This window comes from Micromonospora sp. NPDC005254 (assembly GCF_042872525.1).
Lineage (GTDB): Bacteria > Actinomycetota > Actinomycetes > Mycobacteriales > Micromonosporaceae > Micromonospora.
The window spans coordinates 576,318-807,003 of sequence record NZ_JBIAKM010000002.1; the positions used below are offsets into that span (position 1 = coordinate 576,318).

A 230,686-nucleotide genomic window follows, 5' to 3' on the forward strand; every position below is an offset into this window, starting at 1 on the left:
CGGACCTCCTTGCCGGCCCCGAGCTGGTTCAGGTCGCAGGTCAGCGGATCCCGGGTCTTCTCCGGGTCGTTGCGGCAGGCCGCCTCGCGAGAGGCGGCCCGACGGCTTCTTCCGCTTATCCCCGACCACCCGTGGAGGGTTGATGTTCTCCCGACACCTGGGCGCCTCCGGCGTGCTGCAACGCCGGATCAAGCGACCCGTGTCCTGGGCGATGGCCGGCATGTTGGGCCTGACCTTCGTCCAGGCCGTCGAGATGCCTACCGCTGCCGCTCAGGGCAGCAACCGCCCCAAGACCGCCGACTCCGGCAAGGTCCTGCCCGAGCGGGACCCGCTGCCCGCCAAGCCCCGGAAGTCGAACGCCGCCGAGGCCGCGGCGACCACCAAGCCGGCGTCGGTCACCTGGCCGGCCGCCGGCGCCACCGAGATCGCCCTGCCGGTGCCCGCCTCGGCCGGCGCCCGGACCGTCGCGCCCGGCGCGGCACGCACCGCCAAGGCGGGCGGTCTCACCGTCTCCGTCGCCGCGGTGTCCGCGCCCGCGAGCGGCGCCGCCGGCACCGCGAGCAGGGTCGCCCCGGCCACGCCCCCCGGCAAGGTCCGGGTCGAGGTGCTCGACCACGGGACGGCTGAGCGCGCCAAGGTCGACGGTCCGGTCGTGCGGGTCGCCCGCACCGACGGCCAGCAGGCCGCCGGCGACGTGCGGCTCTCCGTCGGGTACGACGGGCTGGCCGGCGCCTTCGGCGGCGACTTCGGCAGCCGGCTGCGGCTGTCCCGGCTGCCCGAGTGCGCGCTGCGCACCCCCGAGCGCAAGGACTGCGCGGCCCAGCCGCTGCCGACCGTCAACGACGGCGAGAAGCACACCGTCTCGGCCGAGGTGACGGCGACGGACAGCGCCGGCAGCCTCTACGCGCTGACCGCCGGTGACTCGTCCTCCCAGGGCAGCTACGCGGCGTCGAAGCTCGCCCCGTCCTCGCAGTGGTCGGTGGCCCCCTCCACCGGTGGTTTCTCCTGGTCGTACCCGCTGCAGACGCCCCCGGTGCCCGGTGGCGGAGGGCCGGGCATCACGCTGGCGTATTCCTCGCAGTCGGTCGACGGGCGCACCTCGACCACCAACAACCAGGGCTCCTGGATCGGTGAGGGGTTCAACTACGAGCCGGGCCACATCGAGCGTCGCTACAAGGCGTGCGCCGACGACGGCCACAGCGAGGTCGCCGACCAGTGCTGGGCGTACGACAACGCCACCATCCTGCTCAACGGCAAGTCGACCGAGCTGGTCAAGACCGCCACCGGCTGGAAGTTCGCCTCCGACGACGGCTCCAAGGTGGAGAAGCTCACCGGGGCCGCCAACGGCGATCAGGGGACGACCGGCGTCGACGTCGGCGAGTACTGGCGGGTAACCACGACCGGCGGCACCGAGTACTACTTCGGGCTCAACCGCCTGCCGGGCTGGGTCTCGGGCAAGGAGGAGACGTCGTCGACCTGGACCGTCCCGGTCTTCGGCGACGACGCCAACGAGCCGTGCAACAAGCCGGCCTTCGCCGACTCGTACTGCAACCAGGCGTGGCGCTGGAGCCTCGACTACGTCAAGGACCGGCACGGCAACGTCACGTCCTACTTCTACGGGCGGGAGAGCAACTGGTACGCCCGGGGCAACCGCACCGACCTGAACGGGGTCGAGTACCACCGGGCCGGCTGGCTGAAGCGGATCGACTACGGGCAGAAGGACGGGCAGGTCTACACCACCAACGCCCCGGCCCGGGTGGTCTTCAGCACACTGGAGCGCTGCCTGCCCGGCGGCACGATCGACTGCGACGAGCAGGACCTGAACACCACCACCGCCCCGTACTGGCCGGACGTCCCGTGGGACCGCAACTGCGCCCAGGGCACCAAGTGCAAGGGCGACCAGATCACCCCCACTTTCTGGACCCGGAAGCGGCTGGTCGGCATCACCACCCAGATTCGGGGCGCGACCGCCTGGACCGACGTCGACAAGTGGGCGCTCGATCACCTGCTCATGGACAACAGTGACGGCAGCCGTACCCTCTGGCTCAACAAGATCACCCACACCGGTCTGGTCGGCGGCAGCGCCGCCATGCCGAGCGTGGAGTTCGGCGCCATCCAGTTGCCCAACCGGATCGACAGGACCGGCGACTTCATCGCTCCGCTGATCCGCTTCCGCCTGGCCACGGTCTACACCGACAGCGGCGGGCAGATCGACGTCAACTACGAGAAGCCGGACTGCACGGAGACCACCCTCCCGACCGAGGGCAAGAGCACCCGCCGCTGCTTCCCGGTGAAGTGGAACCCGCTGGGCAGCGGTAGCCAGGTCACCGACTGGTTCCACAAGTACGTGGTCAGCGCCGTGGTGGAGACCGACCGCACCGCACGCTCGCCCGACATGGTCACGAAGTACAGCTACCTCGACGGCGCCGCCTGGCGGAAGGCCAAGCCGGACGGGCTGAGCGACGGCAAGGAACTCACCTGGAGCGACTGGCGCGGCTACGGCCGGGTCCAGGTCACCAAGGGCGACGGTCAGACGCAGACCGCCAAGACCGAGTACCGCTACCTGCGCGGCATGCACGGGGACGACGACCCTGACAGCACCAACCCGCTCTCGGTGACTGTGACCGACTCCACCGGCGGCACCTACACCGACTACGACGAGCTCTCCGGTTATGAGTACGAGAGCAAGACGTTCGACGGCGCGACCGAGATCAGCAAGATGATCAAGACGCCGTGGCGGTACAAGACCGGCAGCGAGTCGCACGCCTGGGGGGCCAGCGAGTCGTACTTCGTCAACACCGCCAGCACCCGCGGCTACACCGCGCTCGCGGCCGGCGGCTGGCGGCAGACGAAGACCAGCACGACCTTCGACACCACCTACGGTCAGGCGTACCGGACCGAGAACGAGGGCGACGTCGACGTCACCGGCGACGAGGCGTGCACCCGCACCACCTACGTCACCGACGTGACCACCTACGGCGACAACAAGCCGGTCTACGTCAAGGACCTGGTCTCCCAGGTCGAGTCGGTGTCGGTCAAGTGCTCCGCCACCCCGAACCGGGCGACTCAGGTCATCTCGGACGACCGCACCTACTACGACGCGCAGGTGCTGGGCAAGGCGAAGGTCACCGGCAACGCCACCCGGACGGAGCGGCTGGCCATGCACGACGGCACGACGGCGACCTACACCCGGGTGGCGGAGGGCACCTTCGACGGCTTCGGGCGGCCGTTGACCGCGAAGGACGCGCTCGGCGCGGTCACCACCACCAGCTACGTCGAGACCAACGGCCTGACCACGCAGGTCACCGAGAAGAGCCCGCTCGGCTACGACACGGTCACCACGTACGCGCCGGCCTGGGGCAGCCCGACGCAGCAGGTCGACCCCAACGGGATGAAGAGCGTCCTGGAGTACGACCCGCTGGGCCGGCTGTCCAAGGTCTGGATGCCGGACCGCACGGGGGTCAGCGGGCTGACCCCGAACACCAAGTACACCTACCTGATCCGCACCGACAAGCCGGCGGCGGTGAAGACCGAGCAGCGGCGCAACGACGGCACCTACACCGTCGAGTACCAGCTGTACGACAGCCTGCTCCGACCCCGGCAGCTGCAGACCGAGGGTCCGGACGGCACCCGGCTGATCGCGGACACCTTCTACACCCCGACGGGCCAGGTCGAGCGGACGTACGACACCTATCAGGTGGCGGGTGCGCCCACGGACGTGATCTACCCGGCCGTGCCGGCGGACATGACCGCTCAGACGGCGTTCGTGTACGACGGCGCCGACCGGGTGAAGGCCACCATCTTCCTGGACGGCATCAGCGAGAAGTGGCGGACCACCACCACGTACGGCGGTGACCGGGTCTCGGTCGACCCGCCGGACGGCGAGACGCCGCGCACCACCATCTCCAACGCGCTCGGGCAGACCACCCAGCTGCTCCAGTACAAGGGCAACAGCCCGACCGGCGCGTACGACAAGACCGAGTACACCTACACCCAGTCCGGCCAGCTCGCGACGGTGAAGGACCCGCTCGGCAACCAGTGGGAGAACCGGTACGACCAGCGGGGCCGCAAGACCGAGTCGATCGACCCGGACGCGGGGCACTCGTACTTCTCCTACGACGACCAGGACCGGCTGACGGTCAGCACCAACGGCGTCGGCGCGTCGCTGAGCTACCGCTACGACGCGATCGGCCGCAAGACCGCCACGTACAAGGGCAAGGACCCGGACACGGGCCAGCTGCTCAGCGAGTGGCAGTACGACCTGGAGAAGCTCGGCCAGCTCTCCTCCACCACCCGGTACGCCCCGGACGGTGGCGCGTACGTCACCTACTACAGCGCCTACGACGAGCTGTACCGGCCGCACGAGACGTACTACCAGGTGCCGGAGCAGGCGGGCGCCGAGCTCGCCGGCCTGTACACCTTCGGCACGGAGTTCAACTTCGACGGCACGGTGCAGTCGGTCGGGATGTCGGAGGGCGGCGGCCTGCCGTTCGAGTCGATCGCCTACACCTACGATTCGCTGGAGCGGCTGAAGAGCACCAAGAGCGACGTCCCGTACGTCACCGACGTCGCCTACCAGGCGACCGGTGAGGTGCTCCAGTCCGAGGTGCAGCTCAACACGCAGCAGGTCTGGTCGACGTACGCGTACGAGCGGGCGTCGAAGCGGCTAAGCCGGTTCCAGCTTGGACGGTCCGGCGCGCCGGTCATCGACATCGACGCCAAGTACAGCTACGACGATTCCGGCAACATCACCCGGATCGAGGACACCCCGACCGGCGCCCGGGACGTGCAGTGCTTCACCTACGACTACCTGCGCCGGATGGACCGGGCCTGGACGTCGGGGAGCACGGCGACCGACCCCTGCGCCGGCGGCCCCAGCGTCACCGGGATCGGCGGGGTGGCCCCGTATCACCACGCCTACACCTTCGACGCGACGGGCAACCGCAAGACCGAGACCCAGTTCGCCGCGAACGGCACCTCGTTGCTCGCCCGCAGCTACGAGACCCCGCTGGCCGGCCAGGCCCGGCCGCACACGGTCGACAAGATGACCGAGACGACCCCGTCCGGGGACCGGCTCTACACCTACGCATACGACACCGCCGGTAACACCACCAAGCGCACGAAGGTCGGCGAGGACCAGACCCTGGTCTGGGACGCCGAGGGCAACCTCGAGTCGGCCACCGCCAACAGCAAGACGACGTCCTTCGTGTACGACGTCGACGGGTCGCGGATCCTTCGCAAGGAGCCCGGCACGACGACGCTCTACCTGCCGGGCATGGAGATCCGGCTCAACACCACCACCCACTCCACGGACGGCACCCGCTACTACCCGGTCCCGGGTGGCGGCAGCATCGTCCGCAAGCTCGACGGCGTCCGCTACGTCGCGCCGGACCACCACGGCACCGGCCAGGCGGTCGTCGACGAGGCAGGGGCGATCGTCAACCGGCGGACCACGCCGTACGGCGAGTCGCGCGGGACGCCGCCCGGCCCGGGGCAGTGGCCCACCGAGAAGGGCTTCGTCAACGGCAACCAGGACAGCAGCACCGGCCTGGTGAACATCGGCGCCCGCGAGTACGACCCGATGCTCGGCCGGTTCATCTCGATCGACCCGATCATCGACGTCAACGACCCGCAGCAGATGCACGGGTACGCGTACGCGAACAACAACCCGATCTCGTTCTCCGACCCGGACGGCCTGCGGGCCTGCTCCGACGACGCCTGCGGTCCGGGCGCCGACTACGAGGACATGTACGGCAACTACCACGACGTGCCCGGGCACAACGACGGTTGCCACGGCTGCTCGGGTGCGTACGACCCGCACGCGCCGGCCGAGAACCACCCGCGGACGAAGGACAACGGTGGCGGCGGCGGTGGCGGTGGCGGAGACGCGGCGGCGGCCGCGGAGAAGGCCCGGCAGGAGCGCATCGCCAAGGCGAAGGCCGTCCTCCTCGAGGCGGGCAAGGCGCTCGCCAAGATCGCGATGGACGAGCTGGGCATCACCGACGCACTCAACTGCATCACCAAGGGCGACGTCGGCGGCTGTGTCAGCACGGCGATCACGATCGCGAGCTCCTTCGTGGGCGGCATGCTGGGCAAACTCGCCAGCAAGTACGGCGCGCCGTGGAAGTGGAAGAAGGGCTACGAGCTCGGCATTCGCGTCAAGGACCTGCTCGGCAAACTGATCACCGGGGTCAAGGACTTCATCAAGGCAGGCAAGAAGGCCTGCGACAGCTTCGCCGCCGGAACTTTGGTGCTTCTCGCCGATGGCAGCACCAAGCCGATTGAGAAGCTGAAGCCCGGTGATCGTGTCGTGGCCACAGATCCGCTGACCGGGAAGACGGTAGCCAAGACGGTCGTAGCGACACACATCAACCTTGACCTTCACCTGACGGATTTGACTCTCGAGGTCGCCGGCGGGCAGTTCCTGGTGCAGGGCACGCAAACCCACCCGATCTGGAGCACAGATCGCAACGAGTGGGTCGACGCAGGGGAGTTGAAGGTCGGTGAGCAGCTGCTGTCGGCCGTCGGCAAACCGGTCTCGGTGAGCGCCGTCCGTTCCTACGAGGGCACGGAGGTGAGGTACAACCTCACCGTCGATGACATTCACACGTACTATGTGCTCGCTGGCAACACGCCGGTCCTCGTACACAACGCGAATGGAGATTGGTTCCCGGATCGGTCATTGCCCCGTGACCAGCACGGAAATCCCATCCCAGATAGCGAATATCCGCACACTCAGCTTGGTCGAAAGGAAGGGCGGAAGGGTAGTTACCCGCAGGCGCGCGAATTCGACGAGAACGGGCGCCCCGTGCGGGACATCGACTTCACGGATCATGGACGTCCCAATGTTCCCGGTCACACGAATCCACACGAGCATATTTGGCTCGAGAACGAGACTGGCGGCACGCTGAAGCGAGGTCCTGCGCAATCGTTCATGGAAGCGTGTTAAGTGATGAAATCGGTTCAATGTCCAATGCATCTTCCTGGTGGATCCCTGCTGTCGATCTCTGACGTGCTGGCTGCGTTCCCAGAAAATCGGTACGTTTGGGTCATCTTCGAGTTCTTCGGCGTTGGGCGTGCTCCTATGGGGATGGGCATGCCGGAGTTCGAAGATCGGGTTCGATCCGCCCCGAAGGGGCTGCAGATGACCTGGGCCGATCTTGAGGCTTTTGGGGTGGGCGTAACACAGGCCTTTGAATGCGAAATTGTTGCATTTCGGGCCGCTGATTATTATGGAGTGCAGTGCAATGTCGACCTAGCTGTTGCGAAAATATGCGCTCTTGACAGTACTGAGTGGTGTGTCTCTGTCGACGAAACCGCGGAGGAGTTCCGGTCGGTTTTGAATGCTGTCCGGCGCATTGCGGCGGAAACGAAATGACAGAAAATTTGATCGAACAGCATTTCAGTGGATGCTGTGGCCTGATTGGGTTGCCGTGAAGGTTGCCGCAACCGGGCCAGCCTTGTGTGGGTTCGGCGGGCACTAGCGGTCCGTGAGTGTGCTTCAGCCTGGGCCCGCCATGACAATCGACATGGCGGGCCCAGGCTGAGGCATCTACGGAGAGTAGGGCCAGAATTCTGGATCGTTCGGTGAGTTTCGACTCCATGATCGAGCCGGCCCGTCGCGAACCGACGCCGCGGCGGCGTACCCCGTTGATGGCATCGCACGACTCCAGAGCGAGGGCTGGGGCGGCCATGATGTCCTGCGCAAGTTCACCCGCCGGCGCCAGACTCGCCGGAGTTCGGGGACCTCGTCCTGCGCGATCCGGACGAGTGGATATTTGGCGAGGCCAATAGCGTCACACCGGCTGTGACCGGGTTGCGGATATCGGGTAGCGAGGGCCGTGACGCCATCTGCTGTGCGATCCAGACCTGGTGCACCCGGGTGCAGCTGACGGAGGTCGTATTCATCATGGTCCGACTCCCCGAAGGATCGGACGGAATGATGAGGGGGTGCGGTCCGCACGGACCGCGCCCCCTCCTCATACGCCTGGGATCAGGACTTCGTGCAGGCGGCCCCGTTGAGGGCGAAGCTGCTCGGCGCGCTGAACGAGCCGCTCATCGACGTCTAGTAGCCGAAGTTGGCGGTGTCACCCGGCGCGATGGAGCCGTTGTAGCTGACGTTCTTCGCGGTGACCGCTGCCGCTCTGGCTCACCGTGGCGTTCCACGAATTGGTGATCTGCTGCCCGGTCGGCAGGTTGTAGGCCAGCGTCCAGCCGTTGACGGTGCTGGAACCGGCGTTGGTGATCAGCAGCTCGGCGGTGAAGCCGTTGTTCCACACCGAGGTCGGCGGACTTCACGGTGCAGATGCCGCCCGCACGCGGCGGAGGCGTGGTGCTGGTCGGCGTCGGCGTCGCGGTGGGCGGCGGGGTGGTGCCACCGCCGGTGCTGACGTTATGCGAGAAGCCGCTGACCGCGAGCCCGACACCGCCCTGCCACGGCTCGAAGTCGGCCTGGATGCTGGTCAGGTAACAGTCCGCGGAGATCGCGCCCCAGTCCTTGGTGTCGTTGATAAACGTCATCGCGTCGAAGCTCAGGCTGGCGATCGGCTGGATCGGGCCCTGCCGGTTGAACCAGATCATGATCTCCATCTGGTTGACCCCGTCCTTGGCGCAGGTGGTGCTGCGCTGGCACATCGACCACGAGATCGTGGTGATCCCGAAGTCGGTGACCCCGGAGCGGATCAGCGCCAACTTCGACGTCTTCCACTTCTCGTTGACGGCGGAGGAAATGCGCGACATCGACGCGCTCGGCGACGCCTGAATCGGCGGATTCCTTCAAGGCCTGGCCCGGCCGTGAAGGGTATCGACATCGACGCTCATGACGGTATAGCGTGCCGTCATCACGCTCGTCGATGCGTGTGAACCCGTCGCCGCTGGAGGACCGCCATGGCCCGATCCCCGTCCGTCCGTCTGCGCCGTCGTGGGGTGCTCGGCATCCCCGCCCTGGTGGCCGCCGCGCTGACCACCCTCGCCGTCCGACCCGCACCGGCGAGCGCCGCGCCGAAGGCCGAGTGCCTGGCCGACCTGCTGCGGGACTCCTGATGGCGACCATTCCGTGGCTCGTGGACGTGCTGCGCGGCGCCGGAGTCCAGGTCGTCGTCGAGGGGGACTGGCTCAACCGGATGCGACCCGGCTCCTTCGACCCGATCGGGGTGCTCTGGCACCACACCGCCTCGACCTCCAGCGCCAGCAACCCACACCCCGCGCTCGGCATCTGCATCAACGGCCGCTCCGACCTGGCCGGCCCGCTCTGTCAGGCGCTCGTCGACTACAACGGCGTCTTCCACGTCATCTCCGCCGGCCGCTGCAACCACGCCGGGGTCAGCGGTGGCAGCGGACCCATCCCCGCCGGGGACGGCAACACCCTGATGATCGGGTGGGAGATCGACTACAACGGCGTCGACCAGGAGATGACCGCCGCGCAGTACAGCGCGTCGATCGCCGCGACAGCCGCCGTGCTCACCCGCCTCGGCCGGGACAGCAGCTACGCCCGCGGCCACCGGGAGACCAGCACCACCGGCAAGATCGATCCGTCCTTCATCGACCTGAACGTGATGCGCGCCGACGTCGCCGCGAAGATGGCCGGGGGTGGAACGGCGTGGTCCTCCACCGTGGATAACACGACCTCCGGCCGGTTCACCGCCAGCGCCAACTGGGGCGTGTCGACGTTCTCCAGCCAGCGGTACGGCGCCGACTACCGCTACGCCGACCCGGTCGCGGCGAGCGATCCGGCCTGGTACCGGTTCAACGTGCCGGCGACCGGCACCTACCGGGTCGAGGCGTGGTGGCCGACCAACAGCGGCTACAACAGCGCCACCCCGTACATCGTCGCCACCACCACCGGCAACCAGACGGTGTACGTGGACCAGCGCGCGACCGGCGGGCAGTGGCGCGTCCTCGGCACGTTCACCCTGCCGGCGGGCGACGCCAACCGGGTGGCGGTGAGCCGCTGGAGCAACGCGGCGGGCCTGGTCATCGCCGACGCCGTACGCCTCACCCGGGTCTGACCCTCGACGGCGCTGCCCCGGCTTGACGCGCCCGTCCCGGCTTGATCGACTCGACCTCCCGGAAGTCGGGGTGTCCCACGTGCGAGGATGCCCCGACTTCAAGGAACCCGAGTGGATCTACTGCGTGGTGGGGGCGCGACCGCATGGTCGCGCCCCCACGACAGTTCAGGCGCGGGAGCAGCTGGTGCCGTTGAGCGAGAAGCTGGTCGGGGACGAATACGACCCGCTCAGCGTGCCCTGGTAGCCGAAGCTGGCCGTGCCGCCGGGCGCGATCGACCCGTTGTGGCTCACGTTCCGGGCGGTCACCGCGGATCCGCTCTGGCTCACCGTGGCGTTCCAGGCGTTGGTGACCGTCTGCCCGCCGGGCAGGTTGTAGGTAAGCGTCCAGCCGTTGATCGCGCTGGACCCGGTGTTGGTGATCTGCACGTCGGCGGTGAAGCCGTTGTTCCACGAGTTCGCCGTGTACTTCACCGCGCAGCCCGAGCTGCCGCCCGGCGGGGGCGTGGTCGGTGGCCGGGTGGTCGGCGGCGGGTTGGTGGGCGGGGTGCCGCCGCCGTTGACGTTGGCCGAGAACGAGGTCACCGCGAGACCGACGCCCCCCTGCCACGGCTCGAAGCCGGCCTGGATGCTGGTCAGGTACCAGGAGTTGGTGATCGCGCCCCGGTTGCGGGTGTCGTTGATGAAGTCCAGCACGCTGAAGTTCAGGCTGGAGACCGCCGACGACGCGACGTAGGAGATGACGTTGTTGGAGCCGTTGCTGCCGCGCCACACCTCCCAGGTCCGGCCGGCCAGGTTGGTCGTGCCGACCACCGAGCCGATGGGCTGGATCGGGCCCTGACGGTTGAGCCAGATCATGATCTCCATCTGGTTCACCCCGTCCCGCTTGGGCGACGGGTCCAGCCAGATGTCGTACGCCGCGTCGTAGGTGGCGCCGCTGACGTACCGGTAGGAGATGCTGCTGGTGGCGCTGCTGATCTGGCTCACCTGGATCGGCAGGTTCGTGCCGGGGGAGCAGTTGGTGTAGTGACAACCCAAGAAGATCGACGGGTACGCCGTGGGCGCCCCGTTGGTGGGGCTGCTGCCGTTCTGCGTGGTGATCTCGAAGCCGTTGCTGGTGACGTTGATGCACTGCTGGGCGGAGGTGCCCCAGCGGTTGTTCTGCACGACGTAGCGACCCTGGATCACGGTCGAGCCGTACTGTTCGCAGATCTGCGTGTCGGCGGAGGCGCTGCCGCTGAGGGCCACGGCGACGAGCGAGCTGGCGACCAGCAGCCCGGCGGCGGCCAGGACCCGAAGTTGACGTTTCATGACGCTCCTTGACTCGGCGCGTGCCGGGCGCCGGCTGTGGTGGGGTGGTGCGGGAGCGCTCCCACGCTCAACGACACATTTACATGCTTGAAACCGAGGCGCAACCGCCCGCGTCAAACTGGTGAATTGTGAGGATCGCCATCCTGCCGCCGAACGGGCGTCCAAGGGCGGCCAGCTAAGCGGCGCGGACGGCCGAGGAGCCGCTCGGGCGGGCCGATCGGGCTCTGGTGTGCGCCGATCGCTCCGAGTAGCGTGTTGCCTCCGACGCGTGCCGTTCCCCCTCCGGAGGCGTACACCACCATGCGTAGCTCCCCCCTGCGCATTCTCATCGTCGGCGCGGGCATCGCCGGCCTGGCCGTGGCTCGGGCTCTGCGCCTGGCGGGCTTCCGACCGGACGTCACCGACAAACTGCCGCCGGGGGAGTCGACCGAGACCGGCCTGTACCTGCCCGGCAACGCCGCCCGCGCGCTGCACCGGCTGGACCTGCACGACCCGGTCCGACCGCTCGGGCAGGTGATCCACCGGCAGCGCTTCTTCGACGCCGCTGGGCTGCCCCTCTGCGAGGTGGACCTCGACGCCCTCTGGGGCGGCGTCGGCGAGTGCCGGGCGCTGCCCCGGGCGGACCTGCACCGGGTGCTGCTCAGCGGCGCCGGCGGCGCCGTCCGACACGGCGCCGAGGTCCGCACCCTCGATCTGCTCCCGCGCGCGGTCGGGGTCACCTTCACCGACGGCACCAGCACCGAGTACGACCTGGTCATCGGCGCCGACGGGCCGCGTTCCTCGGTCCGTGCCCTGGCCGCGCTCGGCGGGCCACCCCGCCCGGCCGGGCATGTGGTCTACCGGGCCGTCCTGCGTGACGGCCCGCCCGTCACCGACTGGACCGCCCTGCTCGGGCAGCGCTCTGGTCTGCTGCTGGTGCCGATCGGGGAGGGGCGGCTGCACTGCTACGCCGACGAGGCGGGCACCGAGCCGCCCGCCGACCCGCTGGCCCGGCTGCGCGAACTCTTCGCCGACTACCGGGGCCCCGTGCCCGAGGTGCTGGCGATGCTCGACCGGGTGCACGCCGGGATCACCGACGAGGTCGAGCTGGGCCGCTGGTACCGGGGGCGGGTGCTGCTGGTCGGCGACGCCGCGCACGCCACCGCGCCGACCCTGTCCCAGGGTGCCGCGATGGCCCTGGAGGACGCCGTGGTGCTGGCCGAGTCGCTGCGCGCCGCCGGCAGCGTGGAGGCGGCGCTGGTGGCGTACGAGAGTCGTCGTCGCCCGCGTACCCGCTGGGTGGCCGACCGGACCCGGGACCGCAACCGGACCAGGGACGTGCCGCCGGCGCTGCGCGACCCGCTGCTGCGCGGACGCGGCGGACGGATCTTCGGGGAGCATTACCGGTTGCTGGTCGGCCCGCTGTAGGCCCGTAGTAGATCGTGTCACGCCACCCCACGCGGCGCTGCGACCTGCCGGGGACTATCCTCCTTGCGGATGACGGCCCGCCGATAAACAGCGTGTGCCGAGCGGGACAACCGAGAACCGGAGGCCACTCGTGACCACCGTCGCACCCAAGCCGGTCGTGACCCGGCCCTGGCCGGTCCGGGAGCCGGTCAAGGGGTCGGCCATCGCGCGGCTGCTGCGTACCACGGACGCGAAGCAGATCGGGATCATGTACATGGTCACCGCGTTCGTGTTCTTCATGGTCGGCGGCCTGATGGCCCTGATCATGCGGGCTGAGCTGGCCCGACCCGGGCTGCAGTTCCTGTCGCCCGAGCAGTACAACCAGCTCTTCACGATGCACGGCACGATCATGCTGCTGTTCTTCGCGACGCCGATCGTGTTCGCCTTCGCGAACTACATCGTGCCGATCCAGATCGGCGCGCCCGACGTTTCCTTCCCCCGCCTGAACAGCTTCGCCTACTGGCTGTACCTGTTCGGCGGCACGATGGCGACCGCCGGTTTCATCACCCCGGGCGGCGCCGCCGACTTCGGCTGGTTCGCGTACGCGCCGCTGAGCAGCGTCGAGCACTCGCCCGGCGTCGGCGCCAACATGTGGATCATGGGTCTGGCCATCTCCGGCCTGGGCACCATCCTCGGCGCGGTGAACATGATCACCACGGTGCTCACCCTGCGTGCGCCCGGCATGACCATGTTCCGGATGCCGATCTTCACCTGGAACATCCTGGTCACCAGCCTCCTGGTGATCCTGGTCTTCCCGCTGCTGGCCGCCGCGCTGTTCGCGCTCGCCGCGGACCGCATCCTCGGCGCCCACGTGTACGACCCGGCGACCGGCGGGCCGATGCTCTGGCAGCACCTGTTCTGGTTCTTCGGGCACCCCGAGGTCTACATCGTGGCGCTGCCGTTCTTCGGCATCATCAGCGAGATCATCCCGGTCTTCTCCCGTAAGCCGATCTTCGGCTACAAGGGCCTGGTCGCCGCGACCGTCGCGATCGCGGCGCTCTCGATGAGCGTCTGGGCGCACCACATGTTCGCCACCGGCCAGGTGCTGCTGCCGTTCTTCAGCTTCCTGAGCTACCTGATCGCGGTGCCGACCGGCATGAAGTTCTTCAACTGGATCGGCACCATGTGGCGGGGCCAGATCAGCTTCGAGACGCCGATGCTGTGGGCGGTCGGCTTCCTGGTCACCTTCCTTTTCGGCGGTCTCACCGGTGTGCTGCTGGCCAGCCCGCCGCTCGACTTCCACGTGTCGGACTCGTACTTCGTGGTGGCGCACTTCCACTACGTGCTCTTCGGCACCATCGTGTTCGCCGTCTTCGCCGGCATCTACTTCTGGTTCCCGAAGATGTTCGGCCGGATGCTCGACGAGCGCCTGGGCAAGGTGCACTTCTGGCTCACCATGATCGGCTTCCACACCACCTTCCTGGTGCAGCACTGGCTCGGCGCCGAGGGCATGCCCCGCCGGTACGCCGACTACCTGCCCGGCGACGGTTTCACCACGCTGAACACGATCTCCACGGTCGGCGCGTTCATCACCGGTATCTCCACGCTGCCGTTCATCTACAACTGCTGGAAGTCGTACAAGACCGGTCCAGTGGTCGAGGTGAACGACCCCTGGGGTCACGGCAACTCGCTGGAGTGGGCGACCAGCAGCCCGCCGCCGCTGCGCAACTTCGACCGGATGCCCCGGATCCGCTCCGAGCGGCCGGCGTTCGACGCGAAGTTCCCGGAGCTGGCCGCCGGTCAGAGCCTGGCCGGCCCGCCGGAGGGTGGCTCCAAGCCGCTCACCAGCGAGTCGGACGGCGGTGCTCGCTACAGCGAGGACATCGCCAGCGACATCGACCGGCACTGACGCTCAACCCGCTCGACCGTACGAAGGGCGCCGCCCCCGGGACCACCGGGAGCGGCGCCCTTCGCCATGTCCCGCCCTGGCTGGCCCAGCCCCGGTCCGACCCGGCTCTGACGGTCCGCCCTACCGTGCTGCGCGCTCGGCGCTGATGGCCCCGCTCGGCGATGGCCTGCTCTGGCCGGGCTCAACCCCCGCCGTTCTACTCCCCGCCCTCCTTTGCGCGGCCGGCGTCGCACCGCTCGGCCGGCTTCCGGAGGTGACCGTACTGACGAGCGATATACCTGTGAGACATCTTTATGCCTCACAGGTATATCCGTGTGTGTATGCATGCCGTCAACCGACGTCCGAGGGGTCCTGCCACCGGCACCATCGCCCGCCGCGACTGGCCGTCGCCCGAGGTAGCCAGCGGCAGTCAGCGGGCGGCGGGGGCGAGATCGGCCTCGACCGGCGGCGGGGTGGCCGCGTCGGCGTGGCGACGGCGGCGCAGCTCGCCGGGGAGCACGATCAGGGTGACCAGCGCGCCGAGCGCTCCGGTCACCACGAAGCCCCAGAGCGGCGCGCTGCCGTCGATCACCGCGCCGGCGAGCGGTGCGCCGACCGCGATGCCGACGGTGACCGCCGAACCGTGCAGGCCCATCGCCTCGCCGCGTACCTCGGCCGGGGCCAGACGGCTGACGGCGTCGGAGGAGGCCGCGATGGTCGGCGCGCACAGCGCGCCGGCCGGGATCAGCGCCAGGCAGAGCAGCCACCAGTGCGCGCCGCCCAACCCGACCGGGATGGTGCAGAGCGCGAGTGCGGCGGTGAGGGCCAGCGGGGAGAGCGAGCGGTGCACCGCCCCGTAGGCGAAGCCGCCGGCCAGGGAGGCGATCGCCCAGCCAGCCAGCACGACGCCGGTCCAGCCGACCTCGCCGCTGGCCCGCAGGACGGCGACCACCGCGACGTCGGTGCCGCCGAGCACCAGGGTGGCGGCGGCGCTGAGCGCCAGCACGGCGAGCAGTCGGGGCGTCAGCCACTCCCGCCGAGGCACCTGGCGCCGTGGGCCGGCGGGTTCGGCGGCGCCGCGGATCGGCGGGTTCACCAGCCACAGGGCGATCCCGGCGGCGACGATGCCGCCGCCGACGAGGTACATGGTGGTCTGCGCCGAGATCGCGGTGACCAGGGCCACCGCCAGCGCCGGGCCGATCATGAAGGACAGCTCGACGGACATGGAGTCCAACGCGTACGCCGGCCGTCGTTGATCTTCCGGGACCAGCGCGGCGATCGACTGGCGGACCACCGAGAAGATGGGCAGGGCCAAGGAGCCGGCCACGAAGGCGGCCGGCAGCAGCACGGGGTACGGCAGCGTGGGCGCGGTGGACCAGAAGATCGCCTCGGCGATGGCGGTGAGCACCAGAACCGGACGCAGACCACGCCGGTCGACCAGTCGGCCGAGCAGCGGCCCACCGATCGCCGCGCCCACGGTGATGGCGGCGCCCACCAGGCCGGCCGCGCCGTAGCCCCGGTCGAGGTCGAGCACGACGTGGAAGGTCAGCGTGACCCCGGTCGCGGTGAGCGGGATGCGGGCGAGGACGGCGACCAGCAGCAGCGACCGCAGGCCGGGCAGGGCGAGAGCTGCGCGGTAAGGCTTCATGTTCACGTTGGTCCGTACCTCCGGCGACATCCTCGACGGAAGGTGGACCATTGGCCAATAAATTACCGCCTCATGCGGCCCTGATCACAGGCTCGCCCTGCAGGATCACGCCGGCGCCGTCCATCGCCCGCAGCGCCACGTCGGTGGTCTCCGGAGCGACCGCGGCGGTCAGCTCCAGCAGGACGGTGGTGGCGAAGCCCTCCCGGGCGGCGTCGAGCGCGGTGGCGCGAACGCAGTGGTCGGTGGCGATGCCGACCACGTCGACCCGGTCCACGTCGTGCCGACGCAGCCAGTCGGCCAGGCACTCGCCGTCGTCGGCGTGCCCCTCGAATCCGGAGTACGCCGCCGCGTGCTCGCCCTTGTGAAAGATCGCCTCGACCCGACCGGTCTCCAGCTCGGGGTGGAACTCGGAGCCGCTGGTGCCGACCACGCAGTGCCGGGGCCACGACTCGACGAAGTCCGGCGGATCGCCGAAGTGCGCGCCCGGGTCGATGTGATAGTCCTTCGTCGCGACCACGTGCCGCCACCGGTCCGGCTCGGCGGCGAGCAGCCGGGAGATCCCGGCGGCCACCTCGGCGCCACCCGGGACGGCCAGCGAGCCGCCCTCACAGAAGTCGTTCTGCACGTCCACGATGATCAGCGCGTCGGCCATCGGGGTCCCTTCGAGGTCGGATCGGCGGGCTCAGGCGGCGGGTACGACAGTGACCGGCACGGCCGGGTCGCCGGCCGAGAGCTTCAGCCCTTCCCACGGGATGGAGATGAGGCACTCGCGCAGGTGCTCCCGGGACTCGTCGAGGGTGGGCAGACCCACGGGTTCGCCGTCGATCACGTACGAGCGCTGGAGCATCCGGTCGTTGGCCTGCCGGTCGGGCACACCCTGGGGGACGATGATCTCCTCCGTGGCGGTGCCGGTCGGCTTGTGCCGGCGGACCGCGACCTTGCGCCCACCGATGGTCGCCTTGTGCTCGGAGCGCTTCACCACCGGGCGGCCCTCGACCTCGACGAGCTTGTAGACCAGCCCCGCCGTGGGCGCCCCGGAGCCGGTGACCACTGCCGTCCCCGCGCCGTACATGTCGACCGGCTCGGCGGCCAGCGCCGCGATCGAGTACTCGTCCAGGTCGCCCGAGACAATGATCTTCGTCTCGGTGGCGCCCAGTGAGTCCAGCAGTTCCCGGGACTGCTGCGCGATCACCGCGAGGTCACCCGAGTCGATCCGGATCGCCCGCAGCTCCGGCCCGGCCACCGCGATCGCGTTGCGGATGCCCTGGCTGATGTCGTACGTGTCGACCAGCAGCGTGGTGTCCTTGCCCAGCGTGGCCACCTGCGAGGCGAACGCGGCCCGCTCGTCGTCGTGCAGCAGGGTGAACGCGTGTGCCGCCGTGCCCGCCGTCGGGATGCCGTAGCGCTCGCCGGCAGCGAGGTTGGAGGTGAACCGGAAACCGGCCAGGTACGCGGCCCGCGCCGCCGCCACCGCCGCCTCCTCGTGTGCCCGGCGCGATCCCATCTCGATCAGCGCCCGGCCCCGGGCGGCGGTGACCATCCGCGCCGCGGCGGCGGCCACCGCGCAGTCGTGGTTGAGCACGGAGAGCGCCAGCGTCTCCAGCACCACGCACTCGGCGAAGCCGCCGGAGACGGTCAGGATCGGCGAACCGGGGAAGAACAGCTCACCCTCGGCGTACCCGTCGATGTCGCCGGTGAAGCGGTAGTCGGTGAGCCAGGCCGCCGCCGCCTCGTCGACCACTCCGGTGCGGCGCAGGAAGTCGACCTCCGCCGGGTCGAACCGGAAGTCGCGGATCAGCTCGATCAGCCGCGCGGTGCCGGCGACGACGCCGTAGCGCCGGCCGCTGGGCAGCCGACGGCTGAACACCTCGAAGACACAGCGGCGGTCGGCGGTGCCGTCCTTGAGTGCCGCACTGACCATGGTCAGCTCGTAGTGGTCGGTCAGCAGCGCGGGGCGGAGGGTGCTCACCGCCCCAGCCTAAGGTTCAGCCCGCGCCGCCGCCCTCGTGGCCCGGGATCGACCGCAGCGCGGCCCACAGCTCGGACCGGCCGGTCACGCCGAGCTTGGTGTAGATCCGCTGCAGGTGGTTCTCCACGGTGCGGGCGGAGAGGTAGAGCCGCTCGGCGATGGCCTTGCTGGTCGCACCGTGCGCGGCGAGGCGGGCCACCTGCCACTCGCGTTCGGTAAGCACCGGCGCCCCGGCCCGCAGCGCCGGCGTGCGGATCAGGTCGCAGCGGCTGAGCAGCCCCGCCAGACGCTCGCGGGCCTCGCCGGCCGCCACCGAGTGCTGCTGGCGCAGCCGGTGCAGAGCCTGTGCGGTGGCCTCGGCGGCGTACACCGTCAGCTCCAGCGCGGCGTAGTCGTCGGCGACCGCGAGCAGATCCGCGGCGGAGTCGGTCACCGCGGCCCGGGCGTGCCGGGCCAGCAGCGGTGGGAGCACCCCGTCCACCTGCTCGGACAGCTCGGCGAGGCGCTGCGCCACGGTGCGCCGCCCACCATCGGAGCAGGTGGGCCCGACGGGCGCCCCGGCCTGCTCCAACCGGACCAGGTCGTGCAGAACGTGCACCTCGTGCCCGGCGAAACCGTCCGCGCGCAGCCGGTCGGCCAGGTCGTTGAGCTGCTTCACGGCGCCCGGCAGGTCACCCGACGCGGCGAGCACCGCACCCCGGGCCTGCTCCAGCCACGGGTAGAGCACCGCCATGCCCGGCGCGTGGGTGCGGTCGGCCTCGGCCATCGCCTCGGCGGCCTGCGCCGCGTCGCCGCGCAGCGCCGCCGCCTGGGCCCGCTCGGCCTGGGCCAGACCGGCGTAGACCCGGCTGGTCGCCAGCACCGCGCAGGCGCCCAACGACGTCCGCATCGCCGAGTCGCTCTGCCCGCGCAGCCGCGCGGCGTACGCCTGAAGGATGGCCAGGTATCCGGTGCCGAGCCGGAAGTCACCGGCACCGGCCAGGTCGGCGAACTCGTCGGCCACGATCGCGTCGATCCCGACGAGGTCGCCAGTGAGCATGAGCCGGGTGCCGCGGGCCAGCTCCAGGGCCAGTTGCAGGTACGGCATGTCGGTGCGCCAACTGGCCGCGGCGGAGTGCACCTGCGCGATGGCCGCGCCGCTGCGCGACAGCTGACCCTGGGCGGCCTGGACGTACGCGATGGTGCTGCGGGCCAGTTCACGGGCGGCGATGCCGGCGGCGGGCCGATCGAGCACGGTCTGGCTGAGCCGTACGGCGGTGACCGTGTCGAGCCGGTGCAGCCGCATGATCGCCTCGAAGGCGTGCACCCGGGCGCGGTCGGCCGAGTCGCCGAGCTCCTCGACCCGGCTCGCGATCTCCTCCACCGTGGACTCTTGACTGAGCCCCCAGTAGCTGACCATGCCGCGGACGGTCAGCCACCGGCAGAGCCGCCGCTCGTCCCCGGCCTCCGGGGTCACCGCGTCGAGAACGGTGATCGCCTCGTCCGGTCGGTCGGCGAACATCAGAATCGTGGCCAGCAGCTCCGCCGCGTCCGAGCCGCCGTCGGCGTTCAGCGCGGCCCGGGCCAGCCGGGTCGCCAGCGGTACGTCGTAGCGGGTGAACGCCTGCATCGCGGCGTCCACGAGCAGGGCGGCGTCCTGTGCGGTGCCCGAGTCGAGCCGCCAGACCGCCACCCGCAGCAGGTCGTCGCGGCGGCGCTTGCCGACCTGTTCCAGCAGCTCGGCGAGGTGCGCCTGGAGGCGTCGGGTGCGGCTGACCGGGCACCGGCGACGCATCACCTCGCCGTAGAGCGGGTGGGCCAGGCGTACGTTGGTCCGCCGGTCGTGCTGGACGACGGTGATCAGGCCGCGTTCCTCGGCGTACTCCACATCGGACTGCTCGGCGGCCTGGTTGAGCAGGTGAAGGCCGAGTGGCTCGCCGAAGGCGACCAGCTCGACGACCGTGCGAACGCCGTCGGTGAGCTGCCCGACGCGGGTGTCGATCAGCTCGGTGAGGCTGGGTGCCAGCTCCAGCCGCCCGGTCCACTTCCAGATCCCGTAGGTGCGCTTCAACTCCTCGCTGCCGCTGGCGGCGTGCACCAGCTCGCGCAGCAGCAGCGGGTTGCCGGCCGACAGCCGGCCGAGCCGGTCGGCGGAGCCGGCGTCGACCGGGCCGCCCAGGATCGCCGCCAGCAGGCCGGCGGTCTCCGACGGTGGCATGGGGGTCAGCTCGACGTGCTCGACCAGGTCGTCGGTCCAGAGTGCGCGGATCGGCAGCGGGATCTGTTCGCCGTCGCGCAGGGTGCCCACGACTGTGGCGTTGTCGGCGCGGGCGACCAGATGCACCAGCGCCGCGGAGGGCGGGTCGAGCAGGTGCGCGTCGTCGATGGCGAGCACGATCCGGCGGCCGGCGGCCTGCTGTTGCAGAACGCCCAGCGCCCAGCGGAGTATGCCGGCGGGGGAGAGGCCCTGGGGCTGCTCCGCCGGGAGGACCTGCACCAGCCCGCCGAAGGGCAGCGCCGCCGTGGTGGCGCTGGCCGCGATGGACCAGATCGCGTACCGGTCGGTGGGCAGGGTGTTGACGCCCTCGCGTAGCAGCCGGCTCTTGCCGATGCCCGCGCTGCCGCTGAAGAAGAGCCCTCGGCCGGCCTCGCCGGTCACCGCCGCCAGCAGGCGGTTGAGCTCATCGGTTCGGCCGACGAACTTCCATCGACTCATCCGCGCAGCATATCCATCGAATTCCGTCCGCGCCCGCACCGTCACGCACCGAAGTTGAGTAGTCGCACAATTACCGGTGAGTATCCGAACTGTTCCGCCTGGTCGGCCGGCCGAACGTACTCTTCCGGCATCCGGGTAGTGTCACCGGAATTCCACGCGACCGGCGCGCCGGTCGCCTGCCCCGGGAGGCCACCCGATGCAGCAGGGCCCTCTCCCTTCGCTCGACTCGCCCGGTGACATGGCCAGCTCAGCCGACCTGCCGAGCTGCAGCCCGCTGCCCACCGACCTCGGCGTGCCCCGTCCCCGGGCGGACGAGCCGCTCGGCGTGGTCGCCGTCGGCCCGGCCGGCGCCGACCGGCGTGCGGTCCTCGCCAGCCTCGTCGGGCTCGACCCGGTGATGCTCACCGTGCCGGCGGGCAGTTGGCTGCTGGTCCGGCACGCCCAGGTGCCCACGCGGGCGGCCTTCGTCCCCGGCTACCGCCAGCCGCACTCGTACGGCGCGGACCGGGACGCCGCCGGCCCGGCGTTGGCCCGCCCACCCCGGCGGGTCGAGCTGAGCGTGCCCGAGCCCCTGCTGCGCCACTTCACCCTGGTCGACACACCGGACACGGGCGCGCTCGGCGTGGCCGGCGTCCGGGTGCTGCGCGAGGCCGTCGGCCGGGCCGGCGCGCTGCTCTTCGTGATCGCGGCCGACCAGGCGTTCACGGCCCAGGAGCTGAATCTGCTCGCCGACGTGGCCGCTGCCCCGGTGGAGGTCGTCTTCGCGGTCACCCCGGGTGCGGCCGGTTGGGCGCCGCCGGCCGACGGCGGGGTGCTGACGGAGGACGCGGGGGCGTCCGTCTCGCCGCCCGACGGCCGGCCGGATGAGGTGGACCCGGTGGCGGTGATCGTCGAGGCGCACCGGGCGGCGCTGCTGGCCGCGGTCCCCTCCCTGGCCGGCGCGCGGTGGTTCCCGGTCGACGGCGCCGATTCCGCCGCCGACCTGCGCCGGGCGCTGGTGGGCTGGTCGGCGAACGAGGGGTTGCAGCGGGCCAGCGCCGATCCGCCCGTGCTGCCGGGGCAGCACGACCGGGTGGCGGTGTCCGCCGACCCGGGGGACTGGTCCGAGCGGCTCGACCGACAGGTCCGGTCCTGCTCCCAGCGGATCCGCCAGCACCTGGCACTGGAGTTGGCGAACGTCCATCTCCGGGCCGTCCAGGAGATCGTCTTCGGGGTCGGCTGCGCCGGCCTGCCGGACCTGCTCGACCGGGAGATGGCGGCGTTGTCGCTGCTGGCCACCGCGCAGTGCGACCACGCGGTGCGGGGCATCGTGGCCGACACCGCCGCCCAGGTGCTCGGCGCGACACCGACCGAGGGCGTCCGCCGCCGGATCGCCACCGCCGTCCAGTACGGCCTGGCCGACCACCGCTCCGGGCGCGACCTGGACCGGGTCCTGCTGATCACGAGTACGGCGGGTGTGGCCGGGCTGACCGGCGCGGAGGCGATCGACGCGCTCGCCGGCTATCCGACGGCGACCCGTGACGAGGTGCTTCCGCCGGTCGCGGTGGCGCTCTCCGGCGGGTGCTGGCAGCAGTGGCGTACCCCGGGCAACGATGACCACAGCGCCGCGCGCGCCTGGTCCCAGCGGGCGTTGCGGGAGGTCGAGTTGGAGCTTTCCCGGGAGATCTCCCGACGGTTCGAGGTGATCCGCCTCTCGCTGGGCGTGGTGCTCTCCGATGCAGTCGACCACGGCATCCTGCTCGCCTGACGGCGTGGCCATCTCCCGGCTCGGGCCCGCCCCGCGCCTCGCGTCCGACGGGGTGCGGGCCGGCTCCGGGGTGGCCACGGCGGGTGATCCTGGTTCGCCCGGCGTTCCGGTTCCTCGGTTCCGGGAAACCGGTGGCACGATGGGGGGCATGGCGGCTCCACAGGTTGCACCGGTCGAGACGCCGGCCACTGACGAGGTGCCGGCGCCCGACCGGCAATGGGTGACGATCGTGTGGGACGACCCGGTCAACCTGATGACGTACGTGACCTGGGTCTTCCAGAAGCTGTTCGGCTACAGCCGGGAGAGGGCGGAGCAGCTCATGCTGGACGTGCACCACAAGGGCCGCGCCGTGGTCTCCACGGGCGCCCGGGAGCGGATGGAGCACGACGCGTCGCAGTTGCACGCGTACGGGCTGTGGGCGACGGTGGACCGCTCGTGAGCATGTTCCGGCGGCAGGCCGGCCGCTATGTCGCCACCTTCGCCGTGGACGAAGTGCGGGTGCTGCGAAAGGTCGCCTCCGAGGTGGTCGGTCTGCTCACCGACGGTTTCGACCACACGGACCCGGTCGTGGGCCGGCTGTTCCCGGCGGTCTACCCGAAGGATGCGAGCGGCACCGCCGAGTTCCGCCGCTACACCGAGGGTGATCTGAAGACTGCCAAGATCGACCAGGCCGGGGCCATTCTGGCCGCGCTGCCCGACGAGGCCGGCGGCGAGGTGCGGTTGGACGCCGAGGCGGCGGAGGCGTGGCTGCGGGCGCTCAACGACGCGCGGCTGGCGATGGGCGTCCGGCTGGAGATCAAGGACGGCACTGACCTGGGTGAGGAGTTGGACGACGCGGTGACCGAGGATCCCGGCTCCAGCCGGGTGTTCCAACTGTCGGTCTACGCGTACCTCGGGTATCTACAGGAGTCGCTGCTCAACGCCTTGATCGACGAGGCGTGACCGGCACCACTTCAGGGCCTGCCCGGTAGGCGTTAGGCTGGTGCACGTGCTGAGCATCGACCGGTCGATCATCGACGCGATCGTCGCCCACGCGCGCCGGGACCACCCCGACGAGGCGTGCGGCGTCGTCGCCGGTGCCGTCGGCAGCGACACCCCGACCCGGCACATCCCGATGGACAATGCCGCCCGGTCGATGACCTTCTACGAGTTCGACTCGATGGAGCATCTGCGGGTGTGGCGGGAGATGGACGACCGGGACGAGGAGCCCGTGGTCATCTACCACTCGCACACCGCCACCGAGGCGTACCCGTCCCGCACCGATGTCTCCTTCGCCGGCGAGCCGGGCGCGCACTACCTGCTCGTCTCGACGCGTGAGCCCGACTCGGAGGAGATCCGGTCGTTCCGGATCGTCGACGGCGTGGTGACCGAGGAGCCGGTCCAGATCGTCGAGGCCGGGGTCGACCCGCACGCCGTGCAGTCCTACATGTTCGGGCAGAGCCCGGCGACGGTCGACTACGAGTGTTCCGGCCGCTGACCCGTCAGCGTTCGCACCCGTTCCGTCCCGTCACCGTTGGCACACCCGTTTGAGGAGCACGACATCATGGCCATCGAGGTTCGCATCCCCACCATCCTGCGCAGTTACACCGGCGGCGCCAAGGTCGTCGAGGGCGCCGGCGACACCCTGGGCGACCTGCTCACCGACCTGGACTCCCGGCACGCCGGGCTGCGTGGCCGCCTGATCACCGAGGCCGGCGCGCTGCACCGTTTCGTGAACGTCTACGTCAACGACGAGGACGTCCGCTTCCTCGGTGCGCTCGACGCGAAGCTCTCCGACGGCGACAGCGTCACCATCCTGCCGGCCGTGGCCGGCGGCGCGTTCGGCTTCGCCGCGGCAGCGGCGATCAGCTCGCACAGCGCCGCAGCCGCGGCGATCAGCTCGCACCGCGCGGCGACCGCCGTCGCCGCGCGCTGAGGGCGGCCGCCATGGCGCGGTACGACAGCCTGCTCGACGCCTGTGGGGGCACGCCGCTCGTTGGTCTGCCCCGGCTCTCGCCGACGGTGCCCGACGGCGCGCCGCCGGTGCGGCTCTGGGCGAAGCTGGAGGACCGGAACCCGACGGGCAGCATCAAGGACCGCGCGGCGCTGTTCATGGTCCGCGCGGCGGAGGAGGCCGGCCGACTCCGGGCGGGTGACACCATCCTGGAGCCGACCAGCGGCAACACCGGCATCTCGCTGGCGATGGTGGCCAAGCTGCGCGGGTACCGGCTGGTCTGCGTGATGCCCGAGAACGTCTCCACCGAGCGGGTCCAGCTGCTCCGCATGTACGGGGCGGAGATCATCTTCTCGGAGGCGGCGGGCGGGTCCAACCAGGCCGTCGCGACGGCCAAGCAGATCGCCGCCGAGCACCCGGACTGGGTGATGCTCTACCAGTACGGCAACGAGGCCAACGCGCGGGCGCACTACGAGACGACCGGTCCGGAGCTGCTGCACGACCTGCCCACCATCACGCACTTCGTGGCCGGGTTGGGCACCACCGGCACCCTGATGGGCACCGGGCGCTACCTGCGCGAGAAGGTCGCGGGCATCCAGGTCGTGGCGGCCGAGCCGCGCTACGGCGAGCTGGTCTACGGCCTGCGCAACATCGACGAGGGGTACGTGCCGGAGCTGTACGACGCCTCGGTGCTGTCCCGGCGCTTCTCGGTCGGCACCCGGGACGCGGTGCTGCGGACCCGTCAGCTCGTCGAGGTGGAGGGCATCTTCGCCGGGTTCTCCACCGGCGCGATCCTGCACGCCGCGCTGGCGGTGGCGCACGAGGCGGTCCGCGACGGCCGACGGGCCGATGTGGCGTTCGTCGTCTGCGACGGCGGCTGGAAGTATCTGTCCACCGGCGCGTACGGCGGCACCCTCGCGGATGCCGAGGACGCGCTGGAGGGCCAGCTCTGGGCCTGACCGCAGGGGTCTTGCGCGAACGGGCCATCGGCGTACGCGTCGGTGGCCCGTTCGTCGCCCGCGCCGCTGTGAGCGGGTGTCACGTTCGTGACAACTTCCAACGGATGATTCTTGTCCTCGGGCACCCCAGCGTAGGCTGCGCAGCGTGGCGTACGCGTCGGTAGAGATCATGGCCGGGACGACCGCCGGCATAGATACTACTGACAGTGACAGTGAGACGACCCGATGCGACTGACTGTCCTGGGGTGTGCCGGTAGCTTTCCCGGCCCCGAGTCGCCGTGCTCCGCCTATCTCGTCGAGGCGGACGGCTTCCGCCTCCTGGTCGACTTCGGCTCGGGGTCGCTGTCCAGCCTCCAGCGCTACGTAGGGCTGCACGCCCCCGACGCGATCCTGCTGACCCACCTGCACTGTGACCACATCCTCGACGCCGTGTCGTACGTGGTGGTCCGCCGGTACGCCCCGGACGGCCCCTACCCGCCGTTGCCGGTGTACGCGCCCTCGGGCGCACCGGACCGGCTCAGCGCCGCGTACGGCGACGACGGCACGGTGGAGGACGTCTACCAGTTCTACGCGTTGCAGCCGGGCACCTTCCCGATCGGGCCGTTCACCGTCACCGTCGACCGGGTCAACCATCCCGTCGAGACGTACGGCGTGCGGTTGGAGCACGGCGGTCGGTCGCTGTGCTACTCGTCGGACACCGCGCCCTGCGACGCGTTGCTGCGCCTGGCGCAGAATGCCGACGTGTTCCTGTGCGAGGCCAGTTACCTCGACGGCGTGGACAATCCTCCGGACCTGCACCTGACCGGCCGGGAGGCGGGCGAGACGGCGACCAAGGCGGTGGTGGGCCGGCTGCTGCTCACCCACCTGGTCGCGGCGTGGGGCAGCGAGGCGCACACGTTGGAGTCGGCTGCCGCCGCGTACACCGGGCCGCTCGAGGTGGTCCGGGCCGGCGCCAGCTACGACATCTGACCGCCGCGCGGCGGTGTTGTGCCGAACTGTTCGCCGGCCGGTCAGCGGCCGGTCGCCTGGGGCACCCGTGGCACCAGCACGGTGTGGGCATGCGGATCGCCATCGTGACCGAGTCGTTCCCGCCGGACGTGAACGGCGTCGCGCACTCCGTGGTGCGCACGGCGGAGCACCTGCTGGCCCGGGGCCACGAACCGGTCGTCATCGCGCCCGCACCACCCGGCGCGGCGCGGCGGGACATCGAGGGGCTGCCCTACCCGGTGGTGCGTATCCCGAGCGTGCCGTTGCCCCGTTACCAGGGCTTCCGGCTGGGCGTGCCGACCACCAACCGGCTGGCGGGGGCGTTGCTGTCGGCCGCGCCCGACGTGGTGCACCTGGCCAGCCCGTTCATCCTCGGCGCCCGGGCGGCCACCCTCGCCAGCCGGTACGGGCTGCCCATGGTGGCGGTCTACCAGACCGACGTGGCGGCCTACGCCAGGGCGTACCGGGTGAGTTGGGGTGAGGCCGCCGCGTGGCGGCGGCTTCGGGAGATCCACAATCTGGCGCAGCGGACCCTCGCGCCGTCGACCCGGGCGGCGGCCGACCTGATCGCCAACGGGGTGCAGCGGATCTGGTTGTGGGGCCGGGGCGTGGACGCCGTCCGGTTCGACCCGGCCAAGCGGTGCGCGGACCTGCGGCACCGGCTGGCCCCCGGCGGGGAGCTGCTGGTCGGCTACGTCGGCCGGCTGGCCCCGGAGAAGCGGGTGGAGCTGCTGGCGGCGACGTCCCGGCTGCCGGGCGTGCGGGTCGTGGTGGCCGGCGACGGCCCCGCCCGCCGCCAGCTGGCCCGGGCGCTGCCGGGGGTGAACTTCCTCGGGGTGCAGCACGGCGAGGACCTGGCCCGGCTCTACGCCAGCCTGGACGTGTTCGTGCACACCGGGCCGCACGAGACGTTCGGCCAGACCCTCCAGGAGGCGCTGGCCTCCGGGGTGCCGGTGGTCGCGCCGGCCAGTGGCGGGCCTGTCGATCTGGTCGACTCGGGAACGACCGGGCTGCTGGTCCCGCCGGACGACGGGGACGCCCTCGCCGCCGCGGTGGCCGAGCTGGCCGGGGACGCCGACCGGCGGCGGGCGTACGGGGTGGCCGCCCGGGCCGCGGTCCGCCGGCGCAGTTGGGCGGCCGTCGGCGACGAGCTGGTCGGGCGCTACCGCGCGGTACGCGCCCAGGCCGCCACCGTGGGCCTGCCGGCCGCGTCGTGACGGGGACGGCCGGCGGGCTGCGGATCGTCCGGCTCGCGAACTTCGTGACCGCGCGCTCCGGTGGCCTGCGCACCGCGCTGCGACACCTCGGCGAGGGCTACCGCGCGGCGGGGCACGATCCGGTGCTTGTGGTGCCCGGTCGACGCGACGCCCACGAGTGGCACCCGTGGGGTCGGGTGGTGACCCTGCCCGGCGTGGAGCTGCCCGGCACCGGCGGCTACCGGCTGCTGGCCGGCCGGCAGCGGCTGGCCCGGGTGCTCGCCGAGCTGGCGCCGGACCGGCTGGAGGTGTCCGACCGGTCGTCGCTGCGTTGGACGGGCGGCTGGGCGAAGGCGCACGGGGTGCCGTCGGTGATGGTCTCGCACGAGTCGCTGACCGGGCTGCTCGGCCAGTGGGGTGTGCCGGACGTGCTGCGGCGGCCGATCGCCGACCGGCTCAATCGAGCCACCAGCCGGGCGTACGACCGGATCGTGTGCACGACCCGGTGGGCGGCCGAGGAGTTCGACCGCATCGGCGCCGACAACGTGGATCTCGTGCCGCTCGGGGTGGACCTGGACACCTTCGGACCGGACCGGGCCGACCCGGGGATGCGTGAGCGCTACGCCGATTCGACCGAACTGCTGCTCGTACACTGCGCCCGGTTGTCTCCGGAGAAGCGGCCGGAGCTGGCGGTCGAAACCCTCGTCGAGCTGCGCCGCTCGGGCGTGCCGGCGGTGCTGGTGCTGGCCGGGGACGGGCCGTTGCGCGCGTCGCTGGCCCGCCGGGCCGCCGGCCTGCCGGTCACGTTCACCGGTCACCTGCCCGACCGCGCGACGGTGGCCGCGCTGCTCGCCAGCGCGGACGTGGTGCTGGCGCCCGGCCCGGTGGAGACCTTCGGCCTCGCCGGGTTGGAGGCGCTGGCCTGCGGCACCCCGGTGGTGGTGAACGCCGCGAGCGCGTTGCCCGAGGTGGTCGGCTCGGCCGGGCTGGCCGCGTACGGCTCCGGGGCGTCGATGGCCGAGGCCGTGACCCGGCTCGTGGCCCGGCCGGAGGCGGCGCGGCGGCGGGCCGCCCGCGCTCGGGCCCAGGAGTTCGGCTGGCCGGCGGCGGTCGCCGGATTCCTGCGGGTGCACGACGCGCACGCTGCTCGGGACACCCCGGGGGAGGCGGATCGCCGCACCGCATAGGGTGCAGGGCATGGCGCGACCTGACGGGCGAGGGCCCTCTCAACTCCGACCGGTGACCCTGACCCGGGGCTGGAGCACCCATCCGGAGGGCTCGGTGCTCGTCGAGTTCGGCGGCACCCGGGTGCTCTGCACGGCGAGCGTCACCGAGGGCGTGCCCCGCTGGCGCAAGGGCTCCGGGCTCGGCTGGGTGACCGCCGAGTACGCGATGCTGCCCCGGGCCACCAACACCCGCTCGGACCGGGAGAGCGTCAAGGGCCGCGTCGGTGGCCGTACCCACGAGATCTCCCGCCTGATCGGGCGCAGCCTGCGCGCGAGCATCGACCTCAAGGCGCTCGGCGAGAACTCGATCGTGCTCGACTGCGACGTGCTCCAGGCCGACGGCGGCACGCGCACGGCCGCGATCACCGGCGCGTACGTGGCGCTGCACGACGCGGTGGGCTGGCTGGCCGCCCGCAAGGCGTTGGCCGGCAAGCCGGAGAAGGTGATGCACCGGTCGGTGGCGGCGGTCAGCGTCGGGATCGTCGCCGGCGAGGCGCGACTGGACCTCTGCTACGAGGAGGACGTGGCCGCCGAGGTGGACATGAACGTGGTGTGCACCGGCGCGGGCGACTTCGTCGAGGTGCAGGGCACCGGCGAGGCGGGCGTGTTCGCCCGCGACCAGCTCGACAGCCTGCTCGACCTGGCCGTGGCCGGGTGCGCGGATCTGGCCGAAGCCCAGCGGAAGGCACTCTCGTGAGCGCGAGGAGTGAGCTTGCGAGCCCCGCAGTCGCGAACGAAGGTGGTTCCGCATGAACAAGGTCCTGCTGGCCACCCGTAACCGTAAGAAGCTGGTGGAGCTTCAGCGGATCCTGGACGGCGCGCTCGGCGCGCACCGGATCGCCCTGCTCGGCCTCGACGACGTCGACGAGTACCCGGAGCTGCCGGAGACCGGCCTCACCTTCGGCGAGAACGCGCTGATCAAGGCGCGGGAGGGCTGCCGGCGTACGGGGCTGCCGACGATCGCCGACGACTCCGGGCTCGCCGTGGACGCGCTGAACGGGATGCCGGGCGTGTTCAGCGCCCGCTGGTCCGGTCGGCACGGCGACGACGGGGCCAACCTCCGCCTGGTGCTCGACCAGATCGCCGACGTGCCGGACGAGCACCGGGCCGGGTCCTTCGTCTGCACGGTGGCGCTGGTGCTGCCCGGCGGCAAGGAGCACCTGGTCGACGGCCGGCAGTCCGGTCGGGTGCTGCGCGCGCCGCGCGGCGACGGCGGGTTCGGCTACGACCCGATCTTCCTTGGCGACGGGCAGGACCGGACCAACGCCGAGCTGACCCCGCAGGAGAAGGACGCGGTCAGCCACCGGGGCAAGGCGCTGCGGGAGCTGGCCAAGCTCGTCGCGAAGGTGCTGCCGCCCGCCGCCTGACGGTCGCGGAGGTGCTGCCGCCCGCCGCCTGACCCGCGGCGGACGACAGCGACCCGCGAAGGTCAGCCCAGTGGGCCGACCTCCCGTTCGATGGCGGCGCGCAGCTCCGGCCCGGCCAGCACCGCGCGGGCGGCCTCCAGCACCGGGGCGAGGAACACGTCCGGGCCGGGTTCGCCAGCCGCCGTGCCCAGGGCGACCACGGCGGCCCGGCCGGCCGGCGACGGCACCAGCGGCGCGCGCAGTTGCAACCCGCGTACGCCGGCCAGCAACTCCACCGCGAGCAGACTGGTCAGGTTGTCCAACACGGTCCGCAGCTTCTTGGCCGCCGCCCAGCCCATCGAGACGTGATCCTCCTGCATGCCGCTGGTGGGCAGCGAGTCCACCGAGGCGGGCGCGGCGAGCCGACGGTTCTCCGCGACGATCCCGGCCGCCGTGTACTGGGCGATCATCAGGCCGGAGTTGACCCCGGCGTCGGGAGAGAGGAACGCCGGCAGCTCCCGGGAGCGGGTGACGTCCAGCAGCCGGTCCACCCGCCGCTCGGCGATCGCGCCCACCTCGGCAGCGGCGATGGCGAGGAAGTCGGCGGCGAAGCCCAGCGGCGCGCCATGGAAGTTTCCGGTGGACTCGACCCGGCCGTCGGGCAGCACCACCGGGTTGTCCACGACCGACACCAGTTCCCGGGCCGCGACCGTGCGGACGAAGTCCAGGGTGTCCCGGGCCGCGCCGGCCACCTGCGGCGCGCAGCGCATCGAGTACGCGTCCTGCACGGCGTGCGCCAGGTCGTCGCGGTGCGAGTCCATGACGCGGGAGTCCTGCAACAGCCGGTGGATGTTCGCCGCCGACGCCGCCTGGCCGGGATGCGGACGGATGGCGTGCAGCTCGGGCAGGAACGGCCGCTCCGAGCCGAGCATCGCCTCGATGGCCAGCGCGGCGGTCACGTCCGCCATGGCGAACAGGTGCGCCGCGTCGTGGATGGCCAGCAGCAGCATGCCGAGCATGCCGTCGGTGCCGTTGATCAGCGCCAGCCCCTCCTTGGCGGCCAGTTCGATCGGCTTGAGCCCGGCGGCGGTCAACGCGTCGGCGGCGTCCTGCCGCTCGCCGGCCGGGCCGAGCACCCAGCCCTCACCGAGCAGCACGAGCGCACAGTGCGCCAGCGGCGCCAGGTCGCCGGAGGCGCCCAGCGAACCGTGCTCCGGCACCCACGGGGTGATGTCGTGGTTGAGCAGGTCGACGAGCGCCTCGGCGACCAGCGGGCGGACCCCGGAGCGGCCCAGGGCGAGCGAGCGGACCCGCAGCAGCATCATGGCCCGCACCACTTCGCGCGGCATCGGGGCGCCCACCCCGGCGGCGTGCGAGCGAATCAGCGCGTGTTGCAGCTCGGCCCGCCGCTCCGGCGCGACGAACGTGTTGGCGAGCGCGCCGAACCCGGTCGACACGCCGTACACGGGCCGCCCGGCGGCCTCGATGCCGTCCACGATCGCGCGGCTGGTCGCCATCGCGTCGCGGGTGGCCGGGTCGAGGGTCACCGTCGCGGTGCCGCGCGCCACCGCGAGGACGTCGTCAGCGGTGATACCGGTGGGTTGAATGATCACGGTCGTCACTGTGGAACTCCGTTGCGTATTACCTGGTGGATCAGGGGGACACCGGGCCGGTAGGCCAGGTGCAGGTACGACGGCGCGTCCAGGACGACCAGGTCGGCCCGTGCGCCGGGGGTGAGCACGCCGACGTCGTCGCGGCGCAGGGCCCGTGCGCCGCCGGCGGTCGCCGCCCACAGCGCCTCCGCCGGGGTCATCCGCATCTCCCGGACGGCCAGGGCGATGCAGAACGGCATCGACGAGGTGTACGACGAGCCGGGGTTGCAGTCCGTCGCCAGGGCCACGGTGACTCCGGCGTCGAGCAGCCGGCGGGCGTCCGGGTACGGCGAGCGGGTGGAGAATTCGGCGCCGGGCAGCAGGGTGGCGACAGTGCGGGTGCCCGACCCGTCGCTGTGGGCCGTGCCGGCGAGCGCGTCGATGTCGGCGTCGGACAGGTGGGTGCAGTGGTCCACGCTTGCCGCGTCCAGCTCCACGCCGAGCTGCACACCCGGGCCGGGGCCGAGCTGATTGGCGTGCAGCCGTACGCCCAGCCCGGCGGCCTGCCCGCAGGCGAGGATGGCGCGGGCGTGGTCCACGTCGAAGGCGCCCCGCTCGCAGAACACGTCGATCCACTTCGCGTGCGGCGCGGCGGCGGCCAGCATCGGCCCGCAGACCAGTCCGACGTAGTCGTCGGGGCGGTCGGCGTACTCGGCGGGCACCACGTGCGCACCCAGGAAGGTGGTCTCGGTGCTGAACTCGGCAGCGATGCGCAGCGAGCGGGCCTCGTCGGCGACGCTCAGTCCGTACCCACTCTTGATCTCGATGGTCGTGGTGCCCTGGCGCAGCGCCTCCCCGCGCAGCCGGCGCACGGTGGCCCGCAGCTCGTCGTCGCTGGCGGCCCGGGTCGCGCCGACAGTGGTCCGGATGCCACCGCCGGTGTAGGGCTCGCCGGCCATCCGGGCGGCGAACTCGGCGGCCCGGTCCCCGGCGAAGACCAGGTGCGCGTGGCTGTCCACGAAGCCGGGCAGCACGGCGGCGCCAGCGGCGTCGATCCGCCGGTCGGCGGCCGGCGCGTACGCGGCCGGCCCGACCCAGGCCACCCGGCCCTCCTCGATCAGCACGGCCGCCTCGCGGCGGATGCCCAGCGGGCCCTCGCCGACGCCGTTGGTGACCAGCTCGCCGATGTTGTCGACCAGCAGAGCGCTCATGAGCGGATCACCGCCTCGATCGACGCCGACAGTTCGGCCGGCACGTCGACGCTCAGGTGCCGGCCCTCGGCCACCACCACGCGGCCGTCCACCACGACCTGGTCGACGTCGGCCGCCCCGGCCGCGAAGAACGTCCCCACCGGCGGCACCCCGGCGGTGCGGGCGCTGTCGAGTCGTACCGTGACCAGGTCGGCGCGGGCGCCCACGGCGATCCGCCCGGCGTCGGCCCAGCCCAGCGCCGCGTGCCCGGCGGCGGTCGCCATGGTCAGCAGGCCCGCCGGCGTGAAGTGGCCGCGGCGGCGGGTGCGCAGCCGCTCGTCCAGCTCCACCGCCCGGGCCTCCTCGAACAGGTCGATCACGGCGTGGCTGTCGCTGCCCAGGCTCAGCCGGATCCCCGCGTCGGCCATCCGCCGGGCCGGGCCGATGCCGTCGGCGAGGTCGCGTTCGGTGGTGGGGCAGAGGCACACCCCGGTCCGGCTGTCGGCGAGCAGCGTCAGGTCGCCGCTGGTCGGGTGGGTGGCGTGCACGGCTGTGGTGTCCGGCCCGAGCACGCCGTGCTCGGCGAGCAGCGCGGTGGGCGTACGCCCGTGCACGGCCCGGCACTCGTCGTTCTCGGCGGGCTGCTCGGAGAGGTGTACGTGCAGCGGTGCGCGCCGCTCCCGGGCCCAGTCGGCGACCGTACGCAACTGCTCGGCCGGGACCGCCCGCACCGAGTGCACGGCCGCGCCCACCCGGGCGTGCGAGTCCGCCGGCTGGAACGCCGACACCCGCTGCGCCCAGCGGGCCGCGTCGCCGTCGCCGAAGCGCCGCTGCGGCCCCGCGAGCGGCCGGCCGTCCACTCCGGCGCTCAGGTAGCAGGCGTCCAGCAGGGTGAGCCGGATGCCGGCGTGCGCGGCGGCCTCGACCAGCGCCGCCCCCATCGCGTTCGGGTCGTCGTACGCGCCGCCGTCGGGTCGGTGGTGCAGGTAGTGGAACTCGCCGACGCAGGTGATCCCCGCGAGGGCCATCTCGGCGTAGACGGCGCGGGCCAGCGCCAGGTAGGTGTCCGGGTCCAGCCGGTCCGCCACCGCGTACATCCGGTCCCGCCAGCTGAAGAAGTCGCCCCGGCCGCCGTGGGTACGCCCGCGCAGAGCCCGGTGGAAGGCGTGCGAGTGCACGTTCGCGAGGCCGGGCAGGGTCAGGCCGGGCAGCGGCACGGCGTCGGCGTACACGTCCACACCGGCGCTCGGCCGGCCGGGCGCGGCCAACGCGGTCACACCGGTGATCACCCCTGCGTCGGTCTCGATGAGCACGTCGGGCGTGGGCTGGGCGAGATCGGGCAGCCAGGCGTACTCGGCGAGCCAGCGGGTCGGGGTCAGCGGCATGTCAGCTCCTCCAGCACGCGGGCCAGCGCGCGTACCCCGGCGGCGCAGTCGTCGTCGGTCGCGGCCTCGGCGGGGGAGTGCGACACCCCGGTCGGGTTGCGCACGAAGAGCATCGCGGTGGGCAGGTGCGCGGCGAGCACCCCGGCGTCGTGCCCCGCACCGGTCGGCAGCACCGGCGCGTCGAGCAGCGCGGCCAGGCGTCTGGCCAGCCCACCGTCGAAGGCGACCAGCGGGGTCACCGACTCCTCGGTGACGGTCACCTCCGTACCGTCACGGCGGGCCCGCCCGGCGAGCTTGCCCCGGACCGCGTCGACCAGCCCGGCCAGGGTCTCCGGGTCGGCGGCGCGGGCGTCCAGCCAGCCGGTCACCCTCGACGGAATGGCGTTGGTGGCGTTGGGCTCGACGGCGACCCGGCCCACGGTGGCGTGCGCGCCGCGCAGCCGGGCCTCCTTGTTGGCCGCCAGCACCGTGAACGCGTAGGTGAGCATCGGGTCGCGGCGGTCGGCCATCCGGGTCGTACCCGCGTGGTTGCCCTCGCCGACCACGTCGAAGCGCCAGCGGCCGTGCGGCCAGATCGCGCTGGCCACACCGACCGGCGCGTCCGTGTCGGTCAGCGCGCGGCCCTGCTCGACGTGCAGTTCCACGAAGGCGCCGAACCGGCCCAGCAGCTCCGGTCGGGCGCCCGCCGGCCGGGCGCCGAGCGCGTCGGCGAAGCTCACCCCGGCCGCGTCGCGCAGGCCGGCCGCGCGGTCGGCCGCCAGCGCGCCGGTGAGCAGCCGCGACCCCAGACAGGGTACGCCGAAACGGGCGCCTTCCTCCTCGACGAACGCGCCCAGCACCAGCGGTCGGACGGGGGTGACGCCGGCGGCGCGTAGCTCGTCCACGGCCAGGAACGCGCTGACGATGCCGAGCGGCCCGTCGTACGCCCCGCCGTGCGGCACCGAGTCGAAGTGGCTGCCGGTCAGCACCGCGTCGGAGCCCTCCGGGTCGCCCCAGTGGGTGAACAGGTTGCCGTTGCCGTCCTCGGTGACCGGCAGGCCCCGCCGCTGCGCCTGCGTACGGAACCAGGCCCGCAGCTCCTGCTCCGGCTCGGTCAACGCGTAGCGCAGGTAGCCGCCGCTGCCGGCGTCCCGTCCGACCGGCGCGATCTCGTCCCACAGCGCCCGGAACCGGCCGGGAAGGTGGTCCGTCACGAGTTGCCACCCTCGGCCATCGGCACCCGTACCCCGGTGCGCTCGGCGACCTCGCGGGCGCTGTCGTAGCCGGCGTCGACGTGCCGGATGACGCCCATCGCCGGGTCGTTGGTGAGCACCCGCTCGATCTTCTGCCCCGCGAGTGCGGTGCCGTCGGCCACGCAGACCTGCCCGGCGTGGATCGACCGCCCGATGCCGACGCCACCGCCGTGGTGGATCGACACCCAGGACGCGCCGCTGGCCGTGTTGACCAGCGCGTTGAGCAGCGGCCAGTCGGCGATGGCGTCGGAGCCGTCGGCCATCTGTTCGGTCTCCCGGTACGGGCTGGCGACGCTGCCGGTGTCCAGGTGGTCGCGGCCGATCACCACCGGGGCGGAGAGTTCACCGGAGGCGACCATGTCGTTGAACCGCACACCCGCCCGGTCCCGTTCGCCCTGACCGAGCCAGCAGATCCGGGCCGGCAGGCCCTGGAGGGCGACCCGCTCGCCGGCCAGCTTGATCCACCGGGCCAGCGACTCGTTCTCCGGGAACAGGTCCAGGATGGCCCGGTCGGTGGCCGCGATGTCGGCCGGGTCGCCGGAGAGCGCCGCCCACCGGAACGGGCCCCTGCCCTCGCAGAACAGCGGCCGGATGTACGCGGGCACGAAACCGGGGAAGTCGAAGGCCCGCTGGTAGCCGCCGAGCTGCGCCTCGCCCCGGATCGAGTTGCCGTAGTCGAACACCTCGGCGCCGGCGTCGAGGAAGCCCACCATCGCCTCGACGTGCTTCGCCATCGACGCTCGGGCCCGGTCGGTGAACTCGGCCGGCTTCGCGGCGGCGTAGTCGCGGGCGTCGGCCAGCTCGACCCCCACCGGGAGGTACGCCAGCGGGTCGTGCGCGCTGGTCTGGTCGGTCACGATGTCGATCTCGACGCCCCGGCTGAGCAGCTCGGGAAAGACCTCGGCGGCATTGCCGACGACGCCGACGCTCAACGCCCGCCGGTCCCGCTTCGCCGCGAGGACCCGCTCGACGGCGTCGTCCAGCGAGTCGGCCACCTCGTCGAGGTAGCGGTCGTGCACGCGACGGTCGAGCCGGGTGCGGTCCACGTCCACGATCAGGCAGACGCCGCCGTTCATGGTGACCGCGAGGGGCTGCGCGCCACCCATTCCGCCGCAGCCGGCGGTCAGCGTCAGCGTGCCGGCGAGACTTCCTCCGAACCTCTTGGCGGCCACCGCCGCGAACGTCTCGTAGGTGCCCTGGAGGATGCCCTGGGTGCCGATGTAGATCCACGATCCGGCGGTCATCTGCCCGTACATGGTCAGGCCGAGCTGTTCGAGGCGGCGGAACTCCGGCCAGGTCGCCCAGTCACCGACCAGGTTCGAGTTGGCCAGCAGCACCCGGGGCGCCCACTCGTGGGTGCGCATGACCCCGACCGGGCGCCCCGACTGCACCAGCATCGTCTCGTCCTCGCGCAGGTCGGTCAGCGTACGGACCAACGCGTGGTACGACGGCCAGTCCCGCGCCGCCTTGCCGGTGCCGCCGTAGACGACCAGGTCGTCGGGGCGTTCGGCCACCTCCGGGTCGAGGTTGTTCATCAGCATCCGCAGAGCGGCCTCCTGCTGCCACCCGCGGGTGGTGAGCTGGCTGCCCCGTGCGGCACGGATGGGCTGGGTCATCTGCGGTCTCCTCCGGTCAACCGAGGAACAACTGTCGGCGGGCCGCGGAGGCTTCGAACGCCTCCAGACGGCGTTGGGTGTCGGCCGGCGCGGCGTCGCAGATCGCCTGCAACAGCACCATGGCCAGGGTCATCGGGGCGGTGTGCAGGTCGAAGACGAGCTGGGCGCCGACGGCGGCCGGCAGCAGCACGTCGGCGTGTTCGGCGGCCGGGCTGACCGGCGAGTCGGTGATCGCCACGACGGTCAGCCCGGCGGCACGCGCGTCGCGCAGCGCGTCCAGGGTCTCCCGGGGATAGCGGGGCAGCACGAAGGCGAGCACGGCGGACGCCCCGGCCTCGGCGGCCTGCTCCAGGCGGTCGGTGAGCAGGCTGCCGCCGTCGTCGAGCACCCGTACGTCGGGGTGCACCTTGGCGGCGAAGTAGGCGAAGTACGCGGCCAGCGGCGCGGCGGCGCGCAGGCCGAGCACCGGCAGCGGGCGGCTGGTCGCGAGCAGCCGGCCGGTCTCGGCGATCCGGTCGGTGTCGGCGAGCTGACCGGCCAGCCGGTCCAGGTTGCCCATCTCGGCGCGTACCGCCTGCTGGAGCTCGTTGCCGGCGTCCGTCGGCCCGCCGGGCGTCGTGCTGGTGAGGTCGCGCAGCCGGCGGCGCAACGCCGGATAGCCGTCGTGGCCGAGCGCGACGGCGAACCGGGTGACCGAGGGCTGGCTGACCCCGGCCAGTTCGGCGACCTCCGCCGCGGAGAGGTACGCCACGGCCGGGGCGTGTTGCACGAGACAGTGCGCGATCCGACGCTGGGTCGGGGTGAGCCGTACGCCGTCGAACAGGTTGAACACCTGTTCGGCCGACGCCTGGACCGCTCCGTCATTCACTCCGCGACTGTATGCATGAAAACTTTCACAAAGCAAGTAGTGGCTCGATCACCGGCGGATGCCGGCCGAGGAGGGTCAGGTGTGCGAATGGCCGGTACTATCCGCACGGCGGTACAACGGAGGAGTGCGCATGCAGCCGGAAGGCCCCTACAGGTTCACCCACGCGCTCGGCGGGTCTCCGGTGGGGAAGGCGTGGGCCGCGATCGACGAGCAGGGCCGGTTCGTCACAGTGGCGGTGCTCGACGCCACTGTGGCCGCAGCGCCAGGCTGGCGCGAGTCCTTTGCCGGAGTCGCCGATTCGCTGGCGCAGGCTCCGGGTGGGCCGGCCTACACGTACGCCGACTTCTCGGCCGACGCCCCCTGGGTGGCGTACCCGGCCGAGGCGGGTGCCGGGGCCGAAAAGCTGTTCCGGGCCCTCGGCGTCGAATACACCCCCGCTCCGACGGCTGCGCCGCCCACGTCCGCCCCGCCGTCGGTGTCCGCCCCGCCCGTGTCGAGCCCGCCGCAGCCGGTCTCCGCTGTGCCGCAGGCCCCGTGGGCAGTGCAGACAGGTCCCGTCCCCGGCAAGTTGGTGTCCGCGATCCCGCACCCGATCTCCGGCGTACCCATTTCGCCGGCCGAGGTGACGTCGGCGCCACCCGCCCCGGTGATGTCGGCACCTCCCGCGCCGGTGAACTCGGCACCACCCGACACCTACAGCCACGGTCCGACGAACGCCGACCTGTTCGCCTCGCCAGTGCGTCGCATCACCCCCTCCGCACCGCCCAAACGGCGGACCGGCCTCTGGGTCGGAGCCGCAGCGCTGGTACTGGTGTTGCTGGCGGGCGGGGGCGGCCTCGTCGCCTGGGCCGGCCGGGCTGACGACGACAACCCGGCCGACCTGAACGCCGCTGCCGCTGCCACCGCCACCGCCGAATCGCCACCAATGCCTACCGCCCCGCCACAGTCGCCGGGAATCGAGCCGCCGCACGGAGGCAAGTGGCCGGCACAGTGGCCGGGGTTCACCGAACGGGACAACGTGCGGACGCTGACCGGCCTCGAAGGGCTCGGGTTCCCGGTGAAGGTTCCGATGGACTGGTCCTGCACACTTGCCGGTCAGGCCGAGGGGTTCGTCAAGTACAACTGCGGCATGACAGCCTCCGGGGGGTCGCCGATCGGTGGTGAGCTGATCGTTCGGAACTGCCCTGAGCCGTGTGACGAGCAACGCCAGACCACGATGCGGATGAGCGAGGAGGCGTGGGGCGCGCGGTGGATCCGCAGCGGGCAGTACGCCACCTACGCCGAGGCGCTCATCAACGCCGACGGCGAGCAGCGGCACGCCCTGGTCGTCGTCGCCTACTTCCGCAGCGGGGACGGTGTCGTCGACCGGCAGCTCGTGCTCCGCATGACCAGCCCGGTGCCGGAGGCCCAGCAACTGCGCCGGGTCGCCACCTACCTGCGGGACGTCGTGGTCTTCTGAACCTGCCGTGGATACGCGTGCCGACCGGCACGCGTATCCACGTAAATCGCACTCAGCGCCGGGCTTCGGCGATCCAGTCCGTCATACGCGCGGCGAACTGCTGCTCGGAGAACGCGGCGGCATGTGCCCGGATGCGCTCCGGCGACAGTTCCGGCAGGCGGTGGACCAGCGGTACGAAGCTGCGTGGGTCGACGGAGTCGACGAGGAAGCCGGTCTCGCCGTTGTTGACGGTCTCCAATAGACCGCCGCGGCGCAGACCCAGCACCGGGGTACCGCAGGCCTGTGCCTCGACCGGGATTATGCCGAAGTCCTCATGGACCGGGAACAGCAGCGCCCGCGCACCCCAGTAGAGCTGGCGCAGCCGCTCCTTCGAGGGGCGTACCTCGAACGTCACCGCCACCCGGGCTCGCTCGGCGGCGTGGCGGAGCGCGGTCTCCTCGGGACCCGAGCCGGCGATGACCACCGGCAGACCGGCCGCCTCGGCGATCTGAATGATCAGGTCGAAGTTCTTGTACGGGATCCACCGCCCGACCCCGAGCAGGTAGTCGCGGGACTGGCTCTGGTCTGCAGCAGGCGCGGCAGCGAAGTAGTCGACGTCCACCGGAGGGTTGATGACGACCGCGTCGCGCCGCCAGTACCGGGCGATCCGGGCACGCACCTCCTCGGAGTTCGCGGCGTACCCGTGCACGTGGCGGCTGAGCCGCACATCGGCGGTCTGCAGCACACGCCGCGGCAGGGTCAGCAGCGGGTTGGAGCCCCGCCCGTCGAAGTTCGGGCTCCAGATGTATCGGGCGGGGGAGTGCACGTAGCTCAGGTACCGGGTGTGTTCCGTCGAGCCGAGCCGTACGGTGTGGGCGAACGCGTGGCTGGACGAGATGACGAGGTCGAACCGCTCCCGGCTGAGGGTCCGCCAGACCAGCGGCATCAACGGCAGCGCGCCTGCCTTCGTACGGCGCAACGGTGTCTGCGCCAACCAAGATTCCCGCAGGTTGGGCTCGACGGCGTCGTGGTCCTTCCACAACACGAAGCGCTCAGCCTCCGGCAGCAGGTTGCTGATCTGCCGGAAGACGTTCTCGGAGCCGCCGGTCGCCCCGAACCACTCGTGCACGAGCGCCACCCGCCTGCTCGTCAGATGGTCGAGCGGGCGCGTCCCGTCGGCCTCAGGATGGGCGGAAAGATCGTCTACCACTGGTTGCTCCTCATGCCGTGGGGACGCCGGCGTCCGGCCGTACCGGCCAGCCGAGATGGTCGCTGCTCGCCTGTTGCGCTCTGATCTGCGCGTAGCCCTACTGCAACCTCCGGCGCAGCACCCGGGCGGCGACGAAGTGCGGCGCGAAGCCCGCCTCCACGAACTGGATGATGGGCCGGACCTGCGAGTACTCCGCGGAAAGAGCAGCGATCATCCACTGTACGTAGATGAGAACGACTCGCTTGTACGTCAACCTGTACCACACGACGACCGCGAAAAGCAGGTAGATCTTCAGTTCGACGGGACAGGGGTCGAGTCGCCGGATTCGTTGGCCGGCTGCGGTGCTTCCCGCTCCGAGGTGTCGTCCATGCCGGTCACCAGGCCGGTGTGCATCGCCATCGGGTCCTCACTTGATCGCCACCAGGCCGTCCTGCTGAGGCTCGTCCGTGCCGTGGCCGAGCTTCTTCAGGACGAACGACAGGAACGTACGCCGAAGCGAGGGCACGGCCGTTACGTAGCCCACCCAGATCAGCAGGATGGCCACGCACGATGCGATGAGGCGTAGCGGCCCGGCGCCGGCCAGCAGATATCCGGCTACTGCGGCGACGGCCGCGCCGGGCAGCGCGAGGGCGAGCAGGCGTGTGCTGTAGCCCAGCACCGACAGCCACCTCGCCGAGATGAGGAACATCAGGACGCCGCCGATCGAGGACGCCGCGCCGATCGTGAAGGCCCCCCACTGCCTGTACAGCAGGAGGTTCACGGCGATCGGAATGCCGAAGGACAGCGCCATCACGATCGCGACCTGGAAGTTGGCCCCTCGGGCGTTCAGCACTTTTACGAAGGTGTAGCCGAGGACGTGTGCCCAGATCCCGAGCGCGAAGCCCATGAGCAGCACCGACGAGACGTCCACGGCCCGCTCGTCGAACTGGCCTCGGGCATAAAGAAGGGTGACGATCCCCCGGCTGTTCAGCGACAGGATCAGGGCGAGGGGCACGGCCACCAGGATCACCGGCGGGATCAGTCGGCCGAGCCCGTCACCCACCTCATCGGCCTTCATGCGGGCGAACGACGCCAGGCCGGCCAGACCCAGCGGGGCGGCGAGCAGGGCCATGCACGAGTCGACCACGAAGCGTGCGTACTCGGTGGCCGCTACCACCTCGACGCCGAGCAGCGAGCCGACGGCCCGCTCGACCGCGATCGAGCCCTGCAGGATCACGGGAATCAGCAGCAGTGGCCGCAGGCGCCGCCAGAACATCCCGAGGGCCACCTTGGCGGCCGCCCGATCCGGGCGGTGCGAACCAGTGTCGTCGCCTCCGTGCAGGTAGCCCTGACGGCGGATCCAGTAGGCGCCCCAACCCCACAGCACGATGTACGGCACCGTGAAGCCCCACGCCAGCACGGAAACGTGCCCGGTCCTCCAGGCGATCACCGTGGCGAGGATCAGCCCGACGCTCTGGCACGAGGGCCGCAGGTTGATCAGGCGGACGTCGTCGTTGGCCAGGCCGACCAGGGTGTTGAGGTTGTACAGGACGTAGAACGGAACCCCTAGCGCGGCGATGCCGAGCATGGTCGCGGCGATGTCCGCCGTGTGCGGATCCAGCCCCGGCCCCAGGAGCCCAACCCACAGGTCCCGCCCGAAGATCAGCGCCACGGCCAGAAGCAGGGAGAAGACGGCCAACAGCAGGTGCACCGCACGGTGCAATGTCCGCGCCATCGCCGGCCGCTCCTGGCGGTACTGCACGTACAGGGGAAGGAATCCCGCAGTCAGCGCGTCGGCGGTGAAGAAGTTGATCGGAACCAACGTCGCAGTCAGCGCGATACGGTTGGCTGCCACCACCCGCCCCGCCCCGAAGAGCGCGGCCAGCAGCACCTCGCGGAGCAGGCCGAGGATCTTGCCGGCGATGCCGCCGAGGACCAGACGGAAGAAGATCTTGCCCATGGTCAGGCTCGGCGCTGTGTGATCAGGTGCGCAAACTCCGCCAGGTAGTCCCGGGCACACTGGTCGAGCAGGAAGGCCGGGGGCAGCAGATTTTCCCGCGGCGCTCGGTCCGCGGTCACCTTCAGCAGCACGTCGGCAAGAGCGTCTGAGTTCGACGTGTCGACCTCGTGCATCACCTGGCTCAGCGCTTCGGATCGGATCGACCCGGCCGTGACGACGCAGGGCAGGCCGCCGGCCAACGCCTCCAGCACCGCCATCGGAAGCCCTTCCAGTCGCGCGGTGGTGAGCAGTGACACGTCCGCGGCCGAGTAGTAGTCGGGCACCGCGTCCGCGTCCACCCGTCCGGTGAAAACGACCATCTTCTCCAACTGGAGCTTGCGGACCAGGCCGCGCAGCCGTCCGTCGTCCGGGCCATCGCCCACCATGAGGAACCGGAACCGGTCGCCGAGGCCACGGTCACGGAGGGCCGCTGCCGCCTGCAGGGCACGGTCGACCCGCTTCTGCACGTGCAGTCGGCCGATATAGCCGACCAGTACCGTCGCCTCGTCGATTCCCAGAGCGCGTCGGATCCGGTCCCGGGCCGCGCGGTCAAAGGCGTGGTCCTCGGCCCGGACGCCGTTCGGAATCAGGCGGATCTTGCCTGGCAGCGTCGACCAGTTCTGTGGCGCCGCGGTCAGCGACTCGACCACGTTTTCGCCGACCGCGATCAGGCGGTCGAAGTCGCGATACCGGGCAAGGTCGCGGACCAGCGAGAGGGCGTTCTTGGGCGTACCGGCCAGGGAACGCGCGGTGGGTGCCCGCAGCTTCGACCCGAGTTCCATGGCGGACGTGCCGTGGGCCTGGAGCACGAACGGCGTGTGCGGGTGCAGGGCCCGCTCCCGGACCACTGAGTAGGAGCCGGCGCTGACCGAGAGAACCACCCCCGGTGGGGTGCCGATCGCCGCCCAGTGGGCCCGGGACTCCTCCCACCAGGCGCGGGAGTAGTGGCCCGGCCGGGTGCCGGCCAGCGGCGTCACCTGGACGCCGTCCTCTGTGAACGCGCCGGTCCGGCCCGGAATCGCCGTGGTGACCATGTGCACCCGCGGTACGTTCCTGGCCCACTCGGCGGCCAGTCGCCAGGCGAGGGTTTCCATCCCGCCGGTGTGATGGTGCGGCGTCGACCGGGAATGGATGAGAATTGACTCGATCACAGCAGATCCCTGTACAACGACTCGAGTTTCTCGGTCTGCCGGCGCAGGTTGAACCGGTCCTCGACGGTCTGCCGCCCGACCTTCCCGAACCGGTCGCAGAGGTGCTTGTCCCGCAGCAGTTCGATCAGCCGGTCCGCGAGCGCGGCGACATCCCGCTCGGGCACCAGGAAGCCGTTCGCCCCGTCGGTCACCGCTTCCGGTATCCCGCCGTGGAGAGTGCCGATCACCGGCTTGCCGGAGGCGGCCGCCTCCAGGAGGACCATGCCCAGCCCCTCCTGGTCACCGTCCTGCGCCGTCACGCTCGGCAGGCAGAGCAACGTCGACTGGCTCAGCCACTGGAGGGTAACGCTGTGCTTCTGGGTGCCCAGGAAGCGCACCGATGCCTCGATGCCGAGTTCCCGGGCGAGCGCGCCGAGCGGGTCGCGGAGCGGACCCTCACCGATGAGCGTCAGCTCCGCACCGGGAATCGCCTTCCGCACGTCAGCGAAGGCCCGCAGCAGGTATTGCGTTCCCTTCTTTTCCACCAGCCGCGCGACGTGCAGGATGCGGGGCACCTCGACAGGACCGGTGGGCTGGATGGCGTCGACGTCCACGCCGATGGGCAGTACGCGGCACCGATCCGCGGGGTATCCCCACTCCACCGCGCGGCGGCGGATGTGCTCGGACACGCAGACGAACACCGCGCCCTCAGTGAAGAGGGAGTTGCGGAAGGTGACGTAGTTCAACCACGACGGCTTTTTCGAGGCGAGCATCTTCGCCCGGGTGACCGTGACGTCGAAGCCATGCAGGGTCGTGACCAGCGGTACTCCCAGCGCCTTCGCGGTGGGGACCGCGTACACCCCCTCGACGCCGAAGTGGGCGTGCAGCAAGGCGGTGCCGCGCTCCGCGAGGGCGCCGGCCAGCGCCTCGGAGCGGCGCGTCAGCGTGTACGACAGGACGGCCGGCTTGCCGAACTCCGCGACGCTAAGCGATTCGGTCCCAGGCCGGTCCGGAACCAGATCCCGGCCCACGAACAGCGGTCGGAAGCTGCGCATCGCCAGCGCCTGGCTCGGGATGAACGTCTCCGAGGGCAGGAACTGTTGATGTCGAAGGATTCCAACGGCGGGTAGTCGCATGATCGTTCGACTCCTCGCGGCCGCCCCCGATGAGGAAGGCGACCAGCAGCGAAAGGATAGGTATGAGGTGGATGTCACCGAAAATCTCGGTGTTGTCACCCAGCCCATGAATGAGCGTCCAGGCGATGGCCGCGGTGGTCCAGAGCGCGAACGGTCGGTGTCGAGGCTCGCCGTTCGTGACGACGCGGACGGCGAGCCGCAACGCGAGCGTGAAGAACGCGGCGGTCAACACCAGGCCGACCAGACCTGTCGCGGCCCACGCCGCGAGGAGGACGTTGTGCGGCGGGAAGCTGCGGTAGATGCCATGCTCTCGCGCGTATGTCCCGAAGCCGGCGTCCCAGCCGCCGTAGCCGAGGCCGAGCAGCGGGTCACGCAGGAACGCCTCCGCGCCGAAGCCCCAAATGGCCGCCCGGTCGCCGAAGGACTTGGCCAGCGCATCGGTGAAGCCGAGGTTGACGGCGAGCAGCACGGCCGCGACCGCGCCGAGCAGACCGGCGCCGCCCAGCCCGAGCAACAGTTGACGGCGCCTGCGGCCGGTCGGCCAGTGGCGGACGCTCTGTCGGGCCGGCCCCGACCCGCGCGTAGGGGCGAGACGTTGGACGGCGAGCACGGTCGCGGGTAGGGCGACCGCGAGGATCGTCGCCGATTTCGAGCCGGTGATCGGCACCGCCGCCAGCGCGACGAAGCCCACCACCCGCGTCCACCGATCCCGGGTGACAGCCGCGACGGCGAACGCGGCAATCGCGTTCACACCGAGGAACAGCCCGGCGACATTCGCGTTCACGAACACCCCGCCGGACTTCGCCTCGTCGAAGACGTTGTTGGGACTGTCCCCAAACAGGGCGGCGACGGTGTTCTGCCCGGCGACGATCCCACCGACGGAACGCAGGAACGCGTCCTCCACGCCAGGTAGGACCCGGAAGGTGAGCACCATCGCCGCCTCCACCATGACCCAGGGCCAGTACCAGCGCGCCAATCGGCGCAGCAGATCGGCGTCCTGACGGACAGCCTGGAGCATCAGCGTCAGCGTGACGATGAACTGGCCGAGCAGCGCGATCAGCGGCAGACCGGCCCGTGGATCCGGCGACCAGACCAGCGCGAGCATCCGTACCACGAGCAGCGCCACCAGGACGCGGAAGAAGCCGAGGCGGAGCAGGTCGACGCCCGAGCCGCGACGGGCCGCAAGGAGGACTCCCGGAGCCAGCAGGATGGTGACCACCGTCGACGCAGCGATGTCGGTGCTGCCCTTGGGTAAGAGGTAGAACTGCGGCAGGGCGAGAAAGAGCACCAGGCAGGCCGCGGCCGCCGGCGTCGATCCGGTCGCGATCGCCCAGGATGCGGCCGAGCGTGCCCTAGCCACGGGTGCCTCCAGTCTCGCCGGCAGGCCGCGCCACGACCTCGGCGGCGCGTCGTGGCATGCGATGTGCGATGTCCCGCAGGAGGCCACCCCGCGAGCGCCAGCCGAAGTCGCCGGCATACCGGACACGGGCCCCGATCACGTCGTCCGTGCTAGGGCGGATCGTCGCCAGCACCTGGCCGACGAAGTCGCCGGTGGAGCTCGCGGCGGTGATGTGCTTGGTGGCCCGCGCCGCCTGTACGACGTCGGGGATGGGGGTGCTGACCACGTTCAAGCCGGATGAGAGGTACTCATAGCACTTGAGCGGGCTGACGCCGACGGTGTAGTCGTTCAGCGCGTACGGGATTAGCCCGACGCTGCAGGTGCCCGCGGCGGCGGCGAGTTCGTCGAGGGTCAGTACTCCCAGGTACCTGGCGCCGAGCCGTTCGAGTTGGGCCAGTTCGCGGTCGAACCCGCCGCCGCCCGCCGCGATCGGGCCGGCGAGAAGAAGCTCGCCGTGCCCCTGAAGTGCGGTGGTCAACGTGCGCAGCAGTTCGAAGTCCAGCTTGTGTGGCGAGAGGTTGCCCGCGAACAGTGCTGCGGGAAGCCGCTGCGCCGCCGGCTGGCTCGCGGCGGAGAAGACATCGATCTCGGCGACGTTCGGCAGCGTGAGGACCTCGGTGAACCCGACGTCGCTCAGGTGGGCGGTGACGGCCCGGCTGGTGCCGATGGTCAGGTCGGCCAGCTCCGCCAGGTGCCGCTCGCCGGCGGACACGGCCGAGGCGTCGATGCCGGGAAAGGCCTGAAGGATGTCGACGCAGTGGTAGAGGGTGAAGTCCGCGTACTGCTCCAGGCCGTACGTGACGGGCGTGAACGTCCAAAGAATCCGAGGGCTCGGGCTTCGTCGCCATTCGGCCACGGCACGTTCCAGGAGGAGTCGGTTCGGCAAGCGGGTTGGCCCCTGATGGATCGGCACGATGAGCGGCGAGATGACCGTGGCCCGCTCGGGGATGGGACGGTAGGCCGCCGTCTTCTGATGGCCGACGACAGAGTGTCGCAGCCGCTTGGCGATGCGGGTGACGTCCTTCGAGTCGAGTCTCACTCGACGTAGACCCAGAGATTCCACGAAGTAGGTGTCCGAGTCACGGGCCAGTTCCCGTACGACGTAGTGCTGGTTCGTGGCGATCTCAGCATTCCACTCGGCGGTGCCCAGGACGAGGATCGTCGGTGCTGCCGACCCGGCTCCGGAGAGGGGGTCCGGCGGCGAAGGTGGTGTCGTCACGTGTCTCTTCCGGATTCGTCCGGCCACATGTTCGCGCTGCGGCCGCAGGTGTGCAGACCGCGCGGCAGCGGTGGTGCGTGCACGACAGGACGCACCCCGCTACAACCCGATCCCCGTTCGGTTGGGTGCGTTTCGCCAGTCGCGACGGTGGCCGGGCGCACCCGCAGACGACGGCAGCGAGGGCCGCCCCGTCAAGCCGGGGTTAATAGACCTCAGTGCCGGCCGTTCTGTCAATGATGGACCGGACTGCCGGACCGTCCGGTGACGATGCCGAGAAGCTACGTCAGAACGCTACTCAATCCTTCTGTAGGCTTTTGGGATCAGATGGGCTACTCGGAGCACGGAGGAAATAGCTCTTTGGTCAGATCCTGTCGGCGTGGGAACGGTCCGGGCCTGTCGCCGGACAACGGTGACACTCCTTACTGTGGACGTATGACCGACGACATCGTCCTTCTGCTTCGGCGGGCCGGTTTCGGCCCCACCGCGGCGGAGGTGGGCGCCGGAAGGCAACTCGGCTACGCGGCGACGCTGACGGGGGTGGTCGCCCCTGCCGGGCCCGATGTCGGCGCGACCAGCGCACCGGTTCCCGACCTGGGCCCCGATCCGTTCACCCGCCTGCCCCGGCCGACGGACGCTCAGCGGGCTGAGGGAGACCGTCGGCGTACGGAGCAGACGGTGTCCCTCGCGCGCTGGTGGCTCGATCGGATGACCGTGGCAGACCACCAGGCGGTCGAGAAGTTGGTGTTCTTCTGGCACGGGCACTGGGCGACCTCGGTGGCGAAGGTCCGCAGCCCGCAGCTCATGCTCGGGCAACTGCACGCGTTCCGGGAGGCACGCGACTTCGCGGAGTTGGCCCACCACATGGTGCTCGACCGGGCGTTGGTCTACTGGCTGGACGGGCAGCACAACAAGAAGACGGCACCGAACGAGAACCTCGCCCGGGAACTGTTCGAGCTGTTCATGCTCGGTGTGGGGCGGTACACCGAGCAGGACGTCAAGGAGGCTGGCCGCGCACTGACCGGCTGGCGGGTCGTCCTTGACCGTGAGTCGTTGGTCTCCGATCCCCAGCACCGCGACACCGGCCGCAAGAAGGTCCTCGGCGTCACCGCGAACTTCGACGCGAACAGTCTCGTCGACCTTCTGCTGGAACAACCGACTTGCCGGCGGTTCATCGCGTCCCGGCTGTGGTTCCGGTACGCCTCGCCAACCCAGCCCATCCCGGAGCGCACCCGTGACGCGATGGCGGAGGCCTTCCCGGCGCCGATGGCGATGCTGCGAGTGCTCTTCGCCGACGAGGCGTTCCAGGCGACTCGCGGGACGATGGTCCTGCAACCCGTCGAGTGGCTGGTCGGCGCGATGCGTCAGCTGGGGGTCCGGCCGGCCGCCATGCCCGCGCAGGTGTTCACGCAGATCTACTGGGCGATGGAAGCGCTGGGTCAGCGTCCGTTCGCGCCGCCGAGCGTCGGCGGGTGGCCGGCAGGTGCTGCCTGGCTGACCTCGGCCGCAGCCCAGGTCCGGTTGAAGATCGCCAGCATGCTTGTCGGCCTGGTGCAGCCCGGCTCCCTGACACCGGAAGCCGTGGCGCAACTGCTCTGCGTCGAACGATGGACCAACCGGACGTACGCCGTGCTGCGCGACGCCCGAGATGACCGAATGAAGCTGACACTCGGGTTGGTCAGTCCCGAGTACCTGGTGACCTGACCAGAGTGGATGTGTGGACATGGATGCGTTGACCCGACGGCGGTTCCTCATCTCGTCCGGGGTTGTCGGCGGTGGCGCGCTGGCGGCCGGCGCGGGAGTGCTGGGCTTTCACGAACTGCTCAAGAGCGGTGAGAAGACCAGGGCCGGTGATGCCCAGGAGGGCCTGCCCACGCTCGTTCTGGTCACCCTTTACGGCGGCAACGACGGTCTCAACACGGTCATCCCGTACGCGGACCCGGCCTACCACAGCGCCCGGCCGGAGTTGGCGTACGCGCCTGGGCAGGTGCTGCACCTCGACGACGCGTTGGGCCTCAACCCGGTGCTGCGCGGAATGAGACGGCTCTGGGACGACCGGAAGATGGCAATCGTGCGTGGCGTCGGCTACCCGAAGCCGGACCGGAGCCACTTCAAGTCGATGGACATCTGGCAGACCGCGTCGCCCGGCACTCCCGCTCCAACCGGCTGGGTGGGGCGCTGGCTCGACGCGACGAACGCCGCCACCGAGACGGCCGTCAGCTTCGAACCGGCCCTACCGCCAATGCTGGTGGGTAAGTCCCGCGTCGGCGCCTGCGTGAGCTACCGAGGGCTCACCCTGCCGCCGGGCGTCCCGCCCGCCGTCGTCTCGGCACTCGGCCGGGCTGAGCCCTGCGAGTCGGAGATGCAGGCGCGGGCAGCGGCCAGCTACGCGGACCTCATCACGATGAACCGTGTGGTGCAGGAAGCCGCGTCCGGAACCGACGAGCATGGCCATACCGGTGGGAGTGCCGTCCAGGCGACCGGCACGGGCGGCGACAACGCACTCGTCGCCCAGTTGGCGCTCGTTGCCCGGTGCGTGGAATTCCAGGTGCCCACCCGGGTCTACTCGGTGAGTCTTGGCGGGTTCGACACGCACGCGGGCGAGCGCGTGTGGCAGGAGACGCTGCTCAAGAACCTCGACGAGGCGTTGAGCGGCTTCGTGGACCGGATGGGCCGCACCGAGGCCGGCCGACGGGTCACCGTCGTGGTCTACAGCGAGTTCGGCCGGCGGGTCCGGGCGAACGCCTCCGACGGAACCGACCACGGCACGGCCGGGCCGATGTTCGTCCTCGGACATGACGTGGCCGGCGGGCTCTATGGTGAGCAACCGAGCCTGACCGACCTGGATGACGGCGATCTTAAGGCGACGACGGACTTCAGGGACGTCTTCGGCACCGTGCTCGCCAGCGTGTTGGCCGGCGACCCGGACCGTTACCTCGGTGGCTACCGGGCCCAGTTGCTGCCGCTGCTCGTGCGCTGATGCCGGCCGTCAGCGGCCACCACCGCGGAACACCTCGGCAACGGTGCGGAGCACGACCTTGAAGTCCAGCCACAGCGACCAATTCTCGATGTAGTAATTGTCGAACCTCGCCCGGTCCGAGATCGGGGTGTCGCCGCGCAGGCCACTGACCTGGGCGAGCCCGGTGAGCCCGACGGGCACCCGGTGGCGCATCGCGTAGGTGGGGTACTCGACCGAGAACTTCTCCACGAAGTGCGGCCGTTCCGGCCGGGGGCCGACCACGCTCATCTCGCCGCGCAGGATGTTCCAGAGCTGGGGCAGCTCGTCGAGCGACGTCCGGCGCATGAACCGGCCGACCAATCCCACCCGCTGGTCGTGCGCGATGGACCAGTTCGTCTGCGACTCGCTCTCGTCGGTGGGCTGCATCGAACGGAACTTGATGACCTTGAATGGCCTGCCGTATCGGCCGATCCGTTCCTGGTAGAAGAAAATGCCCCGCCCACCGTCGAGGAACGTCGCAATCGCGCAGAGCAGCAGCACCGGGCTGAGGACGAGCAACGCCACCGCGGCGAAGACCACATCGGACGCCCGTTTGACAGCCCATCGCGGGCCGGAGAGCTTGGTATCACCGATCTTGACGATCGGTATCGCGCCAATGTGGTCGGGATATCCGCCCAGGGACCGGGATCCCCAGAGACGCGGCACCGCCCAGAGGTCGGAGCGCGAATTGACCGCCCGCAGCAGGATGTCCATCAACGCCGACTCGGAACAATCCGGATCGGCGATGATCAGGACATCGCATTCGAGCATGTCGGTGAGCTTTTCGAGATCGTCCAGGGTGCCGATCAACGGAACCGACCCGACGCCCTCGCCGAGTGCGACGTCGACGCAACCGACGAACCGCAGGCCGTACTGCGGGTAGCGACGCAGCAGCCGGGCGAGCTCCAGACCGACCGGGCCGCTACCGATGATGATGGTGTTGTGCTCCACCCACCGGCGCTTGCGGGCGACGATGGTGAACGCCCTGCTGAAGGCCCGGCCGACGATCACCAGGCTGGCGGAGAGCGCGACGCCGCGCATGAACCCGCCCACGTAGTGCACCGAGTCGTGACGCTCGGCCGCGATGATGGCGACCACGGCGGCGGAGGCCAGCAACCGTCCGCAGATGCTCGGCAGTTCGTCCAGAATGCCGACGTGCCGCCGGGCCCGGTAGAGCCCGCCGGACGCGAAGATGGCCACGGCGAGCGCCGCGTTGGCCAGCGTCCCCCGCCAGTAGTTCTGGCTCAGCAGCAAGGGGACCAGCAGCGCGGCGACGTCGATGGGTGCCGTCAACATCCACGCCCGCAGCCAGCGCGTCCTCTTCGATGCGCGGGATCCCGCGTACGGCAGAACCGCTGTCGTGTCCATACCGGAGCGGACGGACGCTCTCGCCGACACCCTCGGCGGGTCGGCGACAGAGCTGCTGTCCGCATCGTGGTGCGCCTCCGCCTGCGGCGGCGCGTCGCCGAACTCCGTCCGTCTCGCACCCGGATAACTCATGACCGGTTGGCTCGACATGGTGATCCTCCCCCGTGAGCCCTCCGGCGCAAATTCATAGCCAGGGGGCGATCGCAGGTTACGACCGCGTCAGTTGCACCACCAGAGCCGGCACGGCAATCCTGTCTCCTACTTTGCGGCGGACGCGATGTCGGCCACCGAATCGCGGCGAACCGCGTCGAAGACACGTTGCGCCTTGCCCTTGTCGGCGATCACGACGCTTTCACTGCCGATTTGGCCCGTCCCCTTGGTGGGGCAGGTGAAGAACGCGAGGTTGCCGCCCCGGAGATGACGAAGCTCCATCGACAGGTCGACCAGGGACAGGGAACGGTCGACGGCCACCGAGTTGGCCGTGGCCTTCACGAAAGAGTTCAGCTTGGCGGGATTGGCGAGCACACCGCCGGAGGCTGCCTTGTCCAGAATGGCCTTGATGACCTGCTGCTGATGCTTGATCCGGGTGAAGTCGCCGTTGGCGAAGGCGTAACGCTCGCGGGCGTAGTCCAGGGCCGCGGCCCCGTCCATCGTCTGCCGGCCCTTGGTGAACTCGCGCCGACCATCGGGATTGAGCGAGTGGGTCGAGGTGAAGCTCTGCTCCACGTCGATTTCGACGCCGCCCAGCGCGTCGACGATCTCCTTGAAGCCGGAGAAGTCGACCATCGCCACGTGGTCGATGCGGACGTTTGTGAACTCCTCCACCGTCTGGACCATCAGCGGGACACCACCCCACGCGTACGCCGCGTTGATTTTGGCGTCGGTGCCGCCGCGCCCCTCCTTCGACTTGGGCACGTGCACCCAGGTGTCGCGGGGAATGGAGATCAGCTGAGCGCTGGACCGGTCCTTGGGGAGATGAGCCAGGATGATCGTGTCCGATCGGGAGCCCGAGCTGTTCTCCGTGTCGCGGGAGTCGCTGCCGAGAATCATGATGTTCATGGCGCCGGTCGCCACGGGCTGGGGACGTGACTCCTCGGGAACGTCGCCGAATGCGTCCACTCGCTCGATGTCGGAGTTGATGGATCGGAAGTAGAGCCCGCTCGCAACCACGCCACCGCCAGCGAGCAACGCCACGACCACGAGGGTGATCAGGACGATCCGTTTCCACCGCCGCCGGGGCCGCGGCGACGGGGCAACGATCTGCTCGCCACCATCTGGCTGCCCAGGGTCGACCGGCCCCGAGTTCGTCGGGAGGTTGAGTTCTGCGGTCTGGTCTGCACGCGCCATAGGGGCGATGCTACTGATTCACGTTCCGGCCCGCGTACCCTCGTCCGGCCAGGAACGCCCGCCGATGGTGGGAGGACCGTCGACCGGCGATCGGTGACATTCCCAGCCATCGTCCGGTTGGAACTGGTAAGAACCCACCCGTAGACGCGACGAAGCTCCGACGGGCCATCGCCCGCACACATCTCGCGCCGGTCGCCGCCGTTCGCCCGGGTCGCCCGCCACGACGCCAAGGTGCTGCGCATCTCCGCCCGGTGGCTGGCCACCTCCCGTGAGCATCACAACTACACGTACGAGCTGACCATATTCAGCCGCAACCACCTGGTCTGGTTCGTCAGCATGGTCTGTGACCGGCCGGTCAAGGCGGTCCGCGGGTGGCTCGACAAGATCGAGTCCGACCATGAGCTGCGCCAGCAATCGAGCGGGCCGCCGCGGGGGCCACCCGGCGCGAACTGGCCGACAAGCGGGTCCACTATGCCCGCCGCATCGGGATACGCGATCGTCCGCGCCACCCGCCCCTCGCACGTGGTCGAGACGGGTGTCGACAAGGCACTGGGCACCTGCGTCCTGGCCGCCCGCCGGCAGTGCAACGCCAGCCACCGGTGCCCCGGCGACGGCATCGGCATGGCATGGTGGCCGGGTGCGGCTGACCTCGATTCACACGTACCCCGTCAAGGGTTGTCACCGCCTCGACCACGACGGAGCGTTGGTGCAGCCGTGGGGCCTGGCCGGCGACCGACGCTGGATGGTGGTGGACGCCGACGGCGTAGGCGTCACCCAGCGGGAGACCACGCGGCTTGTCAACCTGCGCGCCGTCGTGCGACCGGGCGGCCTGGTGCTGCGCGCGGACGGGCAGCCCGACCTCGACGTGCCGGAGCCGGCCGGCGGCGACCCGGTGGCGGTACGGACCTTCCGCAGCCGGACGATCCGGGTCCGGGCGCTGCCCGCCGGCGCGGCGGCCGACGCCTGGCTCGGCGCGCTGCTCGACCGGCCCGTCCGGCTCGTCTGGCTGGCCAACCCGGCTCGGCACTTGGCTACCGACGCGCGTGAGCACGACACCGGCGACCAGGTGAGTTTCGCCGACACCTACCCGCTGCTGCTGACGAACGCCGCCTCCCTCGACGCCCTCAACGGCTGGCTCGCCGACGCGGGGGAGGAGCCGGTGCCGATGACCCGGTTCCGCCCCAACCTGGTCGTCGACGGTGCGCCGGCCTGGGCCGAGGACGGCTGGGCCGGCCGGTCGCTGCGCGTCGGCGACCTGCGGCTGCGCGCCGCCGGGCCGTGCGATCGCTGCGTGGTCACCACGACCGACCAGGAGACCGGGGTACGCGCGAAGGAACCGCTGCGCACACTCGGCCGCTACCGAAACGTCCGCCAGAAGCTCCTCTTCGGACTGAACCTGGTGCCCGTCGACAGTGGCCCGATGCGGATCGGCGACCCGGTCGTCATCGAACCCTGACCGGCCAGCGTCCCGGCCGTCACCGTCCGTCGATGCTGTCTTAGCTTTGGCTTAGCCGGCTTGTCCGGCCGCACCTGGGTCCGGCAGCATCGCCGACGTGACCGACGGAAGCGCTCCCGGCGGCGTCGACAGCAGGGGCATCGACGGTTCCGCCATCGGCGTCAAGGACGTCGACATCGAACTCGACCTGGACCGTGCTCCGGACGAGCGGCCCGCGTCCCCGTCCGGCCCGGTGCCCTGGCTGGTCGCAGCCGGGGTCACAGTGCTCGCGGCGGTGCTCGGGCTCACCCTGGCCCTGCGATCCGGCTCCGCCCCGGCCTGCGCCGCCGGCCGGACGCTCGCCGCCGCGCCACCCACCGGCACCGCCACCCACAGCGGCAAGGCGACCTTCTACGACTCGAAGGGCGCCGGCGGCAACTGCTCGAACCCGGCGGCCCCAGCCAACCGGCTCTACGTCGCGCTCGGCCCCACCGAGTACGCCGCCGGCGCCGCCTGCGGCGGTTTCCTCGACGTCACCGGCCCGAAGGGCACCGTCCGTGTCCTGATCATGGACCAGTGCCCGGAGTGCGAGCCGGGACACCTCGACCTGTCCCGGGAAGCGTTCGCCCGCATCGCCGACCCGGTGCAGGGCCTCGTCCAGGTCACCTACCGCGCTGTGGTCAACCCGCCCCTGCCCGGCCCGCTGAGCTTCCGGATCAAGGAGGGCGCGTCGCAGTTCTGGTTCGCCGTCCGGATCGGCAACCACGGCAATCCGCTGCGCGCCGTCGAGGTGCGCCAGGGCGACGACGGCCCGTGGCGCGCAACCGCCCGGCAGGACTACAACTACTGGCTGCTGGCCTCCGGCGCGGGCCCCGGCCCGTACAGCGTGCGGGTCAGCGACGTGTACGGACACCGTGTCACCGTGTCAGGCATCCGGATGGCACCCGGTCAGGTGCAGTCCAGTGTGGTGCGGATGTACGAGCGTGGCGTCGTGGCCAGGACGTCGCGCCCGCCCGCGACGGCCCGCCCGCCGGCGGCCCGACCCAGCGGTACGCCGACATCGGCACGCCGGCCGGCCGAGGTGGCGAAGGCGAGCGCCCCGGCCACCCCGGTCGCCGACCGACCCTCCACCCGACCGGCCGGGGCAACCGCCCGCTGGTGCGGCTGACCGGCCTTCTTGTTGCCGGTCTTCTTGTTGCCGGTCTTCTTGTTGCCGGCCTTCTTGGTGCCGGTTGGCGTGGTGCGGCTGGCCGGTGTGGTGCCTTCTTGGTGCGGACTGGCGTGGTGCGGCCGGACGGCTTGGTGTGGCTGTCCGGCCTGGTGCGCTGGCGGCCTGGAGCGGCTGGCCGCTCAGCCGGTTGGTGTCAGGTCGAGCCACATGAGGATCTCGTCGCGGTCGTCGCCCGGCGCCACCCGCAGCGCGCCCGGCAGCCGACCAATCTCCCGATACCCGAGACGACGGTAGAAATTGTCCAGCCCCAACCCGTCGCGCACCGTCACGTGCAGCGCCTCGTGGCCCAACTCCCGACCCAGCCGGGCGGCCTCGCGCATCAGCGCCGACCCGTGGCCCGCACCCTGGGTGTCCGGGTGGATCATCACCCGCTTCAGCACACACCAGTGCGCCTTGAGGCCGAACCGGTTGTCGCTGAAGACCAGTACCGCAACAAGCCGGTCGCCGTCGTAGCCGACCAGCAGCCGGTCCGGCCCTTCCGCGATGCCCGCGAACGTCGGGTCGGCGATCGTACGGACATCGGTGGCGGTGACCGGCGGTACGAAACCCACCGCGCCACCGGCGTTGCTGACGTCCACCCAGAGGGCGACGATGTCGGCGCGCAGCCGTGGGGTCAGTTCGGGATCAAGGACGAAGCGCAGACTCACGGCGCCCATCCTGACCCGGCGGCCAGTCTCCCGGCCCATGATCGTGACGCGTTCGACAGCCAGCCCTGATCGAGCGGCGCTAATTCGTCCACCGACGATGTTGTTTTGTGGGGCCGGCGGGATTCGAACCCGCACTGGTACGGACCTAAACCGCATGCCTCCTGCCGTTGGGCTACGGCCCCTTGAAGCTGTACTCCACCAGCGTCCAGGGCCATTCTGGCCGATGAGGCAGCCGCCTGCCTATCCGGAAGCCCGTGGGAGTAACCGCCTCAGGATCGTAGACCACCTCGTCATCGACGAGGGCAGGCCGTCGCTGTCCGGCATACGTGGAGGTCTGGCTGTGGCAGTTGGGGCACAGCAGCCGGAGATTGCGCGGCCGGTTGTCGAGAAAGTCGCCGTTGATGTGGTCAACGTGCAGTGTCAGCTTGGCGCCTTGCCACGTCGACCCGGTGCCGCACACCTCGCAGCTTTCCGGAAGGCCGATTGTTGCCAGGGCGCGTTTGAGTCGAATGCCTGGGATCCGACGGGAGCCCGCGGGCAGCACCACGAGCAGATCTTCGGGAGACCGCCGGCGCCAACGTACGCCTCGGTTGTGTGCCTGGCCGGTGAAGTGCGAGGTGTCGATGCCGAATCTCTTGAGCTGGCGGCTGATGTGCGCGTGCGAGCCACCGCTGACCCGAACGCCGAGCAGTCGCATCACCTCGGTGATGTTGCGCGCTGCGGCTGCTGCCTGAGCGAGCGCCTCCGGCGTGTACTTGTACCGAACCATTGACGCACGGTAACGGGACCGTACGACAGGTTCAGTCCAGGCCGAGGTCTCGGCGGAGCTTGGCGACGTGCCCGGTGGCCTTGACGTTGTAGAGCGCCCGTTCGATCTTGCCGTCGGCGTCGATGACGAAGGTCGAGCGGATCACGCCGGTGACGGTCTTGCCGTACAGCTGCTTCTCGCCGTACGCGCCGTAGGCGGTGAGCACCGACCTGTCCACGTCCGACACCAGTCCGAAGGTGATGGCGTCGCGGTCGCGGAACTTCGCCAGCTTCTCCGGCTTGTCCGGGGAGATGCCAACCACCTCGTAGCCGGCCGCCTGGAGCGAGGCGAGCGAGTCGCGGAAGTCGCACGCCTGCTTGGTGCAGCCAGGGGTCATCGCCGCCGGGTAGGCGTACAGGACGACCTTGCGGCCTCGCAGGTCGGCCAGGGAGAGCTGGTCGCCGGTATCGGTGGGGAGGGTGAACTCGGGCGCGGGGTCACCGGGGGAGAGGCGGTCGGGCGCGGTCATGACCCGACCCTACCGCCGGGCATGCCGGTGTCGGCGTCGGCGGCGCGCGCCGGCCCGTTGATCGACTCGCCGTCCGGTGAGCCGGCGGTCCCGAGCCGTGGCACGCCACTCGCCGGCACCGGCAGGACGATTTGTCGGATCCGCGCCATCCTGTGGCAGCGGCATGAGCAGATCTTGGACAGTTTCCGTCAGCCGCTGACGGAAACTGTCCAAGATCTCGGAGCGGACGGCCGGTTGGGCGTGCAGCGCCGATGCGGTCACGTGGACCCCCGACATCAAGCACGGCGAGTCGATCAACGGGTCGGCCCGCGACGTCGGGCCTGCCAAAGGTGATCAAGACCATGCGTTGTTGCCAGAGTCTGGCAACAACAACTCCTAGGAAATAGGCTGACCCCGCCGGTCCCGAACGGGTCCGCTGACGCGTGGGAGGTCGCGTGGAAACACTGGCGATGCACATCTCGAACGGGATCATCGACGGTCCCGTCGCGGCGGTGTTCGCGGCCCTGGCGCTCGCCGCGCTCACCGGTTGCGTCCTACGCGGCCGGCGGGACCTGGACGATCGGCTCGCCCCGATGGCCGGCCTGGTCGCGGCGTTCATCTTCGCCGTCCAGATGCTCAACTTTCCGATCTTCACGGCCGGGGTGAGCGGTCACCTGCTCGGTGGCGCGCTCGCCGCGATGCTGGTCGGGCCGTGGGTCGGCGCGCTCTGCGTGGCCGTGGTGCTCGTCGTGCAGGCGCTGATCTTCGGCGACGGCGGTGTGGCGATGCTCGGCCTGAACATCACCAACATGGCGCTGCTCGGCACCGCCGCGGCGTACCTGCTGATCGCGGTGCTGTTGCGGGTGCTGCCCCGCACGCGGGCCGGCCTGGCCGTCACCGCGTTCGTCGCGGCGCTTCTCAGCGTGGTGGTCGCGTCCCAGGGCTTCGTCGTCGAGTACTGGCTGGGCGGCACCACCGACCTGGGCGGCAACCTCGCCGGCCTGGCCGGCACGATGGCCGGCGTGCACCTGCTGATCGGCATCGGCGAGGGCCTGATCACCGCGACCACCGTGCTCACCGTCGCGAAGGTGCGCCCCGACCTGGTGTACGCGCTGCGCGCGCTGCCCACTCCCGCCACCCCCGCCGTCCCGGTCTCCGGAGGTGTCCGATGAAGAACCGTTCCTGGGCGTTCCTGGCCGGCGGTCTGCTGGTCGCCCTGCTGCTCGCCGGTGTCGTGAGCAACTACGCCTCGTCGCACCCGGACGGCCTGGACTCCTCCCTGCTCAAGGGCTGCACCGTCGACGCCGACGACAACATCGTCGGTGGCAGTTGCCCGGCGCAACAGGCCCGTGAGCACGAGCTGGGAGACAGTCCGCTCGCCGACTACGGCGTGCGGGGCATCCGGAACAGCTTCGTCTCGACCGGCCTCTCCGGGGTGCTCGGGGTGCTGGTGACCTTCGCGATCGGCGGCGGTGGCTTCTGGCTGCTGCGCCGCCGGGGCGGCGTGTCGACCAGGGGCGACGACACGTCCACCGCGTCGACCGCCGGCGACGACACGTCCACCGCGTCGACCGCCGGCGACGACGACGCGACGGGGGACGCGGTCACCGCCGCGCGCCGCGCCGGCGCGGCCGGCTGAGCAGGAGGTACGCGGATGGGTGCCGGTCACGGGCACGTGCTGTACCGCGAGTCGACCTCGCCGGTGCACCGGCTCCCGCCCGAGGTCAAGATCGTCGCGATGGTGGTCTTCACGATCGCCGTGGTGGCCACCCCGCGCGAGGCGTTCTGGGCTTTCGGCGCGTACGCCCTGCTGGTGGCCGCGGTGGCGGCGCTGGCCCGGGTGGGGCCGCGCTGGCTGCTCAGTCGCGCGCTGATCGAGCTGCCGTTCGTGCTGTTCGCGGTGGCGCTGCCGTTTCTGGGCACCGGCGAGCGGGTCGAGGTGCTGGGGCTGCGGCTGTCCGAGGACGGCCTGCACGGGGCGTGGAACATCCTGGCCAAGGGGACCCTCGGTGTCCTCGCCTCGCTGCTGCTCGCGGCGACCACCACCACCCGGGACCTGATCGTCGGGTTGGACCGGCTGCGCTGCCCGCAGGTGCTCACCCAGATCGCCACGTTCATGCTGCGCTACCTCGACGTGCTGGTCGGGGAGGCGCGACGGATGCGGGTGGCGCGGATCTCGCGGGGTGACGACCCGCGCTTCCTGTGGCAGCTGCGCGGCTTCGCCGCCGGCATCGGAGCGCTGTTCCTGCGTGCCTTCGAGCGCGGTGAGCGGGTCTACCTGGCGATGCTGTCGCGGGGCTACACGGGGCGGATGCCCGCGGTGTGGCAGGGCGACGGCGCGGCGACCGCCGGGCAGTGGCTGGTCGCGGCGACCGTGCCGGTGGTGGCGGCCTCCATCGCCGCGACCGCCGTCGTGCTGACATGATCGGTGTCGTGCAGACCGCCCTCTCGCTGGACGTTCGTGGCGTCCGGTACGCGTACCCGGACGGGCACGTGGCCCTGCACGGGGTGGACCTGACGGTGCCGCGCGGCGACCGGGTGGCGCTGCTCGGGCCCAACGGCGCCGGTAAGACGACGCTGGTGCTGCACCTCAACGGCATCCTCACCCCGACCGAGGGCAGCGTGAGTGTCGGCGGGCTGACGGTCACGCCGGATCGGGCGACCCTGGCCGAGGTGCGACGCCGGGTGGGCATCGTCTTCCAGGACCCGGACGACCAGCTCTTCCTGCCCACGGTGGCGGAGGACGTGGCGTTCGGGCCGGCCAACCTGGGCCTGCGCGGCGCGGAGCTGGCCGCCCGGGTGGACGAGGCGCTGGCCGCCGTCGGGATGAGCGAGCATCGGGCCCGGGCGCCGCAGCACCTCTCGTTCGGGCAGCGCCGACGGGTGGCGGTGGCGACCGTGCTGGCCATGCACCCGGAGATCCTGGTGCTGGATGAGCCTTCGTCGAACCTGGACCCGGCGGCCCGGCGCGAGCTGGCCGAGATCCTGCGCGGCCTGCCGGTGACCCTGCTGATGGTCACGCACGACCTGCCGTACGCGGCGGAGCTGTGTGAACGCTCGGTGATCCTGGACGGCGGCCGGATCGTCGCGGACGCCCCCACCGTCGACCTGCTGAGCAACGAGCCCCTGCTGGCCCGCCACCGCCTGGAACTCCCCTACGGCTTCACCCCGCGGGCGTAGCCCCGCGCTGGGCGTCCGCCGCCTCGGCTGATCGTGTCGCGGCGCGGGAGGCGGCGTGCAGGCGGAGGACTCCGGCTGCTGTCGCGCCGACGCCGGTGATCAGGACTGCGGCCACCATGACGCGGGCGACCTCGGGTGACCACGGCACCGGGGCGACCGACCGGCTGAACACCGCGGCGTTCGCCACGCCCGCGAAGAGGGCCAGGCAGGCGCCGGCCAGCGCCACCGCGAAGTCGGCCGCCGGGCGGCGGGCCAGCGCGTAACCACCGGCGGCGAGCGCGCCCAGGCCGGTGAGCAGTGCCCAGACCTGACCGCCCAGGAGCCCGGCGAGCACCCCGCCGACGCCCTGGGCGCCAGCGTCCAGCTCTCGCCCCACCGGGTAGAGCACGGCGACCGCGCCGCCGACGACCAGCAGCACGCCCACCGCGGACAGCGCCCGGGCGCCGGCCGTGTAGGCGGCGGCGAGCAGGCCGAGCGCGCCCACCGCGAGCAGGCCGACGATGGTCACCGCCCACCAGGTGTACGCGTCCGGCGGTGGCACCCAGTCCAGCGTGCCGGCTATCTGTGCGGGGTCGGCGCCGTCGCGCAGCGGGATCGTCCAGTCCCGGACCCGGTGCTCACGCTCCGGCGCGACGCGTGCCGCGTCGGGTGGTGCCGACTCCTGCCACAGGGCCCGCTGGTCGTGCCAGCGCACGGTGGCCCCGTCGTCGACGCGCCGCCAGGACGGCGGGGCGGCCGGGTCCGCGTCGGCCGGCAGCGCGGTGTCCCCGGCGAGGGTGCGGTTGAGGTACGTGGCGGGGGACCTGCTGTTCTCGTACACGCCGTCCGGACCGATCCGCAGGTACGGCTCGCCGGAGTAGCCGATCACCTCGATCGCCCGGCCGGTGCGGTTGGTCAGCTCCAGTCGGGCGCCCGCCTCGATCACCCGTACCGTCAGGCCGGGCCGGGCCGGCGTGACGCCGGTGACGCGGGTGCGGTAGTCGGAGCCGTCCGGTGCGTCCGCGCCGTGCGCGGCGGCGGGCGCCGCGGTGAGCACTGTCGCCGCGCAGGCGGTGGCGGCGATCACTGTGGCGCGCGCCAGCAGGGTACGGATCACCTGCCGGCCGCCGCCACGGCTGCGGTGAGGCCCTGCGGGCTGCGGTCGGCGAGTGGCTGGCCGTTGACCAGGACGGTGGGCGTGCCGGTGACGTCGCTGCGGCTGGCCTCCTCGGTGACGTGCTCGGTCCACGTCTTGTACGTGCCATCGGAGACGCAGCCCCCGAAGGAGCCCCGGTCCAGCCCCACGCCGACACCGGTGTCGATCAGCTCGTCGTCGCTGAGCCCGGCGCTGCCCTCGGGTGGCTGCTTGGCGAAGAGCGCCTTGGCGTACTCGCGGAACCTGCCGCCGGCCGCTGCGCAGCCGGAGGCGGCCGACGAGCGCGTGGAGTACTCGGTCGTGGAGAAGCGGTTGAGGTACGCGACCGGGTGGTAGACCACCTTCGCCTTGTTCTCGGACACCAGCTGCTCCAGCGTCGCGCCGCTGCTCTGTTCGAACTGTTTGCAGACCGGGCAGAGGAAGTCCTCGTAGACGTCGACGGTGACCGGCCCGCCGCCGGTGACGATGCCGGTGCCGGCCTCGTTGGTGCCGGGCGGGGTGGTGAAGGTGTCCGAACGCTGGCTGGACCAGACGCTCCAGCCGATCAGGCCGGCGATGACCAGCACGGCGACGGCGGCGGCGGAGACCCAGAGCGTACGGCGGCGGCGTCGTTCGCGGGCCAGTTGCTCGCGGACCACCCGGGCCGCGTCCCGCTGCCCCTTGCGACTACTCATCCTCGTCCTCCACGGCCGGTTCGGCGGACAGCCACCCGTCCACCGAGAGGGGCGTACGCGGCCAGATCACCAGAAATCCGGCCAGCACCAAGAATCCCAGGTCCCGCAGGATCTCCGGGAGGTAACTCGGGGCCTGTCCCTCGGCGAGCTGCCCGCCGCTGCCGAAGCAGCCGCAGTCGATGGCCAGGCCACGCGCCCAGGCCGAGGAGATCCCCGCGATGAAGACCAGCAGCAGCGCGACGGAGATGGCCGCGCTGAGCCGGGTGGCCAGACCGAGCAGCAGCAGCACGCCCAGGGCCAGCTCGACGAACGGCAGCGCGGCGCCGATCACTGTCGCCACGTCGTACGGCAGCACCTGGTAGGCGTTCACGGCCCGGCCGGAGGCGGCCAGGTCACCGACCTTCGACGCCCCGGCGACCAACCAGACGGCGGCGAGGCCGAGGCGGGCCGCCGTGCTGAGCCAGGGGCGCACGGCCGCCCAACGGCCGGCCCGGATGGGGGGTGCGGTCACGGTCATTTGTCGTCCCGTCTGCTCCGGAAGTTCCGGGCTCAACCGGTGAGGGCGTCGCCGACGGCCTCGACCAGCTCGTCGCGGGCCCGGGCGACGCGGGAGCGGATGGTGCCTACCGGCACCCCCTCGACGTCGGCGGCCTCGGCGTACGACAGGCCGAGCAGTTGGGTGAGCACGAACGCCGCCCGTCGCTCGGGGCTCAGCCGGCGCACGAGGTCGGCGGCGCCGAGCTGCCCGGCCGGGTCGGGATGCGGACGGTCGGTGTACGCGTTCGCGGCCAGCCGCTCGTCGAGACGGCGACGCCGGATCACCGTCCGCAGGTGGTCGGCGCAGGCCCGCCGGGCGATGCCGAGCAACCAGGTGCGGACACTGGACCGGCCCTCGAACGCCGGCAGGGCCCGAAACGCCCGCAGGTACGTCTCCTGGGTGAGGTCGTCGGCGCTGTCCGGGCCCACCAGGGCGGCCGCGAAGCGCCACACCTCGGCCTGGGTCAGCCGGACGAACACGGCCTGGGCTGCGGCGTCACCGGCGCGCGCGCTCAGGGCCGACTCGGTCGCCGGGTCCCGGGCGACGTCACCTGTCGCACCGGCGGCACCGGAGTCACGCGGGACGGGGATCACGACACACCAGGCTACGCGCCGCCGGGTGTGACGTCAGGGTCCTTCGGCCCTTGGATGGTCTGCGCCACGTCGGGAACTTTTCCCCGCCGCCGGCCGACTACCTGCTCATGACACGCGACCTCTCCTGCGCGGCGCTGGCGGCTGGCCGCAGGTGAGCCGATCCTCCGCCTCGGGTCGCCGACATCCAGGTCCGTCGGCGACCATGGCCGGCATGACTGTCGCACCCCGCCGCTGGATCGCCCGGCTGGCCGCCGCCGCCGGCCTCCTGGTCACCGTCGTCGCCCTGTTGATCGCGCCAGCCACCCCGGCCAGCGCCCACGCGGTGCTGTCGAGCAGCAGCCCGGCCGCCTCGTCGGTGGTGCCGAGCGGGCCGGCCGAGGTGGTGCTCACCTTCAGCGAGTCGGTCCGCAAGGTCCCCGACAAGATCCGGGTCATCGCGCCGGACGGCGCCCGGGCCGACCGGGGCGAGCCGTCCTTCGAGGGCGCCGTGGTCACCATTCCGGTCGACCCGGCCGGTCAGCGCGGCACCTACCTGGTGACCTTCCGGGTGATCTCCGCCGACAGCCACCCGGTCTCCGGCGCGTTCACCTACTCGGTGGGCGCGCCGTCGGCGCCGCCGGTCGATTCCGGCAACGACAGCCGCGCCGACCCGGTGGTGGAGAACGCCGTGAAGGTGGCCCGTTTCCTCGGCTACGCCGGCCTGGTGCTGCTGGTCGGGCCGGCGCTGGTGCTCGCCGCGCTGTGGCCGCGCCGGCTCTCCCGGCGGGGTCCCACCCGGCTGGCCTGGGTGGGTCTCTCTCTGGTGGCCGTGGCCACCCTCGCCGACCTGTGGTTGCAGGTGCCCTACACCGCCGGTGGTGGCCTCTTCGAGGTGACCGGCGAGGGGTTCGGCAGCGTGTTCGGCAGTGCCTTCGGTGCCGCCCACCTGGTCCGGCTCGGCCTGTTGGCGGCCTCGGCGTTCCTGCTGCGCCCGCTGCTGGCCCGCCCGGCCGGCCGGGCCGACGCGATCATCCTGGCCGTGCTCGGCGGGGCGGCCCTGTTGACCTGGCCGCTGGCCGGGCACCCGGCGGCCTCCCCGGCGCCGGCGGTCTCCGTGGTGGTCGACGCGGTGCACCTGGGCAGCATGGCGGTCTGGCTGGGCGGCCTGCTGATGCTCGCCGTCTTCCTGCTGCGCCAAGCCGACGAGCGGGAGTTGGGCGCGATCCTGCCGATCTGGTCACGCTGGGCGGCGCTCGCCGTGTCGGCCCTGCTGCTGGCCGGCACCGTCCAGGCGCTGATCGAGGTGGCCACCCCGGACGCCCTGTTCAACACCACGTACGGGCGGCTGCTGCTCGCCAAGATCGGGCTGTTCGCGATCGTGATCGCCGTGGCCGCGTACTCCCGGCAGTTGGTCCGTCGACGCACGGCGGCCCAGCGACCGGCGCCGGTGCGCCGGGCGGTCCTGGTCGAGTTGGCCGTCACAGTGGTGGTGCTGGGGCTGTCGGCGACGCTTGTGCAGACCACGCCCGCCCGCACCGCCGTGGCCGGGCCGTCCGGCACCCAGGCCGGGCTCTTCTCCACCACCCTGACCAGCTCGCTGTTCACACTCCAGGTCGAGCTGGACCCGGCCGAGCGGGGCAACAACTCGGTGCACCTGTACGCGTACACCAAGGACAACCAGCCGCAGCCGGTGGCGGAGTGGCGGGCGACCGCCGCGCTGCCCTCAGCCGGGATCGAGCCGATCGAGCTGCCGCTGCTGCCGTTGACCGACAACCACTCCTACGGCGACATCAGCCTGCCGGCCGCCGGCGACTGGCAGTTGAAGATCACCGTTCGCACGTCCGACATCGACCAGGCCACGGTGACCGCCACCGTGCCCATCCGTTAGAGAGGTTCCCCAAGCCCATGACCCGTTTCCGGCGTACCGCAACCGCCGCTGCCGCCCTGGCGTTCACCGCCGTCGCCACCGCCGTGCTCGGCTTCGCCGGGCCGGCGTCCGCCCACGTGACGGTGAACCCGAAGGAGGCGACCCAGGGCGGCTACGCCCGGGTGGCGTTCCGGGTGCCCAACGAGAGCGACACCGCGTCGACCACCAAGCTGGAGGTCGTGCTGCCGGAGAACGCGCCGATCGGCTCGGTGTCGACCATCCCGGTGCCCGGCTGGACGGTGGCGACGGAGAAGCGCAAGGTGGACCCGCCGATCGACGTGCACGGCAGCCAGCTCACCGAGGCGGTCTCCAAGATCACCTGGACGGCGACCGGTGACGCGGCGGTCAAGCCGGGCCAGTTCCAGGAGTTCGGCGTCTCCATGGGCCCGCTGCCGAAGGTCGAGTCCATGGTCTTCAAGACCCTGCAGACGTACTCGGACGGCAACATCGTGCGCTGGATCGACGAGCCGCAGCCGGGCGGCGAGGAGCCGGAGAAGCCCGCTCCGGTGCTCACCCTCACCGCCGCGGGGCCGTCGGCGTCGGCCGCCCCGGCCGCTACGGCCGTCGCCGCGGCAGACGATGACGACGACGAGAGCGAGGGCACCGCGATCGGCCTCGGCATCGCCGGCCTGGTCGCCGGCCTGGCCGGTCTGGTGCTCGGCGGGCTCGCGTTCGCCCGGACCCGCCGGGGCCCGGTCGTCAAGCCCTGACCCCGTCGCTCACCCGCTGGCCCGCCGGACAATCCGGCGGGCCAGCGTGCTTCCCGGGACCGAAGTCGGCCGTGCCGTGGATATCCCCTGATCAGCCGGTGTACGTCGGTAAGGTCGGCCGGGTATCTGGCTACGGAGGGGGACGCTGCGAATGCGGTTCGTGCGGGTGATCACCGGATTGCTGCTGTTGGTCATCGGGATTCCGGCGCTGTTCGCCGGCGGCGGGCTGTGGCTCGTCACCCGGCACGCCGACCCCGGTGGGACCTTCGCCGCCCGGTTCGAGACGGTCCGCACACCCGGCCACGCGGTAGTGGTCACCGATCTCGACCGGCTGCTGCGGCGGGAGGCGCCCTTCGCGCGTGGCGCGCAGACCCGCCTGCGGCTCGACGCCCGTACGCCCGACGGCCCGGCCTTCGTGGGGCTGGCGCCCACCGCCGAGGTGCGCCGGTGGCTGGAGTCCGTGCCGTACGCCTCGGTCCGCCGGGTGGCGTTGGCCCGAGGTCCGCTGCCGGTTCGCACGGACCCGGCGGTCCCGGCGGCGGCCCCGACCGCCGGTGCGGCCCCCACCCCGCTCGGTCGCCCCTTCTGGGTACGCGAGGGTGTCGGCACCCTCGAGTGGAGCGCCGACGAGCTGAGCGGCGAGTCGATGAGCCTGGTGGTGATGCGCCCGGACGGTCGCGCCGACCTGAGCCTGGATCTGCGCGCCGAGTTGCGTGCGGGTTGGGTCGGCCCGGTCACCTGGGGCCTGCTGGCGGCGGGGGTGCTGCTGGTGGCGTGCGCGGTGCTGCTCCTGCTGCGCCCGCCGCGTCCCCGCGAGGTGGTCTTCGTGGTCGAACCGGACCAGGTGCCGGTGCTCGCCGGCCGGCTCGGGGTCACGTCGCTCAGTGGCCTCAGCGCCCGGGATCCCGATGCGGCCCCGCCACTGCCGGCGGTGCGACAGCTCGCCCCGGTCGGCTCCGGCGCGGCCGAGTGGCAGCGGTCGGCGTCCGGCGTCGAACCGATCCGGCCGGTCACCCTCGCCGACCTGGACGCTCCGGCGCGGCTGCCCCGGCCGCCGGAGGTGGCGTTGAGCCTGGCGTGGCCGCCCATCGGCACCGAGCCCACGGCACGGCCGGTGCGGACGGACTGAAGCGGCGAGTGGCCCTCCGCGCTGCCGACGCGGAGGGCCACTCTCACCGGGGGATCGGTGCTACCCGAGCGACGCTTGAGGTAGGTGAGTCCAGATTAGCGCCGATGGTGGCTACTGGGGACTTGTGTCCATTTGGTGCGACTTTTCCTCAGTCCGGATCGGGCGGGCCACCCGGACCGGCAGGACCACCAGCAGCAGCAGGCTGAGCAGCACGTAGCCGTTGCGCAGCACGAAGTCCACCGGGTCGTCGGTGCGGACCGGTGCCACCCCCCAGTCGTGGAACGACACCACGCCGTAGATGATCACTGCGGCGGTGCCCACGGCGAGCCCGGCGAGCCACCGCCGTCGGCGGAACTCCTCCGGCCGGTTCGCGCTCAACGCCGCATCGGCGAGCAGCACCACCGCCGGCACGAACCAGTAGATGTGGTGGGTCCAGGTGATCGGGCTGACCAGAGCGCCGACCAGACCGGTCAGGGTCAGGCCGGTCAGCGCGTCACCGGCACGCGCGGCGCGGACCGCCCGCCACAGGCCGTAACCGGCCACCACCACGACCACCAGGAGCCACAGCAGCCGGTCCGGCTTCTCCGGCGCGGTGAACCGGCTGAGCAGCCCGAAGAGCGACTGGTTGCCGGTGTAGTCGGTGCGACCCACCCGGTCGTTGTCCCACAGCTCCTGCGTCCAGAACCGCCACGAGTCCCCGGGCGCGACCGCCGCCGCGAGCAGGGTCGCCGCCGCCGCCGTCGCGCTCGCCACCGCGGCGGCCCGCCACCGTCGGGTGGCCAGCAGGTACACGATGAAGATGCCCGGGAAGAGTTTGAGCGCCGTCGCCAGCCCCACGCCGACCCCGGCCCAGCGCCGCGCCTGCGGTACGGCGAACAGCAGGTCGGCCAGGATCAGCACGACCAGCAGCATGTTGATCTGCCCGAACGTGATCGTCTCTCGGGTGCTCTCCACCGCCAGCACCAGCAGCACGGCCACGGTCAGGGTGAACGTTCGCGGCAGGTGGTGCCGGGCGATCACCGGCGTCACCAGCCACCGGGTGGTCACCACCACGGCCACCACCGTGAGCACCGTGAAGATCACCACGGTGGCGCCGAGCCGGATCAGCCCGAACGGCCACAGCAGCAGCGCGCTGAAGGGTGGATACGTGAAGTACAGCTCACCCTGCACCCGGTCCGGCTGGACGTAGTCGTAGAGCGGGTGGCCCGCCGTCCACCAGTCCATCGCCGACATGTAGATCTTCAGGTCGAAGAAGTTGTGCACCAGACCGGGCAGGTAGAGCGCCGGCAGCACGGCGATCAGCGCCACGATCGCGACGAGCCGACGGACCGTACGGCCACCGGGATCGTCGTCGGTGACGGCGGGTGGTGCGACGGGTTCGGCTGGCACTTGAGAAACCCTAGCGGTCCGTCCGGTCCAGAGCGCGCAGCCGTGGGGCGTGGGCTGCGCGTAGGCTGTCCCGGTGGCTGATCTCCTCGTCTGGATCGACTGTGAGATGACCGGGTTGGACCTTGGCAGTGACAAGCTGATCGAGGTCGCGGCACTGGTCACCGACCCTGACCTCAACGTGCTGGGTGACGGTGTCGACGTGGTGATCCACGCCGACGAGGCCGCGCTGGAGGCGATGCCGGAGATCGTCCAGACCATGCACGCCAAGTCCGGCCTCACCGAGGAGGTCCGCCGCTCGGCGGTCACCCTGGCCGAGGCCGAGGACCGGGTGCTGGAGTACATCAGCACCTTCGTCAAGGACCCGCGCACCGCGCCACTGTGCGGCAACTCGATCGCCACCGACCGTGGCTTCATCGCCCGGGACATGCCCCGCCTCGACGCGCACCTGCACTACCGCATGATCGACGTCTCGTCGATCAAGGAACTCTGCCGCCGCTGGTACCCCCGGGTGTACTTCGGTCAGCCGCAGAAGGGCCTGGCGCACCGGGCGCTCGCCGACATCCGGGAGAGCATCCGGGAGCTGGAGTACTACCGGCGCACCATCTTCGTCCCGCTGCCCGGCCCGGACGTCGAGACCGCCAAGGCCATCGCCGCCGACCTCTGACGGCGCCTGCCCCCAGCGGGGGCGGCGCTCGCCGGCCCCTGCTGTCGGTGCTCGGCGCGGTCGGCGGGGAACCCGCTGGACGCCGTGAGCGGTGGTGTGGCTATTATTGGTCCGCACCCCGCCCGGGGCGATCGACCGGGCGTCGGAGGCGTGGTGGCTGTAGCTCAGTTGGCAGAGCACCGGGTTGTGGTCCCGGTTGTCGTGGGTTCAATTCCCATCAGTCACCCCAGTTCCAACTCAGGCCCCCTCCACGAGGGGGCCTGAGTTGTTTTTCTGTCACGCGACTGGGTGATCGACTCCAGGTCGCCGATCTGGGGGTGTTCGGCCGTCCTGACACCCCAACCTCGCCGACCTGGAGTGGATCAACCGCTGGGTCGGGGAGTCGCACGCGAAAGCCCCCTCCGTGGAGGGGGCTTTCGTCGTTCTGGCAGCTCAGGCGGTCGGCGTGGCGGACGGGGTGACGGCGCCGTCCGGGGTCGGCGAAGCGTCCGGGTCGGCCGGCGGCTCGTACGGCAGGGCGCTGCCCTTGACGTACTCGTCCCAGCTCATGTTCCAGTCGGTCCAGCCGTTGCCGTTCTGGAGCTTGCGCTCGGTGCCCTTGACCGTGATCGGGTCGCCGATCTGGGTGTTCTTGAACAGCCAGTCGCCGTTGGCCATCGACACGTTCACGCAGCCGTGCGAGACGTTGACGCTGCCCTGCTGCCCTTCGGACCAAGGGGCCGCGTGGATGAACTCGCCACCCCAGGTGAGCCGCTGCGCGAAGTCAATCTTGGTGCGATATCCCTCCTCGGGGCCCAGCTCCTCCATCGTGTCGAACACGGTCTTACGCAGTTTCTCGATCACGACCATCGTCCCGCTGGACGAGGGGGTGCTCTTCTTGCCCAGGCTGACCGGGATGGTCTTGATCACCGAGCCGTCGCGGGTCACCGTCATCCGCTTGGTCTTGTTGTCCACGGTCATGATCAGCGACGAGCCGATCTTGACGTCCACGGAGAGGTCCGAGCGGCCGTAGTAGCCGTCACCCATCGGCAGGCCGCCGGCCTGAACGCGGTAGGAGACCTTGCTGTTCGCCTTCCAGAACTCCTTCGGCCGGTACCGGATCTCAGTGGGGCTGACCCAGTGCCAGATGCCCTCCTGGGCCGGCGTCGAGGTCACCGTCATCCGGCGCTGCACGTCGTCGCGGTAGTCCTCCGGAACGGCACGGCTGAACTTCACGATCAGCGGCATCCCGACGCCGACCACCTGGTTGTCGCCGAGGAAGCTGCTCACCCGTACCTGCTTGTCGGGCTTGGCCATCGTGGTGAAGGTGCTGGTCGCGGTGGCCGGCCGGCCGTCGTCGCCGGTGGCGGTGACCGTGGCGGTGTAGCTGGTGGCGTACTCCAGCGCCCCGTTCGGAAGCCACGTCTTGCCATCCTTGGCGAGGGTGCCCTCGACCGCCTTGCCGGACGCGTCCTTGAGGTCGACGGTGGTCTCCTCGGCGTCCTTCGTGGTGAAGGTGATGCCGGTGGACGCCGGCACGTCCTTGGCGTCCGCCGCCGGCTCGCTGATGGTCGCCGCCGCCTTTGGGGCCGGGCTCTCGTCGCCGCCCTGCCACGAGGACGGCTTGCCGCCGTCGCCGTTGGTGCAGGCGGAGGTGAAGGCCAGCGCCACGGCGAGCAGCCCCGCCGCGAGCACGCGGCGTCGCCCACGGGGCCGGATCAGCTGGTCCTGGCTAGCTCGCATGATGTCCTCACAGTCGTGGTCCCTGACCCATCGTCTCCTAATGACGCGCCAGAACCGGCCTCGGTTGCCGAGGGTGAACCGGAACACGCCGATCAGGATGCCGGAATCTTGGTACCATCCGGCGTTTCGTGATTCGGGCTCGTCTTTGTGCCGGGACTGAGGGTCGCCGCCGCCGTCGTCACGGCGCGGGCAGTGCAAGGGTACGCGCCGGCCCGTGCCATCGGCAGGGCCGGCGCGAAGGAACCGAACCCTCAGAGCGCCGGGCCGGACCCACCCTTGGGCACCGGCAGCGCGCTGCCCTTCACGAACTCCGACCAGCTCAGGCTCCATGCCGTCCAGCCGTTGCCGGCGACGATCTTGCGCTCGGTGCCCTTGATCGTGATCGGATCGCCGATCCGCGTCTTGTCGAACAGCCACTTGGCGTTCGCCGTCGACACGTTCACGCAGCCGTGCGAGACGTTGGACCGCCCCTGCACATGCTCGGACCAGGGCGCGGCGTGGATGTACTCGCCACCCCAGGTGAGCCGCTGAGCGAAGTCGATCTCGGTGACGTAGCGGTTGGCCGGGTCCGGATCGTCGCGGGTGTCGAAGACCGTGGACTCCTTCTTCTCCATCACGACCATCGTCCCGCTCGACGACGGGGTGCTCTTCTTGCCCAGGCTCACCGGGATGGTGCGCGACAGCGCACCGTTCTCGTACACCGACATCTTCTTCGTGGCGTTGTCGACCTTCATCACGAACGACCGGCCGATCTTGGCGGTGGCCTTGCGGTCGACGTCGCCGTACTTGCCGTTGCTCAGCGGCACGCCGGCCAGCGCGATCCGCACGGTGATGGTGGTGCCCGGCTGCCAGTACTCCGGTGCGCGGTAGTAGGCCTGGGTGCCGTTGTCGACCCAGTGCCAGGCGCCCGGCTGCGGCGGGTCGGTCTTGACGAACATCCGCTTCTGGACCGCGGCCCGGTCCTTCTTCGGGATGCCCGGGTGGAACTCGGTGACCACCGGCATGGCGACCCCGTAGCTCTTGTCGTCGAAGAGGTACAGGCCGGACCCGATGGTCGACTTCGGCTTGGCCATCGTGGTGAAGGTGCTGGTGCCCTGGCTGGTCGTGCCGTCGGGCCCGGTAGCGGTCACCGTGGCGGTGTAGTTGGTGCCGTACTTCAGGGGAGCGGACGGCACCCAGGCGGAGCCGTCGGTGCGCAGCTTGCCCTCCACCGCACCCCCGCCGGCCGCGGCCAGGGTGACTGAGGCGACCTTGCCACCGTCCGGGAGCTTGGCGCTGATCTCCGTGCTCACGGGCTTGTTCTTCGTGCCGTTGGCCGGGCTCAGCGTCAGTGCCGGCCCGCTGGGCGCGTTCGACGCACCCGGGGCTGACGGCGCAGCCGATTCGGGTACGGCACTTGCATCTGTCGACGTCCCGCCGACGAATTCCGGCTTCTTCTGCTCGTCGCCGCACCCGGTCAGTGCCAGCGACGCCGCCAGGGTCAGAGCGCCCACCACCGCCCCGGCTCGCGTGAACCGTGCCATCCCCACCTCTGTTCTCGCGTACCTGGCGGACATCGTGCCCCATCAGTGCCCCGACCCATGCCCCTGCCCCGGAGCTGGCGGTCGGTTTATGACTGTATGTCCCTTAAGCTCGACCGAAGGGGGGAGTCGGGTAACCGGATTGGAGCCCGAGTTGGCGGGGTGCTAATGTTCTCTCCGTTGCCGACGAGCGCCGCTAGCTCAACTGGCAGAGCAGCGGACTCTTAATCCGCGGGTTCGGGGTTCGAGTCCCTGGCGGCGCACCAACGAGCAAGGCCCTGATCTGGTGTTCACACCAGGCCGGGGCCTTTTTCGCGTACGTTGCGGTCGGCGCGGGCGACCTGCCGGGCCCGTCGGTGTCGTCCTGCTCGGAGACGCCGGTGCTCACCTCGACCGGAGCTACCCGTTCCTGAGATCATGTCGCGATGCGGGGACCGGCATGAGCATCACGTCCGTCATCAACTACAAGGGCGGGGTCGGTAAGACCACGATCACCATGAACCTCGGCGCCGAGCTCGCCGCCCGTGGCCGCAAGGTGCTGCTGATCGACTTGGACCCGCAGGCCAGCCTCACCTTCTCGTTCTATCCGGCCGCCGAGTGGGAGACCGACCTCGCGTACGAGAGGACCATCCTGCAGTGGTTCGGCTCGGTGCTTGCCGACGAGCCCACCGGCGCGCTGCACCCGTACGTGCTCACCCCGGAGCCGGTCAACGCGCTGCTGCCCGACGGCGGCCGGCTCGACCTGATCGCCTCCCACCTTCAGCTCGTCGACGTAGATCTGGACCTCGCCGCGGCTCTCGGCGGGTCACGCTTTCAGCACGGCAGCCCGCATTTCCTGCCGCTGCACCGGGCGCTCGCCGACGCGCTCGCCACCGACGAGTTCGCCGGGTACGACGACATCCTGATCGACTGCGCGCCCAACTTCACCATGGTCACCCGGACGGCCATCGTGGCCAGTGAACACATCCTGACCCCGGCGAAGCCCGACTACCTGTCCACACTCGGCATCGACTACCTGCGCAGCAAGGTCTCCGAGCTGGTCCGCGATTTCAACCGGGTGGCCGCCCCCGGCCCGACCATCGACCCGCAGTACCTGGGCGTGGTGTTCACTATGATCCAGTACGCCGCGGGTGGTCCGATCACCGCGTCCCGCAACTACATGCGGCTCACCGACAACCTGGAGGTCCCGGTGTTCCGGCAGACCATCCGGGAGAACAAGACCCTGTTCGGCACGGCCGGTGAACGGCACCTGCCCGCCGTGCTGGTGCCGAACGCCAACGACAAGGTGCAGTACGAGCTCCAGCAGCTGGCCAGCGAGTTCCTGGCCCGCACCCGCCCCTAGAAGGAGAGCCACCGGTGTCCGACCCCGCCGACCTCGCCCACGCCGTACTCCTGCGGGTGGCGGAGTTCGTCCGCGCGCTGCCCGCCGACCAGCTCGCCGCCCTGGCCGACGGCGCGGCGAAACTCGCCGTCGTCGACAAGGCCCGGCCCGCCGCCCGGACGACGACGGCGGCTTCGGCCGGCGTGGACACCAACCGGGTCCGCACCGACCTCGCGGCGATCGGCGACCGGGCGGCCGGCGCCCGCTACCTCGCCGACCTGAAGCTCACCGTGGTGAAGCTGCGGGCGCTGGCCAGGGAGCTGGGCATCGCGGTGCCCAGCAAGGCCAAGAAGGCCGACATCGAGCAGGACATCCTGCAGTGGACGGTGGGCCGACGGCTGGATTCGGCCGCCATCAGCCGTCCGTCGGCCGCCCGGAACTGACCGCGTCCTCCGGCAGCAGGCTGGCCCGCAGCTCGGCCAGCACGTCGGCCCAGAACGCCGGCGGCGCCGCGCCGCGGAGCTGACCGGCGAGATGTTCGGCAAGCCGGTGCGCCTCCCGCCGGGTGAACGTCGCGTCCGCCGGGTCGTCCATCGACGGCCGGGGCCGGACTGGCGCGTCCAGCGGCACCGGGTCGCCCGTGCAGACGATGTCCAGGTGCCCGGTCGTGCGAGTCAGCGCCACGTACAGCAGCCGGTGGCCGCGTTCGTCACTGGCCACGATCTCCACCGGTTCGACCACCACCACCGCGTCGAACTCCAGGCCCTTGGCCTCCTGCGGGCTGATCAGGTTGACCGCGCCGCCCAACTCGCCCCGGTCGGCGCTGCTCCAGGTCATCCCGTTCGCGGCCAGCGCCGCCTCGACCGGTCGCCGCTGCCGGGGCGGGCAGACGATGCCGACGAACCGGCCGGCTTCGGCGTGCCCCCGCGCCACCGTGACCGCCCGGCCGGCCAGCTCGGCCAGGCCCACCCGGTGCACGCCGGTGTCCGCCGGCCCGTCCCGGACCACTTCCACCGGTGTCACGCCCGGCGCGGCCACCGGCAGCAGCGGCGCCGCCGTCTCGTACGCCTGGCGGGGTACGCGGTAGCCGTACCGCAGGGGGGTGATCCTCGCCGGGTGCACGGTCGGCAGGTGGGTGAGCACCTCGTCCCACGAGTCGCGCGCCCAGTTGCCGGTGGACTGGGCGAGGTCACCGACGACCGTCAGCGACCCGGTCGCGCTGCGTCGGGCCACCGCGCGCAACTGCATTGGGGACAGGTCCTGTGCCTCGTCGATCACCACGTGCGCGTACCGCCGGCCCGGCCCGTCGATCAGGTGCGCCAGCTCGTCCAACAGCGGCAGGTCCGCTGCCGACCAGGTCTCCCGGGACAACCGGTCCGCGCCACGCCGGTGCAGCGCAGCCACCTCCGCCGGGGTGAACTCGTCCCCGGCGGCCGCCCGCAGCCGCGCGGTGGAGCCCAGCAGGTCACGCAGGAAGCCGGCCGGGGTCTGCGGTGGCCAGAGCCGGTCGGTGAGATTGCCGACCGCCTCCGAACGGGCCGGGTCCAGCCCGGTCCGGGCGGCGACCAGGGCGGTGAGCCGGTCGCGCAGCAGCCCACGGCGGCCCCCGTACGGCAGGGTCGCCGCCCGTGCCGCGGCGAGCGCCTCGGCCACTTCGACACCGGGCAGGGTGACGAAACGGCCGCCGACCAGCAGCCGCTCGGCCGGGTCCGGGGCGCCGATCCGGGCGTCCAGCGCGCGGGCCAGTAGACCCGCCATCCGGGCCTCGCCCTTGATCCGGGCGACCGCGTCGGGCTCGGTGCGGCCCCGCGGCACATCCGGGCCGAGCCGGCCGACGTCGCGCAGTTCCACCCCGTCGTCGCCCAGCGTCGGCAGCACCTGGCCGATGTACCGGACGAAGGTCGGGTGCGGCCCGACCACCAGCACATCCTGCGCCGACATGTCGTCCCTGTGCTGGAACAGCAGCCAGGACACCCGGTGCAGTGCCACGGCGCTCTTGCCGGTGCCGGGACCACCCTCGATCACCAGCACCTGGTCGCGCGGGGCGCGGATCAGGGCGAACTGGGCGGCCTGAATGGTGGCCACGATGTCCCGCATGGTGCCGGTACGCCCCCGGGCCAGATCGGCCAGCAGTTGCGCGTCCACCGCCTCGGCGATCTCGGCGAGGATGGTGTCGGCGACCTCCTCGATCGTGTTCCCGGCGCAGATGAAGGCGCGCTTGCGACGTACCCCCGCTGGGTTTTCCGGGGTGGCCTCGAACCAGCCTGCGGCGGCCGGCGCTTGCCAGTTGACCACCAGCACCTCGCCCTCGGCGTCCCGGATCAGGTGCCGCCCGACGTACCAGGTGTCGCCCGTCTCTGCGTCCACCCGGCCGAACGCCACCGCTTCGTCCGTCGCACCCAACGCCCGCTGCGCCGCGTCGGCGTACCGGCGCAGGTGCGCGGCGGCGCCGGAGTGGGCCGCGGCGGACGGCAGGTGCCGCAGGTCATCGCGACGTCGGTTCCGGTGCGCCGCCGCCGCATCGAAGTACGCCTGCTCGGCGGCGATCTCGGCAGCCCTGGACGTCACGCACCCCTCCCCACACCCGAGCCGGCCCGTGGGACCGACGGGATTCGATCCGGTTACCGTACCGGTCGGGTCCGACTCCGCGTCGGCCGTGGATGGACACCCACCGTCCTTGCCCGAGCCGCGATACTGGGGCCGTGTCGAGTCTTCGTCGAGTGCTCAGTGCGATTCGTGGCGCCCACCGGGCACGCTGGCTGCGCCGCGCCCTGCTGGTGGCGGCGCTCGGGGCGGTGTTGGCCGGCGCGGTCACCGGGGGCAGCGTGGTGTGGGTCCGCTCTGGCGCGGAGGGCCGGACCTTCACCGTCGAGGACGTTCCCGAGGCGCCGGTGGCCCTGGTGCTGGGCGCCCAGGTCGACCCCGGCGGGCAGCCGTCGGCGTTCCTGGCCGCCCGGCTGGAGATCGCGCGGCAACTGCTCACGGCCGGCAAGGTCCATGCCATCCTGGTCTCCGGTGACCACATGAACTGGGGGTACGACGAGCCGGGCGCAATGCGGCAGTGGCTGGTCGACCGGGGGGTGCCCGACCAGAAGGTGGTGCTCGACCACGCCGGCTTCGACACGTACGACTCCTGCGCCCGGGCCAGGCAGATCTTCGGGGTGCGCCAGGCCACCGTAGTCACCCAGTCCTTTCACCTGGACCGGGCTGTCACGCTCTGCCGGGCCCTCGGCGTCGAGGCCAACGGCGTGGGCGACGAGACGGCCAAGCGGTACGCGCCGCTGTGGCGCCGGGGCGTCGCGCGCGAGTACGGCGCCGCCGACAAGGCGGCGTGGGACGTGCTGTCACGGCGTGAACCGGTGTACCTGGGCCGGCACGAGACAGGCGTCGACGACGCCCTGCGAGGCTGAACCGGCGGCGCGCCACCCGGCGCGAGGGGCAGTGACGGGGGGCGCACGGCGCCACGATCGACGTCACGAGCCGCCTCGACCACGGCACGCTGTTCGCCATCACGTTTCCCCTCGTCGTCCCAGCCTCTCGCCGACGCCGCACAGCCAGCGCAGACGACCGACAGACGGCCCCGACCGTCCTGTCCGGACGGCCAGGGCGGGCCCGTCAGGCCGGGTCCGTGGCCCGCAGCCGTGGCCACCGCTGCTCGGTCCAGGCCCACAACAGCCACTCCACCGGTCCGTACCGGAACCGGGCCATCCACGCCGCGCTGGCGGCGAGCTGCACGCCGTAGATCGCGACCGCGATGAGGAGGACGACCGGAGGTGCGACGGCACCGGCGAGACCCAACCCGACGCCGGTGAAGACCAGTACGCAGAGCAGCGACTGGCCCCGGTAGTTCGACAGGGACATCCGTCCGGCCGGCGCGAGGACGGCGACCACCCGCCGTCCCCGGTCGGTCTGAAAGAACTCCAGGAGGGTGGCGGCGTACGCGGCCGCGAGCAGCGGCGCGGTGAGTATGCCCACCGTCAGTCCGGTCAGGTTGGCGGTGCCCCCACCCGAGGCGAAGACCACCGCACCGGCCAGGCCTATCGGATAGCCCAGCTGCCGCACCCGACGCAGGAGCCGCCGGTTCCCGACGACGTCGGTGAGGAGCCGGCGAGCGCGAGGACGAAACCGATTCCGCCGGTCAGCAGGACGGCGGCGCGCAGCGCGGTCCCGACGGCGACTCTTCGCGTGGCGAGCAGGACCAGGCCGAGCAGTGCGTACGTGGTCAGGATGTCGCCCTGGAACAACAGCACCGCGTGCAGGATCCCGAGCACGAAGAGCCCGGCCAGCCGTCGCCGGAACCGGGGAGCGAAGTCGACGCCCCGCCGAGCGGCGGAGTCGAGCTGGAGCGTGAAGCTGTAGCCGAACAGGAAGGAGAAGAGCAGGTACGCCTTCATCGCGAGGAGCGCCTCGACCACTTACCGGGCCGCCTGGTCGCCCCACGAGTCGTGGGCGGGATCGGGGACCAGATGGAAGGGGTAGCCGGAGGCGAAGAAGGCGATGTTGACAACCAGGATGAGGAGCAGCGCCACGGCGCGCAGCGCGTCGACGTCGGCGATCCGGGAGAACGTCCCGGGCGACCCGTCATTCACGACTGGCGGGTCTTCGATGGAGAACTTCGCGCGACCACCCCCGTGGCGAACAGGAAATCGTTTCGATGGCTCCTCTGTGACGCTATGGAACGGCCTGTCCAGGTGACAGCCGGTGAGCGGGAAGGTCGCCGGTGGGGCAGGCCCTACCCCCGGGGTGGAAGGTGGAACGAATGCCGGCGAACCGGCCGGCCGGGATGGCTACTGCCGCTTCGGGAGCAGCAACTCCTCGTGGTCGAGTTCCCGCTCCAGGACCCGCAGTTCCTCGTCCGGCAGCCGACCGGAGTCCCGCCAGCGCACCAACTCCTCGCGCTGCGCGTCGAGGGCCGTGCGGCGGACCCGCAGGGCCGTCTCGTACTGCGGGGAGGTGGGTAGCTCTTCTGACCCGCTCTGCTCAAGCAGGTCGAGTCGCCCGCGGTAACGCGCCAGGCGGGCCAGCAACTGGGTCCGGGTGGTGTTGACGGCCACCGTGCTGTCCGGCTCGGCGGCGGCGACCTCGTCGAGGCGGGCCAGGGCGGCCTCCACCGCCGCCGAACGGGCCTCGTTGCGTACGCGGGCCTGGTCCGTCTCGTTGGCGCGCAGGCCGAGCATCCGCACGAGCGGTGCGAAGGTCAGGCCCTGCCCGACGAGCGTGACGAGCACGACCACGAAGGTGCAGAACAGCAGGAGGTCGCGGTCGGGGAAGGGTGACCCGTCGTCGGTGGTCAGCGGCAGTGTGAAGATCGCAGCCAGGCTGATGACGCCGCGCGTACCGGACCAGCTCAGCGCCACCACCTCCCGGGAGGTGAGGCGGCGGGCGTTGCGGTCGGCCCGGGCGATCTGCCGTGCGGTGCTCGGCTCGTCGGTGTCGTCCTGCTCGGAGATGCCACCCAGGCGGGTGTGCAGGGAGCGGGGGAGCGACTGCGTCATCACCAGCCAGGCGGGGCGCAGGAGCAGCACCACGCCCACGGACACCGCGACGGCGATGACGATGGTCGACGTGTCGTACTGGCGCAGTCCCTTGACGACCTCCGGAAGCTGCTGGCCGATCAGCAGGAAGACGAAGCCTTCGAGGAGGAAGTCGACCAGCCGCCACACCGCGCTGGTCTGCAGCCGGGCGGCCCCGGACCCGACCTGCGGCGTCTGGTGACCGACGATCAGCCCGGCGATCACGACGGCGAGCACGCCGGAGACGTGCAGCGCCTCGCCCAGCAGGTAGGCCACGAACGGTGTCGCCAGCGAGATCGCGTTGGACAGCAACGGGTCCGCGGTGAGAGGTCGGGCCAGCCGTTTCGCCCAGGCGACGGCCGCACCCACAGCGACGCCACCGACTGCCGCCAGCACGAACTGCGCGACGGCGGCGGGGAACGAGAACGTCCCGCCGACGGCGGCGGCCACCGCCACGCTGAGCATCGTCAGCGCCGTCGCGTCGTTCAGCAGCCCCTCGCCCTGGATGATCGTGACCATCTTCGGGGGCAGGTTGACGCGCCGGCCCACCGCCAGGGCGGCCACCGGGTCGGGCGGAGCTATCGCGGCGCCGACCGCGATTCCGGCGGCGAGCGTCGCCCCGGCGACGAACAGGTGGAACCCGATGCCGACGAGTACTCCGGTGAGAAGCACCAGGACGACGGACAGGCTGACCACGATGCGCAGGTTCCGCCGGATGTCCAGCAGCGAGGAGTCCAGTGCGGCGCTGTAGAGCAGCGGCGGCAGCACGACCATGAGCACCAGCTCGGGGTCGAGGCTGACGTTGGGGCCGGGGAGCAGCGCGTACGCGATGCCGATGAGCGGCAGCAGCGCCGCCGCCGGCAGGCCGGTGCGCGACGCCACCCACCGCACGGCGACGATGACCGCGACGGCAGCGAGCACGAACAACACCATCGAATGGGCGCTCACCTGGTGACGTCCCCCTGGATCGGCGCGCGGCGCGGGCCGCACCAGCGGTAACGAGCCTACCCGCTAGATCAACCCAGCCCCGGTCGGCGGTGGGGGTGACCCGGCCGGGTCCGCTGGCCGGTATTGCTCGCCCATAGGTGTACGTCTATAGTCTGGCGATCACCACATTCATGGCCGTGGTCAACGCGGCCGGATCGTCGAAGCGCTTCGACGATTCGTCGTTCAGGCCCGTCAGCCGGGTGTCGAGCCTGGCCACGCCGGTCTCGGCGCCCCCTGGCGCCTGTCGTACGACATGAGGAGAACCGCATGCGGAACAGGCGCCTTCGGCGCGGAATCACCGCGCTCGCGCTCGCACTGCTCGTCCTACCGGCCGTCCCCGGCACGGCACACGCCGATCCCACCTACCCGTTCCGTAACCCTCACCTGCCCGTCCAGGTCCGGGTCGACGACCTGCTCGGCCGGCTCACCCTGGACGAGAAGATCTCCTGGCTGCACCAGTACCAACCGGCCGTCCCCCGGTTGGGCATCGGCCTGTTCAAGACCGGTACCGAGGCGCTGCACGGGGTCGCCTGGTCGACCGACATCGACAACAACGGCGCGGTCGTGAAGGCTCGCGGCACGTCCTTCCCGCAGCCGCTGGGCATGGCGAGCACCTGGGACACCGACCTGATCCAGCGGGTCGGCTCGGCCGTGGGTGACGAGGCGCGCGGCTACCACGCGCAGAACCCCCGGGTCTGGGGTCTCAACCTCTGGGCGCCGGTGGTCAACCTGCTCCGCGATCCTCGGTGGGGCCGCAACGAGGAGGGCTACTCCGAGGATCCGCTGCTCACCGCGAAGATCTCCACCGCGTACGGCTCGGGGATGTCCGGCGGGGACCCGGACCACCTGAAGAGCGCGCCGACCCTCAAGCACTACCTGGCCTACAACAACGAGGTCCGGCGCGATGTCACCTCGTCGAACGTGCCTCCACGGGTGCTCAACGAGTACGACCGGGCCGCCTTCAAACCGGCCATCGCCGCCGACGCGGCGACCGGCGTGATGGCCTCGTACAACCTGGTCAACGGCCGTCCCGCGACCGTGGACCCGGACCTGGCGACGGTGGTACGGAGCTGGACCGACAAGCCCCTGATGAACGTCACGGACGCGTGGGCACCGAACAACCTCGTCGCCTCGCAGGGGTACTACCCCAACCAGGCCGAGGGGAACGCCGCGATCGTCAAGGCCGGCCTCAACAGCTTCATCACCGACGACACCAACGCCCAGCCGACCGTCACCGCCATCAAGCAGGCCCTCGCCAGCGGCCTGCTCACCGAGGCGGACATCGACGCCCGGATCTCCGAGACCCTGAACGTCCGGTTCCGCCTCGGTGAGTTCGACCCGGGAGGCGGTCGCTACGGCGGTATCACCCCGGACGTCATCAACAGCCCCGAGCACCAGCGGCTGGCGCGTCAGGCCGCCGGCGAGGCGATGGTGCTGCTGAAGAACTCCCGACAGGCTCTTCCGCTGGACCCGTCCCGGACCCGCACGGTGGCCGTGCTCGGTCCGCTGGCCGACACCCTCTACTCCGACTGGTACGGCGGCGACCTGCCGTACGAGGTGACCGCGCTCGACGGCATCCGCGAGCGGCTGGGCGGCTCCGCCAGCGTCAGCGGGCTCGACGGCGCGGACCGGATCGCCCTGAAGGACCCGGCGACCGGCCGGTACGTCACGGCCACCGGCACCACCGACGCCGACCCGGTCGCCGCGACCGGTGCCACCGCCTCGCTCGCCGCCCAGTTCGACGCGGTGGACTGGGGCCAGGGTGTGGTGACGCTGCGCAACGCCGCCAACGGCCGCTACCTCGGCTACAACTGGGGGCCCTTCATCACCCGCGACGAGCAGCCAAACGGCTGGTTCGTCCAGCAGCAGTTCACGCTGGAACCGCAGGCCGACGGGACGGTCGCGTTGCGCTACGCCGGCTACGAAACGACGGAGAGCTGGTTCGGCGTCAACACCTACGTCACGGTCGGCGACGACGGCGCGCTCAAGCTCGGCGCGTCCACCGCGGCGGACGCAACCCACTTCCAGCGTGAGGTGATCAGTAGCGGGGTCGACCGTGCCGTCGCGGCGGCCAAGGCGGCCGACACCGCCGTCCTGGTCGTCGGCAGCAACCCGTTCATCAACGGGCGCGAGGCGCACGACCGTACCTCGATGGCGTTGAGCGCCGGTCAGGAAGCGCTGGTCAAGGCCGTGACCAAGGCCAACCCGCACACCGTGCTGGTGCTGCAGACCAGCTACCCGGTCACGATCGGGTGGGAGCAGGAGCACGTGCCGGCGATCGTCTGGACCACCCACGCGGGCGCGGAGACAGGCCATGCCGTCGCCGACGTTTTGTTCGGCGACCGCAATCCGTCCGGAAAGCTCACCCAGACCTGGTACCGCTCGGATCGGCAACTACCGCCGGACCTGCTGGACTACGACATCATCTCGTCCGGGCAGACCTACCTCTACAGCACCGCGAAGCCGCTCTACCCGTTCGGTTACGGGCTGTCGTACACCCGGTTCCGGTACGGCCAGCCCCGCACCGACGCCCGCTCGGTCGCGGCCGACGGCACCATCACTGTCCGCGTCGACGTGACCAACACCGGCAGCCGAGCCGGGTCCGAGGTCGTCCAGCTCTACACCCACCAGCGCACCTCCCGGGTGAAGACCCCGATCCGGGCGCTCAAGGCGTTCCAGCGGGTGCAGCTCGCACCGGGGCAGACCCGGGCCGTGACGCTCCGGCTGCCCGTCGCCGACCTGGCGAACTGGGACGTCACCCGCAGCCGGTGGGCGGTCGAGTCGTCCACGTACGACCTGCTGGTCGGCGCGAACGCGGAGGACATCCGGGCCCGGACGGCGGTCGCGGTGCGCGGCGAGACGATCCCGGCCCGGGACCTCTCCCGGACCACCCGGGCCGAGAACTTCGACCGGTACGCGGGGGTCCGGCTCGTCGACGAGACGAAGGCACAGGGTACGGCCGTCGGCGCCACCGCCGCCGGTCAATGGATCTCCTTCGCCGGTTCCGTGCTGCGCCCCGGCGCCCACACGTTCACGGCGAAGGTCGCCAGGGCGGCGGCGGGCGCCGGCACGATCCAGGTCCGGCTGGGCTCGCCCACCGGCCGGCTGCTCGGTACGGCCACCGTGCCCAGCACCGGCGACGACTACCGGTACGTGAACGTCAGCGCCGAGGTGGCCCGGACCGCCGGCACCCACGACGTCTACCTGGTGTTCGACTCTCCACTGCGGGTGGTGGACTTCTCGCTGCGGTGACGAATGCGCCCGGTGCTTCGTGATCGTTGGCGGCTGGGCGACACGACACGCCGAGCGGCGCGCTGCTGAGCAGCCACCGATCGGCTCGGGCCGGGGTGCTGGTGCACCCCGGCCCGATTCATCGGATGATGCCCGACCGCACCTCGTCTTACCCGCGTCTTTTGCAACTTTCACAGGCATTTAAACATAGATGAGACCCAATCTTGTATTGCATTCGTCACACGTCTGACATACGCTCCGCGAGAGACTTCGTAGCGATTGGCAAAAGAGTGCGGTCGGGCTGCACCACCCGCCCCCCGCCGATCCTTGGTGGCGTCGCTGTTCCCTGCTTGTCGCTCGATGCACGTATCACGCACCACATCGACGACAAGTGAGAAAGGACAGCACGTGAGATCAGCCGTAACCACCACCACCCGCACGGCACTGCTCGCGGCGGCGCTCGTCGCCGCCACGCTGCCGGCCGTGGTGATCAGTCAATCGCCCGCCTCGGCCGCGGTTCAGGAGACCTACTACGTCGCCCCGGACGGTAACGACTCCAACGCCGGCACGCTGGCGTCTCCGTTCAAGACGGTGCAACGCGCACGGGACGCCGTTCGCACTGTGAACGCGAACATGACCGGCGACATCAACGTGTACCTGCGCGGCGGCAGGTATCCGGTCACCAGCACCGTCGAGTTCGGCGCCAGCGACTCCGGCACCAACGGGTACCGGATCAGTTACGCCGCCTATCCCGGCGAGACCCCGGTCCTGGACGGTGGCGTCCAGGTGACCGGCTGGACCCAGCACAGCGGCAACATCTGGAAGGCGCCGCTGGACCGCAGCACCAAGCTGCGGGCGCTCTACGTCAACGACAAGCGGGCGTACATGGCGTCGAAGACGATCAGCTCGGGCGGGTGCTACGGCACCTACACCATCACGGCCGGCCAGGCCGCCTGGGCGTGGGAGTCGGGCTCGCAGTGCGACGGCGCCAAGTACAACCTGAACGACTTCCCGGCCATCGCCCGCAACCAGGACGACCTGGAGATCGAGACGGGAACGACCTGGACCACGGCCATCGTGGGAGTCCGCCAGGTGACCACGAGTTCCGACGGCGCGAGCCGGGTGGCCCTGTTCCAGCAGCCGGGCGCGGCCATCGCGCAGGGCGCGTTCAACGGCAACGCCCAGGTGGGTGGCAGCCACAAGGTCATGAACGCGTACGAGTTCCTGGACACGCCCGGTGAGTTCTACTTCGACAAGGGCGCCAAGACGGTCTACTACTACAAGGCCAGCGCCGAGAACATGTCGACCGCCGCGGTCTACGCGCCGAACAACGTCACCACCCTGCTGCGGGTCGCCGGCACCTCGACGAGCAGCCACGCGCGCAACATCACTTTCTCCGGCCTGACGGTGCAGCACTCCGACTGGAACCTGTTCAACGTCGCCGGATCGTCCTTCAAGCAGGCGCAGCAGGGCAACCTCGGCGCCCAGGTGTACGCCAAGGGCAACTTCCACGTCTACTACTACCGCAACGTCGACGTCACTCCCGGCATCGTCCAGGTGCAGAACGCCGACGGCATCCTCCTGCAACGCAACCGGATCCAACACACCGGCGCCGACGGCATCAGCATGGTCAACGACGTGCAGGGCACGCAGTTGATCGGGAACTACACCAACGACATCGCGGGGTCGGCCGTCAACGTCGGCCATCCCCAGCACGTCTACATCGGAGACGGCACGTCGACCAACCGGGAGAAATACTCCCCGCAAATCGAGGGGCTGCCGAAGAACATCGACATCAAGAACAACTACATCTACGACAGCGCCGTCCTGTTCAACGGGCACAGCCCCATCTCGGCGTACTTCGCCGACACCCTCACCATCTCGCGCAACCGGATCGAGAAGGCCCCCTGGTCGGGCATCACGATGGGCTGGGGCTGGTGGAACTTCGACGGGTCATCGGGCTCGATCGTGCCCAACCGGCCGACCACGACGGCGCGGAACAACACCATCAGCTACAACCACATCATCGACACGGTCCAGCGCCTCAGCGACACGGCGCCGATCTACACGCTGGGCAGCCAGCCCGGGACCACGATCACCAACAACTACCTCCAGGGCGTGCCCTCGGGCCACAAGTACGGACTGCACCCGGACGAGGGGTCGGCGTACATCACCTTCCGGGACAACGTTCTGAGTATCGACAAGAACGTCACCTGGATGATCAACTCGGACGACTTCGGGCGGAAGCACGATCTGTCCATCACGCAGATCTACGGCCCGATCAACAAGGTCTCGAACAAGAACCTGCCGAACAGCACGATCGGCGACATCATCGTGTCCTCCGACTACGTCTGGCCGGCGGCGGCGTACGGCATCGCGGCCAACTCCGGCCTGGAGGACGCCTACCGGGACATCATCCCGGCGAGCAGTTTCTCCGCACCGAACTACGTGCTGCCGGCCAGCACGTTCGTCACCAGTGCCACGGCGTCGATCCCGATCCGCAGCACCGGCGACGCCACCAAGTCGGTCTGGCTGGCTCCGTACGGCACGACCACCTTCACCGCCGGGCCGACGATGACCAGGGCTTCCGGCACCGCCACGTCCATCGCCGTGCCGACGAGTCAGGGCGAGTACCGGCTCTACGTCGTCGACGCACAGGGCAACCGATCGGCCGAATCGACCTCGATCGTTCGGCAGCAGAGCGGCGGCGGCAGCCAGCAGGGCGGGCAGCTCGTGGGCGGCCAGTCCGGTCGCTGCGTCGAGGTCCCCAACTCCTCCACCACCAACGGCACCCAGGTGCAGCTGTGGGACTGCGGCGGGGGCACGAACCAGCGGTGGACCTCCACCGCCAGCAAGCAACTGATGGTGTACGGCAACAAGTGCCTGGACGCCTCCGGGGCCGGTACGGCCAACGGCACCCAGGTCATCATCTGGGACTGCCACGGCGGGCTCAACCAGCAGTGGAACGTCAACGCCAACGGCACCATCACGAACGGCCAGTCCGGGCTCTGCCTGGATGCCAACGGCGCCGCCAGCGCCAACGGCACGAAGATCATCCTCTGGTCGTGCAACGGCGGCCCGAACCAGCAGTGGAGCCTGCGGAGCTGACCGACCGACCACACCGGGGCCGGGCCGATGACGGCCCGGCCCCGGGCCGTCCGCGTCCCCGCCTCCTCGAGGCAGCATGTGCTACCGGACAACAAGTGGGTAATGGTGGGTGATGACGACAACCTGGAAGCCTTACGAGAAGCACGGCGGCCTGTCGGAGAAGGACAAGCGGGAGTTGCCGGAGAGCGTTTTCGCGTTCCCCGACAAGCGCAAGGAGCCGATGACCGACGCGAGCCACGTCCGTAATGCCATCGCTCGCTTCGATCAGGTGCAGGGCGTCACCGACAAGGAGCGCGACCTGGCGTTCCAGAACATCCTCGCCGCTGCGAAGCACTACGGCGTCGACGTCGCGGAGACGGACTGGCGCCAACTCGGCAAACTGCCGCACACGCCGAACCCCGCACATTGAGCGCGCCACGTCCGGCCCCGGGCGGGTCCGAGGGCCGGATTGAAGGCGTGTTAGCGTGCTCGTCGTTGTCAGCGAGCGCCGCTAGCTCAACTGGCAGAGCAGCGGACTCTTAATCCGCGGGTTCGGGGTTCGAGTCCCTGGCGGCGCACCAACAAACACTTCCTCGTACCCGACCGACAGGCTCTGGCGCGCGGAACCGACGCCTGACGGTCGCCCGAGGAACCCGACCATCCCCCGCGTGGCACTGGCCAGCTCATGCCGCTTGTTCACACGCTCAGTTCGAGTACCAGGGGACGGAGGCGCACCTGATGATGGTGTTCGCTGCCTTGACCGTGCTTCGCGGGATCTGGAACATCACTGGCCGAGTCATCGACCGCTTCGGCACCAGCGATTACCGCATTCGGTTGAGCGCTTCGGCCAATGATGCCGCGACGTCAGGCTGAGAGAAGTCCCAGACCGTCAGCAGCCCGTCCGAACTGGTGAGGGTGAGTCGTCCGTACAGCATGATCGGTAGTTGTCTATTGTTCTTGAAGCGGCGATCCGGACCGCCCGACTTGTTGGTGTACTGCCAGGTTGTCCCGACGCATTGAGCATCGGCCGGTGGAGCTTCCGACTCGATGAAGCGCTGTGGCTGCGCATGGGCATTTACTGCGGCATAGGGGAGGTCGGCGTACCGTCTGCCGTGGCGGACGATCAGCCGGTCCGGAAGAAAGTAGATAGAGTGTTCTTTACCGTGCAGGCTCGGGACGGCGATGTTCGTCACGAGCACGGGCGGGCCGGCCAAGTCCAGAGAACCCGTGCTACGGCGTATCAGCGCTCCGGCCCCGGCATTAACTTTCCGCTGGTACGGAGTACTCAGGGCGCCCTCGGCTTCGACATGCCAAACACGCTGGATGCGGCTCACAAAACCGTTGCTCGCGGCGAAGCGTTCGTACTTTACTGCGGGTGCGTCGTCAACCTGGTAGAAGACGACGACTGACCGGCGCGCGATATCTCGTTGCCTAAACCACCACACGGCGGGCAGGCCAGGCACGAGCAGTGCGAGGCCGTACGGCGCGGAGATCAACGCCAACATCGCGACGGCGGCGGCGATCCACGGCCACAGTAATCGCCGTTGGGCAGCAGTCTGGATCTGATTGATCAAATCGGCGGGATGTGCTGCGACTAGATGTTGCACCGGAGTACCAGACAACTCCTGCATAACAATTTCGTCAGTTCGAGCTACGGGTGGCCTCGACGGTTGTGGGCCAGGCGAGGTCGGGATAGGTGCCGGGCTGCCGAAGTAGGTCGTACCGAGACCTGCGACGCGGATGTAGTTGCCGCGAGGTCCGGTGCCGACCCGAAAGCCGGGGACGCCGGCGGAGACACCGACGCCCGATGGTGACAGGTTGAACCGAAACGGACCCGCCTTGAGAGTGGTCCGTAGGTAGAAGCCCATGAGTAACCTCGCGTCGTCACTGGAGTGTGGGCAACGCTAGGTCGCTGCACGTGTCAGAATAATCGGACTATCGGACATTGCAGTGCGCCGAACGAGCGAACCCGTCGCTAGTCTCTCGCCTTCAAATGGCTCTTTGGAGTTTACGGGGGGTGACGTTGCCCATGATCGCGGCTCCTTGCTTGTGGCCGCCCGTGCTTTGACACTCAGGTCCTCATCGGTGGGCTGCGAGCCCTCCACGCGTCGGGCCGTCTCTAGCCACAGGCCCGCCTGAGACGGAAGAGTCGCCGACGCTCGTTCCTGTCGGTAACCGGACTGAAGTCCCCGGTCGGTTAATGGTGGCCGCCTGGATGGCTGGAACTGCCGATCCGAGTTGTCGATTTTGCCTTGAGGACTGCGGCGCTACCTTCGTCGGGCCGTGGTGAAGCCTTGGGGGTAATGATGGGATACCGCTTCAATGCACCACCGAACTGGCCGGCTCCACCTGTTGGATGGATCCCGCCATCGGGCTGGAAGCCGGATCCCGCGTGGGGTCCTCCTCCATCCGGGTGGCAATTATGGATCCCCGACTCGTCAGCTCCGGCTGCGGCAGCGCCTGTTGCGGTCGCTCGGCAGGTTGCTGCGGCCCCTGTCGTCGTCTCCCAGCAGCGCACCGAAACTCCCGAGATTCCCCTGTTCGGTGCCCGTGGCAAGGCACGCGAACTCGCTGCGGAGAATGAGCATCTTCGCCGCGAGTTGGACCAGGTAACGGTGGAGCTGACCGGTCTGCGGGCAGAGATGTCACGGCTTGGCGTGCTGTCTGCGATCGAGCTTGAGCAGCATCGGGCTCGACTTGGCCGCGAGGTCGCCGACCAGGCTGCGAAGGGTGAAGCACAAAAGGCCGAACTCGATCGGCACTTGGGTGGTCTCCGGCAGCAGATCGTGGTCACCGAGGAGACTGCGCTACTCCAGGAGGCAGGTGTATATCAGTACCGGCACCCCCTGTCGGACGCGGTCGCCTACCAGAGCCAGCTAAGCCGCCTTCAGGAGCGGATCAAGGCGATGACCAGGAAGGACGGGGGCGCGGTCAAGGCCGCCACCGGGTGGACGGTCAACGGCTCGGCTGCCGAGGGCCGGGCTATGATTCGGGATTTCTCCAAGCTCATGCTTCGCGCCTACAACGCCGAGGCGGACAACCTGGTACGGGGGTTGAAGCCGTACAAGCTCGCCTCGGCCGTCGAGCGGCTGGGGAAGGTGGCTGCGACCATCGCCAAGCTCGGCAAGACGATGGACATTCGTATCGCCGAGGGGTACCACCGGCTGCGGGTGGAGGAGCTTGAACTCACCGCCGACTATCAGGAAAAACTGGCTGAGGAGAAGGAGAGAGAACGCGAGGAGAAGGCTCGGCTCCGCGAAGAGCGACGTGCTCAGCAGGAGATCGAGCGCGAACGCGCTCGGCTGGACAAGGAACGCCAGCACTACGCCAATGCCATGACGGTCCTTCAGGCCAAGGGTGATATCGATGGGGCAGCCCAGATGCAGGATCGGTTGAGCCAGATTGACACTGCGCTCCAGGATGTCGACCGGCGGGCCGCCAACGTCAGGGCTGGCTACGTGTATGTGATCTCCAACCTCGGTGCGTTCGGCGAGAAGATGGTCAAGGTCGGCATGACCCGTCGCTTGGATCCGCTGGACCGGGTGCGCGAACTCAGTGACGCCTCGGTGCCCTTCAACTTTGACGTCCACGCCCTGTTCTTCTCCGAGGACGCTGTCGGCATCGAGGCGCAGATGCACGCTCGTTTGGCCGACCGACGTGTCAACCTGGTCAACCACCGCCGCGAGTTTTTCTACGCCACTCCGGAAGAGGCCAAGGAGCACCTGCTGAAGTTGGCTGGCAGCCTACTTCAGTACGAGGAGATCCCCGAGGCACTGGAATACCGGCAGAGCCTCACCCATGCGCAGAAGCAACCAGCCGCAGCCACATGACAGGCCAAGTTCTTGGATGGCGGGTGCCGCCAAGCTAGCGGGGGTCCAACGGATCACTGTGCACACGGCGCTGTGCAACTGTTATGAGTATCCGTCGCCGATGGGCCAGCCCGCTCTAGCCATGATCAAGCCGAATTGCCGAGATGAGGTGAACAGGTCGTTGGGTGGATTGTTCGCCTTCCGGTCAGGTGGTCCACGACAAGACCAGAGCGAAACTCGCCGACCACACCGTCACGCAGGTGTACCGCCTCGACAGGGGTTTGGTGGCCGAGATGGGGATCCGGGAGTGACATGACGTGCTCCTCTGCCGCCGCTGGCTACGACCTCACCGTCCGCGGCGATTGAAGCCGAGGAGGCATCGTGGTCGCTGAACCCACCGGCAGCCCGGAGTCCACGATCCTCGTCTGCATCCGGGGCAATTCCGGCTCGGGGAAGAGCAGCATGGCCCGGGAGCTTCGACGCCGGCACGGTCGGGGCTGCGCCCTGGTGGAGCAGGACTACCTGCGCCGTATCGTGCTGCGCGAGCGGGACAAACCCGGCGGTGCGGCACCCGCGCTGATCGGGCAGACCGTTCGGTTCGCACTGGACCACGGCTACCACGTGGTGGTGGAGGGCATCATGCACGCCAGCCGCTATCGGAGCATGCTGACCGCACTGCGGGACGGCCACCGCGGCCGGTCACTGTTCTGCTACCTCGACGTGTCCCTGGCCGAGACGCTGCGCCGACATCTCACCCGTCCGCAGGTCAGTGAGTTCACCGCCGAGCACATGAGCGGCTGGTACGCCGCCCACGACGTCCTGGGCTGGCCCGACGAACTCGTCCTCCCCGAGACCACGGGGCTGGACGAGGCCGTCGAGGTCATCGCGGCTGCTGCCGGACTGCCCCAGACCGGGCGCGACGACGACCTGCTGCCGAACGTCGCGTACCCGTAGAGCACCCGACGGTCGCGGCCACCGGGACGAATGAAACTGCATCTATCGACGTCAATCTATTGACGTAATATGGACGGGCAGTAATATGTCTGCGAGTTCGGTCCGTCCCGGGCTGATCGGCGGCAGGAGTTTCTGATGGGTGTGCAACGACGGCGCAAGCCGCGTCCGGCCACGGTGATCGGTGTGGCCGGATCTCTCGTGGCGGGGCTGCTGACCACCCAGGCCGTCGCCGGTCCGGCGGAGGCCGCCGCAGGGCTCGCCCTGACCGTGGACGTGTCCGCCGCCCGGCACGCGATCAGCCCCGACATCTACGGCATGAACGGCGGCGACCCCGCGCTCGTCGCTGAACTCGGCACCCCGGTGGCGCGCTGGGGCGGTAACGCGAGCAGCCGCTACAACTTCAAGAACCACACCTACAACACCGGCAGCGACTGGTACTTCGAGAACATCGTGGCCGGGCCCGACAACACGGTCGAGGCGTTCGTCCAGCGAAACCGGGACCACGGGACCAGGCAGGTGGTCACCGTGCCGTTGATCGGATGGGTGGCGAAGGACTCGCCCTCGTCACACCCGTTCGCCTGCGGCTTCCCGGCCACGCGCTTCCCCGAGCAGGACTCGTTCGACCAGTGGGACCCCAATTGTGGCAACGGCCGGCACGCCGACGCGAACCTGACCGGGGCGGTCCCCACGGACACCTCGATCCCGGCCGACGCGTCGTTCGCCGGCGAGATGGTGTCCCATCTGGTGACCCAGTTCGGCCCGGCGTCACGTGGCGGCGTACCGATCTACGAACTCGACAACGAGCCGGTGCTGTGGAACTCCACCCACCGCGATGTGCATCCCGACCCGGTGAGCTACGACGAGTTGGGCGGCAAGGGCACGGCGACCGCCGCGGCCATCAAGGCCGCTGACCCGCGCGCGGCGGTGCTCGGCCCGTCCGGCTGGGGCTACTGCGAATGGGTGGCGTCCGGCGTGGACGGATGCGCGCCGGGTGCCGACGCGGCGGCGCACGGCGGGCTCAACCTGTCCCAGTGGTATCTGAAGAACATGAAGGACTTCAGCGACGCCCACGGCGGGAAGCGGTTCCTCGACTACTTCGATCAGCACTACTACCCGCAGATCAGCGGCGGCAAGGACGCGGATGCCAACGCGCTGCGGCTGCGGTCGACCCGGTCGCTGTGGGATCCGACGTACGTCGACGAGTCGTGGATCGGCCCCGGCGGGGTGAACGCTCCGCCGTTGCAGTTCATCCGCCAGATGAAGGCATGGGTCGCGCAGTACTACCCCGGCACCAAGGTCGCCATCACCGAATACAACTGGGGCGCCCTGGACGACATCAACGGCGCGCTCGCGCAGGCCGACGTCCTCGGCATCTTCGGGCGCGAGGGTCTGGACCTGGCCACCATCTGGGGCGAACCGAAGCCGACCGACCCCGGCGCGTACGCGTTCCGGATGTACCGGAACTACGACGGAGCCGGGAGCAGGTTCGGCGACGTGAGCGTGTCGGCGGTCAGCGGCGACCAGGGGCAGCTCTCGGTCTACGCCGCGCAACGCTCGTCCGACAAGGCACTCACCGTCATGGTGGTCAACAAGACGGGCGGCGATCTGACCTCACGGTTGGCGCTCTCCGGATTTCAGGGCGGGGACAGGGCGCAGCGGTTCACCTACGGCCCGGCCGATCTCACCTCGATCGTCCGGGGTGAGGATCTCCGGGTGGCCCGGGGCGGCGTCAGCGCGACGTACCCGGCGAACTCCGTGACGCTGCTCGTCCTGCCGCAGCGCCGACACTGAGCGCTTACTCAGGCTTTGGTGAACCTCGTGGTGAGCCGCTCGGTCGGGTTGACCGTGTACTTCAGGTGGTAGCCGGCGGCGATCACCATCGCCTCGGCGACCTTCGCCGCGTGCTCGTGGCCCTTGACGGCGGCGTTGGCGGCCAGGTCGACCGGTTGCCCGGTGGCGAGGCTGCCGGCAAGGGCGACCAGCCGCTGGTCGTCGTCGGAGAGTTGCTCGACCGCCGGTAGCGCGAGCAGCGCCGGCCAGTCGCGGATGACCGCCACCTGGATGTCGTGACCGTCGTCGTACTCGGGGATCTGTACGACCTCGACCAGTTCGGCGAAGCCTGGTTGCTCCGGCAGCTTGGTGAAGGTCAGCAGGTGTACGGCGGCCTTCTTGGTGTCCGGGCGGTCGATCCAGGCGCCGGCGCGGATCAGCGTACGCAGAGCGTCGGGGCTGAACTCGGAGGTGGACATGCCAGTGGGCCTCCTTCGCCGAGGGGGAATCCTCGCTGTCGAGTACAGCAGACGTCGACAACCGCCTCAGGCCGGCCTGGAAGACGCGAGAATGTCGAGGTAGTGCGGGTTGGTCATGACACCCAGCACGTTGCCGAATGGGTCCACCACCGCCGCGGTGACGAACCCCGCGTCCCCGTGGGGCGTGATCGGCTGGTATTCCGTGGCACCCATCGCGAGGAGCCGTTCCACGGTGGCGTCGAGGTCGTCGACGTGCCAGTGCATCACAGCGCCACCGGGCCCGGCCGTCGCGTCGGGCGGGGCGTACCTGCGGTCGATGATGCCCAGCTCCGCCTGGTAGTCGCCGAGGCGGAACTCGGTGTAGGCCGGACGCCCGTCGGGGCCGGGCCGCGAGAAGTACGCCTCCTGGCCCAGGAATCGGGCGTACAAGTCGGTGGCCGCCGCCACGTCGTCGGCCCAGATGTTCAGGGTGGCGAATCCGCGCAGGCTCACCTGGTGTCCTCTCGTCGATGTCGTCCGGTGGTCACGCTATCGGCGGGCACCGACAGCTTCGTCCCGACACGGAGGCGGCCAGCCGTGTAGCGCGCGGTATCCCGGGTAGTCGCCGCCGTCAGCCCGACGAGCGGCGGGAGCCAACGTGGAGACGACGTACCCGGGGGTGGAGGAGCACGGCCTGATCGGTGACCTGCAGACCGCCGCGCTGATCAGCAAGGACGGCACGATCGACTGGTTCTGCGCGCCGCGCTTCGACTCGCCGAGCGTCTTCGCCGCCCTGCTGGACCGTCGAAAAGGTGGCCACTTCCAGCTCTCACCCGACGGCATCGAGTATTCGAGCAAACAGCTCTACCTACCCGGCACGCCGATCCTGATCACCCGTTTCCACAGCGCCGACGGGGTGGGGGAGCTGTTGGACTTCATGCCCGTCACGGGCGAGCAGGCCACCGACCGGCACCGGTTGATCCGGCTGATCCGGATGGTCCGGGGACACATGCCGTTCCGCTTCGACTGCCGGCCGCGGTTCAACTACGGGCGGGATCCGTACGAACTGGAGGTGTACCCGGAGGGCGACGTCTTCCGCAGCTCGACCCTCAGCCTCACCCTGGCCCCCTTCTCGGACGCGGATCGGCTCGTCGACAAGCGGACGATCCAGCGCGACACCGAGGGCGTCTGCTTTCGCAACGAGCTGCACGTCGGCGACATCGGCGGAGTCGTCCTGGAGACGGCCTGCCCCCACCCACCCCGGGCCCTCAGCACGCAGGAGGCGTGCGAACTGCTGGCCGAGACACGGGACCACTGGCGTCGGTGGGTGGGCCGTTCCTCCTACACCGGCCGCTGGCGGGAGATGGTCGACAGGTCGGCGATGACGCTCAAGCTCATGACGTACGCCCCGACGGGCGCCGTGGTCGCCGCCCCGACGGCGGGGTTGCCGGAGCAGATCGGTGGACCACGGAACTGGGACTACCGCTACACCTGGATCCGTGATGCCTCGTTCTCGGTCCACGCGCTGCTCAGCGTCGGTTTCACCGAGGAGGCCCAGAAGTATCTGACCTGGCTCGAAGCGCGCATCCGGGACGCCCGCGACGGCAACGTGCCTCTGCAGATCATGTACCGCATCGACGGCTCGCCGGACCTCCCCGAGGAGGTGCTGGGCCACCTGGAGGGATACCGCGGCTCGGCGCCGGTGCGGATCGGCAACGGCGCGGCGGGCCAGGTGCAGCTGGACATCTACGGCGAGGCGCTCAACTCGCTGCATCTCGCCGACCAGAGCGGGTTGATGACGTCGTACGACGGGTGGCGCAAGACGGCCGGCCTGATGGACTGGCTCTGCGACCACTGGGACCAGCCCGAGGACGGCATCTGGGAGACCCGCTCCGGGCGGCAGGACTTCACCTACGGGCGGATGATGTGCTGGCTCGCGTTCGACCGCGCGATCCGCATCGCGCACGCACGTGGGCGTCCCGCGAGCATCACCCGCTGGGCGGACGAACGCAACGCCGTCTACGAGCAGGTCATCGCTCGGGGATTCCATCCGGAACGACAGGCCTTCGTGCAGCACTACCGCACCGACATCACCGACGCCTCGCTGCTCGCGATGCCCGGGGTGGGCTTCATCGCGCCGAACGATCCGATGTGGCTGTCGACGTTGCGGGCGATAGACAACGAGCTGGTCTCGGACAGCCTCGTCTACCGCTACGACCCGAACGCCTCGCCCGACGGGCTCGCCGGCTCCGAGGGCACCTTCAGCATGTGCACCTTCTGGTACGTCCAGGCCCTCGCCCAGTCCGGCCGGCTCGACGACGCCCAGCTGACGTTCGAGAAGATGCTGACGTACAGCACGCCGCTGGGGCTCTACTCGGAGGAGATCGCGCCCACCGGTGAGCAGATCGGTAACTTCCCGCAGGCGTTCAGCCACCTCTCGCTGATCAGCACGGCCCACCACCTCAACGCCCTCCTCGACGGAAAGGGGTGACCGCGGGCGTACCCGTCAGAAGAGGGTCAGTGGTTCGACCGGTACCGGTTCGGGCAGTGCGTCGAGGCCGGGCACGCGGGCGCGTACCTCGTCGTGGAAGCGGCGGGCGAGCCGCGGCGCGTCGGCGTTGTCCGGCGTGTGGACGAACACGGTGGGGGAGCGACCCTCGCGCAGCCAGTCGGCGGTGACCTCGACCCAGCGCTGCCACCCCTGGACCGTCCGGGCGTTGTCGTCGCGGCCCAGGTAACGGACGATCGGGCGGTCGGTCAGCGCGACCGCCCGCAGCGGCATCCGTGGCTTCTTGGTCCAGGCGTCGCGTTCCGCGTCGCTGGTCGGCGGACTGGTGAAGAACGCGGTGGTGTCGAAGGGAATCCATTCGGCCGAGGCCGCGGTGAGGGTCTTCTCGAGCAGCCGGATCGCGTGCGGGTCGGTGAAGAACGCGGGATGGCGGACCTCCACGGCGTACCGGTGGGAACGCGGGAGCTGGCCGAGGAACCGATCGAGGGTGGGCACGTCGGCGGGCGAGAACGACCCCGGCAGTTGGATCCAGAGAGCGTGGGCGCGTGGGCCGAGGGGCTCGATCGCGTCCAGGAAGGCGCGCAGCGGGTCGCCGACGTCGGTGAGCCGGCGTTCGTGCGTGACGACCTTGGGAAGTTTGAGGACGAACCGAAAGCTGGGATCGGTCTGCGCCGCCCAGGACGCGACGGTGTCCCGGGCCGGTGTCGCGTAGAACGTCGTGTTGCCCTCGACGGCGTCGCACCAGCTCGCATAGTGCCGCAGGCGCTCCGCTGGCGGCAGCAGGCGACCAGGCCACGACCGGTGGGTCCACATCGCGCATCCCACGTGCAGCCGCATGACCGCCCCTCCTCTGGTGAAACCGCGCCCACCGTATACGCGCCCCGTGGCAGCTCGGGACACCCGTCTGTGCGGCGGCCGACCGCCGCCCCGCAGGGGTCGGCGTCGTTCACATTCGTCGTCAACTCAGGGTTGACGGGGAGAGGGCGTCAACCTATGGTTGACGCATGACCGAGCCTTTCCAGATAAACAACCACGTCAAGCTCGACGACCTGATCCAGGCGATCAAGAAGGCGCACACCGACGCGCTCGACCAGCTCACCGACGCGGTGATCGCCGCCGATCACCTCGGTGAGGTCGCCGACCACCTGATCGGGCACTTCGTCGATCAGGCCCGGCGCTCAGGCGCCTCCTGGACCGACATCGGCCGCAGCATGGGGGTCAGCAAGCAGGCCGCGCAGAAGCGCTTCGTCGCGAAGGGCTCCACCGAGGCGGCGGCGCTCGACCCCAACGCCGGCTTCGCCCGGTTCACCCCCCGGGCCCGCAACGTGGTGGTGGCCTCGCAGGAGGAGGCCCGTGCCAGCGGTAACGCCGAGATCGGCCCCGAGCACCTGGTGCTGGGCCTGCTGGCCGAGCCGGAGGGTCTTGCCGCCAGGGTGATGGCTGGTCGGGGCGCCACCCCCGAGGCGGTGCGGGAGGCGGTCGGTGCCGTCCTCCCATCGCGGGCGGAGCAGGTTCCGGAACTCATCCCGTACGACGCGCGCGGCAAGAAGGCGTTGGAGCTGACCTTCCGGGAGGCGCTGCGCCTCGGGCACAACTACATCGGCACCGAGCACATCCTGCTCGCCCTGCTGGAGCAGGAGGACGGCGCCGGCGTGCTCACCAACCTCGACCTGGACAAGGCGGCGGTCGAGGCCGACCTGTCCGCCGCCCTCGCCGCCGCCGTCGGTAAGAAGTGAGAACCCGGGGTCAGGACGCCTCGGGGAAGCCGTAACGCAGGGCGTGCTCCGGATCGGTCGGGTCGATCTGGCGTACGCCCGCGTCGGCGAGTCGCTTGTTGACCTCGTCGAGCTGCTCGCGGACCAGTCGGGCCTCCTCCTCGGTGACCCGGCCCCGGTGCGGCCTGCCGGCGTGCTCCAGCGTGCCGTAGTCGATCTTCTCGACGCTCTTGCGGGCCTTGGGCGGGCGGACCCGCTCGGCCGTCTTCAGCAACTGCGCCATCGGGACGTCGGTGGCCATCGCGTCGAACTCGCTGGCGGTGAGGACCACCCGTCGAGGCTCGCCGCCGCCGTGCCGGTCGTGGATCTCCACCACCGCCACGTCCAGCGCGGCGTCGTCGATGCTCTCCACCTCGCCCGGGGTGGCGTCGAGCTGCACGGGCCCGGCGACCAGGTCCGGGTGCTCCAGGACGACGACACGAACCACCTCGTCGTCCTGCTGCAGAACGGTGCCGGTGAAGTCGGAGACCTGGATCGTCTTCTTGCCCATGCGCGGAGCTTCTCCTGTCGTAGGCCGGGGTGCCGGACCTGGAAGAAATTACCCGACAGGTGTGCGAATACCGCCGCTGGTCCTCCTGCGGTGTGTCGTCCCCGACCACCGGCAGAGGCCGCCTTCGGCGCTGTCCGGGCCTGGCCGGCGCCTCAGCGGGTGTTGAGGCCGTGCCGGCTGGAGCTGCCGGCCGGCAGCTTGTTCAGTTTCGCCCAGGACAGGGCGCCCGTCGTGCGGGTCACCCGGTAGCGCGGTTGGGCCGGAAGGGCTCCGGCGGCCTCCGCTGCTTGCCAGAGTCGCGTGGGGTCCTGGTGGAAGCGGTCGTTCGGCTGAATCGGCATGACCATACCGTCCCAAAGAAAGGTGTCCATGTATGGAAATACCTATGACGGTCGATCTCGCTACCCGGTTCCCGCATCTCGGGCAGCACGGCGCCCGGCGCATTCGTGACCCCGGGCCATCCGGCCCCGACGGGAAGGCCCGCCCGGTCGGGCCGCTGCGCGTACGGTGATCCACGACGTGTCCGGTGACGGGAGGTACGCATGCTCAACCGGCTGCTGCAGCTGCACCTGGCCTCCTGGCTCGGCCAGTGGCCGGCCGGCCCGGGGCTGCACGTGGTCGCCTCGCATCGCCGACTCAGGCCGGCCTGGGACGGCCGGCTGCGTCCGGCCCTCGCCGTCGACACCGGTCGGAGCGCGGTGCTCTCCGTCGCGCCGGACCGGGTGGCGGCGATCCGGGCGTTGGTCAAGCGCGCTCCGGAGCGCATGCTCGCGGCGCTGCCGGAGGCCGTCGGACTGCCCACCTTCTGTGTGCACGACGGCCCGTTCCGCTGGAGTCTGGCTCCCGCGCCACTGCCCGACGTGGGGGAGTGGACCGAGTCGACCGCCCCTGGCCTGCCGGCCTGGCTGCGGCTGTTCGACCGGCCGGTGCTCGTGGTCCGCGACGTGGACGGCACCTACCTCGCCGGAGCCGGGATAAAACGCCACGACGCGTACGGGCACGAACTGGCCATCGGCACCGCGCCGGCCGCTCGGGGTCGGGGCCTCGCGCGTCGGCTGGTGGCGCAGGCGGCACGGCGGGTCCTGGACGAGGGCGCGGTGCCGACGTACCTGCACGAGAAGGACAACCACGCCTCGGCCCGGGTCGCGGAAGCGGCGGGCTTCCCGGACCGGGGCTGGCGGGCGTACGGGGTCTATCCGCGGTGAGACGGGGCAGCCGTCGGGTGCGGTCTCAGTGCGCGGACCGTGGATCCCGGGCCGGATCCACGGTCCGCAACCTGCCCCCAGGCCCCGGTTCTCGGGCGGTCGGCCGCGTCGCTGACGGGTCGATCCGATGTCGATCACGCTACGTATCGAATCTGCCCGGTGCAAGGTGCGAGCTGTTGGGTCGGAGTGTCGAATAGCGGACTTGACCTGCGGCGGAGCCGGGTCGCGGGTGTGAACCGGTCAGTGACGCAGCGTGCGGATGAGGTCGAGCACCTGTCGGGTCACCGGGCGGAGCACCCGCAGCCGCGACAACGCGACCAGCCGGTCGATCAGCGGCACCACGCCGTCGATCAACTGCCGGGTTTTGACCTGACCGGGTGATCGGTCGTGCACCCAGTAGAGGACGACGCCCATGTACGCCAGCCAGAGCAGCTCGGGCAGCTGCGGGCGCAACTCCGCGTCGACCTTGGCGGTCGAGCCGGTCAGCACCTCGGCGAACAGGTCGATCGCCGCCTGCCGGGGGCCGGACGACTCGGCGGAGAAGGGACTGAGCGGAGAGGTCGGCTCGGCCGCGGTCTTGAAGAAGGTCGCCGCGAACGCGTGTGACGGGGTCAGCACGTCGATCCCGGCATGCAGCACCCCGGCCAGCCGATCGGCGAACGCCTCCTTCCGGTCGAGCACCGGTTGGGCCTTCGCCCGGTGCTCGACCTGGGACTGGGCGTAGAACTCCTGGATCAGGTGGTCCTTCGAGCCGAAGTAGTAGTAGGCGTTGCCCACCGCGACGCCGGCTTCCTGCGCGATCGCCCGCATCGTGGTCTGGGCGTAGCCGCGCTCGCGGAACAGTCGCATCGCGGTGTCCCGGATCAGCTGCCGGGTCTGCTCGCCCCGGGCGGTCGCAGGTTCACCCGCAGTGGTCGTCGGCGCAGGTTGCTCGGTCATCGGGGTCACGGTATCCCGCCGGTTCGTCCATCGGCTCGGCCCACGGATCGCGAACCCGCTCCCGGATCGCGGAGGCGGTCGCCACCACCTGCCGGGCCAGCGGCAGCAGATGCGGCCGGGACAGCCGCTCGGCCGCCGACCGGTGGTCGGCCAACGCCCAGAGGCAGGCGAACCAGGCGCCGTCGCCCGCGTACACCTCGCCGGTGTCGGCCACGACGGTCAGGTCACGCAGCGTCGCGTCGTGGTCCAGGCCGGGGAAGCGCCGCCGGGCCTCGGTCGAGCCGGCCGGCACGAACTCCAGGGGTACGAGCTGGGCGCGGGACGCGAGCCACCGGCGGGCGGCCCGGCAGAGCGGGCAGTTCGCGTCGAACAGGACGGTGAACCCCCGGACCCCACCGCCGGAGAACGCGGTGGGATCCGGAGGCCCGGCGGGCCCGCCGACCGGTGCGGCGGTCATCGGGTCACGTGGTTGGTTCCCGGCCCGTCGGCGCCGGGCTGTGCCGCGCGGGGCTGTGCGGTGCCCGGCTGTGGTCCCACCGGCTGTGGTCCCACCGGCTGGGGTCCGGTCGGGTAGGGCCCGACCGGCTGCGCTCCGACCGGATAGGGCGCGGTCGGGTGTGCGCCGTGCGGTGCGGGCGGCATGGGGAGCCGGCCGATCGGTGCGATGGGCGGGTGCGTGGCGAGCTGGCGGAGTCGGTTGCGGCGGTAGCGGCCCAGCGCGAAGACGTTGAAGAAGTGCAGCGCGCCGAGCACCAGCAGCACCAGGCCGATCTTGAGGGACAGCTCCTCCATGGCCTCACTTGTGGTGAGCACCGGGTCGGGGTGCTTCATGGCCACCGTGACGTAGCCGAGGTTGAGCAGATAGAAGCCGACCACCAGGAGGCTGTTGACCGCTCGGGCGAGTCGTTCGTCGGCGAACACCTCCTCCAGGAAGACCTGCCCGTTGCGGGACAGCGCCCGCGCCACCCAGATGGTCAGGCCGACGCTGACCGCGAGGTAGATCACGTACATCCAGACCTTGATGTCCATGTGGACGCCTTCCTTGAACGTGTTCAACTACCGACGACGTCAGCCTAGAGCGGGTATTGAACATGTTCAAGAAGTGGCGATCAGTGACTGTGGACACTGTGGCGCGGCGCTGAGCGCGCCGTCCGGTCGAGCCCTGGAGCCCGACCGGACGGCGTCGAGGCTCAGTGAGCCAGGCCGAGGGCCTCGGCCGCCGCGCGGCCGTTGGCGTGGCTCGCGCCATAGGTGGTGACGAAGGCGCGTACGCCCACTGGGCGCCACTGGGCCGGCCAGCCCATCTCCACCACGGTCACCGGGTGCTGGGCCGCCAGGTCGGCGATCAGTTCCGGGCCGCCGGACAGCCGGTGCAGGTGCCGTCCGACCAGCACGATGGGACGATCCCCGGCCAACCCGCGCAGCGTGGCCGGGTCGGTCTCGCTGGCGATCACCCGGATCTCCCGCGTGCCGTCGAGGTGCGGGCCGAGGCCCCACGGCACCCGTCCCTCGGCGATGGTGGACTCGGTGTGCAACTGCACCACCAGCGGCTCATCCAGGCCGGTGAGCACCCCCTCCACCTGCACCGCCCGGCGTGCCACCGCGTACCCCAGATCGGAGTCCGCGGCGGTCGGTGACCCGCCGGCGGCCCGGGTCCAGGCGGCGAGCGCGGCGGCGCGGCCGGCCGCCTCCTCGACCCGGGCGATCGGCAGCCGACCGTCGGCGGTCGCCTCGACGATCTCGGCGGCCACCCGCTCGACCAGCGCGGCGTCGACCTTCGCGCCGATGCAGAGCAGGTCGGCGCCGGCCGACAGGGCCCGGACCGCGGCCGGCCCGACACCTCCGGCGGCCACCGCGGCCCCCTTCATCTCCAGCGCGTCGGTGATCACCGTGCCGGTAAAGCCGTACTCGGTACGCAGCAGGTCGACCAGGACGGCCCGGCTGAAGGTGGCCGGGTCGTCACCGGTCAGCGCCGGCACCCGGATGTGCGCGGTCATCACGGCACGTGCCCCGGCGGCGACGACCGCGGCGAACGGCGGCAGGTCCCGCTGGCGCAGCAACTCCAGCGGTACGTCCACAGTGGGGAGTTCGTGGTGGGAGTCGGTGCTGGTGGCGCCGTGGCCGGGGAAGTGCTTGGCGCAGGCCGCGACGCCGGCGGACTGCAGGCCGTTCACGGCGGCAGCCGAGTGGGCGGCCACCCGGACGGGGTCGGCGCCGAAGGAGCGGGTGCCGATCACCGGGTTGTCGTCGGCGGTGTTCACGTCGACGGTGGGGGCGAGGTTGACGGTGATGCCGAGCGCGGCCAGTTCGGCGCCGATCGACTGGTAGACCTGTCGGGTCAGCGCCACGTCGCCGACCGCGCCGAGTGCGGCGTTGCCGGGGTACGGGCTGCCGGTGGCATGTGCCAGCCGGGTCACGTCGCCACCCTCCTCGTCGATGGCGATCAGCACGTCCGCCCGGCCGGCGCGTAGCGCGGCGGTGCCCGCCGCCACCTGCGCGGGGTCGTGCACGTTCGTGCCGAACAGGGTGTGCCCGGCCAGCCCGTCGGCCACCAGGTCGACCGCCCAGTCCGGCGGGACCGGTCCCGGGTACGCGGCGAGCAGCGTGCCCAGCGCGAGCCGACGCAGTCCTGGATCGAGCCCCACGTGATCTCCCCCTTCGGTCCCCCGGGCACGAACGTCGTACCCGCGGTGGTCGTCGCCCTGCCGGGTCGGCCGAGCACTCTGCCTCGGGGTGGCCGTTACGCTACGGCTACCCGTTCGCAGGTCGGTTTACAGTTAGCAAAGTTTACTAAAACTAGAGGACGTGGCATGAGTGCGACCCGGCTGCCCGGCACCCCCCGCCTGTTGCGGGCGCTCAACGACCGCGCGGCGTTGGAACTGCTCCTGGAGCGTGGGCCGCTCACCCGGGCCCGGCTCGGCGAGCTGACCGGGCTGTCCAAGGTCACCGCCTCGCAACTCGTCGAGCGGCTGGAGGAGCGCGGCCTGGTCAGCCGGGTCGGCGAGCAGGCCGGCGGGCGAGGGCCGAACGCCCAGCTCTATGCGGTGCGTCCGAGCAGCGCCCACGTCGTCGGGGTGGACGTCGGGCCGGACCGCGTGGTGGCCGCCTGCGCCGACATCACCGGCGCCGTCATCGGCCGCGTGGAGCAGTCGACGCGGGACACCGACGACCCGGTGGGCGTGGTGCACAACGCCGTGGTGCAGGCCGCCAGCAGCGCTCAGGCGCAGCTCAGCAGCGTCCGCCGGATCGTGCTCGGCACGCCGGGCCTGGTCGATCCGCACACCGGCGACATCACCTTCGCCTTCAACCTGCCGCGCTGGCACAGCGGTCTGCTCGCCGCGCTGCGCGACGATTTGCACACGCCTGTGGTCTTCGAGAACGACGTCAACCTGGCCGCGGTGGCCGAGGCGCAGTCCGGCGCGGCACAGGGCGTGGCCGACTTCGTCCTCGTCTGGGTGGGCGCCGGCGTCGGCCTGGCGATCATGCTGGGTGGTCGCCTGCACCACGGCAGCAGCGGCGCGGCCGGCGAGATCGGCTACCTGCCGGTGCCCGGCGCGCCGATCCCGCGCGACGTCTCGCGGCGTGCCAAGCCGGCCTTCCAGCAGGTGATCGGCGGCGACTCGGTCCGCGCGGTGGCCCGCGAGCACGGCTACCCGGACACCGACGCCGCCGAGGCCGTCCGCGCGGCCGTCGCCGACGGCGCTGCGGGCGGCCCGATGCTCGACGAGCTGGCCCGTCGGCTCGCGCTCGGCGTGGCCAGCACCTGCGTGGTGCTCGACCCGCCGTTGGTCGTGCTGGCCGGGGAGGTTGGCCAGGCCGGCGGGGCGGCGCTCGCCGACCGGGTGCAGCGGGAGGTCGCGGCGATCACCCTGGTCCGGCCACGGGTGGTGCCCACCGGCCTCACCGAGGAGCCGATCCTGCGCGGCGCGCTGCGCACCGCCTTGGACGCCGTTCGCGACGAGGTGTTCGGCTCCACCGTCGGCTGAGCCCGCTGGGGCGGTCATGTGAAGGAATATTTCACCGCAGCCCGTCGAGCTACAAGCTCTTGCCGGGCGTCGCGCGGTGAACGACCGGGCCGCCCCCTTCGCGCGGGCGGCCCGGAGCGTCCGTCAGATCAGGTCGCGGCGACGGAACACGGCGAACGCCGCCATGGTCAACCCGCCGGTGATCACGAGCAGCACCACCAGCGCGGGCCCCCAGGTCAGGCTGTAGAAGCCCTCGCAGTAGCCGTTCCCGCTGTCGCCCCGACAGCGCTGCGCGTCCCAGAAACGGACCTCGCCGGTGAGCCACGCCCCGATGTGGCTGGAGAGCATCAGCTGGTCCGGCCGTCGGGCATCGACGATCTCCAGCACCAGCCGGGCGCCCAGCTCCCAGACCACCGCGTACGCGGCCGCCGCGCCGAGCGCCGCCGAGGTGTGCCGGCCCAGCGTCGCGATGGCGAAGCCCACTGCGGTGGCCAACAGCACCAGCACCAGGCCGCGGCCGTGGACGGCGCCCAGCGAGCGCCAGAAGTCACCGCTGAGCTGGCCGGCCAGCCCGGCGGTCTGCCCGATCACCCAGAAGGTGGCCAGGTAGGCCAGGGAGGCCGCCACGGCCAGCGCCAACACCGTGCCGAGCAGGGTGCCCAGCTTCGCGCCGAGCACCGTCAGCCGGCGCGGTCGCCACAGCAGCAGGTTCACCACCCCACCGGAGTTCAGGTCCGCCCCGATGTACGAGGCGCCCACCAGAAACCCGAACAGCACCAGGAACGCGATGAGGAAGTACAGCAGCGGGCGGGCCTGCTGAGCGAAGCTGAACACCCCGGGCAGGTAGTCGGCGGCGATCGGCAACCGGTCCTGCCGGATGGGGTCCAGCTCCGAGCAGTCGTCCGGGAAGTAGTCGCCCGTGTCGTCGGGCGAGATCCCGGCGTCCTGCCGGGCCAGGCACTGCTGGTGGGCGGCCTCCATGTTCTGCCGCGCCGCGATGGCCTGCGCACGCGCCGAGCTGAGCTCGTCGGCGGTCGGCCGGTGCGAGCCGGCCAGGGTGGTCGCCGCGGTGACGGCGAACGCCAGCGCCAGCAGAACGACCATGAGCTGCACGAAGCGGCGCGCGGACAGCCGCTCCAACTCGGCCCGGACCAGGTTCACGCGTCCACTCCCCGTACGTCGAGATCGATCACGGCGCCGTCGGCGCCGGACGGCGGCGCCCAGTCGTCGACCTGGCGGGGCACCGACGGATGCTCGCCGGCGCCGGTCAGCTCCAGGAAGACGCTCTCCAGATCGGGCCGGAGCGGCGTCAGCTCGCTCACCCACAGCCCCTGCTCGCCCAGCACCCGGCTGATGACCGTCGGATCGGTCGCCCCGCTCACCACCAGCGCGTCACCCTCGACGGCAGCCGTCAGCTCCGCCGCGTGCAGCAGCTCGGCGGCGCGGACCGGCTCGGCCACCCGGACCAGGAACTCGTGCCGGTCGTGACCCGCCAGCACCTCGTCCACCCGGCCGGCCGCCACCCGCCGCCCGCGCGAGATGATCGTGACGTGGTCGCAGATCAGTTGGATCTCGCCCAGGATGTGGCTGGACACCAGCACGGTCACCCCGGCCGCCGCGAGCGACCGCATCAGGTCGCGCATCTCGCGGATGCCCGCCGGGTCGAGGCCGTTCGCCGGCTCGTCCAGGATGAGCAGCTGCGGATCCTTCAGCAGCGCGGAGGCCACCGCGAGGCGCTGCTTCATGCCCAGCGAGTAACCCTTCACCCGCTCGTCGCCGCGGTCGCGCAGGCCCACCAGCTCCAGCGCCTCGTCCACCCGGGAGATCGACACCCCACCGGCGCGTGCCAGCAGCCGCAGCGTGCGGCGCCCGGTGAAGTTGCCGAAGAACTGCGGGCTCTCCACGATCGCGCCGACCCGACCGGCCACCCGGGGCAGCTGCTCCGGCGCCGGCTCGCCGAACACCGTCATCCGTCCGCCGTCGGCGCGTACCAGCCCGAGCAGGGCGCGCAGCGTGGTCGTCTTGCCGGAGCCGTTGGGCCCCAGGAAGCCGTGGATCTGCCCGGCCTCGACCAGCAGGTCGAACCCGTCGACCGCCACCCTCTTGCCGTGGCGCACGCTGTGGAAGGTCTTGCGCAGACCCTCGATCTCGATGACCGCGCTCATCCGCGCGGCTCCGTACGTCGATCGGGCATGGGTCGTCCTCCGGTTGTGGTGATCAACGACACGGTGCCTCACCCTATGGCCGGGGCGCCGCCCATGGGGGGCGCCCCGGCGCTGCGTGGTTGGATGGTCGGGTGACTGGTGACCTGATCCCCGGCGCTGCCGGCGCCGCGCCTGCCGCCGCACCCGTGGACCCGGATCTGGTGGTCAGCCTCGACAGCGTCGGCGTACGCCGCTCCGGCACCGCCCTGCTGCAGGACCTGACCTGGCGGGTCGAGCTGGACGAGCGCTGGGTGGTGCTCGGCCCCAACGGCGCGGGCAAGACCACCCTGCTCAACCTGGCCGCCGGCCGGCTGCACCCCACCACCGGCGTCGCGCACGTGCTCGGTGAGCGGATCGGCCGCACCGACGTCAACGAGCTGCGTACCCGCATCGGGCTCTCCACCGCCGCGCTCGCCGAGCGGGTGCCCGCCGACGAACAGGTCAGCGACGTGGTGGTGACCGCCGCCTGGTCGGTGGTCGGGCGCTGGCGGGAGAGCTACGACCGCGGCGACGAGGCGCGTGCCCGGGCGTTGCTCAGCCAGCTCGGCGTCGGCAACCTCGCCGAGCGCCGCTACGGCACCCTCTCCGAGGGCGAACGCAAGCGCGTCCAGATCGCCCGGGCACTCATGACCGATCCGGAGCTGCTGCTGCTCGACGAGCCCACCGCCGGGCTCGACCTGGGTGGCCGCGAGGACCTGGTCACCCGGCTGGCCGAGCTGGCGTACGACCCGGACGCCCCCGCCATGGTGCTCGTCACCCACCACGTTGAGGAGATCCCGCCCGGGTTCACCCACGCGCTGCTGCTGCGCGAGGGCGCCGTCGTCGCCCAGGGTCTGCTCGCCGAGACGGTGACCGGCGACAACCTCTCCAAGACCTTCGGTCTGCCGCTGGTGGTCGAGCGGTCCGGCGACCGCTACACCGCGCGCGCCGCCTGAGCGGGTGACCGTGTCGCAGACCCGGGTGGTGGTGGTCGGCAGCGCCAACATGGACCTGGTCGCGATGGCGCCGTCGCTGCCCCGACCGGGCGAGACCATGCTCGGCACCGAATTCGTGATGGTGCCCGGTGGCAAGGGCGCCAACCAGGCCATCGCCGCGGTCCGGGCCGGCGCCTCCTGCGCCTTCCTGGGCGCGATCGGCTCCGACGCGTTCGGCGTGACGCTGCGGGCCCGGATCACGGCGGCCGGCGTGGACACCGGCCACCTGCGGGTGGTCTACGGCACCTCCGGTGTGGCGCTCGTGATGGTCAACGCGCAGGGGGAGAACGCCATCCTGGTCACCCCCGGCGCGAACGACGCGCTGGTCGGCCTCACCGACGAGGAACTGGCGACGGTACGCGGGGCGGACGTCCTGGTCGCCCAGCTGGAGATCCCGGTGCAGACGGTGACCGCCGCCGCGCTGGCCGCCCAGGCCGCCGGCACCCGGGTCATCCTCAACGCCGCACCGGCCCGGGACCTCCCACCGGAGCTGCTCGGGGCGGTGGACCTGCTGGTCGTCAACGAGGGCGAGGCGCAGGCGTTCACCGGTCGGGGCCGCGAGGAGCCTCGCGCGCTGCTCGACCTGGTGCCCCGCGCCGTTCTCACCCTCGGTGACGCGGGCGCCTGGTACGTCGACCGCGACGGCGCCGAGGTGCACGTGCCCGCGGTCCGGGTCGACGTGGTCGACTCCACAGCGGCCGGCGACGCGTTCACGGCCGCGCTGGCGGTCGGCTGGGGCGAGGGGCGGGACGTCGTCGACGCGGTGCGCTGGGCGGCGGCGGCCGGCGCGGCCTGCGTACGCAAGCTCGGCGCCTCGGTGGCACTGCCGCAACGCGCCGAGATCGACGCGCTGTACGCGCCGGGCTGACCCGTCGGCGAGCGCCGCGACGTCGACGCGCCCGGCCACGTCACGCCGGCCGGCCGTCTCCCGTCCGGAAGGCCCGCCGGTACGCCGACGGTGACGTCAGCATGATCCGCCCGAAGTGGTGGCGGTAGGTGACCGGGGTGTCGAAGCCCACCGCGCCGGCGATCTGCTCGATCGGGGCTTCGGTCTCCTCCAGCAGCGCCAGACTGGCCCGGACCCGCTGGTCGATGAGCCACCGGATCGGGCTGGTCCCGGTGGCTCGGGTGAAGTGCCGCAGATAGGTGCGCGGTGACATGTGTGCCCGCCCGGCGAGCCGGGCGATGCTCAGCGGCTCGGCGAGGTGCGCGAGCGCCCACGCGATGCTGGCGGCGATCCGGTCGTCGCCCGGGTCGGCGGTCACCGGCGCCTCGACGAACTGGGCCTGTCCGCCGTCGCGGTGCGGAGGGATCACCAACCGGCGGGCGACCGCGTTGGCGATGGCCGCGCCATGGTCACGCCGCACCACATGCACGCTGAGATCGAGTCCGGCGGCACTGCCGGCGCTGGTGAGCAGGTCGCCGTCATCGAGGTAGAGCACGTCCGGGTCCACTTCGACGCGCGGGTACCGCCGTGCCAGCAGCTCCGCGTACCGCCAGTGGGTGGTGGCCCGCCGCCCGTCCAGCAGCCCGGCACCGGCCAGCGCGAACGCGCCCGAGCAGATCGACATGATCCGGGCACCGCGCGTGTGCGCCCTGCGCAGCGCGGCCACCAGCGCGGGCGACGGGTCGGCGGTCACGTCCGGCACGCCGGGCACGATCACCGTCCGCGCCGCCGCCAGCTCCGCCAGGCCGTACGGGGTGTGCAGGCTGACTCCGCCGACCACCGGGACCGGCCCCGGCTTCTCGGCGCAGATCACCAGGTCGTACCAGTCGACGTCGAACTCGGGGCGGGGCAGCCCGAACACCTCGGTGACGATGCCGGTCTCGAACACCGACATTCCCGGGTACGCGAGCACGGCGACGCGGTGACCGGCGGCCGGCTGTCGCGGCGTCGGCAGCCGGCGCGCACTGTTCGGCATGGCGGGATGTTAGCGCAGGACGTCGTTCCCGCCACTCGTCCCGGCCGCCGGGCACGGCCACGATCAGTGTCATGACCTTCACCTTCGCCGTCCCGCCAGCCGCTCCGGACGCCGCAGCCGCCCACTTTCTCGCCCGACTCAGCGTCCAGACCGATGTCAGTGACGTGCACGCCGACCTGGCCGCCCGTACCCCCGGGCTCGTGGTGGTCGACTCCCGGGGGGTGACCGGCTGGGCGCAGGGGCACCTGCCGGGAGCGGTGCACCTGCCCACCGCCGAGATCGCCGCCCGGGCACCTGGCCTGATCCCCACGGGTACGGCGGTGGTCACCTACTGCTGGGGGCCGGGCTGCAACGGGGCGACCCGGGCGGCGCTGGAGTTCGCCCGGCTCGGTATTCCGGTCAAGGAGATGCTCGGCGGGTTCGAGTACTGGGTACGGGAGGGGCTGCCGGTGGAGACGGAGAACGGGCTGACCCGGCGTCCCGTCGACGATCTGACCGCACCGAGGGCGACGATCACCTGCGACTGCTGATCCGGCTACGGCCCGCCAGACGGGGCGTGGGTTCAGCCGGCGGGTTCGTCGCTGAGCTTCTCGCCGCGTCGCCGCAGCATGCCGAGGCCGGGGATGCCCGCCACGGCGAGCTTGAGGTCACGGGTGACGTCCAACAGGTCGTGCAGGTCGGGCCCGACCCGGTCCAGCGTCGCGAGGATCGGCAGGATGTCGGCGGTCAGGTGCTCCTTGAGCTTGGGCAGCTCGTCGATCAGGTGGATCGCCGCGGTGATCTCCTCGTGGCTCAGCTCCTCGACGAACCTCCCGGTCATCGGCGCGGCCCGCCGCAGCGCCGGCTCGTACGCCGCCAGCAACTCCGCCGCCGTGGTCGCCGCCTGCGCGGCGGTGCCCACGGTGACCGCGGCGCTGCCGGCCACCGCCTCGGCCTCGGTGACCACCGTGCCGGCGACGTGCGCGACCTTCTCGGCCTCGGTGACCACCACGGCGGCGGCCGTCGCCACCTCGCTGGCGGTGTCGATGGCGGTGGTCGCGGCGGCGCTGATCACCGCGACCTCGCGGACCGCCGCCTCGGCGTCGGTGAGCACCGCATCGGTCCGGTCCAGGGTCGTCTCGATCCGATCCACCACGCCGTTGATCCTGGCCAGCAGCGCTTCCACCCCGTCCAGCACCGCGAACGCGCGGGCGGGCACGGCGGCGAACGAGGCTGCCGAGCCGAGCGCCTGGTCGAGGGCGGAGCGGGTCAGGCCGACCACGGCGGTCGGTGTGGGGAGGGGAATCGCCATGGGACCAAGTGTGCGTCGGCCCCGCCACAACCGCTCGCGGGCGACCGTCGGCGCGGCCTGCGGCGGTAGGGTGCCGGCATGTCGGCCCCCTCGCCACACCACCCGCCGAGCACCCGGGCGGCCGTCCTGCTCGCCGTGCTCGCGGCGCTGGCCGCCGCGCTCGGCACGGCGGTGCTGGTCCGCGCGGACGCCGGCCTCTCCGTGCGGCAGGTCACCGTCGGCGGCGTGCCGATGACCGAGGTACGCGCCGGCCCGCCGACACCTGACGCGCGGCGGCCCGGCGTGGTGATCGCGCACGGATTCGCCGGCTCGGCGCGGCTGATGCGCCCGATCGCCGACACCGTGGCCCGCCGGGGAGCGGTGGCGCTGCTGTTCGACTTCGCCGGGCACGGCGCGAATCCGGCCCGACTCGGCGCCGACATGCCACCCGCGACGCTCGCCGCCGACCTGGACGCCGCGGTCGGATACCTGCGCGCCCAGCCGGATGTGGACCCGGCCCAGATCATGCTGGTGGGACACTCGATGGGCGCGGGCGCGGTGACCCGGTACGCGGCCGGGCACCCGGAGATCGCCCGGACCGTGGCGATCTCGCTGCCCGACGCCGGCGAACTGCCTCCGGGCCACCCGGCGGAGCTGTTGCTCATCGTCGGCGGCGCGGAGTTCCCCGCGTTCCGGCGCGCGGCCGACGACGCCGTGCGGCGCGGGGCGGCGGTGGGCCGACGGCCAGCGGTGGTGGTGCCCGGTGTGGAGCACATCTCGGTGCTCTTCGCCCCGCGTACCCACGAGGAGATCGCCGACTGGCTGCCCAGCGTCGACGGGGCCGCGTCGCCCCGACCGCTCGTCCGGCTCGCCGGGGCGGGGCTGCTGGTGTTCGCGTTCGCCGTCGGCGTCGTCCCGTTGGCGGCCCTGCTCCTGGGCCGGCGGGCCGGCGGGGGAACGGCGGCGGCGGGAGGCGGGGCGCCGCTGCGTGGTCTCGCCCTGCTCGGGCTGGCCGTCCTCGCGAGCGGTCTCGCGGCGGCCGTCGCGGCCGTCCTGCCGACCAACCGTCTCCCGCTCGCGGTCGGCGGTTACGTCACGGGCTTCCTGCTGGTCAGCGGGGTACTGGTGGGCGGTGGCCAACGCTGGCTGCCCGCCGCGACGCGAGCGCCCGGCGTGGCCGTCGACGAGACCGGTCGTCGTACGCCGGCACGGACCGCGGTCGCGGCGCTGGCGCTGACGGCGTACGCGATTCTCGCCGTGGCGCTGCCGATCCACCTCGGACTGACCTCGGCGCTGCCGGTCGGTGCCCGCTGGTGGCTGCTCCCGCTGGTGGTCGCCGCGTGCCTGCTGTTCCTGCTGGGCGTCGAGCAGGTCGCGGCCGGCCGGACCTGGCGTCGCCTGCTGGTCGTCGCGGTCACCGTGCTCGTGTTGAGCACGTCGGCGGTGCTCGGCCCGGCACCCGGGTTCGTGCTGCTGGTGGTGCCGTTGTTCGCCGTGCTGCTCGGCTGGCACGTGCTGTGGGCGGCGGTGCTGCGCCGGTACGCGACCCCGCGCTGGCTGCCGGCCCTCGTGGGCGCCGTCCTGGTGGGCTGGCCGATCGCCACCACCCTGCCGTTGCGCTGACCAGGTGCTCCGCCCGGCGGGGGGTCTAGCGGCCGGCGCGGGCGACGCGCAGCGCCCACCAGATCAGTGGCACCTGCATCGGCACCCGGCCGTAGGCGATGGCCCGTTTCGACGGCCGCCGGTGCCGCCAGTCCACCGCCATCTTCACGTTGGCCGGCAGCACGGCGACGAACAGCGCGGCGGCGGCCCGACCGCCGGCCCGTCGGGTGGCGGGGTGCGCCACCGCCGCCGCCACCGTCAGCTCGGCGATCCCGCTGGCGTACGTCCAGAAGCGGGCCGGCCCGGGCAGCGCACGCGGCACGATCGGGTCGTAGAAGCCGGGGCGCAGCAGGTGGGTGACGCCGGCCGTGGCGAGCAGCCCGGCGAGCGCGACGGCCTCGCCGCGACGGGTGGTCATCGATGGTCCCCCTGCTGTTCGACGGCGCGTTGCACGGCCCGGTAGATCTGCCCGAACCGTAGCGCGTCCGGCGTGCGCAGCAGCATGTGCTCCTGACCGTGGTGCTGCACCCACAGCTCGTGCACGTGGCTGCCGCGCTCGTACGAGCGGTCCAGCCAGCCGAGGGGAATCTCCAGGAACGGGGCCAGTGCCAACGCCCCCACCGCACAGGCGGCCAGGATGATCAGCGCCAGCTGCCAGTTGCCCCGATCCTGTGCCGACCAGGCCAGCGAGACGACGCAGACCAGCGCGACGAGGGGCGGCAGCGACAGCAGCAGGACCAGCACACCGCGACCCAGCACCCGGCCGCGTACGGCGAGGGTCTTCTGCCCTCGTTCGTGCCAGACGAACGTCACGTCGGGCAGGGCGATCACCTGACCGCCCGCCCGGATCGACTCGGAGGTCACCTGCACCGCGTCGTCCCGGTAATAGAGGGTCATCACTAAGCCTAACCACCGACAGGCAACCCGCGCGCCTGCGCGGCGGCGACAACGGCCGCGATCCCGAACGAGATCTTGGACAGTTTCCGTCAGCGGTTGACGGAAACTGTCCAAGATCCGCGAAGGGAGGCGGGCTAGCGGCGGGCGGGCTGGGTGTGCTCCATCGCGCGCTGCACCGCCCGGTAGATCTGCCCGAAGCGCAGCGCGTCGCCGGTGTGCAGCAACCGCACCGGCTGGCCCCGCCAGCGGGCCCAGATCTCCATCTGCCGGCTGCCCCTGGCGTACGAGCGGTCCAGGTGTTCGAAGAGGAAGTCGGCGACCGGGCCGACGGCCAGCCCGACCAGCACCGAGGCGCCGACGATCGCGATCGTCACGGTGGGGGAGCGGTGCAGCCAGACGGCCAGGCCGATGCCGAGCACGGCCGCGACCAGCGGGCCGGCCAACGCGGCGCCGAGCGCGCCTCGCCCGACCAGCACCCGCCAGGAGCGGCTGCCCCGGCGGTGCCAGACCATGGTGATCTCGGCCAGCGAGTAGCTGCGGCCGTCGACCTGGACGGCGGTGGAGGTGACCTGCACCGACCTGTCGTCGTAATACGTGATCATGGCTGGACTCCCGCCCGCGGGGCTGACACCACACTACTTACCCCAACGAGCCGGGTCGTAAGGTTGGCACGCGACTTCGACGAGGAAGTGAGGGCAGCGTGGGCGAGTTCGTTCGGCTGGAGACCAGGGACGGCATCGGCACCATCCGGCTGGAGCGGCCGCCGATGAACGCGCTCAACACCCAGGTGCAGGAGGAGTTGCGCGCCGCCGCCACGGCGGCCACCGCCGACCCCGAGGTCCGTGCCGTCATCGTGTACGGCGGGGAGAAGGTCTTCGCCGCGGGCGCGGACATCAAGCAGATGGCCGAGATGTCCTACGTGGACATGGCCGACCGGGCGGCTGCCCTGTCCAGCGCGCTCGGCGCGATCGCGCGGATCCCCAAGCCGGTGGTCGCCGCGATCACCGGGTACGCCCTCGGCGGGGGCTGCGAGCTGGCGCTGGCCTGCGACTGGCGGGTCGTGGCCGAGGACGCCAAGCTCGGCCAGCCGGAGATCAAGCTGGGCATCATCCCCGGTGCGGGCGGCACCCAGCGGCTGGCCCGCCTGGTCGGTCCGGCGCGGGCGAAGGATCTGATCATGTCCGGGCGGATGGTGGACGCTCAGGAGGCGCTGCGGATCGGCCTGGCCGACCGGGTCGCCCCGGCCGCCGAGGTGTACGACGCGGCGGTCGCGCTCGTCACGCCGTACCTCAACGGGCCGGTGCAGGCGCTGCGCGCGGCGAAGCTGGCGGTCGACGGCGGCCTGGACATGGACCTGAACTCCGGCCTGGCCTGGGAGAGTCAGCTCTTCGCGGCGCTGTTCGCGACCGACGACCGGCGCGAGGGCATGGCGGCGTTCGTCGAGAAGCGCAAGCCGGACTTCACCGGCCGCTGACGATTAGCCGAGAACGGTTCACATTGCTCCTACCGGCCAGTAGCGTGGGGCCTCGGTCATGAGCGACGAAGGGGAGCGGCGAATGACGGAGCGGATCGAGGGTCACGGCGGAGAGCTGGCCCTCGCGGCACTACGCGCGCACGGCGTACGGGAGATGTTCACGCTGTCCGGCGGGCACGTCTTCCCGCTGTACGACGCCGCGCACAAGGCCGACTTCCCGATCTACGACGTCCGGCACGAGCAGTCCGCGGTCTTCGCCGCCGAGGCGGTGGCCAAGCTCCAGCGTCGTCCCGGTCTCGCCGTGCTCACCGCCGGCCCCGGTGTCACCAACGGCATCTCGGGCATGACCAGCGCCTTCTTCAACGCGTCCCCGGTGCTGGTGCTCGGTGGCCGGGCACCCGCCTTCCGGTGGGGTTCGGGCAGCCTCCAGGAAATGGACCACCTGCCGCTGGTCGCCCCGGTCACCAAGCACGCCGAGACGGTGTTCAGCACCGACGACATCCCGCGTGCGGTGGGCGCCGCCCTCACCGCCGCGCTCACTCCGCACCGGGGCCCGGTCTTCCTGGACTTCCCGCTGGAGACGGTCTTCTCGGTCGCCGAGACCGACCTGCCCGCGCCGTCCGGCGTCGACGCCGTCGAACCGGACCCGGACGAGGTCAGCCGGGCCGCGACGCTGATCGCCGGCGCGCAGCGGCCGGTCATCATCGCCGGCTCGGACGTGTACGCGGGCGACGCGGTGGCGGCCCTGCGCGAGGCCGCCGAGGCGTTGCAGGTGCCGGTCTTCACCAACGGGATGGGCCGCGGCTCCCTGCCCCCGGAGCACCCGCTCGCCTTCGCCAAGGCCCGCCGCGCCGCGCTCTCCGGCGCCGACGTCGTCGTGGTGGTCGGCACGCCGCTGGACTTCCGGCTCAGCTTCGGCGACTTCGGCGACGCCAAGGTCGTGCACATCGTCGACGCGCCCAGTCAGCGCGCCACGCACGTGCAGCCGGCCGTCGCCCCCGCCGGTGACCTGCGCCTGATCCTCTCCGCGCTGGCCGACCACGCCGGTGACCGGGCCGACCACAGCGGCTGGATCGCCGACCTTCGTACCGCCGAGGACGCCGCCCGCGCCCGCGACGCCGCCGAGATGGCCGCCGACACCGACCCGATCCGTCCGGCCCGCGTCTACGGCGAGCTGCGCCGGGTGCTCGCCCGCGACGCGATCACCATCGGCGACGGCGGCGACTTCGTCTCGTACGCCGGTCGGTACCTGGAGCCGGCCCAGCCCGGCACCTGGCTGGACCCGGGCCCGTACGGCTGCCTCGGCACCGGCATGGGCTACGCGATGGGCGCCCGGGTCAGCCACCCGGACCGGCAGATCTGCTTGCTGATGGGCGACGGCGCGGCCGGGTTCTCGCTGATGGACGTCGAGTCGCTGGTCCGGCAGAAGCTGCCGGTCGTGATCGTCGTCGGCAACAACGGCATCTGGGGGCTGGAGAAGCACCCGATGCGGGCCATGTACGGCTACGACGTCGCCGCCGACCTCCAGCCCGAGCTGCGCTACGACACGGTGGTCAGCGCGCTGGGCGGCGCGGGGGAGATGGTCACGAAGGCCGCCGACCTTCAGCCGGCCCTGCAGCGGGCGTTCGACGCCGGAGTGCCGTACCTCGTCAACGTGCTCACCGACCCGACCGACGCGTACCCCCGCTCGTCGAACCTGGCCTGAGTCGCACCCGCCGCCGCCGTCGTCCCTCGCGGGCGGCGGCGGTGCGGCGTCTTCCCGCAGTTAAATACGCGGAATGTCAGCGTCGGTCGACGTAACGTCAGCGCGGGAACGACGGGATGTCAGACCTGTCGCCCATGGTGGTGTCATCACCCGCAGACGACAGGAGTTGCGATGGACCACGCGATCCGCGCCGAGGGTCTGGTGCGGCGTTTCGGCGCCACCACCGCCCTCGCCGGAGTTGACCTGGCGGTCCCGACAGGGACGGTCTTCGGTCTGCTCGGGCCGAACGGCGCCGGCAAGACCACTGCGGTACGGGTGCTCGCCACCCTGCTGCGCGCCGACGAGGGACATGCCACGGTGGGCGGCTTCGACGTGGTCCGCGACGCCCACCGTGTGCGTCAGCTGATCGGCCTCACCGGCCAGTACGCCTCGGTCGACGAGACCCTGACCGGCGCGGAGAATCTGCTGCTGATCGGGCGGTTGCTCGGTCTCAGCCGGGCCGACGCCAAGCGGCGGGCCCGGCAACTGCTCCACGACTTCGGGCTCAGCGATGCTGCCGATCGGGCCGTGAAGACGTTCTCCGGCGGGATGCGGCGGCGACTGGACCTCGCCGCCAGCCTGGTCGGCCGGCCGCAGGTGCTGTTCCTCGACGAGCCGACCACGGGCCTGGACCCGCGCAGCCGCAACGACCTGTGGGACATCGTCCGCACGTTGGTCGCGGACGGGGTGACGGTGCTGCTCACCACCCAGTATCTGGAGGAGGCCGACCAGCTCGCCGGCGAGATCGCCGTGGTCGACCACGGGCGGGTGATCGCCCAGGGCACGCCGGAGGAGCTGAAGGCGAAGATCGGCGGGCAGACCCTCACCGTGCGCCCGGCCGACGTCGCCGATCTCGGCACCGTGGTCGCCATCGCCGGCGAGGTGGCCGGGGTGACCCCCGAGGTCGCGCAGAGCGCGGTCACCGTCGCGGTGAACGACCCTCGCGTGCTGCCCGTCATGGTGGGCCGCCTCGACGCGGCCGAGATCCCGGTCGCCGAGCTGGCGCTGCGCGGCGCGAGCCTGGACGAGGTCTTCCTCTCCCTCACCGGCCACCGGGCCGAGGACGCCCCGGCCGACACCGACCTGGAAAGGACCCCGGCATGAGCGCCGTGACCCTCAGCCCCGCGCTCGCCCCGACCCGTCGACTCAGCGTCGCCGCCGGGCTGCGGCACACCTTCACGCTGGCCTGGCGCAGCCTGGTGCAGATCAAACACAACCCGATGGAGCTGCTCGACCTGAGCATCCAGCCGGTGATGTTCGTGCTGCTGTTCACCTACGTCTTCGGCACGGCCATCGCCGGCTCGTCCGGCGAGTACCTCACCTTCATGCTGCCCGGCATCATGGTGCAGAACGCGCTCTTCGCCACGATGACGACGGGGTTCGGGCTGAACAACGACCTCACCAAGGGCGTCTTCGACCGGCTGCGGGCGCTGCCCATCGCCCGGTGGGCGCCGCTGGCCGGCCGGATCCTCGCCGACACCGTCAAGCAGGCGTGGTCGATCGCGCTGCTGCTCGGCGTCGGGTCGATCCTCGGCTTCCGGGTCGGCAACGGCGTACTCGGCGTGGTGGGGGCGTTCGCGCTGCTGCTGGCGTTCACGCTGGCTGCGTCCTGGATCTCGGTGCTGGTCGGGGTGCTGGTGAGCGAACCGGACAAGGTGCAGATCTTCGGCTTCATGGTGATCTTCCCGCTGACCTTCACCAGCAACATCTTCGTCCCGACCGACCGGATGCCGGGCTGGTTGCAGAACTGGGTGGAGGTCAACCCGGTGACCGTGGTGGCCGACGCGCTGCGGGGCCTGCTGGTCGGCGGGCCGGTGGCCGGCCCGGTACTCCAGACGCTGCTGTGGGGCGCCGGCATCGCGGTGATCTTCGCGCCGCTGGCCGTACGCGGCCTCAGGCGTCGAGTCTGAGTGGCGTACCGGCCGGGCCGCGTCTCACACCTCCGGCCGGTCACCCTCACGGGGCGGCTCACCGTCGCGGCGGCGCAGGTCGTCCTCCCGCCGGCGCAGGTCCTCCTCCCAGCGACGGAAGAGTTCCTGGTCCTGCTGACGCGCGCGGTCCTGCACGGAGCGGAGGAACTCCGGGTCGTCGTCGGGAGCGAGCGGACGGCGCGGCTGCCGTTCGGTGGAGCCGCCGCCGGCCGGCCACGCCCTGCGGGCCGCGGGGCCGGGCTCCCGGCCGGCGACGAACCAGGCGATCGAGCCGACCAGGGGGAAGAACAGGATGATCAGCACCCAGGCGATCCGGGGCAGGGCGCGGACCTGACCCTCCTCGGCGGAGAGGCAACTAATCAGCGCGCAGACGGCGAGGACAATCTGCACCAGGAAGAGGAGAACGTACAGCCGGGCCATGCACCCATCATGGCGCACCGCGTCGCGTCACCACAGTCCGCGAACCGTCGCCAGCACGCCGAGCAGCGCGAGCCCGACGGTGCCCAGCGCGACCAGCGGCAACGTCCGGCCGCCGGTGCGGGCCGCCCCCGTGCCGGTGCCGCGGGGCCAGCAGAGCACGAGCACGCCGCCCCAGACCAGGACGGCCGCACCGGCGATCAGCGCTCCGAACCCGCCGCCGTTCGACGCCAACCGGACGGCGAGCGCGGTCACCACGGTCAGCGTCAGCAGGGTGCGCCGCCAGGCCAGCCGGGTCCGCTCCGGTTGCAGCCCGGGATCGCGTCCGGCGCTCACCGTCCGCCGATCGCGCGCGCCAGCACCGCGATGACCAGCAGCACCGCGCCGGCGCCCACGGCGAGGGCGAGGACGGCGGGGAAGCGGGAGGCGGGCAGCTCCTGGCCGAGCCGGATGGCCCGTTCGGTACGCGCCCAGTGGTCCACCGCGCGGATCGCGACGGCGCCGCCGAGCAGCAGCAGCGCGACCGCGATGACCTCCCGCAGGTGGCTCATCGGCAGCTGCGGCAGGAACTGCGCGGCGGCCAGCCCGCCACCGACGAGCGCCAGGCTGGTGCGTAGCCAGGCCAGGAAGGTTCGCTCGTTGGCCAGCGAGAACCGGTAGTCCGGTGTCTCACCGACGGCGCGCGCCTCGGCCGGGTCGAACCATCGCCTGATCACCTCCCACATGCTGGGAGATTATCCACTTCCCCGGGGCCTTAGCCTGGTGTGGTGACGGATCTTGATGTGACCACGCTGCGCACCGCCTACGACAACCAGCTCCGCCCGGATATCCCCGACCCGGTTCCGGCGGGGGTGACGGTGGAGCGGGACGGGCCGCTGGTCCGGATCATCGGGCTCGACGCCGGGGGGTTCCTCACCTACCGCGACCTGGGCGGGTTGACCGGCGACGCGCTGGACGAGCTGATCGCCCGGCAGGTGGCGCTGTTCCGCGAGCGCGGCCAGTCGGTCGAGTGGAAGCTCAACGGGCACGACGAACCGGCGGACCTGGCGGACCGGCTGCGCGCCGCCGGCTTCGTGCCGGAGGACCGGGAGACCGTCGTGGTCGGGCCGGTCGCGCCGCTGGCCGCCGCGCTGCCCGTCATCCCCGAGGGGGTACGCCTTCGTGAGGTGACCGCGCGCGCCGACCTGGAGCGGATCGCCGCCATGGAGGAGGAGGTCTGGCAGGAGGATCGCTCGCACCTCGTGTGGGGTCTGGCCAAGGAGATCGACGCCGACCCGCACTCGATCACCATCGTGGTGGCGGAGGCGGACGGCACGGTGGTGAGCGCCGGCTGGGTGCGCTTCCCGGCGAAGACCGGCTTCGCCACCCTGTGGGGTGGCTCGACCCTGCCGCAGTGGCGTCACCGGGGCATCTACCGGGCGCTGGTCACCTACCGGGCCCGGCTGGCCGACCAGCGAGGCCGGACGCTGCTGCAGGTCGACTGTTCCGAGGACAGCCGGCCGATCCTGGAGCGGCTCGGCCTCGTCCCGGTCACCACCACCACCCCGTACGTCTACACTCCGTGATCATGGAGCAGCGGTTGACGGACGAGGAGCGCCTGACCCTCAAGACGGGCGCCTTCGGTGCGGTCTTCCTGGTCTCGAACGCCGACCCGGGGATGCTGGGCGTGATCCGGGAGAGCGTGGCCGCCTCCGGCGCGCTGGCCGACGCGAGTGGCGTGGTCAAGGAGGCGCTGACCACCGGTCCGCTGCCCCGGCTGCCCCGGGACTCCCAGCTGGAGATCGAGTCGGTGGTGTTGCCGGCGCTCGGCCGCGCGGTGCGGATCCTGCGGGAGAAGTCGCCGGCCGACGTCGAGGCGTACCGCTCGGTGGTGTTGACCGCGGCGGACCGGGTGGCCCGCGCGCACGACGGGGTGGCCCCGGCGGAGGCCGCCGCCATCGACCAGATCCGGGGTGCGCTGGCCGACCCGGCCTGACCGCGCTGCCTGTCGGTGAGCTGTGTCACTCTGTGTGCCCGGTAGCCGCAACCTACTGGCAGGTAACATTGCGCCGTGGGCAACTGCACAGCAGCCCGCGGTTGACCAGGCGTCGACCGACGCGCGAGGCTGCGGCCCAACCGGGCGAGCCAATCGCAACACCACACAGGAGGGTCGTCGAAGCGCGATGAACATCGTCGTACTCGTCAAGCAGGTGCCTGATTCGGGCGCGGACCGCAACCTGCGCAATGACGACAACACCGTCGACCGCGGTTCGGCGAACAACGTGATCAACGAGATGGACGAGTACGCCATCGAGGAGGCGCTGAAGATCAAGGAGGCGCACGGTGGCGAGGTCACCATCCTGACCATGGGTCCGGACCGGGCGACCGAGTCGATCCGCAAGGCGCTCTCCATGGGCCCGGACAAGGCCGTGCATGTGGTGGACGACGCCCTGCACGGTTCCTGCGCCGTGGCGACCTCGAAGGTGCTCGCCGCCGCCCTCGGTCAGCTGAACGCCGACCTGGTGATCTGCGGCGCCGAGTCCACCGACGGCCGGGTGCAGGTCATGCCGCACATGATCGCCGAGCGGCTGGGCGTCGCGGCGCTCACCGGCGCCCGCAAGCTCACCGTCGACGGCGCCACGCTGACCGTCGAGCGGCAGACCGAGGAGGGCTACGAGGTCGTCACCGCCTCCACCCCGGCCGTGGTCTCCGTGTGGGACACCATCAACGAGCCGCGCTACCCCTCGTTCAAGGGCATCATGGCGGCCAAGAAGAAGCCGGTGCAGACGTTCTCCCTGGCCGACCTCGGCGTCGCACCGACCGAGGTGGGCTTCGACGGTGCGACCAGCGCCGTCGTCGAGCACACCAAGCGTCCGCCGCGCTCCGGCGGCGCCAAGATCACCGATGAGGGCGAGGGCGGCGTCAAGCTGGTCGAGTTCCTCGCCACCGAAAAGTTCGTGTGAGAGCGGGTCTGGACATGTCTGAGGTTCTCGTCGTCGTCGAAGCCACCAAGGAATTCGGCGTCAAGAAGGTCACCCTGGAGATGCTCACCCTCGCCCGTGAGCTGGGCACCCCGAGCGCTGTCGTGCTCGGTGGCGCCGGCGCAGCCGAGGCGCTGAGCGCCAAGCTGGGCGAGTACGGCGCGGAGAAGATCTACGCCGCCGAGGGTGACGAGATCGACGGCTACCTGGTGGCCCCCAAGGCCACCGTGCTGGCCGAGCTGGTCAAGCGGGTGCAGCCGGCCGCCGTGCTGCTGGCGTCCGCCCAGGAGGGCAAGGAGATCGCCGCCCGGCTCGCCGTCAAGCTCGACAACGGCATCCTGACCGACGTGGTCGGCCTGGCCGCCGACGGCACCGCCACCCAGGTCGCCTTCGCCGGCTCCACGATCGTCAAGTCCAAGGTCACCAAGGGCCTGCCGCTGGTCACCGTCCGGCCCAACTCGGTCACCCCGGCCCCGGCCGCCGCGAGCCCGGCGATCGAGCAGCTCACCGTGTCGGTCACCGACACCGACAAGCTGGCCAAGGTCGTCGAGCGGGTCGCCGAGCAGAAGGGCTCCCGCCCCGAGCTGACCGAGGCCGGCGTGGTCGTCTCCGGCGGCCGTGGTGTCGGCAACGCCGACAACTTCAAGCTGGTGGAGGAGCTGGCCGACCTGCTCGGCGGCGCCGTCGGCGCGTCCCGCGCGGCGGTCGACTCCGGCTTCTACCCGCACCAGTTCCAGGTGGGCCAGACCGGCAAGACGGTCTCCCCGCAGCTCTACGTCGCGCTCGGCATCTCCGGCGCCATCCAGCACCGGGCCGGCATGCAGACCTCGAAGACGATCGTCGCTGTCAACAAGGACGGCGAGGCCCCGATCTTCGAGTTGGCCGACTTCGGCGTGGTGGGCGACCTGTTCAAGATCGTCCCGCAGGCCGCCGAGGAGATCCGCAAGCGTAAGTGACCGTGAGACAAGGAAAAGTGGCCGCCCGGCGCCGGGCGGCCACTTTTTCGTCGGGAGCTGATCGGCGGGCCGGGGAGCTGAGCCGGCCCGCCGATCAGCCCGTCAGGGTGCCTCTCAACAGGCTGTCGCCGGAGTGGCGGGTGTTGTTGTCGTACTTCTCGGCGGAGACGTCGACCACCGAGTAGCTCTTGAGGTCGACGTTCGGAGGCAGGGGCAGCAGAGCGTCCGAGTCACCACCGAGGGTGCCGATCGAGAACATCTCCATGTTCGTCGGGTTGATGAGCCAGACCTCGTAGTACCCAGGCACGCGCGGGAGATTCGCGACGTGCAGATGCAGTTGGCCGTTCTGCAGAATCCGCGCGTCACCCTGGGCCGACTTCGGCGTCGAACCGAAGGCAGTCAGGGGCGCGCTGGCCAGCACCGCGGGCGTCGGAGCGGGCGCCGGCTCGTCCGGGCGCAGCACCGAGACCGTGCCCACCACGCCGATCGCCGCCGCCGCGACAGCGGTCACCGCGGTGGCCGCCCAGCGCGACCAACCGGCACGCCGCCTGGCCCGTGACCTGCCGCCCGATTCGGGGCCCGCGACACCCGACGCCGTAGGCCCGGCCGGCGAGCCGCTCGGCCGTTGCCCGATCGTCGCCTGTTCGGCGGCCTGCTGCCGCCGGGCCTCGGTCAGCGACGGCACGGCCTCGGCCGCCCTGATCTCGGCGGCGATGCCCTGCCAGATGTGCTCCGGCGGGTCGGGCAGGTCACCGAGGCTCTGCGTCTCCACGCCGAGCCCGGCCACCTGCCGCAGGGCCGTCAGCTCCGTGCGGCAGTGCCCGCAGGTGTCGAGATGGGTGCTCTCCCCGTTGTCCGCATCGCTCTCACCGAGCGCCAGAAAAACCAGCCGCTCGTGCTCCAGGTGCTGCACCGTCCACCTCCCATCTGCGTTTCAAGCTCGCCATGCCGCGCCGGATGTGACTCTTCACGGTGCCCAGCGGCACCCCGGTCACTGTGGCTATCTGCTGGTGTGTCAGGTCGTCGTAGAAGGCCAACTCCAGCATGCGTCGTTGGTCGTCGGGCAGGCGTGCCAGCTCGTCCGCGATGACCAGCCGGTCCACCACCCGGTCCGGGTCCGGCGTCGTCTGTGCCGGCTCGGGCAACTGCCGGACCGTCTCCACCACGCGGGTCTCCCGCGCCGTGGCCCGCATCCGGTCGATCACCTTGCGCCGGCCGATGCCGAGCAGCCAGCCGATCAACGACCCCTTGGCCGGATCGAAGGTGTCCCTTCCCAGCCAGGCGGCCACGAACGTCGCCTGCGTCACGTCCTCGGCGTCGGCGCGGTTGGCCAGCATGGACGTGGCCAGGTGGAGTACGGCACGGCCGTAGCGGTCGTACGCCTCGCGCAGCGCCACCTCGTCGCCGGACCGGAACCGGGGCGCGAGGTCGTCCACCGGTGGCTCCGGTTGCTGCGGTAACGCCGTCATCGGGCGTCCAGCCTTCGATGGGGCATGCCCGACTGTAGCTGCCACAGCCTCCGCCCCACTCTCCCGGTCGATGTCATCTCACCAGCTCTTCGTCCGCCGGGCCCGATCCGGATGCGGTCGTGGCCGGAAAAAGAAATCGCGTCGAAGGCGCATCCAGCCGTCGCGGAGCCGGCGTAACCCGTTCTGCAAGCCAGGCCTGACGAATCAGCACCAATCACCAGGAGGCAGACATGCAGCTCTCGTACTTCCGTCGGGTCGCCGCGGGCGGCGCCGTCGCCGCGCTGGCCTTCGCCGGCGTCGCCGCGTTCACCGCCAGCCCCGCGTACGCCGCCACCTCGAAGGTCTCGGTCGTGCACGGCATCCCGGACACCCCGGTCGACGTCTACGTCAACGGCAAGAAGACGCTCAACAACTTCAAGCCCGGTGACGTGGCCGGCCCGCTGAACCTGGCCGAGGGCGAGTACGACATCGCCCTCACCAAGCCGGGCGAGCCGATCGGCAGCGCGATCCTCAAGGTCGACAACGCCGAGGTGCCGGGCGGGGCGAACATCAGCCTCGCCGCGCACCTCGACGCCGCCGGCAAGCCGAAGATCACGCCGTTCGTGAACGACGTCTCGAAGGTCGACGCTGGCAAGGCCCGGCTGATCGTCCGGCACACCGCCGCCGCCCCGGCGGTCGACGTGCGTGCCGGTGGCACCCCGGTCTTCAAGGGCCTGACCAACCCGAAGGAGGCCAAGGGCGACGTCGACGCCGGCACGGTGAAGGCGGACGTGGTGCTGGCCGGCACCGACACCGTGGCCATCGGCCCGGCGGACCTCAACCTCAAGGAGGGCACCGCGACGATCGTCTACGCGATCGGCTCCGCCGAGGACAAGACCCTCGACGTGGTGGCCCAGACGATCACCGGCCTGCACTCCGCCCCGGGTGGCGTGCCGAGCGGTGACGGCGGCCAGGCGGGCACCGGCGTGCAGACCTGGTGGTACGCGCTGACCGGTGCCGGCGTACTCCTGCTGCTTGGTGGTGGGGTGCGGATGGCGACCGCGCGGACCGGTCGCAAGTGACGGTGCGCAACCGCGGCGCGCTGGCGGCCCTGGCCGCCGGCGTTGCCGCGCTCACCGTCGCCACCCTGGTGGCGTGCAACTCCCAGCCGGCCGAGAACGTCGGCGCCGAGGAGGCGAGCACGCTGGCCGCCAGCGCGACCCCCTCGGCCGTCGGCGGCGACCCGTCGGTGCCGGTGACCGCCGGCGAGCTGCCCGCCGGCGCCGGGGTCGTCCCTCCGGTCCGGCTGGTGATCCCCGGGATCGACGTCACCGCCACGGTCAACGCGGTCGGCATCAACAAGCGGACCAACGAGTTCGAGGTGCCGCCCAGCGTCGATCAGATCGGCTGGTACCGCTACGGCCCCGGCCTTGAGGCGGGCGCCGGTTCGGTGGTCATCGCCGGTCACGTGGACAGCGCCAAGCAGGGCCGGGGGGCGTTCTTCCGGCTGCGCGAGCTGGACCAGGGCGACACCCTGACCGCGACCGGCAGCGACGGCAAGGCGCGAAAGTACCGGGTCGTCGCCCGGGAGGAGTACGCCAAGACCAAGATCCCGCTGGAGCGGTACTTCGCCCGCGACGGCAAGCCGCGACTGACGCTGATCACCTGCGGCGGGCCGTTCGACGCCAAGGCCCGCAAGTACCGCGACAACATCGTCGTCACGGCGGTGCCCGCCTGACCGGGCGGTCGCGACGTGCCGGGGTGGGGGAATCCCACCCCGGCACCGTCGCATGGAGCCCACTCCGCCCTCCGGCCCCCGACAACTCGGCCGTACGCTGAACGGTGATGGCTTACCTGGATCACGCGGCGACGACTCCGATGCTCGACGAGGCACTGGAGGCGTACGTCGCTACCGCCCGCGAGGTCGGCAACGCGTCCTCCCTGCACGCGGCGGGTCGTCGTGCCCGTCGTCGGGTCGAGGAGTCGCGCGAGCGGGTGGCTGCGGTACTGGGCGCCCGGCCGTCCGAGGTGATCTTCACCGGTGGGGGCACGGAGAGCGACAACCTCGCGGTCAAGGGCATCTTCTGGGCCCGCCGGGGCGCCGGCCCCGACCGCCGACGGGTGATCTCCAGCGCGGTCGAGCACCACGCCGTGCTGGACTCGGTCGACTGGCTGGTCGAGCACGAGAGAGCCGAGGTCGGCTGGCTGCCGGTGGACTCCACGGGCCGTCTCGACCCGGAGGACCTGCGTGCCGAGCTGACCGCGTACGCCGACCGGGTGGCCCTGGTCACCGCCATGTGGGCCAACAACGAGGTCGGCACCGTGCAGCCGGTGGCTGAGCTGGCCGCCGTCGCCGCCGAGTACGGCGTGCCCTTCCACACCGACGCCATCCAGGCCGTCGGCCAGGTGCCCGTCGACTTCGCCGCCAGCGGGGCCGCTGCGCTGACCGTCACCGGGCACAAGCTGGGCGGCCCGATCGGGGTGGGCGCGCTGCTGCTCGGCCGGGACGTGGCGGCCGTCCCGCTGCTGCACGGCGGCGGCCAGGAACGCGACGTCCGTTCCGGCACGCTGGACACCGCCGGCATCGTCGCCTTCGCGGTGGCCGTCGAGACCGCCGTGAAGGGTCAGCAGGAGTACGCGGCCCGGGTGGCCGCCCTCCGCGACGATCTGATCGAGCGGGTCCGCCGGGCGGTGCCCGAGGTGATCTACAACGGTGATCCGACCGACCGGCTGCCCGGCAACGCGCACTTCTCCTTCCCGGGCTGCGAGGGCGACGCCCTGCTGCTCCTGCTGGACGCCCAGGGCATCGCCTGCTCGACGGGTTCGGCCTGCTCGGCGGGGGTGGCCCAGCCCTCGCACGTGCTGCTGGCGATGGGCGCCGACGACGACCGCGCCCGTTCCTCGCTGCGTTTCACCCTCGGCCACACCAGCACCCAGGCCGACGTGGACGCCCTCGTCGCGGCCCTACCAGCAGCGGTGCAACGGGCCCGCCGAGCCGCCGCCCCCCGCACCCCCCGCTAACCCACCCCCCACCCTCCCGGCCGGCCCCCGCCCCACCCCGTCGATCATGAAGTTATTGCCGACCGCATCGGCGTGTCGTGGCAATAACTTCATGATCGACGCGGTGCTCCGACCGGGTCGCCCCGTTTGGTGCCGGAGTGGGGTGGGGGCTAGGCCGGGCAGGTGGATAGGGTTGGTGGGGAAGGGAGTCTGCTGGTGAGGGTGTTGGCGGCGATGTCGGGCGGGGTGGACTCGGCCGTGGCGGCGGCACGGGCGGTGGCGGCCGGGCATGACGTGACAGGCGTGCACCTGGCGCTGGCCCGAAACCCGCAGACGTACCGGACCGGGGCGCGCGGCTGCTGCACCCTGGAGGACTCCCGGGACGCCCGCCGGGCCGCCGACGTGATCGGCATCCCGTTCTACGTGTGGGACATGGCCGACCGTTTCCACGAGGACGTGGTCGACGACTTCGTGGCCGAGTACGCCGCGGGTCGTACGCCGAATCCGTGCCTGCGCTGCAACGAGAAGATCAAGTTCGCGGCGGTGCTGGACCGGGCGGTGGCCCTGGGCTTCGACGCGGTGGTCACCGGCCACCACGCCCGGCTCGGCCCGGACGGGCTGCTGCGCCGCAGCGTCGACGTGGCCAAGGACCAGTCGTACGTGCTGGCGGTCCTCACCCGCGAGCAGCTGGACCGGTCAATGTTCCCGCTCGGCGACTCGACGAAGGCGCAGGTCCGCGCGGAGGCCGCCGAGCGTGGCCTGGCGGTGGCCGACAAGCCGGACTCCCACGACATCTGCTTCATCGCCGACGGCGACACCCGCGGCTTCCTCGCCGGCCGGCTCGGCGAGGCGCCCGGCGACGTCGTCGACGCGAGCACCGGCGCGGTGGTCGGCAGTCACACCGGCGCGTACGCCTACACGGTGGGGCAGCGTCGCGGTCTGCACCTGGACCGACCCGCCCCCGACGGTCGGCCGCGCTACGTGCTCTCCATCACGCCCAAGACCAACACGGTGACGGTCGGTCCGGCCGAGGCGCTGGAGGTGTCGACGGTGCGGGCCACCCGCCCGGTGTGGACCGGTGGCCCCCGTCCGGCCGCGCCGGTCGAGTGCGAGGTGCAGTTGCGCGCGCACGGTGACGTGGTGCCGGCGACCGTCGACCTCGACCTCGACGGCGACACGCTGCACGCCGAGCTGCGTCGGCCGGTCCGTGGTGTGGCCGCCGGTCAGGCCGTGGTGGCGTACCGGCCGGACCCGGCCGGCGACATCGTCCTCGGCTCCGCGACCATCACCGGCTGACCGGGCGATCTGCGCGTGGTCGCCGAGCGGCCGGCGCGTCCAGCGGGATAGCCTTCGGCCGTGACAGATCAGGCGTGGCCCTGGCCGGCCGGCGCGGCGACCGGTATCGGCTCGCTGCCCGGCACCGACATCGCCGAGGCCCAGCGGGTCGTCCTCGGTGAGCTTCCCGAGCTGCCGCACCTGCCCGAGCTGCCGGCACGCGGCCCCGGGGCCGACCTGATCGGCCGCAGCGCCGGGCTGCTGGTGGAGCTGCCCGTCGAGCTGTACGCCGGGCGTTGGCGGGTCGCCCCCCGCCCCGGCCGTGACCTGCGGCGGGCCCGGGACCTGATGGAACGCGACCTGGACCAGCTCGCCGAGCAGGCCGAGGGGTACGCCGGCCCGATCAAGGTGCAGGCCGCTGGCCCCCTCACCCTGGCCGCTTCGCTGGAACTGCCGATCGGCGGCCGGCTGCTGCGTGACCCCGGCGCGGTCCTCGACCTCACCGGCTCCCTCGCCGAAGGGCTGCGCGGGCACGTCGCGGCGGTCGCCCGGCGGCTGCCCGGGGCCTCGGTCCTGCTGCAACTCGACGAGCCGTCGCTGCCGACCGTGCTGGCCGGGCGGGTGCCCACCGAGAGCGGGCTGGGCGCGTACCGGGCGGTGGAGTCCGCGGACGCGGCCGCTCTGCTGCGTACGGTCGTCGACGCGGTGGGCGTACCCACTGTGGTGCACTGCTGCGCCCCGCAGGTGCCGCTGGAGCTGATCCGTTCCACCGGCGCCGTCGCGGTCGCCCTCGACCTCGACCTGGTCACCGACCTGGACCCGCTGGGCGAGGCCATCGACGCGGGCCTCGGGCTGCTGGCCGGCGCCGCGCCGACCCGGCAGCCGTCGGCCGGTGGCGCACCGACCTCCGCGCAGATCGCCGATCGGGTACGCCAGATCTGGGACCGCCTCGGCTTTCCCCGTCGGCAGCTCGCCGAGCAGGTGGTCGTCACCCCGGCGTGCGGCCTGGCCGGAGCCACTCCCCAGTACGCCCGGGCGGTGCTCGCGGCCTGCCGGGACGCCGGTCGCCGGTTCACCGAGGAGTGACGTTTTTCTGTCGTACCCGGTGGGCAGGATGATGGTCATGATTGGACAGCTACGTTCAGTGGTGATCGACTGCCCCGATCCGCGGGCGCTGGCCGCGTTCTACTCCGAGCTGCTCGGCATCCCCCTGGTCGAGGGTGAGGGCGAGCCCGATGACGAGTGGGTGGTGCTGGGCGGCCCGCCCGGGCACCAGCCCCGCCTGGCGTTCCAGCGGGCGCTCAACCTGCGTCCGCCGGCCTGGCCGGACCCGGAGCGTCCGCAGCAGTTCCACCTGGACGTGACGGTGGACGACATCGACAGCGCGGAGAAGGCGGCGCTCGCGCTCGGTGCCCGGCGGCTGCCCGGCGAGGGCGAGGGTTTCCGGGTCTACGCCGACCCGGCCGGCCACCCGTTCTGCCTCTGCTGGGACTGAGCATGGCGTGGGTTGCGGCGGCCCGGCATCATGGCCGCCGTGATCCACTCCTCTCCGCTGCGCGCCTCCGGTTCGCTCTTCGGCCTCGCCTACGGTGACGCCCTGGGCAAGCCCACCGAGTTCCTGACCGTCGCCGAGATCCAGCGCCGCTACGGCCCGACCGGCCCGCGTGAGCTGACCGGCGAGCCGGCGCTGGTCACGGACGACACCCAGATGGCGCTGGCGGTGGGCTGGGCGCTGCACGAGGCGCCGTCGCTGACCCCGGAGGTGGTGGAGCCGCTGCTGCGACGGCGTTTCGTGGCCTGGTCGGTCAGCCCGGACAACAACCGCGCCCCCGGGATGACCTGCCTGCGCGCCTGCGCCGACCTGGCCCGAGGGCTGCCCTGGCAGGAGGCGACGATCGCCGACTCGAAGGGCTGCGGCGCCAACATGCGCGTGACGCCGGTGGGGTTGCTGGACGCCGACCTCGACACCCTGGCCGGGCTGGCCCAGTTGCAGGCCGGACTGACCCACGGCCACCCGACCGGGTTGGCCGCCAGCGAACTCACCGCGTACGCGGTCTTCGCCGTGCGTGGGGGCGTCCCGCTGGCGGAGCTTCCCGCGATCCTCACCGAGCGGGCGCGGTCCCAGCACCGCGTCTACCGCCGCGAGTGGCTGGGCGATCTCTGGCAGCGCCCGGGGGTCGACACGCCGGAGGAGTTCATCGCCCGCGGCTGGGACGAATGCCTGGTGGCGCTGCGCCGGCTGACCGTCGCCCTCGGCGAGCCGGACGACGGCGGCGACCCGTGCCGGGCCACGGGGGAGGGCTGGGTGGCCGAGGAGGCGCTGGCCACCGCTCTGTTCTGCGCCGTGCGCCACGCCGACGACCCGGTCGCGGCGCTGGCCCGGGGCGCGACCACCGCCGGCGACTCCGACTCGATCGCCGCCCTGGCCGGCGCCTTCGTGGGCGCGGCCACCGGGATGGCGGCCTGGCCGCCTGGCTGGGCCGACCGCATCGAGTACGCCGACCAGCTCGCCACCCTCGGCGCAGCCTGGGACTGACCGGCCGGGCGTGGCCTGGCCTGGCGTGGCGTGGCGTGGCGTGGCCTGGCATGGCGTGGCCTGGCATGGCATGGCGTGGCCTGGCCCGGCGTGGCCTGGCGCGGCGTGGCCTGGCGTGGCGTGGCGTGGCGTGGCGTGGCCTGGGCTGGCGTGGCCTGGTCTGGCGTGGCGTGGCGTGGCCGGGCCCGGTCCAGCCTGCCAGCATGGCCCGGCCTGTCTGCGGTGATCGACTCGGGTTCCTGGAAGGCGGGGTGTTGCGGCGGCTCGGACACCCCGGATTCCTGGAACCCGAGTGGATCATGGCCGGGGGCCGGGGGCCGGGGGCCGGGGGCCGGGGGCCGGGGGCCGGGGTGGCCTGTGGCCTGTGGGCGGGTGTCAGCTGGTGGGCAGGTGGCGCAGGCTGCGGACCTTCCGCCACAGGTCGGCGTCACAGCGGCCGGCGCGGTCGGCGAAGTCGGCCGAGCTGATCCGGATCGGCTCGGTCAGGCTCAGGTAGCTGTCGTGCTCGGCGCCGGGGTCCCAGTCCCGGGTGGGAATCCGGACGTGGTCGTCGCGGTCGCTCTTGTCCTGACTGGTGATCTTCAGGACGTCGGCGCCCCGGGAGTCGGCGCGCAGCACCAGGCAGGGCCGCACCTTCGAGCCGCTGCCGTCGACGTACGGCACGTCGGCCCACCAGATCTCGCCGGCAGCCGGAGTGCCGGCCGCCCGATCGGTGTCGCGGGAGCGCGGCCTGGTGGCCGGTCGGTCGGTGCCGCGTGGCCGCGGCGGGGCGGGACGACGACCACCCGCGCGGGTCGGTGCGCCGCGACCAGGTCGGTCGGCCGAGCGTCGGCTGTTCGCCCGGTGCCGCCAGCTGTTCCACGCCCAGCCGGCGGCCACCGCCAGCAGGATCGCCGCCGCCCAGAGCAGCGCCTCGGTCATCGCCACCTCCGCGTCAGGGCGGCACGCCGGCCGCTTCGTTCGGCGATCCTCGCACGTCGCCGCCCCTGCCGCCCGACGACGACATCGCAACCCGACGACATCGCAGCCCGACGACATCCCAGCACGCAGCCGCACGGCCGCTCCCCGCGCGGCTGCGTCGACCGGTCGGCGGCCGGTACGGCGTGGGCGCTCCCGTGAGTTGGGCCGACGACCGGGCCCCTGCTCGGTGATCCACTCCAGATCGCCGGTGTGGGGGCATCCGGGTGCGCGGACACCCCCGTGTCGGCGACCTGGAGTCGATCAACGGCCCGCGAGTCCCGGCGTGCTCCCGGGCGACGCCGATCTGTTCGTTCGGCGGCCTTTGTGCCCGGGTCGGCAGCCTCTCCTCGGTGCCACCGACCGCGGGGTCGGCGAGTCCAGCGTTGGTTGCCACGTCATCGGCGTTCAGCGGCGTCGATCGTCGCCTCATCGCCGTCCGGGGCGACGCGCGGCACGGGAACGGGCTGCGTGGGGCGTCACCGGTGGCGCAGGTGGGCATCGGATTGTCACCCCGGACCGATACCGTGCCTTAGTAGCGTGATCAGGGAGGTCGCAGGCGTGTCCGAAGGTGGCGGGGTGTCCGAGGAGCAGATCGGTCAACAGGTCAGCCCGGCTCAGGAGGCGGCGGCCGGCGCGGAGCCGACGCCGCAGGCGCGGGAGCGGCACGCCACCCTCAGCCGTGAGCTGACCGAGCATCAATACCGCTACTACGTGCTCGACTCGCCGATCATCACCGACGCCGAGTTCGACAAGCAGTTGCGCGAGCTGGAGGCGTTGGAAGACGAGTTCCCGGCGCTGCGGACGCCGGATTCGCCGACCCAGCGGGTGGGTGGCACGTTCTCCACCGACTTCACCCCGGTCACGCACGCCGAGCGGATGCTCTCGCTCGACAACGCCTTCGCCGACGAGGAGTTGGCGGCCTGGGCCGAGCGGGTCGAGCGGGACGCGGGCGGGCCGGTGCCCTACCTCTGCGAGTTGAAGGTCGACGGTCTGGCGATCAACCTGACCTACGAGGCCGGCCGGCTGGTCCGGGCGGCCACCCGTGGTGACGGCCGCACCGGCGAGGACGTCACCGCCAACGTGCGCAGCATTCGGGACGTGCCCAGCCAGCTCGCGCCGTCCGCCGAGTTCCCGACGGTGCCCGAGCTGCTGGAGGTCCGGGGCGAGATCTACTTCCCGGTGGCCGCGTTCGCCGACCTCAACGCGAGCCTGGTCGAGCAGGGGCGGGCGCCATTCGCCAACCCGCGCAACGCCGCCGCCGGCAGCCTGCGGCAGAAGGACCCTCGGGTCACCGCCTCCCGACCGCTGCGTCTCGTCGTGCACGGCATCGGCGCCCGCCGAGGGTTTCAGCCCACCGCGCAGTCGGAGTCGTACTCCGCGCTGAAGGCGTGGGGGCTGCCGACGAGCGACCGGTGGCGGGTCGTCCCGGATCTGTCCGGCGTGGCGGAGTACATCGCCTACTACGCCGAGCACCGGCACGACGTCGAGCATGAGATCGACGGTGTGGTGGTCAAGGTCGACCCGGTCTCCATCCAGGGTCGCCTGGGCTCGACCAGCCGTGCCCCACGCTGGGCGATCGCCTTCAAGTACCCGCCGGAGGAGGTCACCACCAAGCTGCTCGACATCGACGTCAACGTGGGGCGCACGGGTCGGGTCACCCCGTTCGCCGTCCTCGAACCGGTGCGGGTGGCCGGCTCCACCGTCGCGCTCGCCACCCTGCACAACGCCCGCGAGGTCGAGCGCAAGGGTGTGCTGATCGGCGACACGGTGGTGGTGCGCAAGGCCGGCGACGTGATTCCCGAGGTGCTCGGCCCGGTGGTCGACCTGCGGCCCGCCGACGCCCGCCCGTTCGTCATGCCGACCACCTGCCCGGCCTGCGGCACCCCGCTCGCGCCGTCCAAGGAGGGCGACGTCGACATCCGGTGCCCCAACACCCGCAGTTGCCCGGCCCAGCTCCGCGAGCGGGTGTTCCACCTCGCCGGTCGTGGCGCGTTCGACATCGAGGTGCTGGGCTACAAGGGCGCGGCGGCACTGCTGGACGCGGAGATCATCGCCGACGAGGGTGACCTCTTCCAGCTCGACGCCGAGCAGCTGTCCCGGTCACCGTTCTTCGTCAACAAGGACGGCAGCCTCGGCAGCAACGCGGTCAAGCTGCTCGACAATCTGGCCGTCGCCCGGGAACGTGACCTGTGGCGGGTGCTGGTGGCGCTCTCCATCCGGCACGTCGGCCCCACCGCCGCCCAGGCGCTGGCCCGGCACTTCCGCTCGATGGAGGCCATCGACGCCGCCAGCGAGGAGGAGCTGTCCTCGGTCGACGGGGTCGGGCCGACCATCGCAGCCAGCATCCGGGAGTGGTTCGCCGTGGACTGGCACCGCGAGGTGGTCCGCAAGTGGGCCGAGGCGGGCGTACGGATGGCCGAGGAGGCCGTCGACGAGGGCCCGCGCCCGCTGGAGGGGTTGACCGTCGTGGTGACCGGCACCCTCGCCGGCTTCTCGCGGGACCAGGCCGCCGAGGCCGTGCAGACCAGGGGCGGCAAGGTCAGCGGGTCGGTCTCCAAGAAGACGAGCTTCGTCGTCGTGGGGGACAACCCGGGCTCCAAGGCCGACAAGGCGGCCAGCCTCAAGGTGCCGGTGCTCGACGAGGACGGGTTCCGGGTGCTGTTGGAGGCAGGTCCGGACGCCGCACGGGACGTCGCCCGGGTGGAGGACTGACCGCGGCGGCGTGCCGACGTGGCGGCCCGTCGCGTATACCAACTTAATTACGACTACGACCGATTCGTGACTGTCATACCGGGAAACCTGGGGCTGAGGGCGTTTCATTGGGTCACGGCGTGCTCATCGGCACGTCGACCGTTCCTCGGGAGGTGTGATGGAGGTCGCCGACCCGCGCAACTCCGTCCCACCTGGGCGGGTGACGCCGTTCACCGCCTTCGTCGTCGGCATCCTGGTGGTCGCGGCGCTGACCGCCACGGGTCCACTCACGACGCTCCCCGACGAGCTGCCCCGCCTGCCGGTGGCGTTCTGGACGATGGCCGCCCTCGCGGTGGTCTGCGACGCGCGCCCGTTCGTCCCGCCGGGGCGACGGCAGACCTCGGCGGTCTTCCCGTCCACCTGTTTCACCTTCGCGATCCTGCTCGGTTGGGGGCTCGGCCCGGCGGTGGCGGTGCAGGCCGTCGGGGTGATCGTCTCGGGTTGGCGGATGCGCCACGCCGCCTGGCGGACCGCGTTCAACGTCGGCCAGTACGCCTGCGCCCTCGCCGCCGCGTACGGCGTCATCCAACTCGGGCCGGGCGCCGTCTTCGACGGCGGTCGCCTGCACGCCACCGACGTGGCCGCGGTCGGCGGGGCGACGCTGGCCTGGTTCGTCGTGAACTACGGCCTGGTGAGCTGGGCGGTGCGGCTGCGCTTCGGCGGCCGCTGGTGGCCCACCGTCCGCCAGGGCGTCGGTTTCGAACTGCTCTCCACCGGCTCGCTGCTGCTGCTCGCTCCGGTGCTGGTCGCCGCCGCCCGTCTCAGCGCGGCGCTGATCCCGCTGGTGCTGGTACCGCTCTTCGCCGTCTACCGGATGGCCCGGCTGACCGTCGAGCAGCAGCACCTCGCCGCCGCCGACCCGCTGACCGGGTTGCCCAACCGCAAGGCTCTGCTGGCCGAGGTGGCGGAGCAGGTGCACCTGCACGCCGAGCGGACCGCCCGCGACGAGCCCGGCGGGCACCTGGCGCTGCTGCTCATCGACCTGGACCGCTTCAAGAACGTCAACGACGCGCTCGGGCACGCGGTGGGCGACCGGCTGCTGGTCGAGGTCAGCGCACGGCTCACCGACGTGGAGCCTCGGCCCCAGATGATCGCCCGGCTGGGTGGGGACGAGTTCGCCATCGTGATGACCGGGCTGACCGACGTCAGCCAGGCGCGTGAGCTGGCCGACCGGGTGGTCGGGGTGTTGGCCGAGCCGGTGCCGTTGGACGGGCTGCCGTTGGACGTCGGCGGCTCCATCGGGATCGCCCTCTTTCCGGAGCACGGCGAGGACTTCGCCACCCTGATGCGGCACGCCGACGTGGCGATGTACGACGCCAAGCACCGCAACGACACGGTCGCCGTGTACGCCCCGGAGTCGGACCACAACTCGGCCGAGCGTCTCGGTCTCCTCGCCGACCTCCGCCGGGTGCTGGAATCCGGCCCGTCGGCCGCCGAGCCGGGTGAGCCCGAGCGGACGGCAGACGTACCCCTCGCCGTGGAGGCCGAGGTGCGCGGCGGTGACGGTGCGGCGCTGCCCACTCCGGCGGCGGCCACGGCCACGCCGCATCCGGGCGGTGCGCCGGTGATCGCGCCGGCGTCGTCGGCGGGCGGGCGGTGGTGGGGCCGCCGGCGGCGGGCCGGCGCCGAGCTGGTGGACGCCGATGAGCTGATCAACCGGATCGCCACCGGCGCCGACCCGATCCGGGGCCGCAACAGCCGCGCGACGATCCCCGGCACCCGTTCCGGCCCGTTGCGGGACCGGCATGCCGGCGGCCACGGACGGCGGTCGCCGAACGGCGGTGCGGTGTCGCCGCCGGGCAGGGACCGTCCGGGGCGCGACGGCGGGTCGGTTCCCGAGGCCCAGGCGATCGAGTCGACCGGGTGGGTACGCGACGGCGGCGAGCCGGCCGACGACGCCGGTGAGATCACCATGTATTACCAACCGCAGATCGCCATCGCGACCGGCGAGGTCGTCGGCGTCGAGGCCCTGCTGCGCTGGCGGCACCCGCGCCGGGGCATGGTCGACCCGGAGGAGTTGATCCGGGTCGCCGAGCAGAGCGCGGTGATGCGGCTGCTCACCCGGCGAGTGGTGGACGACGTGGTGGAGCAGCTCGCCAAGTGGTCGGCGGCCGGCATCGGGCTGCGGGCGGCGCTGAACGTCAGCGTGCGCGATCTGCACACCGGCGAGATCGCCGACCAGATCGCCGACCGGCTGGCCCGCTACGGGGTGCCGGCCGAGCGGCTGCAGCTGGAGATCACCGAGGGCGCCCTGATGGCCGATCCGCGCCGGGTGTTGGCCACCATCTCCCGGCTGCACCGCATCGGGGTGGCGATCGCGCTGGACGACTTCGGCACCGGCTACTCGTCCCTGCAACATCTGCGCCGGCTTCCGCTGTCCGAGGTGAAGGTGGACCGGTCGTTCGTGCTCGGCATGGCCGAGGACGCCGACGACGCGGCGATCGTCCGGTCGATGATCGAGTTGGCGGGCGCGCTGGGGCTGCGGGTGGTCGCCGAGGGCGTGGAGGACGAGCGGACCTGGCGGATGTTGTACGCGGCCGGCTGCGACGCCGCCCAGGGCTGGTTCTACGCCCGTCCGATGCCCGCCGAGGAGCTGGTCACCTGGCTGGCCCGCTACCGGCCGGTCCGCCCGGCGGGTGGCCCGGAGCCGGAGGTCGGCCGCCGGTCGACCCGCTGACCCACCCGAGCAGCCGGCGGAGGGGGCGGAACAATAGACTCGCTCCGGTCACCGCGCGTCACGCCGCACGCGTCGCGCGGCCGGCACACCGCCCGACCAGCAGGACATCAGAAGGGGGCACGGATGGCCGCCATCTCCCGCGAGGAGGTCGCGCACCTGGCGCGCCTGTCGCGGCTCGCCGTCACCGAGGAGGAGCTGGACACCTTCGCCGGCCAGCTCGACGTGATCCTCCAGGCGGTCGCCCAGGTCGGCGAGGTCACCGCCGCGGACATCCCGCCGACCTCGCACTCGGTGCCGCTGACCAACATCTTCCGCGAGGACGTCGTCACGCCGTGCCTGACCCCGCAGGAGGCGCTGTCGGGCGCGCCGGACGCCGAGGACCAGCGGTTCCGCGTGCCGCGGATCCTGACCGAGGACGTGGCCTCATGAGCGGACGTGCACGGGCGACTGGCGTCGCGAAGCGGAGCGGAGTGACGGCATGAGCGATCTGACCAGAATGACCGCGACGGAGATCGCCGCGCTTGTCGCCGGCGGCGAGACCTCCGCCGTCGAGGTGACCCGGGCACACCTGGACCGGATCGCCGCGGTCGACGAGCAGGTGCACGCCTTCCTGCACGTCGACACCGACGGCGCGCTCGCCGCGGCCCGCGCGGTGGACGAGCGCCGGGCCGCCGGCGAGGAGTTGGGCCCCCTCGCGGGGGTGCCGGTCGCGGTGAAGGACGTGCTCGCCACCCGTGGCGTGCCGACCACCGTCGGCTCGAAGATCCTGAAGGGCTGGCGCCCGCCGTACGACGCGACGATCGTGCAGCGGTTGCGCGAGGCCGGCACGGTGATGCTCGGCAAGACGAACATGGACGAGTTCGCCATGGGCTCCTCCACGGAATATTCGGCGTACGGCCCGACGCACAACCCGTGGGACCTGAGCCGGATCCCGGGCGGCTCGGGCGGTGGCAGCGCCGCCGCGCTGGCCGCGTACGAGGCGCCGCTGGCGATCGGCTCGGACACCGGCGGCTCGATCCGCCAGCCCGGCGCGGTCACCGGCACCGTGGGCGCGAAGCCCACCTACGGCGGCACCTCCCGCTACGGGCTGGTCGCCTTCTCGTCGTCGCTGGACACGCCCGGCCCGTGCGCCCGTACGGTGCTCGACGCGGCCCTGCTGCACCAGGTGATCGCCGGGCACGACCCGCGTGACTCCACCTCGATCCCGCAGCCGGTGCCGGACGTGGTGGCGGCGGCGAAGCTCGGCGCGACCGGCGACCTGACCGGCGTGCGGCTCGGCATCGTCAGCGAATTCGTCGGCGAGGGCGCCGAGCCGGGCGTGATGGCCGCGTTCCGCGAGTCGGTGGACGCGCTGACCAAGATGGGCGCCGAGGTCGTCGAGATGTCCTGCCCGACGTTCGCGTACGCGCTGCCGGCGTACTACCTGATCGCCCCGAGCGAGTGCTCCTCCAACCTGGCCCGGTTCGACGGCGTCCGGTTCGGCCTGCGGGTCGGCGACGACGGCAACCGGTCGCTGGAGGAGGTCATGTCGCTGACCCGGGAGGCCGGTTTCGGCCCCGAGGTCAAGCGCCGCATCATGGTCGGCACGTACGCGTTGTCGTCGGGTTACTACGACGCGTACTACGGGCAGGCGCAGAAGGTCCGGACGCTGATCACGCGCGACTTCACTGCCGCGTTCGATCGGGTCGACGCGCTGATCTCGCCGACCACCCCGTTCACGGCCTTCCCGATCGGCGCCCGCACCGCCGACCCGTACCAGATGTACCTGGCCGACCTGTTCACCATCCCGACCAACCTGTACGGCGGGCCGGGCATCTCGGTGCCCTGCGGCCTCTCCGAGGGGCTGCCCGTCGGCCTGCAGGTGATGGCCCCGACGATGGCCGACGACCGGATGTACCGGGTCGCCGCCGCGCTGGAGTCCGCGGTCGGCACGTTCACCCCACCGGCACTGTGAGGCAGGAGCCCAGATGACGACGACGCTTCCCGCGTACGACGAGGTCGTCGCACGCTACGAACCGGTGATCGGCCTGGAGACCCACGTCGAGCTGGGCACGAACACCAAGATGTTCTGCGGCTGCCCGACGGACTTCGGCGGCGAGCCGAACACCCGGGTCTGCCCGGTGTGCCTGGGGCTGCCCGGCTCGCTGCCGGTGGCCAACAAGGCGGCCATCGAGGCGATCATCCGGATCGGCCTGGCGTTGAACTGCTCCATCGCGCAGTGGTGCCGGTTCGCCCGGAAGAACTACTTCTACCCGGACATGCCGAAGAACTTCCAGATCAGCCAGTACGACGAGCCGATCTGCGTCGACGGCTACCTGGACGTCGAGGTGGGCGGCGAGACGGTGCGCATCGAGATCGAGCGGGTGCACCTGGAGGAGGACACCGGCAAGACGCTGCACGTCGGTGGCGCGACCGGCCGCATCCACGGTGCGACCGAGTCGCTTGTCGACTACAACCGGGCCGGCATTCCGCTCGTCGAGATCGTCACCAAGCCGATCCCGGGCACCGGCGCGCTCGCCCCCGAGGTGGCCAAGGCGTACGTCACCGAGCTGCGCGACGTGATCCGCACGCTCGGGGTCTCGGACGTGCGGATGGAGGAGGGTTCGCTGCGCTGTGACGTGAACACCTCGCTCAACCTGCCGGGTCAGGAGTGGGGCACCCGCACCGAGACCAAGAACGTCAACTCGCTGCGCTCGGTGGAGCGGGCGGTCCGCTCGGAGATGCTGCGGCAGGCGTCGGTGCTGGACGCGGGCGGCCGGATCACCCAGGAGACCCGGCACTTCCACGAGGACACCGGCGACACCACCCCGGGGCGCTCGAAGGAGACGGCCACCGACTACCGGTACTTCCCAGAGCCGGACCTGGTGCCGATCGCACCGGACCCGGCCTGGGTCGCCGAGCTGAAGGCCGCCCTGCCGGAGCTGCCCCGGGTGCACCGGCGTCGGCTTCAGCAGCAGTGGGGCCTGTCCGACCTTGACATGCAGTCGGTGCTCAACGCCGGCGCGGTCGAGCTGATCGAGGCCACCGTGGCCGCCGGCACCACCCCGGCGGCGGCCCGCAAGTGGTGGCTCGGCGAGCTGTCCCGGCGGGCCAACGAGAGCGGCGTGGAGCTGGCCGACATCGGCGCCACCCCCGCGCAGGTCGCTGAGCTGCAGGGCCTGGTCGACGCGGGCAAGCTCAACGACAAGATGGCCCGTACGGTGCTGGAGGGCGTGGTCGACGGTGAGGGCTCGCCCACCGAGATCATGACCAGCCGTGGCCTGGAGGTCGTCTCGGACACCGGCGCGCTCACCGCCGCCGTGGACGAGGCGATCGCCGCCAACCCCGGTATCGCCGACAAGATTCGCAGCGGCAAGGTCGCGGCGGCCGGCGCCCTCGTCGGCGCGGTCATGAAGACCACCCGTGGTCAGGCCGACGCGAAGACCGTCCGCGAACTGATCCTGGAGCGCCTCGGCGTCCAGGGCTGATCCGCCCGATCGAACACCGCTGGCGCGTGCTGCGCCAGCGGTGTTCGCTGTGCACGACCGCAACCCCCCTCGCGTGGGCGTCACCGGCGACGCCCGGATGGAGCCACCGTGAACGAGCACGACCTCGATGTCCTCGACGAGATCCAGCGGCGGGTGCTCTGGCTCGCCACCCGGATCGTGGACGCCGCCAACCATGACCGGGCCACCGGCGACGGTGTGAAGGTCGGCGGTCACCAGGCGTCCAGCGCGTCCCTCGTCACGGCGATGACCGCGCTCTGGTTCGCGCACCTGGACGCCGAGGACCGGGTCGCCGTGAAGCCGCACGCGTCCCCGGTGTTCCACGCCATCCAGTACCTGCTGGGCAACCTGGACCGCTCCTACCTGCCCCGGCTGCGGGCCCGGGGCGGCCTCCAGTCGTACCCGTCGCGCACCAAGGACCCCGACGAGGTGGACTTCTCCACCGGCTCGGTGGGTCTCGGCGCGGCGGCGCCGCTGTTCGCCGCCGCCACCCGCCGCTACGTCGACGCGCACTTCGGCGCCCGGCCGCGCTCCCGGTTCGTGGCGCTGATCGGTGACGCCGAGCTGGACGAGGGCAACATCTGGGAGGCCGTCGCCGACCCGGCCACCACCGGGCTGGGCAACGTGATGTGGCTTGTCGACTTCAACCGGCAGTCGCTGGACCGGGTGGTGCCCGGCATCCGGATCAAGCAGTGGCGCGGTCAGTTCGAGGCGGCCGGCTGGCACGTCGTGGAGGTCAAGTACGGCCGTCGGCTCGCCGAGGCGTACGCCCGGCCGGGTGGCGAGGCGCTGCGCGACTGGATCGACGCGATGCCCAACGAGCAGTACCAGTCGCTGTTCGGGTTGGCCGGCCCGGCCCTGCGCAAGCAGTTCCTGGACGGTGCGCCGGCCGGGATCGCCGAGCTGATCGAGGGCATCACCGACGAGGACCTCGGCCCGCTCGTCACCGACCTGGGTGGGCACGACCTGTCCGCGATGCTCGACGCGTACGCCCAGTGCGACGCGGTCACCGACCGGCCCAGCGTCGTCTTCGCGTACACCGTGAAGGGTTGGGGGTTGCCCATCGCCGGCAATCCGCGCAACCACTCGGCGCTGCTCAGCACCGAGCAGGTCGACACGCTGCGGGCCGCGCAGGGCTTGACCTCCGAGACCGAGTGGGACCGTCTCGACCCGGCGTCACCAGCCGGGATCCGGGCCGGCGCCCGCCGGGAGGCGCTGTCCCGCGCGCCGCGCGAGCGCGCGCTGGGGGTCACCGTTCCGGAGAGCACGGGAGTACGCGCCAACAAGCCGATCTCCACGCAGGAGGTCTTCGGTCGGGTGCTGGTGGATCTGGCGCGGGACCGGGAGGTCGGCCGTTACCTGGTGACCACCGCCCCGGACGTGGCCACCTCCACCAACCTGGCCGGGTTCATCAACAAGACCGGGGTGTTCGCCCCCACCGAGCAGCGTTCCTGGACCGAGGACCGGATGCTGCGCTGGACCGAGAGCCCCGCCGGGCAGCACATCGAACTGGGCATCTCGGAGATGAACCTGTTCCTGCTGCTGGGCCAGCTCGGCCTGTCCTGGGACCTGTCCGGGCAGCCGCTGCTGCCGGTGGGCACCGTCTACGACCCGTTCGTGCTGCGCGGCCTCGACGCGTTCCTGTACGGCACGTACTCCGGTTCGCGGTTCGTGGTGGCCGGCACCCCGTCGGGCATCACCCTCGCTCCCGAGGGCGGCGCCCACCAGTCCACGATCACCGCGTCGGTCGGCCTGGAGCTGCCCGGGGTGACGTTCCTCGAACCGGCGTACGCGGGCAGCCTCGACTGGCTGCTCTGCGACGCCCTCGGGCAGATCGCGGGCGGGGCGACCCCGGCCGCGACGGCAGCGCCGACCGAGGACGGCGCGTACTACTTCCGGCTGAGCACCCGACCGCTGGACCAGGCGCCGTTCGAGGCGGCCCGGGCCCGGCTCGGCGACGCGGTGCTGCGCCGGCAGGTGGTCGCCGGGGCGTACCGGCTCGTCGACGCGCACCAGGCGTACCCGCATCTGGTCGACGCCCCGGTCGTGCAGCTCGCCGCGTCCGGCGCGGTGCTGCCGGAGGTGCTGGCCGCCGCGGCGGAGCTGGCCGAGGAGGGCGTCGCCGCGCACGTGGTGGACGTGACGAGTCTCGACCGGCTCTACCGGGCGTGGCAGCGCACCCTGCGGCAGGGCGTACGGACCGCGACCGTGCCCAGCGTGCCGGGCGCCCTGCGGTCCGCGTTCGCCGATCGGGTGCCGGTGGTGACCGTGCACGACGCGGCGTCGCACGCGATGGCCTGGCTCGGGTCGGCGCTCGGCGCCCCGGCGGTGCCGCTGGGGGTGGACGAGTTCGGCCAGTCCGGCAGTGTGGCCGACCTGTACGAGCTGCACGACCTGATGCCCGGCAGCATCGTCAACGCCGCCCTGGCCGCGCTCGCCCTCCGCTGACCTTGCCCTCCGCTGACCTTGCCCTCCGCTGACCTTGCCCTCCGCTGACCCTCGCCCTTCGCTGACCTTGCCCTCGAGGGGTGCGCTCCGCTCGCTTGCCTGCGTGCGCCGGATCGCGTGCGCCAGCCTTCGTGTCTCACTGCCGCCGCCACTGAGAGTGAGGAGCGTCCGCCTGTCGATGGGGTTCTCTTCGCCCTTTGCTCTGCTTCAATATGCGCAACACCTTGCTGAGCTGCAGAAATTCGGGTGCGCGCAGCTGAGCGGAGTGACCCGACGTAACTGTTGCGTCCGTTGAAGCAGAGCAAAGGCTGCGCAGGCACCGTCGGGCTCGGCTCCGGCTCCGGCTCGGAGGGCTCGGCTCGGGCCGGGCTCCGGCTCGGGCTCCACAGGCGGGTGGGCACCGCCGAGTCGGCGGGTGGGCAGGGGGCAGCTCGCGCTCAGCGGGTCGGGGTGGGGGTGACCGAGGCGGGCGCGCCGGCGCTGGGGTTCTGCACGATGTGGCGTTCCAGGTTGACCTGGGCCTGGCCGGTGCCGCCGACGGTGATGTCGTCGTACGCCTGGAGCATCTTCTGCTGGTCGAAGTAGAGCACTGTCATCGACAGCGGGGTCGGCTTCTCACCCTCCAGGCCGCGCAGCCCGGCCCCGCCGGTCGAGCCCTCCACGAACAGGGCGGTGGGCTGCTGACCGGGTGCCTGCGGCAGCTTGGAGACCTGCCGGGCGTGGGTGTGCCCGGCCAGCACCAGCGGGCAGGTGCCGGCCAGCGGCCCGGCCGACGCCGGGTCGTGCACCAGCGCGATGTTGACCGGCCGGGGCGAGCTGCGCACCGTCGCGGCGAGCTGCGTACCGACCCCGATCACCTGGTTGGCCACCTCCTGGGTCAGCCCGCTGCCGGCCGGTGAGGTGTTCTTGTCCGGGGTGAAGCGCGGGTCGCCGATGCCGGCGATGGTCAGCCCGGCGACCGTGGTGGTCGAGTTGTTCAGCACGATCGCGTTCGGCTGGCGGGCCACCGCCGCGGCGGTCTTGCCCGAGTCGTGGTTGCCGCGGATGAACACGTACGGCTTCTTGAGCAGGCTGATCGAGCCGACGAAGGAGGCCTCCGGCTCGCTGCCCCAGTCGGTGATGTCCCCGGTGTCGATGACCACGTCGATGCCGAACTGCTCCACCACCGTGCGGATCAGCTGCCAGCCGGTCGGGTTGAGGTGCATGTCGGAGACGTGCAGGACCCGGGTGGTGCCGGGCGCCGGCTCCAACACCGGCAGCGCCGACACCGTCGTGTAGAGCTGGCTGACGTTGCCGACGATGCGTTGCAGCTGCTCGGCGTACTTGGTGTAGTCGTTGGCGATGCGGCGGGCGTCGCCGACGATGGCGGGGGCGTTGACCAGCAGGCCCTCGTAGCGCGGCTCCTCGATCGCCTGGGGGCGCAGGGTCGCCGCGGCGGTGCCGAGGCTGCCGGCGGTGACCAGCAGCGCCAACCCGCCCGCCCAGGCGGTACGCCGCACATCGCGGAAGATCAACCCGGCCAGGATGAGGGTGACCAGCACCGCCGACGCGAGGGTCCGCAGGCCCAGCCGCATCACCCCGGAGCGGACGTCCTCCACTGCGCTCTGGCTGGCTCGGTTGATGCTCGCCGGGTCGTCGAGCAGCGCCTCGGTGCGCCCCTGGTCCAGCGCGCCCAGCCGCACGGTGAGGTGGGTCGGCCCGCTGTGGCTGTCGAGCAGCAGGGCGCCGAGCGGTGGCACGTCGATGGTCGTCCCGCCCTCGCGGGCCGGGGAGAGGGTGAGGTTGGCCCGGAACGGCCCGATGTCGGTGTCCACCCGACCACCGGCCAGCACCCCGAGCACCGCCCCGGCCAGGGCCACCACGAGCACGGCGAGGATCACGCCCGTACGCCGTACCGGTCCACCGGGCCGGCCGATCCGCCGGCGCGACGGCCGCGACGGCTCGCCGCCGGTCACCGGGTCGCCCCGGTCCTCGGCGTCGTCGTGCTGCTCGTCGCGTTGCCCGTCCATGCTGAGATTCTGACCTGCCCGCCCAAAGATCTTGGCAAACCTGCGCGGAAGGTGACGCAGGTCAGCTGCGACCGCCGTCGCCGCCGGCGAAGACCACCCGCAGGAGGCGGTCGTCGTCGGCCGCCGGATCACCCCGCCCGTCGTGGTTGGAGGTGCTCACCCAGAGCGAACCGTCCGGCGCGGCGGCCACCGCGCGCAGCCGGCCGTACCGGTTGGTGAGCAGATCGCTGGGCTGCCCGAGCAGCGTGCCGGTGTCGGTCAACTCCATCACCCAGAGCCGCTTGCCGCGCAGGCAGCCGGTGACCAGCAGCCGGTCCGTCGCGGCCAGCCCGGAGCAGGACGCGTCGGACGTCGCCCACTGCGTGATCGGGTCGGTGAACCGCTTGTCGCCGGCCCGCCCCTCGACCTCCGGCCAGCCGTAGTTGCCGCCCTTGGTGATCTGGTTGATCTCGTCCCAGGTGTTCTGGCCGAACTCGACGGCGTACATCCGCTTGGCGTCGTCCCAGGCGAAACCCTGCACGTTGCGGTGACCCAGCGACCAGACCGGGGAACCGGGGTACGGATTGCCCGGCGCGGGCTTGCCATCGGCGGTGATCCGCAGGATCTTGCCGCCGAGGCTCTTCGTGTCCTGCGCGTTGGGGCGCTCGCCCGCGTCGCCCGTGCTGACGTAGAGCTGGCCGTCCGGGCCGAAGCCCAACCCGCCACCGTTGTGCACGTTCGCCTTCGGGATGCCGGTGAGGATCGGGCTGGGTTGCCCGCCGAGTTGCAGGCGGGCGACCCGGTTGTCCTGCTCGGCCGTGTAGTAGACGAAGACCGTCCGGTCCCGGGCGTAGCCGGGGGAGACGGCGATGCCGAGCAGGCCACCCTCGCCCGCCGCCGCCACGTCGCTGATCGTCTGCACGACCCGGACCCGCAGCCCGTCCGGGCCGGAGTCCGGGCCGACCTGGAGAATCCGGCCGCTGTCCCGTTCGGTGACCAGCGCGCCGCCGTCGGGCAGGAACGCGATGGCCCACGGCACCCGCAGCCCCTTGGCCAGGACGGTTGCCACCGTCTGCTGGCCCGCGCCGCCAGGGCTCGCCGGCGCCGACGGGGTCGGCAGGTTGGGCGGCTCACCGGCCGGGTCGGGCTCCGGCTCGCCGAAGCTGCAACCCGTGGCGAGCAGCAGCGTCGCGCAGGACGCCGCGAGGACCACCCGGAGGCGGCGGACGCGAGGGTACGGGAGACGGGCTCTCACCCGGCCCAGGGTAGCCCGCCGGACTGCCCGGCCGGGCCCGCGACACGTGGGCCTCGGCTCGTGCCGCAACCGCTCAGCGGGCCCGGACGGCCAGCAGCGCCGTGTCGTCCTCGCGGTGCTGGATCGAGGCGAGCAGCAGGTCACACAGGTCGTCGAGGGGGACGTTGTCGGTGCCGGTCAACCGGTGCACCAGCTCGGCGAGCCCGTCGTCGATGGACCGGTCCCGACGCTCGATCAGCCCGTCGGTGTAGAGCAGCAACGTGTCGCCGGTGGCCAGGCTGGTCGAGTGGCTGGTCCGCGGCGTGGGCCGGGCCAGGCCCAGCAACGGCTCCGGTGTCGCTTCGAGGACCTCCACCGCACCGCCGGCCCGCACCACCAGGGCCGGCGGGTGCCCGGCGTTGCACCAGGTCACCTCGCGGACGCCGGAGCGCCGGCCACAGATGCGCACCAGCGTCGCGGTGGCCGCGATGGGCAGCCGCAGGCCACGGATGGCGCTGTCCAGGTGGCTCATCAGCGCTCCGACCGCGTCCGGCCGGCCGAACGCGTTGCCACGCACCAGGTTGCGTAGCTGGCCCATGGTCGCCGCCGCCTCGATGTCGTGCCCGGCCACGTCCCCGATAGCCGCGATCAGGTCACCATCGGGTTGCACGAAGGCGTCGTACCAGTCGCCGCCCACCTCCACCCGGTCGGCCGCCGGCTGGTAGCGGGCCGTCAGCTCCAGCTCCGTCACGAGCGGCAGCCGCGGCAGCATGCTGTGTTGCAGCACCTCGGCGACGTGCCGCTGCTCCCCGTACATCGAGCTGTTGCCGACGGACTGCCCGGCCCGGCGGCCGATGTCCACGGCGGTGAGCAGGTCGCGGTCGTCGAACTGCTGACGGTCGGGGGCGTTGACCAGGGTGATCGCGCCCAGCACGGTGCCCCCGACGGCCCGCACCGGCACGCTGAGGTAGGAGGCGATGCCCAGCCGCTCGGCGATCGCCGACATCTCCGGATCGGTGGTGCCCCGTGCCACGTCGGTCAGCGACGCCACGCCGCCGAGCCGCGGTTGGCCGGTGCGCAGCACCGCCCGGATGATGGACTCCTGGCTCAGCCCCGTCCGCAGCAGCTCGGCGAAACGGTCGACGTCCGGCGTCCGGGCCGGGTCGCGGTGCACCGCGACCACCTCCCGGGGCTGTCCGGATGGCCCGACCAGCGTGAGCAGGCACCAGTCGGCGAGCAGCGGCACCATGGTGGCGGCGAGCCGGCGCAGCGACGTGCCCACGTCCAGCGTGCCGGCGAGCGTCTCGCTCACCCCGGCCAGCAGCTCCAGCCGTTCATGCGCCCGGACGACCCGCCGACGCGCCTCCTGCGCGCCGTCCAGCGCGATCCGCAGTCGCAGCTCCGACGAGCAGGCGGCGGCGAGGTCGGCAAGCGTCCGCAGCTGCCCGGCGGTCCACGCCCGGGGCTTGTTGTCGATGGCGCACAGCGAGCCGAGCACCCGGCCGGAGAGGTCGGTCAACGGCATCCCGGCGTACGCGACGACGCCGAGGTCGTCGATGGCCAGGTTGTCGCGTACGCGGGGGTAGAGCCGGGCGTCCGGCAACACCATCGGCACCTCGATGTCCACCACGTGCTGGCAGAACGAGTGGCTCAACGGGGTCTGCCGCCGCTGCGACCACGGCTCCGGCAGACCCACCGCGCCCGGGAAGAACTGCCGGTCGGCGGAGACCAGGGAGACCAGCGCGACCGGAACCTCCAGCAGGTCACTGACCAGCCGGGCGAACCGGTCGAACGCCTCGTCCGGTACGGCGTCCAGGCCCGTGTCGGCCAGCGCACGCAGCCGCGCCGCGTCGCCGAGCGCCGGGGGTGGGGCGGTCGAACGTCGCGGGCTGGCGGGGGAGCCGTCGGTCATCGAGCACCTGTCTGCCGGGGCGGGGGCCGACCGGCCCTCCGACCCTTGGTTATACCTCGTCATGGCCGGGACCGAACATCGGTGTGCCGAGTCTCGCCCGCCCCGCCGCCGCGCGCCATCCCCCGTGACGCCGGATCGCCGCCGTGCCCGCACCGGCCGTCGCGCCGGAGGCTATCGTCGGCGGACGTGAAGGTATGGATCCCGCATCCGGCCGGCCTGAACCTCGTCGGCGAGCTGCCCCCGGACGTGACGGTGGAGGTCGCCGAAACCGCCGACCGGTTGCCGTCCGCCCCGGCCGACGTCCGTTTCTGGGTACCGCCGTTCCTGAGCGGGTCGGACGCGACCGCGCTGCTGCACCAGCTCCCCGATCTGGAGGCGGTGCAGCTGCTCTCCGCCGGGGCGGACGCCTGGGTCGGCCGGATGCCGGAGGGGGTCACGCTCTGCGACGCCCGGGGGGTGCACGACCCGTCCACCGCCGAGTGGGTGGTCACCGCGATCCTCGCCCAGCTGCGGGCCTTCGGAGCCTTCGCCCGCGCGCAGGCCGAGCGGCGGTGGGCGTACGACGGCAACGCGCCGACCGACGAGCTGACCGGCAAGCGGGTGCTGATCGTCGGGGCCGGCTCGATCGGCACGGCGGTGCGGGACCGGCTCGCGCCGTTCGAGGTGAGCTTCACCCTGGTCGCCCGGACGGCCCGGCCCGAGCAGGGGGTGCACGCCGTCGCGGAGCTGCCCCGACTGCTGCCCGACGCCGACGTGGTGGTCGTGCTGGTGCCGCTCACCGACCAGACCCGCGGCCTGATCGACGAGGACTTCCTGGCCGCGATGCCCGACGGGGCGTTGCTCGTCAACGCGGCCCGCGGTCCGGTGGCCCGTACCGAGGCGCTCGTCGCCGAACTGGCCACCGGTCGGATCTCGGCCGCGCTGGACGTCACCGACCCGGAGCCGCTCCCCGCCGACTCCCCGCTGTGGACGATGCCGAACGTGCTGCTCACCCCGCACGTGGCCGGGTCGGTGCGAGGGCTGCTGCCGCGCGCGTACCGGCTGGTCGGCGACCAGGTGCGGCGGTTCGCCGCCGGTCAGCCGCTGATCAACACGGTGGTCGACGGCTACTGACCGGGCCGCGCGGTCCGGCCCGGGCTCACGGGCCGGGTGTTTCGGCGGCCTCGTCCCGCAGTGTCTGGCCGGTGGCCGAGACCAGTCGGGGCAGGTCGGTGCCGCGGACCGCCGGCAGACCGACCTGCTGGCCGTCGTCGAGGCGGGCGACGACCCGCCCGCGCGCGTCGGTGGCCAGCTCGACGACCCGGTCCCAGTCGATCCGACGTTGCCCGAACAGCGCCCGCAGGCGCAGTTCCCGGGAGTCGGCGTCGGTGCCGGCCCGCCAGGCCCACACCCCGACGGCGAGCGGGACGAGCAGCACCGGCAGCAGGTACGCCCGGGCGTTGGCCAGCGGCAGGGCGCCGATGAAGGCGATGACGGCGGCGGCCAGGATGGCTTGGTTGTACCGGAAGCGGACCGTGTCGGGCGTACTCACCCTGCGATGATCCCACCCCTGGTCGACGCGGGTCGCGGCGGGCGGCGCACGGAGCCCCGGACGCCGTACAGTGACACGGGTCACTGCTTCAGGCCGGTGACCGACGCGTAACCAATCTGGTCGCCGGTCGTTCCCCACTGTTGGGCAGCGGACCCGCAACGTCCGCCGCCCCGCACCGCCGCACCGCCCCGTGCCCCCTCACGAAGGCGACCGCCGTGCTCCTCGCGTACCCGTTCCATGTTTTCGTCTCCCGCCGGGCGGCCCCGGAGGTCGCCGTGTCCACGGCCGTGGCGCTGCTCGTCCTCGCCGGGGCCGCCGATCTGGTCCCGACCCCGGTGGTGATCGCGTTGTCCGGCGGCGCGGGCGCCACCCTCGCCGGCGTACGACTCTCCCGGCTCGCCAGCCACCGATCCAGCGAGCCGCCGTCCACCGACCCCCCGTGGCGGACGGCCGCCGTACTGCTCGACGCGGCGGTGGTGGCGGCCGGGTGCGTCGCCGCCGCGCTGCCGCTGGTCGACGCCGGGCACCGCGCTGCCGCGCTGCTCGGATCGCTGACCGTGGCGGTCCTGTCCGTGGCCGGGCTGCTTCGGCTTCCGGCTCGGCCGTCGCGAGCGGCGCGGCTGCGAGGGCTGGTCGAGGCGACCGGCCCGACGCTCGTTCTGACCCTCGCCGGCTGGTTGCTGCTCCCTTCCGACACCCTGCCGGCGCCGGCCCGGCTGGTCGCGGCGCTGGTGCTCGGTGGGCTGGGCATGGCCGCGCTCAGCGCGTTCACCGGGTCCGGGCGGCGCTCGGGCGACGCGATCTGCCGGGGCGGCGTCCTGCTCACCCTGGTCGGGCTGGCGCTGCTGACGGTCCTGCCACCCGTCGCGACGGGCCGGGCGGCGCTGCTGGCGGTGCCGCCGCTGGTGCTCGGGATGCTGCTGACCGCACTCGGCGCGAAGTCCGCGGTGGCGACGGCCAGCGCGCAGCCGGTGACCGGCCCGCCCGCCGCGACCTGGCCACGGGTGGTGCTCCCGGCGTCGGTGCTGCTGCTGGCGGCGGGCCTGCAGGTTGTATCCGGCCGCACTCCGGACCGGACGAGTGTGCTGCTCGCCCTGGCGGCGGTGCCACCACTGGTCCTGCGGGAGCTGCTGCGCGGCGGCGACGCGGGCGCCGGGGAGCGACACGCCGCGCACCGCCGACGCGCCGACCACGCGGTCCGGCGCCGCCGGTCGGCGCAACCGCCCTTTCCCGGTACGACCGAGGGTGCGCCCGCGCACGACAGGTGCCCCGACGCCGCGCCGTGGCCGTCCGACGGGGGCGCGACCGCCATCTCCGGCGTCGACGAAGCCTGGCCCCCCGACGGTGGTGCCGCCGCGACGACCGGCCTCGACGCGGGTGTCGCCTGGTCGACGTTCGACCACCGGTCCGGATCGGCCGGGGAGCGGGCGGCGCTGCTGGACGCCCTCGCCGCCATCGGCGACGTGCCCGCGCCGGCCGGTGCGCTGCTGCTGGTGGAGCTGCACGGTGCGGACGGGCTCGGCCCGGTGGCGCGCGAGGACGTGCTGGCCGAGGCGGTCCTGCGGGCCCGCGCGGTCGTCGGGCCCGACGACCTGGTGACCGGCTGCACCGGCACCGGCTTCGCGGTGGTCACCGGCGCCGGGCCGGTGCTGGCGTACGCGCTGGGCACCCGGCTGCTGACCGCGCTCACGCCGCCGTACCAACCGGCCGGGTCGGTGCTGCGCGTGCAGGCGAGCATCGGGCTGGCCGAGGTGAGTGGATCCGGACCGGCCGACGTGCTCCGTCAGGCCGAGCTGGCCCGGCGGCGGGCGGTGCAGCTCGGCCGGGACCGGGTCGAGTGGTACGACGCGTTCCTGGAGGAGCAGTTGGTGCGCCGGCTCGACCTGGAACGTGAGCTGCCCGGCGCGGTGGCGCGGGGCGAGCTGGACCTGGTCTATCAGCCGGTGCTCGACCTGACCGACCGGCAGCCGGTGGGCGCCGAGGCGCTTCTGCGCTGGCGCAGCCCGGTGCTGGGCACTGTGCTTCCGGCCGAGTTGCTGCCGGTCGCCGAGGATCTGGATCTGGTCGGCGAGTTCGAGTGGTGGGTGCTGGACCGGGCCTGCCGGCAGTTGGCCGACTGGTCGGCGGGCCCCCGTGAGCTGTGGATGGCGGTCAACGTGACCACCCGGGAGCTGACCGTCCCCGACTTCGTGCAGCGCACCGCCGCGGTGCTGGCCGCGTACGGGGTGTCGCCGGAGCGGCTGGAGGTGGAGGTGGCCGAGCCGAGGATCGGCGCTGACCTGTCGACAGTGGTGGCCCGGCTGGCGGGGCTCCGGTCGCTGGGCGTCCGCACCGCGCTTGACGACTTCCGGGCCGAGCATGCGTCCCTGGCGCAGCTGCGCCGCCTGCCGATCGACCTGCTGAAGGTGGGCCCCGAGCTGGTGGGGGCGCAGCCGGCGGGGCAGCCGCCGCTGATCGACGTGGTGGTCAGCGTGGGCGAGCGGTTGGGTGTGGAGATCGTCGCCGAGGAGTTGGAGTCACCGACCCAGGTCGAGGGGGCGCGTCGGGCCGGCTGCCGCTACGGGCAGGGCTTCGCGCTGGCCCGTCCGGCCACCGCCGAACGGGTCGAGGCGTACTTCGAGGAGTTCCCCTCGGCGTCCCGCTGAGTCACTGAACCGGTTCACTTCCCGCGTGGCGGCGCCGTGCTGCCGCGCGGGGTCAGCTGGGGGCTCTCGTCCTGCACGCGCGTCGCCGGCTGCCCCCCGATGACGGCGAGCAGGTGGCGGGCGGCGTGCGCGCCGTACGCGGGGATGTCGCGGCCCAGCGCCGTCAGGGGCGGGTGCACCAGCCGGCACAGTGGCGAGTCGTCCCAGGCCACGATGGACAGGTCGTCCGGCACGGTGAGGCCCATCTCCTGGGCGACCGAGAGCCCGGCGACGGCCATCACGTCGTTGTCGTAGATGACCGCCGTGGGCCGCGCGGCGGAGCTGAGGAGTCGGCGGGTGACCCGCCCACCCTCCTCGCCGCTGTAGTCGGAGAAGACGGTGACCGCCTCGGCCAGGCCGAGGCGCTGGCACACCGCCGCGAAGGCGTCGGTACGGATCTCGGTGTGTCGCAGGTCGGGCAGGCCGCCGACGCGGGCGATGCGGCGGTGGCCGAGCGCCACCAGATACTCCACCGCCTCGGTCAGCGCGACCGCGTCATCGGACCAGAGGCTGGCCAGCTCGCCGGTGCCGCCCGGCCCGCCGATCACCACGGCCGGCAGTTGGAGCTGTTGCAGGGCGGCGATGCGGCGGTCGTCGGTGTGCAGGTCGCAGACGAGCACCCCGTCCACCCGGCGCTCGCCCCACCAACGCCGGTACACCGCGATCTCGGCGTCGTGGTCGGCCACCACCTGCAGGGTCAGCGCGTACGAGCGGGCCGAGAGTTCGGCCTCCACGCCACTGATCAGCGCCATGAAGAACGGCTCGACGCCCAGCGTCCGGGCCGGCCGGCACAGGGCCAGACCGACGGCGCCGGCGGTGGCGGCGGAGAGCGCCCGCGCGGCGCTGCTCGGGCTGAATCCGATCTCGGTCGCGATGGCGAGGATGCGCTGCCGGGTGGCCTCCGACACCCCGGGCTGCCCGTTCAGCGCGTACGACACGGCACCCTTGGACACGCCCGCGCGACGGGCGACGTCGGCGATTGTCGGCCGCTTCACCGGCGTGCTCCTCCACTCTCGCCCCGGGTCGGGGGTCGGCTGACTGCCACGGCCGAGGCCGGCCCGTGGCCTCCGTTGGCGGCCTCAACCTAGCGCAGCCGGCGTCGTCGACCGACGGCGACCGCGCATCGTCCCGAAACGGCTGCGCCCGGCGAAAGCTTGCCCGGTTCAGCGTACCCGTGCGGGAGGGCGCTGGGCTGTCCCGAGCCCGCCGGAAACTGTGGGAGAACGCGCTCCACCCCGCATGATCGCGCTCCCACACGCCGCATTGCGCATCCACGCTCGTCGCGGTTCACCACCCGTTGACACTCCTGGAACCGGACCGTACGGTGACGGAACTTATCCGGTTCAGTCAACGTCTCTCGATGTCGGGAGCGTTTCCATACCTTCGGAGGGATGACATGAAACGGTCCTGGACCCGGTGGGCCCGCACGGTCGCCGCAGGTGCCGTCGGCCTCGCCCTGGTCGCCGCGTGCAGCGGCAGGAGCGGGCAGGAATCCGACGCGGCCGACGGGCAGGTCACCCTGAAAATCAACTTCTGGGGTGACTTCGGCCTTCAGGACCTCAAGACGAAGTACGAGGCCGCCAACCCCAACGTCAAGATCCAGCTCAACTCCGGCGAGTACAACGCCCAGCACGAGGACCTGCAGAAGAAGCTCGTCGCCGGCTCCGGCGCACCGGACATCGCGGCCATCGACGAGGGCTTCATGGTCCAGTTCCGCGGCCAGTCGGACAAGTTCGTCAACCTGCTCGACAAGGGTGCCGGTTCGTACGAGAGCAAGTACCTGCCCTGGAAGTGGAAGCAGTCGCTGTCGGCCGACGGCAAGACCCAGATCGGCCTCGGCACCGATACCGGCGGCCTGGCCATGTGCTACCGCACCGACCTGTTCAAGGCCGCCGGCCTGCCCACCGACCGCGACCAGGTATCCGCCCTCTGGCCCACCTGGGACAGGTTCATCGAGGTCGGCCAGCAGTACACCGGCAAGACCAGGAAGAAGTTCATCGACGCCGGCACCAACCTGTTCAACCCGATCCTCGGCCAGCAGCCGGTCGGCTTCTACAACGAGCAGGACCAGCTCCAGATGGAGCAGGGCCCGAAGGTCGCGTTCGACTACACCACCAAGGCCATCGACGCCGGGCTCTCGGCCAACCTGGTCAGCTTCCAGGCCGACTGGGACAAGGGCTTCACCAGCGGCGCCTTCGCCGTCCTCGCCTGCCCCGCGTGGATGCTCGGCCACATCAAGGACACCGCTCCCGGCACCCAGGGCAAGTGGGACATCGCCGCGGTGCCCGGCGGTGGCGGCAACTGGGGCGGCTCGTTCCTGACCGTCCCCAAGCAGGGCAAGCACGTCGACGAGGCGTACAAGCTGGTGGAGTGGCTGGTCCAGCCGGAGCAGCAGATCGAGATCTTCAAGAAGGTCGGCAACCTGCCCTCGCAGCCGGCCCTCTACAGCGACCCGGCCATCGCCGAGTTCAAGAACCCGTTCTTCACCAACGCGCCGGTCGGGCAGATCTTCCCGAAGATGGCGCAGGGCCTGACCCCGCAGTACCTGGGCAGGAAGAACGGCCCGACCCGGGTCGCGGTGGAGAACGTGATCCGCCGGGTGGAGAACAAGTCCCTCAGGTCCGACGCCGCCTGGGCGGAGGCGGTCAAGGAGGCCGAGAAGGCCAGCAGCTCCTGAGCCCGCTGCGGAGGCGGGCCGGACACGGCCCGCCTCCGCGCAGTCGTACCCCTGTCTCTTCGGCCCTGGAGTGCCCCGATGTCCACGACCCGCGCCGCGCCCGAGCCGTCGGCCCGACCAGCCGCCGGGCGGCACGGCCACGACACCGGCCCGGCCCGCCCCCGGCTCGCCTGGCGCGACCGGCTGCACCGGTTCGACTCGCGCTACATGCCGTACGTGCTGATCGCGCCCTTCTTCCTGCTCTTCCTGGCGTTCGGGCTGTTCCCGCTGATCTTCAACGGCGTGGTGGCCCTACGGAACTACCGGCTGGACGACCCCGACGCGACCGGCTGGGCGGGGCTGGGCAACTTCCAGCAGCTGCTCGGCGACGAGGACTTCTGGAACGCCCTCTACAACACCTTCGGCATCTTCCTGCTGTCCTCGGTGCCCCAGCTGCTGCTCGCGCTGATCGTGGCGTCCCTGCTCAACCGGCGGCTGCGGGCGCAGACCTGGTGGCGGGTGGGCGTGCTGCTGCCGTACGTCACACCGATCGTCGCCTCGACGATGGTGTTCAGCGTCTTCTTTTCCCGCGACTTCGGGATGGCCAACTGGGCGCTCGGCCTGTTCGGTGTCGGCGGTGACGACCCGATCGACTGGCGGGCCGACAAGGTGCACTCCTGGATCGCCATCGCCACGATGGTCAACTGGAAGTGGATCGGCTACAACGCGCTGCTCTACCTGGCCGCCATGCAGTCCATCCCGCGGGACGTCTACGAGGCCGCGGCGGTCGACGGCGCCGGCCCGTGGCGGCAGCTCTGGCGGATCACCGTGCCGATGATCCAGCCGGTCGTCGTGTTCACCGTCATCCTGTCCACCATCGGCGGGTTCCAGCTCTTCGTCGAGCCCATGCTGTTCGACCTCCAGGCTCAGGCCGCCACCGGCGGGCCGAACGGCGAGTGGCAGACCATCGCCCAGCTGATCTACAAGGTCGGCTGGAAGGACCTGAATCTCGGGTACGCGGCCGCGATGAGTTGGGCACTCTTCCTGATCATCCTGGTCGTGGCCGGGATCAACACCCTGCTGACCAACCGACTCTCCGGAGGGCGATCCAGGTGAGCGCCGTCGACACCGCACCGCCCCGCCCGACGGCCGCGAAGAGCCGCCGACGGGCCGCCCTGATGGGCCGCGCCCCGCAGGAGACCCCGGCCGGCCTCGGCACGTACCTGCTGCTCGCCACCACCATGCTGTTCGCGGCGTTCCCGCTGTACTGGATGTTCGTCATCGCCACCAGCGACGACGAGGCGCTGGCGCAGCTCCCGCCGACGGTGATCCCCGGTGACCGTTTCCTCGTCAACCTCGACGAGGTCTTCTCCCTGCAGGACGTGTACTTCGCCGCGTCGCTGGTCAACAGCGTCATCGTCGCGACCGTGGTGACCGCCTCGATGCTGTTCTTCTGCTCGCTCGCCGGGTTCGCGTTCGCCAAACTGCGCTTCGCCGGCAGCCGGTGGCTGATGCTGTTCGTGGTGCTCACCCTCACCGTGCCCAATCAGCTCGGCGTCGTCGCGCTCTACATCGTCATGGGCAAGCTGGGCTGGAACGGCACCCTGCTGGCCGTGATCGCGCCGGGCCTGGTCACCGCCTTCGGCGTCTTCTACATGCGGCAGTTCATCCTCAACACCGTGCCCGACGAGCTGATCGAGTCGGCGCGGATGGACGGGGCCACCACCATGCGGGTCTACCGCTCCATCGTCCTGCCGGCGATCCGGCCGGCCCTCGCGGTGCTCGGCCTGCTCACCTTCGTGGCAACCTGGAACGACTTCCAGTGGCCGCTGATCACCCTGAGCGGCACCGACTTCCCGACCTCGATGGTGGCCATCTCCGACCTGGCCAGCGGTAACTACGTCATCTACCGTCGGGTGCTCGCCGGGGCGTTCGTGGCGACCATCCCCCTACTGATCATGCTGTTTCTCGGTGGACGACAGATCGTCCGCGGAATCATGGAAGGCGCGGTGAAGTCTTGAGTCGACAGGCACTCCACGACGGCTGGACCCTGCGGGCGGCACCCGGAGCGCAGGTGCCGGCCGCGATCGCCGGGCAGGCCGTGCCGGCGACCGTGCCCGGTTGCGTGCACACTGACCTGCTCGACGCCGGGCTGATCCCCGACCCGTACCTCGACGACAACGAGCTGTCCCTGGCCTGGATCGGGCGCACCGACTGGCACTACCGAACGACCTTCCGCCGCCCACCCGGCGACCACGACCGGGTCGACCTGGTCTGTGCCGGCCTGGACACGGTCGCCTCCATCAGCGTCAACGGGGTCGAGGTCGGCCGTACCGAGAACATGCACCGCGGCCACCGCTTCGACGTCTCCTCGCTGCTGCGCGACGGCGACAACGACCTGGCCGTCGCGTTCGACTCCGCCTACCGCTACGCCGAGGCGCAGCGTGACCGCCTCGGCGACCGCCCCAACGCGTATCCGGAGCCCTTCCAGTTCGTCCGCAAGATGGCCTGCAACTTCGGCTGGGACTGGGGGCCCACGCTGGTGACCGCCGGCATCTGGCAGGACATCGGCCTGCACGCCTGGTCCACCGCCCGGCTGGCCACCGTCCGCCCGCTGGTCACCCTCGCCGGCCGTGACGGCCGGGTCGACGTGCACGTCGAGGTCGAGCGGGTCGCGGCCGTCCCGCTGACCGTGCGCGCCACCGTCGCCGACGCCCACGCCGAGGTGGTCGTCCCGGCCGGGCAGCGCATGGCCGTGCTGAGCCTCACCGTCCGCGAGCCCGCGCTGTGGTGGCCACGGGGGTACGGCGAACAGGCCCGCCACCTGCTGGAGGTGACCCTGCACGCGCCGGACGGCGAGACCCTGGATGGCTGGTCGCGGCGGGTCGGCTTCCGCTCGGTGCGACTGGACACCACCCCCGACGAACACGGCACCCCGTTCGTGCTGTCGGTCAACGACGTTCCGGTCGTCGTGCGCGGCGTGAACTGGATCCCCGACGACGTGTTCCCCACCCGGATCACGCGGGATCGGCTGGCCGGGCGGTTCGACCAGGCGATCGGGGCCAACGTCAACCTGCTGCGCGTCTGGGGCGGCGGCCGGTACGAGTCGGAGGACTTCTACGACCTCGCCGACGAACGCGGGCTGCTCGTCCAACAGGACTTTCTCTTCGCCTGCGCCGCGTACCCCGAGGAGGAGCCGTTCGCCAGCGAGGTCGCCGCCGAGGCCGCCGAGCAGGTGACCCGCCTGACGCCCCACCCGTCGCTGGTCCTGTGGACCGGCAACAACGAGAACATCTGGGGCTGGCACGACTGGGACTGGCAGGAACCCCTGGCGGGCCGCACCTGGGGACGCGGCTACTACCTCGACGTCCTGCCCCGCATCGTCGGCGAGCTGGACCCGACCCGCCCGTACTGGCCGGGCAGCCCCTGGTCGGGCACCGAGACGATCCACCCCAACGACCCGGCGCACGGCACCACCCACATCTGGGACGTGTGGAACACCGACGACTACCAGAAATACCGGGAGTACGTCCCGCGCTTCGTCGCCGAGTTCGGCTACCAGGCCCCACCGGCGTACGCCACCCTGCGCCGGGCGCTGAGCGACGAGCCCCTCGCCTCCGACTCGCCGGGCATGGCGCACCACCAGAAGGCCGCCGACGGTGACGCCAAGCTCCAGCGGGGCCTGGACGCGCACCTGCCCGCCCCGGCGGACTTCGACGACTGGCACTACCTGACCCAACTCAACCAGGCGCGGGCGATCCAACTGGGGGTCGAGCACTTCCGGTCGCACCGGGACGTCTGCGCGGGCACCATCGTCTGGCAACTCAACGACTGCTGGCCGGTCACCTCCTGGTCGGCCGTCGACGGCGACGGCCGCCGCAAACCCCTGTGGTACGCGCTGCGCCACGCGTACGCCGACCGGTTGCTCACCGTGCAGCCCCGCGACGGCGGCCTGGCCCTGGTCGCGGTGAACGAGACCGGCCAACCGTGGCGGTCATCGGCCTCGGTGACCCGGCTGACCCTCGACGGGGAGCCCCGGGCGAAGACGACGAACGAGCTGGACGTGCCCGCGTACTCCGCGGTGACGCTGGCCCTGCCGGCGGACCTGACCCGGCCGGAGGACGCCCGGCGGGAGCTGCTGGTCGCCGAGGCGGGGGAGACCGCCGAACGGGCGCTGTGGTTCTTCGCCGAGGACCGGGACATCGACTGGCCGGCGGCGGCCTGGGACGCGACTGTCGAACCGGTCGACGGCGGTCAGCGGGTGCGCGTCACCGCCCGCACAATTCTGCGCGACCTGACCCTCTTCCCGGACCGACTGGACGCCTCCGCCACAGTGGACAGCGCCCTGGTCACCCTGCTGCCCGACGAGTCGACAACCTTCACGGTGAGGGCGGCCGCGACGCTGGACCCGGCCGCACTGACCGCCCGACCAGTCCTACGCTGCGTCAACGACATCGAGCAGACGCAGACCCCGCAGGGCGCGCGTCCGGGGCTCACCCTAGTTGAATCTGGCGATGGCGCTCTCTGGCGAGGTCGGTGAGCTGCTCGCCGACGTCCTCGACATCGACCTGGTGGACGCGGCGACCGACAAGCTTAGCGGCAGCGACCGGGTGTCGATACTGTGACCGTCAGTCAGGGAGATCCAGAGCTTCGTGCTCGCCTCCGGCTATGTCGTTCAGCCTGCCGAGAGGCGATCATGGCGAGAGAGCCTGGGGGAGTTCGCCGGGCATCTCACCGAGGCGGGACTCGGCGAGATTGATGTGCTGGTTGAGTACCAGTCTGCTCACGGCGATGTGTCGAGGCGCGGCGGCGGCGTCGCATCGGGTGGTGACTGAACGAGGGCTTGGTGTCGGATTCCAGACTCTGCCGGGCCCATGCCCCACGCGCCATAGGCCGAGGACGTGCAGGTCGACGGCGGTTGTGGCAGTCAATGGGTCGGACGGACCGGAAAGGCCAGCCGATCCAGTCGCCGACTGGAGGACTGCGCACTGTCCGAATGCGACGGTACCGTCCACCGGATCTCAATCAGCATGCGTGGGGAGTGGTTGTCATGACTGCGCGGGCGCGCACGGTGTCTTATGCGTGAGGATTCGCCGCGCTGGGAGCAGATCAATTCAAGTGCGTTCCCGCACGAGCAGGACGGTCTGCGCGAGCTGGCGTCGTACCTGCCGGACGCCGAGCCGTACCACGTCTGGGCGAATGTGGAGTTTGTCGGCACCGACGGCTCTATCAACGAGGTCGACGCGCTGGTGCTCACCTCCAGCGGCCTCTACGTGGTGGAGCTGAAGCACTGGCAGGGCCTCATCGGTGGGGATGGCCAGCAGTGGCGACGCAAGACGCCGGGCGGCGGCCGTCTGAGGCTGGACAGCCCGCTCATCCTGGCCAACCGTAAGGCGAAGCGGCTGCGCAGCGTGTTGCAGCAGTATGCCCCGCACGGCGCGCGGATCCCGTTTGTCAACGCGGCGGTGTTCCTGCACGCGCGCAACATGCGTTCCGAGTTGGACGACATCGGCCGCCAGCACGTCTACGGGCTCGACGGCAATTCGTCGAAGTTGCCCAGTTTGAAGGAGATGCTGCTCGCCCGGCCGGTCGATGCGAAGCACCACGTCGACGCGGTACGCGGGCGGCAGATCGTCGAGCTGGTCCGGGGCGCGAAGATCCGCCCTTCGGTGGCGGACCGGCGGGTCAACCAGTTGGTCCTGCACCAGCGGCCCTTCGCCGAGGGCCTCGGCTGGCAGGACTTCCTGGCCGACCACACAGTCGACACCTCCCTGCTGCGCCGGGTGCGGTTCTATCTGACCAGCCGGGCCACCGAGGAGCAGGTGCCGGCGATCCGGCGGGCCGCCGAGCGCGAGTTCCGGCTGTTGCAGGGCATCCACCATCCGGGAATCGCGCGTGCGTTGGATCTGGTGGAGCATCCGTGGGGGCCGGCTGTCGTCTTCGACCACCGACCGGAGTGGGTTCGCCTGGACCAGTGGTTGGGCGAGCGGGACGGCACGTTGCAACTGGCCCAACGGCTCCAGCTCGTGCAGGATCTCGCCGAGATCGTCGACCACGCGCACTCCCGGCGGCTGTCGCACCGGTCATTGAATCCTCGGGCGATCTATGTCTGCGACCCGGAAAGCGCCCGTCCGACCCTGGTGGTGACGGACTGGCAGACCGGTGGCCGACTGCCGGGCACCCGGCTCACCTCGCTCGGCTCACCGACCGACCCGGCCAGTCTGGAGCTGTTCTTCGACGACGCCGTCCGCCGCTACCAGGCGCCGGAGGCGGCCACCCTCGACGAGCTGCCGGGGCATCAGCTCGACGTCTTCTCTCTCGGCGCGCTGACGTACCGGATCATCGCGGGAGCCGAGCCGGCGTCGTCGGCGGAGGAGCTGCTCGCGGCGGTCGCCGACGGTGGCCTGCACCTCGACTCGGTTGCCGACGGGATGCCGTACCCGTTGGTGGAGACGGTCTACGACGCGACCCGCGGCGATCCGGCGCAGCGGATGAAGCGGGTCGGTGACTTCCGGCCCTGCCTCGACCTGGTCTGGGAGGTGCTGACCGCCCCGGAGCCGGCACCGGTGGTCGACCCGTTGCAGGCGCACCGTGGTGATGTGCTCGACGGCGACCTGATGGTGCTCAGCAACATGGGCAGCGGCGCCACGGCCATCGCCCTGCTGGTCGAACAGGACGGGCCGGAGGGTCGCCGCGAGCTGGTGTTGAAGGTGGCCCGGGACGAGCAGTTCGCTGACCGGTTCGCCGCCGAGGCCCGTACGGTCGACCAGCTTCGGGACTCCCGGGTGGCGGCCCTGGTCCAGGGGCCGATCAAGGTCGGTGGCCGGACGGCCCTGTTGTTGGAGAACGCCGGGCAACGCACCCTCGCCGAGGATCTGCGCGGTGGCCGGTTGGCGCTGGACCTGCTGGAACGCTACGGCCGTGACCTGCTGGAGATCGTCGCCTTCCTGGACGGGCAGGGGGTGTGGCATCGGGACATCAAGCCGGCCAACCTGGCGTCCCGGCCCCGGCCGAAGGACAAGCAGCCCCACCTGTGCGTCTTCGACTTCTCGCTCGCGGCGGTGCCGGCGGACCAGCTCACCGCTGGCACCACCGCCTACCTGGATCCGTTCCTCGGGCCACCGCGCCGGCTGCGCTTCGACGCCGCCGCCGAGCGGTTCGCCGCTGCGGTGACCCTCTACGAGATGGCCACCGGCACGCTGCCCCGCTGGGGTGAGGGCGCCAACCCGGCCGCCATCTCCGACGAGGTCACCCTCGATCCGGCCGCCTTCGATGCCTCGGTCGCGGACCGGCTGGTCACCTTCTTCGGCAAGGCCCTGGCCCGGGACACCACGAACCGCTTCGACACCCTCGACGAGATGACCGACGCGTGGCGGGCGGTGTTCCGGGAGATCCCGGAACCGGCGGCGGGCACCGACGACCTCGGTGTGGTCGCGCCCCTGGGGCGGATGTCGCCGTTGGAGGCCACCGAGCTGACCGCCCGCGCCCGGTCGGCGCTGGAACGCCTCGGCATCCTGACGGTCGGGGAGTTGTTGGACGCCGAGCCGTCGGCGTTGACCCGGGCCCGTGGGGTGCCGGACGCGACCCGCAAGGAGATCCTGGCCCGCACCCGTGAGCTGCACGACCTGCTCGGCCCGGATCCTGAGCCGACTCCGGCCCAGCCGCACGCCCAGGGCATCGAGGCGCTGTGTGCCACGTTGTTGCCGGCGCCGACCTCCCGCAGTGCTGGTCAGCGGGCCACGCTGCAGGTGTTGCTCGGGCAGACCGCTGTCGACGGCGTCTTTCTGCGGTGGCCGTCGCAGGCGGAGGCGGCCCGGGCCACCGGCAAGCAGCAGCCGCAGGTGTCCAACCTGCTCAAGCGGGTCATCGCCCGGGACTGGCAGCCGAACGCCGCGCTGAGCCTGATCCGCGACGAGATCGCGGCATTGTTGGACGCGCGGGGCGGGGCGATGTCCGCCGAGGAGGTGGCCGAAGCGCTGATAGCCGCCCGTGGCTCCTACTCCGCCGAGCCGAAGCGGACCGCCCAGGCGATCGGCCTGATCCGCGCGGCGGTGGAGACCGAGTTGGCCCGGGGCGGCGACGCCCGGTTGGCAATGCAGCGGCTGCGGGGCAGTGACGGCGTACTCATCGCTCGGGAGCCGGACGACCCCGGCACCGTGCGGACGGCCGCGGACCTGCTCGGGTACGTGGTTCGGCTGGGTCGCCGCGCGGTGGCGCTGGCCGGCGCGGACCCGTTGCCCAGCCGGGCGCGGGCCGTCGAGGAGCTGCGGGCGTTGGAGCCGCCGCCGAGCGGCATGCCGGCCCTGAGTGACGCCCGGCTGTTGCAGCTCGCCGCCGCAGGCAGCGGCGGCGAGGCCGCCGTCAACGCGCAGGGTCAGCTCTACCCGGTGGGGATGCCCGCCGAGCGCGCGCTGCGACTCGCGGCGGGCGCGCTGGTCGGCCAGGAGCTTGACCCCGAGACGGTACGCGCCAGGGTCCGCACCCGGTTTCCGCACGCCGTGCACCTGCCCGCCCGGCCGGCGTTGGACGCGTTGCTCCGCGAGATTCCGCTGGTCTGGGATCCGGTGGCGGGCCGCTACACGCCGCCGGACCGGTCGTCGTCGGTCACCGGCACCCGGGTGTTGAGCACTGTCGGGCCGCTGCTCGAACCGGACGACGCCGCGCAGGCGGCGACCCGGCTGGCCGGGGTGATCGACCGACGCGGTTTCCTGGTGTTGCTCGCCTCGATCCGGCGGCTCGGCCGCGCCCGCCGCGCGCTGTTGGACCGGCTGGACCTGGTGGAGGTCGACGTCACGGCGATCCTGTTGCGGGAGCTGCGCGCGCTCGGTTTCCCGTGGGAGGTGATCGTCGCCGCCGACACCGGCTCGCCGACCGACCCGGATTTCCGGTCCCTCGTGGAGTTGGTGCGCCACGAGGTGGTCCCAGCGATCGAACGCGCGCTCGCCGAAACCGACCGCCCGGTGCTGATCACCGAGGCTGCGCCGTTGGCCCGCTACCAGCAACTCCGGTTGATCCAGGAGTTGACGGACCCGACCCGACCCCGCCCGGCCGCCCGGCTGCTGCTGGTGCCGGCCCGGCGCACCGAGCCGTTGCTGCTCGACGGGCAGCAACTGCCGTTGACCTCACCGGCCAGCCAGTCGTTGTGGTTGCCCGAGGACTGGCCCCCCACCCCCGCCCTGGAGAGGACGATCCCCGATGATCGCGTTGAAGGCGTTGCAAGGCCAGGTCGCCGCCCTCACCGATGACCTACGCGGCCAGGTGGCCCGGGATTCCGAGCTGGAGTCGTCGCTGCGCAAGGAGCACGGCCAGGCAACCGAGGCTAGGCGTACGGCGGGGACGTTTGAGACCTGGTTGGAGGACGCCCTCGACCAGGCGGCGGTGGCCTGGGTGCTGGGCTGTCTGTTCGTGCGCTTCTGCGAGGACAACGGGTTGGTCGAGCCGTTGTGGATCGGCGGCCCGGAGCCGGCGGCCCCGGTAGAGCGGGCCGTGCAGCACCGCCAGCAATTCCTGATCGACAACCCTCGGCACAACGACCGGGAGTGGCTGCGCGAGGCATTCGGCTACCTGCGCGGGCTGCGCGCCACCGGCAAGATCTTCGACGAGCACAACCCGGTGTGGCGGTTCGGCATCTCCGGTGCGGCCGCCGAGAAGCTGTCGGACTTCTTCCGGCGCGGGCCGGGCCTGGTGTCGTTGCGGGTCGAGGACCTCGACACCCGCTTCCTCGGCGACCTCTACCAGGACCTGTCGACGCACGCGAAGAAGACCTACGCGCTGCTCCAGACGCCGGATTTCGTCGAGGAGTTCATCCTCGACCGCACCTTCGAGCCCGCTGTTAAGGAGTTCGGCCTGTCGGAGACGTCGGTGATCGACCCGACGTGCGGGTCAGGGCACTTCCTGCTCGGCGCGTTCGGCCGGCTTGTCGACAAGTGGCGGCGGCGTGAGCCGGCCACCGACATCCGGGTGCTGACCGAGCGGGCGCTCGGGCAGGTCACCGGGGTGGACATCAACCCGTTCGCGGTGGCGATCGCCCGGTTCCGGCTGCTGATCGCCGCGATGCAGGAGTGCGACCTCACGTCGCTGGAACGCACACCGGCCTGGCCGGTCCGGGTGGCGACGGGCGACTCCCTGCTGCACTGGGGCCGCAAGTCGCGGCACCAGGGGGACCTGATCGCTGTCCTCGAAGGCCGGGAGGCTTTTGCGTACGCGACCGAGGACGCCGACGTGCTCGGTGACTATCTGCGCGAGGGCCGGTACACGGTGGTGGTTGGCAACCCGCCCTACATCACCGTCGCCGACTCGGCCCGCAACAAGCTCTACCGGGAGATCTACCCCGAGGTCTGCCACCGGCAGTACGCGCTGACGGTGCCGTTCGCAAAGCGCTTCTTCGACCTGGCCAAGCGGTCGGACGAACACGGCGAGGGCGCGGGCCACGTCGGGCAGATCACCGGCAACGCCTTCATGAAGCGCGAATTCGGCAAGAAGCTCATTGAGGACTACTTCGCACACAAAGTCGAGCTGACCGAGGTCATCGACACGTCGGGGGCTTATATTCCAGGCCACGGCACCCCGACGGTCATCCTGATCGGCAGAGCGAAGGACCGCCGGCACTCGCAAAAGCTCTTGGCGGTGCTCGGGGTCCGCGGCGAGCCCGCCCAGCCTGACGACCCGAAAACAGGGTTGGTGTGGTCTGCGATCAAGGCGGGCGTGGACCGGTCGGAAGCGAGGTCCGACTGGGTGACCGTCGTCGACCTGGAGCGCGGACGGCTCAGGACACACCCCTGGAGCCTCAGCGGCGGCGGCGCGAGCAGTCTGGTGACCGCGCTTGAGGCCGTGCCCGGTCGAATGTCCCATGTTATTGACCTGCCGGTAGGTCGAGCGATTCGAGCGGGTGCGGATGAAGCTTTCATGCGACCGCTGGGACGGAAGTTGCGGGCAGCAGCCGACACCCGAGCGCTACGCCCGCTAATGATCGGTGAAGTCGTCAGAGATTGGAACTCATCACCCGAGGACGCGATTTGGTACCCCTACGACCTGAGTCTGGATGAAGCTGGGCTGTCGGTCGAACTGTGGCCCTGGCGAACGATGCTCTCCGCTAGGCGAACCTTCCAGGGCAGCATGGCCGACGCGGGATTGCACTGGTGGGAATACCATCAGCACACGGCATCCGCGTACCGAACTCCACTATCCATAGCGTTTGCCTTTGTGGCGACGCATAACCATTTTGTGTTGGATCGTGGGGGGAAGGTCTTCAAGCAGTCGGCGCCGGTGATCAAGTTGGCGGAGGGGGCGTCGGAGGACGATCATCTGCGGCTGCTTGGGGTGCTGAACAGCTCGACCGCCTGCTTCTGGCTCAAGCAGGTCAGCCACAACAAGGGCAGCACCGTAGATCAGCGGGGCGCGCGTCAGACGACTATCGCTTGGGAGAACTTCTACGAGTTCACCGGGACCAAGTTGCAGGAGTTTCCGCTGCCGGCGGCGTACCCGTTGGGGCGGGCGCGGCTGCTCGACTCGCTGGCGCAGCGGCTCGGCGGCCTGACCCCGGCGGCGGTCGCGGAGTCTGGGGTGCCAACGCGGGAGCGGCTCCGGGTGGCGCACGCTGACTACGACGCGACGCGAGCGCGAATGATCGCCGTGCAGGAGGAGTTGGACTGGGAGGTCTATCGGCTCTATGGGCTGCGTGACGACGACCTGACCTGCGCCGAGCCCCCAGCACTCGCGCTGGGGGAGCGGGCATTCGAGATCGTGCTGGCCCGGAAGGACGCCGAGCCAGAATGGTTCGTTCGGCACGGGTCGACGCCGATCACGGAGCTGCCGGTGCACTGGCCGGATGACTACCGGGCGCTGGTGCAGCGGCGGATCGTGGTCATCGAGTCGGATCGCAATATCGCGCTGATCGAGCGGCCGGAGTGCAAGCGGCGCTGGGCCACCGACGGCTGGGATGCCATGCAGACCAAGGCGTTGCGGGACTGGCTGCTCGACCGGCTGGAGTCGCCCGAGCTGTGGGGCGACCGGCCGATACCGCAGTCGGTGGCGCAGCTCGCCGACCGGGTACGCCACGACGAGGACTTCCGTTCGGTGCTGGAGCTGTGGGTCGGCCGCGACGACTACGACCTGACGAAGACGCTCGGCAAGCTGGTCGCCGATGAGCATGTGCCCTACCTGCCGGTGCACCGATACAAGCCGTCCGGGTTGCGCAAGCGGGAGCAGTGGGAACGCACCTGGACGCAGCAGCGCCTGGAGGACGCGGGCGACGAGGTGCAGGTCGCCGTGCCGCCGAAGTACACGTCGGCGGACTTCGTCAAGGCTTCGTACTGGCGGGCGCGGGGCAAGCTCGACGTGTCGAAGGAACGCTTCATCTCGTACCCGAAGGCGGGCCGGGATGGGGACGGCACCGAGCTGCTCGGGTGGGCCGGATGGGACCACCTCGCCCAGGCCCAGGCGCTGGCGACCGTCTACCTGGACCGGAAGTCGCAGGCGGCCTGGCCGGCAGAGCGGTTGCTGCCGTTGCTGGCGGGCATCGTGGAGTTGGAGCCGTGGCTGCACCAGTGGTACGCCGACGAGCGCCCCGGCTTCCCCGGCTCGCCGGCCCAGTTCTTCACCGACCTGATCGACGCGGAGCTGACACAGCTTGGCGCCGACCGGAATCGGTTGGACGAAGGCGCATCGGGGATGTCCAGGGCGTAGGCCGCTGACCCGGAGGCCGTTGGCCAGGGGCCCCGCCTGGGGTGTTTCGGGACTGGTGCCGGACTTCGGATGGGATCGGTCGTTGCATCAGTCTGTATGGGTGTGCGCGAACCCGGTTGGCTGGTACTTTGGTACCTGGGTAACCTGACCACCAAGAGGAGGAGTCATGGCTACCGCCGTTACGCCGATCAAGGTGGATTCGCAGACCGATCAGTTGATCTCTCATGCGGCCCACTTTCTCGGTCGTTCGAAGAAAGATGTCGTGGATGCCGCAGTGCGGGAATACATCGAGAATCACCGTGCAGAGATTCAGCAGGCTGTTGGTGAAGCGCTACGCCAACTCGATGGCTCAACCGCTGGCTCTGTCGCTCTTCTGACAGGAATGTCCCGCGCCGAGCTTGACGAGGTTGGCGGTTTCTCTGAGCCACAGTAGTGGGCGCCGTCGTGCTCGGCATTTTCGAATACCAGACGTTCGTCGGATCTGTTCTTCAGTGAGCGCATCGGCTAGCATCATCGAGTGAGTCAGGGCACCCCCAAGCCAGTCAGACCAACCAAGCGATGCCTGGATGACCTCAACCTAGGGTTTCCTCCCCTGGAGCAAGCTCTGGATCAATTGGGGAATCCTCTTATCGTCAAAGCCCAACTGGTGCCCGAGGAGGTTGCGGCCGGCAGTGCCGAGCGGATTCTGGCAATCAGAGACCGGGTTTGGTTCAAGGCGAAGGTGCAGTCCCTTCGCGGCGCGGTGACGAAACTGGATCCTACCGGCGACTATGGTCTAGAGATTGCAGAAGCCAGTGCGTGGTGGTGGATCGGGGCAGCCGGCTGGCGGCAGGAGGACAGCCGGCGCGACTTCTATCGATCGCTCGCCGCGGAGGTCGAGCGCGCTGGGCGAGGTTCAGGCTCCGGAAGTTCTGAACATCTTTTGCCTAGAGATGTAGACGTTCGGCGGCTGAGGGCCGAGGTGGCTGTGCAGGTCACCCTGGTCATCAAGAAGATTGTTAGGAAAGCCATCGCGGCTTCGATGAAAACAGGAAAGGTCTGCACGGCAACCTTTAGTCACCACAGGGTTTCCGCTCTTGTCCGGGCGCGTGACGGTGAAGCGTACTTGGCGGTCACTGCCGAGGGCTTCGTGGATCCTCGACTGCTCGCTGTGATTCTCGGAGCCGTACCGCATGTCTCCGGAAGTGATTGGCTGCCGGAGCCGGAGGGTGTATTCGGGATTCGCCCTGAGCCCGGGCAGATTATCTACTCCGCAATTATTTCGGCTAATTCTCAGGCTGAGATAATGGATGAATTGTCTGATGACGACAGTCAGGAACTCGATCGGCCATGAGCCGTCAAGCCGTCGTCGATGTGGGTCCCTCCCCGCATGGTGGAGTCGCCGCGTCGGTGGGCAGCATGATTCGCCCCGGACATGCCCGGCTGACGACCGCCCTCGGGCTATCACTCCGCCTGATTAGGAGACAGCGGGCCGGTTCGACGGCGGCGCGAAGGGAAGCCTTGACCTCGCCAACGCTCATCGTGGTGGTCGGTGCTCAGCCGAGGACGCTGATGTAGCGGCGTGCCGCTTCCGAGCTGCCCTGCACGAGGGCCATCGCTTCGGCCAGGCGCTGCTTGCTCTGCTCGCCACGGGCGATGGCCTCGGCGATCGTCGGGTGCCCGGTGCCAGCGGAGATCGCGCGCAGCCGGGCCAGCATCTGTTCGGTGTTCTCGGCGGCGGCCCGGATCTGACTGATCGTGGTATTGCCCTGCTCGGCGGCCTGCATCAGCGCCGCCTTGACTTCCTCGATGCTGGCCATGCCGCCCTCCGTCTGACGATCGCGCAAGCAAGTTCACGTTTGCGTGGTCGGACGGACACTATCGGAGATGAAGGTGGCACGCAGCCCCGCTGGTTACAGGTATTCGGCGGCCGTCCGTTCGGCGTCGGCGATGAACTCTTCGAGCTGCGCCTCGGTGAGATCGCGGTCTTGAAGCAGCTTGCCGAGGAACACGATCTGCATCTGGAGGGCGACTTCGGAGCTGAGATTGTCGATCAGCCCGACCTCACCGAGGGCTGCGCGGACGAGCCCTTCCATCTCCAGGGTGGGCAACGATTCCGCGCCCGGGAACTGAGCACGTGTTTCGGCGACGAAACGTGCCACGTCGGTGGGGGAGTGGGCGGCGGCGAAGCGGTCGTTGACGGCGATGGCGAAGGCAGCACCGATCATCTGGTTGCCGCCACGCCAACCAGACGCCTCCAGCCCGTCCAGGAGTTGGTCCACCGCGCCCCAGTCACGCCGTGCCATCGCGCGGATCAGGTCGCCGAACTCAGTCCGTACGCTCACGATCTCGTAACCTCGCTATTCCCTTGCGGATCGACTGAACAGAACGGTGGACGGCGATGCTCGCCACCAGCCCCACCACGACGAGGTGCCCTGCCGCGTCCGGTGCTTCGTTGAGGAGACGTTGCCCTAGCGTAGGGCCGACCGTCGGGGTTGTGGTGCCGGCTTGCTGAGCGCCGGACGGACCCTGTGGGCCTCGGATGATCGCGAACGCTTCCCTGGCCGCCGCTACCGACTTCTGGGTGTTGTCCTGGACGTCCTCGACCTTCCTGGTCATCGTGCTCAGGAAGGAGGCGACGTTCTTCCGGGCGGATTCGCGCTCGACTGTCTCAGCGAGCAGATCCTCACCAGACGGTGTAGCTGACTCTGATGGTTTCGTGTTCGGGGCTGAACCGGGAGCGACCATGTTGGAATAGGCACCGACGCGGTCAGCCGCTTCGCTGATCAGGCGGGCGAGCCTGCCGGCTTTCTCGGCGGCGGTCTTGCTTTCTGTCACAGCGCCGGTGAGTTCGGGGTGACGGCTGCCCTGCCCTCCCCGGGTGTAGTGCGCGTGGGCTTCTTCCGCGTCAGCCTGAGCGCGCCGTGCGACAACTGCGGCGCCGTGGAGAGTGTCGATGGCGCTCCGTAGCTGGGCGACAACCTCGCCGAGGCTGCCGCTCATCCGATGATGGTGAGGTAGGCGGCAGCATGATCCTTCGCCGCCTTGATCCGGCGAAGCACCAGCTCGACCTCGTCCGCCGCTACACCGAGTGCTCTGCGGGACTCCTGCGCCTCGTCGCTTTGGCTGTCGTGCAGGCTGGCGATTGCCAGCGCCGAGGCGTCAGCGAGCCGGGCGTTGGCCTTCTCGATGCTCATCCGAGCGTTGTCGAGCGCTTGATCGCCCTTCCGGATCGTCGCCTTGACATCGCCGATGGTCACTGCCGCACGTTAGCCGAAACCGGCCGTCGTGCGCAGCCCTCGCGGCCTTGGTGGGTGTCCCGGGCTGCCCCGGGGACACCCACCGAAGCCTCAGCGAGCGATGCGGGTCGTGCGCATGAAGCTGGCCCAGGCGGTAGGGGTGAAGGTGAGGGCCGGGCCGTGCGGATCCTTGCTGTCGCGGACGGCGACGATGCCGGGCAGGTTGTCGGCGACCTCGACACACTCGCCGCCGTTGCTGCCACTGCGGGTGCTCTTGCGCCAGTGGGCGCCGGTCAGATCAACCACGATGGACCTCCCCGATGATTTTGTTGATCAGATGCCTTGATTGTCCTTCGTCGAGGGCAAGCTGCTCCAGGCTCGCCCACACTTTTTCGTAGGCAGCGAACTCTTCGGGACGGTCGAGGTAGAGGGCACCGGTCCAAAGTTCGCTATAGATCACGGGTGGCTCGGGAGTCGTCCGGTTCTTGAGCGGGAAGTTCAGCATCACGAAGGAGCCCGCCTCTACCCCACGGTGTAGCCCGGCCGTGAGCGGCAGCACCCGAATCGCATTGGTGGCCGTCTTGGACAGTGTCAGCAGGTGTTGAAGCTGACTTATCATGGTTTCGGGGTTGCCCACTGTCCGGAGCAGCGCCGACTCGGAAATGATCACGTCCAGCGTCGGGGGTGGAGGTAGCCGACGGGTGAGCAGGGTTTGACGCTGCAAGCGGACCTCCACCAGGCGGTTGCGATCATCGTTGCTGACCTCGGTGCGGTGTTGATAGACCCCGAGGGCGTAGGCCCGATTCTGTAACAGGCCCGGCAGCATCGCCTCGTTGAAGAAGCGGAGTCTCGATGCGGCGGATTCGAGGCCGACGTACAGCTCGAACCATTCGGGGACGGCGTCGCCGTACGCGTGCCACCAGCCCTTGGCCCTGGTCTCGCCGGCGAGGGACATCAGCGCCCGGGTCAGCTCGCCCGTCGCCCCGAACAACTCGCACATGGCCCGGACGTCGACGCCGCGCACCGAGCCGAGCCCGCTCTCGATCCGCCAGACCTTCTGCCTGCTGCACTCCAGTGCCTCGGCGGCGGCGTCGAGGGTGACCCCCGCCTCGGTGCGTAGGTCACGCAGCGCCCTGCCGAGCTGTCGTCGGGGCACTGTCGAGCCCATGTCATCGGCCACGCGGCTCTCCTTCCTGTTGAGTTTTGCAACATCCCGACGGCCGTTCTGCAACAGGGGAATGTTGCCCACAAATAACGGAACAGTGTGAGTCGACATTCATTGCGATAGTGCCTCTGACCTTACAAGATGGGTCCGACAAAGGCGATGGCCGCGCAATTCCCGTCGCCCGCCAATTGTCGACCAATTCCGTCACCGAGGAAGGGTGGTGCTGCTTCGTGCGCGCGTTTCTCCGATACCTCCGGGCCGAGCCGCCCCGGCCGGGGGCCTACCGGGCCGCCAACTACGTGCCGCTGCGGCCCTGGCAGGTCCGCGAGCGCCGGTTCACCCGGCGGGGCCGGCGCGGCGTGGACGCCGTGGAGGTCGCCGAGTTCCTCGACCGGGTCCCCGACGATCTGGCCGAGGTGTACGCGGCGTTGGGCAGCAGCCGGCGCGAAACCCAGCGGATCAAGGACGCACTGAAGAGCTGGCAGTCGCAGCGGGCCCGCGAGGACCTGGCGGCCCGCCGATGAGCCCGCGTTGGGTGGCGCACCTGCCGTTCACCGCCGCCGACCTGCCGGCCGCCCAACAGTTCGCCGGCACCCTGGCCCGCTCCCTGAGCTTCCTCACCGAGGTGGACGCGGGCGAGACCACAGTGTCCGCCGAGGACGCGCAGGGCGTACGCCATCGGGTCTTCTGCGACCTGCCGCTCGACGGCGGCCGGCGGTGTGTGCGCAGCATCGAGCACGACGGCGACTGCGCGACCCGGCGGTCGCGGTGACCGCCGTGCCCGTCGTGGTCACCTGCCCCGACTGCGACGGGATGACCTTCACGCTGGAACCGTGCCGGTGCACCACCTACGGCGACCGCTTCCTCGCCGACGCCGACGTGCCTGAGCCGCGCCGGGAGGCATACCGGGGGTGCGAGCAGTGTGGGGGCGCGGGCAGCATCGCGTACCCCTGTTATCGCTGCGGGCGGCGCGGCCAGCGACGGGCGCAGCTCGTGGTCACCGTCGCCAACCTGGACACCGGCGCGGTCGCGTCCCACCTGGTCGTGCCCGGCGGCCTCGACCCCCACCGCGACCCGGCGGGCCACTGGGTGGTCGCCCTCGATTCCCGGGTACGCGACCTCGCCGCCAGCGTCGGCGCAGTCGTCACCGACGTCGACGGGCCGTCGCTGTGGCTGTCGAAGCAGTGGCGACCCGACCTGCCGGCAGCGCAACGGCACGAGCTGGAGGCCCACGCCATCCTGCGCGGCGATCATGCCCCCTGGCGGCTGGTGCCGGGCCGATCCGCAGCCGCGCCCGCGGTCGACCCGGCCACCCGGCTGGCCCGGCTCTGCGCCACGGCCGACCTGCTCCTGCTCGACCTGGTCGTCGAAGCCCGCCGGCAGGGCCCGAGGCTCGGCTGGGCCATCCGCTACGAGGTGCCCGGCTCCCCGGTGCCAGCCGGGCCGCCCGGCTGGCACCGGGACCTGCCGGAGGTGCTGACCCACACCGACGTAGCCAACGCGCTCACCGGCCTCGCCGAGCGCGGCCGGGCCGTCCCCGCCCGGCTGCTGCGCCCCGACTCGCCGCGCCCACCTGTCACCCCGGCCGTGGACGTCGACCAGCTCGAACGCCGCGTCCTCGCCGACTGCGTCGACCCTGCCGGTGGCGACGAGCTGCCCGGCGCGCAGGCCCTGTGGCGCGATGGCCGGTGGTGGCACACCACCCTGCGCCCCGGCGAGCCGGTGGAGATCCTCGCAGAACAGCCCACCGGCCAGGTGGTCCGCCGCGTGCAGGTGCCAATGAGTCGCGGCTACCAGCCGCCCGACCCGTCCTGGTTGGGTGAACCCGTCGACTGGCGGCCCTGCCCGGACTGCCAGCCCGGCAGCCGGCTGCGCGCCTGCGACTGCCGGCTCGGCGGGCGTCCCGCCGACCTGGACTGCCCGCACTGCTGCGGCGCCGGCCTGCGCCCGTCGGCGCTGCACTGCTTCACCTGCGGCGACACCCACCGCCTGCACCGGACGGTGCTGGTCACCCTCACCGACCTGCGGCACCGGGTGGTGCACCTGACCTGGCAGACCGGCACGCCGGAGGTCACCCCACTGGTCGCCACCCAACCCAACGGCAAGCCGGTCGTGCAGCTCCCGGACCGCTACCGGCTGGGCTCCTGGGCCGCCGTCCTCGGCGCGCGACCCGAGGACCTCGCCGACGTCGACGGCGGGCACGAATTCGGCAAGGACCTGCGCGACGGGTACGTCACCCTGCCCTGGGCCGGAGCCGACCCGGTGGGGGAGTACGTCCGCAGCGCCGGCCGGGGCACGGCCGCCGGCCGCCTGCTCGTGGTGGCGGCAGCCCCCGACGCGCCGCCGCTGCCCGAGTTGCTGCGTCTCGCCCTCGGCCTCGACCTGGCCCTCGTGGTGGGTGTGTACGACCTGCGGCACAACGCAGGCGACCCGCTGCTGGCCGACGGCCTGCGCTGGTCGGTCGAGGTGAAGCCGCGCGACGCACCTGTCAAACCCGACGACCTGCCCTACCGGCCGAGCTTGGCCGCCGCCCTCGCCTGGTGTGCGGAGTGCCTGGCCGACGCCGTCGCTGGGGCCGCCCCCACCGAACCGACGACGCCCATCCCCGCGCCCTGGTCGAGACCACGCGACCTCGTCGTCGACCCCGAACCGGATCTCCTGCGGCTCGCTGCCCGACACGCCGGGCAGCCGGTCACCGTGCGCTTCACCCGCGCCGGCTGCGCCGTGCACCGACACGACGACGACGGGGTACGCCTCCTCGCCGAAGGCCCCGACCTGCGTGATCTCCGATTGACCTGAGAGCGATGGATGCGAATCTGTCTGGAATCTGACTCGCGTTCGCGGTGTGGGTCGCTCGCTCGGGTTCAGCTTGCTGACGCTTCCCTGATCTGCGGCTTCTCCATCAAACAGGCGGCGGATCCGCTGTCCGTCCACAGAGATCGGTCCCGACGGGCGGAATGCGCCTACCACGGCGGGTCCCGGGCATCCACGCCTGTGGGTAGCGTGTCGAGCACCCTGGGGAGGCTGGAGGAACACCCGTGACGCTGCTGCGTGACCTGATCGACATCCCGACGTCGGTCGGCGAGGGCGACTTCGTGGTCAAGGCGGCCGAAGGCGCCGACCTGGACCGCTACGTCGTCACCGACCAACTTCGGGAGAATTTCACCAGCGCGCTGCAAAAGATCGGGCATGCCGTCACCACCGGCAGGTCGCAGGCGATGTTCCTGCACGGCTCGTTCGGCTCCGGAAAGTCGCACTTCATGGTCGTGCTGCGGGAAATCCTGGCGCACAACTCGCGCGCCCGGCAGATCCGCGGGCTGGAAGGGCCGGTGGTCGCCGCCGACGCATGGCTGCCGCAGCGGACGTTCCTCACCCTGACCCTGCACATGCTCGACGCGCGCTCCGTCGAGCAGGCGATCCTGGAGGGATACCTGCGTCAGGTCACCAAGCTGCACCCGCACGCGCCCGTCCCCGCCGTACACCGGTCGGATGCGCTGCTCACCGACGCGGCCGGCCTGCGCGCGACGATGGGTGACGACACGTTCTTCGCCGCGCTGCGCGGCGGTGGTGCGGGGCCGGCCGCCGCCGGCGACGGACTGGCCGCGCAACGGGCCCGCGCCGAGGGCTGGACCGCCGATCGGTACGCCGAGGCCGCCGCCCAGCCGCCCGGCACGAAGGATCGCGACGCCCTGGTCAGCGCGCTCACCGCGACATTCTTCAGCGGTGCGGTGCACAGCGCCGAATACCTCGACCTGGACACCGGTCTCGCCGTCATCACCCGGCACGCCAAGGCCCTCGGGTACGACGCCGTCGTGCTCTTCCTCGACGAGCTGATCCTCTGGCTCTCCGGACGAATCGCCGATCACACCTTCGTCAACACCGAGGGTGCCAAGCTCAACAAGCTGGTCGAATCGGCCGACTCCGCACGCCCGCTGCCGCTGATCTCCTTCGTCGCCCGCCAGCGCAATCTGGAGGACTTCCTCGGCCCGCAGGTCGGAGGCACCGAACGGGAGGCGCTCGCGCACGTCATGCGCAGCGTGCAGGGCCGGCTCGGTGAGATCATCCTGGCCGACACCAATTTGCCCGAGATCACCGAAAATCGGCTGCTCAAGCCGAACGACGCCGCCGCCCGTGCGGTCATCGACAACGCCTTCGCGGCTGTCCGACACAACCGCGAGGTGTGGGACATCCTGCTTCTCGGCGCCCAGTACGGCGACGCCGGCATCGGCTCCGACGGCACCGCGTTCCGGCAGCTCTATCCCTTCTCGCCCGCCCTCGTGGCGACCCTGGTCGCGTTGTCCCAGGCGCTGCAACGGGAGCGGACCGCGTTGAAGGTGATGACCGAGCTGCTGGTCGACCGCCGGGAGAGCCTGCGGGTCAACGACCTGATCGGGGTCGCCGCTCTCTTCGACCCGCTGGTGCTGCACGGGGAGTTGCCCGACCGACCGAAACTGCGGCAGCAGTTCGAGGCGGCTCGATCCCTCTACCTGCGTAAACTGCGCCCGATCCTGCTGTCCCTCAACGGCATCGACGAGGAGAAGGCCGCCTCCCACACCCAGTTCCAGCTCGACGACAAGCTGGTCAAGACGGTGCTGCTCGGTGCCCTGGTGCCCGAGGTGCCGGCCCTGCACAACCTGACCGCGGCAAAGCTGCACGCCCTCAACTTCGGCTCGATCGCCGCGCCGATCCCGGGTTACGAGAACACCATGGTGCTCAACCGGCTGCGCAAGATCGAACAGGACGCCGGTGAGCTGCACCTGACCGACGACCACGACCCGGTCGTGTCGCTGAAACTGCACACCGTCGACTTCGACAAGCTGCTCGATCTCGTTCCGCTCGGCGAGACCTCTGCCGGCGTACGGCAGCAACTGCTGCGCGAACTGATCAGCGCCGAGATGGGCCTCGCCGGCAGCGAGGGCAGCCATGGGGAGCTTCAGCAGCCACGCGACTGGCGGGGTCGACGGCACGTCGTCCAGGTCAAGTTCGGCAACGTCCGGGACCAGGACGCCATGCCGGTCGCCGCGCTGATCGCCCCCGGTGAGTCGTGGCGGATCGTCGTCGATTACCCGTTCGACCCGCAGGACTACCCGCGCGCCGCCGACCGGGCGCGGATCGAGGAACTGCCCCGAGGGTCGAACACCGTCTTCTGGCTGCCGCTCTATTTGACCGACGACATGATGGGTCGGGTCGCCCAACTGGCAAAGATCAACTATCTGCTCGGGGTCGGAGGCACCGGGGAGCGGTTGAACAACCTCGCCGCCGACTGGCCCAAGGCCGACCGGCAGCAGGGCCGGGTCTACCTGCTACAGCGACAGACCCAACTCCGCGACGGCCTGATCACCGCCCTCAAGCAGGCGTACGGGGCGGCCAACCCACAGCCCTCGGACGTGCACGACGACACCGTCGGAGTCCTGCACACCCTGGCCGAAGGGCTGCGCATCGGCGACCCACGTGGCGGCACGCTCACCGACGCCTTCCGCAACCTCACCGCAGAGTTGCTGGAGTGGTCCTACCCGGGCACACCGGCGCTGCCCGTCGACGAGAAGCCGCTCACCAGAGCAGACCTGGCCAAGGTGTTCGAGTACGCCAGAAAGGCGGCCGCCGACCCCACCCACGGCGTCTCCGTCGCCTCCCCGGTGGACCAGAAGACCCTCCGCCGAATCTGCAACCCGCTGCAGCTCGGCGAACTGGTGGACCACCGGTACGTGCTCGACATCAGCACCTGCTTCTGGAGCCGGCACCTGCTGCAGGAGGCAGCCAAGCAGGACTACCGCGACCACTTCCCGGTGCACATGCTGCGCAAGCTGCTCGACCTGCCCAAAGCCCGCGGCTTCGACCGCGACCTGCAAAATCTGATCATCGGGGTCTTCGCCCTGGAGGAGCAACTCAGCTGGTACGACAACGGCGGGAAGACCACCGTCGCCGCCGTCCACGGGGTGGAGGACCGTTTCGAGCTGCGCCACCCACAGATGCCCGACGACGAGACCTGGAAGGCCGCCGTCCGGTTCGGACAGCCGTTCTTCGGCGAGGTGCTGCCGCTGTTCCGCAACCCCGCGAATCTCGGGACTCTCGCCAGCACCATGCGGAAGGTGGCCAGGGACCACGCCGGGCTCGGCGGGCAACTCGTCAACGAACTCGAACGACACGCGGACCTCCTGGGCCTGGACAAGGCGGCCACGACGGGCCGGCTCGCCACCGCCCGCAGGGTCGCCCACCTGCTCACCCAGGTCGCACACGAGCAGGACGACGTGGTGCTCGTCGCCGTGGTCGCCGACGGCGACCAGCACCTCGCAGGGCTGGACGGGCAAGCCGCGAGCGGTGTCTACAAGCAGGCGCAGAAGCTGATCAGTGCGCTCGCCGCCACCCAGTGGCCGCTGATCGCCGCGCTCGCCACGCGCGCCGGCACGGACGACCGCGCCCGGGTCGTCGTCGAGCAACTGCACACCGCGGCTGCCGACGAGCACCACGGGTCAGATCTGGTCAAGGCGCTCCAGCAGGCCGTGGGTGCCGCCGCCGCCCTGTTGGCAGCGGACAAGCCGGCTGCCGGCCCCACCCGGACCATCGGGCCAGCGGCCGGCGGTGGATCGCCGTCGACCGGGCCGGCGTCGAATCCCACACCGCCGCAGGTCGGCACCCCGACGCTCATCCCCGGCCCGCGTCTCCCCGTCGACCCGGTCACGGCCGTGACCACCAGCCGAATGCTGATCACCGACGACAACGAGCTGGACCGGCTGACCGAGCAGATCCGCTCCGAGGTCACCGCCGGTCGGCGGGTCGAGGTGACCTGGCAGGTGCAGCGGCAGGAGCTACGGCAGTGAGTATCAGTCGGGTTGCCGTACGTCCCGCCGCCGTCCGCCGCAAGGTCGAAGCGTGGCTCGCCGAACAGGACGACGCCGAGGCGATCGTGTTGCTCGCCCGTCCCGAGTGGACCGATGACGCCGTCCTCACCATCGGCAACACCCGGGTGCGGGTGGTGCCCTGCCCGACGCCCATCGCGGCGCGGGCCGCGCTGGCCGACCGGGCGGCACACGAGAAACTCGTCCTGCTGACTGATCTGACCGACACCGAGTTGGGCGACGGACTGCTCGCCCACGTCAGCCTCCAGACCGGCCGTAGCGTCGACCCCTGGGACCTGGTCGGGCAGGCGTTCGGTGGCCAGGTGCGGCCGGATTCGACCCTGGTGCGCACCGGTCGGTGGGTCGCCGACGCGCTCACCGAACTGGCTCCCGCCGAAGGTTGGCCGCCGCCAGCCGGCACCATCCTCACCCGGGACTACGCGCTGCGCCACCTCGCCGGAGCTGTCCTCGCGCTCGATCCGGACGAGCTGGACGGGGCGGGGCTGCTGCAGTGGAGCACGGACGCGCCCACCCAGATGCGGTTCGCCGAGCTGCCGGTCGCCTGGGCTGAGGGCATCGCCGCACTCCTGGTCGAGGTGGCCGGGCCGATCGCCGTCCCGGTGCTGGCCGCCGTGCGGGCGGGCCACGGAACCGACGCGATCCCGCTCGGTCTTCTCGCCGGCGTGCTCTGGCCCCGCAGTCCGGGAACGGCGCCGGAGGTGGAGATCGCGGTTGCCCGTACCCGGTTGGAGCCACGCTTCGGCGGCACCCGCCTCACCGACCATCAGGCGACACTGTTCGTCGAAGCCGCCGAAGCCTGGATCTACCGCGCACTCGACGGCGACGACGCGGTACGCCACGACGCGCACCGGATGCTGCGCCGGGCCGAAGACCTCGCCGCCGAGATCGACGTGACCGAGCTGCTGGTCGCCTCCACCCTGCTGCCCGCCGGATTCACCCAGCGGATGCGGGCCTTCGGTGCCGCCGTCCGGCTGGCCCTGCCCGGGCCCACTGCTGTCCCACCCGCCCGCGACCTGATCGAGAGGGCACAGGAACGGCTCGCCGAGGTGGAGGCCCACCGCTCTGCGGACCGGTCCCGGGTGGAGACCGCGCGGATGGCAGTGCGGCTGCTGCGCTGGTTGGCGATCAGCGAGGGACGCGGCCCAGCCACCATGCTCGCCGCTGTGCAGCGGCAGATCCGCGACGACGGCTGGGTGGACCGGGCCCGACTCGACGTGTTCGCAGGGGACGTCGACCCGCATGTCGCACAGTCGTACCGCGCCCTGCACGCGGCCGTGGACGCCCGGCGCTCCCGGCACGACCGGGAGTTCGCCGAACAGTTGCACGACATGACCAGCGCCGAGCGCGAGCCCGGGGCCCTGCTCCGGGTCGAGGACGTCCTGGACCGGGTGGTCCGACCGATCCTTGACAACGGCCGCCGGAGCCTGCTGCTGCTTCTTGACGGCATGAGCGCGGCCGCCGGCATCGAGATCGCCGACTCGCTGGGACGCAGCGGGGCCTGGACGGAGCTGACCCCCGACGGGGGCCCGCGGACGGCGGTGCTCGCCGCCCTTCCAACCGTTACGGTCGTCAACCGGTGCAGCCTGTTCAGCGGACGCCTCACCGTCGGTGATCGCGCCGCCGAGCTGAAGGCGTTCACTGTCCAGTTCCCGGACAGCGTCCTGCTGCACAAATCCGATCTGCGCACCCCGGCTGGCCTGGCGGTCGACCCCGAGGTCGCCGCGGCGATCAATGACCCGGCCGTCCCGCTGGTGGCCGCGGTGATCAACACCATCGACGACGCCCTGGACCGTAGCGACCCGGGCACCATCGAGTGGAGCACGGACACCGTCAACGGCCTGCGCGATCTGTTGGCGGTCGCCCAGGACCGGGTTGTGGTGCTGGTCTCCGACCACGGTCACGTGGTCGACCGTGGCTCGGAGGCCGTGCTGCTGTCGTCAGACTCCAGCGAGAACCGGTGGCGCCCAGCAACCGACGCACCCCGCGACGGCGAGCTGCTCTTCACCGGTGGTCGGGTGGCGCTCGGCGACGGTCGGGTGATCCTGCCGTGGCGAGAGGAGCTGCGATACGGCCCTCGGAAGGCCGGTTACCACGGCGGCGCTTCGCCCGCTGAAGTCGTCATCCCCCTGCTGGTCTTCGCCGCCCAGGATGAGCACGCCGTTCCCGGGTGGGCCGGCGCCCCGGTCTCCAGCCCCGACTGGTGGCGCGAACCGATCCGGCAGCCAGCGTCGGAGGAAACCGCCGTTTCGCCTCCAGTGGAGGTCGGTGTGGCGAGCCGGCCGGCTCGTCGTCCCAGGCCGCCGGCGCAGGACGAGGGTCTGTTCGACCTGCCGTCGCCAACGAGTGTGGCGTCGCCCGTTTCTGCCGCTCTGCTGCCGCCCGTGGCGTCATCCGCCCCGGCGGAGCCCACGTCGGCGCTCGTCGACGCTTTGTTGGCCAGCCCCGTCTACGCGGACCGCCGGGACGCCCGGGCGCCGATCCCGGATGAACGGGTGGCCGCCCTGCTCTGCACACTTGTGGCCGGCAATGGCCGGGCCGCCCTGGAGACCCTGGCCACCCGGGCCGGCGTCCCGGTTCACCGGATGCCCGGCATGTTCGCCGCTCTGCGCCGGCTGCTGCAGGTTGAGGGATACCCGGTTCTCAGCCTCGACCCGGATGGACGAACCGCGAAACTCGACATCCCGCTGATGATCGAGCAGTTCGGGTTGGAGCCGATGTGACGGTCGAGGTGAGTGCCCGTCGGCGGCGCGACATCATCGACGCGCTGCGGCGGGGAGTGGTGCCCTCCAACGGCCTGGACGCCCTCGCGGTCGGACTCGACCGTTTCACCGCCGCGCTCGACGAGGATCTCGACCGGGCCTCCGGTGGCGGTAGCGTCTTCAAGGCGGTGCGCGGCGAGTACGGCGCCGGCAAGACGTTCTTCACGCGCTGGCTGGGGGAGCAGGCGAAGCGACGGGGGTTCGCCGTCGCCGAGGTGCAGATCTCCGAGCTGGAGACGCCGCTGCATCGAATGGAAACCGTCTACCGACGACTCGTCGAGCAGTTGGCGACGGAGCAGTTCGCCCCGAGCGCGCTACGACCCGTCCTGGACGGCTGGATCTTCGCGCTCGAAGAGGACGTCCTGGCCGGGGGGCAGGTCTCCGAGGCGGATGCGGAGGGCCTCGATCGGGAGGTCGGCGAGCTTCTTGAGCGCCGCTTGGCGGCCATTTCCCGACGTACTCCTGGCTTCGCGGCGGCCCTGCGCGGCTACCGCACCGCCGTCGCCGCCGGTGACCAGCCCACCGCCGACGGGCTCGCCGCCTGGCTCGGTGGGCAACCACACGTCGCCGCGTCCGCCCGACGGGCGGCCGGGGTCAAAGGAGACCTCGATCATTTCGGTGCGCTGAGTTTTCTGCAGGGCCTGCTCGCGGTGTTGCAGGACAGCGGGCACGCCGGTCTCCTGGTGGTGCTCGACGAGGTGGAAACCCTGCAACGGGTCCGCTCGGATGCCCGGGACAAGGCGCTCAACGCGCTCCGACAACTCGTCGACGACATGCACGCCGGCCGGTTCCCCGGCCTGTTCCTGTTGGTCACCGGAACGCCGGCCTTCTTCGACGGCCAACAGGGGGTGCAGCGGCTCCCCCCGCTGGCACAGCGGCTCGCCACCGACTTCGGGACGGAACCACGCTGGGACAACCCCCGGGCCACCCAACTGCGACTGCCCGGCTTCACCGAGGACGCGTTGGTGCAACTCGGCGTACGGGTTCGCGAAATCTACGGCAGCAAACGAGTCTCCGACCTCGTCGATGACAACTACCTCGGCGAACTGGCCCGCGCGGTGGCGGGTCGGCTCGGTGGCCAGGTCGGCGTGGCACCCCGGGTCTACCTCAAGAAACTTGTCGCCGACGTGTTCGATCGCGTCGACCAGTTCGACGACTGGGATCCGCGCCGCAACTACGAGTTGACGCTGCGCTCTGACGAGCTGACCGAGGTCGAGCGCAACGCTGCCTCGGCCGACGACGTCACCCTGCTGATGTGAACGAGGAACGCCTGCTCGACCCGGTCGTCCTGCACCATGTCGTCAACACTCTCGGCTGGCCCGACCTACGTCCCCTGCAACGCGCGTCGATAGCGCCCCTGGCACAGGGCGACGACGCGCTGCTGCTCGCTCCGACGGCAGGCGGAAAGACCGAAGCAGCCCTCTTCCCCTTACTGTCCCGCATGGCCGGGCAGAGTTGGACCGGAACCTCGCTGCTGTACTTGTGCCCGCTGAAAGCTCTGCTCAACAACCTGCTGCCCCGAATCGAGCGGTATGCCGGGTGGCTGGGGCGCACCGTGGCGCTGTGGCACGGTGACGTGGCCGCGTCCGCCCGCCGGGCCGTGCTCTGGCAACGTCCCGACATTCTGCTCACCACACCCGAGTCCCTGGAGTCGATGCTGGTCAGCGTCAACGTCGACCACCGGCTGTTCTTCGCCGGCCTCAGGGCGGTGGTCGTGGACGAGGTGCACGCGTTCGCCGAGGACGACAGGGGATGGCACCTGCTCGCCGTCCTCGAACGTCTGACACGGGTGACCGGCCGACCGCTTCAACGGGTGGGACTGTCCGCGACCGTCGGTAATCCCGAGCAGTTGCTGACCTGGCTGCAGGGATCCGGGGCAGGGGCCAAGCCGGGTCGCGTGATCGCCCCGGAGCAAACGACGGCTGCGCCGGCCACTGCGCCACCCGGGCAGATCGAACTCGACTACGTCGGGTCGCTCGCCAACGCCGCGACAGTCATCTCCGCCCTGCACGCCGGTGAGAAGCGGTTGGTCTTCTGCGAGTCCCGGCAGACGGTCGAGGAACTCGGGCAGTTGCTACGCGAGCGTGGAATCACCACCTTCCTGTCGCACGCGTCCCTCTCCGCCGACGAACGACGCTGGTCCGAGCAGGCATTCGCCGAGGCCCGCGACTGCGTCATCGTCTCCACCAGCACCCTTGAACTCGGCATCGACGTGGGTGACCTCGAACGAGTCATCCAGATCGACTCGCCGGCGACGGTGGCGTCGTTCCTGCAACGACTGGGGCGCACCGGCCGCCGACCGGGCAGCACCCGGAACTGTCTCCTCCTCTGCCGCAGCGGTGTGGAGCTGACCAGAGCGGCGGCACTGCTGCTGCTGTGGGGACGGGGCTGGGTGGAGCCGGTCGTCGCGCCGCCCGAGCCCCGGCACATCGTCGCTCAGCAGGTGATGGCCCTCTGCCTTCAGGAACACCGGATCGGCGACCGGCTGTGGTCAACAGCGTGGAACGGGCTCGGGCCGTTCGGGCCAGGTGCCGAGCCCATCGTCCGTCACCTCGTGGACCAGGGATATCTCGATGTCGACGGCGGGCTGCTGTTTATCGGGCCGGAGGCGGAACGGCGCTTCGGCCGTCGTCACTTCATGGACATGACGGCGGTCTTCACCGGGCCGCCCGAGTTCACAGTGCTGCACGGCCGGACCGAGCTGGGGCGGGTGGACCCGAGCCTGCTTACCGAGGATGTTCCTGGTGAACGGCGGCTCCTGCTCGCTGGCCGGGCCTGGCGGGTGACGTACGTCGACTGGCGTCGTCGCCGGTGCTTCGTCGAGGCAGCGGACGGGGGTGGACGCGCCCGGTGGACCTCGTCCGGCTGGATCGGTTCGGGGCACGCACTGACTCGCGCCATGCGTGACGTCCTGCTCGGTGCGGATCCGCCGGTCCAGCTGACCGCGCGGGCAAAGAATCGGCTGTCCACTGACCGCGAGGAGCGTTCGGCGCTGGTACACCCCGGCGGCAGCATGATCGTTCGTACCCCCAGGGGGGACCTGCTCTGGTGGACGTGGGCCGGACTGCGGGCGAACGCCACGCTGACGGCGACTCTCAGCGAGGTCGTCGACCCGGCGCAGCGGTTCGACGACTACGCCATCCGGCTCCGCGAGAACCTGACACCACAGGATTGGCGGCCCCTGGTCGCCGACGCCGGCCATCGGCTCTGCTTGCCAGAGGTGAACGACCGGGCGCTCGTCGGGTTGAAGTTCAGCTCGGCCCTGCCGGAGCGGCTGGCGCGGGCCACCCTCGCCGCCCGTCTCGCGGACCTTCCCGGAGCGGCGGCAGTGCTTGACGAACCCGTCCGGTTCGTCGCTCTCTCCAGCTGAGGCGGGCGTCACAGCAGTGCGCTGCTGAGCGCGCTGGAGCCCTACTCCGGGACGCGGCGGTAGGCGCCGTCGCTGGCTGAGGTGGCCATCGAGGCGTACGCGCGCAGCGCCGCCGACACCGGCCGCTGCCGGTTGGTCGGGGTGTACGGCTTGTCGCGCTTCTCCTCGGCCACCCGTCGCGCCTCCAGCTCGTCCTCGGCCACGTTGAGGGAGATCGACCGGCCCGGGATGTCGATGACGATCTCGTCGCCCTCGCGGACCAGGGCGATCAGCCCTCCGGACGCGGCCTCGGGGGAGGCGTGCCCGATGGAGAGGCCGGACGTGCCGCCGGAGAAGCGGCCGTCGGTGAGCAGCGCGCACGAGCGGCCCAGCCCGCGACCCTTGAGGAACGAGGTGGGGTAGAGCATCTCCTGCATGCCGGGGCCACCCTTCGGGCCCTCGTAGCGGATCACCACGACGTCGCCGGCGACGACCTCCTTGGCGAGGATCGCCGTCACCGCGTCGTCCTGCGACTCGTAGACCTTCGCCGGGCCGCGGAAGGTCAGACAGTCGTCCGGCACGCCGGCGGTCTTCACGACGCAGCCGTCCGGGGCCAGGTTGCCGTGCAGGATGGCGAGGCCGCCGTCGGCGGAGTACGCGTGCTCGCGGTCGCGGATGCAGCCCTCGGTCGCGTCGGTGTCCAGCGTCGACCAGCGGTTGGTGGTGGAGAAGGGCTCGACGGTGCGGACCCCGCCGGGAGCGGCGTGGAACAGCTCGACCGCCGTCGGCGTCGGCGAGCCGCCGCGCACGTCCCAGTCGGAGAGCCACTGCGCCAGCGAAGGGGAGTGCACGGCGTGCACGTTCCGGTTGAGCTGCCCGGCCCGGTCCAGCTCGCCGAGGATCGCCGGGATGCCACCGGCCCGGTGCACGTCCTCCATGTGGTACTTCGGCGAGTTCGGGGCGACCTTGGCCAGGCACGGAACCCGCCGGGAGATGGCGTCGATGTCGGCGACACCGAAGTCCAGCTCGGCCTCGCGGGCGGCGGCGAGCAGGTGCAGCACGGTGTTGGTGGAGCCGCCCATCGCCACGTCCAGGGCGACCGCGTTCTCGAAGGCGGCCTTGGAGGCGACCGTACGGGGGAGCACCGAGTCGTCGTCGCCGTCGTACCACCGCTTGGCGATGTCCACGACGGTGCGGCCGGCCTCGACGAAGAGCGACCGGCGCGCGGCGTGGGTGGCCAGCGTCGAGCCGTTGCCGGGCAGCGCCAGCCCGATGGCCTCGGTGAGGCAGTTCATCGAGTTGGCGGTGAACATCCCGGAGCAGGAGCCGCAGGTGGGGCAGGCGGAGCGCTCGATCTCGCCGAGCTGCTCGTCGGTCACCGCCTCGTTCGAGGAGGCGATCATCGCGTCGATCAGGTCGATCTTGCTGTGCACGACGCCCTCGATCGCCGTCGTCTTGCCGGCCTCCATCGGGCCACCGGAGACGAAGACGGTCGGGATGTTGAGCCGCAGCGCGGCCAGCAGCATGCCCGGGGTGATCTTGTCGCAGTTCGAGATGCAGACCAGGGCGTCCGCGCAGTGCGCGTTGACCATGTACTCCACCGCGTCGGCGATCAACTCACGGCTGGGCAGGGAGTAGAGCATGCCGCCGTGGCCCATCGCGATGCCGTCGTCGACCGCGATCGTGTTGAACTCCCGCCCGACGCCTCCGGCCTCGGCCACCGCGTCGGCGACCAGACCGCCCATGTCCTTCAGGTGGACGTGACCGGGCACGAACTGGGTGAAACTGTTGGCGATGGCGACGATCGGCTTTCCGAAATCGTCGTCGGTCATCCCGGTGGCCCGCCAGAGGGCCCGGGCGCCGGCCATCGTCCGACCGTGTGTGGAAGTCCTCGATCGCAGCTCAGGCATGTGTACCAGCATGACACCGCCGCCGCGTCAGGCATCCGGAGTATCCGCCGTGTCCCAACAGATGCACATCCGGTCTCCCACGGCGTGCACTCATCCGGCACTCTTGATGGCGTGCATCTCCCCCCGGGCATGGTCGCCGTCGCGGCGCTGAGCGGCGTGGTCGCAGCCGCGGCCACCGTGCTGCTGACCATGGTCGCGCGGCGGCGCAGCGGGCCGCGCCGGCCGGCGCACCTGCTGCTCGCGGCAGCCGCCGGGACGTCCCTGGCCAGCCTGTTGGTCGGTCTGGTGGCCGTGCTCTCCACCAACGAGCACTGGGCCCACGAGCAGAGCCAGCGCACCGGCTGGGCCACCGTGGCGGCGATCGGCACGGCGGTGAGCGGGCTGGCCTTCGCGGCCGGGCTGCTCCGGCTGCCGGGGGTCGCCGCCACCGCCGCGGGGACCGCCCGGCTCGCCCTGGACGGTCTGACCATGGCGGCGGCGCTGTGGTTCGTCGGCTGGGTGCTCTTCTCCGAGCCGACCCGGCTGCTCGGCGCCGCCACGCCGATGGCCTGCCCGGCGATCCTGGTGGCGACGGTGAGCGCGGCGCTCGGCGCCGGCCTCGCCGTGATCGTCGTCTTCCGGGCCGCCGCCCCGCGTCAGCGGCTGGCCGTGCTCGCGGCCGGGATCAGCGCGGTGAGCTGCGGCGGTTTGGGCCTCAGCGCCGGGCTCTGCCAGGCGGGGCCGACCATGGCGCTCGCCGGCGCGGCGGTGCTGGCCGCCGGTCTGCTGACCGTCGCGCTCGCCGTCCACCAGGCCGACCGGCCCGGGCACGTCGAGCTGGACCTGATCGGTCGCGACGGCGAGTACGCCGTCGCCCCGATGCTGGCCATGGCGGCCTCGGCGATGTACCACCTCCTGCAGGACGGGCGGTTCACGGCGCCCGGCATCGTCGCCGGCAGCGTCGAGGGCTTCGCCCTGGTGGCCCGGCAGTACCTCACCCTCAAGGACGTCCGGGACTACGCCGGCCGGCTGGCCGAGCGGGAGGCGCACTTCCGTGAGCTGGCGCACACCGACCCCCTGACGTCGCTGGCCAACCGGCGAGGGCTGCTGCGGGCGCTGCACGACGGCGCGGCGGCCGGCACCCCGTGCGTACTGCTCGGTCTGGATCTGGACGGCTTCAAGAACGTCAACGACATGCGGGGCCACGACGTGGGCGACGCCGTGTTGGCCGAGGTGGGCCGCCGGCTGCGCGGCAACCTGCGCCCGGGTGACGTGGCGGCCCGGCTCGGCGGCGACGAGTTCGCCGTACTCATGCCGGCCCGACCGACCGAGGCGGACCGGGTGGCCGAGCGGCTGCTCGGCGTGCTCAACCGGCCGTACGACCAGCCGGAGGGCCCGGTCTTCCTGTCCGTGAGCATCGGCGTGGCCGGGTGGGCCGGCGAACCCGACGTGGACCTGCTGCTGCGCCACGCCGACCTGGCGCTGCGCTACGCCAAGCAACGCGGCAAGAACCGGATCGAGCGCTACGACGCCGCGTACGACCAGTTGCTGCGCCGCCGCACCACGCTGGAGCACGAGCTGCGGGGCGCGATCGAGCGCGACGAGCTGCGGCTGGCCTTCCAGCCGGTGGCCTCGCTGCCGTCGGTGCGGCCGGTCGGCGCCGAGGCGCTGCTGCGCTGGCACCACCCCGAGCTGGGCAACATCCGCCCGGACGAGTTCATCCCGCTCGCCGAGGAGTGCGGGATGATCGCCACACTCGGCGCCTGGGTGCTGCACCAGGCCTGCTACCAGCTCTCCCGTTGGCTGACCGACGGGCATGACGTCTGGGTCTCGGTGAACGTCTCGCCGCGCGAGCTGCACGCCCCGGAGTACGTGGTCCAGGTCGCCGAGGCCCTGCGCGCCCACCACGTGCCGCCGCAGCGGCTGGTGCTGGAGGTCACCGAGCACGCGGTCGCCACCGACCTGGACGAGCTGATCCGGCGGCTGACCGCGCTGCGGCTGACCGGCGTACGGATCGCGCTGGACGACTTCGGTGCCGGCTACTCGTCCCTGGGGCAGCTGCGCCGACTGCCGATCGACATTCTGAAGATCGACCACAGCCTGGTCGCCGAGCACGAGCCGGTCCGCCCGGTGGGCCAGGACGGTCCGGCGTTCGCGCCCATGGTCGACATCGTGATGCGGCTGGGCCACCAGTTGGGCCTGGAGGTCATCGCCGAGGGGGTCACCACGCCGACCGAGTTGGCCGCGGTGGTCGCCGCGGGCTGCCGGTTCGGGCAGGGCGCGCTGTTCGGCTGGGGAGTGCCGGCCGAGCACCTGGAGGCGATGCTGGAGGCGGCCACCTCGCCGGGTGCGCGGCCCTCCCCGCTGCCCGCTCCGCGCCGGGTTGCCGGCGGGTCCGGGCAGGTCACGCCGTCTGGTGGTGGCGCGGTGTCAGCCGACTCGCCGCCCTCCGTCAACCAACATGTGGGATCAGTTGACTCATCGCGTGAGATGCGTCAGGCTTAGCCGCATGTCGTCGTACCGGTCGCTGCGAGTACTTACCTGAGCGCACTCTCCCTCATCGAGAGTGCGCTGGCCCCGTGCATCTGCACGAGGGCCGTTTTTATTGCCGTCGGAACCTGTCGCGACGGGCCCACGCCCGCCTCGCATCGCTGAACAAGCCCCAGCCACTCCAGCCGAAGGCCAGAACCACCATGACGAGACCCACGCCCGAGACCCTCGCCCACACCGCCCGGCGGGCCCGCGCGACCGCCGACCCGGCCGGCACCGTCGACCCCGCCGCCGCGCGCGCCGCGGCCACCCCGGCTGTCCCGGCCGTACGGACAGCCGCCCCGGCCCAGGTCTCCGGCGCCAGCTCGCTGGTGCGGTCCCTGGAGGCGCTCGGCGTCGACGTCGTCTTCGGCATCCCGGGCGGCGCGATCCTGCCGGCGTACGACCCGCTCTACGACTCCACCGTCCGGCACATCCTGGTCCGCCACGAGCAGGGCGCCGGGCACGCGGCCACCGGCTACGCGCAGGCCACCGGCAAGGTCGGCGTCTGCATCGCGACCTCCGGCCCGGGTGCGACCAACCTGGTCACGCCGATCGCCGACGCGTACATGGACTCGGTGGCGATGGTGGCGATCACCGGCCAGGTGGCCCGCCCGTCGATCGGCACCGACGCCTTCCAGGAGGCGGACATCCAGGGCATCACGCTGCCGATCACCAAGCACAACTTCCTCGTGCAGACCGCCGAGGAGATCCCGCAGGTGCTGGCCGAGGCGTTCCACCTGGCCAGCACCGGCCGGCCCGGCCCGGTGCTGGTCGACATCCCCAAGGACGTGCTCCAGGCGTCGACCACCTTCTCCTGGCCGCCCACCCTGGACCTGCCCGGCTACCGGCCCACCCTGCACCCGCACGGTAAGCAGATCCGGGAGGCGGCGCGGTTGATGGCCGCGGCCCGGCGGCCGGTGCTCTACGTCGGCGGCGGGGTGCTCAAGGCCGGCGCCACCGACGGGCTGCGCCGGCTGGCCGAGCTGACCGGCATTCCGGTGGTCACCACGCTGATGGCGCTCGGCGCGTTCCCCGACTCGCATCAGCAGCACCTGGGGATGCCCGGCATGCACGGCACGGTCGCTGCGGTCTACGGCCTGCAGAAGGCGGATCTGATCGTCGCGCTGGGCGCACGCTTCGACGACCGGGTCACCGGCAAACTGGACTCGTTCGCCCCGGACGCGGCGGTGGTGCACGCGGACATCGACCCCGCCGAGATCGGGAAGAACCGGCACGTGGACGTGCCGATCGTCGGCGACGCCAAGCACGTCATCGACGAGCTGATCGCCGCGGTCACCGCTGAACGGTCGGCGGGGCACACCGCCGACCTCGGTGACTGGTGGACGCAGCTGGACGACCTGCGCAACCGTTACCCGCTGGGCTACGACGAGCCGGTCGACGGGACCCTGTCCCCGCAGTACGTGATCAAGCGGCTGGGCGAGATCGTCGGCTCGGACGCGATCTTCGTGGCCGGGGTGGGCCAGCACCAGATGTGGGCGTCGCAGTTCATCTCCTACGAGAAGCCGTACACCTGGTTGAATTCCGGCGGTCTCGGCACGATGGGCTACGCGGTTCCGGCGGCGATGGGCGCCAAGGTCGGCAAGCCGGACACGGTGGTCTGGGCAGTGGACGGGGACGGCTGCTTCCAGATGACCAACCAGGAGTTGGCCACCTGCGCGTTGGAGGGCATCCCGGTCAAGATCGCCGTCATCAACAACGGCAATCTCGGCATGGTCCGACAGTGGCAGACGCTCTTCTACAACGAGCGCTACTCCAACACCGAGCTCGGCACCCACAAGCACCGCATTCCGGACTTCGTGAAGCTCGCCGAGGCCCTGGGCTGCGTCGGGCTGCGGTGCGAGAGCGCGGCTGACGTGGACAAGACCATCGCCGCCGCCATGGAGATCAACGACGCGCCCGTGGTGATCGACTTCGTGGTCGGCAAGGACGCGATGGTCTGGCCGATGGTCGCCGCCGGCACCAGCAACGACGAGATCATGTTCGCCCGTGGCGTCCGCCCGGTCTTCGACGAGGATGACATTTAATGACGATGCACACCCTGTCCGTGCTGGTGGAGAACAAGCCCGGCGTGCTCGCCCGGGTCTCCGGCCTGTTCTCCCGGCGCGGGTTCAACATCGACAGCCTCGCCGTCGGCGAGACCGAGAACCCGGACGTCTCCCGGATCACCATCGTGGTCAACGCGGAGTCGTCCCCGCTGGAGCAGGTCACCAAGCAGCTGAACAAGCTGGTCAACGTACTCAAGATCGTTGAGCTGGATCCGCAGGTCTCGGTTGCCCGCGAGCTGCTGCTGGTGAAGGTTCGCGCCGACCGGTCCGCGCGGTCGCAGGTGCTGGAGACGGTCAACCTGTTCCGTGCCCGGGTGGTCGACGTCGCACCGGACACGCTGACCATCGAGGCCACCGGCACACCGGACAAGCTCGACGCGCTGCTGCGCGACCTCGAGGCCTTCGGCATCAAGGAAATGGTCCAGTCCGGGCTGGTGGCCATCGGGCGCGGCTCGCGTTCGATCACCGCCGGCCCCGCGCTGCGCGCCGCCTGACCCATCCGCACAGACCACGACGGGCCACTCAGGCCGTCGTACGAAAGGGAAGTTTCTCATGAGCGTTGAGGTGTACTACGACGATGATGCCGACCTCGGCCTGATCCAGGCCAGGAAGGTCGCGGTGATCGGCTACGGCAGCCAGGGTCACGCCCACGCGCTGTCGCTGCGGGACTCGGGCGTCGACGTGGTGATCGGTCTGCCGGAGGGCTCGAAGAGCCGTCCCAAGGCCGAGGAGCAGGGCCTGCGGGTGCTCACGCCGGCACAGGCCGCCGCCGAGGCCGACGTGATCATGGTGCTGGCGCCGGACACCGCCCAGCGCAAGCTCTACACCGAGTCGATCGAGCCGCACCTCGCCCCGGGCAAGGCGCTCTTCTTCGGTCACGGCTTCAACATCCGGTACGGCCTGATCAAGCCCCCGGCCGAGGTGGACGTGGCGATGGTCGCACCGAAGGGCCCGGGTCACCTGGTCCGCCGCCAGTACGCCGACGGCAAGGGCGTGCCCTGCCTCGTCGCCGTCGAGCAGGACGCCAGCGGCAACGCGCTCGCGCTCGCCCTCGCGTACGCCAAGGGGATCGGTGGCACCCGGGCCGGCGCGATCAAGACCACCTTCACCGAGGAGACCGAGACCGACCTCTTCGGCGAGCAGGCGGTGCTCTGCGGCGGTGCGGCGGCCCTGGTGCAGACCGGCTTCGAGGTGCTCACCGAGGCGGGTTACGCCCCCGAGGTGGCCTACTTCGAGTGCCTGCACGAGCTGAAGCTGATCGTCGACCTCATGTACGAGGGCGGCATCGCGAAGATGCGGTACAGCATCTCCGACACCGCCGAGTACGGCGACCTGTCCCGTGGCCCGCGCATCATCGACTCCCGGGTCAAGGACGAGATGCGCAAGATCCTGGGCGAGATCCAGTCCGGCGAGTTCGCTCGCGAGTGGGTCGCCGAGGACGAGGCCGGCCGGCCGAACTTCAAGAAGTGGCAGGCCGAGGGTGCGGCGCACCCGATCGAGGAGACCGGCAAGAAGCTGCGCGGCATGATGAGCTGGGTCGACCGCCCGATCACCGAGACCGCCTGATCGCTCGGCCAGACGACAGTCTCCGACGGCCCCGGGCCGCGCTCTCCCCAGCGCGACCCGGGGCCGTCGGCAATGCGCCGACGCCGGTAGCGGCCTCGGCACGTGCTCGGGTGGGAGTGTCGCTGGTGAGCCGTATACCTGGGAGTCATATTCATACCTCTGAGGTATGTCGCTCACCGCAGTGGTAAGCCCGACCCGTGCGCACGGCGCGCGACGGCGGTTTCGCTGTGGTGAACGGGTGATGTCCATCGCTCGACCGCGCGTGTGAGGGCACTCACCCTGAAGACCCGAACACGCCGGCCAGCGCGGCCCCTACGATCGCGGGTAGGTGCGCTGAGCCGGCACCTGACGGCCACGGCACGGATCAGCGTGGGGCGCAGTGCGGCGCCCCGCCGCCCGGGCCGATCGCAAACACGACCTCTACGAGGACCGATGAATCCTGTCGTACTGATCGCCGAAGAACTCGCCCCCGCCGCCATCGAGGTGCTCGCCCACGACTTCGACGTCCGGCACGTCGACGGCACCGACCGTCCGGCCCTGCTCTCGGCGCTCTCCGAGGCCGACGCCGTCATCGTGCGCAGCGCGACCCAGATCGACGCCGAGGCGATCGCCGCCGCGCCGCGACTCAAGGTGGTCGCCCGGGCCGGCGTCGGGCTGGACAACGTCGAGGTGCCGGCCGCCACCGCCCGGGGCGTCATGGTCGTCAACGCGCCCACCTCCAACATCGTGTCCGCCGCCGAGCAGGCCGTCGCACTGCTGCTCGCCGTGGCCCGTAACACCGCGAGCGCCAGCTCCGCGCTCAAGGCGGGGGAGTGGAAGCGGTCGAAGTACACCGGTGTCGAGGTGCAGGGCAAGACCGTCGGCGTGGTCGGGCTCGGTCGTATCGGGGTGCTCTTCGCGTCTCGCATCGCCGCCTTCGGCACCCGGCTGATCGCGTACGACCCCTACATCCAGCCGGCCCGCGCGGCGCAGCTCGGCGTCCGCCTGGTCGGGTTGGACGAGCTGCTGCGCGAGAGCGACTTCATCTCCATCCACCTGCCCAAGACGCCGGAGACGGTGGGCCTGATCGGTGAGAAGGAGCTGGCGATCGTCAAGCCCGGCGTCCGCATCGTGAACGCCGCCCGCGGTGGCCTGGTGGACGAGCAGGCGCTCGCGAACGCCATCGCCGAAGGCCGGGTCGCCGGCGCCGGCGTGGACGTGTACTCCAAGGAGCCCTGCACCTCCTCGCCGCTGTTCGCCTTCGACAACGTGGTGGCCACCCCGCACCTGGGGGCCTCGACGCACGAGGCGCAGGACAAGGCGGGCCTGGCGGTGGCCAAGAGCGTGAAGCTGGCGCTGCAGGGCGAGTTCGTCCCGGACGCGGTGAACGTCCAGGCCGGCGGCGTGGTCGCCGAGGACGTCCGGCCGCTGCTTCCGCTTGCCGAGAAGCTGGGCCGCGCGTTCACCGCCGTCGCTGGTGGGGTCGCCGCCAGCGTCGCCGTCGAGGTGCGCGGCGAGATCGTGGGCCACGACGTGTCGGTGCTCAAGCTCGCCGCGACGAAGGGCCTGTTCAGCTCCGTGGTCGAGGAGCAGGTCACCTACGTCAACGCCCCGCACCTGGCCGCCGAGCGCGGCGTCGAGGTCACGCTGGACAGCCTGGCCGAGACGGCCGACCAGCCCACCCTGGTGACGGTGCGCGGCGCTCTGCCGGACGGCCGGACGGTAAGCGTCTCCGGTACGGTCACCCACTCGGGCACCCGCGACGTCCCCCGGCTGACCGAGGTGGACGGTTTCGACGTGGAGATCGCCGCGGAGGGCATCCTGCTCTTCCTGCGTTACGCCGACCGGCCGGGCGTCGTCGGCACCGTCGGCACCCTGCTCGGCGAGTCGGGCATCAACATCGCCGCGATGCAGGTGGCCCGGCGTGAGGCGGGCGGCGAGACCCTGATGACGCTCACCGTCGACCAGGCGCTCGGCGCCGACCTGCTCACCTCGGCGGCCGACTCGATCGGCGCGACCGCCGCCAGCGCGGCGGACCTGCGCGACGAGTAGTCGGCGGTCACGCCACCGGCCGCGCACGACCGGCCGTGGCGGCACAGACGGCAGCACCACGGGGGGCCCGGCGACGCGCCGGGCCCCTCTGTCGTACCCCGGGGGCGGGGGGATGCCCGGCCCTCGGGGCGCCCCGCGGCCGGCATGCCCGGCCCGCCCCGCCCGGGGGTCAGTGGGGCAGTCGGGCCGGGGGCGGGTAGACCGAGCCGTCCTGCGGGTCGAAGAGCATCAGCCCGTGCTCCCCGGCCAGTCGCTCGATGTCCAGCAGCACCTGGTCCGCGCAGGTCGGGTGCAGGTTCAGCTCGACGTGGTCGTGGGCGGCGTGCAGCGGCGCCACGGCCCACGGGCTGTCCGGACCGGGGTGCCGGTCCGGATAGGACGCGGTGATCGCCCGGTAGAAGCCGACAACGCGCGGGTCCGGGTAACGGTCCACGTGCCGCCCCTGCCGGCAACCGTCGACCGCTGCCCGCACGTCCTCGGGCGTCGCCCCGTCCTCCAGGGCCCACACACTCAGATCGAAACTCACGGCGGACAGCGTGCCATCCGTCGTTCACCATGTCGAAACTGCCTCGCCGCAGGCCAATCGCCGACCCGCCGCTTTCCGGTCGGGAGAGTCCGCTGTGGAGACTCTTGCGTCGAGTTGCGTCGATTCGCTAGCGTACGACTGCGGTTACTGGCCGCAGGTCGCGACGCCGGCCCGTCTTCGGGTGGCGCGGCCGACGTCCGGCCCGACCGGTCCGCACCCCTCGATTGTGCGAGCCACGCGCACTCGTCGCTGATCGGCCCCCACGGCCGTTGCCGAGGCCGTGGGGGCCGATCGCAGCGGCCCGACCAGCCGACCATCCGGGCGGCCGAGGTGCGAATCGAGCCGGAGTTCCGTGCGACGGGTTCAGCGCCGGTGGGCGAAGAGCGCGCGATAGTCGGAGCCGCCACGGAACCAGGCCAGGCCGGTGGGCCCGGCAGCGTAGAGCGCGGTGGCGTACGCGTCGGCGACCGTCAGGTCCGGGCCGACGACCGTCGCGGCGACGAGCTGGTTGGCCGGCTCGCCGGTGTGCGGGTCGACCACGTGCCCCTGACGCCCGGTCACCCCAGAGGTGCCGACGGCCCCCGCGGTCATCTCCAGCACCAGTGGCGCGCGCTCGGGTGCCGTCGGGTGGTGCACCGCCACCCGCCACGGCCCGCCGTGCGGCGCCCGGCCGCGGACCACCAGGTCGGCGCCGGCGAGTACGGCGTAGTCGTGGATGCCCGCGGCGCGCAGCCGGGCGGCGGCACGTTCCACGGCCCAGCCGCCCAGCAGGCCGCCCGGGTCGAAGCCGCCGGGCACCGCCCAGGCGTCGAACCAGCCGTCGGTGGCGGCCCGCATGGCCGTGCAGCGGTCCACCAGGTCGGCCAGCGGGGGGTACGACTCCGGGTTGATCTCTCCCCGCCGCAGCATGGAGACCAGGCTCTCCGGGCGGTTCGGGCCGTAGGTCAGGTCGACGGCGCGCAGCTCCGCGACGCTGTCCCGCAGCGCCTCGCCGACGCCTCGACGGCCGAGCCACTCGGGGGCGTTGAGCAGCAGGGTGTACTCGGCGGTCGCGGTGCGTACGGTGTGCTGCACGGCGATCCGGCCATCGGTGGCGGCGGTCGGGTCGATCCGGTGCCGGCGGCTGCCGAGCCGCAGGTCCGGCCGGCGGTTCCGGAACGCCGAAGGATCCGGCCAGCGGGTCCGCGGCTGCTCGTCGATGCGCATGGCACCTGCCCCCTCGCAGTTGACGTCGCGTCGTCACGACCACCGTTCGCGGGCCCCCTGACCCGCTGCCCCCACCGTAGGCAGCGGAGATGATCGCCCCATGAATCCCAGCTGAGAGGGTGCTGTGCATCCGGCTGTCCCAAATGTTGGAAGCATCGTACCGGGTTGCGGGACACCGACGTACCGTTGCCGAGACGGGGCAGTCGAGCGTGGGGAGTACGGGCGTGGCGCGGATCGCTGTGGTGGCCGGGGACGGCATCGGGCCCGAGGTGGTCGCGCAGGCTCGGAAGGTCCTCGACGCGGTGCTCCCCGGCGTGCAGGCCACCGAGTACGACCTCGGCGCCGCCCGCTGGCATCGTACCGGCGAAGTGCTGCCCGACTCGGTGCTGACCGAGCTGGCCGGGCACGACGCGATCCTGCTCGGCGCGGTCGGTGACCCCACGGTTCCGCCGGGTGTCCTGGAACGAGGCCTGCTGCTCAAGCTCCGGTTCGCCTTCGACCAGTACGTCAATCTGCGCCCGTCGCGGCTCTGGCCCGGCGTCGCCGGTCCGCTGGGCAACGTGAAGCCCGGCGAGGTCGACCTGGTGGTGGTGCGCGAGGGCACCGAGGGGCTCTACGCCGGCGCCGGCGGCTCCCTGCACCGCGACACGCCCGCCGAGGTCGCCACCGAGGAGAGCCTCAACACCCGACATGGCGTGGAGCGGGTCATCCGTGATGCGTTCGCCCGCGCCGACCGCCGGGAGCGGCGCAAGGTCACCCTGGTGCACAAGACCAACGTGCTGACCCACGCCGGGTCGCTGTGGGCGCGCGCCTTCGAGGCGGTCGCCGCCGAGCACCCGGACGTCACGACGGAATACCAGCACGTCGACGCGGCCGCGATGTTCCTGGTGACCCAGCCGCAGCGCTACGACGTGGTGGTCACCGACAACCTGTTCGGCGACATCCTCACCGACATCGCCGCCGCGGTCACCGGCGGGATCGGGCTGGCCGCCAGCGGCTGCATCAACCCCGAGGGCGCGTACCCCTCGATGTTCGAGCCGGTGCACGGCTCGGCGCCGGACATCGCCGGGCAGGGCGTCGCCGACCCGGTGGCCGCGGTGCTCTCCGTCGCGCTGCTGCTGGAGCAGCTCGGGCACGCCGAGGCGGCGGCCCGGGTCAACGCGGCGGTCGCCGCCGAGCTGGCCGGCCGCACCCCGGGCTCGGCGCTGCGCACCGCCGAGGTCGGCGACCGGCTCGCCGCCCACGCCGTAGCCTGACCGCTCCGACCCGCCAGGGTCACCGGCGGCATCCGCCGGTCCGGGCAGTCCACCCGGTCCCGAGCGGCCCTACCCGCTGAACGACCGTTCGGGGTAAGTTTCTGGCACAACCATGTCGGTGTGCGATCCCGCATGCCGTTGTTCCCCAGGGAGGTCAGCGCGATGAGCGGTGGTGACAAGCTCGACTTCGAGATCCGTCCGAATCCCGCGCCGGTATCCGCCGCCGACCGGGCCGCCCTGCTGGCCAACCCGGGTTTCGGCCGCGTCTTCACCGACCACATGGTCACCGTGCGGTACGCCGACGGCAAGGGCTGGTACGACGCCCGCGTGGAGGCGCGTGGGCCGATCCCGATGGACCCGGCCAGCGCGGTGCTGCACTACGCGCAGGAGATCTTCGAGGGGCTGAAGGCGTACCGGACCGCGGACGGCGGCGTGACGATGTTCCGGCCGGACGCCAACGCCGCCCGGTTCGTCGAATCGGCGCAGCGGATGGCGATGCCGGCGCTGCCGCCCGAGGTGTTCGTCGACTCGCTGCACAAGCTCATCGAGATCGACCGGGAGTGGATCCCCACCGGCGAGGACGGCAGCCTCTACCTGCGGCCGTTCATGTTCGCCAGTGAGGTCTTCCTCGGCGTCCGCCCGGCCAACGAATACCTCTACATGGTGATCGCCTCGCCGGTCGGTGCGTACTTCAGCGGCGGGGTCAAGCCGGTCACGGTCTGGGTCTCTCCGGACTACACCCGGGCGGCGCCCGGTGGCACCGGCGCGGCCAAGTGCGGCGGCAACTACGCCGCGTCGCTGGCGGCCCAGGCCGAAGCCATCGACGCCGGCTGCGACCAGGTGGTCTTCCTCGACGCGGTGGAGCGCCGCTTCGTCGACGAGCTGGGTGGCATGAACGTCTTCTTCGTCTACGACGACGACTCGGTGGTCACCCCGCCGCTGACCGGCACGATCCTGCCGGGCATCACCCGGGACGCGATCATGACGCTGGCCGGTAAGGCCGGGCACCGGGTGGAGGAGCGGCCGGTCACGTTCGCCGACTGGCAGGCCGACGCGGCCAGCGGCCGGCTCCGCGAGGTCTTCGCCTGCGGCACCGCCGCGGTGATCACCCCGATCGGTCAGGTGCGCTTCCCCGACGGCGAGTTCCTGATCGGGGGCGGCGAGCCCGGCCGGGTCACCATGTCGCTGCGCCAGCAACTGGTCGACATCCAACGGGGCAAGGCCGCCGATCCGCACGGCTGGGTGCACCAGGTCCTCTGACGTCCCGCGCTGACCGGCCCGTTCCCACGGGCCGGTCAGCGCGGCCCGCTAGACCTCGTCGAGCAGGTGGTCGCGCAGGGCCGCGAGCTGCTCGTCGGTCACCCCGGCGTGGCGCAGGTACGCCTCGATCGAGCCGTGCCCCTCGCGCAGCTCGTCCAGGAACATCTGCATGGCCTCGGCGGGTGACGCCAAGAACGGCGCGGGCACCTCGGCCCCGTTCGGCATGGTGGCGGCCAGCCAGGCACTGAACCGGGCCGACGCCTCGCTGCTCAGCGCGTAGTCGGCGGTGATGTCGGCGTCGTCGACGCCCAGGACGGCGAGGGTGAGGGCGCAGACGATGCCGGTGCGGTCCTTGCCGGCCACGCAGTGCACCACCACCGGGGCATTCGCGGAATCCGCGATCAGTCCGATCGCCTCGGCCAGCCCCGCGGTGCCGGTCTGGGCCAGGTCGGCGTACCGGTCGGCGAGGTAGCGGGCCAGGTCGGTGCCCTTCTCGTGCGGCGTACCCGACCAGTCCTCGTGCTCCGGGTGGATGTGCCGGTAGGTCAGCCCCTGGTAGGCCGGCACCCGACCGTCGCGCTCCACCTCGGTGGGGCGGCGCAGGTCGATGACGGTGCGGATGCCGATCGCGGCGAACGCGTCCCGGTCCTGCTCGTCGAGGCGGTGCAGGGAGTCGGAGCGGTAGAGACGACCCCGGCGCACGGTGCGGCCGTCGTGGCCGGGGTAGCCACCGACGTCGCGGAAGTTGAAGGTCGCGGGCAGCGGGATGTGTCGTGTGTCCTCGGTGGCGTCCACGGTCACACGGTAACGGCCGGTGGGCTTTTCGCCCCACCGGCCGTTGGGTCCGATCGGTCAGCGCGCGGTGCCCGGCGGCAGCGCGCCGTACGTCTCGTCGTAGTAACCGCCCAGCTGGTCCCGGTACGTCGGGTCGCTGTGGCTGGTCTCGTCGTACTCCGGGGCGGCCTTGATCTGGTCCCGGGTGCGGTCGACGGAGACGGTGCGCTGGTCGTGGTCGACCTGGTTGACGGTGCCGGCGGGCAGCATCACCTTCTTGCCGAAGATCCACGGCCCGGTGTCCACGACCAGGTAGCTGCCGCCGACCTCGTGACTGGCGCTGTCGATCTTGCCGACTCCGCCGTCGGTGGCCTCGACCTTGTAGCCGACCAGGTCGGCGTCGGCCACTCCGGCCGCGTCCCGGTAGCGCCAGGGGTCGAAGGTGCCGGTCGGTGAACCGCCCGCCACGGCGCCCTGATCACCGCCGTGCAGCGGGTCGGGCCCGGCGTGGGCGGCGTGCGGGTCGATCCTGTCCATGCCGTTCACTCCTGACTGTCGCCGATCGTCTCTCGGCGTCGCTGGGTGCGTCCCCGCAGGAGCTACCCGGCGGTCGGGGTCCGGAAACGGCGACGGGCCGACGCCGTGGCACGGCGTCGGCCCGTCGGGGCGTACCTGGCTCAGGCCAGTGCCGCCTCGGCGTCCAGGGTGACCGCCGCGGCGTGCACCACGGCGGAGATGCGCAGGGCCTCGTGCACCTGCTCCCGGGTGAAGCCACTGCCGCGCAACGCCTTCTCGTGCGACTCCAGGCAGACCCCGCAGCCGGTGACCGCGGAGACGGCGAGGCACCACAGCTCGAAGTCGCCCTTGTCGACACCCGGTCGGGCGATGATCTGCATCCGCAGTCGGGCCGGCATCGAGGCGTACTGCTCGTCGCCGATCAGGTGCTTGGCCCGGTAGTAGATGTTGTTCATCGCCATGATGGCCGCGGCGCCCTTGGCCGCCTCGACGCCCTGGGGCCCGAGGTGCTCGACCGCCTCGGCGGCGATCTCGCGCAGCACCAGCGGGTTGCGGGCGGCGACCGCGCAGGCCAGCGCCGTGCCCCACGCCTGCGTCGGGGTCAGCGTCGACGTGCCGACGGTGGAGCCCAGGTTGAGCTTGATGTCCTTGGCGTACTCGGGCAGGGCCGCTTTGATCGCATCCAGGCCCACGATCAGACCCCGGCGCCGGCGAGCAGCGCGTTGGCGTCGAGGGTCTCGCCGCCCTTGTTCCAGTTGCACGGGCACAGCTCGTCGGTCTGCAGGGCGTCGAGCACCCGCAGCACCTCGGAGACGTTGCGGCCGACCGAGCCGGCGGTGACCATGGCGAACTGGATCTCGTTGTCGGGGTCGACGATGAACGTCGCGCGCTGGGCGACGCCGTCCGCGCCGAGGATGCCGCACGCCTCGGACAGCTCGCGCTTGATGTCGCTGAGCATCGGGAACGGCAGCTCCCGCAGGTCCGGGTGGTCCTTGCGCCACGCGTAGTGGACGAACTCGTTGTCCACCGACGCGCCGAGGACCTGCGCGTCCCGGTCGGCGAACTCGCCGTTGAGCCGGCCGAACTCGGCGATCTCCGTCGGGCAGATGAAGGTGAAGTCCTTCGGCCAGAAGAAGACCACCCGCCACTTGCCCTCGTGGGACTTGTGGTTGATCGTCTCGAATGCCTTGTCGGCGTCGAGCGACACGCAGGCGGTGAGTTCGTACTCGGGGAAGCGGTCACCGACAGTGAGCACATGTCCTCCTTGAGAGCGGCACGAGGGCCGGTAACTGGATCGTTTCCAGATGCTCCCGTACGCGTGTTTCTGCCGGTCAGTGGTCAGGTGACTTGTGAAGTCGATCACGAGCGGCGCGACCGGCACGGACGGCCACGTTCCGTCACCATCCCGCGATGTGGATAGGTTCTCCCAAAACCAGGGGACGGTGGCAGAATAAAGGCCGTGACCAGCACCATCCTGATTATTGCGACCTAGCGCGCCGGCTCTCCCTCCGCCGAGCGCGCAGACCTCCCGCATCCGCGGGAGGTCTTTTTGTTGCTCCGAGAAAGGATCCTGATGACGTTCCAGGTCTTCGACACGACATTGCGCGACGGCGCCCAGCGCGAGGGGCTCACCTACTCGGTGGTCGACAAGCTGGCGGTGGCCCGGCTGCTCGACGAGTTCGGTGTCGGCTTCATCGAGGGCGGCTGGCCGGGCGCGGTGCCCAAGGACACCGAGTTCTTCCGCCGGGCGCGCGCCGAACTGACTCTGCGGCACGCGGTGCTCGTCGCGTTCGGCGCGACCCGCAAGGCCGGCCTCGCGGTCGCCGACGACCCCCAGGTGCGTGCTCTGCTGGACGCGCAGACCCCGGCCGTCGCGCTGGTTGCCAAGGCCGACATCCGCCACGTCGAGCGTGCGCTGCGCACCACCGGCGCGGAGAACCTGGCGATGATCCACGACACCGTCAGCCACCTTGTCTCCGAGGGGCGCCGGGTGTTCGTCGACGGCGAGCACTTCTTCGACGGCTACCGCCACGACCCGGCGTACGGCGCGGCAGTGGTGCAGACCGCGCTCGCCGCGGGCGCCGAGCGGATGGTCCTCTGTGACACCAACGGCGGCATGCTGCCGTCCCAGGTGACCGCCGCGATCGTCGACCTGACCAGCCGACTCGGCGTCGACCCCGCGCTGTTCGGCATGCACGCGCAAAACGACACCGCGTGCGCCGTGGCCAACACGATCGCCGCCGTCGAGGCCGGTGTCCGCCACGTGCAGGGCACCGCCAACGGGTACGGCGAGCGCCCCGGCAACGCCGACATCTTCGCGGTCGTCGCCAACCTCCAGCTCAAGCTCGGCATGCCCGTCCTACCGGAGGGCTGCCTGGCGCAGATGGTGCGGGTCTCGCACGCCATCGCCGAGATCGCCAACATCGCCCCCGACACCCACCAGGCGTACGCCGGGGCCGCCGCCTTCGCCCACAAGGCCGGGCTGCACGCGAGCGCGATCAAGGTCGACCCGTTGCTCTACAACCACGTGGACCCGTCGGTGGTGGGCAACGACATGCGGATCCTGGTGACCGAGATGGCCGGTCGGGCCAGCGTCGAGCTCAAGAGCCGTGAGCTCGGCCTGGACCTGACCGACCGTCCGGAGGCGCTGACCCGGGTCACCAAGCGGGTCAAGGAGCTGGAGGCCGACGGCTGGTCCTTCGAGGCGGCGGACGCCTCCTTCGAGCTGCTGGTCCGCTCCGAGCTGCCGGAGGGCGGCCCGGCCCGGCCGTTCACCCTGGAGTCGTACCGGGTGCTGGTCGAGCACCGGGAGGACGGCGCGGTCGTCTCCGAGGCGACCGTGAAGATCCGGGTACGCGGCGAGCGGGTGATCGCCACCGCGGAGGGCAACGGCCCGGTCAACGCCCTGGACGAGGCGCTGCGGGTGGGGCTGGCGCGGCACTATCCGCGGCTTCGCGAGTTCGAGCTGGCCGACTACAAGGTGCGCATCCTGGAGGGCAGCCACGGCACCGGCGCCGTCACCCGGGTGCTCCTGGAGACAGCCGACGACAGCGGCCGCGACTGGACGACGGTGGGCGTGCACCCCAACGTCGTCGAGGCCAGTTGGCATGCCCTGGTCGACGCCCTCACCTACGGCCTGGCCCCCGCCTCCGCCACGACGCCAACTCCCTGACCTCCGCGATCCTGCACGGTGTGTCGACGGTCTGCGGCTTGTGCCCCGGACGTCGGGACGGGTCGGTAGGGGTCAGGCCGCGGGCAGGCGGAGGGTGGCCAGGACGGGGCGGTGGTCGCTGCCGGCCAGGTCGAACACGGTCACCTTGTCGGCGGCGATGCGGCGGTCGACAAGCACGTGGTCGATCGTGACCGGGGGGATGAGGTCACCGTCGTACGGGCCCCACGTGCCGGTCAGGCCCTCGCCGGTGGCGTCCGCGGCGTCGACGTAGCCGGTGCGCAGCAGTGCGCGCAGCGGCCCGTGGTCCAGGGTGGAGTTGAAGTCCCCGGCGAGGATCCGCAGGCCGCCGCCGGGGGTGGCCGGTGGCTGGGCGACCAGGTCGGCACGCCAGGCGCCGACCTGGTCCAGCGCGGACGGCGCCGCGGGGTGGGCCGACTCGACCCGTACCGGCGGGCCACCGGGGACGGCGAGCGTGCCGTACGCCTGGGTGAACCCCCAGCCACCGCGGTTGTTGCGGATGCCGGCGTCGCTGATCGGCCACCGCGAGTAGAGCGCGGACCCGGGCGTGCCGACGTGCGCGTTGAGCTGCCGGTAGGGCAGCAGCCGGTCGAGGCCGAGCCGGTCCAGGCTCGCCTGCGCCTCCGGAGTGAACTCCTGCACGGTGAGCACGTCGACCCGGTGCTGCCGGACCAGCTCGACAAGCGCCCCCGTGTCGGCGGCCCCGGCGAGCAGGTTGGCCGTGAGCAGCCGGATCGTCGGGCCGGTCGCCGCCGGCTGTGGCGCGGCCAGCGCCCGGGGCGCCACCACGCCGAGCAGTGCCACCGCGGCCAGGGCCGCGACCGCCGCCGGCCACCAGCGCCGCAGGGCGACCGTGAGGCCGAGGGCCAGCACGCTGAACCCGGCGACGTACGGAGTGAAGGCGAGCGCCTGCACAAGCGGCCCCCGGTCCAGCCCGGCCAGCCGCACGGTGGCCCAGGCGGCCGTGGGCCCGACGGCCGCCCAGCAGAGCGCCGTGCCGATCGGCAGCCGACGGCGGGTGGGTGCGGGTGGCACGTCGATGATCACGGCGCTCAGCCTAGCGGTCGGCGTCGCGCATATTTCGTGAATGCCGATGGGCTCACCTTTCACAATTATCTGACGGGTGGAATACACCGCCATAATGCGAGGTCAACTATTGACGTCAAGCTTTTTGCGGTGCTACGTTCCACCTGGTCAAAACGACGCAACGCTGAGTAGTAATCCCAGTTCAAGATGGGTATAGATCGTCCAGAAACCGAATCTCCCGGGGCTCTCAGCGCCGCCGTACATCTCATTTTCGGCAGTTATCCGTCCCGCCCCGCGGGTCGGCCGAATTCACCCGGTCACACAAGGGGGACCTGTCATGAACACATCCTTCCGACGTAAGGCGGCGGCGGTCACGTTCGCTGTCCTGGCGCTCACCCTGGCCGGTGGCGGGATCGCCATCGCCCAGCCGTCGGCGAAGGCACCGCAGGAGGCCGTCCAGCCGGCGTCCCGCGCCACGGGCGACGCCCAGCAACCGCCGGTCACGGCCCAGTCGGCCCGCAGCGCCAAGGCTGCGCTGGAGGCCGGCAAGGCCAGCACGCTGGCGACCGCCAACTTCTACACGGTCGTCAACGCCAACGGCACCAAGGCCCGCGGCGACGGCACGGTCATCAAGTTCGGCCCCGGCCAGTACGAGGTGCAACTCGGCGTGAACGTCTCGACCGGCGCCTTCCTGGCGACCATCTCGCGGTCCGACTCCTGCTGCATCCCGCCCGCTGGCGAGATCTCCGTCGCGCCCCGCCTCGGCACGCCCAACTCGGTCTTCATCCAGACCCGCAACTCGTCCGGCACCCCGGCCGACCGGGGCTTCACCCTGCTCACGCACACCTTCTGACCGAACCGACCGGACCGGCCCCCATGCCCGCGCGTGCGGGCCGGTCCACGTCCCGGCCCGGGCGTCCCGCTTCGGCCTGCTCGTGCCGGTGCTCCTCTTTCGGGCGACCCATCCCCGTGCGGACCACAACGGCCCGGTCCGGCCCCGACAATCCCACGTTTGCCGGGGCCCCGGCCCGGGAAGCAAGCACCGTGACGGACATCTCGGACACCCTGGCCAGCCTGCCCACCTCGGTCGATCCCGAGCCGACCGGCGCCGAGCTGGAACAGACCCTCTTCGAGGTCAAACGCGTGATCGTCGGGCAGGATCGGCTCGTCGAACGTCTGCTCACCGCACTCATCGCCAACGGGCACTGCCTTCTGGAGGGCGTGCCCGGCGTGGCCAAGACCCTCGCGGCGCAGACTCTCGCCACCGTGGTCGGCGGCACCTTCTCCCGGATCCAGTTCACCCCGGACCTGGTCCCCTCCGACATCGTCGGCACCCGGATCTACCGGGCCTCCAAGGAGACCTTCGACATCGAGCTGGGCCCGATCATGGCCAACCTGGTGCTCGCCGACGAGATCAACCGGGCGCCGGCCAAGGTCCAGTCGGCGCTGCTGGAGGCGATGGCCGAACGGCAGGTCTCCATCGGCGGGCGCAGCTGGCCGGTGCCGACGCCGTTCCTGGTGCTGGCCACCCAGAACCCGATCGAGTCCGAGGGGGTCTACCAGCTCCCCGAGGCGCAGCGCGACCGGTTCCTCATGAAGGTGGTCGTCGACTATCCCAGCGACGCCGACGAACTGGCCATCCTCTACCGGATGAGCACCGACCGGCCCAGCGCGCGTCAGGTGCTCGACCCGCAACGCCTGCGACTCCTGCAGACGCACGCCGAGCGGGTCTTCGTCCACCACGCCCTGGCCGAGTACGTGGTCCGGCTGATCCTCGCCACCCGCGACCCGGGCCGGTTCGGGCTGGCTGAGATCGCGCCGCTGCTGGCGTACGGCGCCAGCCCACGGGCGACGCTCGGTCTGGTCGCCGCCGCCCGCGCGCAGGCGCTGCTGCGGGGACGGGAGTACGTGTTGCCCGAGGACGTCCGGGAATTGGCGGTGGACGTCCTCTCCCACCGGCTGGTGCTCTCCTTCGACGCCGTGGCCGACGGGGTCTCGGCCGAGAGCCTGGTCCGGCGGCTCGTGGAGGCGGTGCCGCCGCCCCGGGTGGCCACCGGGCACCCCCAGCAGACCCCCGACCTGGCGGCGGCGTGAGACGCGCCGGCCGCACCTCGGTGGCCACGCCGCCCGACCCGGGCCTGGCCGAGCTGACCCCCGACCAGCGGCTGCGCCGACTGGAACTGACCGTCACCCGGAGACTCAACGGTCTGCTGCACGGCCAGTACCGTGGCCTGCTCCCCGGGCCGGGCAGCGAACCCGCCGGCAGCCGCGAGTACCGGCCGGGGGAGGACGAGGTCCGCCGGATGGACTGGGCGGTGACCGCCCGGACCGCCGTGCCGCACGTCCGACAGGTCGACGCCGACCGGGAACTCACCACCTGGCTGCTCGTCGACGCCAGCGCCAGCATGGAGTTCGGCACCGCCGAGCTGGACAAGCGGGAGCTGGCGGTGGCCGCCGTGGCGGCGGTGGGTTTCCTGACCGCAGGCATCGGCAACCGGTTGGGCGCCCAGGTGCTGGGCGCCGACGGGGTACGACGCTTTCCCGCCCGCAGCGGGCGTACCCATCTGCTCGGTCTGCTCCGCGCGCTGCTGACCGCGCCGCGCGCGACCGAGCCCGACGACCGGCCCCGGTCCCGGCTGGCGACCCCGCAGCCGGTCGCGGCGGCGGAGTTGGCGGACGGGCTGGACGCGGTGCACCGGGTCGCCAACCAGCGCGGGCTGGTCGTGGTGGTCTCCGACTTCCTCGACGGCCTGCCCGACGACCCCGACGAGCCGCCGCCCTGGGAGCGGACCCTGCGTCGGCTGTCCGCCCGCCACCAGGTGCTGGCGATCGAGGTGACCGACCCGCGCGAACTGGAACTTCCCGACGTCGGCCTGATCACGCTGGTCGACCCGGAGACCGGCCGTCGCCGCGAGGTGTGCACATCGGACCGCCGCCTGCGGGAGCGCTACGCCGCGGCCGCCGCCGTCCAGCGTGACCAGGTCCGCCAGGCGTTGCGCCGGAGCGCGGCGACACACCTGGCGCTGCGCACCGATCGGGACTTCAGCGCCGACATCGTCCGACACGTGCACGCCCAGCGGCGGATGGCCGCGGCGCCGGCCGGAGCCGTCCGGGGAGGTGCCGCGTGACCTGGGAGTCCCCGTTGCGGCTCTGGCTGCTGATCGGCGTGCTCGCGCTGGTCGGCGCGTACCTGGTGATGCAGCGCAGACGCAGCCAATACGCCGTCCGCTTCACCAACCTGCGGCTGCTGGACCGGGTGGCACCCGTTCGTCCGGCCTGGCGCCGGCACGTTCCGGCCGGACTGTTCCTGGCCATGCTGGCGCTGCTCGTGGTCGGCTTCGCCCGGCCCACCGCCGAGGTCCGGGTCCCCCGGGAACGCGCCACCGTGATGGTGGCCGTCGACGTGTCCACCTCCATGCTGGCCACCGACGTGGAGCCGGACCGGCTGGCGGCGGCCAAGCAGGCGGCCCGACGTTTCGTCGAGGGTCTGCCCGACGAGTTCAACGTGGGGCTTGTCGCGTTCGCCGGCAGCGCCGCCGTCCTGGTGCCGCCCGGCACCGACCGGGACGCCCTGGACGAGGGCATCGGTCGCCTCGCCGAGGGGGTGACCGGGGTGCAGGGCACCGCGATCGGTGAGGCCATCAACACCTCGCTCGGCGCGGTCAAGAGCCTGGACAGCGAGGCCGCCAAGGAGCCACCGCCGGCCCGGATCATCCTGCTCTCCGACGGAGCCAACACGTCGGGGATGGACCCGATGGAGGCGGCGGCGGAGGCGGTCGCGGCGAAGGTGCCGGTGCACGCGATCTCCTTCGGCACACCGTCGGGATTCGTGGACCGGGGCGGACGGCCGATCCAGGTGCCGGTCGACGGGCAGACCCTCAAGGCGGTCGCCGACGAGACCGGCGGAATGTTCCACGAGGCCAGCACCGTCGACGAGTTGCGCGCCGTCTACGACGACATCGGCAGCTCGGTCGGCTACCGCACCGAACGTCAGGACGTCTCGGCCCGGTTCATCGGCCTCGGACTGGTGTTCGCGATGGGTGCCGCCGCTGGCTCGATGCGCTGGTTCTCCCGACTGCCCTGATCCACCGCGCCGACGTCGACCGTGAGGAGTACGCATGGCAGTGCAGACCGGACTGGGCGAACCGCGCGGTCCCTGGTTCATCTCGCCGGAGCTCGACCCGGACGGGCGCGGGTGGTGGGACGCGCCCGGCTCGGGGCGGGACCCCGGCGGGCGACGCCCCGGCCGGCTGCTCGCCGCGTTGGCGATCGTGGCGGTGTCGGCCGTCTCGGGCGCCCTGGCCGGCGGCGTGGTGGCCAGCCGGGACGGCGCGGGGCCGTCCGCGGCGTCCGCCGCACCGGTGCCGGCGGAGTTGGTCACCGCCGCCGAGCGGACCGTGCCCGGTGTGGTGTCGGTGCTCGCCGGCGGCGCGAACGGCGCTTCCGCGACCGGCTCCGGGTTCGCCATCGACGACCAGCAGCACCTGGTCACCAACGACCACATCCTGGCCAAGGCCGGTGGTGGGCCGGTCACGGTGGAGCTGCCCGACGGCCGCCGGTACGAGGCCGAGGTGATCGGCAGGGAGCCGCGCAGCGACCTGGCGGTGCTGAAGGTGCCACCGTCGGCAGGCCTCGCCCCGTTGCCGCTGGCCAAGCCGGGCGCCACCCGGGTCGGTGAGCCGGTACTGGCGGTGGGCTCACCGCTGGGGCTGTCCGGGACGGTCACCGCGGGCATCGTCAGCGCGCTGGACCGCCAGGTGCGGTTGGGCAACAACCGGCACCGCGCGGTGCAGACCGACGCGTCGATCAACCCCGGCAACTCGGGCGGGCCGCTGGTCAACGCCCGAGGCGAGGTGGTCGGGGTGAACACCGCGATCGCCACCATCGACGGCAACGGGTCGATCGGCATCGGCTTCGCCATCCCGATCGATCAGGTGCAGCAGACCGCCGACACGATCATCGGCAAGGGCGGCTGAGCTGCCCGGACGGCCCGTCGGGTCGCCTCCATTGTCGGATATCCGGCCACACGTCATCGGGCCATGGAAATATGACGCTCGATATGGATACTGGCGGAGGTGGAGCGTCCTCTTCTCACAGTCCTCCTGCTGGTGGGCCTGGTCATCGGATGTGCGGTGGGGTCGGCGTACGCCCGGGCGCGACGCGGGTGGACCGATTACCAGACCGCGAAGAAATCGGTGCCCGGCGCTCGCCGCGGCGCGTGGGTGCTGATCCGCGGGGTCGCGCTGAAGGCCGCGGTGATCGGGTTGCTGCTGTTCGGCGCCGTGGCGTACGCCGCGGTCGGTTCGGACGACGAGACCGCCGGTCCGGCGCCGAGCCCGTCCACCACGCAGAGTGAGCCTCCGCGCCGGTGACCCGGGGCGGGCCGCAGCGGGCTAGCCTCGGGGCGTGGACGACGGACTGCGGGTGACCGATCGGTGGGTCGTCCCCGCCGGGGAGCTGCGGGAGCGCTTCTCCCGCTCGTCCGGCCCCGGCGGGCAGGGCGTGAACACCGCCGACTCCCGGGTCGAGCTGAGCTACGACCTGGCCAACTCTCCGGCCGTGCCCGAGTCGCTGCGGGCGCGGGCGCTGGCACGGCTCGCCAACCGACTGGTGGACGGTGTGCTGACGATCGCGGCCAGCGAGCACCGGGCGCAGCTTGCGAACCGGGAGGCGGCCCGCGAGCGGATGCTTGCGCTGTTGCGCGAGGCCGCCGCCCCGCCCCCGCCGCCGCGTCGGGCGACCAGGCCGTCCCGGGGCGCCAAGGAACGTCGGCTGGCCGAGAAGAAGCGCCAGTCGCAGCGCAAGCGCGACCGCCGCGTCGACGGCGAGTAGTCATCGTCACCGAGCCGTGTGAGTGACCCCTCTGACTGGCGAGTGACAGAATCTGGAATCTGTCAGCCGAAGTGTGTATGGTCGGCAGGTCACCCAGGAGAGGAAGACCTCATGGACACCCGCACCCTCGGCACCTCCGGCCCCACCGTCTCCGCGCTCGGGCTCGGCCTGATGGGCATGTCGGACCTCTACGGCCCCGCCGACGAGGCCGAGAGCATCGCCACCATCCACGCCGCACTGGACGCCGGCATCACCCTGCTCGACACGGGCGACTTCTACGGGATGGGCCACAACGAGATGCTGCTGCGGGAGGCGCTGCGCGGCCGCAACCGGGACAACGCGGTGATCAGCGTGAAGTTCGGCGCGCTGCGCGACGTCGACGGCGGTTGGAACGGCAACGACGTCCGACCCGTCGCGATCAAGAACTTCCTGGCGTACACGCTGCGCCGGCTCGGCACCGACCACGTCGACATCTACCGCCCCGCCCGGCTCGCCCCGGACGTGCCGGTGGAGGAGGTCGTGGGCACCCTGGCCGAGCTGGTCAAGGCGGGTCACGTCCGGCACATCGGCCTGTCCGAGGTGAGCGCCGAGACGCTGCGCCGGGCGCACGCCGTGCACCCCATCAGCGACCTCCAGATCGAGTACTCGCTGATCTCCCGCGCCCCCGAGGCCGAGATCCTGCCGACGGCGCGTGAGCTGGGCGTCGGGATCACCGCGTACGGGGTGCTCTCCCGAGGGCTGATCAGCGGCCACTGGACGGCGGGGCGGGAGACCGCCGGCACCGACTTCCGCAGCCACCTGCCGCGCTTCGCCGGCGCGAACCTGGACCGCAACCTCGCCCTCGTGGACGCGCTGCGCGGCATCGCCGAGGCGCGGGGCGTCACCGTGGCGCAGATCGCCATCGCCTGGGTGCTCGCCCGGGGCGAGACCGTCGTACCCCTGATCGGCGCCCGCCGCCGGGACCGGCTCACCGAGGCCCTCGGCGCCGCCGCGGTCACGCTGACCGAGACGGACCTGGCCGCCATCGAGGCCGCCGTCCCCGCCGACGCGGTGGCCGGCAGCCGGTACGACGAGGCGCAGATGGCGTTCCTGGACAGCGAGCGGTCATGACGACCCGGTCGTGGCGCGACCGCCGGCCGGGGGTCGCGCCACGACCGGCGGCGCGGTCAGGGAGGCTGGGACGATGAGCGACACCACCGCCCTGACCGCCGACCGCATCCTCGACACCGCCGAGGAGGTGCTGCGCCGGTACGGCCCGGCGAAGGCCACCGTGCTGGACGTCGCGCGCGCGCTGGGCGTCAGCCACGGCAGCGTCTACCGGCACTTCGCCAGCAAGGCCGCGCTGCGCGAGGCGGTCGCCGAACGCTGGCTGGCCCGGGTCTCCACCCCGCTGATCGACGTCGCCACCGGCACCGACCCGGCCCCCCAGCGGTTGCGCCGGTGGCTGGCCGAGCTGAGCGGCACCAAGCGGCGGATGGCCCGCGAGGACCCGGAGCTGTTCGACAATTTCCACCAGCTCGCCACGCTCTCCGAGGGGGCGGTCGCCAACCACCTGGAGGTTCTCGCCGGTCAGCTCAGCCTGATCGTCGCGGACGGAGTGGCCGCCGGCGAGTTCACCGTGCCCGACCCGGCGGTGGCCGGCCGTGCGCTGCTGCAGGCCACCGCGCGGTTCCACCACCCGTCGCACCGGACGGAGTGGAACGAGCCCGGCCTCGACGACGATTTGGCCGCGGTGGTCGCGCTGCTCCTCGACGGCCTGCGAGCCCGCTCGCGCTGACGCCGGGCCGGGCGACGGCACGGGCCAGCCGCCCGGGCGCGCAGGGCCGTCGACGGTCAGCCGGGAACGGCGGCCAGCAGCCGGTCGCGGAGCACCGCCGCACGGTCGGCGAACCCGCGCTGAGCCGCGGCGTACTCCGCCCGGCCCTCCGGGGTCTCCACCCGTACCGGAGGGTGACCGAGGGCCGCCAGGTCGTACGGGCTGGCCCGCATGTCCAACGTGCGGATCTCCCGGGCCAGCTCGAAACAGTCCGCGACCAGCTCGGAGGGCACCAGCGGCGACAACTTGTACGCCCACTTGTAGAGGTCCATGTTGGCGTGCAGACAGCCCGGCTGCTCGTGCGCGTGCTGCGTCTCCCGGGTCGGGGTGAGCAGGTTCAACGGCCGGGCCGGCGGGGTGAAGAACCGGAACGCGTCGAAGTGGCTGCACCGCACCCCGCGCTCCTCGACGACCGCGGCGGTGCGCTCCGGATCCAGCCGCAACGGCCAGGCGTTGTGCCGCAGTTCCTCGCGGGTCTGCCGGTACACCATCGCCCACTCGTGCATTCCGAAGCAGCCGAAGTGCGCCGGTCGTCCGGCCGTGGCCGCCAACAGCGAGCGGATCCACGCGATCGACTCGCCGCGTCGCCCGCGTACCGCCTCGGTGTCGAGGGTGACCCCGGCGGCGGTGGCGCGGTAGTCCCGGCCGAACTCGGCCGGGTCCGCGTCGCGCAGCTCGACCCCCGCGCCCGGGTGCCAGCGGCGCAGCTGCGCCGGCCGGTGCGAGTAGTAGGTGAACAGGAAGTCGGCCACCGGGTGCCGCTCACCCCGACGTCGGCGGGCCAGGTGCGGCGTCAGCCACCCGTCCACCCGCTCCTCGTGGGCCCGGCGGCGCTCACGCCAGGCCGCCACGTCGAGCACGGCGGGGGCGAGGGCGGCGGTCACGGACCCCAGGGTACGACCGCCGCCCCATCGCCGGTCAGGGCATGTGCACCCGGACGCCGGCGGAGAACACGCCGCTGCGCAGCTCCAGCTGCTGGGGCGGGTCCCGCCCGTCGACGGTGAACACCAGCGGGAGCACCACCCGACTGCCCGCGGCCACCGGGTTGGCGAAGACGTCCCGACCCAGGTTGGCCGCCCGGGTGGCCGGCTCGTCCGTGCTCACCCAGCGGCCACCCGGCAGGTAGGCGCGTTGCAGCTGGCCGTGCCAGGGCTGCGGGGTGCCGGTGACGTTGCGCACACCCACGGTGGCCTGGCAGCGCCGACCCCCGGCGGGTGCCGCGCCGGTCCCGCTGGTCGCGTCCGCCGCCCCACAGGTCATCCGGTAGACGGTGAACTCGAACGCGGACTCCTGCAACGGCACGCCCACCGGCCCGGAGACCCCGGTGCCCATCCACGCCCCGCTGGTCGGCTGCTTCTGGGTGTCGATCGACGACACCTGCCGGGTCGCCGTCCAGCCGGCCGTGCCGATCACGCCCGCCAGCACCACCACCGCCGCGCCGACCAGCAGCCAGACCGGCGGCGTACGCCGCCGTCGGCGCGGGCCGGGAGTCGCCGGACGTGGGTAGATCGTCCCGCGTCCATCGTCCGGCGTCGCGTTGGTGGCCAGGGCGGCGGCGGTCACCCGCCGCCCGCGCCGTCCGCGCCGTCGACGCCACACCCACGCCACGAGGGCGCTGAGCAGCAGCAGAACGCCCAACCCGGCGAGCAGCACCGGATACCGCCGCCAGGGCGGGGCCGCGGTGACCTCGGCCGCCGGACCTGCGGCCCCCTGCCAGGTGGCGGTGGCGCAGTCGTACGGCCGGCTGCCGTCACTGGTGAACGCGCAGGCCGGCGCCGCCAGCGGCTGGCCCGGCGCGACCGCGGTCAGCGCGGTGCCCAGCGTGGTGGTGCTGTGCGCGGGCAGCCGCAACCGCCAGGTCACCTCGGCCGTGGACCCGCCGGAGCGGCTGGACCGCCCGCCCCCGCTGATCGCGGTGGGCGACGACCCGGACGGCAGCTCCTGGCGCACCGTCGTGTCGAGCGGCGAGTTGCCCACATTCCGGACGTGGATCCGGTACCGGGGCGCCGGGCTGCTCTCCGACGCGACCGCCACCGTGACCGGAGGCGGGGGCGCGGACACCGGCACCCGCGACGGCGGTGCCACCGCCGGTGGCGCCGAGGGCGGGGTGGGCTCCGCGCTCGCCGCCACGGGCACCCGCGCGGCCACCGCCACCGCCGACGGCGCCGGGCTGACGGACGCGGGCGGCGTGACCGCCGTCGCTCCGGGCGCTGGTGCCGTCGGACGTGGCGTCGGCGCGGCTGGTCGTGGCACGGGCGCGGCTGGTTGTGGCGTGGCGGCCGCTGGTCGTTGCGCGACCGCCGCCTCCGGGGCCGCCGCGGGCAGGGCCGGCACGGCGGCGAGGATGCCGAGGCAGTGTACGAACACCGCGAGGGCTCTGTGGTGTCGTGTCGATGCAGGCATACGAACGAACCTCCGGAGCCGACGCTAGGGGTGCGCGCCCTCCGTGCGGGTACGAAGTCGAGAAACCCGCCCCGGCCGCCCAGACCTGCGCTAAGGTGCCGCGACGCTGACGGGTTGCGCACACCCGACGGCCCGTTGTGGCCGGTGAACGGGTCGGCGGGGCTAGATTGGCCGGGTGCGTATCGCTCGTTTCGCTCATGCCAAGGGAATGTCGTTCGGAGCCGTCGAGGGCGAGCCGGAGGCCGGGCCGCAGGGCCTGACCATCGCCGAGATCGAGGGTCACCCGTTCGGCCAGCTCTCCTTCAGTGGGGCCCGCTGGGCCCTTTCCGACGTCCGGCTGCTCTCGCCGATCCTGCCCAGCAAGGTGGTCTGCGTGGGCCGCAACTACGCCGACCACGCCGCCGAGCTCGGCAACGAGGTGCCCAAGGAGCCGTTGCTCTTCCTCAAGCCGTCCACCTCGGTGATCGGTCCCCGGGACGCCATCCGGTTGCCGATCTTCTCCAAGCAGGTCGAGCACGAGGCGGAGTTGGCGGTCGTGATCGGCGCGCCGGGCGCCCGCCGGGCCGACCGGGCCGCCGCCGAACGTGCCATCTTCGGCTACACCTGCGCCAACGACGTGACCGCCCGGGACCTGCAGCGCTCGGACGGGCAGTGGACCCGCGCCAAGGGCTTCGACTCGTTCTGCCCGATCGGTCCGTGGATCACCACCGGGCTGGACGTCTCCGACCTGGAGATCCGCTGTGAGGTGGGTCGCAACCCCGACGAGATGGAGGTACGCCAGCTCGGCCGCACGAAGGACATGGTCTTCGACGTGGCCGGCCTGGTGTCGTACATCTCGCACGTGATGACCCTGCTGCCCGGCGACGTGGTGCTCACCGGCACTCCGGCGGGGGTTAGCCCTCTCGTCGAGGGGGATACGGTCACCGTGCGGATCGAGGGCATCGGCGAGCTCAGCAACCCGGTGGTCCCCGTCGCCTGATCCGTCCGATGCCCCTGTTTCCGCAGCTCACGGGCGGTTCGGGGGGATCGGATTTGGCCTGTCGGCACCGGGAGGGTAATGTTCACTCCCGGCGCCGCAAGGGGCCAATGGGGTATGGGGTAATTGGCAGCCCGACTGATTCTGGTTCAGTTAGTCTAGGTTCGAGTCCTGGTACCCCAGCGCAGCTGGGATTCGCGAGAATCCCGGACGCTGGATTCTGACGGAGTTCGACTCCGCCCCTCCGGGGGCGGAGAGTGGTCTCTGGTAGAGTGCAGCTCCTCCGCCCGCGAGGGTGGGGGAGCGAAAGTGGTTCTGGCCCCGTCGTCTAGTGGCCCAGGACGCCGCCCTCTCAAGGCGGTAGCGCCGGTTCGAATCCGGTCGGGGCTACATCTGTGCACAACCCGTCTCACCTTGGTGAGGCGGGTTGTTTCGTTGCTACGCACGGCCGTCCACGGTGCCCAGACCCCACGCTCGCCCCGACGGACGGTGCCGCTAGACTACAGCGGCACCGCCTGCGAGGGCGGTGAACAGGAAGTTCTGGCCCCGTCGTCTAGCGGCCCAGGACGCCGCCCTCTCAAGGCGGTAGCGCCGGTTCGAATCCGGTCGGGGCTACAGATCAAAGGCTCACCTCGCTCCGCGAGGTGAGCCTTTCCCGTTCCCACCCCCACCCGCCCGGCCCTCGCCCGGCCTCCCACCTCCCCGTTGATCATGAAGTTATTGCCCTCCGCCACGGCGTGTCCGGGCAATAACTTCATGATCAACAAAGGAGGGGGCGGGGGTGGGGTTAGAGGCCGGAGAGGCGTTGGCCGGCTCTGACGACTGCCATGGCGTGGCGTTCGCCGGGGCGGCGGCCCAGGCGTTCGATCGGGCCGGAGATGCTGACCGAGGCGATCACGCGGCCGGTGCGGTCGCGGATCGGGGCGGAGACGCTCGCCACACCGGCCTCCCGTTCGGCCACGCTCTGCGCCCAGCCGCGGCGGCGGACCTCGGCCAGGGTGCGGCCGGTGAACTTGCTGCGCGGCAGCAGCGGCATCACCGCCTCCGGAGGCTCCCAGGCGAGCAGGATCTGGGCCGCCGAGCCGGCCGTCATCGGCAGCACCGAGCCGACCGGAACGGTGTCCCGCAGGCCGCTGGCGCGCTCCGCCGCCGCCACGCAGATCCGCTCGTCGGCGCGGCGCAGGTAGAGCTGCGCGCTCTCGCCGGTGGCGTCGCGCAGCGCGGCCAGCAGCGGCTCGGCGGCGGTCAGCAGGACGTCCGGAGCGGCGTTGGCCAGCTCGCCCAGCCGGGGCCCGGGACGCCAGCGCCCCTGGGTGTCCCGGACCAGCATCCGATGGATCTCCAGTGCCTGTGCCAGCCGGTGCGCGGTGGCCCGGGGCAGCTTCGTGCGTTCAACGAGTTCGGCCAGGCTGGCGCCGTCGACACAGGCGGCCAGGATGACCACCGCCTTGTCGAGAACGCCGACACCGCTCATACTGTGTCCCACAAGCCGAAACTTACCTCCCAGAATTTAGGATGTCCAGATGGTGGGAGTCACTCCTGAGCCGAGGACCCTGGCCGAGAAGGTCTGGGACGCGCACGTCGTACGGTCCGCCGCCGGTGAGCCGGACCTGCTCTTCATCGACCTGCACCTGCTGCACGAGGTGACCAGCCCGCAGGCGTTCGACGGGCTGCGGCTCGCCGGGCGCCGGGTGCGCCGTACCGACCTGACCCTCGCGACCGAGGACCACAACACCCCGACCGGGTACGCCGATCCGGCGTTCCGGCTCCGCCGCGGTGACCTGCTCACGATCGCGGACCCGACGTCGCGTACGCAGATCGAGACGCTGCGCCGCAACTGCGCCGAGTTCGGCGTGCGGCTGCACCCGCTCGGCGACGAGAACCAGGGCATCGTGCACGTCATCGGCCCGCAGCTCGGGGTGACCCAGCCCGGCATGACGATCGTGTGTGGCGACTCACACACCGCCACCCACGGCGCGTTCGGCGCGCTCGCCTTCGGCATCGGCACCAGCGAGGTGGAGCACGTGCTGGCCACCCAGACGCTGCCGCAGAGCAGGCCGAAGACCATGGCCGTCAACGTCACCGGCCAGCTCGCCCCCGGCGTCACCGCCAAGGACCTGGTGCTCGCGCTGATCGCCCAGGTCGGCACCGGTGGTGGGCGCGGGCACATCGTCGAGTACCGCGGCGACGCCATCCAGGCCCTCTCCATGGAGGGGCGGATGACCATCGCCAACATGTCCATCGAGTGGGGCGCCAAGGCCGGCATGATCGCGCCGGACGAGACGACCTTCGCGTACCTCAAGGGTCGGCCGAACGCGCCGCAGGGCGCCGACTGGGACGCGGCGCTGGCCTGGTGGCGGACGCTGCCCACCGACGAGGGTGCGCGCTTCGACGCCGAGGTCACCCTGGACGCCAGCCGGATCACGCCGTTCGTCACGTGGGGCACCAACCCCGGGCAGGGCGCGCCGCTGAGCGCGCCGGTGCCCGACCCGGAGGAGTTCACCACCGACTCGGAGCGCGCTGCCGCCCGCCGTGCGCTGGAGTACATGGATCTGCGCCCCGGCACCCCGCTGCGGGAGCTGCCCATCGACGTGGTCTTCGTGGGTTCCTGCACGAACGGCCGCCTGGAGGATCTGCGGGCCGCGGCCGACGTGCTGCGCGGCCACCGGGTCGCCGACTCCGTCCGGATGCTCGTGGTGCCCGGCTCCGCCGCCGTTCGGGAGGCCGCCGAGGCCGAGGGGCTGGACAAGGTCTTCGCCGACGCCGGCGCCGAGTGGCGGTTCGCCGGCTGCTCGATGTGCCTGGGCATGAACCCCGACACGCTCAAGCCCGGCGAGCGCTCCGCGTCCACCTCCAACCGGAACTTCGAGGGCCGGCAGGGCCGGGGCGGTCGTACCCACCTGGTCTCCCCGCCGGTCGCCGCCGCCACCGCCGTGGTCGGGCGGCTGGCCGCCCCCGCCGATCTGTAGAAGGGACCGAGGAGATGGACAAGTTCACCACCCACACCGGCACCGCCGTGCCGCTGCGCCGGTCCAACGTGGACACGGATCAGATCATCCCGGCCGTGTACCTCAAGAGGGTGACCCGCACCGGCTTCGCCGACGGGCTGTTCAACGCCTGGCGGGAAGACCCGGCATTCGTACTCAACGATGAATCCTATTCCGGTGCGTCGATCCTCATCGCCGGTCCCGAGTTCGGCACCGGCTCCTCCCGGGAGCACGCCGTCTGGGCGCTACGGGACTGGGGCTTCCGCGCCGTGGTGGCCCCGCGCTTCGGTGACATCTTCCGGGGCAACGCACTCAAGGAGGGCCTGCTGCCGGTCGAGTTGGAATTGAAAGCCGTCGAGGAGTTGTGGGATCTCGTCGAGGCCGACCCGACCACTCCGGTGACCGTCGACCTGACCGCCCGACAGCTCCGGGCCGGGGACGCGACCTGGTCGTTCCCACTGGACGACTTCAGCCGGTGGCGGCTGTTGGAGGGCCTGGACGACATTGGACTCACCCTCCGGCACGCCGATGACATCGCCTCCTACGAGGCGTCTCGACTGCCGTTCCTGCCCTCGGTGGCATAGCCGTACGCCCACCCGCACATCGGATTTCGCCCCCACCGGTCCAACCGGTGGGGGCGAATCCGTTACGACACAAGGGCTTTTTTCCACCGAATGTTTGTGTCCAGGCAGCGCAGGGCATACGGTGCGCGCAGAATGGCTCGCGTCGAGTCAGTTGCACAATCGGGAGGAAGTCGTGAACAAGGCCGAGCTCATCGAGGCGCTCGCCGTTCGCCTGGGGGACCGGAAGACGGCGACGGCCGCGCTCGACGCGGTCCTCACTGAGGTCCAGGCAGCGGTCACCAAGGGCGAGAAGGTGGCGATCACCGGATTCGGAGCATTCGAAAAGCGTGTGCGTGGCGCACGAACAGCGCGCAACCCGCGTACCGGCGAGGCGGTGAAGGTCAAGAAGACGTCCGTCCCGACCTTCCGCCCCGGCGCCGGGTTCAAGGAGATGGTGGCCAGCGGCAAGGTGCCGAAGGCCACGGTGGCGGCGAAGAAGACCGCCGCCGCCACGGCCAAGACCGCCGGCGCCAAGGCGGCGGGCACCAAGGCCACCGCCACCAAGGCGGCCGGTAAGAAGACCGCCCCGGCCAAGGCGAGCAAGACCACCACCGCCGCCGCCACCAAGGCGGCCAGCAAGAAGACCGCCCCGGCCAAGGCGAGCAAGACCACCACGGCGACCAAGACGGCCGCCAGCAAGAAGACCGCCCCGGCGAAGAAGACCGCCGCGGCGACCAAGTCCGCCACGGCGAAGAAGACCACCGCGGCGGCGAGCAAGAGCACGGCGGCCAAGAAGGCGCCGGCGAAGAAGGCTCCGGCCAAGAAAGCGGCCAGCAAGCGCTGACCGACTGTCCGCCCAAAGGGCGTCCACCCTCGCGGTGGGCGCCCTTTGCGCGTGCCGGACCGTTGACCCGGCCGGGCCGTACGCGCAGAATCGCCGTGCCGGCCCCCCTTTGCGGACCGGTCCGCCGACGAAATGGGGCGCCGGTGCGCTACCGCCAGCTCACCACCGGATCGCTCGCGCTGGGCGTCATTCTGCTCATCGACGTGCTGCGCGTCTGGCTGCCCGGCATCATCACCATCTTCGGGCAGGCCGCGTCCACCCCGGCCGAGTTGATGGGCGCGTTCGCGCTCGGCTGGTTCGTTCTGGCGATGGCCGCGCCGGCTCTGGTCCGGCGGGTGGGCGCCCGCCGGGTCACCGTCGTCGCCGCCGTGCTGCTCGCCGTGGCCCGGCTCGCGCTCACCAGCGCCCCCGGCGGCCGTCCGCAGCTCTGGTTGGCCACCGCCGGTCTGCTCGCCGGTCTGGTCTGGTTGGTGGGTGTCGCCGGCGGCACCGACCGTCCGGTGCCGGGACTGGCCCTGGGGCTGGCGGTCAACGCCGCCATCCACGCGCTGCTGGACACCTACGACCTCGTCTGGCGGGGCGGCTGGGTGGCCTGGCTGCTCAGCGCCGTCGCGGTGGTGCTGTTCCTGCTCGGCACGACGCTGCCCACCGCGCCGCCCGGCCCCGGTGGCGCCCGATCGTGGCTGCTGGCCGGGCCGGTGCTGCTGCTGGCCGGCATGGTGGCCCTCGCGCCGGCCCTGGCCCAGGCCGGGATGTCGTACCTGGTCGCGGGTGGCGACGTCGCTCGCTCACCGCTGTTCGGCCTGGCACCGGTGCCGGTGGCGGTCGCCGGGTTCCTGCTGGCCGCGCTGGCGGGCCCGAACCGGGGGTGGGGCCGACCGCTCGGGCCGGCGGCCCTGCTGGTGGGCGTGGTGCTCTTCGCCCTCGACAGTGGCGACCTGCTCGTCGCGGCCATCCTGCTCACCGCCGTCGGACTCGGCGCCTGCCTCGCCCTCACCGACGCTCCGGGTCGCGCCGACGCCGACGGCACCGCCCACGCCGCCGCCGACGCCACTGTCGGCGATGAGGGCGCGACGGGCACGGACGACAGCCGCCGAACGGCGGCCCGCCGGGGGTACGCCGTCGCCGCCGGCATGCTGCTCTTCGTGCTGGGGGCGGTGGGTTACTACTCCGCCTACGACCTGGGCTACCCGAACGCGATGGTGCCGGTGGTGGTGGCCGGGGTGGTCGCCGCCGTGGCCCTGGCCGCCCGTCCGTCCGGCCACCGGCGTCCCGGCCCGCTTCCGCCGCTGCGGACCGCCGGCGGGGTCGCCGCGCTGGCTCTGCTCGCGCCGCTGCTCGCCGACGAGGTGGCGGTGGCGAGCAACCGGGAGGGTCCGCCCGAGCGGTTGACCGTGGTGGCGTACAACATCCGGATGGGCTTCGGGCTGGACGGCCGGTTCGACCTGGCCGGGCTGACCGCGGCGATCGACCGGCAGCGGCCCGACGTGGTGCTGCTCAGCGAGGTGGACCGGGGCTGGCTGCTCAACGGCGGCCACGACACGCTGGACCTGCTGTCCGACCGGCTCGGCATGCCGTACGTGTTCGGGCCGGCCGCCGACCCGGTCTGGGGTGACGCGGTGCTCAGCCGGTGGCCGGTCACCGACCCACGGTCCCGGCCGCTGCCGTCTCTCGGGGCGCCCACCGGAGCGCAGGCTCTCGCCGTCACCCTGGACCTCGGCGACGGTGTCCGTGCCGCCGTGGTGAGCACCCACCTGCAACCGCCACCCGACGCGGGCCCGGTGGCGCAGGCTCGCGCGGTGGCCGACTTCGCCACTGGGTACGCGGCCGGCCGGCCGCTCGTGGTGGCCGGCGACCTGAACACCGAGCCGGGCGACGAGGCTTTCGAGCAGTTCACCGCGGCCGGGCTGGTCGACGCGTTGGCGGTCGCCCGTCCGCTGGCGACGAGCCCGGCCGACGATCCACGCCAGCAGATCGACCACGTCTTCGTCTCGCCCGGCCTGACGGCGACGAATCCGGTCGCGCCGCGCGGCGAGGCCAGCGACCACCTGCCGGTGGCGGTGACCCTCACCCTGCCGTCCCGCTGACCCCGCGCCGGGATCGCCGATGCTGCGGTATCTGGCCAGCCGGACACCGCCACGTCGGCGACCTGAAGGGGGGATCAACCGCCGAAGCGCCGGGCGGGCCTCACAGGCGGTCGGCCGCGAGCAGCCGCTCGCCGCTGAAGGCCAGCAGCCAGCCGCCGCCCTTCGGGGTAATGAAGTCCTCGTCGGCGCGGCCGGTCAGCTGCTCCAACGCGCCCGGCAGCACCTTGCCCTGGCTGCACACCGCCACCTGCCCGCCGGCGCAGGCCAGCTCCAGCAGTTGGGCGGCGGTGGCCAGCACCCGCTCGTCCTGTTGCTGACCCGGCTGCGGCTCGTCCAGGTCGCCGCAGATCTCGATGGGCAGGTCGAGCAACGCGGCGGCCGGGTCCAGGGTCTGCACGCAGCGGCGCGGCGAGGCCGACAGGAGCCGGGCCGGGCGCACCAGGGCGATCAGCGGCGCCAGCGCGTACGCCTGGGCCCATCCCTCGCGATCGAGCGGGCGGGCGGTGTCCGGGCCGGACCAGGTGGCCCGCTTGCCGGCGTGCCCGTGCCGGACCACCGCGACGGTCGCGGTCACCGGCGGCAGCGCGGCGAACCCGGCGAGCACCTCGGCGTCGTGCGGATAGCTGACCAGGCGGATCGCGTCGTCCACGGCCAGCCACCGGATGTCGTCGACCTCGGTGCCCGGCTGGAAACCGCCCTCGGCGACCGCGAGCATCGACCAGTAGTCGACCAGCTTGGCCTGCCCCTCGCTGCGGTAGCGCACCGACGGCAGCCGCACCTGCGGTACGCCCCGCACGTCGGCCTCCTCGGCCACCTCCCGGACCGCCGCGACCAGTGGATGCTCGCCCGGTTCGAGCTTGCCCTTGGGCAGCGTCCAGTCCCCGTAGCGCGGGCGGTGCACGACGCAGACCCGTACGCCGTCGGCGGTCGGTCGCCAGCAGACCCCGCCGGCAGCGCGGATGCCCGTCACGGCAACCATCTGGTCCGCCGTCGCCGGGTGGCCCGGTGCCACGCGGCGGGGAACCGGGCCCGCATCAGGCGGACCGTGTCGCGTTCCCGCTCGGCCAGCCGCCCGGCGGTGACCGCCAGCTCGTGGTCGGCCGGTCGGTCGGCGGCGAGGGCGAGCCAGGTCTCGGCGGCCACCGCGGCGTCCTGGTGTTCGCCGAGCACGTCCTGGACGCGGGCCAACGCGCGGGCCAGCCGCCGCGCGTCCTTGCCGACGGCCGGGACCACTGCGGTGACCGCGTAGCGGGCCTGCTTGCCCTCCTTGCGGACGGCGTGCCAGCGGTCGTCGGGGGCCAGCGGGTCGAGCCCGTCCACGCCGTCGGGGCCGGTGAGCTGCCGCCACGGGCGGGCCACCAGCTTCGGTAGCGTGCGCGCCGCCGGGGTGGCCGCCCGTCGGGTGAGCCGGGGCGCGCGGGCGGCCAGCACCAGGGCGTCCACCAGGGCCAGGTAACGCGGCGAGCGCAGCGCCTCGTCGATGGCGGCGAGCGCCTGCCGCTGCCGCTGCGCGAGCGCCTCGTCCAGTCGGTCCACCGCGCCCGTGTCGAGCGGGCTGAGCGGGTCGGCGGTCGCGGTGCGCCGCAGTCGGTCGCGGAGCACCTCGGCGTCGCGCGCCCCGCCGAGCACCCCGGCCAGCCAGCGCAGCTCGTCGCGCAGGGGCCGGGCCCAGCTGCGGCGCACGAGCGGCCGGAAGGTGCGCAGGTCGCTGCGCAGCCGTCGGCAGGCCACCCGCATCTGGTGTACGGCGCTGTCGCCGCCGTCGGTCGAGGTGCGCAGCCGCACCAGCGGGTCGTGCGCCAACAGCCGGCCCACCTCCTTGCGGACCGCCTCGGTGACCATGTCCCCGGCGGTCGGGTCGGCCGTCAGTCCGCCCGGCCCGACCAGGTCGGGTTCGGCCTGCGCCACCGTCCCCAGCGCCCGTACGTGCTTCGGGGTGAACGAGCCGGCCCGGGCCCCGGCCTCGCACAGCACCTCGCCGATTCGTTCCAGCAGCTTGCGGTCGCCGGCCTTGCGCTCCACCTCCACCTCGCGGAACGCGCCGGTGGTGGCGCCGGCGTCGTCGAGGACTGTCACCCGGTCGTCCACCACCTCGGCGAGCACCGTTCCGGCCCGGTCGCACACCTCGTGAGCGTGCCGGACGGTGCGTACCACAGTCACCGGCGCCAGCGACGCGCCCCGATGCAGGACGGTGACCAGCTCGACCAGCTCCGGCGGCGGCTGCCCGACCGGCCCGGGACGGGAGATCTCGTGCCGGACGCCGGGCGTGCCGGTGGGCAGCTTCACCGTCCACGGCAGCTCGTCACCCTTGCGGTGGCGCAGGGACGCCCCGGCGCGGGCCAGCCGCAGGTCGACCGTGTCGAGGTAGCGGGCGACGAGCGTCACCGGCGGCAGCGCCCGGACCCGGCCGCCGGCCGGAAACGTGGCGGACAGGCCCGGCAGCACGAAGGTGTCGTCCACCTCGTACTTCTGCTCCTCCTCGACCATCAGCTCAGCCTATGCCGCGAACGGTCAGCCGGCCGTGCCACCGACGCGGCGCAGCAGCAGATCCTGCAGGTGCACCCGGGCCGCGTCGTCACCGTCGGTACGCCGCGTCCAGGTGCCGTCGCCGGCCAGCTCGAACGCGTCCACGTCCGGGCTCATCGCGGCGGTCAGCACGTAGTCCAGCTCGGCGCGGGCGACCGGATCGCTCACCTGCACCAGCGCCTCCACCCGCCGGTCCAGGTTGCGGTGCATCAGGTCCGCCGAGCCCATCCAGAACTCGGCCTCGCCGTTGTTGCCGAAGCGGAAGACCCGGGAGTGCTCCAGGAACCGGCCGAGGATCGAGCGCACCCGGATGTTGTCCGACAGCCCAGGCACCCCCGGACGCAGCGTGCACATGCCCCGGATGAGCAGGTCGACGTGCACGCCGGCCTGGGACGCCCGGTACAGCGCGTCGGTCACGCCCTCGTCGACCAGCGAGTTGACCTTGAACTGGACCAGGCCGGGCATGCCCAACCGGACGTGCGCGATCTCCCGTTCGATGCGTTCGATGAGGCCGCTGCGGATGCCCTGCGGGGCGACCAGCAGCCGCCGGTACGCGGTCTGCCGGCTGTAGCCGGTCAGCACGTTGAACAGGTCGGTGAGGTCCGCCCCGATCTCCGGGTCGGCGGTGAGCATCCCGAAGTCCTCGTACAGGCGGGCGGTCTTCGGGTGGTAGTTGCCGGTGCCGATGTGGCAGTACCGGCGGATCTGGTTGCCCTCCTGCCGGACCACCAGGGCGGTCTTGCAGTGCGTCTTGAGCCCCACCAGGCCGTACACCACGTGGCAGCCGGCGCGTTCCAGGGTGCGGGCCCAGCCGATGTTGGCCACCTCGTCGAAGCGGGCCTTCACCTCGACCAGGACCACCACCTGCTTGCCGGCGGCGGCCGCGTCGACGAGCGCGTCCACGATCGGCGAGTCACCGCTGGTGCGGTAGAGGGTCTGCTTGATGGCCAGCACGTTGGGGTCGGCGGCGGCCTGCTCGATGAAGCGCTGCACGCTGGTGGCGAACGAGTGGTACGGGTGGTGCACCAGGATGTCCCCGTCCCGCAGGGTGGAGAAGACGCTGCGCGGCACCTCGCCCTCGGCGAGCCGGGGATGCGTGGCCGGCACGAACGGCGGGTCCTTGAGATCGGGGCGGTCGGCCTCGCCGTACACCTGCCACAGCGCGGAAAGGTCCAGCAGGCCGGGCACCCGCAGCACGTCCTGGTCGTCCATGTCCAACTCGCGGACGAGCAGCTCCAGCATGTGGTCGGAGATCGACGCGGCGACCTCCAGGCGGACCGGCGGGCCGAACCGGCGGCGGGCCAGCTCTCGTTCGAGGGCCTGGAGCAGATCCTCGTCGCGGTCCTCGTCGACCTCCACCTCGGCGTTGCGGGTGACCCGGAACAGGTGGCACTCGACCACCTGCATGCCGCTGAACAGCTGACCCAGGTGCACCGAGATCAGGTCCTCCACCGGCAGCATCCGCACGCCCGGCTGGTCCCGGTCGACCCGTACGAAGCGCGGGACGTTGTTGGGCACCTTCACCCGCGCGAACAGCTCGGACCCGCCGTCCGGGTCCCGGACCGCCACCGCCAGGTTCAAGGACCGCCCGGAGATGTACGGGAACGGGTGCGCCGGGTCCACCGCGAGTGGAGTGAGCACCGGGAAGATGTGCTCCCGGAAGTAGGTGCGCAGCCGCTCCCGCTCGGGGTCGCCCAGGTCACCCCAGCGCAGTATGCGGATGCCCTCCTCGGCCAGCCGGGGCAGGACGTCGTCGACGAAGCAGGCGGCGTGCCGGGCGACCAGCTCGGCGGTCCGTTCGGCGATCAGCTCCAGCTGTGTGCGCAGGGGCAGCCGGTCGCCGCCGCGCACCGGCAGGCCGGCGGAGAGCCGCCGCTTCAGGCCGGCGATCCGCACCATGTAGAACTCGTCGAGGTTGCTGGCGAAGATCGCCAGGAACTTGGCCCGCTCCAGCAGGGGGGTGCGCTGGTCCTCGGCGAGGGTGAGCACCCGCGCGTTGAAGTCGAGCCAGGACAGCTCCCGGTTGAGGAAGCGGTCCTCCGGCAGCGGGGGAGCAGCCGGTGGCTCGTCGTCCCCCGCACCGCCCGCGGAGAGGCCGGTGGCGAGGCCGCCGGAGGTGCCGGGCAGGGCCGCGCCGGTCGCCGGGCCGTCCGTCTCCGTGGGCGGCACGCCGGGTTCGATGACCTCGTCGAGCCCGGAGGACGCCGCGCCCGGGTCGTCGGCGAGCGTGTCGGCACGGGCGGCGCCGGCCCGTTCGGCCCGGGACGGGCGGAAACGGCCGTCGGTGCCGCGAACGCGGGCGCCGTTGCGGGGGTCGGTGGCGGGAGGGGTGACCGGATGCTCGCGAGGGGTGCTCACCCGCTCATAATCACCCGATTAGAGTTAACGCAAAATGAACTTGGCCCCGCCAGCTCAGTGCATCGTCGGCAATGTCACCCGGACGACCTCGCCGTCGGGATCGGTGTCGATGCGCACCCGCTGGCCGAGCCGGAGCAACCGCAGGCCGGAGGCGTCGAACGCCCGGGCGGGAAAACGCAGCTCGGTGCCGTCGTCGAGCAGTAGGACACCGCTGCGTGTCGCCGCGTCGTAACTGGCCACCGTGCCCTGCATGCTCGCACCGTACACCGGCCGGGTCAGCTTGTTCAGCGCGCCGGGCAGCCGGCGGCGAGCAGCGCCGCGGTGCGTGGGCCCAGCCCCAGCCGGGCGGCGGCGGCCAGGTCCTCGGCGGTGTCCACGTCCCGCCGCAGGCTGGGCCAGTCACCGGTCAGCGGCAGCGCCCCACTCGCCACGTGCGCCGCCGCCGAGCCCACCCCGAACCGTGGGTCGAGGTCGACGCCCGGCGGCCCGGCGAGCAGCACCGTCCCACCACCGGGGGCGTCCGCCACGAACCGGCGTACCCCCTCGGTGTCGTGCTGCGCCGCGCGCAGCGCGTCGGCCAGCTCGGCCGGGCGCAGCGCCGGCAGGTCGGCGGTCAGCCCGGCCACCCACCGCCCGGGGATCTGTGCCGCGCCGTGCCGGAAGGCGGCGTTCAGGCCGGCGTCCGGCAGGTCGGGCACCGTCCGCGCCCCGGCGGCCCGCGCCGCGGCCGCCACCCGGGTGTCGTCGGTCACCACCAGGGCCTCGGCGACCGCCGGGCAGGCCAGCACCGCGCGGAGCGTGTCGGCCGCCAGCGCCAGTGCCAGCTCCTCATGCGGTACGCCGGGCAGCGCGCCCCGCAGCCGGCTCTTGGCCGCGGTCAGACGCTTCACCGGCACCACCACGGCCCACCTCGGCTGACTCACGTCCGCAATCCTGCCAGCCGGACGACGGGACCCTCGCTGGCCGTACCGGGGGCGAGCAGGCATGATTTCCGCTGCGGGTGTCGCGGGTGGGGCTCGCGGCGGGTCGGGGCGCGACGAGGAGGCACAGTGGCACGGCGGAGGCTGGGGTTCTGGCAACGGTTCGCCGTGGGGCTGGTGAAGCCGGTGATGACCGTCTGGACCCGGCGGACCTGGCGCGGCCAGGAGCACCTCGCCCGTGACGGCGGAATGATCATCGTCGCCAACCACATCTCGCACGCCGACCCGTTGGTCTCCGCGCACTTCATCTACGACTCCGGGCGGTGGCCGCAGTACCTGGGCAAGGCCAGCGTGTTCCGGGTGCCGGTGATCGGCTGGATCCTGCACCGCTGTCTGCAGATCCCGGTCGAGCGCGGCAGCGTGGACGCGGTCCGCTCGCTGGACAAGTCGGTCGCCGCGCTCGACGAGGGTGGCGCGGTGGTGATCTACCCGGAGGGCACGACCACCCGACAGCCGGACCTGTGGCCGATGAAGGCCAAGACCGGCGCGGCCCGGCTGGCGCTGGCCACCGGCGCCCCGGTGGTGCCGCTGGTGATGTGGGGTCCGGAGCGGATCTTCGACCCGCGGACCAGCCGGCTGAACCCCCGCCCCCGGATCCCGGTGACCGTCGTGGCCGGCGAGCCGGTCGACCTGAGCCGCTGGGCGGGCGCCCCACCGACCCGGGAGACCCTCGAGGAGATGACGGACGCCATCATGCTGCGGCTGCGGGACATGCTCGTCGAGATCCGTGGTGGCACACCGCCGCCGCTGTGGGAACGGCCGGCCCGACCGTCCGTCGAGCGCCACCCCGGTGAAGCGGCATGAGCGGCCACGTCGCGGTGCTGGGCGCCGGCTCCTGGGGCACCGCCTTCGCGAAAATCCTGGCCGACGCGGGGCGGGACGTGACCGTGTGGGCCCGCCGCGTCCCGGTGGCCGAGAGCATCCGCGCCGAGCGTCGCAACCCGGAGTACCTGCCGGACCTGCTGCTGCCGGCCCGGGTCACCGCCACCACCGACGCCGCCGAGGCGATCAGCGGCGCCGAGGTGGTGGTGCTGGCCGTGCCCTCGCAGACCCTGCGCGGCAACCTCGCCGAGTGGGCCGGGCACCTGCACCCGGACGCCACCCTGGTGTCGTTGATGAAGGGCATCGAACTCGGCACCACCAAGCGGATGAGCGAGGTCATCGTCGAGACCGCCGGGGTGGCCGCCGATCGGGTGGTGGTGGTCTCCGGCCCGAACCTCGCCCCCGAGATCGCCGCCGAGCAGCCGGCCGCCACGGTGGTCGCCGGCACCAACGCCGACCGCGCCACGCTCGTGCAGTCGTCGATCCGGACGCCGTACCTGCGGCCGTACACCAACGACGACGTGATCGGCTGCGAGCTGGGCGGCG

194 protein-coding genes, 7 tRNA genes and 2 pseudogenes (1 of these 203 running past the window's edge) are annotated in these 230,686 nt (G+C 71.5%); 117 read left to right on the plus strand and 86 right to left on the minus strand.

Annotated elements, in window-relative coordinates; translation table 11 throughout:
- Positions 1–142: 142 nt before the first annotated feature.
- Together ACFYPR_RS08330 and ACFYPR_RS08335 are read left to right on the plus strand one after the other, a co-directional pair.
- Positions 143–6,949, plus strand: coding sequence for a polymorphic toxin-type HINT domain-containing protein (locus tag ACFYPR_RS08330; RefSeq protein ID WP_387259105.1), 6,807 nt, complete (start codon positions 143–145; stop codon positions 6,947–6,949).
- A gap of 3 nt (positions 6,950–6,952) precedes the next feature.
- Positions 6,953–7,378, plus strand: a complete 426-nt coding sequence (locus tag ACFYPR_RS08335) for a hypothetical protein (RefSeq protein WP_363939490.1) — start codon at positions 6,953–6,955, stop codon at positions 7,376–7,378.
- A 615-nt stretch (positions 7,379–7,993) separates the two neighbouring features.
- Here ACFYPR_RS08335 and ACFYPR_RS08340 read toward each other — a convergent pair.
- Positions 7,994–8,607 (minus strand): annotated as a pseudogene (locus tag ACFYPR_RS08340) (cellulose binding domain-containing protein); the annotation flags it as partial.
- On the opposite strand from ACFYPR_RS08340, the pseudogene ACFYPR_RS08345 reads away from it, so the two are divergent.
- The 3 genes and pseudogenes from ACFYPR_RS08345 to ACFYPR_RS08355 form a co-directional block, all read left to right on the plus strand.
- Positions 8,603–8,761 (plus strand): annotated as a pseudogene (locus ACFYPR_RS08345) (aldo/keto reductase); the annotation flags it as partial. The pseudogenes ACFYPR_RS08340 and ACFYPR_RS08345 overlap by 5 nt on opposite strands.
- Before the next feature lie 125 nt (positions 8,762–8,886).
- Complete coding sequence (locus ACFYPR_RS08350; protein WP_363679006.1) at positions 8,887–9,042, plus strand: hypothetical protein; 156 nt, start codon at positions 8,887–8,889, stop codon at positions 9,040–9,042.
- Positions 9,042–10,007 carry an N-acetylmuramoyl-L-alanine amidase gene (locus ACFYPR_RS08355; protein ID WP_387259108.1) on the plus strand — a complete coding sequence of 322 codons (966 nt, stop codon included), beginning with the start codon at positions 9,042–9,044 and terminating at the stop codon, positions 10,005–10,007. The genes ACFYPR_RS08350 and ACFYPR_RS08355 overlap by 1 nt, the downstream gene beginning before the upstream one ends.
- 165 nt (positions 10,008–10,172) lie before the next feature.
- Here ACFYPR_RS08355 and ACFYPR_RS08360 read toward each other — a convergent pair whose 3' ends face one another.
- Positions 10,173–11,315, minus strand: coding sequence for a cellulose binding domain-containing protein (locus tag ACFYPR_RS08360; RefSeq protein ID WP_354855122.1), 1,143 nt, complete (start codon positions 11,313–11,315; stop codon positions 10,173–10,175).
- A 300-nt stretch (positions 11,316–11,615) separates the two neighbouring features.
- Here ACFYPR_RS08360 and ACFYPR_RS08365 point away from each other — a divergent pair, with 300 nt between their 5' ends.
- Both ACFYPR_RS08365 and ctaD read left to right on the plus strand, forming a co-directional pair.
- Complete coding sequence (locus tag ACFYPR_RS08365) at positions 11,616–12,722, plus strand: FAD-dependent monooxygenase (RefSeq protein WP_363938270.1); 1,107 nt, start codon at positions 11,616–11,618, stop codon at positions 12,720–12,722.
- Between the two features lie 130 nt (positions 12,723–12,852).
- Positions 12,853–14,610, plus strand: a complete 1,758-nt coding sequence (gene ctaD / locus ACFYPR_RS08370) for a cytochrome c oxidase subunit I (RefSeq protein ID WP_354855124.1) — start codon at positions 12,853–12,855, stop codon at positions 14,608–14,610.
- Between the two features lie 409 nt (positions 14,611–15,019).
- Here the strand turns inward: ctaD and ACFYPR_RS08375 are convergent, their stop codons facing one another.
- Genes ACFYPR_RS08375 through ACFYPR_RS08390 form a run of 4 tightly spaced genes read right to left on the minus strand, consistent with a single transcriptional unit; the run spans position 15,020 to position 20,901 of the window.
- Positions 15,020–16,267 (minus strand): MFS transporter, encoded by a 1,248-nt coding sequence (locus tag ACFYPR_RS08375; protein ID WP_354855125.1) that lies wholly within the window; start codon positions 16,265–16,267, stop codon positions 15,020–15,022.
- Between the two features lie 40 nt (positions 16,268–16,307).
- The gene (locus tag ACFYPR_RS08380; protein WP_387259111.1) at positions 16,308–16,889 is read right to left on the minus strand and encodes a nicotinamidase; all 582 of its coding nucleotides are present in this window, start codon (positions 16,887–16,889) and stop codon (positions 16,308–16,310) included.
- A 30-nt stretch (positions 16,890–16,919) separates the two neighbouring features.
- On the minus strand, positions 16,920–18,206 hold the full coding sequence (locus ACFYPR_RS08385) for a nicotinate phosphoribosyltransferase (RefSeq protein ID WP_354855127.1): 1,287 nt from the start codon (positions 18,204–18,206) through the stop codon (positions 16,920–16,922).
- A 16-nt stretch (positions 18,207–18,222) separates the two neighbouring features.
- Positions 18,223–20,901 (minus strand): LuxR C-terminal-related transcriptional regulator, encoded by a 2,679-nt coding sequence (locus ACFYPR_RS08390; RefSeq protein ID WP_387259114.1) that lies wholly within the window; start codon positions 20,899–20,901, stop codon positions 18,223–18,225.
- A 238-nt stretch (positions 20,902–21,139) separates the two neighbouring features.
- Here ACFYPR_RS08390 and ACFYPR_RS08395 point away from each other — a divergent pair, with 238 nt between their 5' ends.
- The 11 genes from ACFYPR_RS08395 (at position 21,140) to rdgB (ending at position 30,316) form a co-directional block, all read left to right on the plus strand.
- Positions 21,140–22,648 (plus strand): hypothetical protein, encoded by a 1,509-nt coding sequence (locus ACFYPR_RS08395; RefSeq protein ID WP_387178858.1) that lies wholly within the window; start codon positions 21,140–21,142, stop codon positions 22,646–22,648.
- A gap of 148 nt (positions 22,649–22,796) precedes the next feature.
- The gene (clpS, locus tag ACFYPR_RS08400) at positions 22,797–23,087 is read left to right on the plus strand and encodes an ATP-dependent Clp protease adapter ClpS (RefSeq protein WP_234581506.1); all 291 of its coding nucleotides are present in this window, start codon (positions 22,797–22,799) and stop codon (positions 23,085–23,087) included.
- Between the two features lie 2 nt (positions 23,088–23,089).
- The gene (locus ACFYPR_RS08405; protein WP_354855215.1) at positions 23,090–23,590 is read left to right on the plus strand and encodes a DUF2017 domain-containing protein; all 501 of its coding nucleotides are present in this window, start codon (positions 23,090–23,092) and stop codon (positions 23,588–23,590) included.
- A 46-nt stretch (positions 23,591–23,636) separates the two neighbouring features.
- The gene (locus ACFYPR_RS08410) at positions 23,637–24,125 is read left to right on the plus strand and encodes a M67 family metallopeptidase (protein WP_354855130.1); all 489 of its coding nucleotides are present in this window, start codon (positions 23,637–23,639) and stop codon (positions 24,123–24,125) included.
- 66 nt (positions 24,126–24,191) lie between these two features.
- On the plus strand, positions 24,192–24,563 hold the full coding sequence (locus tag ACFYPR_RS08415) for a MoaD family protein (protein ID WP_387178862.1): 372 nt from the start codon (positions 24,192–24,194) through the stop codon (positions 24,561–24,563).
- An 11-nt stretch (positions 24,564–24,574) separates the two neighbouring features.
- Positions 24,575–25,540 carry a PLP-dependent cysteine synthase family protein gene (locus ACFYPR_RS08420; RefSeq protein ID WP_387259117.1) on the plus strand — a complete coding sequence of 322 codons (966 nt, stop codon included), beginning with the start codon at positions 24,575–24,577 and terminating at the stop codon, positions 25,538–25,540.
- 225 nt (positions 25,541–25,765) lie between these two features.
- Complete coding sequence (locus tag ACFYPR_RS08425; RefSeq protein ID WP_354855133.1) at positions 25,766–26,509, plus strand: MBL fold metallo-hydrolase; 744 nt, start codon at positions 25,766–25,768, stop codon at positions 26,507–26,509.
- Positions 26,510–26,598: 89 nt separating this feature from the next.
- Positions 26,599–27,744 (plus strand): glycosyltransferase family 4 protein, encoded by a 1,146-nt coding sequence (locus ACFYPR_RS08430; RefSeq protein WP_387259119.1) that lies wholly within the window; start codon positions 26,599–26,601, stop codon positions 27,742–27,744.
- On the plus strand, positions 27,741–28,910 hold the full coding sequence (locus ACFYPR_RS08435; protein ID WP_387178869.1) for a glycosyltransferase: 1,170 nt from the start codon (positions 27,741–27,743) through the stop codon (positions 28,908–28,910). The genes ACFYPR_RS08430 and ACFYPR_RS08435 overlap by 4 nt, the downstream gene beginning before the upstream one ends.
- Positions 28,911–28,920: 10 nt before the next feature.
- The gene (rph, locus tag ACFYPR_RS08440) at positions 28,921–29,646 is read left to right on the plus strand and encodes a ribonuclease PH (protein ID WP_363940576.1); all 726 of its coding nucleotides are present in this window, start codon (positions 28,921–28,923) and stop codon (positions 29,644–29,646) included.
- A gap of 52 nt (positions 29,647–29,698) precedes the next feature.
- Positions 29,699–30,316 (plus strand): RdgB/HAM1 family non-canonical purine NTP pyrophosphatase, encoded by a 618-nt coding sequence (gene rdgB, locus ACFYPR_RS08445; protein WP_387178872.1) that lies wholly within the window; start codon positions 29,699–29,701, stop codon positions 30,314–30,316.
- Positions 30,317–30,378: 62 nt separating this feature from the next.
- On the opposite strand, the gene hutH is transcribed toward rdgB, so the two are convergent.
- Genes hutH through ACFYPR_RS08475 form a run of 6 tightly spaced genes read right to left on the minus strand, consistent with a single transcriptional unit; the run spans position 30,379 to position 38,178 of the window.
- Positions 30,379–31,917: a histidine ammonia-lyase gene (gene hutH / locus ACFYPR_RS08450; protein WP_387259122.1), complete on the minus strand. Its 1,539-nt coding sequence runs from the start codon at positions 31,915–31,917 to the stop codon at positions 30,379–30,381.
- Positions 31,914–33,098 carry an imidazolonepropionase gene (gene hutI, locus ACFYPR_RS08455; RefSeq protein WP_387259124.1) on the minus strand — a complete coding sequence of 395 codons (1,185 nt, stop codon included), beginning with the start codon at positions 33,096–33,098 and terminating at the stop codon, positions 31,914–31,916. The genes hutH and hutI overlap by 4 nt, the downstream gene beginning before the upstream one ends.
- Positions 33,095–34,462 (minus strand): formimidoylglutamate deiminase, encoded by a 1,368-nt coding sequence (locus ACFYPR_RS08460; protein ID WP_387259127.1) that lies wholly within the window; start codon positions 34,460–34,462, stop codon positions 33,095–33,097. Before ACFYPR_RS08460 ends, hutI begins: the two co-directional genes overlap by 4 nt.
- Positions 34,453–35,655, minus strand: a complete 1,203-nt coding sequence (locus ACFYPR_RS08465; protein ID WP_387259129.1) for an allantoate amidohydrolase — start codon at positions 35,653–35,655, stop codon at positions 34,453–34,455. The genes ACFYPR_RS08460 and ACFYPR_RS08465 overlap by 10 nt, the downstream gene beginning before the upstream one ends.
- Positions 35,652–37,310, minus strand: a complete 1,659-nt coding sequence (hutU, locus tag ACFYPR_RS08470) for a urocanate hydratase (RefSeq protein ID WP_387259132.1) — start codon at positions 37,308–37,310, stop codon at positions 35,652–35,654. Before hutU ends, ACFYPR_RS08465 begins: the two co-directional genes overlap by 4 nt.
- A gap of 16 nt (positions 37,311–37,326) precedes the next feature.
- Entirely contained in the window at positions 37,327–38,178 is an 852-nt protein-coding gene (locus tag ACFYPR_RS08475; protein ID WP_355133132.1) for a MurR/RpiR family transcriptional regulator, read from the minus strand.
- A 130-nt stretch (positions 38,179–38,308) separates the two neighbouring features.
- Here ACFYPR_RS08475 and ACFYPR_RS08480 point away from each other — a divergent pair, with 130 nt between their 5' ends.
- Positions 38,309–39,637 (plus strand): hypothetical protein, encoded by a 1,329-nt coding sequence (locus tag ACFYPR_RS08480; protein WP_387259134.1) that lies wholly within the window; start codon positions 38,309–38,311, stop codon positions 39,635–39,637.
- A 52-nt stretch (positions 39,638–39,689) separates the two neighbouring features.
- On the opposite strand, the gene ACFYPR_RS08485 is transcribed toward ACFYPR_RS08480, so the two are convergent.
- The 6 genes from ACFYPR_RS08485 to ACFYPR_RS08510 all read right to left on the minus strand — a co-directional run bounded on the left by ACFYPR_RS08485 (position 39,690) and on the right by ACFYPR_RS08510 (position 47,688).
- Positions 39,690–40,754, minus strand: coding sequence for a glycosyltransferase (locus tag ACFYPR_RS08485; protein WP_354855142.1), 1,065 nt, complete (start codon positions 40,752–40,754; stop codon positions 39,690–39,692).
- Positions 40,755–41,232: 478 nt separating this feature from the next.
- On the minus strand, positions 41,233–42,696 hold the full coding sequence (locus ACFYPR_RS08490) for a lipid II flippase MurJ (protein WP_355066928.1): 1,464 nt from the start codon (positions 42,694–42,696) through the stop codon (positions 41,233–41,235).
- A gap of 71 nt (positions 42,697–42,767) precedes the next feature.
- Positions 42,768–43,955 (minus strand): glycosyltransferase family 4 protein, encoded by a 1,188-nt coding sequence (locus tag ACFYPR_RS08495; RefSeq protein WP_387259137.1) that lies wholly within the window; start codon positions 43,953–43,955, stop codon positions 42,768–42,770.
- Entirely contained in the window at positions 43,952–44,989 is a 1,038-nt protein-coding gene (locus ACFYPR_RS08500) for a glycosyltransferase (RefSeq protein WP_354855146.1), read from the minus strand. The genes ACFYPR_RS08495 and ACFYPR_RS08500 overlap by 4 nt, the downstream gene beginning before the upstream one ends.
- A complete protein-coding gene (locus tag ACFYPR_RS08505) occupies positions 44,919–46,430 on the minus strand; it encodes an O-antigen ligase family protein (RefSeq protein WP_387259139.1) in 1,512 nt (503 codons plus the stop codon). Before ACFYPR_RS08505 ends, ACFYPR_RS08500 begins: the two co-directional genes overlap by 71 nt.
- Positions 46,423–47,688, minus strand: a complete 1,266-nt coding sequence (locus ACFYPR_RS08510) for a glycosyl transferase family 1 (RefSeq protein WP_387259142.1) — start codon at positions 47,686–47,688, stop codon at positions 46,423–46,425. The genes ACFYPR_RS08505 and ACFYPR_RS08510 overlap by 8 nt, the downstream gene beginning before the upstream one ends.
- A gap of 432 nt (positions 47,689–48,120) precedes the next feature.
- Here ACFYPR_RS08510 and ACFYPR_RS08515 point away from each other — a divergent pair, with 432 nt between their 5' ends.
- Positions 48,121–49,389 carry a DUF1800 family protein gene (locus tag ACFYPR_RS08515; RefSeq protein ID WP_354855149.1) on the plus strand — a complete coding sequence of 423 codons (1,269 nt, stop codon included), beginning with the start codon at positions 48,121–48,123 and terminating at the stop codon, positions 49,387–49,389.
- Positions 49,390–49,408: 19 nt separating this feature from the next.
- Positions 49,409–50,665 (plus strand): DUF1501 domain-containing protein, encoded by a 1,257-nt coding sequence (locus tag ACFYPR_RS08520; RefSeq protein WP_387259144.1) that lies wholly within the window; start codon positions 49,409–49,411, stop codon positions 50,663–50,665.
- Positions 50,666–50,674: 9 nt separating this feature from the next.
- On the opposite strand, the gene ACFYPR_RS08525 is transcribed toward ACFYPR_RS08520, so the two are convergent.
- Both ACFYPR_RS08525 and ACFYPR_RS08530 read right to left on the minus strand, forming a co-directional pair.
- Complete coding sequence (locus ACFYPR_RS08525; RefSeq protein WP_354855151.1) at positions 50,675–51,979, minus strand: sugar transferase; 1,305 nt, start codon at positions 51,977–51,979, stop codon at positions 50,675–50,677.
- A 330-nt stretch (positions 51,980–52,309) separates the two neighbouring features.
- A complete protein-coding gene (locus tag ACFYPR_RS08530; RefSeq protein ID WP_354855152.1) occupies positions 52,310–53,398 on the minus strand; it encodes an LCP family protein in 1,089 nt (362 codons plus the stop codon).
- A gap of 637 nt (positions 53,399–54,035) precedes the next feature.
- On the opposite strand from ACFYPR_RS08530, the gene ACFYPR_RS08535 reads away from it, so the two are divergent.
- Together ACFYPR_RS08535 and ACFYPR_RS08540 are read left to right on the plus strand one after the other, a co-directional pair.
- A complete protein-coding gene (locus ACFYPR_RS08535) occupies positions 54,036–54,854 on the plus strand; it encodes an MOSC domain-containing protein (protein WP_355066931.1) in 819 nt (272 codons plus the stop codon).
- A 97-nt stretch (positions 54,855–54,951) separates the two neighbouring features.
- Entirely contained in the window at positions 54,952–56,001 is a 1,050-nt protein-coding gene (locus ACFYPR_RS08540) for an expansin EXLX1 family cellulose-binding protein (protein WP_354855154.1), read from the plus strand.
- Between the two features lie 182 nt (positions 56,002–56,183).
- On the opposite strand, the gene ACFYPR_RS08545 is transcribed toward ACFYPR_RS08540, so the two are convergent.
- The 4 genes from ACFYPR_RS08545 to bcp form a co-directional block, all read right to left on the minus strand.
- The gene (locus ACFYPR_RS08545) at positions 56,184–56,711 is read right to left on the minus strand and encodes a GNAT family N-acetyltransferase (protein WP_354855155.1); all 528 of its coding nucleotides are present in this window, start codon (positions 56,709–56,711) and stop codon (positions 56,184–56,186) included.
- 108 nt (positions 56,712–56,819) lie between these two features.
- Positions 56,820–56,893, minus strand: a tRNA-Leu gene (locus ACFYPR_RS08550).
- Positions 56,884–57,480 (minus strand): HNH endonuclease, encoded by a 597-nt coding sequence (locus ACFYPR_RS08555; RefSeq protein ID WP_387259147.1) that lies wholly within the window; start codon positions 57,478–57,480, stop codon positions 56,884–56,886. Before ACFYPR_RS08555 ends, ACFYPR_RS08550 begins: the two co-directional genes overlap by 10 nt.
- Positions 57,481–57,511: 31 nt before the next feature.
- Entirely contained in the window at positions 57,512–57,988 is a 477-nt protein-coding gene (bcp, locus tag ACFYPR_RS08560) for a thioredoxin-dependent thiol peroxidase (protein WP_354855157.1), read from the minus strand.
- 434 nt (positions 57,989–58,422) lie between these two features.
- Between bcp and ACFYPR_RS08565 the strand changes: the two genes are divergently transcribed.
- The 4 genes from ACFYPR_RS08565 to ACFYPR_RS08580 are packed head-to-tail and all read left to right on the plus strand — an operon-like array spanning position 58,423 to position 61,147.
- On the plus strand, positions 58,423–59,139 hold the full coding sequence (locus tag ACFYPR_RS08565; protein WP_354855158.1) for an energy-coupling factor ABC transporter permease: 717 nt from the start codon (positions 58,423–58,425) through the stop codon (positions 59,137–59,139).
- A complete protein-coding gene (locus tag ACFYPR_RS08570; protein WP_355066934.1) occupies positions 59,136–59,606 on the plus strand; it encodes a PDGLE domain-containing protein in 471 nt (156 codons plus the stop codon). Before ACFYPR_RS08565 ends, ACFYPR_RS08570 begins: the two co-directional genes overlap by 4 nt.
- 15 nt (positions 59,607–59,621) lie before the next feature.
- Positions 59,622–60,392 carry a cobalt ECF transporter T component CbiQ gene (cbiQ, locus tag ACFYPR_RS08575; RefSeq protein ID WP_354855160.1) on the plus strand — a complete coding sequence of 257 codons (771 nt, stop codon included), beginning with the start codon at positions 59,622–59,624 and terminating at the stop codon, positions 60,390–60,392.
- A complete protein-coding gene (locus ACFYPR_RS08580; protein WP_355066935.1) occupies positions 60,389–61,147 on the plus strand; it encodes an ABC transporter ATP-binding protein in 759 nt (252 codons plus the stop codon). Before cbiQ ends, ACFYPR_RS08580 begins: the two co-directional genes overlap by 4 nt.
- Here the strand turns inward: ACFYPR_RS08580 and ACFYPR_RS08585 are convergent.
- Genes ACFYPR_RS08585 through ACFYPR_RS08600 form a run of 4 tightly spaced genes read right to left on the minus strand, consistent with a single transcriptional unit; the run spans position 61,131 to position 64,087 of the window.
- Complete coding sequence (locus ACFYPR_RS08585) at positions 61,131–62,243, minus strand: hypothetical protein (protein WP_387259151.1); 1,113 nt, start codon at positions 62,241–62,243, stop codon at positions 61,131–61,133. The genes ACFYPR_RS08580 and ACFYPR_RS08585 overlap by 17 nt on opposite strands.
- Positions 62,240–62,956: a DsbA family protein gene (locus ACFYPR_RS08590; RefSeq protein WP_387259154.1), complete on the minus strand. Its 717-nt coding sequence runs from the start codon at positions 62,954–62,956 to the stop codon at positions 62,240–62,242. Before ACFYPR_RS08590 ends, ACFYPR_RS08585 begins: the two co-directional genes overlap by 4 nt.
- Positions 62,949–63,473 carry a MauE/DoxX family redox-associated membrane protein gene (locus ACFYPR_RS08595; protein ID WP_387259155.1) on the minus strand — a complete coding sequence of 175 codons (525 nt, stop codon included), beginning with the start codon at positions 63,471–63,473 and terminating at the stop codon, positions 62,949–62,951. Before ACFYPR_RS08595 ends, ACFYPR_RS08590 begins: the two co-directional genes overlap by 8 nt.
- A 32-nt stretch (positions 63,474–63,505) precedes the next feature.
- Complete coding sequence (locus ACFYPR_RS08600) at positions 63,506–64,087, minus strand: sigma-70 family RNA polymerase sigma factor (protein ID WP_355066939.1); 582 nt, start codon at positions 64,085–64,087, stop codon at positions 63,506–63,508.
- Between the two features lie 202 nt (positions 64,088–64,289).
- On the opposite strand from ACFYPR_RS08600, the gene ACFYPR_RS08605 reads away from it, so the two are divergent.
- From ACFYPR_RS08605 to ACFYPR_RS08615, 3 genes are all read left to right on the plus strand, one after another.
- Positions 64,290–65,954 (plus strand): copper resistance protein CopC, encoded by a 1,665-nt coding sequence (locus ACFYPR_RS08605; RefSeq protein ID WP_355066940.1) that lies wholly within the window; start codon positions 64,290–64,292, stop codon positions 65,952–65,954.
- 17 nt (positions 65,955–65,971) lie between these two features.
- A complete protein-coding gene (locus ACFYPR_RS08610) occupies positions 65,972–66,703 on the plus strand; it encodes a YcnI family protein (RefSeq protein ID WP_354855167.1) in 732 nt (243 codons plus the stop codon).
- Positions 66,704–66,854: 151 nt separating this feature from the next.
- A complete protein-coding gene (locus tag ACFYPR_RS08615; protein WP_387259159.1) occupies positions 66,855–67,832 on the plus strand; it encodes a hypothetical protein in 978 nt (325 codons plus the stop codon).
- A gap of 111 nt (positions 67,833–67,943) precedes the next feature.
- Here ACFYPR_RS08615 and ACFYPR_RS08620 read toward each other — a convergent pair whose 3' ends face one another.
- Positions 67,944–69,221 carry a glycosyltransferase 87 family protein gene (locus ACFYPR_RS08620; RefSeq protein WP_354855168.1) on the minus strand — a complete coding sequence of 426 codons (1,278 nt, stop codon included), beginning with the start codon at positions 69,219–69,221 and terminating at the stop codon, positions 67,944–67,946.
- 73 nt (positions 69,222–69,294) lie between these two features.
- On the opposite strand from ACFYPR_RS08620, the gene orn reads away from it, so the two are divergent.
- Both orn and ACFYPR_RS08630 read left to right on the plus strand, forming a co-directional pair.
- A complete protein-coding gene (gene orn / locus ACFYPR_RS08625) occupies positions 69,295–69,885 on the plus strand; it encodes an oligoribonuclease (protein ID WP_354855169.1) in 591 nt (196 codons plus the stop codon).
- Between the two features lie 153 nt (positions 69,886–70,038).
- A tRNA-His gene (locus tag ACFYPR_RS08630) sits at positions 70,039–70,114 on the plus strand.
- A gap of 203 nt (positions 70,115–70,317) precedes the next feature.
- On the opposite strand, the gene ACFYPR_RS08635 is transcribed toward ACFYPR_RS08630, so the two are convergent.
- Complete coding sequence (locus ACFYPR_RS08635) at positions 70,318–71,607, minus strand: Ig-like domain-containing protein (RefSeq protein ID WP_354855170.1); 1,290 nt, start codon at positions 71,605–71,607, stop codon at positions 70,318–70,320.
- Positions 71,608–71,858: 251 nt separating this feature from the next.
- Positions 71,859–73,130, minus strand: a complete 1,272-nt coding sequence (locus tag ACFYPR_RS08640; RefSeq protein ID WP_355066942.1) for an Ig-like domain-containing protein — start codon at positions 73,128–73,130, stop codon at positions 71,859–71,861.
- A 187-nt stretch (positions 73,131–73,317) separates the two neighbouring features.
- On the opposite strand from ACFYPR_RS08640, the gene ACFYPR_RS08645 reads away from it, so the two are divergent.
- From ACFYPR_RS08645 to ACFYPR_RS08655, 3 genes are all read left to right on the plus strand, one after another.
- Positions 73,318–73,393 (plus strand) — tRNA-Lys (locus ACFYPR_RS08645).
- 173 nt (positions 73,394–73,566) lie between these two features.
- Positions 73,567–74,469, plus strand: a complete 903-nt coding sequence (locus ACFYPR_RS08650; RefSeq protein ID WP_354855172.1) for a ParA family protein — start codon at positions 73,567–73,569, stop codon at positions 74,467–74,469.
- A 14-nt stretch (positions 74,470–74,483) separates the two neighbouring features.
- Positions 74,484–74,891, plus strand: coding sequence for a hypothetical protein (locus ACFYPR_RS08655; protein ID WP_355066943.1), 408 nt, complete (start codon positions 74,484–74,486; stop codon positions 74,889–74,891).
- Here the strand turns inward: ACFYPR_RS08655 and ACFYPR_RS08660 are convergent.
- Positions 74,863–77,016, minus strand: coding sequence for a HelD family protein (locus ACFYPR_RS08660; protein WP_387259162.1), 2,154 nt, complete (start codon positions 77,014–77,016; stop codon positions 74,863–74,865). The genes ACFYPR_RS08655 and ACFYPR_RS08660 overlap by 29 nt on opposite strands.
- A gap of 152 nt (positions 77,017–77,168) precedes the next feature.
- Here ACFYPR_RS08660 and ACFYPR_RS08665 point away from each other — a divergent pair, with 152 nt between their 5' ends.
- Positions 77,169–77,858, plus strand: coding sequence for an ElyC/SanA/YdcF family protein (locus tag ACFYPR_RS08665; protein WP_363938978.1), 690 nt, complete (start codon positions 77,169–77,171; stop codon positions 77,856–77,858).
- Between the two features lie 205 nt (positions 77,859–78,063).
- Here ACFYPR_RS08665 and ACFYPR_RS08670 read toward each other — a convergent pair whose 3' ends face one another.
- From ACFYPR_RS08670 to ACFYPR_RS08685, 4 genes are all read right to left on the minus strand, one after another.
- Complete coding sequence (locus tag ACFYPR_RS08670) at positions 78,064–78,510, minus strand: DUF418 domain-containing protein (protein ID WP_387259164.1); 447 nt, start codon at positions 78,508–78,510, stop codon at positions 78,064–78,066.
- Positions 78,486–78,863: a hypothetical protein gene (locus tag ACFYPR_RS08675; protein WP_387259167.1), complete on the minus strand. Its 378-nt coding sequence runs from the start codon at positions 78,861–78,863 to the stop codon at positions 78,486–78,488. The genes ACFYPR_RS08670 and ACFYPR_RS08675 overlap by 25 nt, the downstream gene beginning before the upstream one ends.
- On the minus strand, positions 78,864–79,037 hold the full coding sequence (locus tag ACFYPR_RS08680; RefSeq protein WP_387259170.1) for a hypothetical protein: 174 nt from the start codon (positions 79,035–79,037) through the stop codon (positions 78,864–78,866). It lies immediately after the preceding gene.
- A 198-nt stretch (positions 79,038–79,235) separates the two neighbouring features.
- Positions 79,236–80,909: a Na+/H+ antiporter gene (locus tag ACFYPR_RS08685; protein WP_387259172.1), complete on the minus strand. Its 1,674-nt coding sequence runs from the start codon at positions 80,907–80,909 to the stop codon at positions 79,236–79,238.
- A gap of 306 nt (positions 80,910–81,215) precedes the next feature.
- Here ACFYPR_RS08685 and ACFYPR_RS08690 point away from each other — a divergent pair, with 306 nt between their 5' ends.
- The 4 genes from ACFYPR_RS08690 to ACFYPR_RS08705 all read left to right on the plus strand — a co-directional run bounded on the left by ACFYPR_RS08690 (position 81,216) and on the right by ACFYPR_RS08705 (position 87,847).
- Positions 81,216–84,200: a glycoside hydrolase family 3 C-terminal domain-containing protein gene (locus tag ACFYPR_RS08690; RefSeq protein ID WP_387259175.1), complete on the plus strand. Its 2,985-nt coding sequence runs from the start codon at positions 81,216–81,218 to the stop codon at positions 84,198–84,200.
- 387 nt (positions 84,201–84,587) lie between these two features.
- Entirely contained in the window at positions 84,588–87,287 is a 2,700-nt protein-coding gene (locus ACFYPR_RS08695) for an RICIN domain-containing protein (RefSeq protein ID WP_387259177.1), read from the plus strand.
- A gap of 112 nt (positions 87,288–87,399) precedes the next feature.
- Entirely contained in the window at positions 87,400–87,696 is a 297-nt protein-coding gene (locus ACFYPR_RS08700; protein WP_354855180.1) for a DUF6582 domain-containing protein, read from the plus strand.
- Between the two features lie 75 nt (positions 87,697–87,771).
- Positions 87,772–87,847 (plus strand) — tRNA-Lys (locus ACFYPR_RS08705).
- A gap of 240 nt (positions 87,848–88,087) precedes the next feature.
- On the opposite strand, the gene ACFYPR_RS08710 is transcribed toward ACFYPR_RS08705, so the two are convergent.
- On the minus strand, positions 88,088–89,134 hold the full coding sequence (locus tag ACFYPR_RS08710; protein WP_387259179.1) for a DUF4236 domain-containing protein: 1,047 nt from the start codon (positions 89,132–89,134) through the stop codon (positions 88,088–88,090).
- Positions 89,135–89,881: 747 nt separating this feature from the next.
- Here ACFYPR_RS08710 and ACFYPR_RS08715 point away from each other — a divergent pair.
- The 3 genes from ACFYPR_RS08715 to ACFYPR_RS08725 all read left to right on the plus strand — a co-directional run bounded on the left by ACFYPR_RS08715 (position 89,882) and on the right by ACFYPR_RS08725 (position 93,820).
- Positions 89,882–91,096, plus strand: a complete 1,215-nt coding sequence (locus tag ACFYPR_RS08715; RefSeq protein WP_387259181.1) for a DUF4041 domain-containing protein — start codon at positions 89,882–89,884, stop codon at positions 91,094–91,096.
- Between the two features lie 360 nt (positions 91,097–91,456).
- Complete coding sequence (locus ACFYPR_RS08720) at positions 91,457–92,029, plus strand: kinase (protein ID WP_387259184.1); 573 nt, start codon at positions 91,457–91,459, stop codon at positions 92,027–92,029.
- Between the two features lie 135 nt (positions 92,030–92,164).
- The gene (locus tag ACFYPR_RS08725; RefSeq protein ID WP_387259186.1) at positions 92,165–93,820 is read left to right on the plus strand and encodes a glycoside hydrolase family 44 protein; all 1,656 of its coding nucleotides are present in this window, start codon (positions 92,165–92,167) and stop codon (positions 93,818–93,820) included.
- An 8-nt stretch (positions 93,821–93,828) separates the two neighbouring features.
- Here ACFYPR_RS08725 and ACFYPR_RS08730 read toward each other — a convergent pair whose 3' ends face one another.
- Positions 93,829–94,278: a hypothetical protein gene (locus tag ACFYPR_RS08730; protein ID WP_354855185.1), complete on the minus strand. Its 450-nt coding sequence runs from the start codon at positions 94,276–94,278 to the stop codon at positions 93,829–93,831.
- A 66-nt stretch (positions 94,279–94,344) separates the two neighbouring features.
- Positions 94,345–94,770, minus strand: a complete 426-nt coding sequence (locus ACFYPR_RS08735) for a VOC family protein (protein ID WP_354855186.1) — start codon at positions 94,768–94,770, stop codon at positions 94,345–94,347.
- A 145-nt stretch (positions 94,771–94,915) separates the two neighbouring features.
- Here ACFYPR_RS08735 and ACFYPR_RS08740 point away from each other — a divergent pair, with 145 nt between their 5' ends.
- Complete coding sequence (locus tag ACFYPR_RS08740) at positions 94,916–96,748, plus strand: glycoside hydrolase family 15 protein (protein ID WP_354855187.1); 1,833 nt, start codon at positions 94,916–94,918, stop codon at positions 96,746–96,748.
- 15 nt (positions 96,749–96,763) lie between these two features.
- On the opposite strand, the gene ACFYPR_RS08745 is transcribed toward ACFYPR_RS08740, so the two are convergent.
- Positions 96,764–97,579: a DUF72 domain-containing protein gene (locus ACFYPR_RS08745; protein ID WP_387259377.1), complete on the minus strand. Its 816-nt coding sequence runs from the start codon at positions 97,577–97,579 to the stop codon at positions 96,764–96,766.
- 191 nt (positions 97,580–97,770) lie between these two features.
- Here ACFYPR_RS08745 and ACFYPR_RS08750 point away from each other — a divergent pair, with 191 nt between their 5' ends.
- On the plus strand, positions 97,771–98,502 hold the full coding sequence (locus ACFYPR_RS08750) for a Clp protease N-terminal domain-containing protein (protein ID WP_387259191.1): 732 nt from the start codon (positions 97,771–97,773) through the stop codon (positions 98,500–98,502).
- Positions 98,503–98,512: 10 nt separating this feature from the next.
- Here the strand turns inward: ACFYPR_RS08750 and ACFYPR_RS08755 are convergent, their stop codons facing one another.
- Both ACFYPR_RS08755 and ACFYPR_RS08760 read right to left on the minus strand, forming a co-directional pair.
- Entirely contained in the window at positions 98,513–99,031 is a 519-nt protein-coding gene (locus ACFYPR_RS08755) for a hypothetical protein (protein WP_354855189.1), read from the minus strand.
- A 152-nt stretch (positions 99,032–99,183) separates the two neighbouring features.
- Positions 99,184–99,372 (minus strand): DNA repair protein, encoded by a 189-nt coding sequence (locus ACFYPR_RS08760; RefSeq protein WP_387179008.1) that lies wholly within the window; start codon positions 99,370–99,372, stop codon positions 99,184–99,186.
- 201 nt (positions 99,373–99,573) lie between these two features.
- Here ACFYPR_RS08760 and ACFYPR_RS08765 point away from each other — a divergent pair, with 201 nt between their 5' ends.
- Positions 99,574–100,236: a GNAT family N-acetyltransferase gene (locus ACFYPR_RS08765; RefSeq protein ID WP_387259194.1), complete on the plus strand. Its 663-nt coding sequence runs from the start codon at positions 99,574–99,576 to the stop codon at positions 100,234–100,236.
- Positions 100,237–100,476: 240 nt separating this feature from the next.
- On the opposite strand, the gene ACFYPR_RS08770 is transcribed toward ACFYPR_RS08765, so the two are convergent.
- The 4 genes from ACFYPR_RS08770 to ACFYPR_RS08785 form a co-directional block, all read right to left on the minus strand.
- Entirely contained in the window at positions 100,477–101,175 is a 699-nt protein-coding gene (locus ACFYPR_RS08770) for a TetR family transcriptional regulator (protein ID WP_354855192.1), read from the minus strand.
- Positions 101,138–101,632 (minus strand): DCC1-like thiol-disulfide oxidoreductase family protein, encoded by a 495-nt coding sequence (locus ACFYPR_RS08775; protein ID WP_355066956.1) that lies wholly within the window; start codon positions 101,630–101,632, stop codon positions 101,138–101,140. The genes ACFYPR_RS08770 and ACFYPR_RS08775 overlap by 38 nt, the downstream gene beginning before the upstream one ends.
- Positions 101,629–102,204: a hypothetical protein gene (locus ACFYPR_RS08780; RefSeq protein WP_387259197.1), complete on the minus strand. Its 576-nt coding sequence runs from the start codon at positions 102,202–102,204 to the stop codon at positions 101,629–101,631. The genes ACFYPR_RS08775 and ACFYPR_RS08780 overlap by 4 nt, the downstream gene beginning before the upstream one ends.
- Before the next feature lie 161 nt (positions 102,205–102,365).
- Positions 102,366–103,820, minus strand: coding sequence for a glycoside hydrolase family 3 N-terminal domain-containing protein (locus tag ACFYPR_RS08785; RefSeq protein WP_355133227.1), 1,455 nt, complete (start codon positions 103,818–103,820; stop codon positions 102,366–102,368).
- 165 nt (positions 103,821–103,985) lie between these two features.
- On the opposite strand from ACFYPR_RS08785, the gene ACFYPR_RS08790 reads away from it, so the two are divergent.
- Positions 103,986–105,161: an ROK family transcriptional regulator gene (locus ACFYPR_RS08790; RefSeq protein ID WP_354855196.1), complete on the plus strand. Its 1,176-nt coding sequence runs from the start codon at positions 103,986–103,988 to the stop codon at positions 105,159–105,161.
- Positions 105,162–105,284: 123 nt separating this feature from the next.
- Here ACFYPR_RS08790 and ACFYPR_RS08795 read toward each other — a convergent pair whose 3' ends face one another.
- Both ACFYPR_RS08795 and ACFYPR_RS08800 read right to left on the minus strand, forming a co-directional pair.
- Complete coding sequence (locus ACFYPR_RS08795) at positions 105,285–106,301, minus strand: ABC transporter permease subunit (RefSeq protein WP_387259199.1); 1,017 nt, start codon at positions 106,299–106,301, stop codon at positions 105,285–105,287.
- Complete coding sequence (locus tag ACFYPR_RS08800) at positions 106,298–107,305, minus strand: ABC transporter ATP-binding protein (RefSeq protein ID WP_387259202.1); 1,008 nt, start codon at positions 107,303–107,305, stop codon at positions 106,298–106,300. Before ACFYPR_RS08800 ends, ACFYPR_RS08795 begins: the two co-directional genes overlap by 4 nt.
- Positions 107,306–107,436: 131 nt before the next feature.
- Here ACFYPR_RS08800 and ACFYPR_RS08805 point away from each other — a divergent pair, with 131 nt between their 5' ends.
- Together ACFYPR_RS08805 and ACFYPR_RS08810 are read left to right on the plus strand one after the other, a co-directional pair.
- A complete protein-coding gene (locus tag ACFYPR_RS08805; protein ID WP_234581363.1) occupies positions 107,437–108,279 on the plus strand; it encodes an ABC transporter ATP-binding protein in 843 nt (280 codons plus the stop codon).
- A 10-nt stretch (positions 108,280–108,289) separates the two neighbouring features.
- Entirely contained in the window at positions 108,290–109,186 is an 897-nt protein-coding gene (locus tag ACFYPR_RS08810; protein ID WP_355066961.1) for a ribokinase, read from the plus strand.
- Between the two features lie 40 nt (positions 109,187–109,226).
- Here ACFYPR_RS08810 and ftrA read toward each other — a convergent pair whose 3' ends face one another.
- Positions 109,227–110,240 (minus strand): transcriptional regulator FtrA, encoded by a 1,014-nt coding sequence (gene ftrA, locus ACFYPR_RS08815; RefSeq protein WP_387259204.1) that lies wholly within the window; start codon positions 110,238–110,240, stop codon positions 109,227–109,229.
- 71 nt (positions 110,241–110,311) lie between these two features.
- Between ftrA and ACFYPR_RS08820 the strand changes: the two genes are divergently transcribed.
- On the plus strand, positions 110,312–110,770 hold the full coding sequence (locus ACFYPR_RS08820) for a rhodanese-like domain-containing protein (protein WP_387179027.1): 459 nt from the start codon (positions 110,312–110,314) through the stop codon (positions 110,768–110,770).
- 32 nt (positions 110,771–110,802) lie between these two features.
- Here ACFYPR_RS08820 and ACFYPR_RS08825 read toward each other — a convergent pair whose 3' ends face one another.
- Complete coding sequence (locus tag ACFYPR_RS08825; RefSeq protein WP_354855201.1) at positions 110,803–111,531, minus strand: hypothetical protein; 729 nt, start codon at positions 111,529–111,531, stop codon at positions 110,803–110,805.
- 78 nt (positions 111,532–111,609) lie between these two features.
- Here ACFYPR_RS08825 and ACFYPR_RS08830 point away from each other — a divergent pair, with 78 nt between their 5' ends.
- Complete coding sequence (locus tag ACFYPR_RS08830; protein WP_387259207.1) at positions 111,610–113,133, plus strand: dienelactone hydrolase family protein; 1,524 nt, start codon at positions 111,610–111,612, stop codon at positions 113,131–113,133.
- 25 nt (positions 113,134–113,158) lie between these two features.
- Here ACFYPR_RS08830 and ACFYPR_RS08835 read toward each other — a convergent pair whose 3' ends face one another.
- From ACFYPR_RS08835 to ACFYPR_RS08845, 3 genes are all read right to left on the minus strand, one after another.
- Complete coding sequence (locus ACFYPR_RS08835; protein ID WP_354855203.1) at positions 113,159–113,530, minus strand: hypothetical protein; 372 nt, start codon at positions 113,528–113,530, stop codon at positions 113,159–113,161.
- A complete protein-coding gene (locus ACFYPR_RS08840; RefSeq protein WP_234581355.1) occupies positions 113,527–114,009 on the minus strand; it encodes a DUF6232 family protein in 483 nt (160 codons plus the stop codon). Before ACFYPR_RS08840 ends, ACFYPR_RS08835 begins: the two co-directional genes overlap by 4 nt.
- A 134-nt stretch (positions 114,010–114,143) precedes the next feature.
- Positions 114,144–114,611 (minus strand): DUF6232 family protein, encoded by a 468-nt coding sequence (locus ACFYPR_RS08845; protein ID WP_363936839.1) that lies wholly within the window; start codon positions 114,609–114,611, stop codon positions 114,144–114,146.
- A gap of 98 nt (positions 114,612–114,709) precedes the next feature.
- Between ACFYPR_RS08845 and ACFYPR_RS08850 the strand changes: the two genes are divergently transcribed.
- The 4 genes from ACFYPR_RS08850 (at position 114,710) to ACFYPR_RS08865 (ending at position 119,137) form a co-directional block, all read left to right on the plus strand.
- The gene (locus tag ACFYPR_RS08850; RefSeq protein ID WP_387259210.1) at positions 114,710–115,483 is read left to right on the plus strand and encodes an enoyl-CoA hydratase/isomerase family protein; all 774 of its coding nucleotides are present in this window, start codon (positions 114,710–114,712) and stop codon (positions 115,481–115,483) included.
- A gap of 82 nt (positions 115,484–115,565) precedes the next feature.
- The gene (locus tag ACFYPR_RS08855) at positions 115,566–117,188 is read left to right on the plus strand and encodes an acetolactate synthase (protein WP_387259213.1); all 1,623 of its coding nucleotides are present in this window, start codon (positions 115,566–115,568) and stop codon (positions 117,186–117,188) included.
- Between the two features lie 171 nt (positions 117,189–117,359).
- Positions 117,360–118,331: an ATP-binding cassette domain-containing protein gene (locus ACFYPR_RS08860; protein WP_387259215.1), complete on the plus strand. Its 972-nt coding sequence runs from the start codon at positions 117,360–117,362 to the stop codon at positions 118,329–118,331.
- On the plus strand, positions 118,328–119,137 hold the full coding sequence (locus ACFYPR_RS08865; protein ID WP_355066968.1) for an ABC transporter permease: 810 nt from the start codon (positions 118,328–118,330) through the stop codon (positions 119,135–119,137). Before ACFYPR_RS08860 ends, ACFYPR_RS08865 begins: the two co-directional genes overlap by 4 nt.
- A 24-nt stretch (positions 119,138–119,161) precedes the next feature.
- Here the strand turns inward: ACFYPR_RS08865 and ACFYPR_RS08870 are convergent, their stop codons facing one another.
- The 3 genes from ACFYPR_RS08870 to ACFYPR_RS08880 are packed head-to-tail and all read right to left on the minus strand — an operon-like array spanning position 119,162 to position 120,300.
- Positions 119,162–119,578 carry a PLD nuclease N-terminal domain-containing protein gene (locus tag ACFYPR_RS08870; RefSeq protein ID WP_387259218.1) on the minus strand — a complete coding sequence of 139 codons (417 nt, stop codon included), beginning with the start codon at positions 119,576–119,578 and terminating at the stop codon, positions 119,162–119,164.
- A 27-nt stretch (positions 119,579–119,605) separates the two neighbouring features.
- Positions 119,606–119,911, minus strand: a complete 306-nt coding sequence (locus ACFYPR_RS08875) for a DUF202 domain-containing protein (RefSeq protein ID WP_354855210.1) — start codon at positions 119,909–119,911, stop codon at positions 119,606–119,608.
- Entirely contained in the window at positions 119,908–120,300 is a 393-nt protein-coding gene (locus tag ACFYPR_RS08880; RefSeq protein ID WP_354855211.1) for a DUF202 domain-containing protein, read from the minus strand. The genes ACFYPR_RS08875 and ACFYPR_RS08880 overlap by 4 nt, the downstream gene beginning before the upstream one ends.
- Positions 120,301–120,342: 42 nt before the next feature.
- Here ACFYPR_RS08880 and ACFYPR_RS08885 point away from each other — a divergent pair, with 42 nt between their 5' ends.
- From ACFYPR_RS08885 to ACFYPR_RS08900, 4 genes are all read left to right on the plus strand, one after another.
- Complete coding sequence (locus tag ACFYPR_RS08885; protein WP_354855212.1) at positions 120,343–121,140, plus strand: GNAT family N-acetyltransferase; 798 nt, start codon at positions 120,343–120,345, stop codon at positions 121,138–121,140.
- Positions 121,137–121,550, plus strand: coding sequence for a hypothetical protein (locus ACFYPR_RS08890; protein ID WP_355066971.1), 414 nt, complete (start codon positions 121,137–121,139; stop codon positions 121,548–121,550). The genes ACFYPR_RS08885 and ACFYPR_RS08890 overlap by 4 nt, the downstream gene beginning before the upstream one ends.
- 187 nt (positions 121,551–121,737) lie before the next feature.
- Positions 121,738–122,517 (plus strand): electron transfer flavoprotein subunit beta/FixA family protein, encoded by a 780-nt coding sequence (locus ACFYPR_RS08895; RefSeq protein ID WP_344357351.1) that lies wholly within the window; start codon positions 121,738–121,740, stop codon positions 122,515–122,517.
- A 14-nt stretch (positions 122,518–122,531) separates the two neighbouring features.
- Positions 122,532–123,491, plus strand: a complete 960-nt coding sequence (locus ACFYPR_RS08900) for an electron transfer flavoprotein subunit alpha/FixB family protein (RefSeq protein ID WP_354855214.1) — start codon at positions 122,532–122,534, stop codon at positions 123,489–123,491.
- Positions 123,492–123,585: 94 nt separating this feature from the next.
- Here the strand turns inward: ACFYPR_RS08900 and ACFYPR_RS08905 are convergent, their stop codons facing one another.
- Both ACFYPR_RS08905 and ACFYPR_RS08910 read right to left on the minus strand, forming a co-directional pair.
- On the minus strand, positions 123,586–124,404 hold the full coding sequence (locus ACFYPR_RS08905; protein WP_387179050.1) for an anti-sigma factor: 819 nt from the start codon (positions 124,402–124,404) through the stop codon (positions 123,586–123,588).
- Entirely contained in the window at positions 124,358–124,960 is a 603-nt protein-coding gene (locus ACFYPR_RS08910; protein WP_354863259.1) for a sigma-70 family RNA polymerase sigma factor, read from the minus strand. Before ACFYPR_RS08910 ends, ACFYPR_RS08905 begins: the two co-directional genes overlap by 47 nt.
- A 230-nt stretch (positions 124,961–125,190) precedes the next feature.
- On the opposite strand from ACFYPR_RS08910, the gene ACFYPR_RS08915 reads away from it, so the two are divergent.
- The 7 genes from ACFYPR_RS08915 (at position 125,191) to ACFYPR_RS08945 (ending at position 131,750) form a co-directional block, all read left to right on the plus strand.
- Positions 125,191–126,021: a DUF4397 domain-containing protein gene (locus ACFYPR_RS08915; RefSeq protein ID WP_355066974.1), complete on the plus strand. Its 831-nt coding sequence runs from the start codon at positions 125,191–125,193 to the stop codon at positions 126,019–126,021.
- Positions 126,018–126,677: a class F sortase gene (locus ACFYPR_RS08920; RefSeq protein ID WP_354863261.1), complete on the plus strand. Its 660-nt coding sequence runs from the start codon at positions 126,018–126,020 to the stop codon at positions 126,675–126,677. Before ACFYPR_RS08915 ends, ACFYPR_RS08920 begins: the two co-directional genes overlap by 4 nt.
- Before the next feature lie 107 nt (positions 126,678–126,784).
- Positions 126,785–127,960: a cysteine desulfurase family protein gene (locus ACFYPR_RS08925; protein WP_354863262.1), complete on the plus strand. Its 1,176-nt coding sequence runs from the start codon at positions 126,785–126,787 to the stop codon at positions 127,958–127,960.
- Positions 127,961–128,155: 195 nt separating this feature from the next.
- Complete coding sequence (gene mnmA, locus ACFYPR_RS08930) at positions 128,156–129,235, plus strand: tRNA 2-thiouridine(34) synthase MnmA (RefSeq protein WP_355133257.1); 1,080 nt, start codon at positions 128,156–128,158, stop codon at positions 129,233–129,235.
- A 60-nt stretch (positions 129,236–129,295) separates the two neighbouring features.
- On the plus strand, positions 129,296–130,300 hold the full coding sequence (locus ACFYPR_RS08935) for a methionine synthase (RefSeq protein WP_354861223.1): 1,005 nt from the start codon (positions 129,296–129,298) through the stop codon (positions 130,298–130,300).
- Between the two features lie 37 nt (positions 130,301–130,337).
- Positions 130,338–130,709 carry a VOC family protein gene (locus ACFYPR_RS08940; protein WP_354861225.1) on the plus strand — a complete coding sequence of 124 codons (372 nt, stop codon included), beginning with the start codon at positions 130,338–130,340 and terminating at the stop codon, positions 130,707–130,709.
- 30 nt (positions 130,710–130,739) lie between these two features.
- Positions 130,740–131,750 (plus strand): ADP-ribosylglycohydrolase family protein, encoded by a 1,011-nt coding sequence (locus ACFYPR_RS08945; RefSeq protein ID WP_354861227.1) that lies wholly within the window; start codon positions 130,740–130,742, stop codon positions 131,748–131,750.
- A gap of 375 nt (positions 131,751–132,125) precedes the next feature.
- Here the strand turns inward: ACFYPR_RS08945 and ACFYPR_RS08950 are convergent, their stop codons facing one another.
- Positions 132,126–132,671 carry a type II toxin-antitoxin system PemK/MazF family toxin gene (locus ACFYPR_RS08950; protein ID WP_354861231.1) on the minus strand — a complete coding sequence of 182 codons (546 nt, stop codon included), beginning with the start codon at positions 132,669–132,671 and terminating at the stop codon, positions 132,126–132,128.
- Between the two features lie 615 nt (positions 132,672–133,286).
- Here ACFYPR_RS08950 and ligA point away from each other — a divergent pair.
- The 6 genes from ligA to ACFYPR_RS08980 all read left to right on the plus strand — a co-directional run bounded on the left by ligA (position 133,287) and on the right by ACFYPR_RS08980 (position 144,071).
- A complete protein-coding gene (ligA, locus tag ACFYPR_RS08955) occupies positions 133,287–135,422 on the plus strand; it encodes an NAD-dependent DNA ligase LigA (protein ID WP_387259224.1) in 2,136 nt (711 codons plus the stop codon).
- A 157-nt stretch (positions 135,423–135,579) separates the two neighbouring features.
- Positions 135,580–138,138: a putative bifunctional diguanylate cyclase/phosphodiesterase gene (locus ACFYPR_RS08960; RefSeq protein ID WP_387259226.1), complete on the plus strand. Its 2,559-nt coding sequence runs from the start codon at positions 135,580–135,582 to the stop codon at positions 138,136–138,138.
- Between the two features lie 123 nt (positions 138,139–138,261).
- Positions 138,262–138,567 carry an Asp-tRNA(Asn)/Glu-tRNA(Gln) amidotransferase subunit GatC gene (gene gatC, locus ACFYPR_RS08965; RefSeq protein WP_354861239.1) on the plus strand — a complete coding sequence of 102 codons (306 nt, stop codon included), beginning with the start codon at positions 138,262–138,264 and terminating at the stop codon, positions 138,565–138,567.
- 49 nt (positions 138,568–138,616) lie between these two features.
- On the plus strand, positions 138,617–140,092 hold the full coding sequence (gene gatA / locus ACFYPR_RS08970; protein WP_387259229.1) for an Asp-tRNA(Asn)/Glu-tRNA(Gln) amidotransferase subunit GatA: 1,476 nt from the start codon (positions 138,617–138,619) through the stop codon (positions 140,090–140,092).
- Between the two features lie 13 nt (positions 140,093–140,105).
- Complete coding sequence (gene gatB / locus ACFYPR_RS08975; RefSeq protein WP_354861243.1) at positions 140,106–141,605, plus strand: Asp-tRNA(Asn)/Glu-tRNA(Gln) amidotransferase subunit GatB; 1,500 nt, start codon at positions 140,106–140,108, stop codon at positions 141,603–141,605.
- 108 nt (positions 141,606–141,713) lie between these two features.
- Positions 141,714–144,071, plus strand: coding sequence for a pyruvate dehydrogenase (locus ACFYPR_RS08980; RefSeq protein WP_387259231.1), 2,358 nt, complete (start codon positions 141,714–141,716; stop codon positions 144,069–144,071).
- A gap of 437 nt (positions 144,072–144,508) precedes the next feature.
- On the opposite strand, the gene ACFYPR_RS08985 is transcribed toward ACFYPR_RS08980, so the two are convergent.
- The 3 genes from ACFYPR_RS08985 to ACFYPR_RS08995 all read right to left on the minus strand — a co-directional run bounded on the left by ACFYPR_RS08985 (position 144,509) and on the right by ACFYPR_RS08995 (position 149,205).
- Positions 144,509–146,080 carry a metallophosphoesterase gene (locus tag ACFYPR_RS08985; RefSeq protein WP_355067023.1) on the minus strand — a complete coding sequence of 524 codons (1,572 nt, stop codon included), beginning with the start codon at positions 146,078–146,080 and terminating at the stop codon, positions 144,509–144,511.
- A 61-nt stretch (positions 146,081–146,141) separates the two neighbouring features.
- Complete coding sequence (locus tag ACFYPR_RS08990) at positions 146,142–147,314, minus strand: PQQ-dependent sugar dehydrogenase (protein ID WP_387259235.1); 1,173 nt, start codon at positions 147,312–147,314, stop codon at positions 146,142–146,144.
- A 73-nt stretch (positions 147,315–147,387) separates the two neighbouring features.
- Positions 147,388–149,205 carry a SpoIIE family protein phosphatase gene (locus ACFYPR_RS08995; RefSeq protein ID WP_355133275.1) on the minus strand — a complete coding sequence of 606 codons (1,818 nt, stop codon included), beginning with the start codon at positions 149,203–149,205 and terminating at the stop codon, positions 147,388–147,390.
- Between the two features lie 186 nt (positions 149,206–149,391).
- Here ACFYPR_RS08995 and ACFYPR_RS09000 point away from each other — a divergent pair, with 186 nt between their 5' ends.
- A complete protein-coding gene (locus tag ACFYPR_RS09000) occupies positions 149,392–150,318 on the plus strand; it encodes a 2-hydroxyacid dehydrogenase (RefSeq protein WP_354858676.1) in 927 nt (308 codons plus the stop codon).
- Positions 150,319–150,343: 25 nt separating this feature from the next.
- On the opposite strand, the gene ACFYPR_RS09005 is transcribed toward ACFYPR_RS09000, so the two are convergent.
- Entirely contained in the window at positions 150,344–150,736 is a 393-nt protein-coding gene (locus ACFYPR_RS09005; protein WP_354858679.1) for a PH domain-containing protein, read from the minus strand.
- Positions 150,737–150,951: 215 nt separating this feature from the next.
- Between ACFYPR_RS09005 and ACFYPR_RS09010 the strand changes: the two genes are divergently transcribed.
- Positions 150,952–153,381: an EAL domain-containing protein gene (locus tag ACFYPR_RS09010; protein WP_387259238.1), complete on the plus strand. Its 2,430-nt coding sequence runs from the start codon at positions 150,952–150,954 to the stop codon at positions 153,379–153,381.
- 14 nt (positions 153,382–153,395) lie between these two features.
- On the opposite strand, the gene ACFYPR_RS09015 is transcribed toward ACFYPR_RS09010, so the two are convergent.
- Positions 153,396–154,415, minus strand: coding sequence for a LacI family DNA-binding transcriptional regulator (locus ACFYPR_RS09015; protein WP_354858684.1), 1,020 nt, complete (start codon positions 154,413–154,415; stop codon positions 153,396–153,398).
- A gap of 401 nt (positions 154,416–154,816) precedes the next feature.
- Between ACFYPR_RS09015 and ACFYPR_RS09020 the strand changes: the two genes are divergently transcribed.
- The 9 genes from ACFYPR_RS09020 (at position 154,817) to ACFYPR_RS09060 (ending at position 170,093) form a co-directional block, all read left to right on the plus strand.
- Positions 154,817–156,097 (plus strand): extracellular solute-binding protein, encoded by a 1,281-nt coding sequence (locus ACFYPR_RS09020; RefSeq protein ID WP_355067020.1) that lies wholly within the window; start codon positions 154,817–154,819, stop codon positions 156,095–156,097.
- Between the two features lie 78 nt (positions 156,098–156,175).
- A complete protein-coding gene (locus tag ACFYPR_RS09025) occupies positions 156,176–157,192 on the plus strand; it encodes a sugar ABC transporter permease (protein WP_354858687.1) in 1,017 nt (338 codons plus the stop codon).
- A 62-nt stretch (positions 157,193–157,254) separates the two neighbouring features.
- Positions 157,255–158,097 (plus strand): carbohydrate ABC transporter permease, encoded by an 843-nt coding sequence (locus tag ACFYPR_RS09030; RefSeq protein ID WP_354858738.1) that lies wholly within the window; start codon positions 157,255–157,257, stop codon positions 158,095–158,097.
- The gene (locus ACFYPR_RS09035; RefSeq protein ID WP_387259241.1) at positions 158,094–160,616 is read left to right on the plus strand and encodes a glycoside hydrolase family 2 protein; all 2,523 of its coding nucleotides are present in this window, start codon (positions 158,094–158,096) and stop codon (positions 160,614–160,616) included. Before ACFYPR_RS09030 ends, ACFYPR_RS09035 begins: the two co-directional genes overlap by 4 nt.
- A gap of 112 nt (positions 160,617–160,728) precedes the next feature.
- A complete protein-coding gene (locus ACFYPR_RS09040; protein ID WP_387259244.1) occupies positions 160,729–160,911 on the plus strand; it encodes a hypothetical protein in 183 nt (60 codons plus the stop codon).
- A 243-nt stretch (positions 160,912–161,154) separates the two neighbouring features.
- Positions 161,155–165,321 (plus strand): BREX system serine/threonine kinase PglW, encoded by a 4,167-nt coding sequence (pglW, locus tag ACFYPR_RS09045; RefSeq protein WP_387259247.1) that lies wholly within the window; start codon positions 161,155–161,157, stop codon positions 165,319–165,321.
- Positions 165,272–168,760 carry a BREX-2 system adenine-specific DNA-methyltransferase PglX gene (gene pglX, locus ACFYPR_RS09050; protein WP_387259249.1) on the plus strand — a complete coding sequence of 1,163 codons (3,489 nt, stop codon included), beginning with the start codon at positions 165,272–165,274 and terminating at the stop codon, positions 168,758–168,760. Before pglW ends, pglX begins: the two co-directional genes overlap by 50 nt.
- Positions 168,761–168,926: 166 nt before the next feature.
- Positions 168,927–169,193: a hypothetical protein gene (locus tag ACFYPR_RS09055; protein ID WP_387259251.1), complete on the plus strand. Its 267-nt coding sequence runs from the start codon at positions 168,927–168,929 to the stop codon at positions 169,191–169,193.
- 84 nt (positions 169,194–169,277) lie between these two features.
- Positions 169,278–170,093 (plus strand): hypothetical protein, encoded by an 816-nt coding sequence (locus ACFYPR_RS09060; protein ID WP_387259254.1) that lies wholly within the window; start codon positions 169,278–169,280, stop codon positions 170,091–170,093.
- 202 nt (positions 170,094–170,295) lie between these two features.
- Here the strand turns inward: ACFYPR_RS09060 and ACFYPR_RS09065 are convergent, their stop codons facing one another.
- The 6 genes from ACFYPR_RS09065 to ACFYPR_RS09090 form a co-directional block, all read right to left on the minus strand.
- Positions 170,296–170,559, minus strand: a complete 264-nt coding sequence (locus ACFYPR_RS09065; protein WP_357852566.1) for a hypothetical protein — start codon at positions 170,557–170,559, stop codon at positions 170,296–170,298.
- Between the two features lie 93 nt (positions 170,560–170,652).
- The gene (locus ACFYPR_RS09070) at positions 170,653–171,084 is read right to left on the minus strand and encodes a hypothetical protein (protein ID WP_387259257.1); all 432 of its coding nucleotides are present in this window, start codon (positions 171,082–171,084) and stop codon (positions 170,653–170,655) included.
- A complete protein-coding gene (locus tag ACFYPR_RS09075; RefSeq protein ID WP_387259260.1) occupies positions 171,068–171,742 on the minus strand; it encodes a hypothetical protein in 675 nt (224 codons plus the stop codon). The genes ACFYPR_RS09070 and ACFYPR_RS09075 overlap by 17 nt, the downstream gene beginning before the upstream one ends.
- Complete coding sequence (locus ACFYPR_RS09080) at positions 171,739–171,999, minus strand: hypothetical protein (protein ID WP_387259263.1); 261 nt, start codon at positions 171,997–171,999, stop codon at positions 171,739–171,741. Before ACFYPR_RS09080 ends, ACFYPR_RS09075 begins: the two co-directional genes overlap by 4 nt.
- Positions 172,000–172,089: 90 nt before the next feature.
- Entirely contained in the window at positions 172,090–172,284 is a 195-nt protein-coding gene (locus ACFYPR_RS09085) for a DUF397 domain-containing protein (protein ID WP_387259266.1), read from the minus strand.
- A complete protein-coding gene (locus ACFYPR_RS09090; protein ID WP_387259269.1) occupies positions 172,277–173,158 on the minus strand; it encodes a helix-turn-helix domain-containing protein in 882 nt (293 codons plus the stop codon). The genes ACFYPR_RS09085 and ACFYPR_RS09090 overlap by 8 nt, the downstream gene beginning before the upstream one ends.
- A gap of 215 nt (positions 173,159–173,373) precedes the next feature.
- Here ACFYPR_RS09090 and ACFYPR_RS09095 point away from each other — a divergent pair, with 215 nt between their 5' ends.
- The 7 genes from ACFYPR_RS09095 to ACFYPR_RS09125 all read left to right on the plus strand — a co-directional run bounded on the left by ACFYPR_RS09095 (position 173,374) and on the right by ACFYPR_RS09125 (position 186,129).
- Positions 173,374–173,667: a DivIVA domain-containing protein gene (locus ACFYPR_RS09095; RefSeq protein WP_387259272.1), complete on the plus strand. Its 294-nt coding sequence runs from the start codon at positions 173,374–173,376 to the stop codon at positions 173,665–173,667.
- On the plus strand, positions 173,664–173,915 hold the full coding sequence (locus ACFYPR_RS09100) for a hypothetical protein (protein WP_387259274.1): 252 nt from the start codon (positions 173,664–173,666) through the stop codon (positions 173,913–173,915). Before ACFYPR_RS09095 ends, ACFYPR_RS09100 begins: the two co-directional genes overlap by 4 nt.
- Positions 173,916–173,920: 5 nt before the next feature.
- Positions 173,921–175,942, plus strand: a complete 2,022-nt coding sequence (locus ACFYPR_RS09105) for a hypothetical protein (protein ID WP_387259276.1) — start codon at positions 173,921–173,923, stop codon at positions 175,940–175,942.
- Between the two features lie 239 nt (positions 175,943–176,181).
- Positions 176,182–179,961, plus strand: coding sequence for a phage resistance protein (locus ACFYPR_RS09110; RefSeq protein WP_387259279.1), 3,780 nt, complete (start codon positions 176,182–176,184; stop codon positions 179,959–179,961).
- On the plus strand, positions 179,958–182,720 hold the full coding sequence (pglZ, locus tag ACFYPR_RS09115) for a BREX-2 system phosphatase PglZ (protein ID WP_387259281.1): 2,763 nt from the start codon (positions 179,958–179,960) through the stop codon (positions 182,718–182,720). Before ACFYPR_RS09110 ends, pglZ begins: the two co-directional genes overlap by 4 nt.
- The gene (gene brxD, locus ACFYPR_RS09120; protein ID WP_387259284.1) at positions 182,717–184,018 is read left to right on the plus strand and encodes a BREX system ATP-binding protein BrxD; all 1,302 of its coding nucleotides are present in this window, start codon (positions 182,717–182,719) and stop codon (positions 184,016–184,018) included. Before pglZ ends, brxD begins: the two co-directional genes overlap by 4 nt.
- A complete protein-coding gene (locus ACFYPR_RS09125; protein ID WP_387259286.1) occupies positions 184,015–186,129 on the plus strand; it encodes a DEAD/DEAH box helicase in 2,115 nt (704 codons plus the stop codon). The genes brxD and ACFYPR_RS09125 overlap by 4 nt, the downstream gene beginning before the upstream one ends.
- 41 nt (positions 186,130–186,170) lie before the next feature.
- Here ACFYPR_RS09125 and ilvD read toward each other — a convergent pair whose 3' ends face one another.
- Complete coding sequence (gene ilvD / locus ACFYPR_RS09130; protein WP_355133294.1) at positions 186,171–188,018, minus strand: dihydroxy-acid dehydratase; 1,848 nt, start codon at positions 188,016–188,018, stop codon at positions 186,171–186,173.
- Positions 188,019–188,147: 129 nt separating this feature from the next.
- Between ilvD and ACFYPR_RS09135 the strand changes: the two genes are divergently transcribed.
- The 5 genes from ACFYPR_RS09135 to serA all read left to right on the plus strand — a co-directional run bounded on the left by ACFYPR_RS09135 (position 188,148) and on the right by serA (position 196,192).
- Positions 188,148–190,502: a putative bifunctional diguanylate cyclase/phosphodiesterase gene (locus ACFYPR_RS09135; RefSeq protein WP_387259379.1), complete on the plus strand. Its 2,355-nt coding sequence runs from the start codon at positions 188,148–188,150 to the stop codon at positions 190,500–190,502.
- A gap of 188 nt (positions 190,503–190,690) precedes the next feature.
- Positions 190,691–192,574, plus strand: coding sequence for an acetolactate synthase large subunit (locus ACFYPR_RS09140; protein ID WP_354858697.1), 1,884 nt, complete (start codon positions 190,691–190,693; stop codon positions 192,572–192,574).
- A complete protein-coding gene (ilvN, locus tag ACFYPR_RS09145) occupies positions 192,574–193,089 on the plus strand; it encodes an acetolactate synthase small subunit (RefSeq protein ID WP_088946549.1) in 516 nt (171 codons plus the stop codon). Before ACFYPR_RS09140 ends, ilvN begins: the two co-directional genes overlap by 1 nt.
- A 58-nt stretch (positions 193,090–193,147) precedes the next feature.
- The gene (gene ilvC / locus ACFYPR_RS09150) at positions 193,148–194,161 is read left to right on the plus strand and encodes a ketol-acid reductoisomerase (protein ID WP_355067008.1); all 1,014 of its coding nucleotides are present in this window, start codon (positions 193,148–193,150) and stop codon (positions 194,159–194,161) included.
- Between the two features lie 432 nt (positions 194,162–194,593).
- Positions 194,594–196,192, plus strand: coding sequence for a phosphoglycerate dehydrogenase (serA, locus tag ACFYPR_RS09155; RefSeq protein ID WP_355067007.1), 1,599 nt, complete (start codon positions 194,594–194,596; stop codon positions 196,190–196,192).
- 169 nt (positions 196,193–196,361) lie between these two features.
- On the opposite strand, the gene ACFYPR_RS09160 is transcribed toward serA, so the two are convergent.
- Together ACFYPR_RS09160 and ACFYPR_RS09165 are read right to left on the minus strand one after the other, a co-directional pair.
- Positions 196,362–196,718 carry a hypothetical protein gene (locus ACFYPR_RS09160; RefSeq protein WP_234581292.1) on the minus strand — a complete coding sequence of 119 codons (357 nt, stop codon included), beginning with the start codon at positions 196,716–196,718 and terminating at the stop codon, positions 196,362–196,364.
- 363 nt (positions 196,719–197,081) lie between these two features.
- Positions 197,082–197,924, minus strand: a complete 843-nt coding sequence (locus ACFYPR_RS09165; RefSeq protein ID WP_355067006.1) for an FAD:protein FMN transferase — start codon at positions 197,922–197,924, stop codon at positions 197,082–197,084.
- A gap of 224 nt (positions 197,925–198,148) precedes the next feature.
- On the opposite strand from ACFYPR_RS09165, the gene ACFYPR_RS09170 reads away from it, so the two are divergent.
- Together ACFYPR_RS09170 and ACFYPR_RS09175 are read left to right on the plus strand one after the other, a co-directional pair.
- Positions 198,149–199,180 (plus strand): 3-isopropylmalate dehydrogenase, encoded by a 1,032-nt coding sequence (locus tag ACFYPR_RS09170; protein ID WP_355067005.1) that lies wholly within the window; start codon positions 198,149–198,151, stop codon positions 199,178–199,180.
- A gap of 162 nt (positions 199,181–199,342) precedes the next feature.
- Positions 199,343–200,440, plus strand: coding sequence for a branched-chain amino acid aminotransferase (locus ACFYPR_RS09175; protein WP_355067004.1), 1,098 nt, complete (start codon positions 199,343–199,345; stop codon positions 200,438–200,440).
- Between the two features lie 48 nt (positions 200,441–200,488).
- Here the strand turns inward: ACFYPR_RS09175 and ACFYPR_RS09180 are convergent, their stop codons facing one another.
- The 4 genes from ACFYPR_RS09180 to ACFYPR_RS09195 all read right to left on the minus strand — a co-directional run bounded on the left by ACFYPR_RS09180 (position 200,489) and on the right by ACFYPR_RS09195 (position 202,985).
- Entirely contained in the window at positions 200,489–201,235 is a 747-nt protein-coding gene (locus ACFYPR_RS09180; protein ID WP_355067003.1) for a tyrosine-protein phosphatase, read from the minus strand.
- A gap of 57 nt (positions 201,236–201,292) precedes the next feature.
- Positions 201,293–201,751, minus strand: coding sequence for a PRC-barrel domain containing protein (locus ACFYPR_RS09185; protein WP_355067002.1), 459 nt, complete (start codon positions 201,749–201,751; stop codon positions 201,293–201,295).
- A 140-nt stretch (positions 201,752–201,891) separates the two neighbouring features.
- Complete coding sequence (locus ACFYPR_RS09190; RefSeq protein WP_354858710.1) at positions 201,892–202,422, minus strand: carboxymuconolactone decarboxylase family protein; 531 nt, start codon at positions 202,420–202,422, stop codon at positions 201,892–201,894.
- A gap of 2 nt (positions 202,423–202,424) precedes the next feature.
- Positions 202,425–202,985 carry a peroxiredoxin gene (locus ACFYPR_RS09195; protein ID WP_355067001.1) on the minus strand — a complete coding sequence of 187 codons (561 nt, stop codon included), beginning with the start codon at positions 202,983–202,985 and terminating at the stop codon, positions 202,425–202,427.
- A 318-nt stretch (positions 202,986–203,303) separates the two neighbouring features.
- On the opposite strand from ACFYPR_RS09195, the gene cimA reads away from it, so the two are divergent.
- Positions 203,304–204,902, plus strand: coding sequence for a citramalate synthase (gene cimA, locus ACFYPR_RS09200; RefSeq protein WP_354858716.1), 1,599 nt, complete (start codon positions 203,304–203,306; stop codon positions 204,900–204,902).
- 72 nt (positions 204,903–204,974) lie between these two features.
- On the opposite strand, the gene ACFYPR_RS09205 is transcribed toward cimA, so the two are convergent.
- Complete coding sequence (locus ACFYPR_RS09205; RefSeq protein ID WP_354858740.1) at positions 204,975–205,961, minus strand: endonuclease/exonuclease/phosphatase family protein; 987 nt, start codon at positions 205,959–205,961, stop codon at positions 204,975–204,977.
- 322 nt (positions 205,962–206,283) lie between these two features.
- On the opposite strand from ACFYPR_RS09205, the gene ACFYPR_RS09210 reads away from it, so the two are divergent.
- From ACFYPR_RS09210 to ACFYPR_RS09250, 9 genes are all read left to right on the plus strand, one after another.
- Complete coding sequence (locus ACFYPR_RS09210) at positions 206,284–206,799, plus strand: hypothetical protein (RefSeq protein ID WP_354858719.1); 516 nt, start codon at positions 206,284–206,286, stop codon at positions 206,797–206,799.
- Positions 206,800–206,990: 191 nt separating this feature from the next.
- Positions 206,991–208,040 carry a MoxR family ATPase gene (locus tag ACFYPR_RS09215; protein ID WP_354858720.1) on the plus strand — a complete coding sequence of 350 codons (1,050 nt, stop codon included), beginning with the start codon at positions 206,991–206,993 and terminating at the stop codon, positions 208,038–208,040.
- Positions 208,037–209,074, plus strand: coding sequence for a DUF58 domain-containing protein (locus ACFYPR_RS09220; protein ID WP_354858722.1), 1,038 nt, complete (start codon positions 208,037–208,039; stop codon positions 209,072–209,074). The genes ACFYPR_RS09215 and ACFYPR_RS09220 overlap by 4 nt, the downstream gene beginning before the upstream one ends.
- Positions 209,071–210,030 (plus strand): VWA domain-containing protein, encoded by a 960-nt coding sequence (locus tag ACFYPR_RS09225; protein WP_354858724.1) that lies wholly within the window; start codon positions 209,071–209,073, stop codon positions 210,028–210,030. Before ACFYPR_RS09220 ends, ACFYPR_RS09225 begins: the two co-directional genes overlap by 4 nt.
- A gap of 34 nt (positions 210,031–210,064) precedes the next feature.
- Positions 210,065–210,922, plus strand: coding sequence for a trypsin-like peptidase domain-containing protein (locus ACFYPR_RS09230; protein ID WP_355067000.1), 858 nt, complete (start codon positions 210,065–210,067; stop codon positions 210,920–210,922).
- 99 nt (positions 210,923–211,021) lie between these two features.
- A complete protein-coding gene (locus ACFYPR_RS09235) occupies positions 211,022–211,318 on the plus strand; it encodes a hypothetical protein (RefSeq protein WP_354858729.1) in 297 nt (98 codons plus the stop codon).
- 34 nt (positions 211,319–211,352) lie between these two features.
- A complete protein-coding gene (arfB, locus tag ACFYPR_RS09240; protein ID WP_354858732.1) occupies positions 211,353–211,778 on the plus strand; it encodes an alternative ribosome rescue aminoacyl-tRNA hydrolase ArfB in 426 nt (141 codons plus the stop codon).
- A gap of 111 nt (positions 211,779–211,889) precedes the next feature.
- Positions 211,890–212,888, plus strand: a complete 999-nt coding sequence (locus tag ACFYPR_RS09245) for an aldo/keto reductase (protein ID WP_387179125.1) — start codon at positions 211,890–211,892, stop codon at positions 212,886–212,888.
- A 73-nt stretch (positions 212,889–212,961) separates the two neighbouring features.
- Entirely contained in the window at positions 212,962–213,555 is a 594-nt protein-coding gene (locus ACFYPR_RS09250) for a TetR family transcriptional regulator (RefSeq protein WP_354863245.1), read from the plus strand.
- 56 nt (positions 213,556–213,611) lie between these two features.
- Here ACFYPR_RS09250 and ACFYPR_RS09255 read toward each other — a convergent pair whose 3' ends face one another.
- On the minus strand, positions 213,612–214,478 hold the full coding sequence (locus ACFYPR_RS09255) for a 3-methyladenine DNA glycosylase (protein ID WP_387259295.1): 867 nt from the start codon (positions 214,476–214,478) through the stop codon (positions 213,612–213,614).
- A gap of 34 nt (positions 214,479–214,512) precedes the next feature.
- Positions 214,513–215,997 (minus strand): hypothetical protein, encoded by a 1,485-nt coding sequence (locus tag ACFYPR_RS09260; protein ID WP_387179132.1) that lies wholly within the window; start codon positions 215,995–215,997, stop codon positions 214,513–214,515.
- Positions 215,998–216,172: 175 nt separating this feature from the next.
- Between ACFYPR_RS09260 and ACFYPR_RS09265 the strand changes: the two genes are divergently transcribed.
- The 4 genes from ACFYPR_RS09265 to ACFYPR_RS09280 all read left to right on the plus strand — a co-directional run bounded on the left by ACFYPR_RS09265 (position 216,173) and on the right by ACFYPR_RS09280 (position 217,588).
- A complete protein-coding gene (locus ACFYPR_RS09265) occupies positions 216,173–216,976 on the plus strand; it encodes a fumarylacetoacetate hydrolase family protein (RefSeq protein ID WP_234591312.1) in 804 nt (267 codons plus the stop codon).
- A gap of 108 nt (positions 216,977–217,084) precedes the next feature.
- Positions 217,085–217,156 (plus strand) — tRNA-Gln (locus ACFYPR_RS09270).
- A gap of 134 nt (positions 217,157–217,290) precedes the next feature.
- A tRNA-Glu gene (locus ACFYPR_RS09275) sits at positions 217,291–217,363 on the plus strand.
- Positions 217,364–217,515: 152 nt separating this feature from the next.
- A tRNA-Glu gene (locus ACFYPR_RS09280) sits at positions 217,516–217,588 on the plus strand.
- 172 nt (positions 217,589–217,760) lie between these two features.
- On the opposite strand, the gene ACFYPR_RS09285 is transcribed toward ACFYPR_RS09280, so the two are convergent.
- Positions 217,761–218,447, minus strand: a complete 687-nt coding sequence (locus ACFYPR_RS09285) for an IclR family transcriptional regulator (protein ID WP_007456408.1) — start codon at positions 218,445–218,447, stop codon at positions 217,761–217,763.
- Positions 218,448–218,496: 49 nt separating this feature from the next.
- Here ACFYPR_RS09285 and leuC point away from each other — a divergent pair, with 49 nt between their 5' ends.
- The 4 genes from leuC (at position 218,497) to ACFYPR_RS09305 (ending at position 223,454) form a co-directional block, all read left to right on the plus strand.
- Complete coding sequence (gene leuC / locus ACFYPR_RS09290) at positions 218,497–219,942, plus strand: 3-isopropylmalate dehydratase large subunit (RefSeq protein ID WP_355066997.1); 1,446 nt, start codon at positions 218,497–218,499, stop codon at positions 219,940–219,942.
- A 14-nt stretch (positions 219,943–219,956) separates the two neighbouring features.
- Positions 219,957–220,544: a 3-isopropylmalate dehydratase small subunit gene (leuD, locus tag ACFYPR_RS09295; RefSeq protein ID WP_354860107.1), complete on the plus strand. Its 588-nt coding sequence runs from the start codon at positions 219,957–219,959 to the stop codon at positions 220,542–220,544.
- Positions 220,545–220,716: 172 nt separating this feature from the next.
- Complete coding sequence (locus tag ACFYPR_RS09300) at positions 220,717–221,367, plus strand: HU family DNA-binding protein (RefSeq protein ID WP_354860105.1); 651 nt, start codon at positions 220,717–220,719, stop codon at positions 221,365–221,367.
- 143 nt (positions 221,368–221,510) lie between these two features.
- The gene (locus tag ACFYPR_RS09305) at positions 221,511–223,454 is read left to right on the plus strand and encodes an endonuclease/exonuclease/phosphatase family protein (protein ID WP_387259298.1); all 1,944 of its coding nucleotides are present in this window, start codon (positions 221,511–221,513) and stop codon (positions 223,452–223,454) included.
- A gap of 100 nt (positions 223,455–223,554) precedes the next feature.
- Here the strand turns inward: ACFYPR_RS09305 and ACFYPR_RS09310 are convergent, their stop codons facing one another.
- Genes ACFYPR_RS09310 through cofC form a run of 5 tightly spaced genes read right to left on the minus strand, consistent with a single transcriptional unit; the run spans position 223,555 to position 229,261 of the window.
- Positions 223,555–224,433: an NUDIX hydrolase gene (locus ACFYPR_RS09310; RefSeq protein WP_355133318.1), complete on the minus strand. Its 879-nt coding sequence runs from the start codon at positions 224,431–224,433 to the stop codon at positions 223,555–223,557.
- Complete coding sequence (locus tag ACFYPR_RS09315; RefSeq protein WP_387259301.1) at positions 224,421–225,941, minus strand: CHAD domain-containing protein; 1,521 nt, start codon at positions 225,939–225,941, stop codon at positions 224,421–224,423. The genes ACFYPR_RS09310 and ACFYPR_RS09315 overlap by 13 nt, the downstream gene beginning before the upstream one ends.
- 24 nt (positions 225,942–225,965) lie before the next feature.
- The gene (locus tag ACFYPR_RS09320) at positions 225,966–228,338 is read right to left on the minus strand and encodes an RNA degradosome polyphosphate kinase (RefSeq protein WP_354860099.1); all 2,373 of its coding nucleotides are present in this window, start codon (positions 228,336–228,338) and stop codon (positions 225,966–225,968) included.
- A gap of 54 nt (positions 228,339–228,392) precedes the next feature.
- Entirely contained in the window at positions 228,393–228,590 is a 198-nt protein-coding gene (locus ACFYPR_RS09325) for a cold-shock protein (protein ID WP_354860096.1), read from the minus strand.
- A 32-nt stretch (positions 228,591–228,622) separates the two neighbouring features.
- Complete coding sequence (cofC, locus tag ACFYPR_RS09330; protein ID WP_387259303.1) at positions 228,623–229,261, minus strand: 2-phospho-L-lactate guanylyltransferase; 639 nt, start codon at positions 229,259–229,261, stop codon at positions 228,623–228,625.
- A 126-nt stretch (positions 229,262–229,387) separates the two neighbouring features.
- Between cofC and ACFYPR_RS09335 the strand changes: the two genes are divergently transcribed.
- Entirely contained in the window at positions 229,388–230,122 is a 735-nt protein-coding gene (locus tag ACFYPR_RS09335; RefSeq protein WP_355066991.1) for a lysophospholipid acyltransferase family protein, read from the plus strand.
- Positions 230,119–230,686, plus strand: partial view of an NAD(P)H-dependent glycerol-3-phosphate dehydrogenase gene (locus ACFYPR_RS09340; RefSeq protein WP_355066990.1) — the 5' portion only. Its footprint extends 440 nt past the window's final position; the window shows 568 of its 1,008 coding nt (coding positions 1–568); the start codon lies at positions 230,119–230,121; its stop codon lies beyond the right edge, outside the window. Before ACFYPR_RS09335 ends, ACFYPR_RS09340 begins: the two co-directional genes overlap by 4 nt.

Excerpts from the sequence above, each read along its gene's own strand:
- ACFYPR_RS08525 (WP_354855151.1), bottom strand. The coding sequence starts at position 51,979 with ATGTTGACGGCACCCATCGACGTCGCCGCGCTGCTGGTCCCCTTGCTG.
- ACFYPR_RS09325 (WP_354860096.1), bottom strand. The coding sequence starts at position 228,590 with ATGCAGGGCACGGTGGCCAGTTACGACGCGGCGACACGCAGCGGTGTC.
- clpS (WP_234581506.1), top strand. The coding sequence starts at position 22,797 with ATGGCGGCTCCACAGGTTGCACCGGTCGAGACGCCGGCCACTGACGAG.
- ACFYPR_RS08910 (WP_354863259.1), bottom strand. The coding sequence starts at position 124,960 with ATGACGGCGTTACCGCAGCAACCGGAGCCACCGGTGGACGACCTCGCG.
- ACFYPR_RS08835 (WP_354855203.1), bottom strand. The coding sequence starts at position 113,530 with ATGACCACCCGTCGCGGCGAGGCCGTCGCGCTCGCCGGGCTGCTCGCC.
- ACFYPR_RS08330 (WP_387259105.1), top strand. The coding sequence starts at position 143 with ATGTTCTCCCGACACCTGGGCGCCTCCGGCGTGCTGCAACGCCGGATC.
- ACFYPR_RS08760 (WP_387179008.1), bottom strand. The coding sequence starts at position 99,372 with ATGCCGATTCAGCCGAACGACCGCTTCCACCAGGACCCCACGCGACTC.
- ACFYPR_RS09030 (WP_354858738.1), top strand. The coding sequence starts at position 157,255 with ATGGGCCGCGCCCCGCAGGAGACCCCGGCCGGCCTCGGCACGTACCTG.
- ACFYPR_RS08750 (WP_387259191.1), top strand. The coding sequence starts at position 97,771 with ATGACCGAGCCTTTCCAGATAAACAACCACGTCAAGCTCGACGACCTG.
- ACFYPR_RS09185 (WP_355067002.1), bottom strand. The coding sequence starts at position 201,751 with ATGGACAGGATCGACCCGCACGCCGCCCACGCCGGGCCCGACCCGCTG.
- ACFYPR_RS08950 (WP_354861231.1), bottom strand. The coding sequence starts at position 132,671 with ATGACCGAGGCGCTGCTCTGGGCGGCGGCGATCCTGCTGGCGGTGGCC.
- cimA (WP_354858716.1), top strand. The coding sequence starts at position 203,304 with ATGACGTTCCAGGTCTTCGACACGACATTGCGCGACGGCGCCCAGCGC.
- ACFYPR_RS09065 (WP_357852566.1), bottom strand. The coding sequence starts at position 170,559 with ATGGCCAGCATCGAGGAAGTCAAGGCGGCGCTGATGCAGGCCGCCGAG.
- ACFYPR_RS08775 (WP_355066956.1), bottom strand. The coding sequence starts at position 101,632 with ATGACCGCCGCACCGGTCGGCGGGCCCGCCGGGCCTCCGGATCCCACC.
- ACFYPR_RS08925 (WP_354863262.1), top strand. The coding sequence starts at position 126,785 with ATGGCTTACCTGGATCACGCGGCGACGACTCCGATGCTCGACGAGGCA.
- ACFYPR_RS08870 (WP_387259218.1), bottom strand. The coding sequence starts at position 119,578 with ATGGCCCGGCTGTACGTTCTCCTCTTCCTGGTGCAGATTGTCCTCGCC.
- pglX (WP_387259249.1), top strand. The coding sequence starts at position 165,272 with ATGATCGCGTTGAAGGCGTTGCAAGGCCAGGTCGCCGCCCTCACCGAT.
- ACFYPR_RS08765 (WP_387259194.1), top strand. The coding sequence starts at position 99,574 with ATGCTCAACCGGCTGCTGCAGCTGCACCTGGCCTCCTGGCTCGGCCAG.
- ACFYPR_RS08650 (WP_354855172.1), top strand. The coding sequence starts at position 73,567 with ATGAGCATCACGTCCGTCATCAACTACAAGGGCGGGGTCGGTAAGACC.
- ACFYPR_RS08610 (WP_354855167.1), top strand. The coding sequence starts at position 65,972 with ATGACCCGTTTCCGGCGTACCGCAACCGCCGCTGCCGCCCTGGCGTTC.
- ACFYPR_RS09315 (WP_387259301.1), bottom strand. The coding sequence starts at position 225,941 with ATGGTCGAGGAGGAGCAGAAGTACGAGGTGGACGACACCTTCGTGCTG.
- ACFYPR_RS08770 (WP_354855192.1), bottom strand. The coding sequence starts at position 101,175 with ATGACCGAGCAACCTGCGCCGACGACCACTGCGGGTGAACCTGCGACC.
- ACFYPR_RS08755 (WP_354855189.1), bottom strand. The coding sequence starts at position 99,031 with ATGGGCAAGAAGACGATCCAGGTCTCCGACTTCACCGGCACCGTTCTG.
- ACFYPR_RS08640 (WP_355066942.1), bottom strand. The coding sequence starts at position 73,130 with ATGGCACGGTTCACGCGAGCCGGGGCGGTGGTGGGCGCTCTGACCCTG.
- ACFYPR_RS08840 (WP_234581355.1), bottom strand. The coding sequence starts at position 114,009 with ATGACCCTCTATTACCGGGACGACGCGGTGCAGGTGACCTCCGAGTCG.
- ilvD (WP_355133294.1), bottom strand. The coding sequence starts at position 188,018 with ATGCCTGAGCTGCGATCGAGGACTTCCACACACGGTCGGACGATGGCC.
- ACFYPR_RS08360 (WP_354855122.1), bottom strand. The coding sequence starts at position 11,315 with ATGAAACGTCAACTTCGGGTCCTGGCCGCCGCCGGGCTGCTGGTCGCC.
- ACFYPR_RS08415 (WP_387178862.1), top strand. The coding sequence starts at position 24,192 with ATGGCCATCGAGGTTCGCATCCCCACCATCCTGCGCAGTTACACCGGC.
- leuD (WP_354860107.1), top strand. The coding sequence starts at position 219,957 with ATGGACAAGTTCACCACCCACACCGGCACCGCCGTGCCGCTGCGCCGG.
- ACFYPR_RS08555 (WP_387259147.1), bottom strand. The coding sequence starts at position 57,480 with ATGGTTCGGTACAAGTACACGCCGGAGGCGCTCGCTCAGGCAGCAGCC.
- ACFYPR_RS09210 (WP_354858719.1), top strand. The coding sequence starts at position 206,284 with ATGAACACATCCTTCCGACGTAAGGCGGCGGCGGTCACGTTCGCTGTC.
- ACFYPR_RS08800 (WP_387259202.1), bottom strand. The coding sequence starts at position 107,305 with ATGAGCGCGGTCATCGAGATCGAGGGTCTGCGCAAGACCTTCCACAGC.
- ACFYPR_RS09245 (WP_387179125.1), top strand. The coding sequence starts at position 211,890 with ATGGACACCCGCACCCTCGGCACCTCCGGCCCCACCGTCTCCGCGCTC.
- ACFYPR_RS08615 (WP_387259159.1), top strand. The coding sequence starts at position 66,855 with ATGCGGTTCGTGCGGGTGATCACCGGATTGCTGCTGTTGGTCATCGGG.
- ACFYPR_RS09140 (WP_354858697.1), top strand. The coding sequence starts at position 190,691 with ATGACGAGACCCACGCCCGAGACCCTCGCCCACACCGCCCGGCGGGCC.
- ACFYPR_RS08860 (WP_387259215.1), top strand. The coding sequence starts at position 117,360 with ATGGACCACGCGATCCGCGCCGAGGGTCTGGTGCGGCGTTTCGGCGCC.
- ACFYPR_RS08725 (WP_387259186.1), top strand. The coding sequence starts at position 92,165 with ATGGGTGTGCAACGACGGCGCAAGCCGCGTCCGGCCACGGTGATCGGT.
- gatC (WP_354861239.1), top strand. The coding sequence starts at position 138,262 with ATGGCCGCCATCTCCCGCGAGGAGGTCGCGCACCTGGCGCGCCTGTCG.
- hutI (WP_387259124.1), bottom strand. The coding sequence starts at position 33,098 with ATGAGCGCTCTGCTGGTCGACAACATCGGCGAGCTGGTCACCAACGGC.
- ACFYPR_RS08780 (WP_387259197.1), bottom strand. The coding sequence starts at position 102,204 with ATGGACATCAAGGTCTGGATGTACGTGATCTACCTCGCGGTCAGCGTC.
- ACFYPR_RS09020 (WP_355067020.1), top strand. The coding sequence starts at position 154,817 with ATGAAACGGTCCTGGACCCGGTGGGCCCGCACGGTCGCCGCAGGTGCC.
- ACFYPR_RS08405 (WP_354855215.1), top strand. The coding sequence starts at position 23,090 with ATGTTCCGGCGGCAGGCCGGCCGCTATGTCGCCACCTTCGCCGTGGAC.
- ACFYPR_RS08395 (WP_387178858.1), top strand. The coding sequence starts at position 21,140 with ATGGCCAGCTCAGCCGACCTGCCGAGCTGCAGCCCGCTGCCCACCGAC.
- ACFYPR_RS08700 (WP_354855180.1), top strand. The coding sequence starts at position 87,400 with ATGACGACAACCTGGAAGCCTTACGAGAAGCACGGCGGCCTGTCGGAG.
- ACFYPR_RS08745 (WP_387259377.1), bottom strand. The coding sequence starts at position 97,579 with ATGTGGACCCACCGGTCGTGGCCTGGTCGCCTGCTGCCGCCAGCGGAG.
- ACFYPR_RS08995 (WP_355133275.1), bottom strand. The coding sequence starts at position 149,205 with ATGACCGACGGCTCCCCCGCCAGCCCGCGACGTTCGACCGCCCCACCC.
- ACFYPR_RS08945 (WP_354861227.1), top strand. The coding sequence starts at position 130,740 with ATGGCCGCCGTGATCCACTCCTCTCCGCTGCGCGCCTCCGGTTCGCTC.
- ACFYPR_RS08365 (WP_363938270.1), top strand. The coding sequence starts at position 11,616 with ATGCGTAGCTCCCCCCTGCGCATTCTCATCGTCGGCGCGGGCATCGCC.
- ACFYPR_RS08590 (WP_387259154.1), bottom strand. The coding sequence starts at position 62,956 with ATGAGTAGTCGCAAGGGGCAGCGGGACGCGGCCCGGGTGGTCCGCGAG.
- ACFYPR_RS08350 (WP_363679006.1), top strand. The coding sequence starts at position 8,887 with ATGGCCCGATCCCCGTCCGTCCGTCTGCGCCGTCGTGGGGTGCTCGGC.
- ACFYPR_RS08480 (WP_387259134.1), top strand. The coding sequence starts at position 38,309 with ATGCAGCCGGAAGGCCCCTACAGGTTCACCCACGCGCTCGGCGGGTCT.
- ACFYPR_RS09230 (WP_355067000.1), top strand. The coding sequence starts at position 210,065 with ATGGCAGTGCAGACCGGACTGGGCGAACCGCGCGGTCCCTGGTTCATC.
- ACFYPR_RS08790 (WP_354855196.1), top strand. The coding sequence starts at position 103,986 with ATGAGTGCGACCCGGCTGCCCGGCACCCCCCGCCTGTTGCGGGCGCTC.
- ACFYPR_RS08570 (WP_355066934.1), top strand. The coding sequence starts at position 59,136 with ATGAAGAACCGTTCCTGGGCGTTCCTGGCCGGCGGTCTGCTGGTCGCC.
- ACFYPR_RS08605 (WP_355066940.1), top strand. The coding sequence starts at position 64,290 with ATGGCCGGCATGACTGTCGCACCCCGCCGCTGGATCGCCCGGCTGGCC.
- rdgB (WP_387178872.1), top strand. The coding sequence starts at position 29,699 with ATGAACAAGGTCCTGCTGGCCACCCGTAACCGTAAGAAGCTGGTGGAG.
- ACFYPR_RS08710 (WP_387259179.1), bottom strand. The coding sequence starts at position 89,134 with ATGGGCTTCTACCTACGGACCACTCTCAAGGCGGGTCCGTTTCGGTTC.
- ACFYPR_RS08985 (WP_355067023.1), bottom strand. The coding sequence starts at position 146,080 with ATGGACGGGCAACGCGACGAGCAGCACGACGACGCCGAGGACCGGGGC.
- ACFYPR_RS09025 (WP_354858687.1), top strand. The coding sequence starts at position 156,176 with ATGTCCACGACCCGCGCCGCGCCCGAGCCGTCGGCCCGACCAGCCGCC.
- ACFYPR_RS08430 (WP_387259119.1), top strand. The coding sequence starts at position 26,599 with ATGCGGATCGCCATCGTGACCGAGTCGTTCCCGCCGGACGTGAACGGC.
- ACFYPR_RS08580 (WP_355066935.1), top strand. The coding sequence starts at position 60,389 with ATGATCGGTGTCGTGCAGACCGCCCTCTCGCTGGACGTTCGTGGCGTC.
- ACFYPR_RS08595 (WP_387259155.1), bottom strand. The coding sequence starts at position 63,473 with ATGACCGTGACCGCACCCCCCATCCGGGCCGGCCGTTGGGCGGCCGTG.
- ACFYPR_RS08865 (WP_355066968.1), top strand. The coding sequence starts at position 118,328 with ATGAGCGCCGTGACCCTCAGCCCCGCGCTCGCCCCGACCCGTCGACTC.
- ACFYPR_RS08635 (WP_354855170.1), bottom strand. The coding sequence starts at position 71,607 with ATGCGAGCTAGCCAGGACCAGCTGATCCGGCCCCGTGGGCGACGCCGC.
- ACFYPR_RS08940 (WP_354861225.1), top strand. The coding sequence starts at position 130,338 with ATGATTGGACAGCTACGTTCAGTGGTGATCGACTGCCCCGATCCGCGG.
- ACFYPR_RS08915 (WP_355066974.1), top strand. The coding sequence starts at position 125,191 with ATGCAGCTCTCGTACTTCCGTCGGGTCGCCGCGGGCGGCGCCGTCGCC.
- ACFYPR_RS09075 (WP_387259260.1), bottom strand. The coding sequence starts at position 171,742 with ATGAGCGGCAGCCTCGGCGAGGTTGTCGCCCAGCTACGGAGCGCCATC.
- ACFYPR_RS08900 (WP_354855214.1), top strand. The coding sequence starts at position 122,532 with ATGTCTGAGGTTCTCGTCGTCGTCGAAGCCACCAAGGAATTCGGCGTC.
- ACFYPR_RS08895 (WP_344357351.1), top strand. The coding sequence starts at position 121,738 with ATGAACATCGTCGTACTCGTCAAGCAGGTGCCTGATTCGGGCGCGGAC.
- ACFYPR_RS09100 (WP_387259274.1), top strand. The coding sequence starts at position 173,664 with ATGAGCCCGCGTTGGGTGGCGCACCTGCCGTTCACCGCCGCCGACCTG.
- ACFYPR_RS08520 (WP_387259144.1), top strand. The coding sequence starts at position 49,409 with ATGGATGCGTTGACCCGACGGCGGTTCCTCATCTCGTCCGGGGTTGTC.
- ACFYPR_RS08420 (WP_387259117.1), top strand. The coding sequence starts at position 24,575 with ATGGCGCGGTACGACAGCCTGCTCGACGCCTGTGGGGGCACGCCGCTC.
- rph (WP_363940576.1), top strand. The coding sequence starts at position 28,921 with ATGGCGCGACCTGACGGGCGAGGGCCCTCTCAACTCCGACCGGTGACC.
- ACFYPR_RS08825 (WP_354855201.1), bottom strand. The coding sequence starts at position 111,531 with ATGGCGATTCCCCTCCCCACACCGACCGCCGTGGTCGGCCTGACCCGC.
- ilvN (WP_088946549.1), top strand. The coding sequence starts at position 192,574 with ATGACGATGCACACCCTGTCCGTGCTGGTGGAGAACAAGCCCGGCGTG.
- ACFYPR_RS09055 (WP_387259251.1), top strand. The coding sequence starts at position 168,927 with ATGGCTACCGCCGTTACGCCGATCAAGGTGGATTCGCAGACCGATCAG.
- ACFYPR_RS09260 (WP_387179132.1), bottom strand. The coding sequence starts at position 215,997 with ATGCCTGCATCGACACGACACCACAGAGCCCTCGCGGTGTTCGTACAC.
- ACFYPR_RS08515 (WP_354855149.1), top strand. The coding sequence starts at position 48,121 with ATGACCGACGACATCGTCCTTCTGCTTCGGCGGGCCGGTTTCGGCCCC.
- ACFYPR_RS08845 (WP_363936839.1), bottom strand. The coding sequence starts at position 114,611 with ATGATCACGTATTACGACGACAGGTCGGTGCAGGTCACCTCCACCGCC.
- gatB (WP_354861243.1), top strand. The coding sequence starts at position 140,106 with ATGACGACGACGCTTCCCGCGTACGACGAGGTCGTCGCACGCTACGAA.
- ACFYPR_RS08500 (WP_354855146.1), bottom strand. The coding sequence starts at position 44,989 with ATGCGCAGCTTCCGACCGCTGTTCGTGGGCCGGGATCTGGTTCCGGAC.
- ACFYPR_RS08460 (WP_387259127.1), bottom strand. The coding sequence starts at position 34,462 with ATGCCGCTGACCCCGACCCGCTGGCTCGCCGAGTACGCCTGGCTGCCC.
- ACFYPR_RS08380 (WP_387259111.1), bottom strand. The coding sequence starts at position 16,889 with ATGGCCGACGCGCTGATCATCGTGGACGTGCAGAACGACTTCTGTGAG.
- ACFYPR_RS08730 (WP_354855185.1), bottom strand. The coding sequence starts at position 94,278 with ATGTCCACCTCCGAGTTCAGCCCCGACGCTCTGCGTACGCTGATCCGC.
- cbiQ (WP_354855160.1), top strand. The coding sequence starts at position 59,622 with ATGGGTGCCGGTCACGGGCACGTGCTGTACCGCGAGTCGACCTCGCCG.
- ACFYPR_RS09135 (WP_387259379.1), top strand. The coding sequence starts at position 188,148 with ATGGTCGCCGTCGCGGCGCTGAGCGGCGTGGTCGCAGCCGCGGCCACC.
- ACFYPR_RS09310 (WP_355133318.1), bottom strand. The coding sequence starts at position 224,433 with ATGGTTGCCGTGACGGGCATCCGCGCTGCCGGCGGGGTCTGCTGGCGA.
- ilvC (WP_355067008.1), top strand. The coding sequence starts at position 193,148 with ATGAGCGTTGAGGTGTACTACGACGATGATGCCGACCTCGGCCTGATC.
- ACFYPR_RS09285 (WP_007456408.1), bottom strand. The coding sequence starts at position 218,447 with ATGAGCGGTGTCGGCGTTCTCGACAAGGCGGTGGTCATCCTGGCCGCC.
- ACFYPR_RS09175 (WP_355067004.1), top strand. The coding sequence starts at position 199,343 with ATGAGCGGTGGTGACAAGCTCGACTTCGAGATCCGTCCGAATCCCGCG.
- serA (WP_355067007.1), top strand. The coding sequence starts at position 194,594 with ATGAATCCTGTCGTACTGATCGCCGAAGAACTCGCCCCCGCCGCCATC.
- ACFYPR_RS08690 (WP_387259175.1), top strand. The coding sequence starts at position 81,216 with ATGCGGAACAGGCGCCTTCGGCGCGGAATCACCGCGCTCGCGCTCGCA.
- gatA (WP_387259229.1), top strand. The coding sequence starts at position 138,617 with ATGAGCGATCTGACCAGAATGACCGCGACGGAGATCGCCGCGCTTGTC.
- ACFYPR_RS08425 (WP_354855133.1), top strand. The coding sequence starts at position 25,766 with ATGCGACTGACTGTCCTGGGGTGTGCCGGTAGCTTTCCCGGCCCCGAG.
- ACFYPR_RS08375 (WP_354855125.1), bottom strand. The coding sequence starts at position 16,267 with ATGTCGCCGGAGGTACGGACCAACGTGAACATGAAGCCTTACCGCGCA.
- leuC (WP_355066997.1), top strand. The coding sequence starts at position 218,497 with ATGGTGGGAGTCACTCCTGAGCCGAGGACCCTGGCCGAGAAGGTCTGG.
- ACFYPR_RS08960 (WP_387259226.1), top strand. The coding sequence starts at position 135,580 with ATGGAGGTCGCCGACCCGCGCAACTCCGTCCCACCTGGGCGGGTGACG.
- ACFYPR_RS08390 (WP_387259114.1), bottom strand. The coding sequence starts at position 20,901 with ATGAGTCGATGGAAGTTCGTCGGCCGAACCGATGAGCTCAACCGCCTG.
- ftrA (WP_387259204.1), bottom strand. The coding sequence starts at position 110,240 with ATGCCGAACAGTGCGCGCCGGCTGCCGACGCCGCGACAGCCGGCCGCC.
- ACFYPR_RS08820 (WP_387179027.1), top strand. The coding sequence starts at position 110,312 with ATGACCTTCACCTTCGCCGTCCCGCCAGCCGCTCCGGACGCCGCAGCC.
- ACFYPR_RS08530 (WP_354855152.1), bottom strand. The coding sequence starts at position 53,398 with ATGGCGCGTGCAGACCAGACCGCAGAACTCAACCTCCCGACGAACTCG.
- hutU (WP_387259132.1), bottom strand. The coding sequence starts at position 37,310 with ATGACCCAGCCCATCCGTGCCGCACGGGGCAGCCAGCTCACCACCCGC.
- ACFYPR_RS09250 (WP_354863245.1), top strand. The coding sequence starts at position 212,962 with ATGAGCGACACCACCGCCCTGACCGCCGACCGCATCCTCGACACCGCC.
- bcp (WP_354855157.1), bottom strand. The coding sequence starts at position 57,988 with ATGACCGCGCCCGACCGCCTCTCCCCCGGTGACCCCGCGCCCGAGTTC.
- ACFYPR_RS08335 (WP_363939490.1), top strand. The coding sequence starts at position 6,953 with ATGAAATCGGTTCAATGTCCAATGCATCTTCCTGGTGGATCCCTGCTG.
- ACFYPR_RS08830 (WP_387259207.1), top strand. The coding sequence starts at position 111,610 with ATGTCGGCCCCCTCGCCACACCACCCGCCGAGCACCCGGGCGGCCGTC.
- ACFYPR_RS08855 (WP_387259213.1), top strand. The coding sequence starts at position 115,566 with ATGACGGAGCGGATCGAGGGTCACGGCGGAGAGCTGGCCCTCGCGGCA.
- ACFYPR_RS08355 (WP_387259108.1), top strand. The coding sequence starts at position 9,042 with ATGGCGACCATTCCGTGGCTCGTGGACGTGCTGCGCGGCGCCGGAGTC.
- ACFYPR_RS09165 (WP_355067006.1), bottom strand. The coding sequence starts at position 197,924 with ATGCGCATCGACGAGCAGCCGCGGACCCGCTGGCCGGATCCTTCGGCG.
- pglW (WP_387259247.1), top strand. The coding sequence starts at position 161,155 with ATGCGTGAGGATTCGCCGCGCTGGGAGCAGATCAATTCAAGTGCGTTC.
- ACFYPR_RS08880 (WP_354855211.1), bottom strand. The coding sequence starts at position 120,300 with ATGTGGGAGGTGATCAGGCGATGGTTCGACCCGGCCGAGGCGCGCGCC.